The 168,676-nt window shown below is 63.4% G+C and carries 167 protein-coding genes, 2 pseudogenes and 1 riboswitch (1 of these 170 only partly in view); of the genes and pseudogenes, 82 read left to right on the top strand and 87 right to left on the bottom strand.

Translation table 11 applies throughout. The features are described 5' to 3' along the window. From EN861_RS20290 to EN861_RS20350, 13 genes are all read right to left on the bottom strand, one after another. Positions 1-1,774 carry the 5' portion of a sarcosine oxidase subunit alpha gene (locus EN861_RS20290; protein WP_135865228.1) on the bottom strand. The gene continues 1,199 nt to the left of window position 1, outside the view, so only the first 1,774 of its 2,973 coding nucleotides appear in the window; the start codon lies at positions 1,772-1,774; the stop codon falls past the left edge of the window. Between the two features lie 55 nt (positions 1,775-1,829). Beyond that, positions 1,830-2,105, bottom strand: a complete 276-nt coding sequence (locus tag EN861_RS20295; protein ID WP_135865230.1) for a sarcosine oxidase subunit delta — start codon at positions 2,103-2,105, stop codon at positions 1,830-1,832. 14 nt (positions 2,106-2,119) lie between these two features. Beyond that, positions 2,120-3,373, bottom strand: a complete 1,254-nt coding sequence (locus EN861_RS20300) for a sarcosine oxidase subunit beta family protein (protein ID WP_135865232.1) — start codon at positions 3,371-3,373, stop codon at positions 2,120-2,122. A 36-nt stretch (positions 3,374-3,409) separates the two neighbouring features. Beyond that, a complete protein-coding gene (gene glnT / locus EN861_RS20305) occupies positions 3,410-4,717 on the bottom strand; it encodes a type III glutamate--ammonia ligase (protein ID WP_135865235.1) in 1,308 nt (435 codons plus the stop codon). 34 nt (positions 4,718-4,751) lie between these two features. Further along, complete coding sequence (locus EN861_RS20310) at positions 4,752-6,080, bottom strand: FMN-binding glutamate synthase family protein (RefSeq protein ID WP_135865237.1); 1,329 nt, start codon at positions 6,078-6,080, stop codon at positions 4,752-4,754. Between the two features lie 6 nt (positions 6,081-6,086). Beyond that, positions 6,087-6,809, bottom strand: coding sequence for a GXGXG domain-containing protein (locus EN861_RS20315; protein ID WP_127280853.1), 723 nt, complete (start codon positions 6,807-6,809; stop codon positions 6,087-6,089). Between the two features lie 4 nt (positions 6,810-6,813). Beyond that, positions 6,814-7,710, bottom strand: coding sequence for a glutamine amidotransferase family protein (locus EN861_RS20320; protein WP_127280852.1), 897 nt, complete (start codon positions 7,708-7,710; stop codon positions 6,814-6,816). Positions 7,711-7,794: 84 nt separating this feature from the next. Further along, positions 7,795-8,124, bottom strand: coding sequence for a hypothetical protein (locus EN861_RS20325; protein WP_127280851.1), 330 nt, complete (start codon positions 8,122-8,124; stop codon positions 7,795-7,797). Continuing rightward, on the bottom strand, positions 8,121-8,810 hold the full coding sequence (locus tag EN861_RS20330) for a hypothetical protein (protein ID WP_189343696.1): 690 nt from the start codon (positions 8,808-8,810) through the stop codon (positions 8,121-8,123). The genes EN861_RS20325 and EN861_RS20330 overlap by 4 nt, the downstream gene beginning before the upstream one ends. A 45-nt stretch (positions 8,811-8,855) precedes the next feature. Next, the gene (locus EN861_RS20335; protein WP_127280936.1) at positions 8,856-10,262 is read right to left on the bottom strand and encodes an APC family permease; all 1,407 of its coding nucleotides are present in this window, start codon (positions 10,260-10,262) and stop codon (positions 8,856-8,858) included. 14 nt (positions 10,263-10,276) lie between these two features. Beyond that, positions 10,277-10,438 carry a hypothetical protein gene (locus EN861_RS20340; RefSeq protein WP_127280937.1) on the bottom strand — a complete coding sequence of 54 codons (162 nt, stop codon included), beginning with the start codon at positions 10,436-10,438 and terminating at the stop codon, positions 10,277-10,279. A gap of 32 nt (positions 10,439-10,470) precedes the next feature. Next, positions 10,471-10,848: a hypothetical protein gene (locus EN861_RS20345; protein WP_127280938.1), complete on the bottom strand. Its 378-nt coding sequence runs from the start codon at positions 10,846-10,848 to the stop codon at positions 10,471-10,473. 11 nt (positions 10,849-10,859) lie between these two features. Beyond that, entirely contained in the window at positions 10,860-11,147 is a 288-nt protein-coding gene (locus EN861_RS20350; protein WP_135865239.1) for a hypothetical protein, read from the bottom strand. 287 nt (positions 11,148-11,434) lie between these two features. On the opposite strand from EN861_RS20350, the gene EN861_RS20355 reads away from it, so the two are divergent. The 4 genes from EN861_RS20355 to EN861_RS20370 all read left to right on the top strand — a co-directional run bounded on the left by EN861_RS20355 (position 11,435) and on the right by EN861_RS20370 (position 15,297). Continuing rightward, positions 11,435-12,568, top strand: coding sequence for an aminomethyltransferase family protein (locus EN861_RS20355; protein ID WP_135865241.1), 1,134 nt, complete (start codon positions 11,435-11,437; stop codon positions 12,566-12,568). Positions 12,569-12,608: 40 nt separating this feature from the next. Beyond that, positions 12,609-13,205, top strand: coding sequence for a dimethylamine monooxygenase subunit DmmA family protein (locus EN861_RS20360; RefSeq protein WP_127280545.1), 597 nt, complete (start codon positions 12,609-12,611; stop codon positions 13,203-13,205). After that, positions 13,202-14,167 carry a PDR/VanB family oxidoreductase gene (locus EN861_RS20365; RefSeq protein WP_127280546.1) on the top strand — a complete coding sequence of 322 codons (966 nt, stop codon included), beginning with the start codon at positions 13,202-13,204 and terminating at the stop codon, positions 14,165-14,167. The genes EN861_RS20360 and EN861_RS20365 overlap by 4 nt, the downstream gene beginning before the upstream one ends. A gap of 89 nt (positions 14,168-14,256) precedes the next feature. Continuing rightward, positions 14,257-15,297 (top strand): DUF3445 domain-containing protein, encoded by a 1,041-nt coding sequence (locus tag EN861_RS20370; protein WP_135865244.1) that lies wholly within the window; start codon positions 14,257-14,259, stop codon positions 15,295-15,297. A 150-nt stretch (positions 15,298-15,447) separates the two neighbouring features. On the opposite strand, the gene EN861_RS20375 is transcribed toward EN861_RS20370, so the two are convergent. Further along, positions 15,448-16,161, bottom strand: coding sequence for an XRE family transcriptional regulator (locus EN861_RS20375; RefSeq protein WP_127278422.1), 714 nt, complete (start codon positions 16,159-16,161; stop codon positions 15,448-15,450). Between the two features lie 261 nt (positions 16,162-16,422). Here EN861_RS20375 and EN861_RS20380 point away from each other — a divergent pair, with 261 nt between their 5' ends. Next, entirely contained in the window at positions 16,423-17,781 is a 1,359-nt protein-coding gene (locus tag EN861_RS20380; RefSeq protein WP_127278421.1) for an NAD(P)/FAD-dependent oxidoreductase, read from the top strand. 24 nt (positions 17,782-17,805) lie between these two features. Here the strand turns inward: EN861_RS20380 and EN861_RS20385 are convergent, their stop codons facing one another. The 8 genes from EN861_RS20385 to EN861_RS20420 all read right to left on the bottom strand — a co-directional run bounded on the left by EN861_RS20385 (position 17,806) and on the right by EN861_RS20420 (position 26,983). Beyond that, the gene (locus tag EN861_RS20385) at positions 17,806-18,183 is read right to left on the bottom strand and encodes a GFA family protein (protein ID WP_127278420.1); all 378 of its coding nucleotides are present in this window, start codon (positions 18,181-18,183) and stop codon (positions 17,806-17,808) included. A gap of 38 nt (positions 18,184-18,221) precedes the next feature. After that, positions 18,222-20,204, bottom strand: a complete 1,983-nt coding sequence (locus tag EN861_RS20390; RefSeq protein WP_127278419.1) for an ABC transporter permease subunit — start codon at positions 20,202-20,204, stop codon at positions 18,222-18,224. Further along, positions 20,201-21,274: a glycine betaine/L-proline ABC transporter ATP-binding protein gene (locus EN861_RS20395; protein WP_127278418.1), complete on the bottom strand. Its 1,074-nt coding sequence runs from the start codon at positions 21,272-21,274 to the stop codon at positions 20,201-20,203. The genes EN861_RS20390 and EN861_RS20395 overlap by 4 nt, the downstream gene beginning before the upstream one ends. A gap of 76 nt (positions 21,275-21,350) precedes the next feature. Next, positions 21,351-22,325, bottom strand: coding sequence for an ABC transporter substrate-binding protein (locus tag EN861_RS20400; RefSeq protein ID WP_127278417.1), 975 nt, complete (start codon positions 22,323-22,325; stop codon positions 21,351-21,353). Positions 22,326-22,748: 423 nt separating this feature from the next. After that, positions 22,749-23,513: an SDR family oxidoreductase gene (locus tag EN861_RS20405; protein ID WP_127278416.1), complete on the bottom strand. Its 765-nt coding sequence runs from the start codon at positions 23,511-23,513 to the stop codon at positions 22,749-22,751. Between the two features lie 57 nt (positions 23,514-23,570). After that, the gene (locus EN861_RS20410; protein ID WP_127278415.1) at positions 23,571-24,152 is read right to left on the bottom strand and encodes a hypothetical protein; all 582 of its coding nucleotides are present in this window, start codon (positions 24,150-24,152) and stop codon (positions 23,571-23,573) included. Positions 24,153-24,252: 100 nt separating this feature from the next. Further along, positions 24,253-25,050 (bottom strand): DUF427 domain-containing protein, encoded by a 798-nt coding sequence (locus EN861_RS20415; RefSeq protein WP_245464367.1) that lies wholly within the window; start codon positions 25,048-25,050, stop codon positions 24,253-24,255. A gap of 277 nt (positions 25,051-25,327) precedes the next feature. Then, positions 25,328-26,983, bottom strand: coding sequence for an ABC transporter substrate-binding protein (locus tag EN861_RS20420; protein ID WP_135865246.1), 1,656 nt, complete (start codon positions 26,981-26,983; stop codon positions 25,328-25,330). Between the two features lie 116 nt (positions 26,984-27,099). Between EN861_RS20420 and EN861_RS20425 the strand changes: the two genes are divergently transcribed. Continuing rightward, positions 27,100-28,002, top strand: a complete 903-nt coding sequence (locus tag EN861_RS20425; RefSeq protein ID WP_135865248.1) for a LysR family transcriptional regulator — start codon at positions 27,100-27,102, stop codon at positions 28,000-28,002. 32 nt (positions 28,003-28,034) lie between these two features. Here the strand turns inward: EN861_RS20425 and EN861_RS20430 are convergent, their stop codons facing one another. The 8 genes from EN861_RS20430 to EN861_RS20465 all read right to left on the bottom strand — a co-directional run bounded on the left by EN861_RS20430 (position 28,035) and on the right by EN861_RS20465 (position 37,797). Continuing rightward, positions 28,035-30,077 carry an ABC transporter ATP-binding protein gene (locus EN861_RS20430; RefSeq protein WP_135865250.1) on the bottom strand — a complete coding sequence of 681 codons (2,043 nt, stop codon included), beginning with the start codon at positions 30,075-30,077 and terminating at the stop codon, positions 28,035-28,037. Then, complete coding sequence (locus tag EN861_RS20435) at positions 30,070-30,942, bottom strand: ABC transporter permease (RefSeq protein ID WP_127279103.1); 873 nt, start codon at positions 30,940-30,942, stop codon at positions 30,070-30,072. Before EN861_RS20435 ends, EN861_RS20430 begins: the two co-directional genes overlap by 8 nt. Further along, positions 30,939-31,892 (bottom strand): ABC transporter permease, encoded by a 954-nt coding sequence (locus EN861_RS20440; RefSeq protein ID WP_127279106.1) that lies wholly within the window; start codon positions 31,890-31,892, stop codon positions 30,939-30,941. The genes EN861_RS20435 and EN861_RS20440 overlap by 4 nt, the downstream gene beginning before the upstream one ends. Positions 31,893-31,962: 70 nt before the next feature. Next, positions 31,963-33,627: an ABC transporter substrate-binding protein gene (locus EN861_RS20445; RefSeq protein WP_127873048.1), complete on the bottom strand. Its 1,665-nt coding sequence runs from the start codon at positions 33,625-33,627 to the stop codon at positions 31,963-31,965. A gap of 255 nt (positions 33,628-33,882) precedes the next feature. Further along, positions 33,883-35,067 (bottom strand): mandelate racemase/muconate lactonizing enzyme family protein, encoded by a 1,185-nt coding sequence (locus EN861_RS20450; protein WP_127873049.1) that lies wholly within the window; start codon positions 35,065-35,067, stop codon positions 33,883-33,885. Further along, positions 35,064-36,170, bottom strand: a complete 1,107-nt coding sequence (locus tag EN861_RS20455) for a mandelate racemase/muconate lactonizing enzyme family protein (protein ID WP_127873050.1) — start codon at positions 36,168-36,170, stop codon at positions 35,064-35,066. The genes EN861_RS20450 and EN861_RS20455 overlap by 4 nt, the downstream gene beginning before the upstream one ends. Before the next feature lie 33 nt (positions 36,171-36,203). Next, positions 36,204-36,896 (bottom strand): GntR family transcriptional regulator, encoded by a 693-nt coding sequence (locus tag EN861_RS20460; RefSeq protein WP_127873051.1) that lies wholly within the window; start codon positions 36,894-36,896, stop codon positions 36,204-36,206. 112 nt (positions 36,897-37,008) lie between these two features. Further along, positions 37,009-37,797: a 2OG-Fe(II) oxygenase gene (locus tag EN861_RS20465; RefSeq protein ID WP_127873052.1), complete on the bottom strand. Its 789-nt coding sequence runs from the start codon at positions 37,795-37,797 to the stop codon at positions 37,009-37,011. A gap of 114 nt (positions 37,798-37,911) precedes the next feature. Here EN861_RS20465 and EN861_RS20470 point away from each other — a divergent pair, with 114 nt between their 5' ends. Beyond that, positions 37,912-38,820, top strand: coding sequence for a LysR substrate-binding domain-containing protein (locus EN861_RS20470; protein ID WP_127873053.1), 909 nt, complete (start codon positions 37,912-37,914; stop codon positions 38,818-38,820). A 44-nt stretch (positions 38,821-38,864) separates the two neighbouring features. Here EN861_RS20470 and EN861_RS20475 read toward each other — a convergent pair whose 3' ends face one another. Both EN861_RS20475 and EN861_RS20480 read right to left on the bottom strand, forming a co-directional pair. Continuing rightward, entirely contained in the window at positions 38,865-40,016 is a 1,152-nt protein-coding gene (locus EN861_RS20475; RefSeq protein ID WP_127279204.1) for an efflux RND transporter periplasmic adaptor subunit, read from the bottom strand. Between the two features lie 15 nt (positions 40,017-40,031). Beyond that, positions 40,032-43,208: a multidrug efflux RND transporter permease subunit gene (locus EN861_RS20480; protein ID WP_135865418.1), complete on the bottom strand. Its 3,177-nt coding sequence runs from the start codon at positions 43,206-43,208 to the stop codon at positions 40,032-40,034. Positions 43,209-43,699: 491 nt separating this feature from the next. Here EN861_RS20480 and EN861_RS20490 point away from each other — a divergent pair, with 491 nt between their 5' ends. After that, complete coding sequence (locus EN861_RS20490) at positions 43,700-44,290, top strand: TetR/AcrR family transcriptional regulator (RefSeq protein WP_127278974.1); 591 nt, start codon at positions 43,700-43,702, stop codon at positions 44,288-44,290. Positions 44,291-44,592: 302 nt separating this feature from the next. Here EN861_RS20490 and EN861_RS20495 read toward each other — a convergent pair whose 3' ends face one another. From EN861_RS20495 to EN861_RS20515, 5 genes are all read right to left on the bottom strand, one after another. Then, positions 44,593-45,615, bottom strand: a complete 1,023-nt coding sequence (locus EN861_RS20495) for a LacI family DNA-binding transcriptional regulator (RefSeq protein WP_127278975.1) — start codon at positions 45,613-45,615, stop codon at positions 44,593-44,595. A gap of 27 nt (positions 45,616-45,642) precedes the next feature. Next, entirely contained in the window at positions 45,643-46,434 is a 792-nt protein-coding gene (locus tag EN861_RS20500; protein WP_127278976.1) for an ATP-binding cassette domain-containing protein, read from the bottom strand. Positions 46,435-46,437: 3 nt separating this feature from the next. Further along, positions 46,438-47,424: an ABC transporter permease gene (locus EN861_RS20505; RefSeq protein WP_127278977.1), complete on the bottom strand. Its 987-nt coding sequence runs from the start codon at positions 47,422-47,424 to the stop codon at positions 46,438-46,440. A gap of 116 nt (positions 47,425-47,540) precedes the next feature. Then, positions 47,541-48,476 (bottom strand): substrate-binding domain-containing protein, encoded by a 936-nt coding sequence (locus EN861_RS20510; protein WP_127278978.1) that lies wholly within the window; start codon positions 48,474-48,476, stop codon positions 47,541-47,543. Positions 48,477-48,769: 293 nt separating this feature from the next. After that, positions 48,770-49,927, bottom strand: coding sequence for a fumarylacetoacetate hydrolase family protein (locus tag EN861_RS20515; RefSeq protein ID WP_135865253.1), 1,158 nt, complete (start codon positions 49,925-49,927; stop codon positions 48,770-48,772). Between the two features lie 295 nt (positions 49,928-50,222). On the opposite strand from EN861_RS20515, the gene EN861_RS20520 reads away from it, so the two are divergent. The 5 genes from EN861_RS20520 to EN861_RS20540 all read left to right on the top strand — a co-directional run bounded on the left by EN861_RS20520 (position 50,223) and on the right by EN861_RS20540 (position 54,885). Continuing rightward, positions 50,223-51,107, top strand: a complete 885-nt coding sequence (locus EN861_RS20520) for an ABC transporter permease (RefSeq protein WP_127873059.1) — start codon at positions 50,223-50,225, stop codon at positions 51,105-51,107. Then, positions 51,104-51,925, top strand: a complete 822-nt coding sequence (locus EN861_RS20525) for an ABC transporter permease (RefSeq protein WP_189343683.1) — start codon at positions 51,104-51,106, stop codon at positions 51,923-51,925. The genes EN861_RS20520 and EN861_RS20525 overlap by 4 nt, the downstream gene beginning before the upstream one ends. Before the next feature lie 28 nt (positions 51,926-51,953). After that, entirely contained in the window at positions 51,954-53,024 is a 1,071-nt protein-coding gene (locus EN861_RS20530; RefSeq protein WP_135865258.1) for an ABC transporter substrate-binding protein, read from the top strand. A gap of 177 nt (positions 53,025-53,201) precedes the next feature. Then, complete coding sequence (locus EN861_RS20535; protein WP_127278569.1) at positions 53,202-53,810, top strand: cupin domain-containing protein; 609 nt, start codon at positions 53,202-53,204, stop codon at positions 53,808-53,810. Continuing rightward, the gene (locus tag EN861_RS20540; RefSeq protein WP_135865260.1) at positions 53,800-54,885 is read left to right on the top strand and encodes an ABC transporter ATP-binding protein; all 1,086 of its coding nucleotides are present in this window, start codon (positions 53,800-53,802) and stop codon (positions 54,883-54,885) included. The genes EN861_RS20535 and EN861_RS20540 overlap by 11 nt, the downstream gene beginning before the upstream one ends. Before the next feature lie 165 nt (positions 54,886-55,050). On the opposite strand, the gene EN861_RS36655 is transcribed toward EN861_RS20540, so the two are convergent. Both EN861_RS36655 and EN861_RS20550 read right to left on the bottom strand, forming a co-directional pair. Next, complete coding sequence (locus EN861_RS36655) at positions 55,051-55,182, bottom strand: hypothetical protein (RefSeq protein ID WP_272483024.1); 132 nt, start codon at positions 55,180-55,182, stop codon at positions 55,051-55,053. Positions 55,183-55,344: 162 nt separating this feature from the next. Next, positions 55,345-56,049, bottom strand: a complete 705-nt coding sequence (locus EN861_RS20550; protein ID WP_135865420.1) for an SOS response-associated peptidase — start codon at positions 56,047-56,049, stop codon at positions 55,345-55,347. Between the two features lie 186 nt (positions 56,050-56,235). Here EN861_RS20550 and EN861_RS20555 point away from each other — a divergent pair, with 186 nt between their 5' ends. Then, positions 56,236-56,589: a SnoaL-like domain-containing protein gene (locus EN861_RS20555; protein WP_127873064.1), complete on the top strand. Its 354-nt coding sequence runs from the start codon at positions 56,236-56,238 to the stop codon at positions 56,587-56,589. 99 nt (positions 56,590-56,688) lie between these two features. Here EN861_RS20555 and EN861_RS20560 read toward each other — a convergent pair whose 3' ends face one another. Both EN861_RS20560 and EN861_RS20565 read right to left on the bottom strand, forming a co-directional pair. Beyond that, the gene (locus EN861_RS20560; RefSeq protein WP_135865262.1) at positions 56,689-57,168 is read right to left on the bottom strand and encodes an SRPBCC family protein; all 480 of its coding nucleotides are present in this window, start codon (positions 57,166-57,168) and stop codon (positions 56,689-56,691) included. Beyond that, entirely contained in the window at positions 57,165-57,521 is a 357-nt protein-coding gene (locus EN861_RS20565; RefSeq protein WP_135865264.1) for a metalloregulator ArsR/SmtB family transcription factor, read from the bottom strand. Before EN861_RS20565 ends, EN861_RS20560 begins: the two co-directional genes overlap by 4 nt. 151 nt (positions 57,522-57,672) lie before the next feature. Here EN861_RS20565 and EN861_RS20570 point away from each other — a divergent pair, with 151 nt between their 5' ends. Beyond that, entirely contained in the window at positions 57,673-58,020 is a 348-nt protein-coding gene (locus EN861_RS20570; RefSeq protein WP_127873067.1) for an ArsC family reductase, read from the top strand. Positions 58,021-58,188: 168 nt separating this feature from the next. Here EN861_RS20570 and EN861_RS20575 read toward each other — a convergent pair whose 3' ends face one another. From EN861_RS20575 to EN861_RS20585, 3 genes are read right to left on the bottom strand one after another with little or no spacing between them, the layout of a single operon-like run. Beyond that, the gene (locus EN861_RS20575; protein WP_135865266.1) at positions 58,189-58,551 is read right to left on the bottom strand and encodes a DUF488 domain-containing protein; all 363 of its coding nucleotides are present in this window, start codon (positions 58,549-58,551) and stop codon (positions 58,189-58,191) included. A gap of 14 nt (positions 58,552-58,565) precedes the next feature. Then, complete coding sequence (locus EN861_RS20580) at positions 58,566-59,831, bottom strand: aminopeptidase (RefSeq protein ID WP_127873069.1); 1,266 nt, start codon at positions 59,829-59,831, stop codon at positions 58,566-58,568. A gap of 23 nt (positions 59,832-59,854) precedes the next feature. Continuing rightward, positions 59,855-60,820 carry a LysR substrate-binding domain-containing protein gene (locus tag EN861_RS20585; RefSeq protein WP_127873070.1) on the bottom strand — a complete coding sequence of 322 codons (966 nt, stop codon included), beginning with the start codon at positions 60,818-60,820 and terminating at the stop codon, positions 59,855-59,857. Between the two features lie 94 nt (positions 60,821-60,914). Between EN861_RS20585 and EN861_RS20590 the strand changes: the two genes are divergently transcribed. The 3 genes from EN861_RS20590 to sbmA all read left to right on the top strand — a co-directional run bounded on the left by EN861_RS20590 (position 60,915) and on the right by sbmA (position 63,745). Continuing rightward, the gene (locus EN861_RS20590; RefSeq protein ID WP_127873071.1) at positions 60,915-61,139 is read left to right on the top strand and encodes a hypothetical protein; all 225 of its coding nucleotides are present in this window, start codon (positions 60,915-60,917) and stop codon (positions 61,137-61,139) included. Between the two features lie 71 nt (positions 61,140-61,210). Beyond that, entirely contained in the window at positions 61,211-62,371 is a 1,161-nt protein-coding gene (locus tag EN861_RS20595; RefSeq protein ID WP_135865268.1) for a YbfB/YjiJ family MFS transporter, read from the top strand. A 114-nt stretch (positions 62,372-62,485) separates the two neighbouring features. Beyond that, positions 62,486-63,745, top strand: coding sequence for a peptide antibiotic transporter SbmA (sbmA, locus tag EN861_RS20600; protein ID WP_135865271.1), 1,260 nt, complete (start codon positions 62,486-62,488; stop codon positions 63,743-63,745). Between the two features lie 34 nt (positions 63,746-63,779). Here the strand turns inward: sbmA and EN861_RS20605 are convergent, their stop codons facing one another. Continuing rightward, a complete protein-coding gene (locus tag EN861_RS20605; RefSeq protein ID WP_135865422.1) occupies positions 63,780-64,784 on the bottom strand; it encodes a polysaccharide deacetylase in 1,005 nt (334 codons plus the stop codon). Positions 64,785-65,001: 217 nt separating this feature from the next. On the opposite strand from EN861_RS20605, the gene EN861_RS20610 reads away from it, so the two are divergent. Next, positions 65,002-65,667: a tetratricopeptide repeat protein gene (locus EN861_RS20610; RefSeq protein WP_127281117.1), complete on the top strand. Its 666-nt coding sequence runs from the start codon at positions 65,002-65,004 to the stop codon at positions 65,665-65,667. Beyond that, positions 65,664-67,097 carry a ribosome biogenesis GTPase Der gene (gene der, locus EN861_RS20615; protein WP_135865273.1) on the top strand — a complete coding sequence of 478 codons (1,434 nt, stop codon included), beginning with the start codon at positions 65,664-65,666 and terminating at the stop codon, positions 67,095-67,097. The genes EN861_RS20610 and der overlap by 4 nt, the downstream gene beginning before the upstream one ends. Positions 67,098-67,116: 19 nt before the next feature. On the opposite strand, the gene EN861_RS20620 is transcribed toward der, so the two are convergent. Continuing rightward, a complete protein-coding gene (locus EN861_RS20620; protein WP_135865275.1) occupies positions 67,117-68,034 on the bottom strand; it encodes a LysR substrate-binding domain-containing protein in 918 nt (305 codons plus the stop codon). A gap of 119 nt (positions 68,035-68,153) precedes the next feature. Here EN861_RS20620 and EN861_RS20625 point away from each other — a divergent pair, with 119 nt between their 5' ends. The 7 genes from EN861_RS20625 to EN861_RS20655 all read left to right on the top strand — a co-directional run bounded on the left by EN861_RS20625 (position 68,154) and on the right by EN861_RS20655 (position 73,747). After that, positions 68,154-69,443, top strand: a complete 1,290-nt coding sequence (locus EN861_RS20625; protein ID WP_135865276.1) for an MFS transporter — start codon at positions 68,154-68,156, stop codon at positions 69,441-69,443. A 145-nt stretch (positions 69,444-69,588) separates the two neighbouring features. Next, a complete protein-coding gene (locus tag EN861_RS20630; RefSeq protein WP_135865279.1) occupies positions 69,589-70,773 on the top strand; it encodes a cell wall hydrolase in 1,185 nt (394 codons plus the stop codon). Positions 70,774-71,030: 257 nt separating this feature from the next. After that, the gene (locus EN861_RS20635) at positions 71,031-71,432 is read left to right on the top strand and encodes an AtpZ/AtpI family protein (protein WP_127281075.1); all 402 of its coding nucleotides are present in this window, start codon (positions 71,031-71,033) and stop codon (positions 71,430-71,432) included. Between the two features lie 84 nt (positions 71,433-71,516). Then, on the top strand, positions 71,517-72,275 hold the full coding sequence (locus EN861_RS20640; RefSeq protein WP_027142301.1) for a F0F1 ATP synthase subunit A: 759 nt from the start codon (positions 71,517-71,519) through the stop codon (positions 72,273-72,275). Positions 72,276-72,358: 83 nt separating this feature from the next. Next, on the top strand, positions 72,359-72,583 hold the full coding sequence (locus EN861_RS20645) for a F0F1 ATP synthase subunit C (RefSeq protein ID WP_013896722.1): 225 nt from the start codon (positions 72,359-72,361) through the stop codon (positions 72,581-72,583). Positions 72,584-72,645: 62 nt separating this feature from the next. Beyond that, the gene (locus EN861_RS20650; RefSeq protein WP_127280807.1) at positions 72,646-73,245 is read left to right on the top strand and encodes a F0F1 ATP synthase subunit B; all 600 of its coding nucleotides are present in this window, start codon (positions 72,646-72,648) and stop codon (positions 73,243-73,245) included. Positions 73,246-73,255: 10 nt separating this feature from the next. Next, positions 73,256-73,747: a F0F1 ATP synthase subunit B gene (locus EN861_RS20655; RefSeq protein ID WP_127280808.1), complete on the top strand. Its 492-nt coding sequence runs from the start codon at positions 73,256-73,258 to the stop codon at positions 73,745-73,747. A 284-nt stretch (positions 73,748-74,031) separates the two neighbouring features. On the opposite strand, the gene EN861_RS20660 is transcribed toward EN861_RS20655, so the two are convergent. Next, positions 74,032-74,727 (bottom strand): ribonuclease HII, encoded by a 696-nt coding sequence (locus tag EN861_RS20660; protein WP_127280809.1) that lies wholly within the window; start codon positions 74,725-74,727, stop codon positions 74,032-74,034. 153 nt (positions 74,728-74,880) lie between these two features. Next, complete coding sequence (locus EN861_RS20665; protein ID WP_023771004.1) at positions 74,881-76,035, bottom strand: PA0069 family radical SAM protein; 1,155 nt, start codon at positions 76,033-76,035, stop codon at positions 74,881-74,883. 151 nt (positions 76,036-76,186) lie between these two features. Between EN861_RS20665 and EN861_RS20670 the strand changes: the two genes are divergently transcribed. Both EN861_RS20670 and EN861_RS20675 read left to right on the top strand, forming a co-directional pair. Then, positions 76,187-76,699 (top strand): glycosyltransferase, encoded by a 513-nt coding sequence (locus EN861_RS20670; protein ID WP_127873156.1) that lies wholly within the window; start codon positions 76,187-76,189, stop codon positions 76,697-76,699. A 149-nt stretch (positions 76,700-76,848) separates the two neighbouring features. Then, positions 76,849-77,823 (top strand): hypothetical protein, encoded by a 975-nt coding sequence (locus EN861_RS20675; protein WP_135865281.1) that lies wholly within the window; start codon positions 76,849-76,851, stop codon positions 77,821-77,823. A 7-nt stretch (positions 77,824-77,830) separates the two neighbouring features. Here EN861_RS20675 and EN861_RS20680 read toward each other — a convergent pair whose 3' ends face one another. The 7 genes from EN861_RS20680 to EN861_RS20710 all read right to left on the bottom strand — a co-directional run bounded on the left by EN861_RS20680 (position 77,831) and on the right by EN861_RS20710 (position 82,115). Continuing rightward, positions 77,831-78,271: a hypothetical protein gene (locus EN861_RS20680; RefSeq protein ID WP_127277524.1), complete on the bottom strand. Its 441-nt coding sequence runs from the start codon at positions 78,269-78,271 to the stop codon at positions 77,831-77,833. 138 nt (positions 78,272-78,409) lie between these two features. Next, entirely contained in the window at positions 78,410-78,964 is a 555-nt protein-coding gene (gene moaB / locus EN861_RS20685) for a molybdenum cofactor biosynthesis protein B (protein WP_135865283.1), read from the bottom strand. Between the two features lies 1 nt (position 78,965). Further along, a complete protein-coding gene (locus EN861_RS20690; protein WP_135865285.1) occupies positions 78,966-79,853 on the bottom strand; it encodes a 4-(cytidine 5'-diphospho)-2-C-methyl-D-erythritol kinase in 888 nt (295 codons plus the stop codon). 26 nt (positions 79,854-79,879) lie between these two features. Then, positions 79,880-80,065 (bottom strand): hypothetical protein, encoded by a 186-nt coding sequence (locus EN861_RS20695; RefSeq protein ID WP_127277518.1) that lies wholly within the window; start codon positions 80,063-80,065, stop codon positions 79,880-79,882. An 83-nt stretch (positions 80,066-80,148) separates the two neighbouring features. Further along, positions 80,149-81,012 (bottom strand): S49 family peptidase, encoded by an 864-nt coding sequence (locus tag EN861_RS20700; protein WP_127277532.1) that lies wholly within the window; start codon positions 81,010-81,012, stop codon positions 80,149-80,151. Between the two features lie 78 nt (positions 81,013-81,090). Beyond that, positions 81,091-81,891, bottom strand: a complete 801-nt coding sequence (locus EN861_RS20705; RefSeq protein WP_135865288.1) for a methyltransferase — start codon at positions 81,889-81,891, stop codon at positions 81,091-81,093. Further along, entirely contained in the window at positions 81,891-82,115 is a 225-nt protein-coding gene (locus EN861_RS20710; protein WP_091576439.1) for a DUF2007 domain-containing protein, read from the bottom strand. Before EN861_RS20710 ends, EN861_RS20705 begins: the two co-directional genes overlap by 1 nt. Positions 82,116-82,304: 189 nt before the next feature. Between EN861_RS20710 and EN861_RS20715 the strand changes: the two genes are divergently transcribed. From EN861_RS20715 to EN861_RS20735, 5 genes are all read left to right on the top strand, one after another. Continuing rightward, positions 82,305-83,321, top strand: a complete 1,017-nt coding sequence (locus EN861_RS20715; protein ID WP_127277514.1) for a polyprenyl synthetase family protein — start codon at positions 82,305-82,307, stop codon at positions 83,319-83,321. Between the two features lie 108 nt (positions 83,322-83,429). Continuing rightward, positions 83,430-84,098, top strand: coding sequence for a GntR family transcriptional regulator (locus tag EN861_RS20720; RefSeq protein ID WP_127277512.1), 669 nt, complete (start codon positions 83,430-83,432; stop codon positions 84,096-84,098). A 106-nt stretch (positions 84,099-84,204) separates the two neighbouring features. Then, on the top strand, positions 84,205-84,798 hold the full coding sequence (locus tag EN861_RS20725) for a biotin transporter BioY (protein ID WP_127277510.1): 594 nt from the start codon (positions 84,205-84,207) through the stop codon (positions 84,796-84,798). Then, entirely contained in the window at positions 84,795-85,244 is a 450-nt protein-coding gene (locus tag EN861_RS20730; protein WP_127873084.1) for a DUF1284 domain-containing protein, read from the top strand. The genes EN861_RS20725 and EN861_RS20730 overlap by 4 nt, the downstream gene beginning before the upstream one ends. Before the next feature lie 143 nt (positions 85,245-85,387). Next, a complete protein-coding gene (locus EN861_RS20735) occupies positions 85,388-87,163 on the top strand; it encodes a tetratricopeptide repeat protein (protein ID WP_127873085.1) in 1,776 nt (591 codons plus the stop codon). A gap of 101 nt (positions 87,164-87,264) precedes the next feature. Here the strand turns inward: EN861_RS20735 and EN861_RS20740 are convergent, their stop codons facing one another. Beyond that, positions 87,265-87,726, bottom strand: a complete 462-nt coding sequence (locus EN861_RS20740) for a GNAT family N-acetyltransferase (protein ID WP_127873086.1) — start codon at positions 87,724-87,726, stop codon at positions 87,265-87,267. Positions 87,727-87,929: 203 nt separating this feature from the next. Between EN861_RS20740 and EN861_RS20745 the strand changes: the two genes are divergently transcribed. The 4 genes from EN861_RS20745 (at position 87,930) to EN861_RS20760 (ending at position 92,034) form a co-directional block, all read left to right on the top strand. After that, positions 87,930-88,877 carry a glycine--tRNA ligase subunit alpha gene (locus EN861_RS20745; protein ID WP_127873087.1) on the top strand — a complete coding sequence of 316 codons (948 nt, stop codon included), beginning with the start codon at positions 87,930-87,932 and terminating at the stop codon, positions 88,875-88,877. A 13-nt stretch (positions 88,878-88,890) separates the two neighbouring features. Continuing rightward, on the top strand, positions 88,891-89,034 hold the full coding sequence (locus tag EN861_RS35870; RefSeq protein WP_210235190.1) for a hypothetical protein: 144 nt from the start codon (positions 88,891-88,893) through the stop codon (positions 89,032-89,034). A 216-nt stretch (positions 89,035-89,250) separates the two neighbouring features. Next, positions 89,251-91,629: a glycine--tRNA ligase subunit beta gene (gene glyS / locus EN861_RS20755; protein WP_135865290.1), complete on the top strand. Its 2,379-nt coding sequence runs from the start codon at positions 89,251-89,253 to the stop codon at positions 91,627-91,629. 126 nt (positions 91,630-91,755) lie between these two features. Further along, on the top strand, positions 91,756-92,034 hold the full coding sequence (locus EN861_RS20760; protein WP_135865292.1) for an ATPase: 279 nt from the start codon (positions 91,756-91,758) through the stop codon (positions 92,032-92,034). A gap of 105 nt (positions 92,035-92,139) precedes the next feature. Here EN861_RS20760 and EN861_RS20765 read toward each other — a convergent pair whose 3' ends face one another. Together EN861_RS20765 and EN861_RS20770 are read right to left on the bottom strand one after the other, a co-directional pair. Further along, positions 92,140-92,526, bottom strand: a complete 387-nt coding sequence (locus EN861_RS20765; RefSeq protein ID WP_135865294.1) for a hypothetical protein — start codon at positions 92,524-92,526, stop codon at positions 92,140-92,142. Positions 92,527-92,698: 172 nt separating this feature from the next. Beyond that, positions 92,699-93,163, bottom strand: coding sequence for a hypothetical protein (locus EN861_RS20770; protein ID WP_135865296.1), 465 nt, complete (start codon positions 93,161-93,163; stop codon positions 92,699-92,701). A 160-nt stretch (positions 93,164-93,323) separates the two neighbouring features. On the opposite strand from EN861_RS20770, the gene EN861_RS20775 reads away from it, so the two are divergent. From EN861_RS20775 to EN861_RS20785, 3 genes are all read left to right on the top strand, one after another. Continuing rightward, on the top strand, positions 93,324-94,298 hold the full coding sequence (locus tag EN861_RS20775; RefSeq protein ID WP_189343698.1) for an L-threonylcarbamoyladenylate synthase: 975 nt from the start codon (positions 93,324-93,326) through the stop codon (positions 94,296-94,298). Between the two features lie 9 nt (positions 94,299-94,307). Further along, positions 94,308-95,738 carry an FAD-binding oxidoreductase gene (locus EN861_RS20780; protein ID WP_135865301.1) on the top strand — a complete coding sequence of 477 codons (1,431 nt, stop codon included), beginning with the start codon at positions 94,308-94,310 and terminating at the stop codon, positions 95,736-95,738. Between the two features lie 190 nt (positions 95,739-95,928). Further along, on the top strand, positions 95,929-96,495 hold the full coding sequence (locus EN861_RS20785) for a DUF6101 family protein (RefSeq protein WP_127278163.1): 567 nt from the start codon (positions 95,929-95,931) through the stop codon (positions 96,493-96,495). 213 nt (positions 96,496-96,708) lie between these two features. Here EN861_RS20785 and ubiA read toward each other — a convergent pair whose 3' ends face one another. Further along, on the bottom strand, positions 96,709-97,692 hold the full coding sequence (ubiA, locus tag EN861_RS20790) for a 4-hydroxybenzoate octaprenyltransferase (protein ID WP_189343699.1): 984 nt from the start codon (positions 97,690-97,692) through the stop codon (positions 96,709-96,711). A 68-nt stretch (positions 97,693-97,760) separates the two neighbouring features. Further along, positions 97,761-98,672: a LysR family transcriptional regulator gene (locus tag EN861_RS20795; protein ID WP_127278162.1), complete on the bottom strand. Its 912-nt coding sequence runs from the start codon at positions 98,670-98,672 to the stop codon at positions 97,761-97,763. A gap of 90 nt (positions 98,673-98,762) precedes the next feature. On the opposite strand from EN861_RS20795, the gene EN861_RS20800 reads away from it, so the two are divergent. Further along, complete coding sequence (locus EN861_RS20800; protein WP_127278157.1) at positions 98,763-99,584, top strand: phytanoyl-CoA dioxygenase family protein; 822 nt, start codon at positions 98,763-98,765, stop codon at positions 99,582-99,584. Positions 99,585-99,748: 164 nt separating this feature from the next. Then, positions 99,749-101,026, top strand: a complete 1,278-nt coding sequence (purD, locus tag EN861_RS20805; protein ID WP_135865305.1) for a phosphoribosylamine--glycine ligase — start codon at positions 99,749-99,751, stop codon at positions 101,024-101,026. 22 nt (positions 101,027-101,048) lie between these two features. On the opposite strand, the gene EN861_RS20810 is transcribed toward purD, so the two are convergent. Both EN861_RS20810 and EN861_RS20815 read right to left on the bottom strand, forming a co-directional pair. Next, positions 101,049-102,158: a glycoside hydrolase family 25 protein gene (locus EN861_RS20810; protein WP_135865426.1), complete on the bottom strand. Its 1,110-nt coding sequence runs from the start codon at positions 102,156-102,158 to the stop codon at positions 101,049-101,051. Positions 102,159-102,333: 175 nt separating this feature from the next. After that, complete coding sequence (locus tag EN861_RS20815) at positions 102,334-102,570, bottom strand: hypothetical protein (RefSeq protein WP_135865428.1); 237 nt, start codon at positions 102,568-102,570, stop codon at positions 102,334-102,336. 208 nt (positions 102,571-102,778) lie between these two features. Between EN861_RS20815 and EN861_RS20820 the strand changes: the two genes are divergently transcribed. Beyond that, positions 102,779-104,548 carry an acyl-CoA dehydrogenase gene (locus EN861_RS20820; protein WP_135865307.1) on the top strand — a complete coding sequence of 590 codons (1,770 nt, stop codon included), beginning with the start codon at positions 102,779-102,781 and terminating at the stop codon, positions 104,546-104,548. Positions 104,549-104,568: 20 nt separating this feature from the next. Beyond that, the gene (locus EN861_RS20825; RefSeq protein WP_135865309.1) at positions 104,569-105,321 is read left to right on the top strand and encodes a crotonase/enoyl-CoA hydratase family protein; all 753 of its coding nucleotides are present in this window, start codon (positions 104,569-104,571) and stop codon (positions 105,319-105,321) included. Positions 105,322-105,332: 11 nt separating this feature from the next. On the opposite strand, the gene pdxH is transcribed toward EN861_RS20825, so the two are convergent. After that, complete coding sequence (pdxH, locus tag EN861_RS20830) at positions 105,333-105,950, bottom strand: pyridoxamine 5'-phosphate oxidase (RefSeq protein ID WP_127280934.1); 618 nt, start codon at positions 105,948-105,950, stop codon at positions 105,333-105,335. 40 nt (positions 105,951-105,990) lie between these two features. On the opposite strand from pdxH, the gene EN861_RS20835 reads away from it, so the two are divergent. From EN861_RS20835 to EN861_RS20850, 4 genes are all read left to right on the top strand, one after another. Then, positions 105,991-106,452 (top strand): RT0821/Lpp0805 family surface protein, encoded by a 462-nt coding sequence (locus tag EN861_RS20835; protein ID WP_127280935.1) that lies wholly within the window; start codon positions 105,991-105,993, stop codon positions 106,450-106,452. 100 nt (positions 106,453-106,552) lie between these two features. After that, positions 106,553-107,485 (top strand): J domain-containing protein, encoded by a 933-nt coding sequence (locus tag EN861_RS20840; RefSeq protein WP_135865311.1) that lies wholly within the window; start codon positions 106,553-106,555, stop codon positions 107,483-107,485. Between the two features lie 104 nt (positions 107,486-107,589). Beyond that, complete coding sequence (gene fabI / locus EN861_RS20845) at positions 107,590-108,408, top strand: enoyl-ACP reductase FabI (protein ID WP_015318818.1); 819 nt, start codon at positions 107,590-107,592, stop codon at positions 108,406-108,408. A gap of 52 nt (positions 108,409-108,460) precedes the next feature. After that, positions 108,461-109,048 carry a histidine phosphatase family protein gene (locus EN861_RS20850; protein WP_127279984.1) on the top strand — a complete coding sequence of 196 codons (588 nt, stop codon included), beginning with the start codon at positions 108,461-108,463 and terminating at the stop codon, positions 109,046-109,048. 108 nt (positions 109,049-109,156) lie between these two features. Here the strand turns inward: EN861_RS20850 and EN861_RS20855 are convergent, their stop codons facing one another. After that, positions 109,157-109,420, bottom strand: a complete 264-nt coding sequence (locus EN861_RS20855; RefSeq protein ID WP_127279983.1) for a DUF1344 domain-containing protein — start codon at positions 109,418-109,420, stop codon at positions 109,157-109,159. Positions 109,421-109,605: 185 nt separating this feature from the next. Here EN861_RS20855 and aroC point away from each other — a divergent pair, with 185 nt between their 5' ends. Continuing rightward, positions 109,606-110,721, top strand: a complete 1,116-nt coding sequence (aroC, locus tag EN861_RS20860) for a chorismate synthase (RefSeq protein ID WP_127279982.1) — start codon at positions 109,606-109,608, stop codon at positions 110,719-110,721. Positions 110,722-110,804: 83 nt separating this feature from the next. Beyond that, positions 110,805-111,905, top strand: coding sequence for a 3,4-dihydroxy-2-butanone-4-phosphate synthase (ribB, locus tag EN861_RS20865; protein ID WP_127279981.1), 1,101 nt, complete (start codon positions 110,805-110,807; stop codon positions 111,903-111,905). Positions 111,906-111,924: 19 nt separating this feature from the next. Here ribB and EN861_RS20870 read toward each other — a convergent pair whose 3' ends face one another. Continuing rightward, the gene (locus EN861_RS20870; RefSeq protein WP_135865313.1) at positions 111,925-113,145 is read right to left on the bottom strand and encodes an MFS transporter; all 1,221 of its coding nucleotides are present in this window, start codon (positions 113,143-113,145) and stop codon (positions 111,925-111,927) included. Positions 113,146-113,264: 119 nt separating this feature from the next. On the opposite strand from EN861_RS20870, the gene EN861_RS20875 reads away from it, so the two are divergent. Both EN861_RS20875 and EN861_RS20880 read left to right on the top strand, forming a co-directional pair. Then, entirely contained in the window at positions 113,265-113,873 is a 609-nt protein-coding gene (locus EN861_RS20875) for a TetR/AcrR family transcriptional regulator (protein ID WP_135865315.1), read from the top strand. Between the two features lie 87 nt (positions 113,874-113,960). Next, entirely contained in the window at positions 113,961-114,944 is a 984-nt protein-coding gene (locus EN861_RS20880) for a hypothetical protein (protein ID WP_245464519.1), read from the top strand. A 167-nt stretch (positions 114,945-115,111) separates the two neighbouring features. On the opposite strand, the pseudogene bluB reads toward EN861_RS20880, so the two are convergent. After that, positions 115,112-115,690, bottom strand: a pseudogene (gene bluB, locus EN861_RS36340) (5,6-dimethylbenzimidazole synthase); the annotation flags it as partial. Between the two features lie 99 nt (positions 115,691-115,789). After that, positions 115,790-115,972, bottom strand: a riboswitch (cobalamin riboswitch). Positions 115,973-116,150: 178 nt separating this feature from the next. Between bluB and EN861_RS20890 the strand changes: the two are divergent. The 6 genes from EN861_RS20890 (at position 116,151) to EN861_RS20915 (ending at position 121,102) form a co-directional block, all read left to right on the top strand. Continuing rightward, entirely contained in the window at positions 116,151-117,077 is a 927-nt protein-coding gene (locus EN861_RS20890; RefSeq protein ID WP_135865318.1) for a histone deacetylase family protein, read from the top strand. 3 nt (positions 117,078-117,080) lie between these two features. Continuing rightward, positions 117,081-117,332 (top strand): exodeoxyribonuclease VII small subunit, encoded by a 252-nt coding sequence (locus tag EN861_RS20895; RefSeq protein WP_127280686.1) that lies wholly within the window; start codon positions 117,081-117,083, stop codon positions 117,330-117,332. A 90-nt stretch (positions 117,333-117,422) separates the two neighbouring features. Next, the gene (locus tag EN861_RS20900) at positions 117,423-117,689 is read left to right on the top strand and encodes a DUF2277 domain-containing protein (protein ID WP_027035955.1); all 267 of its coding nucleotides are present in this window, start codon (positions 117,423-117,425) and stop codon (positions 117,687-117,689) included. Between the two features lie 40 nt (positions 117,690-117,729). After that, complete coding sequence (locus tag EN861_RS20905; protein ID WP_135865319.1) at positions 117,730-118,650, top strand: pirin family protein; 921 nt, start codon at positions 117,730-117,732, stop codon at positions 118,648-118,650. 72 nt (positions 118,651-118,722) lie between these two features. Then, entirely contained in the window at positions 118,723-120,660 is a 1,938-nt protein-coding gene (gene dxs / locus EN861_RS20910; RefSeq protein ID WP_189343684.1) for a 1-deoxy-D-xylulose-5-phosphate synthase, read from the top strand. 148 nt (positions 120,661-120,808) lie between these two features. Beyond that, the gene (locus EN861_RS20915) at positions 120,809-121,102 is read left to right on the top strand and encodes a hypothetical protein (RefSeq protein ID WP_135865324.1); all 294 of its coding nucleotides are present in this window, start codon (positions 120,809-120,811) and stop codon (positions 121,100-121,102) included. On the opposite strand, the gene EN861_RS20920 is transcribed toward EN861_RS20915, so the two are convergent. Continuing rightward, positions 121,099-121,500, bottom strand: a complete 402-nt coding sequence (locus tag EN861_RS20920; RefSeq protein WP_135865326.1) for a GFA family protein — start codon at positions 121,498-121,500, stop codon at positions 121,099-121,101. The genes EN861_RS20915 and EN861_RS20920 overlap by 4 nt on opposite strands. A gap of 173 nt (positions 121,501-121,673) precedes the next feature. Between EN861_RS20920 and EN861_RS20925 the strand changes: the two genes are divergently transcribed. The 3 genes from EN861_RS20925 to EN861_RS20935 all read left to right on the top strand — a co-directional run bounded on the left by EN861_RS20925 (position 121,674) and on the right by EN861_RS20935 (position 126,305). After that, on the top strand, positions 121,674-122,438 hold the full coding sequence (locus tag EN861_RS20925) for a TlyA family RNA methyltransferase (RefSeq protein ID WP_127873114.1): 765 nt from the start codon (positions 121,674-121,676) through the stop codon (positions 122,436-122,438). After that, entirely contained in the window at positions 122,435-123,670 is a 1,236-nt protein-coding gene (locus EN861_RS20930) for a class I SAM-dependent RNA methyltransferase (RefSeq protein ID WP_135865328.1), read from the top strand. The genes EN861_RS20925 and EN861_RS20930 overlap by 4 nt, the downstream gene beginning before the upstream one ends. Before the next feature lie 157 nt (positions 123,671-123,827). Next, positions 123,828-126,305: a caspase domain-containing protein gene (locus EN861_RS20935; protein ID WP_135865330.1), complete on the top strand. Its 2,478-nt coding sequence runs from the start codon at positions 123,828-123,830 to the stop codon at positions 126,303-126,305. 142 nt (positions 126,306-126,447) lie between these two features. On the opposite strand, the gene EN861_RS20940 is transcribed toward EN861_RS20935, so the two are convergent. The 3 genes from EN861_RS20940 to EN861_RS20950 form a co-directional block, all read right to left on the bottom strand. Beyond that, complete coding sequence (locus EN861_RS20940; protein WP_189343685.1) at positions 126,448-127,089, bottom strand: transglutaminase-like cysteine peptidase; 642 nt, start codon at positions 127,087-127,089, stop codon at positions 126,448-126,450. A gap of 397 nt (positions 127,090-127,486) precedes the next feature. After that, positions 127,487-128,899, bottom strand: a complete 1,413-nt coding sequence (gene tldD, locus EN861_RS20945; protein WP_135865332.1) for a metalloprotease TldD — start codon at positions 128,897-128,899, stop codon at positions 127,487-127,489. A 172-nt stretch (positions 128,900-129,071) separates the two neighbouring features. Further along, complete coding sequence (locus EN861_RS20950) at positions 129,072-129,632, bottom strand: invasion associated locus B family protein (RefSeq protein WP_127281239.1); 561 nt, start codon at positions 129,630-129,632, stop codon at positions 129,072-129,074. A 259-nt stretch (positions 129,633-129,891) separates the two neighbouring features. Between EN861_RS20950 and coxB the strand changes: the two genes are divergently transcribed. The 13 genes and pseudogenes from coxB to EN861_RS21010 all read left to right on the top strand — a co-directional run bounded on the left by coxB (position 129,892) and on the right by EN861_RS21010 (position 139,903). Then, entirely contained in the window at positions 129,892-130,905 is a 1,014-nt protein-coding gene (coxB, locus tag EN861_RS20955) for a cytochrome c oxidase subunit II (protein ID WP_189343686.1), read from the top strand. Between the two features lie 38 nt (positions 130,906-130,943). Next, positions 130,944-132,596, top strand: a complete 1,653-nt coding sequence (gene ctaD, locus EN861_RS20960) for a cytochrome c oxidase subunit I (RefSeq protein ID WP_127279327.1) — start codon at positions 130,944-130,946, stop codon at positions 132,594-132,596. 75 nt (positions 132,597-132,671) lie between these two features. After that, positions 132,672-133,616: a heme o synthase gene (locus EN861_RS20965; protein ID WP_135865336.1), complete on the top strand. Its 945-nt coding sequence runs from the start codon at positions 132,672-132,674 to the stop codon at positions 133,614-133,616. Then, the gene (locus EN861_RS20970; RefSeq protein WP_189343687.1) at positions 133,613-133,780 is read left to right on the top strand and encodes a hypothetical protein; all 168 of its coding nucleotides are present in this window, start codon (positions 133,613-133,615) and stop codon (positions 133,778-133,780) included. The genes EN861_RS20965 and EN861_RS20970 overlap by 4 nt, the downstream gene beginning before the upstream one ends. After that, positions 133,780-134,412 carry a cytochrome c oxidase assembly protein gene (locus EN861_RS20975; protein WP_135865338.1) on the top strand — a complete coding sequence of 211 codons (633 nt, stop codon included), beginning with the start codon at positions 133,780-133,782 and terminating at the stop codon, positions 134,410-134,412. The genes EN861_RS20970 and EN861_RS20975 overlap by 1 nt, the downstream gene beginning before the upstream one ends. A 1-nt stretch (position 134,413) precedes the next feature. Continuing rightward, the gene (locus EN861_RS20980) at positions 134,414-135,295 is read left to right on the top strand and encodes a cytochrome c oxidase subunit 3 (RefSeq protein ID WP_127279330.1); all 882 of its coding nucleotides are present in this window, start codon (positions 134,414-134,416) and stop codon (positions 135,293-135,295) included. Positions 135,296-135,375: 80 nt separating this feature from the next. Then, positions 135,376-135,498, top strand: a pseudogene (locus EN861_RS36845) (L,D-transpeptidase family protein); the annotation flags it as partial. A gap of 18 nt (positions 135,499-135,516) precedes the next feature. Then, positions 135,517-135,903 (top strand): DUF983 domain-containing protein, encoded by a 387-nt coding sequence (locus EN861_RS20985; RefSeq protein WP_027142361.1) that lies wholly within the window; start codon positions 135,517-135,519, stop codon positions 135,901-135,903. After that, positions 135,900-136,655 (top strand): SURF1 family protein, encoded by a 756-nt coding sequence (locus EN861_RS20990; RefSeq protein ID WP_167531498.1) that lies wholly within the window; start codon positions 135,900-135,902, stop codon positions 136,653-136,655. The genes EN861_RS20985 and EN861_RS20990 overlap by 4 nt, the downstream gene beginning before the upstream one ends. Before the next feature lie 88 nt (positions 136,656-136,743). Next, entirely contained in the window at positions 136,744-137,754 is a 1,011-nt protein-coding gene (gene ispH, locus EN861_RS20995; RefSeq protein WP_135865340.1) for a 4-hydroxy-3-methylbut-2-enyl diphosphate reductase, read from the top strand. 6 nt (positions 137,755-137,760) lie between these two features. Continuing rightward, entirely contained in the window at positions 137,761-138,738 is a 978-nt protein-coding gene (locus EN861_RS21000; RefSeq protein WP_127280539.1) for a homoserine kinase, read from the top strand. Further along, on the top strand, positions 138,735-139,268 hold the full coding sequence (rnhA, locus tag EN861_RS21005) for a ribonuclease HI (RefSeq protein ID WP_127873121.1): 534 nt from the start codon (positions 138,735-138,737) through the stop codon (positions 139,266-139,268). The genes EN861_RS21000 and rnhA overlap by 4 nt, the downstream gene beginning before the upstream one ends. 41 nt (positions 139,269-139,309) lie before the next feature. Next, positions 139,310-139,903 (top strand): histidine phosphatase family protein, encoded by a 594-nt coding sequence (locus tag EN861_RS21010; protein ID WP_127280541.1) that lies wholly within the window; start codon positions 139,310-139,312, stop codon positions 139,901-139,903. On the opposite strand, the gene EN861_RS21015 is transcribed toward EN861_RS21010, so the two are convergent. The 3 genes from EN861_RS21015 to EN861_RS21025 all read right to left on the bottom strand — a co-directional run bounded on the left by EN861_RS21015 (position 139,900) and on the right by EN861_RS21025 (position 141,846). Beyond that, a complete protein-coding gene (locus EN861_RS21015; RefSeq protein ID WP_135865342.1) occupies positions 139,900-140,376 on the bottom strand; it encodes a DUF2938 domain-containing protein in 477 nt (158 codons plus the stop codon). The genes EN861_RS21010 and EN861_RS21015 overlap by 4 nt on opposite strands. 96 nt (positions 140,377-140,472) lie before the next feature. Further along, on the bottom strand, positions 140,473-140,955 hold the full coding sequence (locus EN861_RS21020) for a peroxiredoxin (RefSeq protein ID WP_127280543.1): 483 nt from the start codon (positions 140,953-140,955) through the stop codon (positions 140,473-140,475). An 84-nt stretch (positions 140,956-141,039) separates the two neighbouring features. Beyond that, on the bottom strand, positions 141,040-141,846 hold the full coding sequence (locus EN861_RS21025) for a protein-disulfide reductase DsbD domain-containing protein (RefSeq protein WP_135865344.1): 807 nt from the start codon (positions 141,844-141,846) through the stop codon (positions 141,040-141,042). A gap of 172 nt (positions 141,847-142,018) precedes the next feature. On the opposite strand from EN861_RS21025, the gene EN861_RS21030 reads away from it, so the two are divergent. Continuing rightward, positions 142,019-142,627, top strand: a complete 609-nt coding sequence (locus EN861_RS21030) for a YqgE/AlgH family protein (RefSeq protein WP_127281136.1) — start codon at positions 142,019-142,021, stop codon at positions 142,625-142,627. 25 nt (positions 142,628-142,652) lie between these two features. On the opposite strand, the gene EN861_RS21035 is transcribed toward EN861_RS21030, so the two are convergent. Genes EN861_RS21035 through thrC form a run of 4 tightly spaced genes read right to left on the bottom strand, consistent with a single transcriptional unit; the run spans position 142,653 to position 148,858 of the window. Then, complete coding sequence (locus tag EN861_RS21035) at positions 142,653-145,541, bottom strand: EAL domain-containing protein (RefSeq protein WP_127873126.1); 2,889 nt, start codon at positions 145,539-145,541, stop codon at positions 142,653-142,655. Positions 145,542-145,544: 3 nt separating this feature from the next. Beyond that, complete coding sequence (locus tag EN861_RS21040) at positions 145,545-146,141, bottom strand: GNAT family protein (protein WP_127278135.1); 597 nt, start codon at positions 146,139-146,141, stop codon at positions 145,545-145,547. Positions 146,142-146,153: 12 nt separating this feature from the next. Beyond that, positions 146,154-147,446, bottom strand: a complete 1,293-nt coding sequence (locus EN861_RS21045; protein WP_127278136.1) for a pitrilysin family protein — start codon at positions 147,444-147,446, stop codon at positions 146,154-146,156. 14 nt (positions 147,447-147,460) lie between these two features. Next, on the bottom strand, positions 147,461-148,858 hold the full coding sequence (thrC, locus tag EN861_RS21050) for a threonine synthase (RefSeq protein ID WP_135865355.1): 1,398 nt from the start codon (positions 148,856-148,858) through the stop codon (positions 147,461-147,463). A gap of 129 nt (positions 148,859-148,987) precedes the next feature. On the opposite strand from thrC, the gene EN861_RS21055 reads away from it, so the two are divergent. After that, positions 148,988-149,713, top strand: a complete 726-nt coding sequence (locus tag EN861_RS21055) for a hypothetical protein (protein ID WP_127278138.1) — start codon at positions 148,988-148,990, stop codon at positions 149,711-149,713. Between the two features lie 42 nt (positions 149,714-149,755). On the opposite strand, the gene EN861_RS21060 is transcribed toward EN861_RS21055, so the two are convergent. Next, positions 149,756-150,445, bottom strand: coding sequence for an HAD family hydrolase (locus EN861_RS21060; protein WP_127278139.1), 690 nt, complete (start codon positions 150,443-150,445; stop codon positions 149,756-149,758). A gap of 178 nt (positions 150,446-150,623) precedes the next feature. On the opposite strand from EN861_RS21060, the gene EN861_RS21065 reads away from it, so the two are divergent. Then, a complete protein-coding gene (locus EN861_RS21065) occupies positions 150,624-151,757 on the top strand; it encodes a site-specific DNA-methyltransferase (RefSeq protein ID WP_127278140.1) in 1,134 nt (377 codons plus the stop codon). Between the two features lie 57 nt (positions 151,758-151,814). Here the strand turns inward: EN861_RS21065 and EN861_RS21070 are convergent, their stop codons facing one another. Both EN861_RS21070 and mutY read right to left on the bottom strand, forming a co-directional pair. Continuing rightward, a complete protein-coding gene (locus EN861_RS21070) occupies positions 151,815-152,426 on the bottom strand; it encodes an HAD family phosphatase (protein WP_135865357.1) in 612 nt (203 codons plus the stop codon). Continuing rightward, positions 152,419-153,558: an A/G-specific adenine glycosylase gene (gene mutY, locus EN861_RS21075; protein WP_135865359.1), complete on the bottom strand. Its 1,140-nt coding sequence runs from the start codon at positions 153,556-153,558 to the stop codon at positions 152,419-152,421. The genes EN861_RS21070 and mutY overlap by 8 nt, the downstream gene beginning before the upstream one ends. A 53-nt stretch (positions 153,559-153,611) precedes the next feature. Here mutY and EN861_RS21080 point away from each other — a divergent pair, with 53 nt between their 5' ends. The 3 genes from EN861_RS21080 (at position 153,612) to smc (ending at position 158,602) form a co-directional block, all read left to right on the top strand. Continuing rightward, positions 153,612-154,112, top strand: coding sequence for a DUF721 domain-containing protein (locus EN861_RS21080; RefSeq protein ID WP_127278143.1), 501 nt, complete (start codon positions 153,612-153,614; stop codon positions 154,110-154,112). Positions 154,113-154,276: 164 nt separating this feature from the next. After that, positions 154,277-155,020 (top strand): DsbA family protein, encoded by a 744-nt coding sequence (locus EN861_RS21085; protein WP_127278144.1) that lies wholly within the window; start codon positions 154,277-154,279, stop codon positions 155,018-155,020. Between the two features lie 123 nt (positions 155,021-155,143). Beyond that, a complete protein-coding gene (smc, locus tag EN861_RS21090) occupies positions 155,144-158,602 on the top strand; it encodes a chromosome segregation protein SMC (protein WP_135865361.1) in 3,459 nt (1,152 codons plus the stop codon). Positions 158,603-159,055: 453 nt separating this feature from the next. On the opposite strand, the gene EN861_RS21095 is transcribed toward smc, so the two are convergent. Continuing rightward, positions 159,056-160,693 (bottom strand): ABC transporter substrate-binding protein, encoded by a 1,638-nt coding sequence (locus EN861_RS21095; RefSeq protein ID WP_127279605.1) that lies wholly within the window; start codon positions 160,691-160,693, stop codon positions 159,056-159,058. A 125-nt stretch (positions 160,694-160,818) separates the two neighbouring features. On the opposite strand from EN861_RS21095, the gene EN861_RS21100 reads away from it, so the two are divergent. Then, complete coding sequence (locus EN861_RS21100) at positions 160,819-161,718, top strand: LysR family transcriptional regulator (protein WP_127279606.1); 900 nt, start codon at positions 160,819-160,821, stop codon at positions 161,716-161,718. Between the two features lie 89 nt (positions 161,719-161,807). Here the strand turns inward: EN861_RS21100 and EN861_RS21105 are convergent, their stop codons facing one another. The 6 genes from EN861_RS21105 to EN861_RS35510 form a co-directional block, all read right to left on the bottom strand. Then, positions 161,808-162,680, bottom strand: coding sequence for a phytanoyl-CoA dioxygenase family protein (locus EN861_RS21105; protein WP_189343688.1), 873 nt, complete (start codon positions 162,678-162,680; stop codon positions 161,808-161,810). 134 nt (positions 162,681-162,814) lie between these two features. After that, complete coding sequence (locus EN861_RS21110) at positions 162,815-163,570, bottom strand: GGDEF domain-containing protein (protein ID WP_127279607.1); 756 nt, start codon at positions 163,568-163,570, stop codon at positions 162,815-162,817. A 145-nt stretch (positions 163,571-163,715) separates the two neighbouring features. Beyond that, a complete protein-coding gene (locus EN861_RS21115) occupies positions 163,716-164,375 on the bottom strand; it encodes a thermonuclease family protein (protein WP_245512077.1) in 660 nt (219 codons plus the stop codon). 49 nt (positions 164,376-164,424) lie between these two features. Further along, the gene (locus tag EN861_RS21120; protein ID WP_127279954.1) at positions 164,425-165,624 is read right to left on the bottom strand and encodes a penicillin-binding protein activator; all 1,200 of its coding nucleotides are present in this window, start codon (positions 165,622-165,624) and stop codon (positions 164,425-164,427) included. 29 nt (positions 165,625-165,653) lie between these two features. Then, positions 165,654-166,022 carry a hypothetical protein gene (locus tag EN861_RS21125; protein WP_127279953.1) on the bottom strand — a complete coding sequence of 123 codons (369 nt, stop codon included), beginning with the start codon at positions 166,020-166,022 and terminating at the stop codon, positions 165,654-165,656. Positions 166,023-166,094: 72 nt separating this feature from the next. Then, positions 166,095-168,676: type I secretion C-terminal target domain-containing protein (locus EN861_RS35510; protein ID WP_189343689.1), on the bottom strand; the 2,582-nt coding region annotated here is incomplete at its 5' end.

The raw sequence follows: 168,676 nt of genomic DNA on the forward strand, positions 1-168,676 counted from the left end.
CGCGGTGATGGCCGGCGAAGGCGCCGATGGCCACCGGCACGTAAGGCGGCCGGTAGATCGTGGTGCCCGTCTCGGGAATGGATTTGCCCGTGACCGCCGCCATGATGGCGAGGCCGGCGACATTCGAGGTCTTGCCCTGGTCGGTCGCCATGCCAAGCGTGGTGTAGCGCTTCAGGTGCTCGACCGATTCAAAACCCTCACGCTGCGCCAACTCGATGTCGGATGCGGTGACGTCATGCTGCTGGTCGACGAAGGCTTTGCCTTTGCCTGCGACATGCCACAGCGGCGTCAGCGAAAAGGCCTCGTCATCGGCCACCGGCGTGGAGCCTGACCCATTGCCATGTCCGGCATCGCGTGCCGCCGTCACGCCCGCCGCAAAACCTTCGCGCAGGCAGGCGCCAAGTCCGAAGGCACCGTTTGCGGCACCCGCTGCGACCATGCCGGGCGGTGCGCCGTCAGGCACGAAGGCGGCGATGTCGTCGCGCCATTTCGGCCGGCCGCGATGGTAGGAGGTGAGCCCAACGGTCGGGTTCCAGCCACCGGACACGGCAAGCCCGTCGGCTTCCACTTCGGCGCGCGCGCCGCCGGTGAGCGAGACCGAAATCTTGCGCACGCCATTCTTGCCGCCATCGATGCCGCTGACGGAGCCATGCAGAACGGGAAAGCCGCCCTTGCTTGCAAGCGAGCGATGCGCCGGCGAAATCTCCGCGCGCGCGTCGATCACGGCCGCCACTTGCAAGCCGGCACCGAGTGCGGTCTCCACCGTGCGCCAGCCATCCTCGTTGTTGGTGAACAGCGCCATGCGCTTGGCCGGGGCCGCCGCGTAACGTGCGATATAGCTGCGCATGGCGGACGCCATCATCACGCCTGGCGCGTCGTTGCCGGCAAAGACGATCGGCCGTTCGAGCGCGCCTGCGGCGACGACGCAGCGCTTGGCCACGATCCGCCACAGACGCTGCCGCACCTGATGCTCGGGCGGCGAGGGCACGTGGTCGTTGACGCGCTCGATCGCGCCATAGGTGCCGCCGTCATAGACGCCGAACAGCGTCGTGCGCGTCATTATGCGCACGTCAGGCAGAGATCCAAGTTCAGCCAGCGTCCGTGAAAGCCATTCGGCCGCCGGCATGCCGTCGATCGTGCCGCCATCGGCAATCAGGCGGCCGCCGGGGGTAAAATCCTCCTCGCACAGGATGACGCGCGCACCCGTGCGGCCTGCGGCCAATGCGGCCGCGAGGCCGGTCGGGCCCGAGCCGGCGATCAGCACATCGTAATGCGCCCACGCCTTGTCGTAGTAGTCCGGATCGGCGATGCCCGCCGCGCGGCCAAGGCCGGCAGCGCGTCGGATCGCCGGCTCGTAGATCGCTTCCCAGAACTTCGCGGGCCACATGAAGGTCTTGTAGTAGAAGCCGGCGACGAAGATCGGCGCGAACAACTGGTTGACCGACATGACGTCGAAATTGAGCGACGGCCAGCGGTTTTGGCTGGCGGCCTCAAGACCTTCATAGAGTTCGGCCGTCGTCGCCTTGGTGTTCGGCTCGCGCCGCGCGCCGCTGCGCAGTTCGATCAACGCGTTGGGCTCTTCCGACCCCGCCGTCAGGATGCCGCGCGGGCGGTGATACTTGAACGAGCGGCCGACCAGCTTGACGCCGTTGGCAACCAGTGCCGAGGCAAGCGTGTCGCCTTTGAAACCGGAGTAGCTCTTGCCGTCGAAGCGAAAGTTCAGCGGCGCCGAGCGGTCGATCAGGCCGCCGGAAGAGAGGCGATGAGAGGTCATGGTGTCCGGCCTCTCATTTCATGGCGAAGGGCGGCGCCGACGTTAGCAAAATTGCTCATTTCGCCACCTGCCTCGCGCCAGCGCCGGCAGCAGCCTCTACCCCGGAAATCTCGTGCGTCAGCGTGTTGCGGGTGACCTTCAGCCAGGCCCGGCAGCCGCCGCCGTGATACCAGTTCTCGTCCATCACGCCAGCGATATTGTCGCGCAGATAGACATAGTCATAGACGGCGTCCTCGCCGGCGTCGGCCGCCGGCCGCACCGGCTTGGCGTCGCCGAGATAAGTGAATTCGCCGAGTTCGCGTTCGCCGCAGAAGGGACAGATAATGCGCATGGTTCCAGCCGCCTTCAGTGCAGGTTCGGTTGGGCGCCTTGGCCCTTTTCGTCGATCACCGCACCGGTCCGGAACCGGTCGAGGCGGAAGCGCGCGGCCTCCTTGTGCGATTCATCGCGCGCGATCAGATGGGCGAAGACAAGGCCCGAGCCGGGTGTCGCCTTGAAGCCACCATAGCACCAGCCGGCATTGAGATAGAGCCCATCGACCGGTGTCTTGTCGATGATCGGCGAGCCGTCCATCGACATGTCCATGATGCCGCCCCACTGGCGCAACAGCCGCACGCGTCCGATCATCGGGATGATCGCCATGCCGCCCTCGCAGACATCCTCCATCACAGGCAGATTGCCGCGCTGGGCGTAGGAATTGTAGCCGTCGATGTCGCCGCCGAAGACGAGGCCGCCCTTGTCGGACTGGCTGACATAGAAATGTCCGGCGCCAAACGTCATGACGCCGGGGATGAGCGGCTTGATCGCCTCGGAGACGAAGGCCTGCAGCACATGGCTTTCGATAGGCAGGCGCAGGCCCGCCATATCAGCGACGCGCGAGGAAGAGCCGGCAACCGCCATGCCGACCTTGCCGGCGCCGATCCTGCCGCGCGAGGTCTCGACGCCGGTCACCTTGCCGTTCGCGTCCCTGACAAAGCCGGTGACTTCGCAATTCTGGATGATGTCGACGCCAAGTTCACTGGCAGCGTGGGCGTAGCCCCAGGCCACCGCATCGTGGCGCGCCGTGCCGCCGCGCCGTTGCAGCAGCCCGCCTTGCACCGGGAAGCGCGCATGGTCGAAATTCAGGAACGGCAGCATCTTCTTCAGCGCCGGCTGGTCGAGCAGTTCGGCATCGATGCCGTTGATGCGCATGGTGTTGCCGCGCCGCGCATAGGCATCGCGCTGCGCGTCGGAATGATAGAGGTTGAGAACGCCGCGCTGGCTGACCATGGCGTTGTAGTTGAGGTCCTGCTCCATCCGCTCCCACAGCTTCATCGACAATTCGTAGAAGCCGGTGTTGCCGGGCAGGCCGTAATTGGAGCGGATGATGGTCGTGTTGCGGCCGGCATTGCCGGAGCCGATCCAGCCCTTTTCCAGCACCGCGACATTCTTCATGCCGAACTCGCTGGCCAGGAACCAGGCGGTGGCGAGCCCATGGCCGCCGCCGCCGATGATCACCACGTCGTAGCGGTCCTTCGGCGCAGCGTCGCGCCAGGTGCGTTGCCAGTTTTTGTGGCCGGAAAGAGCGGCGCGCGCGAGCGAGAAGATCGAGTATTTCATCAGTTCATTCCGAGGTCGCTCGCACCGCCAGGACGATCAAATGTCCAGCGTGTGGTCGCGCTCCCATTGCGTGAAGTGCGAAGCATAGGAATTCCATTCCTGGTGCTTCAGCTTTAGATATGCCGACGAGAATTCCTCACCCAGCGCCCCCTTGAGCGATTTGTCCTTGTCGAACTCGCGCAAGGCGTCGAGCAGGTTGAGCGGCAGTTTCGGCGCGCCCTTCACCGTGTGGCCGTGCTGGTACATGTCGATGTCGTAGCGCTTGCCCGGATCGGCCTTCGAACGGATGCCGTCGAGGCCGGCGGCGATGATCACCGCCTGCAGGAGATAGGGGTTGGCCGCGCCATCCGGCAGGCGCAATTCGAAACGTCCAGGGCCGGGCACGCGCACCATGTGGGTGCGGTTGTTGCCGGTCCAGGTCACCGTGTTCGGCGCCCAGGTCGCACCCGAAATGGTGCGCGGCGCGTTGATGCGCTTATAGGAATTGACCGTCGGGTTGGTGATCGCGGCGAGTGCGGAGGCGTGCTTCATGATGCCGCCGAGGAAGTTCTTGCCCTTGGCCGACAGGCCAAGCTCCATTGAATTGTCGGCGAAGACATTGGTCTTGCCTGATTTGTCCCAGACCGAGATATGGGCGTGGCAGCCATTGCCGGTCAGACCCTGGAAGGGCTTGGGCATGAAGGTGGCGCGCAGGCCATGCTTTTCCGCGATCGACTTGACCATGAACTTGAAGAAGGAATGCTTGTCGGCGGTCGGCAGCGCGTCGTCGAAAGCCCAGTTCATCTCGAACTGGCCGTTGGCGTCCTCGTGGTCGTTCTGGTAGGCGCCCCAGCCGAGCGCCAGCATGTGGTCGCAGATCTCGGCGATGACATCGTAACGGCGCATGATGGCTTGCTGGTCGTAGCAAGGCTTCGATGCCGTGTCGTATTCGTCGGAGATCGCCTTGCCGTCCGGCGAGATCAGGAAGAACTCGGCTTCGACGCCGGTCTTGACATGCATGCCGTCGGCGGCAGCCTCGGCGATCAGCCGCTTCAGCGTGTTGCGTGGCGCCTGGTCGACCTCCTTGTCGTCCATGATGCAGTTGGCCGCGACCCAGGCGACTTCCGGTTTCCACGGCAATTGGATGACCGAGTCCGGATCCGGCACCGCCAGCATGTCGGGATGCGCCGGCGTCAGATCGAGCCAGGTGGCGAACCCGGCAAAGCCGGCACCATCCTTCTGCATATCGGCGATCGCCTGCGCCGGCACCAGCTTGGCACGCTGGCCACTGAACAGGTCAGTGTAGGAAATCATGAAATATTTGACGCCGTTCTTTTTGGCGAAAGCGGCGAGATCGTTCCCCATTATAGTTCCTCGCTTATGGTATTTCGGGTGTGTGTTAGAAGCCGTTCTTCCCCGGTATCCAGTTGGTGCCGGCCAGCGGCACGCCGGCCATGGCGGCTGCCTCGATCGTCAATGCGACGAGGTCCTCGGGTTCGAGATTGTGCAGGCTGTTCTTGCCGCAGGCGCGGGCGATGGTCTGCGCCTCCAGCGTCATCACCTTGAGATAGTTCGCCAACCGGCGGCCGGCGGCCACGGGGTCGACACGCTTCATCAGTTCCGGGTCCTGCGTGGTGATGCCGGCAGGGTCCTTGCCCTCATGCCAGTCGTCATAGGCGCCTGACGTGGTGCCGAGTTCGTTATACTCCGCCTCCCAGCGGGGATCATTGTCGCCGAGCGCGACGAGCGCTGCGGTGCCGATCGACACCGCGTCGACGCCAAGCGCCATCGCCTTGGCGACATCGGCGCCGTTGCGGATGCCGCCGGAGACGATCAGCTGCACCTTGCGGTGCATGCCGAGATCCTGCAGTGCCTGCACCGCCGGCCGGATACAGGCGAGCGTCGGCTGGCCGACATTTTCGATGAAGACTTCCTGCGTCGCCGCCGTGCCGCCCTGCATGCCGTCGACGACGACGACGTCGGCGCCGGCCTTCACCGCAAGCGCTGTGTCGTAGTAGGGGCGGGCGCCGCCGACCTTGACGTAGATCGGCTTCTCCCAGTCGGTGATTTCGCGCAGCTCGAGGATCTTGATTTCGAGATCGTCGGGACCGGTCCAGTCGGGATGGCGCGAGGCGGAGCGCTGGTCGATGCCCTTGGGCAGCGTGCGCATCTCGGCGACGCGGTCGGAAATCTTCTGGCCAAGCAGCATGCCGCCGCCGCCTGGTTTGGCGCCCTGGCCGACGACCACCTCGATCGCGTCGGCGCGGCGCAGGTCGCGCAGGTTCATGCCGTAGCGCGACGGCAGGTACTGATAGACGAGCTGCTTGGAATGGCCGCGCTCTTCCTCGGTCATGCCGCCATCGCCGGTCGTGGTCGAGGTGCCGGACAGCGTCGCGCCGCGCCCGAGCGCTTCCTTCGCCGGGCCGGACAGCGAGCCGAAGCTCATGCCGGCGATGGTGATCGGAATTTTCAGTTCGATCGGCTTCTTCGCATGCCGCGACCCCAGCACCACGGATGTGTCGCAACGCTCGCGATAGCCTTCCAGCGGATAGCGCGAGATCGAGGCGCCGAGGAACAGGAGGTCATCAAAATGCGGCAGCTTGCGCTTGGCGCCGGCACCTCTGATATCGTAGATGCCGGTCGCCGCGGCGCGGCGGATTTCGGAAAGCGTGTAGTCGTCGAAGGTCGCGGATTTGCGCGGTGTCGTCGGCGGGTTGCGGTACGTCATCTTGCCTCAATACGCGTCGGCGTTGTCGATATTGAAATTGTAGAGCGTGCGCGCCGAACCGTAGCGCTTGAACTCCGACGGTTTGACGCCGGTCACGCCGGCGCGGTCGAGCAGACCCTGCAGCAGGTCCAGATGTTCGGGCCGCATCTCCTTGGCGATGCAGTCGGCGCCCAGACTATCGACCTTGCCGCGCACGAAAAGCCGTGCCTCGTAGATGGAATCGCCCAGCGCATCACCGGCATCGCCCAAAACCACGAGATTGCCGGACTGCGCCATGAAGGCCGACATGTGGCCGATATTGCCGTGCACGACGATGTCGATGCCCTTCATCGAGATGCCGCAGCGCGAGGAGGCATTGCCTTCGATGACCAGCAGCCCGCCCTTGCCGGTGGCGCCGGCATACTGGCTGGCGTCGCCTTTCACCGTTATCGAGCCCGCCATCATGTTCTCGCCGACGCCGGGGCCCGCAGAGCCGTGCACGGTGATGGCGCTGCCCGAATTCATGCCGCCGCAATAATAGCCGACGCTGCCGCGCACATCGATACTGACGGGCTGGTCGACACCGACGGCGACCGAGTGGTTGCCTTTCGGGTTGAGCACTTCCCATGCCGTCTCATTCGAGCCGGCGGTCAGGTTATGGAGTGCCTGGTTGAGTTCGCGCAACGACTGGACGTCGAGGTCGAAGACGCGCGCATGGCTTTCGCGCGTTGCCTTGGAGGTTGCCGGCATGAACTCAATGCTCCCAGAAATAAACGGTTGCGGGCTCCGGTTCCCAGACCCTCGCATTGTCGATGCCGGGCAGTTTGGTCAACGCGCGATATTCCGAGCCGAAGGCGACATATTGGTCGGTCTCGGCCATCACGGCGGGCTTGCAGGCGATCGGATCGCGCACCACGCCAAAACCATTCTTGGTGCCGACGACGAAGGTGAAGAAGCCGTCGAGGTCGGAGAGCGTGCCTTCCAGCGCTTCGCCGAGGTTCTTGCCATGCGCCATTTGCGAGGAAAGGTAGGCGGCCGCCACCTCGGTATCGTTCTCGGTCTCGAATTTCATGCCTTCGCGGACCAGCTCGCGACGGACATTGTTGTGGTTGGACAGCGACCCATTGTGCACCAGGCACTGGTCGGCGCCGGTCGAGAAGGGGTGCGCGCCCATCGTCGTCACCGCCGATTCCGTCGCCATGCGGGTGTGGCCGATGCCATGCGTGCCGGTCATCTTGCGGACATCGAAGCGATCGACGACGGCTTCCGGCAGGCCGACTTCCTTGTAGATTTCAACCGCTTCGCCGGCGCCCATGATGCGGACATCGGGCCTGAGCAACTGGAGGGCTTCACGCGCCGCGTCGACCTTGTCGGGCGTGGTCCTGACCACCGCATGTGTCGATTTCACCGCAATGCTCACCGGCGCTCCAAGAGCCTTGGCGAGTTCGGCGTCCAGCCCGCGGAAATCGCGGTCAGGCTTCGGCGATTGGATGGTGATCTTGGCCTCGTTGCCCGATGTCGCGCCATAGATGGCGATGCCGGCGCTGTCGGGGCCGCGATCGCTGAGCGATACCAGCATCTCCGACAGCATCGCGCCGAGCTTCGGCTCCAGCGCCTTGTCCTTCAGGAAAAGTCCAACGATTCCGCACATGTCAGCCTCCCGACGTTTGTGACTAGAGATGATGTACCGAATGAAATCCTTGAATTCAATGGGATGAAAAAAATTTTCCTCTGGTTACGTATGCGGCTCAATGCCACTCTGCGTAACATCGCCCTCGCGCCGGGCATTATGAGCCCATTTGGCGGCGCGGATACGGGCGATCTTATAGGCGTCGAGGATCGACAGCGCATAGATCAGGAAGCCGCCGGCGTGACGGCCGACGAAGTTGGCATCCGGCGGCGAAATCTTGGCGGTCACCCAGGCCAGGATGACCATGAAGAAAAGGAACTGCAGTCCGCGCACCGGTACGCCAAGAATGACATGCCCGCTTGCCGGCAGCACGATTGCGGCGCCCAGGACGAGATAAGGGCTCACTGGCGCCGGCGAAGTGTTTGAAGTGCTCATGCGGCCTGCCGTTCGCTTCGGTTGATGGCGTCGCGCAGCTTCGAGAGAGATACGAGCAGCCGTTCGATCAGCGTCGCATCGATACGCGTGTCACCGAACGCGGCCTGCCGGAAGACCCCGTAGCGTGCCCGCTCGGCCTCGGCCAGCAGCCACACGATGCGCACTCCGTTTGGCGTGATCAGCAGCTCCTTGGCGCGGCCATCCGCAAAGGGTTCGAGATGACTGGCGATGATGCCTTGCGGGAAACGCGTGCCTCTGCGGTCCGTCCGCAGCACCGCTTCGGCTGGAAATCCCGGAGCTTTCGGCAGCGTATGGTCCAGATGGTCGAAATTGGAGAATGTCGTCGGCGAGCCCGGCCGCATCATCATGTCGAAAACGGCTGGCACCGCGACCTTTTCGGTAATGGACACCGACAGCCAGCGCGCGGGGAGCTTTCGTGTCGCCAGCGTATCGACGATGGTGCGCAACTGGACATGTTGGCCGTTCCACGATCCTTCCCAGGTCAAAACACCTGCCGTGCCCTCCGAGACATTGGCAGCGTCCGCGACGATGGTGCGAATGCTGGCCTCGTCGGCGGCGAGCGCGGCCGAGGCCCTGTCGCGGCTGCGGCGTGCCAGCCACGCAAAGTGAAGGACGAGAGCCAGGACAATTGCCCCGGCAAGCAGTGCTGATGTCACCTCGGACATTTTATCGTGCAAGGCCCATCCAGGTCCTGGACGGGCCTACTCCTATCAATAGCCCTGCGGTTTCGGCCACGGCATGGTGAACTGGTCGCCACGCCGCACGAATTTGTAGCGGTAGAAGTGGAACCACAGCGAAATCAGGAAATAGAAGGCGACCATGGCGATCAACTGCGAGCCGAAGCCGAGGAAGATGGCGAAGAAGGTCACCACGCACAGGCAGAACAGCACGATTGCCGGCAGCGGATGGAAGGGGTGCGTGTAGCCGCGGCGGATCGACCCCAGCGGCCACTTCTTGCGGAACATCATGATGTTGATGCTCATGAAAGTGTACTGCAGGACCCCCGACAGGATCGAGAAGGTGATCGCCTGGTTGAGATCGGCGATGAAGGCGAAGGCCAGCGCGATCGGCAGCAGGAACAGGATCGAGCGGTAGGGCGTGCGGTATTTCGGATGCACCGCCGAGAACCAGCTCGGCAGATAGCGGTCGCGGCCGAGCGAGAACCAGGCGCGCGCCGCGTCGTTGATGCAGCCGTTTGCCGAGGCAAGCGCGGCGAGCAGCGTTGCTATGAACAGAAGGTTCTCGAGCAGCGGGCTTCCGGTCAGCTTGCCGGCATCCCACAGCGGATAATAGGTGATGCCGAGATATTCCCAGGGCATCAGCGAGGCGCAGACATACCAGGTCATGGCGGCGGCGATCAGTAGCGTGATCATGCCGGCCATCGTGCCGTAGGGCAGCGAGCGTGCGGGCGAGCGCACTTCTTCGGCCGCCTGCGTTGTGCCTTCGATGCCGAGATAATACCAGATGCCGAACTGGAAGGCGGCAATGACGCCGATCCAGCCATAGGGCAGCGCGTTTCCTGGAGTGACCAGTTCGTTGAGCTTCAGCACCGCGCCTTGCGTCCACGGGCTGACCGAGAAGAACAGGACGACGATCGAGACATAGGCGATTGCCGTGATGACGAAATTGACGTTGAGCGTCATCAACACGCCGCGATAGTTGAGCCAGGCCAGCACCACGATGGTGGCGGCGATGAAGGAATTGTGGGTTAGCCCTTCGACTCCGGCCTTGGCGACGATCGTATCGCCGAGCAGGATGGCGTCGGATACTTCCAGCATCGTGTAGGCAAAGACCAGGAACAGCGCGACGTTGAACGCCATCAGCGGGCCCACGATGTGCTTGGCCTGCGCATACTGCCCGCCGGCGGCGGCGACAGTCGACGTCACCTCGGAATCGATCATGGCCACCGAGGTGTAGAGCAGTCCGACGACCCAGCACACGATCAGGGCCGCCAGCGCGCCGCCCTTGTCGGCCGAGAAATTCCAGCCGGTGAACTCGCCGACCAGAACGATGCCGACACCGAGCGCCCAGACATGGGCCGGGCCGAGCACCCGAAGCAGCGATACCCGGTCGCCGTGAATTGTGGTGGTGATGTTGTTTTCAAGCGCGACCGTCATCGATCAATCCCCACTCAGATCCGGTGTTTTTCGGAAGCGGCTTCAAGCTCGCCTTCACGCGACGAGGTCAGAACGTCCTCGGAGTAGTTTGTATCGATCTTGAACCAGTCGTAGAGCATCCACAGCGCGAGCACGATCGAGATGCCCCAGCATGCGTAAGAGAGTGCCACCCACATGATCGTGTCCCCAAATTCTTCGTCGCCAAACTCTATTTGTCGTCGAACTTCTCGTTGATGACATCGCGATATTCGCGGTCGGATGCCCGGAACAGGAACACGAAATAACCGATCAGGACGGCCGCCATGATGATCAATGTCGGCCAGTCGATGATGTAGTGGAACCGGTTCTGGATGATGTCGTGCGCGGTCTCCGGCGTATAGCCGAGCTTTTCCCAGATCGAGGCCATGGTCGGATTCTGCCCGAGCGCTTCCCAGGTCTTGGCATCGAGTGCATCGATGGATTTTGCGGCCCCGGCAAGACCAAGCTTCAGCGGTAGCCACAGTGCCACGAAGATGGCGACCACGACAACGGCGATGTCGAAGACTTGCCCGGCCTTGCTCTGCTCCGGCGGCGTGTAGCGGGACATTGTTTCTCCCCTCAGGACTTGCGGTTGCGGGACGCGTCGGCGTTCTTGATGTCGAGCCCGTAGATGAACTCCTTGTCTTCCTTGTAGTGTTTGACCATCGCCAGGATGGCCGCCGTGTTGAAGATGAGCACCGCGGCGGCGGCCAGGGCTACGACGGCCTTGATGCCGCCCTGGGGAATGTGTGGCCAAGTCATGAGGAGGACGAAGAGGATCGTCGCCCACAGGCAGACGATCAGAAGCGCGGATCCGCGCAAATCGGAGCGGTACAGCGCTTCGATGCGCTGCTGCAGGTCTGACATCGGTTTTCCCCTTCTTTGCCGACGCCCGGTTCCGAATCCACCGCCCGCCGCCCTCTTTCAAGAGAGTGAAATTTTTTTCATAAGTTCCGCTCGAATCCCCGACTTGTCAAGACGAATTTACGTAGAGTTAACCGCTCGCTTCGAGTGAACAATTTTGCCTGACAATGAAATTATTTGCTTCAAGGGGATTGCAGGCTTCCCGCGTTTGCGGTCAATATTCCATCCAAAGCTCCGGCCTCGGGCAAAGGAGCAGGGAACAGCATGATTTTCGAACGGAGGACGAGCGGATGACGGCATCCTGGAGATTTTCAACCCTGGCGGATCGCCATCGCGCTCTGGGGTCGAAGCTCGAAGACTGGAGCGGAATGGGCACCGCCTGGACCTATGACAAGGATGCCGATGAGGAATATGTCGCCATCCGCACCAAGGCCGGACTTATGGATGTTTCCGGCCTGAAGAAGGTTCACATCACAGGGCCGCACGCCTCGCACCTGATCGACCTCGCCACCACGCGCGACGTGGAGAAAATCTATCCCGGCAAGTCGGCTTACGCCTGCATGCTGAACGAAGCGGGAAAATTCACCGACGATTGTATCCTCTACCGTACCGGACCGAATTCCTGGATGGTGGTGCACGGCTCGGGCACCGGCCATGAGGAATTGCAGCGAGCGGCCATGGGCCGCGACGTGTCGCTGCGCTTTGACGACAATCTGCACGATCTGTCGCTGCAGGGGCCGACGGCGGTCGACTATCTGGCCAAGCACGTGCCGAGCATTCGCGACCTCAACTACTTCCATCACATGCAGACGCAGCTCTTCGGCTTCCCCGTCATGATCTCGCGCACCGGCTATACCGGCGAGCGCGGCTACGAAATCTTCTGCCGTGGCCAGGATGCCGGCACGATCTGGGACAGAATCCTCGAAGAGGGCAAGGGGGCCGGCATCATTCCATGCCGCTTCACCACGCTCGACATGCTGCGCGTCGAGAGCTACCTGCTGTTCTACCCCTACGACAATTCGCAGAAATACCCGTTCGACAATGAAGGCCCCGGCGACACGCTGTGGGAACTCGGCCTCGACTTCACCGTCAGCCCCGGCAAGACCGGTTTTCGCGGTGCCGAGGAGCACTATCGCCTGAAAGGCAAGGAGCGCTTCAAGATCTACGGCGTCCTGCTCGACGGCAAGGAGCCAGCCGATGAAGGCGCGCCGGTCTATCGCGACGGTAAAAAGGTCGGCGTGGTGACCTGCGCCATGTATTCGCCGCTGGTCAAGAAATCGATGGGCATCGCCCGGCTCGACGTCGACTGCGCGGTCAAGGACACCAAGCTCGAAATCCGCAACGAGAGCGGATCGATCAAGGCGACGGCGCAGCCCTTGCCGTTCGACGATCCCAAGAAGACCAAGCGCACGGCGAAAGGCTGAGGCATAATCGACAGCGAGGGTTTCGAGGCACAAAGACAGAATGGCAGCCAAGACCATCATCAGCCGGCCCATTTACGGGACCCTGTCTCCGCAGGCGGGCAAGCATCATCTTTTCGTGGCGGATGCCGAAGGCGCGCTCGCGATAAAAGACATGGCCGCCAGGGCTCCGGCCGGATTCTTCGACGGAGCCGAAATCGTCTTCATTGCCGGTCCCGACGGCAAATACGTTGCCGCTCTCGAAGCCTTGGAGCCGGCGCAGCTGCACATCGCGCCGTCCTTCGCCAGCCTGCTGCCGCGTCTGAAGCAGACCTTGACCAACGCGCATATGGGTCTGCGCCTCTATCTCGCCGGCACCGAAGGGCTGATCGGCCAGGCCATGCAGGTGGCGCTCGAAGCCGGCATCGACCACACCTCCATGCAGACCGAGCATCGCGGCTCGCTGGCGCGGCGCATGCAGTGCGTGCACTGCAAGGGCATTACCGAAAACGTGACGACGCAGCCGGCGACCTGCTCGCATTGCGGCCTGCTGCTTTTGGTGCGCGATCACTATTCCCGGCGCCTTGCCGCGTTCCAGGGCGTCTGCATCAATGCCGAAGACCGCAGTGAAATTCCTCCGATGGAGGAGATCTTCCGATGAGCACCGGCACCACCAAGCTCGATGTCGTGGTCAGCGACGTTGTCCCGGTCAATGACCTGGTTACCCGCTTCCATTTCCGCCGCCGTGACGGCGAGTTGCTGCCGACCTTTTCAGGCGGCGCCCATGTCGTGGTCGAGATGCGCGATGGTGAGCGCACCAGGCTCAATCCCTATTCGCTGATGGGCTCGCCGCTCGACACGCGCGAGTATACGATTTCGGTGCGCCGCGACGATGTCGGGCGCGGCGGCTCGCTGTTCATGCACCGGTCTGTCAAGCCGGGCCTGGAGATGGTGATCAGCTATCCGGTCAACTTGTTCTCGCTCGATCTCAGGGCGAAAAAACACCTGATGCTGGCGGGCGGCATCGGCATCACGCCCTTCATGGCGCAGACCGCGCAACTGGCTGGCGAAGGCGGCAATTTCGAACTGCATTACACCTGCCGCACCGCCTCGCTTGGTACCTATGCCGACCTGCTCCGGGAACGCTACGGCCGTCGGGTCCGGCTCTACCACGATGACCTTGAGGAGCGTATCGATCTCGACCGGCTGTTGTCCTCGCAACCGCTCGGCACGCATCTCTATGTCTGTGGCCCTGCCGGCATGATCAACTGGGTGCGCGACCGCGCCGCCGCGCTCGGCTGGCCGCAGGAGACCGTGCACTACGAGCATTTCGCGGCGCCCCAGCCCGGCCTGCCATTCGACGTGAGGCTCGCTGTCAGCGGCAAGACCATCCGCGTCGGCTCACAGCAGAGCCTGCTCGAAGCCATCGAGGCGGCCGGCGTCGATCCACCCTATCTCTGCCGTGGCGGCGTCTGCGGCCAATGCGAGACCAACGTCATCTCGTGCGACGGCAAGTTCATCCACAACGACCATTGGCTGAGCGAGGAAGAGCACCGTTCCGGCAGGAAGATCATGCCGTGCGTGTCGCGCTTCGAAGGCAGGTCGCTGGTGCTGGAACGGTAGAGCATTTTGCAGCCAAGTGGATACTTGGCGTCGCAGAAATGCGGCTAAAACAAAGAGATAGAGCGGGCATCCCGCTCTAGGAGGAATTGATGGGCATCACCTTTCGCAAGGAAACGTTCCGCGACGACTTCACCTTCAGGAACAGCCCTGAGCACATCAGGCGGTTTCCGTTCCCGTTCCACGAAGACAGCTACATGTATGCCGTCAATATCGAGCCGCATGTCGTCGGCCCGAAGGGCTCGGTGCTGGAGAACCTGATCGACGTCGACGAACACTATGTCGCCGAGATGCAGGACCGCGCTTTGGTGCTGGCAGAGGATCCGCTGCGCTGCCAGTCGCTGCCGCACATGACGCTCGCCGGCTGGGATCTGCTGGAACTTTTGATGGAGCAGCAGGCGCTGGGTTACCCCGAGCATTTCACGCTGAAGCGCGACGGCGATCGCTGGCGCTGGATCAACCGGCCGCTCGGCATCGATGACACCTTCACCTTCGGCGACACCTCGACTTTGCCTTACGGGCCGATGGAATACATCACCCGCCAGAGCCAGGGCGATTTCTGCATCCTCGACCAGCGGGACGGCAATCTGTGGATGGATGCCGGCATGGTCACCACCCAGGCCGACTGGTCGCTCGATTTCGATATCGGCATGAATTTCTTCGAGTGGCACGCGCCGGTGCCGCTGGCGCATGAGAAGGGGATTTTCGTCAGGGCGCTAAAATTCCTCACCAATATCCAGCAGGGCAAGCCGGCCAGGCGCCTGAACTGGACGATGACCATCAATCCGCGCCTCGATACCAGCCCCGAAAACTACCACAAATGGGGCCCGGACCGGGCAACGGTGACGCCCGAGAACGTCGGCGACAAGGTGCACCTGCGGGTCGAGTTGCAGAGCTTCTGGCGGCTGCCGCGCTCCAACGGCATCGTCTTCCCGATCCGCTGCTACCTGATCAAGATGGACGAACTGGTGACGCAGCCGAAATGGGCGCGGCGCCTGCATCGCGTCATACGCGACCTGCCGGAGGAACTCGCCACCTACAAGGGCTTGACGCGCTATCGTTCGACGCTGGTCGAGTGGCTGTCGAAGCTGGATGATGGGAGCGCGACATCACAGGGGTTTGGGCCGGATTGACCTCCAAAGACTTGGGTTCCTCGCCCCCGCCAGAGGCGGGGAAGAGGTGTCCGCGAAGCGGACGGAGAGGGGCCTTCGTAGGGCGCTCCCCTCTCCGTCTCGGCTTCGCCGAGCCACCTCTCCCCACTACAGGGGCGAGGAACCAAGTGCCTAACCCGCGCTATTCTGCGGATAGCAGATAATCGAAAGGTACCGCATCGGCAGCCGCGTGAGCTCTTCCGGCCCGTGCGGCGCGTCGGCGTCGAAGAACAGGCTGTCGCCGGGCTTCATCGGATAGAGGTTGCTGCCATGCCGGTAAACGACCTCGCCCTCGAGCATGTAGAGGAACTCCATGCCCTCGTGCTGGAAGGTCGGGAACACGTCGGAATCCTCGGTCAGCGTGATCAGATAGGGTTCGACCACGACACCGCTGGTGTTGGAACCGATATGGCCGAGCAGATTGTACTGGTGGCCGGCGCGCGTGCCGCGGCGTTCGACGTCAAGGCCTTGGCCGGCCTTGACGAAGACAGCGCTGCGTTCTTCCTCGAAACGGCGGAAGAAGGCGGTGACGGGAACGCCGAGCGCCCGCGACAGCGCCTGCAGCGTGGTCAGCGATGGTGAGGTGATGCCGTTCTCGATCTTGGACAGCATGCCCAGCGAAATGTCGGTGGCGACGGCGAGATCGGCGACGGTGATGCCGAGCTTCTTGCGGAAGGCCCGCACCTCGCGGCCAATCGCCACCTCGAGCACTTTTTCGCGGGTATCGCGGATGGCGTGCGGGTTCTGCGTCAGCGGCGCCCGGATGGTCTTGCCGTCCGCCGAGACCTTTGGCTGCGGCTTTGGTTTGGCGCCGGCAAGCCCGGCCTTGGTACTGTCTTTCGCCATGTCGCCCCCCGGACTTCGCGGATTTATTTCACTCTAGGTGAACATGTCAGGTGGCGATACAACAGCGCAACCGCAACGGCAAGCCGTCTTGTGGCGCATGCGCCGGTCCTTTGAGTGCGGCCGTGGCCGGTTATTCGCCAGGAATCGATTGTGCGCAAATGCCGTTTCCGCAGATCGCTGTTGACAGCACGGAAGGGCCAATTACTGTCCTGTCAGTGAAATTTGTTTCGCTGGGGAAATCAAAAAAGAGGAGGCCCTGGAATGAAAACTCGTGTTGCCGTCATTGGAGCCGGGCCGTCCGGTCTGGCTCAGCTCAGGGCCTTCAAGTCGGCTGCCGACAAGGGCGCCGAGATTCCCGAGATCGTCTGCTTCGAAAAGCAGTCCGACTGGGGCGGCCTGTGGAACTACACCTGGCGCACCGGGCTCGACGAACATGGCGATCCCGTGCACGGCTCGATGTACCGCTACCTCTGGTCGAACGGGCCGAAGGAATGCCTGGAATTCGCCGACTACACGTTCGAGGAGCATTTCGGCCGGCCGATCGGCTCCTACCCGCCACGCGCCGTGCTGTGGGACTACATCAAGGGCCGCGTCGAGAAGTCGGGCCTGCGCAAATGGGTGCGCTTCAACAGCCCGGTGCGCATGGTCACTTTCTCGGACGAGACCAAGAAATTCACTGTCACCGCGCATGACCGGACCAACGACGTGACGTACTCCGAAGAGTTCGACAATGTCGTTGTTGCCTCCGGGCACTTCTCCGTGCCCAACGTGCCTTATTTCGAGGGCTTCTCGACCTTCAACGGCCGCATCCTGCACAGCCATGATTTCCGCGACGCGATGGAGTTCAAGGGCAAGGATATCCTGATCATCGGCCGCTCCTATTCGGCCGAGGACATCGGTTCGCAATGCTACAAATACGGCGCCAAATCGATCACCTCCAGCTATCGCTCCAAGCCGATGGGTTTCAAATGGCCGGAGAATTGGAAAGAGGTGCCGCTGCTGCAGAAGGTCGTCGGCAAGACGGCGCATTTCAAGGACGGCACGACCAAGGATGTCGATGCCATCATCCTGTGCACCGGCTATCTCCATTCCTTCCCCTTCCTGACCGATGACCTCAAGCTCAAGACAGCCAATCGCATGTGGCCGCTCGACCTCTACGAGGGCGTGGTCTGGGAGAAGAACCCGAAGCTGTCCTATATCGGCATGCAGGACCAGTTCTACACCTTCAACATGTTCGACGCGCAGGCCTGGTTCGCCCGCGACGTCATCATGGGCCGCATCAAGCTGCCCTCGGCCGAGGCGATGGCGGCGCATGGCGCCAAATGGCGCGCCCGCGAGGAGACGCTTGAGGACGCCGAGCAGATGATCTGGTTCCAGGGCGACTACACCAAGGAATTGATGGACCAGACCGACTATCCCGGCTTCGACGTCGAGGCGGTCAACCAGACCTTCATGGAATGGGAGCATCACAAGGCGGATGACATCATGGGCTTCCGCGATCATTCCTATCGCTCGCTGATGACCGGCACCATGGCGCCGCTGCACCATACGCCGTGGCTGCAGGCGCTGGACGATTCGATGGAGAGCTATCTCGAGGTGAAAGGCGTCGCGGCCGAGTAGTGGCCCAGGAGGCGGGCTTTGGCGTCAGTCTGGCACCACGACCCAGCCGTGGCGGCGCTTGTCGTAGACTGACTTTGTCGGCGCCGGGAAGGACGGATCGGCGAAACAGCCGACGGCCACGGCGACCGCCTCCGGTTTTCGTGACGGATACCAGAACACGGTCGACCCGCACGCTCCGCAGAAATGGAAGCTGATCGGGAAGCCGCTGTCGGAATCGCGTTGGAATGTCTTCGATAGGCCCCGGATATTGGTCGCGGCGGCGTCGAAGAAGGCCGCGATGCCAAACGGACTGCCGGTCCGCCGCTGACAGTCGAGGCAATGGCAAAGCGACACCATGGTCGGCTCTTGCGGGCAATGTATCTGCAATTGTCCGCAGGTGCAGCTGGCTACCCTGCTGGTCATTCTCTTCTCTCCTTTTTGGTGGTATCGGCGGTTGAGTTTTACCCCAGTCTCGCCCGTGCCTTCGCCGTCCACGCATTGAACAGCCTGTCGGCGACGATGCCGATGAAGGCGATGGCGAGGCCGGCGACAATGCCGCGGCCGGAATCGGCCTTCGACAGCGCGATGAACACTTCCTGGCCGAGGTCGCGGGTGCCGACCATGGCGCAGATGATGATCATCGCCAGCGCCATCAGGATCGTCTGGTTGACGCCGAGCATGATTTCGGGAAGCGCCAGCGGCAATTGCACACGGAAAAAAGTCTGGCGCGGCGTGCAGCCGGAAACCTTCGCCGCCTCGATCAGTGCCGGCGGCACCTGCCTGATGCCATGATTGGTGTAGCGGATCGCCGGCACCACGGCGAAGGCTATCGTTGCGATCATTGCGGTGACATCGCCGACACGAAACAGCATCACCACCGGAATGATGAAGCAGAACGACGGCAACACCTGCAGCGTGTCGATGACGGGCGTGACGATCTTTTCGAAGCGGTCGCTTCGCGCCGCCGCAAGCCCGATCGGAATGCCGATCAGGCAGGCTATGAAGGCCGAGATGCCGCAGAGATAGACCGTCGCCATGGTCTTTTCCCAAAGGCCTGTGATGGCGCAGAAGGCGGTGAGTGCCGCGACAAGTGCGGCCAGCCGCAAGCCCGAGAGCTGGTAGCCGGCAAGGCCGAGCAGGAACACCGCGCCCAGCCACGGAAATCCTTCGCAGAAGGCGCGCACCGGATTGAGCACGTTGAGGATAAGCGCCACCCGAAACGCTTCGATGATGTCGAAGAAGTTGATCGTCACCCAGTTCACCGCCGCTTTCCACAATGGCGCGGTGGTGAAGGTGATCGCCTTCGGCACGGCCGCGAAAGCCGGCACGAACAGGCCGAGCAGCGTGGTGACGGCAAGAATCGCAATGGCCAGCGTCAGATTGGGGTAGCGCCGCCAGAAACGCGGGCTGGCGGACGACCGGTGGACATTGCCTGTTGCCTGTTTGTGGGCGATGGCCTGGCTCAGCCGGTCGAGCGCGATGGCGAGCGCGACGATGGCCAGCCCGGCTTCCATCGCCTCGCCGACCTTCAGCGCGCGCAGGGCGAGCAGCACGTCGTAGCCGAGCCCGCCGGCGCCGATCATCGAGGCGATGATCACCATATTCAGCGCCAGCATGATCACCTGGTTGACGCCGACCATCAGCGTCGGCCGTGCCGAGGGCAACAGCACCCGCCACAATTTCTGCCGCGCGGTGCAGCCGGCCATGTCGCTGAACTCGCCGATCTCCAAGGGCACCCGCGTGAGGCCGAGCATGGTTGCCCGCACCATCGGCGGCGTGGCGAAGATGGCGGTGGCGATCATCGCCGAGACCGGGCTGTTGCCGAACAGGAGCAGCATCGGGATCAGGTAGGCAAAGGTCGGGATCGTCTGCATGAGGTCGAGGGCAGGGGAGACGATGAGCCTCTCCGCCCACGGCTTGCGCCACGCCCAGATGCCGGCGAATAGCCCGGTGAGAATGCAGAACGGCACCGCGATCGAGATCAGCGCCAGGGTCAGCATGGCGCTGGTCCACTGGCCGAACAGCGCGATGTAGAGGAAACAGCCGCCAACCAGCATGCCAAGTTTTCTGCCGCCGGCTGCATATCCTGCAATGAAGGCGGTCGCACAGACGCCAACCCAGGACAAACGCGGCAGCACGAAAGCGTCCGCGCCGTGACCGATCTTGAAATTCTTGGCCAAGAGGTTGAGCGCGAAGTCGAGCGGCACGCCGAGCATCGCGGTGACCGAGCGGGTCAGCCAGGACAGGTTCGACTTGATCCAGCCCATCAGCGCGCTGACCCAGTCGGCGACGGGCACGACGGCGCTCGCCGGATAGTCGACAGCCCAAGGGACGACGTCCTGCAGCAGGAACACCACCAGCACGGCGGCAAGCGCCAGCACCCAGATCACCAGCCACCGTTGAATCGGCGGCCTTGCCTGGCTGCTGCTTGCCGTTACAGTCATGCGCCGGCTCGCTCGATGCCGGCCAGAAGATCGATCACCGCTTGCGGCGTCACCTCGCCGATCGGCTTGCCGGTGCCGTTGACCACGGCGAACGGTTTACCGGCGGCAACGATGCTGGCCGAGAAGCTGGCGATCTTGGCCTCCGGCGCCACCGTGCCGCCATGTTCGGCGCCATCGCAAGGGCGCATCAGGCTGCGTGCCGAAATCACCTTGGCGCGGTCGACGTCACGGGTGAACTCGGCGACGTAGTCGGTCGCCGGATTGACCACCAGTTGCTCCGGCGTGCCGATCTGGATGACTTCGCCGTCCTTCATGATGGCGATGCGGTCGGCCAGCCTTATCGCCTCGTCGAAATCATGGGTGATGAAGACGATGGTCTTGTGCAGCATGGTCTGCAGCCGCATCAGCTCATCCTGCATCTCGCGGCGGATCAATGGATCGAGCGCCGAGAACGGCTCGTCGAGAAACCAGATTTCCGGCTTGGTGGCGAGACTGCGGGCGATGCCGACGCGCTGCTGCTGGCCGCCGGAAAGCTCGCGCGGATAGAAATGCTCGCGCCCGCGCAGGCCGACGAGTTCGATGACTTCCCGGGCGCGAGCCTCGCGTGTCGAACGATCCTGTCCCTGGATGCTGAGCGGGAAGGCGATGTTGTCGAGCACGTTCAGATGCGGCAGCAGCGCAAAATTCTGGAATACCATGCCCATGCGGTGGCGCCTGAGTTCGATCAGCGCGGCATCGGAAATCTCGAGCAGGTCCTTGCCTTCGAATTCGACCTTGCCATGTGTCGGTTCGACCAGCCGCGACATGCAGCGCACCAGCGTCGACTTGCCAGACCCTGACAGGCCCATGATGATGAAGATCTCGCCCTGTCGGATTTCGAGATCGACGGCGCGCACCGCGCCGACCAGCCCCGCTCCGGCTATGTCGGCTGCGCTGGCCTTGCCGTCGCGCTCGCGGATGAAATTGGCGGCGTTCGTCCCAAACAGTTTCCAGACATTGCGGCAGGCAAGTTTTATCGGCCGGGGATCTTTCCCCGTCGCGTTCGATGCCTGTTCAATAGCTTTCGTCATTCAGTCGTCCTTCTGGAACACCAGGAATTGAGACCCGGCTGGTACCAGCCGGGTCTCCCTTTTCCAGTCGGAGCGATCACTGCGCCCAGGCTTTCCAGTCGGCTTCGTGGGCGGCGATCCAGGCAGCGGCGACATCCTCCGGCGTCTTGCCGTCGAGATCGATCTCGCCGCTCATCTTGTTCAACTCGTCGGTGTCGATCGTGTAGGCTTTGGCCACCTTGTAGGCGACCGGCCATTTGTCCTTCATGCCGTTCCAGGAATATTTCCAGATCTCGCCATGCGGCTTGCCGCAGTCGTATTTGGCGTCCGGGTTCACGCCCCATTTCGGGTCGTTGTAGCACTCGGGTGTGTATTCGGGGAATTGCACCCATTCGCCCTTGTATTTTGCAGGCGCCCAATGCGGTGAGTAGATCCACAGCATGATCGGCGCCTTGCGCTGATAGGCGGAATCGAGTTCGGCGAACATCGCCGCATCGGTGCCGGCATGGATGACGGTGAAGGGCAGTTTCAGCGCCGCGACACGTTCGTCGTCAAAACCTTCCCAGGTCACCGGGCCACCGAGATAGCGCCCTTTCGGTGCCGTCTCGGCGGTCGAGAACGATGCCGCGCAGGTGGCGTCGAGCAGCGCGTGCCAGTCCGGCAAGGTCGGGCACTTTTCCTTCATGTATTCAGGAAACCACCACTCTTCCTTGGCTTTCGGGCCGAGCTTGCCGAGCCGTTCGGTCTGGCCAGTGGCGTCGGAGGCCTTCATGGCCTCGCCGGCGGTGGTGTCCCAGAACTCCAGGCCGACATCGATGTCGCCATTGGTGAGGCCGGTGGTCAGGCTGGAGAGATAGTCGGCGGTCGGATATTCGACGGTATAGCCGAGCTTTTCCAGGATGCCGCCGAGGATCTTGGCGTTGAGGTTGACGCTGGTCCAGTCGAACAAGGCAATCTTGATCGGGTCGTTGGACTCCGGTGCCGCTGCCTGCGCTGTCGGCGTCATGACACTTGCCGCGGCAAGTGCAAAAGCTCCCATTGAGAATTTCGAAATCACACTGCGAACTGGCATTGCTTGGTTCTCCTTCAAGCTGTGACGTTTATTGGTCGTTCCCTTCTTGCGTCTTTTCTTGATTGTGTTGGAAAGGCTGGCTGTTGCGCAAGGCTGTTGTCGCCAGCGGCGCAAGGCCGGCGCGGCGATGCTCGATTTCGATGATGACGGATGCTGCCGGGGCGGCCCAGTCTCATGGCCGATCGATCGCCGCGATAGCAATCCGCGGATCACTTGCCAGTCCTGCGGCGCTCTGCAAGGTGCGAGCCATCAAGGTCATGATCTCGGCTGTTGGCCGGCAAGCCCCGTCTCGCCAGCGCGTTTCATAGGATGAAATTATATATACCAACGTTCATGCCGCGCAACGACTAACGCTACGTTCGCGGCGTATTTCAGGCTGCAGGCCAAGTCGGCCGACGCCGACGGACAGGGCTCGCATGCCTGTTACCAGCAGACGTAGCCGCCGTCGACGATCAGGTCGAGGCCGGTGACGAAGCTCGACGCCCGGCTGGCCAGGAACACTGTCGGCCCGACCATTTCCTCGGGCGCCGCCATTCGTCCCATCGGCGTGTCGCGTTTGAAGATCTTGACCTCTTCCGCAACCTCCGGCCGCTTGTTCATCGGCGTCAGCGTGTAGCCCGGGCTGACGACGTTGACGCGCAGCCCGCGATCGGCCCACTCCATGGCCAGGCTCTTCGACATATGGATGACGGCGGCCTTCGAGGAATTGTAGTGCGCCTGCGTCAGCCCGCGATTGACGATGGTGCCCGACATCGAGGCGATGTTGATGATCGAGCCCTTGCCGCGCGCCAGCATCTTGCGCGCTTCGGCCTGGCAGGACAGGAACACGCCGGCGACATTGACTTCGTGCACCCTCCGCCATTTGTCCAGCGACAGCGCCTCGGCTGGTTCCGAGCCGGCAATGCCGGCATTGTTGACGGCGACCGTCAACGCACCGAGTTCGGCTTCGATGCGATCGATGGCCGTGGCGAGGTCACCCTCCGACGTCACCGTGCCGGCCAGCACCAGCGCCTTGCGCCCGAGTGCCGTGATCCGGTGGGCGGTTTCGTCCAGCCCGCCCTTCGACGTATGGCCGAAACAGGCGACATCGGCGCCTGCTTCGGCCAGCCCGATCGCGATTGCCTGGCCGATGCCGCTGCCGGCACCGGTGACCAGTGCGACGTCACCATTCAGTTTGAAAAGATCCATTGCTAGCCCTCCCTGTGCGGTGAGGGTATTCGCTATGCCGTCTCTCGATCAACCTCTTCAGAAATCACAGGCCCTCGGGCGCATTTCAGAGGACCAGTCCTTCAGCGGTACCGGTTTGAACTTGCCCTTGATGGGTTTGCCCGCCTCCAAATCCTTGGAGACGGTACCCTTGCCGGTGAGATAGTTGATGTCGCATTCGCCAAGCGTCGTCTCGACGCCGCTCGACGTCTGCTGGTTCCAGTCCCAATTGCGGCTATAGCCGCCGACCAGGAACTTGCCCTGGCGATGCACGATCGTCAGCGTCTCTTCCGTCGATTTGCTGGCGCCGCAGCCGAAGCAGGACGTAACCGACAGCGATCCCTTGTCCTTGCTTTCGAGATCGATGACCCGGTCTTCCGTCAGCCCTTTCCTGACGAAATCCGCTTGGCGTGAGGGACCGGGCTTTTCCGAGTCCAGATAGATGTAGAGATCGGCGGGGCCGCCGGCCTCTTGCTGGACGACCGCCCGGTCGCTCTTGCCGTCCCGATCGATGTCGAGCTTCAACTCGAAGGCGGGAGCGTTCTTGGCAAGCACCGGCATCGGCGTCGCCGCCAGGGCGACAAGCCAGGGCCAAATCGCATGATGGAGTGCTTTCCTCATAAGCAGGTGTCCGCCGCGGCACAAAAATAGCACCGCTGCCGACGGACGCAAATGCGAAACGCAAGGCTGAACCAGGTCCTGACCAGTCGAGCGTGAAGGCTCAGAAATATCCGTCGGACGCGGCCGTGGCCTCCTTAGGGATTTCGACGCCGTCGACCAGGATCTTGTCGACCAGTTCGTGGTGGAAACAGACCAGTCCCTTGATGCGTTCTGCTTCATGCACCGGCTCTGGATAGTACCAGACCAGGTTCTCGTGGCGCTTCTTGGCTGTCGTCACGTGATAGTAGTTGGAGATGCCCTTGTAGGGGCAGCGTGAGATGTAGCGGCTGGGCGCAAACATATCGAGCCGTGTGTCCGATATGGGCAGATAATGGCGCACTGGATGCCCGGTCTCGAACAGGAACACGCCGCGCCGTGAATCTGCGACCTGCTCGCCATCGAGGATAACCTGTACGCGCCGCGAGGAGGGCAGGCAGTCGACGCGGCGGAACGGATCGCGGGCATGGACGAAGATCTCCTCGTCCTCCTCGAACCAGTGGCCCATCTTGCTCCACACGAACGACATGTAGCCTGAGATCGGCGGGCAACCCTTGACGGGATCGAGATAGCGCCATGCGCCATCCTCGACCAGGGTGATGCCTGTATTGAGCGAGTAGTGCGTGGCGACGCCCTTGTATGGGTCTTCCGTCGTCGTCTTCGAGGGCAGCAGGAATTCCTCGCGCACGTCCTCGATCGGAAAATAGTAGACCGGCAGATGGTCGGATTCGTACAGAACCAGTGCCCTGGTGGTGTCGGCAACGGTCATCGAACCGACCTGGACCCGCAGCCGCTTCAGCGAGGGCATGGTGAAGGCGACATAGCCGGGCTCGAAATCGTACTGCACGATAGTGTCGAGCACGGGGAAATGCGGTCCGCGACCGCGCAGATGAGGCTTGCGAATGGTAGTCTCCCGTTTCTTGTCTGTCGTGGCCGGACGAGGGCGCATGGCTAGGGCGATATGAGGCCGAGCCGATGGCCGGCGAGGGCTTCCGGGCGGCGGGCGTTGCCGGTGTCGAACCGCTGGAACGATGGCCCCCCATCGTTTGTCGCGGCCCTGTTGCCGGACAGCCTCGCCGCCCGAAACACGGAGCGGTCCAATCTGGCTTCTGCCTGTTCGAGCATGATCTCGGCAGCCTCTACCCCAGCGACACACGATCGAGCAGCAGCCCGGCGGCGATCGGCGGCAGGCCGCTGACATTCTTGCGCACCGGCACCAGAAGGTCGGGGAAGTAGCTGAAGATCACAGGCGTCTCGTCGAGCAGCAGTTTCTGGATGTCGGATGCCGCCGCGCGCTGCGCGCCGATGTCCAGCGCCTTGAGATAGCTGGCGACCATGCCGTCATAGGCAGGGCTCTTGAAATGCGCGGCGTTCCACGGGCCGTCGCCGACCAGGGGGCTCTTCAAAAAGACATTCGGCACGCTGCGGTGAGCGTAGTCGGTGATGCCGAGCGGGCTGTCCAGCCAGTCCGACTGGCCAAACACCGCCTTGCCGTAATATTTGTCCTGATCCTCGATGTTGAGCGAAATGCGGGCGCCGATCTCCTTGGCGAAATTCTGGAACAGTTGCGCATAGCCCGGAATGTCGGAATAGCGCAGCGTCGTCAGCGTGATGTCGAAGCCGCTGGCGAGGCCCGCCGCATCCATGAGTTGCTTGGCCTTGGCGATATCCTGGGTGCGCTGCGCCACCGACTTGTCGGTGGCGGGGAAGGCCGGCGCGAACGGGCTGTCATTGCCGGTGGCCGCCATGCCGCGGCACAAGCCGTCGACCAGCTTGGACCGATCGATGCTGAGCGCAAGCGCCTGGCGCACGCGCTTGTCGGTGAAAGGCGCCATGTCGCAGCGCATGTGAAGCTGGCGGTGCGCCGTCGAGGCGACGCGCAGCACCGTGATGTCGGGGCTGTTCAGCACCACCTGGCTGACGTCGAGCGGAACCGCGTCGAGAATGTCGACCTCGCCGGCCTGCAGCGCCAGGATGCGCGGTTGCACATCACCGTAGAACTTGAATTCGAGACGGTCGGGCAGCGCTTTTTCGCCCCAATAGTCGGGGTTGCGGACGAAGGTCGCACCGACCTTGGGCGTGTAGGTCTCCATCCGGAACGGCCCGGTGCCCTCGAAGGTCTTTTCGTAGTCGCCCTTGTAGCTCGCCGGCAGGATGACGGCGTTGTAATTGTCGATCGACACCGAGTAGGGAAAACTGCCGTTCGGCGCGTCGAGATGGAAGGCGACGGTGTGGTCGTCAACCTTCTGGGTTCCGCCTTTCGACAGCAGGCCCTTGAACACCGACAGCGCGTTGGAGGCGCCATTGGGATCGGCCAGCCGATCGAACGTCGCGACAACGTCCTCGGCCTTGAAGTCCTCGCCATTGTGGAATTTCACGCCCTTGCGCAGCTTGAAGGTCCACACGCTGCCGTCTTCGTTGGGCGACCAGCTTTCCGCCAGAACCGGTTTCAGGGTCAGGTCCGGCTGGGTGATGCAGAGGAATTCGGCGGTCTGGAAAACCAGCTGGTAGCTGCCGCTGTCATAGAAGGTGACGGGGTCGATGGCGCCGCCCGGCGTCGCCACGCCGGCGCGCACCGTGCCGCCCGGCTTCCCCTCGGCGAGGGCCTTTTGCGTCCCGAAACCCGCCGCTCCCAAAATGCCACCAAGCAATGGCAGCGACAGGCCAAGCACGCTGCCATGGCGCAGGAAATCACGCCGGTCGACCCTGCCGGCCAGCAATTCGTCGACAGCGGAATTTTCGATTGCGGTCAGGTTTTTGCGGGCGGCGTCAATCGTCATGAAATGCCTTGGCATGGCTGCATTCCTCGCTTGCCCTTGGGAGATCGGCCATTTAGGGCATTGTTGACCGCGACCGGAAAGCGATATTTTTTGATAGGGTCCATCGAAATTTTCGATGGAGGAGTGATGGCATGGATACCGAAAACCTGCGCAGCTTCCTCGAAGTCGCCGAACATGGCAGCTTCACTGTCGCCGCCAACCGGCTCAATCTCGCGCAATCCACCGTCAGTGCGCGGATAAGGGGGCTTGAGGAGCAGTTGGGGCGCCGGCTCTTTGTCCGTGACCGCGACGGCGTCACGTTGACGCCAGCCGGCCGGCAGTTCCTGCCGCATGCCTCCTCCATCACTCGCACCTGGGAGCAATCCAGGCAGGATATCGCCGTTCCCGATGGCTACGAGACGCTGTTGCGCTTCACCGCGCCAGCCTATCTGTGGGAGCGCATCACCTCGCCATGGGTCGAGTGGATGCGCACCAGAAGGCCGAACGTGGCGCTACGGCTGGAAGGAAGCTTTCCCGACCAGGCAATCGACCAGTTGGCCGAAGGCTTGCTCGACATCTGCATCCTCTATCTGCCGCGCCCACATCCCGGCATCGTCTACGAGACGCTCGCCGTCGACCAGGTGGTGCTCGTCCAGCATGCCGCCCAGACGCAGCTGTGGACCGAAAACTACATACTGATGGACTGGGGGCTCGAATTCCGCATCGAGCATGACCGGGCATTCGCCGGCATGGTCAAACCGGCTATCTCGGCGGGGCTGGTCTTCATCGGGCTCCAGCATGTCCTGTCGCAGCACGCCGCCGCCTATCTGCCGCTCAGCGCCGTCAGCGGGCATATCGAGCGCGGCGAAATGCGACGCATCGACAACACGCCGGTATTTCAACGGCCGATCTATCTCGCCTATCCCAGCAATCCCGCCTCGTCCGACACGCTCGACGTCGCGTTGACCGGGCTGCGCACGCTGGCCAGGGATTGGACCGAAGGTCAGGGGTTTTCGGAAGGCGACCGTTCCCTGGGCATCGCCAGCCAGGTGTAACCGGCCAGGCAAATGCCCCATGCGATGTCTCGCTATGCCGGTTCGGCCACCGCTGTCTTTTGCAGCCGCGCCAGTTCCGCGTAGGGAATATGGCAGCGGATCGAGTGTCCCGGCTGCGCCTCGGCCAATGGCGGCTCCTGCTGTTCGCAGATGGACCCGATCTTGCGTGGACAGCGCGTGTGGAAGACGCAGCCCGAGGGCGGGTTGGTGGCGCTGGGGATTTCGCCGTCGAGCCGAATGCGCGCCGTCTCGGTCTGGTCGAGCTTGGGCACCGCCGAGAGCAGCGCCTCGGTATAGGGATGATGCGGCCCGGAGAAAACGTCCTCCAATGGCCCGAGCTCCATGATGCGGCCGAGATAGAGCACGGCGATCTTGTCGGAGAGGTACCGCACCACGCCGAGGTCGTGCGAGATGAAGATGTAGCTGACGTCTTCCTTCGACTGCAGGTCGGCAAGCAGATTGAGGATCGCCGCCTGGACGGAGACATCGAGTGCCGAGGTCGGCTCGTCGCAGACCACGATACGCGGATCGCCGGCGAAGGCGCGCGCAATGGCGACGCGCTGCTTCAGCCCGCCCGAGAGCTGGCGCGGTTTGACAGCCAGATGCCGGTCGGTCAGGCGTACCGAGCGGACGAGATCGTTGAGGCGCGCCTCGAGGGCGGCACCCCTGAGCCCCGCCAGCCGCTTAAGCGCCCGGCCAATGAGATGGCGGATTGAATGCGAACGGTTGAGCGCCGAATCCGGGTTCTGGAAGACGATCTGCATCGCCTTGACCTGGTCGTCGTCGCGGTTCTCCAGCTTCGGCGCCAGCGCCTTGCCCTCGAGCTCGATGGTGCCGCCGGCATCGGGCGGCACGAGCCCGAGCAGCAGCCTGGCGAAGGTGGTCTTGCCCGAGCCGGATTCGCCGACCAGGCCGAGCGTCTCGCCGGGCCTGAGATCGAGCGACACGTCCTTGACCGCGCGCAGCGGATAGCCATGGCTGGCATAGGTCTTGTTCAGCCCCGCCACACGCAGCACCGGCGCGCTCGCGGGCTTCGGTGCCGGCGCCACGTCGGCGGGCGTGGCGCGCGGCAGCGATTGCGCCTTGTCGTGATGGAAGCAGCGCGACAGCCGGGTTCCGCGCTCGTCGCTCAGCTCATAGAGCGGCGGCAGTTCGGTGCGGCAGCGGTCGTCGGCGAGCGCGCAGCGGTCGGCGAAGGCGCAACCCTTGATGACGGCGCCGATGCCAGGCAGGAAACCCGGAATGGTGTCGAGCCGGCCCTGGTCCTTGCGCTGGCCGCCGCGCGGCAGGCAGCGCAGCAGCGCGACAGTGTAAGGATGGCGCGGATCGTTGAAGACGACCTCCGTTGGTCCTTCCTCGACCAGCATGCCGGCATAGAGCACGCCGACCCGGTCGCACATGTTGGAGACGACGGCGAGGTTGTGGCTGATAAACAGGATCGAGGCTGAGAGTTCCCGCCTGAGCTGCGCGATGAGGTCGAGCACCTCGGCCTCGACTGTGGCATCCAGCCCAGTCGTCGGCTCGTCGAGGATCAGCATCGAGGGGTCGTTGGCCAGCGCCATGGCGATCGCCACGCGCTGCTGCATGCCACCCGACAGCTGGTGCGGATAGCGCTGCATGACGCTTGGCGGATCGGAGATGCGCACCCGGTTCAGCATGGCGATGGCGCGATCGGTGGCCGCCTGGCCGGTTATGCCGCCAAGCTCGAAAATCTCGGTCAGTTGCCGGCCGATGCGGATCGACGGGTTCAGCGCCTTGCCCGGATCCTGATAGACCATGGAGACGCTTTCGGCCCGTGCGCGCCGCAGTGCCTCGGCGTCGAGCTTCATGACATCCTGGCCGTCGAGCGAGATGGCGCCGCCCGATATCGAGCCGTTGCGCGGGAGGTAGCGCACCACGGTGAGCGCCACCGTCGACTTGCCGCAGCCGGATTCTCCGACCAGCCCGTAGGCCTCGCCCTGGCCGATGGTGAGGCTGAGATTGCGCAGCACCGCGCGATTGCGGCCGGCGACCCGGTAGGCAACCGACAGGTCTCTGAGTTCGAGCGCGTTTTTTGCCACGGCGGGTTCAGTCATTGAAGGCCCCATGCACACCGTCGGCGGCCAGGTTGACGCCGATCACCAGCGAGGCGATGGCCAGCGCGTCGAACAGCACCGTCCACCAGAAGCCGCCGCCGATCATGCCGTAATTGCTGGAGATCGAGAGGCCCCAGTCGGGTGACGGCGGCTGGATGCCAAAGCCCATGAAGGAGAGCGTGGCGACGGCGAAGATGGCATAGCCCAGTCGCACGGTGGTCTCGACCAGGATCGGCGGGATGACGTTGGGCAGGATCTCGACGAACATCGTATGCAGCGCGCTCTCATGCCTGAGCTGTGCGGCCGCGACATAGTCGAGTTCACGCTCGGCCAGCACCGCCGAGCGCACGGTGCGCGCGATGATCGGCGCGAAGCTCAGGCCGATGACGATGATGACGGTGGTCTTGGAGGTGCCGAGCGCGACGATGGCGAGCAGTGCCACGATCACCACGGGGATCGCCATGAAGGCTTCCAGGATGCGGCTGACGACATCGTCGACGATGCCTCGGAAATAACCGGTGAGCAGGCCGAGCGCGGTGCCCGCGACCGTCGCCAGCAAGGTCGCCAGCGGCGCGACGGTGAGGATATCGCGCGAGCCGACGATGACGCGCGAGAACACATCGCGGCCGATCTGGTCGGTGCCGAACCAGTGCTCACGCGAGGGCGGCGCCAGCGCGTTGATGATATCGTCGGCGAGCGGATCGTAGGGCGCGAAGCGTTCGCCAAACAGTGCGCAGGCAACCCAGAACAGCACGATGGCGAGACCGACAAGGAAGGTTCGCGATCGCAGCAGGGAGAAAAAGACTTCGGCCAGCGGGCCGCGCTTGCGCGTGTCGTCCTGTGAGGTGGTCTGGACGGCGCTCATTGGTCTGACCCCAGGCGGATGCGCGGATTGAGCACGGAATAGAGGAAGTCGGCGGCCAGGGTCGCCACGGCATAGACGATGCCGATGGTGAGGATGCCGGATTCCAGCATCGGAAAATCCTTGCCGCGCGCCGCGGTGAAGATCAGCGAGCCGATGCCCTGGTAGCGGAACAGCGTCTCGATCACCACCAGCCCGCCGATGAGGTAGCCGGTCTGGGTGGCGATGACGGTGATGGTCGGCAACAGCGCATTGCGCAGCACATGGCGCCAGATCACCGTGCGCCAGGGCAGGCCCTTCAGCACGGCGGTCCGCGTATAGTCGGAATCGAGCGCCTCGATCATGCCCGAACGCGCCATGCGCGCGATATAGCCGAACAGCACCAGGAACAGCGGCAGCGATGGCAGGATCAGGTAATAGAGCTGGGTGAAGAAGCCGGCATTCCTGGGCCAAGCGGCCGAGATCGGCAGCCAGCGCAGCCATACGCCGAAGATCAGGATCAGGATGATGCCGGTGACGAACTCGGGCAGCACCGTCACCGACAGGCCGCCGAGGCTGATGATGCGGTCGAGCGGACGGTTGAGGTTGAGCGCCGCAATGACGCCGCCCAGAATGCCGATCGGCACCACCAGCACGAAGGCGACGGCCGCCAGCTTCATCGAATTGCCGAGCGCATCGATGACGAACGGCGCCACAGGCGAGCGGAAGATGTAGGAGGTGCCCATGTCGCCCTGGACGAAGTTGGAGATCCAGCTCCAGTACTGGACAAGCAGCGGGCGATCGACGCCGAGTGTGTGATTGAGCGCGTCCACCGCGCGCTGGTCGGCGAACGGGCCGAGGATCGCGCGCCCGACATTGCCTGGCAGAACCTGGCCGCCCAGGAACACCATGATGCTGAGCAGGAACAGCGTGATCAGCGACAGGGACACACGCCGCGCAAAGAAGGAGAGAATGGCTAAGACTCCTTGCAAAGCCAGCTCCCCGGAGGAGCTGGCTATTAGAGGACTGGCTTTCCCTTTTCGCTTACGCCTTCGACGCCTTATCGAGGAACAGCTGCGACATTGCTGTCGGCTGCACGCCGGCCACGCCCTTCGCCGTTGCCGTCAGGTAGTCGTAGAAATAGCCGAAGATGACCGGGGTTTCCTCGAGCAGAAGCTTCTGGATCTTGCCGGCGTCGGCCTTCTGGGCTTCGAGATCGAGTGCCGCGATATAGCTGGTCGCCAGCGCGTCGTAGTCCTTGTTCTTGAAGTGCGCTGCATTCCAGGTGCCGTCGCTCTTCAAGGGAGCGGCAAGATAGACATTCGGCACGCCGCGATGGCCATAGTCGGTGATGCCCATCACCGAATCCAGCCAGTTCGATTTGCCGAACACCGCGTCGCCGTAATAGGCCCCCTGGTCGAGGATGTTGAGTTCGAGCTCGATGCCGATCTCCTTGACCCAGTTCTGGATGAGCTGGGCGTATTCGGGGATTTCGAGGTAGCGCTCGGTGGTCAGCGTGACTTTGAAGCCCTTGCCGGCACCGGCTGCTTCCATGAGCTGCTTGGCCTGCGCGATGTCCTGCTTGCGCTGCGGTATGCTCGTATCGGTCGAGGGGTAGACCGCGGCGAACGGGCTGTCGTTGCCGGCCACGGCACGCCCCTTCATCAGGCCTGCGACCAATTTGTCGCGATCCATGCTGAGCGCGATGGCGCGGCGCACGCGTGCGTCCTTCAGCGGGCCGTCGTCGCAACGCAGATGCAGCTGCTGATGCGCTGAAGACTTCAGGCTGATGATGTCGACGCTTGGATCACTGAGCAGGGCCACGCCGGCCAGCACCGGCATCTGGTTGATGATGTCGACCTGCCCGCCCTGCAGCGCCAGGATCATCGGCTGTACATCGGTGAAGAAGGTGAATTCGGTGCGTTCCGGCAGCGCCTTCTCGCCCCAATAGTCCTCGTTGCGGACGAAGGAGGCGCCGACCTTCGGCGTGTATTTCTCGATCTTGAACGGCCCGGTGCCGTCGAAGCTCTTTTCGTAGTCGCCCTTGTAGCTCGCCGGGACGATGACGGCGTTGTAATTGTCCGACGACAGCATGTAGGGAAAGTTGCCGTTCGGCGCGTCTAGGTGGAATTCCACCGTGTAGTCGTCGACCTTCTTGCTGGCGCCCTTCGACAGGATGCCGGTGAACACCGACAGCGCGTTGGACGAGTTTGCCGGATCGGCGAGGCGGTCGATGCTCGCCACCACGTCCTCCGCCTTCATCTCGCCGCCGCTGTGGAACTTCACGCCCTTGCGCAGTTTGAAGGTCCACACCGAGCCGTTGTCGTTCGGCTTCCAGCTTTCGGCCAGTGCCGGCTTGAGCACGAGGTCGGGGCCGTCGACGCAGAGGAATTCGGCTACCTGCTGCATGACCAGGAGGCCGCCGGCGTCGGCAATGGTGACCGGATCGATGGCGGCTGCCGGCACGCTGCTGGCGACACGGATGGTGGCGCCGGGTGCGCCCTGGGCGCGGGCCAGCGACGGCATGCCGCCAAAGCCGGCGGCCGTGGTGATGCCTCCAAGCAGCGGCAGCGACAGGCCGAGCAGGCTGCCATGGCGGATGAAGTCGCGGCGGCTGACACGGCCATCGACGAGCCCGTCGATCAAGTGATTTTCGAGCGGCGAGCGATTACGCCGGATCAGGTCGAGAATGCGGTAGTTCTTGATCATGGGTTTAACCCTTTCCCCTGTTTCTTATGGTTGATGAATGTGTTTTCAGTTGACGAAAGTCCGTGGAGTTCTCCTGTCCCGGCCATCAACGATGTCAGTCGACCGGGACTGTAGCATGCGGTTTTTCTGGGTCCATCCGATCCTTCCGGCGTGCGGCTCAGATTTTCTTGAGGCAATGCTTCCATCCGTCCGGTCCTGCCGTCGCCATCGGCGCGCGGCGGACTCTTATTCCGTCTCCTTTCCCGTCTCGTACTCCTAGTTCAGCGGCAAACGGCGATATGTCCCGGGCTTGGCCGGGTCGTGATATTTGTTGCACGGGCCGTTCTCGGCGAAGTCGCGATGGCAGGCCGCGAGATTTTTCCGCGACAATGTGACACCGAGACCCGGGCCTTCCGGGACACGCACCGTATTGTTCTCGGGCGAAAACGGCCCTTGCTCGGTGATGTCAATCGGTTGCATGCGAAACAGCGACTGGTTCGGCTCCCGGATCCAGCCGAGCGCCGCGCACAGGTGCAGGTAGGCCGCGCTGCCGATGCCGCTGTCGCCGCTGTAGCACCAGAAATCGATGCCCGCGTGCTCGCAGGCACCGACGAACCGCAGCATCCGGCCGATGCCGCCATGCGCCGTCGGGTTGCCGACGAAAGCATCCGGCACCTTGAGGTCCATGGCGCGCGCAATGTCGATATTGTGGGTCGAGAACGGGATCGAACAATGGCGGCGAAGCTCGCGCATCTCCTCGATCGTCGCCACCGGATCCTCCCAGTTGCGCACGCCGAGATCTTCCAGCGGCCGCGCCAGCCGCCGGGCGGTGGCCAGCGAATAAGCCTGGTTGGAATCGATGCGGATCATCGCATCGTCGCCGAGCTTCTTGCGGATCAGCTCGACCATTCTCAGCGAGACTTTCGGGTCGTCGGTCGAGAACTTGCCTTCGAAGAACGTCGTTCCATGCGTCTCGTGCAGTTCGACGCAATAGTCGGCGACGGCTTCCGGGGTCGTCTCGCCCTTTACACCAGCCCCATTGCCGCGCAGCGAGAAGTAGTCGGTGAACGGGATGTCCTTGCGCACGGCGCCGCCAAGCAATTGGTAGAGCGGCTGGTTCCATGCCTTGCCGCGTAAGTCCCAAAGCGCCAACTCGATGGCGCCGAAGGCCATGATGCGGGCGCGGTCGTTGATCGACTGCACGCCGGTCCAGAAGGGCAGGCTGACATGCTCGGCGCCGGCGATGTCGAAGGCGTCGCGGCCGACCAGCCGTTGGGCGAGACCATCGTTGATGATGGCGGCCGCCGCCGGCGTCGGCGCTTCGCCCAGCCCGACAAGGCCGTCCTCGGTCTCGACTTCGACGATGGTCGGCGAAAAACCGTCGAGTTCGCCGAACACCCAGGCATAGGGCGCTTCGAGGCGAAGATTGATCGGCGTCGCCTTGATGCTGCGGATCTTCACCGGCCGACCTCGAAGAACGGCTTGCCGAGCAGGTCGGGAACGACGTCGATGCCGAGGCCCGGCCCGTCGGGAATGCCCATGCGGCTGCCGGTGACCGGCGGCGCGTTCGACGCGGTGCGCACCGTCACCCATTCATGGAAGGCGATCGCATGCAGCCGCCGCTCCTCCGGCGTCGACAGCGACAGATGCGCCATGGCGGATGTGTCGACCTCGGCGCCGCCGGTGTCCTCGACCGTGATCATGAAGCCGAGATCGACGGCGACGTCACGGATCAGCCGGGTCTTGGTGACGCCGCCGAGCCGCGAAATCTTCAGCGTCAGGCCGTCGGCCGCGCCGAGGCGATGGATTTCCAGCATCGCCTCGAGCGAGGTGACGGATTCGTCGAGCACCATCGGCTTGTCGAGCATGCGGCGCACCGACATGTTCTCGTCGATCGTCGTGCACGGCTGCTCGAACGTGTAGTCGATCGCCCGCGTGGCATCGGCGAACTGCCGCGCCTGGTAGGGTGTCCAGCCGGCATTGGCGTCGCAGAAGATGACCGTGCCTTTCGGTACCGAGGCGGCGACCGCCGTGACGCGCTCGATGTCGTCATGGACATTGCCGCCGACCTTGACCTGCAGCCGGTGGAAACCGTCCTTGACGATGCGCCTGGCAAGTGCGGCCATTTGATCGACCGTGCCATGGGTGACGACCTTGTAGAGTTCCGCCGTGTCGCTTTCCTTGCCGCCGAGCAGCGTCACCAGCGGCACGCCGGCCGCGCGCGCCGCCAGATCCCAGCAGGCCATGTCGAACGCCGATTTGATGTAGGGATGGCCCTTGAACACGGTGTCCATCAGCCGGCCGATGCTGGCCAGCCCGCACGGGTCCTGGCCGATGAGGTGCGGTGCGATCTCCGGCACGCCGGCTCTCGTGCCGGCCGGGAAGGCGGCCGAGTAGAAATTGCCGAGCGGCGCCATCTCGCCCCAGCCGGTCAACCCGCTGTCGGAGGTGATGGACACGATCACGGCGTCGAAGCAGTCGGCCACGCGCCCCTTGGACATGCGGTAGGGGCCGTCCACGAAGGGCTGCACGACGTGATAGGCTTTGATGGTTTCGATCTGCACGTGGGTATCCATTGTCCGCGATGATGGGAGGGATCAGGCGCCTTTCGACGGGCGCCGTTCAAGGCCGCGCGCATAGGCAAGAAGCTCTTCGAAATCGAGGTCGATATGCTCGCGGGCATGGCGCTGGGCGGCACGCATGTCGTCGCCCTTGAGCAGCGCCACATAGGTCTCATGGACATTTTCGGCCGGCACGGCTTCCTTGCGCGCCTGCTGGTGCAGGGCGAAGTACATCTGCAAACGGCTGGTCAGCCTTTGCCAGGTTTCCAGGAGCACCGAATTGTCGGCCCATTCATGGATCAGGCCATGCAATTGCAGGGCGGTTTCGATCTGCCTTGTGGTGTCGCGGTCGCGCGTCGCCTGTTTCACCGCCTCGTGGCGCCGGTCAAGCTCGTCCAGGAAACGCTGGTCGCGCTGCTTCCACATCCGCTCGATGGCGAACTCGTCCAGCACCTTGTTGAGTGAATAGGCATCGTCGATGTCCTTGGCGGTGACATTGATGACGAAGGTGCCGGCATAGGGGATGCTGGTCAGGATGCCTTCCTGCACCAGCTCGCGCATCGCCTCGCGCAGCGGCGCGCGGCTGACCCGCATCTGTTCGGAAATCCGGAGCTCGTTGAGCTTCTGGCCGGGTTCGAGCTGACCGGTCAGGATCGCGCGCCGCAGCAGTGCCACGATTTCGGCACGGCGCGTCGTGTCGGCAATCGGGCTGAACTCCGTCTTCACCATCCGGCCACTCCAGCGAGAACAGAAGGCAAGACAATCAGATTGTCGACAATCTAACAAGAGGCCATGCTCGAATTTCTGAGCTTTGCTTGGCAGCCCGGCCGGCTGGGCTGAATCAAGCCGCGCGGCCATAAAAACCGACACGCTCCTCATCGCTGAACATCACGCCCGGCTTCTCATAGTAGGAGAACACCGCGATCATCCGTTCGCGGTCGCCTTCGACCGTGGTGACGCGATGCGCGGTGTTCTTGCCGCGAAACACGTTCAGCGTACCGGGCTTCATGCGCAGGACCCTGGCTTCGGGATCGCGCCCTTCGAGCAGTCTGGCAACGCCGTCATAGTTTGGATCCTCATCCGATCTGAGATCGGTGCGATACTCCAGGTCGCCGCCGTGCTCCGCCTGTTGCAGGAGCAGCGTGGTGGTGAATTCCGAACGGTCGAAGTGCCAGTTCAGCGCTTCGCCGGCGCGATAGGCCATCACATTCGTGCGTGCCAGCGGATCCTGCATGACATGCAGCCTGGCCTTGCCCATCGTCGCGGCGAGGAAACGCACCAGCGGTTCGTATTCGTAGATCGCCATCACCGTGCTGCCGGGAATCTGGTCGGCGCAGACGGTGTGGCTGATGGTTTCCACCTTGCGCAGCGCCGGGTGGTCGGGTGCCAATTCCGGAATGCTGGGCTTGAAGTAGATGTTGTGCAAACGCTTGTGGACATGGGACCGCGCGTCCATGACCGGCTTGATTTCCCGCACCGCTTGTTCGGCGATACCGGGCCGCAGAAAGCCCTCGAGATTGAACATGCCGTCGGCTGCGAGCGCGGCGAGCGACTGCTCGACGAGGCGATCCCATTCGGGGCTGCCTTCGCGATCGAGCGGATAGCGGTCGAGGTCGAGAATGTCTTCCATGTCGTATGCTCCAATCGGGAAGCTCCAAGGTTGGGCACAGAAGACGGCAAAAAATTCTTTCTCTCAACGTGGAAAATTATTAGGATTGGCCAAGAAAAACTTCTGGAGGCTGATGTGGACCGGCTGCCGCCGTTGAATGCGATCAAGGCCTTCGAGGTCGCCGCCCGCGCCGGCAGCTTCACACTGGCCGCGAGCGAGCTTGGCGTCTCCTCGGCGGCGGTCAGCCAGCAGATCCGCAATCTCGAAACCTGGTTCGGCAAGCAACTGTTCGTGCGCACCGGCAATCGCATCGCGCTGACCGACGCCGGCCACGCCATCTATCCGCAGACGGCGCGTGCGCTCGGTGACATTGCCGCCATCGGCCAGCGCATGCTCGAAGGCGGCCTGAGGACACGGCTTGTCGTCAGCGTGCCATTCTCGCTGGCCGAACTGTGGCTGGCGCCGAGGCTGGCCGTGCTCCTCGAGGCCTTCCCGCACATGGCGATCGACGTGCGTGCCGAGGATGATCCGATCGATCTGATGCGCCAGAACGTCGACCTGCGCATCAGCTATGGCGACTATCACTATCCCGGCCTGCGGATGGTCCGCCTGGTCCATGACGATGTGCTGCCGGTCTGCGCGCCGGACTTCTGGCAGCGGCACGGCAATGGCGATACGGGCCTCACCGATCTGCATGAGAGCCTGTTCATCCACACCAATTGGGGGCCGAACTATGCCTCGCACCCGAGCTGGGCCGATTGGTTCGCGGCATGCGGCGGCAACCGGTCGCCCGACCCGTCGCAGGGGCGCCGCGTCGGCCTCTCAAGCCTGGCGATAGCCTCGGCTCGGTTGGGCCTCGGCATTGCCCTTGGACAGCGGGTGATGGCCCAGGCCGATCTGGATGCGGGCCGGCTGATTGCGCTTTCTTCCGTCTCGGTGCGCCTGGGGCACCCCTATTGCGCCTTCATGCCGCCGGCAAAGGCCGATCGCGCCGACGTCGCCGCTCTGGTCGGTCTGCTCGTGAAAACGGCGCCCGCGACCTGAGAAAGGGTCGAGGGCGCCGCGCGGAAACCGGGCCTGCGGGGGAGTCAGGTAGCCGGTTTCTGTGGGAGGGGCGAAATCGGCATTCCGGGGCCGATCTTCTGCAGATTGCCTGTGATCACCTGGTCGCCTTCGGCGACGCCGCTGAGGATGGCGACCATGTCGCCGCTGGTCGGCCCAAGCGAAACCAGCCGCTGGTCGACCGTATTGCCCTTGCCGACGACGTAGAGATATTTGCCGAGCTGGCTTGATCCCAGCGCGACCTGCGGCACCATCAGCGCGTCGGGCTGTTGTTTGACGTGCAGCCGCACGCGAACATACTGGCCTGGCAAGAGCGTGAACTTGGCGTTGCCGATGGTGGCGCGTGTGGTGATCGTGCCGGTCGAGTGATCGATCGTATTGTCGATGAAGGTGAGCTCGCCCTTCTGGTGGGCTTCGGTCTCACCCGGAAGCAGGACCTCGACCTCGATTGGGCCGGCAGCACGCGCTTCCTCGATCTGCGCCAGATCCGTCTCGCTTGGATTGAAGGTGACGTAGATCGGATCAAGCTGCACCAGCGTGTTGAGCACGGTGCCGGCAACGCTGACCAGCGTTCCCACGGAGGCCTGGTTGCGGCCCAGGCGTCCGGGGAATGGCGCATGGATTTCAGCGTAGCTCAAATTGAGCTCGGCCGTGCGCACGGCGGCCTGGTTGAGCGCCAGCGACGCCTGCGCCTCGCGCAAGGTGCTGGTGCGCTGGTCGAAGCTGTCCTTGTCCAGGTAACCGCTCTTGGCAAGCTCGGTACCGCGGCCGAGATTGGAACGCGCATAGTCGAGCGTCGCCGTATCGCGCTGCACCTGGGCCTTCGCCTGATCGAGCGCGGCCTGGAAGTCGTCGGGCGAGATCTTGTAGAGCGTGTCGCCCTGCCGCACATCGGCGCCGTCTTGCGCCGTCTGTTCCTGCAGGTAGCCAGGGACGCGCGCCTGCAGCGTGATGCTGCGGATCGGCTCGGTCCGCGCGGCATAGTCGAGGTAGATCGGGATCGTCTTCTTGACGACGCTCGCCACCGGCACCGGCATGACGAACGCGGCTGGAGCGGGCGCGGCCCCGGCCGTGCCGGCATTCAGGCTGAGATTGCCCATGTCCAGCAGGTGGACGCTGGCCACCGAGATCGCACCCAGCGCGACAGCCGTTCCCAACGCGATTTTCCATTTACGCATGATGATTCTCCAATCTTATTCGGCCGCTTCCGCCAGGGGAGGGAAGGCGGGTTTGGCCGTTGGTTCAGTGTGTTGAGAGGCGGGCTCGTCGCCGCCGCGCCGTTCGCGCAGCTGTTCGATGACCGCGTAGAAGACAGGCACGAACACCAGCGACAGGATGGTCGCCGCGACCATGCCGCCAAACACGGTGGTGCCGATCGACTGACGGCTTGCGGCACCCGCGCCGGTGGCGATCATCAGCGGCACCACGCCGAGGATGAAGGCAAACGCGGTCATCAGGATCGGCCGCAGTCTCAGCCGGGCGGCCTCCATCGATGCCTCGACGATGGTGAGGCCTTCCTCGCGCCGCCGTCTTGCGAACTCGACGATCAGAATGGCGTTCTTGGCCGCCAGGCCGATCAGCATGACGAAGCCGATCTGCGAATAGACGTCGATCTGCATGCCACGCACCCAAAGTGCGGCGAACGCGCCGAACAGGGCGAGAGGCACGGCCAGCAGCACCATGAACGGCATCGCCCAGCTCTCGTACTGCGCCGCCAGGATCAGGAAGACGAAGACGATGGCGAGGGCAAACACAACCGACGCGATCGATCCAGCCTTGAGTTCCTGGAAGGTGATGCCGGTCCATTCGAAACCGAAATCCCTGGGCAGCGCGGTCGCCGCTGCCCGCTCCATGGCGGCGACCGCCTGGCCCGACGAATAACCGGGCGCGGCGCCGCCATTGATGGTGGCCGAGGCGTTGTTGTTGTAGTGCGGCACGGTTTCCGGGCCGACGAACGGCACGAGCTTGCCCAGCGTGCTGAGCGGCACCATGCCGCCGGAGGCATTGCGCACATAGAGCCGTGAAATATCGGCGGCACCCGCACGAGAATCCTTGTCGGCCTGGATGGTCACCCGGAAGGTGCGGCCGAACAGGTTGAAGTCGTTCACGTAGAGCGAGCCGAGATAGATCTGCAGCGTGTTGAAGACGTCGGGCAGGTTGAGGCCGAGCAGTTTCGCCTTGGCGCGGTCGAGATTGTAGTTGAACTGCGGCGTCGAGGTCGAGAACGGCGAGAACAGCTGCTGCGGATTGATTTCCGGTTGCTTGCGCGCCTCGGCGATCACCGCTTGCGTGGCGTCGTTGAGGGCCGTGCTGCCGCGGCCGGTGAGATCCTCGACGACGAATTCGAAGCCGCCTGTCGTACCGATGCCGGGGATGGACGGCGGATCGAAGGAGAGCGCGAAGGCCTCCGGGATCTGCAGCAGCTTCATGCGCACGTCGGCGACCAACTTGGAGGCGCTCTGGTCGGGACCACGCTGTTCCCACGGCTTGAGGATGGCGAACTCGACGGCCGAATTCGACTGCGCCGCGCTGGTCAGGAAGTTCAGGCCGCTGATCGAGCCGACGATGTCGACGCCGGGAGTCGCCTGCAGGATGTCGCGCGCCTTCTGTGCCACCGCATCGGTGCGCTCCAGCGAAGCGCCGTCGGGCAGCTGGATGACGACGAAGAAATAGCCCTGGTCCTCGACCGGAAGGAAGGTCGAGGGCAGCTTCTGCCAGACGAAATAGGTGGCGACCAGGCCGGCCGCGAACAGGCCAAGCATGATCCAGCGCAGCCGGATAAGGATGCGCACGCCATGGGCATAGGCATGCGACAGCCTGTCGAAGCCTGTGTTGAACCAGCGGAACAGGAAGAATTGCGTCTCCCCGCGATGGCGCAGGAAGGCAGCGCTGAGCGCGGGACTGAGCGTCAGCGAGTTGAATGCGGAGATACCGACGGAGATCGCCACCGTCAGCGCGAACTGGTTGTAGAGCTTTCCGGAGACACCGGGAATGAAGGCGACCGGCACGAACACGGCCATGAGCACGGCGGTGGTCGCAATGATCGGACCTGTCACCTCGGCCATGGCGGCTTTTGTCGCCGCCAGTGGTTTCAGCCCGGCTTCCAACTGTCGCTCCACATTCTCGACCACTACGATGGCGTCGTCGACGACCAGACCGATCGCCAGCACCATGCCGAGCAGCGAGAGCATGTTGAGCGAGAAACCCATCATCTCCATGATGACGAGCGTCGCCACCAGCGACACTGGAATGGCGATGGTCGGAATGATGGTCGTGCGCCAGCTCTGCAGGAAGATGAACACCACCGCCACGACGAGCACCAGGGCTTCGCCGAGCGTGATCAGCACGTCATGCATCGAGGCCGAGACGAAGCGCGTCGTGTCGTAATGCATCGCATAGTCGACGCCCTTGGGAAAACGGGCCGACAGTTCCTGCATCTTGTCCTTGACGCGCTGCTGCAGATCGAGCGCGTTGGAGCCGGGCATCTGATAGACGGCGAGCACCACTGTCGGGTCCTTGCCGAAGAAGGCAGAGGACGAATATTGCAGGGCGCCAAGCTCGATACGGGCGACGTCGCGCAGCCGCACCAGCGAACCCGTATCCGTGTTGGCACGCACGACGATGTCGCCGAATTCCTTCGGATCGCTCAACCGGCCGACGGCGTTGACCTGCATCTCGAAGGCAGTGCCGGCGGGCGCCGGCGATTGGCCGATCTTGCCGGCCGCCACCTGCACGTTTTGTTCGGCGATGGCGTTCTGGACGTCGACCGCGGTGATGCCGAGATTGGCGAGCTTGTCCGGGTCGAGCCAGACGCGCATCGAATAGCGCCGTTCGCCGAAGATCTGCACGTCGCCGACGCCAGGCAGCCGCTTCAGCGGATCCACCACCTGCAGATAGGCCAGGTTGGAGAGCGCCACCGGGTCGACGGAATGGTCGGGCGAGGTCAGGTTGACGATCAGCACGAAGTTCGGGTTCTGCTTCTTGATCGTCACGCCGCCCTGGTTGACGATCGCCGGCAGCGAGGATGCCGCCTGCGAGACGCGGTTCTGGACGTCGACAGCGGCAGTGCTCAAGGAATAGCCGACATCGAAGGTGATGGTGATGGTCGACGAGCCGTCATTGGAACTCGTCGACGACATGTAGGTCATGCCTTGCACGCCGTTGATCTGCTGCTCCAGCGGCGTCGTCACGGTGTCTGCCACCACTTGCGCGCTGGCGCCCGGATAGTGGGCACTGACCACGACCTGCGGCGGCGTGATGTCGGGAAACTGCGAGACGGGCAGCAGGAAATAACAAATCGTCCCGGCGAGCACCATGATGATGGCGATCGCAGAGGCGAAGATCGGACGATGGATGAAGAAGTTTACCACGACACGCACGCCTCTCCAGCCGCTCTTACCCGCCCGAAGGCGTTGGCGACCCTGGACAACTGGCCATGCCCGTCACGGGACATTTCCCGTGAACGCAGCAACGGCACCCCCCGACGCTGCCCATCGGCAAGCGAGCGCAACATGTTCTCGAAGGCGCGGGGGTCGACCCCATCTGCTTTCATGACCAGCCGGATCATCGGATCCCGGACGGCCTCATCTATGGTAAGATCGCGGCGCTGTGGCATTGGCCGGCTCCTTGTCTGTCGATTCGCAGCCCATGCTCACGAACCGTTTTTCATCTCTTCACCGGCCGAAGCCGCATGATTGGCAATCTTTTCGTCCATCTCGATCTGGTAGGACCAGTTCACGACCTTGTTATTGACGACGGACGCTATAGGTGTTACCAGTAAGTAACATGCTGGAAGTTACAGACCGGTAACACCCTAGTCAAGAGGTGGCCGAGGGTTTTTTGGAAACGAAAGGAGATCATGATGACAGACGGCGTCGTGGAGCGCTCTCGTCCCCGGGATCGGATTCTGGAGACGGCGCGTGACATGTTCCATAAGCACGGCATCAAGGGCGTCGGCGTCGACGCCATCACCGAGGCTGCCGGCACGAACAAGATGACGCTCTATCGTCACTTCGAGTCCAAGGACGAACTGATCGTCGAATGCCTGCGCGCCAACGCCTTGAAAGCCGGCGCGATGTGGGAAACGTTCGAGGCCGAGCATCCGGGCGACAAACTCGCCCAGCTTCATGCCTGGGTTCGCAAGGCCGCCGCCATGCTCAACACCGATGGCCGCGGCTGCGACATGGCCAATGCCGCCGCCGAACTGACCGAACCTGATCATCCGGCAAGGCGCGTGATCAAGGAGCTCAAGGAAGCCCAGCGCGAACGCCTGGTCGGGCTCTGCCGGGATGCCGGTATCGGCCAGGCCGAACTTCTCGCCGATACGCTGTCGCTGCTGTTTGAAGGCGCGCGTGTCAGCGTGCAGACCGTCGGCGCCGAAGGCCCCAGCACGCAGTTCGTGCGTATGGCGGAAGGGCTGATCGTTTCCTTCAGGGGAACTGCAGCAAACTGACACCTGCCGGACTGCCAACGATCCATGCGATTCCGTGACCGGGAAGGAGGTGGCGTGGCGGCGTCGCGATTGCTGCCGATCGGAACGAAAAAAGCCCGCTGCCGGGAGGAGGTGGCAGCGGGCTCGATTTCGAATGTGGCGCGGGAGGAGGTGCGCCCCATTCAGCGTCGGCATCGCATCTGGGAGGAGTAGATGGCCGACAACCAGAAACTACGAATTGCCCAATGATTCGGCAACAATGAATTGTGCATAGCTGCTGTGCAGATTCGCCGTGGCGCCGCGCGAATTCGGGAAAGTGGGCCTCACTGCACCGGCACGTTTTCCCGGAAAATCAGTCGCGGCTCGATGAATTTGCGTGTGAGATAGGGCGCCGATGAGGCGATCGAGCCGAGCAGTTGGATGACCGACTGCTCCGCGATCAACCTGGCGTTCTGGTCGATGACGACGTCGGTGAGGTCGTCGACGAGATAGCCGCGCGTCTCCCTCGTCAGGTCGTGGCAGATGAACACCGGCTTGCGGTTGGGCCTGGCTTCCCGGATCGCCTTGGCAATGCCGGAGCGCCCGGCGCCGACGCAATAGATGCCGAGCAGTTCCGGTTCGTTGCGCAACGCCTTCATGGTTTCCGCATAGCTGGCATCGGGTTCGTCATTGATCTCGACGGCGCTGCTGACGGTGAGATTGGGAAATTCCTCGCCGAGCACCGAGCGGAATCCCATCTCGCGCTCTTCATGGCCGCGATAGGAGCGCGAGCCGACGACCATCGCCAGCCGCCCCTCGCGTCCGCCGAGGAAGCGTCCCATCAAAAGGGCCGCCGTCCGTCCCGCCATGCGGTTGTCGATGCCGACATAAGCCGAGCGCGGTGCGGCCGGAATATCGGATACCAGCGTCACCAGGCGGATGCCGGCCTCGACGATGTCGCGCAGGATGTTGCGTGTCCTGGGATGATCGACCGCGATGACACCGACGCCATTGGCCCGCAGCGACAATTTTTCGACCGCTGTCTGCAGGGCATTGGGCGAGATGCCGGCGAGATTGTGGATCCGGCAGGATGCCACCAGCGGCAGGCGTGAGGCATAGTCCTCGATATGCTTTGCCAGATCCTGCATGAAGGCGTTGCTGCCGATCGGCAGGAAGAATTCGAGGTTTGCGGGCTTCGAGGGAAGCGTCACCTGGTCGGCGATAGGCAGATAGCCGAGCTGCTTGGCGGCCTCCATGACGCGTTGCCGGTTGGCGGCACTCGCTCCGGGCCGATTGTTGAGCACCCTGTCGACCGTGGCGGTCGACAGCCCGCAGGTCCTGGCGATGTCGGAGACGGTGGCCTTCATGCCGCGACCCTATATGCCGATGCTCCCTCAGTGCCCCGGCTTGCCATCGGCGAGGGCGTCGCGGATGTCCTTTTCCGACATGCCGGTGATGATGCGCTCGACTTCCGTCACGGTCGTCGTCTTCGGATCGATGTCGTCGGCGACCACCTTGCCCCTGCGCATGACGACGATGCGGTCGACCACCTGGAAGACATGGTGGATGTTGTGCGCGATGAAGATGCAGGAGTGGCCAGAATCACGCGCGTTGCGCACGAAGCTCAGCACGCCTTGTGTTTCGGCGACGCCGAGATTGTTGGTCGGCTCGTCGAGGATGATCAGGTCGCTGTCGAAATGCATGGCGCGCGCGATCGCGACCGCCTGGCGCTCGCCGCCGGAGAGCGAGCCGATCGGCGTCGTCGGCGGGATGTTCTTGGAGATGCCGACCTGTTTGAGCAGATCGCGGGCGACCGTGTTCATCGCCTCCTGGTCCATGCGGTTGAGGAAGCGCGGCGGCTTGATCGGCTCACGTCCCAGGAACAGGTTGCGCGCGATCGACAGTTGCGTGACCAGGGCGGAGTCCTGATAAATGGTCTCGATGCCGTGGGCGATGGCATCGCTGGTGCTGCGCAAGGTGACCTTCTTGCCGCGGATGAAGATGTCGCCGCTGGTCAGCGGCACCGCGCCGGAGAGAACCTTGATCAGCGTCGATTTGCCGGCGCCATTGTCGCCCAGCAGGCCGACGATCTCACGCTCGTTGACATGGAAATTGGCGTCCACCAGCGCCTGCACGCGGCCATAGGACTTGCGGATGTTCTGCATGCGGATCAATGGCTCGGCCATGGTTCAAGTCCCCGCCTGGTGCCGGCGTTCCAGCCACGAATGCAACGCCATCATGCCAAGGATGATCGCGCCGATGAAGATGTTGTAGGCAAGCCCGGGCACGCCGATCAGCACGATGCCGTTGCGCATGACGCGCAGGATCAGGATGCCGAGCACGGTGCCGATGATGGTGCCGCGCCCGCCGGTCAGCGCCGTGCCGCCGATCACCACCATGGCGATCACCTCCAGTTCGTAGCCGCTGCCGCTGTTGGGGTTGGCGGCGGATGTGCGCAGTGAGGAAATGACGCCGGCAAGCGACGCCATCAGCGAAGACAGCACGAACAGGCCGACCTTGACGCGGTTGACATTGACGCCACGGGCGCGCGCCGCGTTGGGATTGCCGCCGGCCGCCTGGATCCAGTTGCCGGTCCGGCTTTGCGTCAGGACATAGCCGAGGGCGATCGCGGCGGCGATGAACCAGAACAGCGACATGTAGATGCGGAACGGGCCGATGAAGAAATCGCCGACCAGCGCCTCCGCCAGCCAGCTGCCCTCGGCGCTCCAGGTGCGCTGCGGAAACCCGTCGGTGATGAAAAGCGCGCTGCCGCGCACCACCAGCAGCATGCCGAGCGTCACCAGGAAGGACGGGATCTTGAGCCGCGTGACGAACCAGCCATTGACCAGGCCGATCAAAGCGGCAACCACCAGCGCGACGACGAAGCCCATCTCCAGCGAGGTGACGCCGGCATTGAACAGCGTCCACATCAGCACCGGCGAGAAACCGAACAGGGACCCGACGGAAAGGTCGAATTCGCCCGACGTCATCAACAGCGTCATCGCCAGCGCGATCAGGCCGAGCTCGACGGTGAAGGCCAGCGTGTTGGAGATGTTCTGCGGCGACAGGAAGTCGTGGTTGAAACCCCAGAAAACGGCGATCTCGGCGATGAGCAGAACGAAGGGTCCGAATTCCGGCCGCGCGATCAGGCGTTGGATGAGCGAATGATTTTCCACTGGGAACCCGCGACATGGTTGGAACGGGCCGCGACCTCCACCGCATCGGGTGGACATGCCGCGGCGCAGGAAGATAGCTGGCGCCGCGCGAGATGCGCGGCGCCAGGGATCGCGGATTATTTGCCGGACAGGATCTTGTCGTAGACCGCCGCGGTGTCCTTCTCGTAGAGCGCGCCGGTGATGACGTTGAAGCCCGGGGGAATGCCGCTGGCCGCCATGTTGGCGAGCGACAGCGCGACGTAGCTGGTCGCCTGCGGGTCCTGCCACTGGCCGGCATTGACGTAGCCGTTCAGCACTTCCTGGGTGGTGTCGAGCGAGTTGCCCCAGCCGACGACCGGGATTTCGCCCGGCTTGACGCCGACCTGGTCGAACACGCGCTTGATCGAGCCGGTGACGAGGTCGCCCAGGCCGATGATGGCGTTGACCTTGCCCTTGTGGGCGGTGAGGTAGTCGACCATGCGGTTGATCACCTCGGCCTGGTCAAGCGTCGCTTCGGTCACCTCATAGGTGATGCCGAGCGGGCCGAAGACGCTCTTGATGCCTTCCTCTTCCTGCACGCCATAGGTGGCGCCGGGGATCTCGACCGGCATCCAGACGAAGTCGCCCTTCTTCACAAGACCCTTGTCGACCAGATATTGGGCCCAATGCTTGCCGAAGGTGACGTTGTCGCCGCCGACATAGGCGTTGAAATTGGCCTTGGGATCGGGCGTGTTGAAGTTGATGATCGGGACGTTGGCCGCGCGCGCTTCCTTGACGATCTCGACAAGGCTGCCCGGATCGGGGCTGGTGGTGACGATGCCGTCGGCCTTGGCGGAGAGGGCGGCGCGGACCGCTTCCTGCTGCGAGGCGACGTCGCCATTGTGGAAAGAGGTGTTGACGGTGTTGCCGGTGTCCTTGGCCCATTGCTTGGCGCCGGCGAGGAAGTAGGTCCAGACCGGGTCGGCCGGCCCGCCATGTGAGATCCAGTAGAACGTCTTGGCCTGCGCGGCTGCCGGAATGACCGTCAGCGCGACCAGCAGGCCGTAGAGCACAAGTCTTAGTCTCGTCAGCATGTGATTTCCTCCCGGTTGAAGATGATCCGTCCCTTGTTCCGGCTTCGGCCGGATTGCGTCTTTTGCCAGCGCCGCTCGGATGCCTAAGAGCATTCCCTTTTTCGGCGGATGGCAAGCCTCCATCTGCAGATGTAGTTGGCGCCTGACACGGCGCCATCAACGACCCCATCAGATCGCATCAGTTGGGATGATTTTTTCCAGGCAGTCGGATGATTGTCGCCGAGGCGCAGCCCGGCGGACTGTCCCGATCATGTTTGGGCGGTCACTTGGGGCGAAAGCCCCTGAAGAACCACTTAGAGCAGGCCGGCTTTGGCGAGGTCGCGCATCAAATGGCTGGCGCCGTAGGTCCAGTGCGGGCAATCAGGCGACAGCCGCACGCGGTTGACCAGCGCGCCGAATTTTTCCGACGAGATGGTGACGATGTCGCCGACCTTGTGCGTGAACCCCTTGCCCTTTTCGCCGCGATCCTTCGATGGCACGAACATCGTGCCGAGATACAGCGCCAGCCCGTCCGGATACTGGTGGTGCGGCCCCATGGCCGCGGCAACCAGTTCCTCCGGCGAGCGGCTGATCTCGGCCATCGAACTCGCCCCCTCCAGCGAAAATCCGTCCTCGCCCTCGACCTTCAGGCGCACGACGGCCTGCTTCACCTCGGCGATGGAGAACGTGTCGTCGAACAGCCGGATGAAGGGGCCAAGCGAAGCCGAGGCGTTGTTGTCCTTGGCCTTGCCGAGCAGCAGCGCCGAGCGCCCTTCGACGTCGCGCAGATTGACGTCGTTGCCGATGGTGGCGCCGACGATCCTGCTGCTCGAGGCGGCGATCATGGCGATCTCCGGCTCCGGATTGTTCCAGGTCGACACCGGGTGGAGGCCGACATCGGCGCCGAAGCCGACCGAGGCCATGGGCTGGCACTTGGTGAAGATCTCGGCATCCGGGCCGATGCCCACTTCCAGATATTGCGACCACGCGCCGCGCGAAATCAGCTTGGCTTTGATCTCCATCGCCTCGGGCGAACCGGGCTTGAGCTTGGAAAGGTCGTGGCCGATCAGGCCGGCAATGTCGGCGCGTATGGCGTCGGCCTTTTCCGCCGAGCCGCGGGCCTGTTCCTCGATCACCCGTTCGAGCAGGCTGACTACGAAAGTGACGCCGGATGCCTTGATCGCCTGCAGGTCGACCGGGGATAGCAGAAAGGGTTTTGCCGGATCGCGCGTGGCTTCGAAACTGTTGGCCGCGATGTCGCTGACAGAACCGATGGGAGTGCCCTTGGCCGAGCCCACATGGCCGGCCGGATCCGCCAACTCGCAGACGTCACGGACGGTAGGCGCCGCGCTCGAGGTGATGTCGAAGACGGTGCCGTCACGCACGGTGACCACCATGGGATGGGAGACATCGCCGCTCCTGGCGCGCCCGACAAACAGGCCTTCGGAGGGCAGATGTGTCGGATTGGTCATGAGTTGGGTTCCTCGAATGGATCGAAAATTCTGGCCGGATCGGCGCGGCACTTTCACCGGATTCCACTCAAAGGTCTATCCCGTCCGGGGGCAAATTCGAGCTGCCATAACCGGTTCTTCATTGAAGCCGTTCCTTCAGAAATGTGAAATCCGCGTCGGGTTTTATTGCCGACGGCAACTGTACCTCAAATGCGAGATCGCCGTTCACAGCAGCGCAGTACTCTGAATCCGCTTGACAGTTTCACAAATATGAAAAATCCTTAGTCAATTTCAAAAGCCTGGGACGGGCAGGTCGATGTCGACCCTAGTTGCAGCACATGTGCCAGAGACCCGGGCTTCATCGGGCTTCCGGTTCGCCATGTTGCTGCCCGGCGCGCTGGTCACCTTCCTGCTGATCCTGTTTGCGCTTGGCCTGGTGCTTTTCCTCGCCTTCCGCGGCAATGACGGGTCGCTGCTTGGCGCCGGCTTCAGCCTGGCCAACTTCATCACCGTGGTTTCCGATCCGCTGTACTGGACGGTCACGCTGCGCTCGCTGATCATCGCCGCGCTGGTCACGCTGGCCACGGTCGTAACTGCTTACCCCGTCGCCTACTATCTTGCCTTTCACGCCGGCCGGCGACGCGGTCTGCTGCTGTTCCTGGTCACGCTGCCGTTCTGGACCAGCTATCTCCTGCGTGTCTTCGCCTGGAAGATCGTGCTGGCCTACAATGGGGTGTTGAATTCGGCGCTGATCGAAAGTGGCATCTGGTCCGAGCCGACACTGGCCTTCCTCAACACGCCGGCCGCTGTCGTCGTCACGCTCGCGCACGCCTATGCGCCGTTCGCCATCCTGCCGATCTATGTGGCGCTGGACACGATCCCGAAATCGTTGATCGAGGCCGCTTCCGATCTGGGCGCGAGGCCGTTCACTTCCTTCCGTCGGGTCGTGTTGCCCAATTCGATGCCGGGCGTGCTGGCCGCCGCGCTTGTCGTCTTCGTGCCGACGGTCGGCGACTATGTCACGCCGGCCATGGTGGGCGGTCCGGCCAGCACCATGATCGGCTCGCTGATCCAGTCGCAGTTTGGCAAGGCCAATGACTGGCCGTTCGGCGCAGCCCTTTCGGTCTGCGTCATGCTGGTCATCCTGCTCGTGGTACTGGTCGCGCGCGGCGCGGACCGCCGGTTTGGCAGCCGCACATGAAAACAGGGCGCGCCAGCATGAAACGGGATGGCCGCTGGCTCGGCCTCTATGTGCTTGCCTATCTGATCTTCCTTTATCTGCCGGTCCTGCTGATCCCGCTGTTTTCCTTCAACGATTCCATCCAGGCCGCGTTTCCGCTGCAGGGCTTCACGCTGCAATGGTATGCCACGCTCTACGGCAATCCGGCACTGTCGGGTGCGCTCGTCAACAGTCTCGTCATCGGCGCCATCGCGGCCTCGGGCGCCACGCTGTGCGGCATCACCGTGTCCTATATGGATCTCTATGGCCGCTCGCCGCTGGCCGCCACCATCAGCGCCATCGCGCGGCTGCCGATCCTCATTCCTGGCGTCATTGTCGGCATATCGCTGCTGATCCTGGTCAACCTCGTCGGCCTCGGACCGTCGCGTGTCGCCATCGTGCTCGGCCATATCCTGGTCGCGTTGCCGACCACCGTGGTCGTCATGCGCAGCCGTTTCGCCGCCATCCCCAGGACGGTTCGCGAGGCGGCGCTCGACCTCGGCGCCTCGGACTGGATGACCTTCCGGCGCGTCATGCTGCCGCTCAGCCTGCCGGCCGTGCTGTCGGCCTTCATGCTCGCCTTCCTGATCTCCTTCGACGAGTTCATCGTCGTCTTCTTCCTGGCCGGCACCGAGCCGACACTGCCGCTCTACATCTGGAGCCAACTGCGCTTTCCCCGCTCGCTGCCGACCGTCATGGCGCTCGGGACGGTGATCCTGGCCGTGTCCTTCATCATCGCTGGCACCGCCGAAATCCTGCGCCATCGCGGGCTTGGCGCCGTACGCCGCAATCCAGCCTGAAGCACAACAACGAGAGAGGAGAACGAAAATGACATTCCACCTGAAATCGGTGTCGGGACACAAGGTCCGCGCCGGCCTCGCGGCATTGGCGCTCGCACTGTCGTCGACCGTGGCGCTCGCCGCCGAGAAGCTGCAATACTTCACCTGGTCGGGCTATGAGTTGCCCGATTTCAACAAGAGCTTCCTTGCAGCGCACCCCGATGGCGTCGAGGCCTCGATCTTCGGCGACGACGATGATGCCTTCACCAAGGTCAAGGCCGGCTTCCGGCCCGACATCGCGCACCCCTGCTATGACAAGGTGGCGCGCTGGAACAAGGAAGGCCTGCTGCAGCCGATCGACACCAAGCGCATCAAGAACTGGGATTCGATCTTCCCGGTGTTCAAGAACCTGCCCGACCTGCAGGCCGGCGACGGCAAGGTCTGGATGGTGCCATGGGACTGGGGTAACACCTCGATCCTCTACCGCACCGATCTGGTGAAGAACCCCGAGGAGAGCTGGAACCTTCTGTGGGACAAGCAATATGCCGGCCGTATGGCGACCATCGACGCCGTGCATGACACCCCGATTGTCGCGGCTCTTCTGGCAGGCGTGAACCCCTTCGACATGACACCGGAGCAGATGGACAAGGTCGCGGCAAAGCTGCGCGAACAGCGCCCGCTGCTGTCGAGCTACACCACCGACATGACCTCGGTCGAGCAGGCCCTGGCCAGTGGCCAGTTGGTCGCCGCCATGACCTGGAATGCATCGGCCACGTCGCTCAAGAAGCAAGGCGTGCCGGTCGAGTTCATGAAGCCGAAGGAGGGTATGCTGACCTGGGCCTGCGGCTTCGTCATGCTGAAGGACGCCAAGAACGTCGATCTCGCCTATGACTTCATCAACAGCCGGCTCGACGCTGACTCCGGCAAATTCCTGATCCAGTCCTACGGCTATGGCAGCTCGCTCGGCACCGCTTTCGCCGGCGTGCCGAAGGACGAATTGGAGAAGCTGCAACTGCCGTCCGACCCCGAGGTGATGCTGAAGAGCACGATCTTCACCGGGCCGATGAAACAGAACGACGATATGGCGAAGATGTTCGAGAAGGTGAAGGCTGGCGGGTAAGCTACGGCCTTCCCTTCTCCCCTTGTGGGAGAAGGTGTCGCCGAAGGCGACGGATGAGGGGTGCTCCAGCTTGGCGCCGGCGGCGATCTGTCACTCACCCCTCAACCGTCTCGGCGCTACGCGCCGATCCACCTTCTCCCACAAGGGGAGAAGGAAGAAGCAAACGAGGACTTGCACATGGACATGCTTGACGAGGCCGCCGAAAAACCGAAGGACGATGCCGACGTTCGCGTCGGCCGGCGCGTGCGGGCGCTCAGGCTCGAGCGCCGCCTGTCATTGGCCGATCTCTCGGCAAAAGCCGGCATGTCGATCGGCGCGCTGAGCCAGATCGAGCGCGGCATGTCCTCGCTGCGCGTCAAGGTGATCTGGCCGCTCGCCGCCGCGCTCGACATCGAGCCGTCAGCGCTGATCGCCGACGGCAACGATGCGGTCAATGATCTCTATTGCGTGCGCGCCGACAAAAGGCGGCAGATCCCGGTGAAATCCGAAGGCATCGCCAAGGCGCTGCTGTCGCCGCCCGGCGCGACGCTGACCGGCATGCTGGTGACGGTGGAAGCCGGTGGCGGCACGGCGGAAGCCTACGCCCATGCCGGCCATGAATTCGGCTTCGTGCTTTCGGGCGAGGTCGAACTGGTGGTGGATTCGACAAAATACGGGCTGAAGACCGGCGACAGTTTTGCCTTCAAGAGTACGCTTTTGCACGCCTTCCGCAATCCCGGCGCGGAGCAGTGCCAGATCCTCTGGGTCAACACCACGAAGCCGTCCGAGGTTCGCGATGGCGCCTGATCCACTCGTCCGGCTGCAGGCGGTTTCCAAGGTTTTTCCAGGTGGCATCGTCGGACTCGATACCGTCGATCTCGACATTGTCAGCGGCGAATTCATCACGCTCCTCGGGCCGTCCGGCTGTGGCAAGACCACCAGCCTGCGTGTGATTGCCGGCTTCGAAAGCCCGTCGAGCGGCGAGGTCTTGCTCGACGGCCATGACATCACGGCCCTTCGGCCCTTCGAGCGGCCGGTCAACACGGTGTTCCAGGACTACGCGCTGTTTCCGCACATGAACGTCGCCGAAAATGTCGGCTTCGGCTTGTCCCTGCGAAAACTCACCAGTGCCGAGCAGGCAAAGCGCGTCGGCGAAGCCCTGGAGATGGTCGGTCTCGCCGACAAGCTTCGCGCTCGCGTCCTGGAACTGTCGGGCGGCCAGCGCCAGCGTGTCGCGCTTGCCCGCGCCATTGTCTGCGAGCCGCGCGTGCTCTTGCTCGACGAGCCGCTGTCGGCGCTCGACGCGCATCTGCGCGAACAGATGCAAGTCGAGTTGAAGCGGCTGCAATCGCGGCTTGGCACCACCTTCGTGATGGTCACTCACGACCAGACCGAGGCGCTGTCGATCTCCGATCGTATCGTCGTCATGAACAAAGGCCGCATCGAGCAGATCGCGCCGCCGGCGACCCTCTATGACCGGCCGGCCACGAAGTTCGTGGCGAGCTTCATCGGCACCATGAATCTCCTGCAATCACGTTTTGTCGGCCGGGATGGCCACCGCCTGCGTTTCACCGCCGGCACCTTGCCGCTGGAGGCCATGTCCGAAACCGGCCAGTCGCCCGGCGAAGGCGAGGTCCGCACCATAGGCGTGCGCCCGGAGGATTTGCTGGCGGCCGCCGAGGCTGCGCCCGGCACGGCGCCGGCGCGGGTCAACAGCATCGTCTTCCATGGCCGCACGTTGCGCCTGCATGCCGAACTGGGGCAAGGCATGCCCGTTGTCATCGACGCGCCCCGCCAGGCCGAGGGGTTTCAATTCAGCGCCGGCGACGTGGCGCACGTCAGCTTGCGCCGTGGCGCCAACTGCCCCATGCTGCCCAGCTAGCCTCATTCAACTGCGCAAGGTCGCCCGCACGGCCGTGGGGTTGGCCTGATCGATATGTGGACGAACGACCAAGGAAACTAAGTAGGAATTGACTAATGTAGGAAGACATTCCTAAATTAGTTGATGCCGGAATTGAGCACCCGACCGCGCCGAAATGTGCAAACCCTATGCCTCGCGCACGAAGTCGGGCAACTCATTCGTGTCCGATGCCGGCACTGCAACATCACCCGGCATTATCTGCCTGGCGATCTCGCGAAGCTTGTCGGTGACATTCCCTTTTGGGATGTCGAACGGCATATGCGGTGCGAGCGCTGCAAGCTTCGCGAACTTGATGCCGACATAATTTTGCCGAGTGCTGCGGAGCGCTTGAAAATTCGTGTGAGACGCCTTGTCGAAATCCGCATGGTTCGCCGTGTGATATGGCGAGACGAGGAATGAGGAACGCGGCTATCCCTTAGCCTAGAACAGAGATCCTTGCGCCGGTGCCTGCTGCGGAAACTTGATTTGTGTGGCTGGCTTCTCAACGATCACCAACGCGTTGTCTGGTGCTGTTCGCTGCAAATGCCGTGCTTCTGCCCAAGGTGCTGTAAGCCAGGCCTCGGTCTCCTCCGACGTGGTCAGGATTACGGGCATAGCCTTCTCATGGATCGGCGCGATCAGGGCGTTTGGCTTGGTTGTCATGAAGGCGAATAACTCGAAGTCGCCGGGTCCGTCCTTGACCTTTCGAATACCCTGCCAACGGGTCCAGAATCCGGCGAAGAAGAACAGCGGTCGGCTATCGTCACGGGCAAACCAGTAGTTGCGTTGGATGCCGGTTTCTGGGTCCTTGTCACTCGGTGTCGGGCTGGGTTCGGCAAAACTGGTGACCGGCACGACGCATCTATGCTCGACCCCGACAAACTGTTGCCAGTGCGAATATTGTGGATTGCGAACGTTGGTCGTGCCGTAGTCGGCCTTTCCCTTCATGCGCTCAGGTGGCGTTGGCAACCCCCAAAGCAGTCTGGCCAGCTCACGCTTCCCGTCTGCCGTGTTGCGGACGACGGGGCCGGGCTGATTGGGATAGATGTCGACGGATGGTTCAAGGTTGCCGCTGATATCGCGCAGTGCGCGCGTCCATTGGCGGACCGCCTCTTGTGTCGTGGTGATGTTGTAGAGGTTACACATGCACCCAGCATCGCGGAATTGGCGTGCCTCTGCAACCAAGGCTGCTGTCCGCGCTCCTGCAATCGCCGTCACACCACCGCGCTATATCGATCGTCCTGACACAGCTTGTCAGCTGTCATGCGGGCAAAGGTGGCGGGCCGGCGATCACCCCCCTACTTCGAGTGCGTCTGAACAGGAGGAACCCACATGACCATCGCGGAAATTGCCAAGGATTTCACCGAACTGCTCAAGCAGGGTAACAACCAAGGTGCCGCCGAAAAGTACAATGCCGATGACATCGCCAGCTACGAGGCCATGGAGGGACCGATGGCGGTCAGCCATGGCAAGGAGGCCCTCAGGCAGAAGAGCCAATGGTGGCAAGAGAACCACGAAGTCCATGGCGGCTCCGTCGAGGGGCCTTATGTCAACGGCGACCAGTTCGCGTTGCGCTTCACGTTCGACATAACGCCGAAGGCCACCGGCCAGCGCGTCACCATGGATGAGGTTGGCCTGTACACGGTCAAGAACGGCAAGATCGCCGAAGAGCGTTTTTACTACTGAGGTCGGAAACACAGCTGGCTTTCCGGAGTCCGCGCTCTTCGCCGCGAAGGCGGAGATCAACATGGCGGCCAGCGATGCCCTGGCCGCCACCCAGGAAGCTCAAATCGTCTTCACATATTGCGCAAGCTGATCGGCTACCGTGCCCCAGCCGTCGAAGAAACCCATCTCTTCATGGTTGTCGCGGGTCGCCTCGTCGCGGTGGATGGCGGTGGCGGTGTAGCGCGTGCCCCGGCCATCCGGGTGAAGAGAGATGACGGCGGTGATGAAGGGCTCGCCTGACGGCCGGTAACCCGGCAGCAGCGCATCCGTCCACACCAGCCGCTCGTTCGGCACGATCTCCAGATAGCAGCAATGGCGGTCGCTGACCTCCTTGCCGTCGCGCGACTGCATGCGTGTCCGGAACAACCCGCCTGGCCTGAGGTCGATCTCGCAGTCGGTGATCACCCATGGTTTTGGTGTGAACCATTGCCTGACATGCTCCGGCGTCGTCATGGCGCGCCACAACAGTTGGTGCGGCGCGTCGAGCACGCGCTCCAGCACGAGGTCCAGCCTGGGATCCGGCTTGAAGGGATAGCTCATGTTTCCTGCTCCTTGAGTGTCATCACATAGGCGTCGAACTGGTCGAGGCGGCGCTCCCAGAGCGTGCGCTGCTCAGCCAGCCAGCTTTCGGCGAGCTTCAATGGCTCGGGCGCAAGCTCGTAAGTCCTGACCCGGCCGGTCTTCTGCGACCGAACCAGCCCGCAGCCTTCGAGAATCTTGAGATGGTCGATGAAGGAAGGCAGGGCCATCTCGAAAGGCTGTGCCAGTTCGCTGACCGAAGCGGGGCTCCTGTTGAGTCGCTCGACCACGAGCCGCCGTGTCGGGTCGGCAAGCGCGCGGAAGATGCTGTCGATCGGCGGGGGGATCGGATTTGCGCTCTGGAGGCTGGTCATCGATGGTCCTGGGTCGTCAAAAGTGGTCATTAATACTTAGGTAAATTCCTTAGTGTTTGCAAGCGGCAAATTTCACGAGCTTCTGGCAAAGCGGGAAGGGCGGTTCTAGGTTGCGAAACGGATTCGACGGTCAGCCCAAAGGAAGCACGTCTTGACGATCACCATGTACGGCATCACCAATTGCGACACGATCAAGAAGGCGCGCGTCTGGCTGGAGAGCCATGACGTTCCCTATCGCTTCCACGATTACCGGGCCGAAGGCATCGAGGCTGACAGACTGAATGGCTGGGTTGGCAAGGTCGGTTGGGAAAAGCTGCTCAACAAGGGCAGCACGACCTTCCGCGAACTGCCGGACAAGGACAAGGAAGGGCTGGATGAGAAGAAGGCGAAGAAGCTGATGTTGGCCAAGCCGACCATGATCAAGCGGCCGGTACTTGAAGTGGGGGATCGGGTGCTGGTTGGGTTCAAGGCGGATGTTTATGAGGAGGCTGTAAAGTAAAGTTCGTTAAGCGCGGCACCCTATGCCGTCGTCATCCTAGGGCGGAGCAAGGAGCGAAGCGACGCGGCGCAGACCCTAGGATCCATGCCGTGACGCTAACGTGCTGCAGCGGTTGAGAATTCTGCCCCGTCGCGTCCTTCGATGAAAGTCACGGCATGGATCCTCGGGTCAAGCCCGAGGATGACGAAGCAGGTATTTCGCCAGCGCCACCGCGTTGTTGTGCGCCTCGTCATGGGCGCCGTAGAGAAGCGTTACCTTGCCGTCGCGGAGCAGGGCGCGCAAACTCGCCAACGCCTCTTCATTCCGATCCAGTTCGAGAAAATACCGCTTCTGAAATTCCGCCCAGCGCTCCGGCTCATGCCCGAACCATTTGCGCAGTTCGTCGCTCGGCGCGATCTCCTTCAGCCACAGCGTCAACGCGGCATCCTTCTTGGCGACGCCGCGCGGCCATATCCGATCCACCAGCACCCGCTGGCCATCGGCCTTCCCGGGTGCTTCGTAGACGCGCTTGACCGCGATATCGAAGGCCATCACACCTCCGCCGGCTAGAGCCCCTGGGCCCACTCACCCTTGCGCATCACCGGCACGCGGCTGCCATCCTTGGCGACGCCGTCGATGTCGATCTTGTCCGAGCCGATCATCCAGTCGATGTGGATGAAGCTCTTGTTGCCGCCGCGCGCCGCGATTTCGTCCTGGCTGAGCGAGGCGCCGTCGACGAAGCACTTCGAATAGCATTGGCCGAGCGCGATATGGCAGGCGGCGTTCTCGTCGAACAGCGTGTTGAAGAACAACAGGCCGCTGGCCGAGATCGGCGAGGAATGCGGCACCAGCGCCACTTCGCCGAGGCGGCGCGCGCCTTCGTCGGTGTCGAGCACTTTCTTCAGCACGTCCTCGCCCTTCGAGGCCTTGGCCTCGACGATCCGCCCGCCCTCGAAGCGCACCGAGATGTCGTCGATCAGCGTGCCCTGGTAGGACAACGGCTTGGTCGAGGAAACATGGCCCTCGACCCGCCTCGCATGCGGCGTGGTGAAGACTTCCTCGGTCGGGATGTTGGGATTGCAGGTGACGCCGTTCTTGGCGGTCGAGGCGCCGCCCATCCACTCATGGCCGTCCGCCAGCCCGACAGTCAGGTCGGTGCCGGGTCCAGTGAAATGCAGCGCATGGAAATCGTGGCCGTTCAGCCATTCAGTGCGGCCGCGCAAGGCCGCATTGTGCGCCTTCCAGTTGGCGATCGGGTCCTCGACATCCACACGCGAGGCGGCGAAGATGGCGTCGGCGAGTTTCGCCACCGCCACGTCGTCGGCGTCGCCGGGGAAAACCTGCCTGGCCCAGGCCAGATCCGGATAGGCGACGATGTTCCAGTTGATGTCGAAGCCGGTGATCTTCTCCAGCGCCGGCTGGTAGGCCATCGAATTGGCCTTGTTGGCGCGCGCCACCTTCGCCGGATCCTGCGCCGACAGCAGCGACGGATCCTCGCCGCGTACGGCGAGCCGGGCGGCATTGTTGGAAAAGGCCTTCGCCATGCCTTCATAGAGCCAGCCGGCGGCGCGATCGAAGCCGGCATCGGCGCCGAAGCGGTAGCGCGCCAGCGTCATCTCGTCATCGTTGAAGATCGGCGTCACCAGCCCGGCGCCGGCCTTGTAGGCGTGCTCGACGATGCGCCTGGTCAGCGGCAGCGCCGCGATCGACGATGTCAGTACCAGGTCCTGTCCGGGCTGCAATTGCAGCCCGACCTTGATGGCGACTTCCGCCAGCCTGTCGAGCTTCACCGGGTCGATCGTTGCGGAAACGCCGCGCGAATGTGTGGTCATGATCCTGCCTGTCGTCGTGGGATTTATGATTGAACATAGACCGGTACCGCGGCGCTTTCCACCGCGATCGCGCCACTGGGCCCCGCGACCGACGATCCGAACTGCGCCATGGTCGCCGCGATCTCTTCCTTGATCCAGATTTTGAAGTCCCGGACCTTGCGGCTTTCAGGCTTGGTGGCGGAGGTCACCAGCCAGTAGCCGAGGCCGCTCTGGGCGCGGATTCCGAACGGCGCCACCAGCCGCCCATCGGCCAGCGCATCGGCCGTCAGCAATTGCCAGCCCAGCATCACGCCATGGCCGGCGATCGCCGATTCCAGGCACAGCATCGGGTCGGTGAAGCGCGCGCCTTTCTGGAAGTTGACGGGTGGAACGCCGGCAGCGGCGAACCAGCTTTCCCAGTTGATCATCGCCCGCTCGTCGGTGATGGCGCAGGTCCGCGCAAGGTCGCCGATCGACTTCAGTTTTCTTGCAATGCCCGGTGCGCAGACCGGGAAGACTTCCTGCGCCAAAATGAGCTCCGCCTTCCCGCCCGGCCATTTGCCGTCGCCAAGCCGGATGGCAATGTCGATGTCGGAATGATCGAGATTGGCCAGCCGCACCGAGGCGTCGATGCGCAACAGCACGTTGGGATGCCGGTCGAAGTGCCGCGACAGCCGTGGCAGCAGCCATTTGGAGGCAAACGCAGGTGCCGCCGAAACAACCAATGTGCATTGGGTTGCCTCGTCCGCCAGTGCCACGGCCTGCGCAAGCTCGCGAAATCCGGCGCCAAGGCGGGCCGCGAAGACGGCGCCGAATTCGGTCAGGACGAGACCGCTGGTCGTGCGCTCGAACAGGGCCTGGCCGAGCTGCTTTTCGGTGCGGCTGATCTGCTGGCTGACGGCGCTGACGGAAACGTTGAGTTCGCTGGCGGCGGTCGCGAGCGAGCCGAGACGGGCGACGGTTTCCACGGCGCGAAGGCCGTTGAGATGAACGCGGTTGAGCATGGCCATTTGAGATTTTCTAAACCGATCCGGCCGAAATCTCAATTGAAAGAGTTACCGAAACGGCTGACTTATGGACGGAGACAGGCCCATGGAGCCGGAAATGCTGAGGATGTTGTCGTCGCTGAAGGTCCTGTTCGCCGCCGCTTCGTCGGATGACACGCGCTGCGACGTCGACACGCTGAGCTGGCTGACCGATCCGCTTGCGCATCCCGCGCTTGACGCGATGTCGGAGCGCGAACTCGGCGATGTGCCGTTCCGCTTGACGGCGCGCCGGACCGTGCATGAGACCGTTTCGCTGAACGCCGGTTTCGGCGGGCGCTGCTGAGCGCGCGGTCCGGCACTGGCCCAACACAAGGCGGATTGTTTCACCCGTGCGCAGATTTATTGTGCACTGCAATGACATCGGCCCCATCGACAGCGCTTCGCTACGCCTTCGCCGGCATGATCGCCATGGCCGTCGCCATGGGCATCGGCCGCTTCGTCTACACGCCGATCCTGCCCGGCATGATGGAGGAACTGCATCTGTCGCCGGCCGATGCCGGCTGGATCGCCTCGGCCAACTATCTCGGATACCTCGTCGGCGCGTTGGTGGCGGCGGGCAACTGGGCGCACGGACGCGAGCGTTCGCTGATGCTGGCAGCCCTCGGTGCCAGCGCCGTGCTGGCCGCCCTGATGGGGCTGACCGATGCCATGGCCGCCTTTCTCGCCATCCGTTTTCTGGCCGGTCTGGCCAGCGCCTTCGTCATGGTGTTCATGGCCAGCATCGTTTTCAGCCATATCGCGGAGGCCGGGCGGGGCGACCTGCAGGCATGGCATTTCGGCGGCGTTGGCCTCGGCATCGCGATGTCGGCGGCGATGATGGCCGTGCTGGTCACAGAACATGCCGGCTGGGCGCAGGGCTGGCTGTGGTCGGGCGCGATTTCGGCTTGCGGCTTCGTCGCCGTGGCGCTGCTGGCGAACCAGGGTCCGCTCACCAATGGCGAAGCCGTCCACGAGCCGGCGCTGCCGAAAGACCTGTCGCTGATGAAGGCGATCGTCGCCTATGGCCTGTTCGGTTTCGGCTATGTGGTGACGGCGACCTTCCTCGTCGCCATCGTCCGCCAGGGTGGCGGCAGCCGCGTCTTCGAGGCGGTGGTGTGGATGGTTGCCGGCCTTGCCGGTTTCCCTTCGGTCTGGCTGTGGCAGAAGATATCGGCGCGGATCGGGCTCTATGCCGCCTATGCGTTGGGGTGCTTCGTCGAAGTTGTCGGCGTTACCGCGAGCGTCGCCGTCGGCGGGCGCACGGGGCCGCTGCTTGGCGGCGTGCTGCTCGGCGGCACCTTCATTGCCATCACGGCGCTTGGCCTGCAGGCCGCACGGCAGCAGGCGCCGAAGTCACCCCGGCGCATCTTTGCCTTGATGACCGCTTCCTTCGGTCTTGGCCAGATCATCGGCCCGATCGCGGCCGGGTTTCTGGCCCAGGCGTCGGGCGATTTCTTCCTCGCCTCCATCGTCGCCGCGGCCGTCCTGGTCGTCTCCGGCGCCGTCACATGGTCGGCCGCGCCAAAATCGCCATGATTTGTGGTCTTGCTCTGCGCCTGAACTCGGGCAGGCATTTTCTTTCCCCCTAATGTGTGACCTTATGCCCGCCGAACCCACCTGATTTGCGCATAGATCGAGGAATTCGCCACAGTGTTCGTATCCTTCTTCCCGCAGCCGAAGCTTTTCTTCTCTTCGGCCGCCATCTGGAGCCTTGCGGCAATCCTGTTCTGGTTTTTCGGCGGGGAGCAATTGGGGGGCCTTGTGGGCCTTCCGCCGGCAGCCGCCGATGCGGCGCCCATCATCGGCATCGCTGTGCTGGTGTCGAAACCGTTCCTCTGGTTTTACATCTATTTCGCGCTTTGCGTGGCCATCTTCTACGCATTCTGGAGCTGGTATTCGCCGCATCCTTGGCAGCGCTGGTCGATCTTGATGACGGCGGTCATCCTATTTTTCATCTATTTCAACGTGCAGGTCAGCGTCGCCGTCAACGCCTGGTACGGCCCCTTCTTCGACTATGTGCAAGGGTTGATGTCGGGGACCGGAAAATCGACCAACGGCGAATTCTACACCGGGCTGGCCGACTTTTCGTGGCTCGCGCTGGTCGGCATGAACGTGCAGGTGGTCAATGCCTTCATCGTCAGCCACTGGATCTTCCGCTGGCGGACGGCGATGAACAACTACTTTATCGAGAACTGGAGCAGGCTGCGCCATATCGAGGGCGCCTCGCAGCGTATCCAGGAGGATACGATGCGGTTCTCGCAGATCATGGAGGATCTCGGTTCCAGTTTCGTCCAGTCGATCATGACCTTGATCGCCTTCCTGCCGGTGATGATCCAGTTGCAGGCCCATATCAGCGAACTGCCGATCATCGGCGCGATCCCGCAGCCATTGGTGGTCGCGGCACTTGCCTGGTGTCTGTTCGGCACGATCTCGGTGATGATTGCCGGCATGAAGCTTCCGGGGCTGCAGTTCCGTAACCAGCGCGTCGAAGCCGCCTACCGCAAGGAACTCGTCTATGGCGAGGATCATGCGGACAGGGCGCAACCCGCCACCACCGCCGAGCTGTTTGCCAATGTCCGGCACAACTATTTCCGGCTCTATTTCCACTACATCTATTTCAATGTCGTCCGGTACACTTACCTGCAGGCCGACAACATTTTCTCGCTGTTGATCCTGGGTCCGTCGCTGGTCGCGCACAAGATAACGTTCGGTGCGCTGAACCAGATCTCCAACGCCTTCGGCAAGGTGACGGGTTCGCTGCAATTCCTGCTTACCTCCTGGTCGACCATCGTCGAACTGCAGTCGGTCCATAAACGCTTGCGCGCCTTCGAGGCGACGCTGCTGGGTGAGCCGTTGCCGGACATCGATCAGCGCTATCTGGCAAGGCAGGGTGCAGAAGACCCGGCTTAGGAAGTCTGGGATTTATGCGAAACGGGTTGGCAGCTCAGCCGCCAACCGTCGCCTGCTTCTGGCTGCCGTCCCGCCGCGAAACATAATCGCGAAAACTGATGCACTCGACATCTGATTTGACGCAGACCTCGCCGGCAAAGCGTTCCAGTGCGTTCCAGTAGGCGCCGTCATTCATCAGTGTGAAGTGGAAGCCGAGTTCCAGCGGAATGCGCTTGCCCTGATATTGCGTGTTGAAGGCGGCGCGAAACGCCTGGTAGGTGCGGTCGGCGAATTCGCCGGCCTTGCTTGGCCGCTCGAAGCCGCCGGAATGCCGGACATAGAGATTGTAATCCATGGCGATCACCGGCCGTGATTTCGGCCCTTCCGGAATCAGCGGCAGGGAAAAGCGGGTGATGCCGCCGATGGTCGGCGGCAGGGCAGGGCCCTTTGAAACGCCGCTGGCGTCGAACTGATAGCCGGCTGCCGGCAGCGCCTCGTAAAGCGCCTTGCTTGCCGACAGGTAGGGCGCCCGGAAACCCGCCACCGCATGCGCGAAATCGCGCCAGCCCTCGGGTTCGGGCGCAATGCCGTTGATGGCATAGGCGTTTTCTAGAATGTGCTCGAACGAAGCGAATTCCGTCAGCCAGTCGGCCTTGCTCCAGTCCTTGCCGTCGAAATGGCCGCAGGCGTGGCTGGCGATGTCGTGGCCCTCATGGGCGGCGAGACCGATCTGTTCCAGCCGCTCGGCCACGTCCTGCCTGGAGGCGGCAAAGCCGATGTTGGACTTGCCCGCGGTCTTGCCAGGTGCCGTGTATTGGCCGCGTGTCTCGGGCGACAGCAGGAAGACACAGGACAGAAAATAGGTGAAATGCGCCCCGGTGCGCTGGGCCAGCGCCCTGCTGCGCTTCCACTGCGAGATGTCGCGGGCGCTGTCGAACGAGATGATGACGACCTGCTTCGGCCTTGCTGGTTCTGGTGGCGCGGGCGGGTCGGCCAGGGCCGCGCCGGCGGTGGCTAGCGAGGCAAGTGAAAATGCGACAACGCTGGACAGACTGGGCATCGGCAATTTTACAGGCTCCGGGTGGTCAGCAAGCCGGCTATCCCCGAAATGTGGCGCCGGTGCGATTGGGTTTCGTGGGTTTGCCCCGGGGGGCAAACATCCGTTTGCCCCCGGGAATAGCCGATTTTCCGGTCGAACCCCTTCCATGCCGACAAAATTTCGCTAAAACGCGGGCTCACGAACGGCCCCGACCCGGGGCCAAGAATGGTTTTGATCGATGTCCGACGACAGTTTTATCCGTGAAGTCAATGACGAGATGCGCCGCGAGCAGGCGCAGAAGCTGTGGGACCGTTTCGGCCCGGCCTTGCTTGTGATTGCCATCCTGGTGGTGCTCGGTACCGCAGCCTTCGTCGGCTATCGCTATTGGGACGAGACGCGCGCCAACCGCTCCGGCGATGCTTTCTCGCAGGCGTTGAAGCTTGCCAATGACGGCAAGAACGACGACGCGCTGGCCGCGCTCGATCAGCTGGAGAAGGATGGCTACGGCGCCTATCCGCTGCTCGCCCGCATGCGCGCAGCGACCGTCAAGGCCAACAAGGGCGACGTCGACGCAGCCGTCAAGGATTTCGACGACGTCGCCGCCGACACCGCCATTCCCCAGGGCCTGCGCGACATGGCGCGGCTGAGGGCAGCACTCCTGCTCGTCGACCATGGCTCCTTCGCCGACGTGTCCAGCCGTGTCGAGGCGCTGACCTCGGACACCAACACGCTGCGCCACAGCGCGCGCGAGGCGCTCGGGCTTGCGGCCTGGAAGGAAGGCAAGACGCAGGACGCGCTGAAACTGTTCGACCAGATCGCCTCCGATGACGGCGCCCCGCGCAACACGCGCGAGCGGGCGACCTTGATGTCCGAACTGATCCGCGGGTCGGGCAGTGCATCGTGACCTTCAAAGTCGCCATCATAGGCAGACCTAACGTCGGCAAATCGACTCTTTTCAATCGGCTGGTGGGAAGGAAGCTGGCGCTTGTCGACGACACGCCGGGCGTCACCCGTGACCGCCGTGTCCATGCCGCCAAGCTTTACGATCTGCATTTCGACGTCATCGACACAGCGGGCTTCGAGGATGCCGGCGCCTCGACCTTGCCGGGCCGCATGCGCGCGCAGACCGAAATCGCCATCCGCGAGGCGGATCTGATCTTCTTCACCATCGACGCCAAGTCCGGCCTGCTGCCCGATGACAGGACCTTTGCCGAGATCGTGCGCAAATCCGGCAAACCGGTCGTCCTCGTTGCCAACAAGGCCGAGGCGAAGGGCGCGCAAGGCGGCATGCTGGAGGCCTGGGAACTCGGGCTTGGCGAGCCGATCCCGGTTTCGGCCGAGCACGGCCAGGGCATGCCCGACCTGCGCGACGCCGTGATCGAAGCGCTTGGAGAGGCGCGCGCCTTCGGTGAAGACGAGGACAGCGAAGACGAAGAAGCCGCCATCAACGAAGTGCTGATCGGCGAGGACATCGCCGATCCGGATGCCGAGCCGGCCTATGACGATACCAAGCCGATGCGCATCGCCGTCGTCGGCCGTCCTAACGCCGGCAAGTCGACGCTGATCAATGCGCTTATCGGCGAGGAACGGCTGCTGACCGGACCGGAGGCGGGCATCACCCGCGATTCCATCTCCGTCGACTGGGACTGGCGCGGCCGCCGCATTAAGCTGTTCGACACGGCCGGCATGCGCCGCAAGGCCAGGATCCACGAAAAGCTGGAAGTGATGTCGGTGCAGGATGGCTTGCGCGCCATCCGTTTCGCCGAGATCGTCATCATCGTGCTCGACGCCACCATTCCCTTCGAGAAGCAGGATCTGCAGATCGCCGACCTGATCATCCGCGAGGGCAGGGCACCGGTGATCGCCTTCAACAAATGGGACCTGATCGATAACCCGCAGGAGCTGTTGGCCGAACTGCGCGAGAAGACCGAGCGGCTGCTGCCGCAGGCGCGGGGCATCCAGGCCGTGCCGGTCTCGGCCGAGACCGGACGCGGCCTCGACAAGCTGATGGATGCGGTGCTGAGGACGCACAAGGTCTGGAACAGCCGTGTTTCCACCGGCAAGCTCAACCGCTGGCTCGAGGCCATACTGGCGCATCACCCGCCGCCCGCCGTTGCCGGGCGCCGGCTGAAGGTCAAATATGTCACCCAGGCCAAGACGCGGCCGCCGGGTTTCGTGGTCCAGTGTTCGCGGCCGGACGCGATGCCGCAGAGCTATGTCCGATATCTCTCCAACAGCCTTCGCGAGGCCTTCGACATGCCGGGCGTGCCGATCCGCATCGCACTGCGCACCTCGGACAATCCGTTTGCCGGCCGGGCCAAGAAGCGCGGCTGAGCCTCGGCGCTCGTGCCGATCAGGCCACGGCACGCAAGCCGGCGGTCCGCGCATTTTCCGGCAGGGCTTGCCGCGCCGCCTCCAGCAATATGTCGGCAAGGCGGGCCGCCACGGGCTCGGCTTCAGCATCCCGGCGATGCAGGAACAGCGCCATCTTGGGCAGCGCCGGCAGGCCGGCGATCTCGGGCGTCATCGCACTGACGCTGGCCGGCAAGCCGATGTCGGTGCGGATCGTCAGCCCCAGTCCGGCGGCTACAGCCGCCCAGATGCCACCCAGACTGGGGCTCGAGAAGGCCATGCGCCAGGGCAGCCCGGCGCGGTCGAGCGTTTCAGTCGCGACCGTGCGCAGCAGACATGGCGCTTCGAGCGCCACCAGCGGCAGTGGCTCGCCGTCGCGCAGGCTGGTCTCGATGCGCTTGGCCGGACCGATCCAGCGCATCGGAACATCGGCGACATGCTCGCTATAGGGCAACGTCTGGCCACAGTGCCAGGCAAGCGCGATGTCGAGGCTGCCTGACATCACCCTTTCGGCGAGGTCGTGGCTGCGCGCGATCCTGGCCTCGATCTTGACCTTGGGATGGGCTCGGGCAAATCGGCCCAGAACGTCCGGCAGCACGGCCTCGCCGAAATCCTCCTGCAGACCGAGCCGCACCCAGCCTTCCAGTTCGACGTCATGGATGGCCGCCGCCGCTTCATCGTTCAAATCGAGCAGCCGGCGCGCATAGCCGAGCATGGTCTCGCCGGCCTCGGTCAGCGCCAGGCCGCGCCCCACTTTGCGGAAGATCGGCGTCGCTGCCTGTTCTTCCAGTTTCTTCAATTGCGCGCTGACCGCCGAGGTCGACCGGCCAAGCCGGTCGGCGGCCTTGGCGAAGCTGCCCAGCTCCATGCCGGTGACGAAACTTCTGAGGACGTCGAGGTCGAATGTCACCCGCTGCATCGTAATGTCCTGTTTTTCAGGATTGATCGTCAAAAACTTCCTTATTTTAAGGACGGATTTATGGCGATAGAGAGATGCCGTCAAGGCCTGAGACACCGGCCCGCAACGGGAATGAAATCATGTCCGCCATCGACTGTGCAGATCAACAGCCACCACAAATCCTGCAAGGCAGCGCTGCCAGCCCTGCCGGCAGAGTGTTCGGCCCCAACCACCGCTGGAAGGTCCTGGGCATCGGGGTTGCCGCGAATGCCGGTTTTTCGGCCACTTTCTCGGGCATACCCGCAACGGCGGTGGTGCTTCGCCAGAGCTATCACCTGGGCAATGCCGAACTCGGCCTGGCACTCGGCCTGCTTGGGCTGGGGGTTGCGCTCAGCGAATTGCCATGGGGTCTGCTCACCGATCGCTGGGGAGATCGCCGCGTGCTTCTGATCGGGCTTGGCGCGACGGCGGCCTGGCTCCTGGCCATGGCGATGCTGGTCGTGCCCACAATGTCAGGCATTCCCGATGTCATGCTGCTGGCGGCAAGCCTGCTCGTCACGGGACTGCTCGGCGGCAGTGTCAATGGCTCTAGCGGCCGCGCCATCATGGCCTGGTTCCGCGAGAATGAGCGCGGTTTCGCCATGAGCATCAGGCAGACGGCGGTGCCGCTCGGCGGCGGCCTCGGCGCGCTCGTCCTGCCTTCGCTTGCCCTGGCTTTCGGTTTTGCCGCGGTATTCGGGCTTCTGGCGGCAGTATCCGCGCTCTCCGCCTTGTTTGCCTGGCGTTGGCTGCACGAACCGCCGCCGGCGGGTGAAGCCCACGCCGTCTTATCGGATGGACCGGCTCCGTTGCGCAACATCGAGGTCTGGCGCATCTCGACCGCGATCGGCTTGCTCTGCTTTCCGCAAGTGGCGGTCCTCACTTTCGCGTCGGTGTTCCTGCACGACTTCGCCGGGCTTGGCACGACGGCGATCAGCGCGAGCCTCACCGCTGTACAGGTCGGCGCGATGGTCATGCGCGTCTGGAGCGGCCGCTTTACCGACCGCCACGGCAACCGCCGTCAGTTTCTTCGCTTGTGCAGTGCGCTCAGCGCGCTGGCCTTCGTCGTGCTCTGGGTGCTGGTTCTGGCCGTTCCCGCTATGCCTGCCAGCCAATCCTTCCTGCTCGCCGTCCTGCCCTTGGTGCTTGTTGTTGCCGGCATCTCGGTCTCCGCCTGGCACGGCGTTGCCTATACCGAACTTGCCACGCTGGCCGGTGCCGGCCATGTCGGAACGGCACTCAGCCTTGCCAACAGCTTTGTCTTCGTCGGCTTCTTCCTCGTCCCGGTGGCCATTCCAGGGCTGCTGCACCTCTGGTCATGGCCCGGCGTCTGGCTGTCGGCCGCCGCCTGCGCCCTGGTTGCCTGGCCGGTCTTCCTGAAGCGGGCCTGAGCGCTCCCGCCGCAAAACCGCCGGACTTCGAAGCCACGACCTCCAGCCGGCTGAGAAAACCCGACCGATCCCGTTAACGTCCCATCAAGGTTAATGCATCATTTTGCTCTCCAGTGGGGTCAGTAGCGTTCCTGGAGAGAGTTCCGTGCATCGACGTGTCTTGACGCGGCTGGCCGCCGCCGCCGGTGAGAAGAAACGCGGCCTTGTGTCTCCGTTCATCATCGGCCTCGGCATCTGGATCGGCTTTCCGACCGTCGCCGCCTACCAGGACATGACAAGCCTTGTATCCGGCCTCGAAGCGCCGACCGCCCGCTGGAACTCCTATGTCGAGAAATCCGTCGCCGGCTCGGTCCACGCCGCCGAGATGCCGTTCGTCGATTCCGACGTCACCGGCTCGATCTCGGGTTCCGGCGTTCGCCTTCCCGGTATCGGCTCCGTCTCGTTCCGCGGCAAGGGCGGCAAGGTCAGCGGGTCGCCCGACGAGGATCGTGTCGTGCGCGCCGACAAGAAGGGCCGCATCATCCAGGTCTCTCCGGTAGCGCCGCCGAAGAACTTCAATGCAGGCTCGATCTTCCAGCGGACCTCTTCGCTGATGCGGCCGAGCATGGACAGCGACCTGAAAATGGCCTTCGCCAAGCCTCAGATCAAAGGCAAGGAAATCCTGATCGCCGCCGCATTCCACGCGCGTGAAGACAAGAAGCCGGATCCCGGCGTGCCGGCCATGCTCGCCGCCCTCGTCAACAACGACCACCCCGATGTGCTGGCGACCGCCTACGCACAATCCGAGCCGGACTACGCCAAGGCTTCACCCTTTGAAGCCCTGCTTCAGGACGAGCAGCCCAACAGCGGCCGCTTCATTCCGCCGATGGCCAAGGGCGACCACGCCTGGATCCAGAATCCGCTTCCGGCCAGCGTCTTCTCCAAGCCGGAGCAGAAATGCCTGGCCAACGGCATCTATTTCGAGGCACGCGGCGAAACCGTGCGCGGTCAGGCCGCTGTCGCCCAGGTTATCCTCAACCGGGTCCGCAATCCCGCCTATCCCAATTCGATCTGCGGCGTCGTCTACCAGAACGACAGCTGGTTCAACCGCTGTCAGTTTTCATTCGCTTGCGACGGCAGAAAGAAGCGCATCGACAACCCTGTCGCCTACAAGACCGCGCAAGACATCGGCATGGCCGTCACCGCTGGCAAGATCTTCATTCCGGAGGTGGGATCGTCAACACATTACTACGCCAACTATGTCCATCCCGGCTGGGCGCGCACAATGCAGAAGATGACCAAGATCGGCCTGCATATCTTCTACCGGACCTATGGTGGCGGCTGGAGCTGAGCCGGTCGCCGGGCGCCGCTCTTTTCGCGCGGCCGCACGGTCGATCGGAGAGCCATTGCCTGGGGGATTCGCGCAACGCATCCCCCCGATAGCCGCGGGCACGATGTCGCACCTTTCTAATCCTTTGATTTTGCTATTTAAAATACACAGCACGGAACTTCCCTCCGTGGCTTGACGGGCGCAAACCCTCTAACTATGTTGCCGGCGACTTTAGAAGCGGACGGACGGTGACGGTCTGCCCGGGCAGGGGGGTTGCGATGGCCGAGAAAAAAGGGCCAGACGGAACCGGAGAAACCGGCCGCGGCAAAGAGCATGACGCCGAAATCCGCGACGACGATCTTGAGCGACGTCGGCGTGAACTTGGAGCATCGCTTGCGACAAGGCTGCCGAACCGGCTCGAGGGGAAAGACGACGCGAAACCAGTGACCGGATACGGTCAGGCGATCAAACTATCCAGCGAGTTTATCGCCGGGGTGGTCGTGGGCGCCGGCATCGGCTGGATCATCGACCGTATGGCGGGGACATCGCCGTGGGGTCTGATCGTTTTCCTGCTGCTTGGTTTTGGCGCCGGCGTGCTCAATGTCATGCGTTCGGCTGGCGTTGTGGCGGAATTCGGACAAGGCGCGAAGCCGCGCCGTGACCGGGACGACGGCAAATGACCGCCCTTCAGGCGGCATTTGGAAATAGCCGCTTCCATGCGGCAAGGTAATTTTGGCCGTACGCGGCATTGACGGGGTTTGAACGTGGCAGCTGACAAGGTCGATCCGATCCACCAGTTCCATATCAACAAGCTGATACCGATCGAGATCGGCGGCTATGACCTGTCTTTCACCAATTCCGCCCTGTTCATGGTCGCCACCGTGGTTGTCGCCGCGGCGTTCCTGTTCCTGACGACGTCGAGCCGCAGCCTGGTTCCAGGCCGGCTGCAGTCGGTCTCCGAAATGGCTTATGAATTCGTCGGCAACATGCTGCGTGACGCCGCCGGCACGCAGGGCATGAAGTTCTTCCCCTTCGTGTTCTCGCTGTTCATGTTCGTGCTGGTCGCCAATCTGCTCGGCCTGTTTCCCTATTTCTTCACGGTCACCAGCCACATCATCGTCACCTTCGGCCTCGCGGCCCTGGTGATTGGAACCGTGGTGGTCTACGGCTTCATGAAGCATGGTCTTGGTTTCCTCAAGCTGTTCGTGCCGCATGGCGTGCCGGTGTTCCTGCTGCCGCTGGTGGTGCTGATCGAGGTCATTTCCTTCGTGTCGCGCCCGGTCAGCCTCTCGGTTCGTCTGTTCGCCAACATGCTTGCCGGCCACATCACGCTCAAGGTTTTCTCCGGGTTCGTCGTCAGCCTCTCCGCGCTGGGCGCGGTCGGCGTGGCGGGTTCGATCCTGCCGTTGGCTATGGCGGTGGCGCTGACGGCGCTTGAACTGCTGGTCGCCTTCCTGCAGGCCTACGTCTTTGCCGTATTGACCTGCATGTATCTCAACGACGCCCTGCATCCCGGGCACTGAGGCAAGAGTTCCGGCCAAGAGTTTTCAACATTGGTGCCGGATGAAATCGCAACGGAATTTTCAGATCCAAAGGAGTTGAACAAATGGACGCAGAAGCAGCAAAGTACATCGGCGCCGGCATCGCTTGCCTGGGCATGGGTGGCGCGGGCATTGGCCTGGGTAACATCTTCGGCAGCTACCTCTCGGGCGCGCTGCGCAACCCTTCGGCTGCCGACGGCCAGTTCGGCCGCCTGATTTTCGGCTTCGCCGTGACCGAAGCTCTGGGCATCTTCTCGCTTCTCATCGCGCTGCTGGCCCTGTTCGGCTGAGTACTGAGAAGATTGGACAGGCCGGCCGCGCAAGCGGCGGGCCTGATATCTGGGGATAGTCCATGTTCGTGACATCTGCCTTCGCGCAAGAGTCCGCGCCATCAGCCGACACCAGCCACGCTGCGACCGGAGGCGACACGCATTCCGGCACCAGCGTGCCTGCCGAAGCGCACGGCACGTTTCCGCCATTCAATCCGGAGACGTTTCCGTCGCAGCTTCTGTGGCTGGCGATCACGTTCGGGCTGTTCTACCTCTTCCTGAAGCGGGTCGTGATGCCGCGCGTCGGGGGCATCATCGATGTCCGCAACGACCGCATCAGCCAGGATCTCGACCAGGCTGCCAAGTTGAAGGGCGAGGCAGACGCCGCCGTTGCCGCTTACGAGCAGGAACTGGCGGAAGCCAAGAAGAACGCGAACTCGATCGGCCAGCAAGCCAACGATGCGGCCAAGGCGGAAGCCGATACCGCGCGCAAGAAGATCGAGGCTGCGCTCGACGGGAAGCTTGGCGAGGCCGAGGCACGCATTGCTTCCATCAAGGCCAATGCCATGAAGGAAGTCGGCAGCATTGCCGAGGATACCGCTTCGGCGATCGTCGAGGCACTCGTTGGCGGCAAGGCCAGCAAGGCCGAGATCGCGGCCGCGGTCAAATCCGTGGCCCGGTGAGGAGCGCATCATGGACGCTACATCTCTCGCAACGCTCTGGGCCACGATTGCCCTGATCATCTTCCTGGCCATCGCCGTCTACATCAAGGTGCCCGGCATGATCGCCAAGGCGCTCGACGCCCGCGCCGCCAGGATCAGCAGTGAGCTCGACGAGGCCCGCAAGCTGCGCGACGAAGCCCAGCAATTGCTTGGCCAGTACAAGAAGAAGCGCAAGGAAGCCGAGCAGGAGGCTGCCGACATTGTCGCGGCCGCCAAGCGCGAGGCCGAACTGCTGGCCGCCGAGGCCCACAAGAAGACCGAGGACTATGTCGCCCGGCGCACCGCGCTTGCCGAACAGAAGATCGGCCAGGCCGAGCGCGAAGCGATCGGCGAAGTGCGCGCCAGCGCCGTCGACATCGCTGTCGAGGCGGCACGTGCATTGCTCGCCGCCAAGGTTGACGCCAAGGCAGGAGCCGATCTGTTCAAGTCCGCGCTGCAGGATGTGAAGGCCAAGCTGAACTGAGCTGACAACATCAAGCAAATCAAAGCCGTCCGGGAAACTTGGCGGCTTTTTTTGTACGGTGCGTTGACGCCACCAATCTCCCCTCATGGGGAGATGCCCGGCAGGGCAGAGGGGGGCGCGAAGGATCGCCGGCGTTCGATTCTTTATCCGTCGCACCGGCTGAGAAGTATCCGGCGAATCTGATCGCAATGAACTGACAGGTCGGCGGGACAGCGCCCCCTCTGTCCTGCCGGACATTTCCCCCACGAGGGGGAGATCGGCTGTAGTTCGGCGCCGCTTTCGCCTCACTCCAGCCCGGCCAAGCTCTCTTCCTCAACCACCTCGACACCCCCAAGCCTGAACGGCGCAAACGAGGTGCGGTGCAGCCGCGCCACCGGCCCGTGCGCCTCGATCGCCGTGCGATGCCGGGCCGTGGCGTAACCCATATGGACTTCGAAGCCGTAACGATCGTGATGATTGCCGCAGCCACACATCATGCGGTCGCGCATGACCTTGGCGACGATCGAGGCGGCGGCGATCGATTGCGAGCGCTGGTCGCCCTTGATCAGCGCGCGCCCTTCGCAGGGCAGTCCCGGGGGCACGTCGCGCCCGTCGGCGAGCGCGAGTTTTGCCTGAACCGGCAGCCCGACCAGCGCGCGGCGCATCGCTTCGAGGCTCGCCTTGAGGATGTTGCTGCCATCGATACCCTCCGCGCTGATCGACGCCATCGAGACGCCGAGCGCGGAACCGAGGATGCGCAGGAACAGCGCTTCGCGCTGCAAGTGGCTAAGCCGCTTTGAATCGTCGAGTCCTTCGGGAATGTTGGCGGGGTCGAGCACCACTGCTGCCGCGACGACCGGACCCGCCAGCGGGCCACGGCCGGCTTCGTCCATCCCCGCGACCGGCCACAAACCATCGGCCATCGCCTTCGTCTCGAAGGAGAAATCGGGTTTCTCGACGATCTCGAAGAGAAGCGGAGAATCAGAACGCGCACGAGCCATGTTGCGGCGAGGTTCGCATCGGCTCCGATTCTCCGCAAGTCCCTCCGGGTCGGGTGGGGCGCCGGACCGGGAGGGCACCGTCTGCAGGCCGGGGCAGGCCGGACGGGATTATTGGCCGCAGCGGTCATGAACAGCCGCGGCGATTTTCAATTTTCAGAGCAGCATCAACTGCTCCTGGTCCTTGCCGGCGGCCACGAACTGGTCAGTCCGCAACGTGCGTCGCTCCGCATTGAGGCCGAGCCGCTTGGCGGTGATTTCGAAGCGCCGGCCGATCTGCCAGGCATAGGGGCCGGCGCCCTTCATGCGCTTGCCCCATTCCGAATCGTAGTCCTTGCCGTCGCGCATCGAACGGATCAGCGACATGACGTGGCGATAGCGGTCGGGATAGTGGCGCAGCAGCCAGTCCTTGAAGATCGGGCTGACCTCCAGCGGCAGGCGCAGCACCACATAGCCAGCTTCACGCGCTCCGGCATGGTGTGCCGAGTCGAGGATGCGTTCCATCTCCTGGTCGGTCAGGCCCGGAATGATCGGCGCCACCATCACCGAAGCCGGAATGCCGGCATCCGAAAGCTGCCTGATCGCTTCCAGCCGCTTGGTCGGCGTCGAGGCGCGGGGTTCCATCGTCCTGGCCAGCATGCGGTCGAGCGTCGTCACCGACAGCGCCACCTTGGCGAGCCCGCGCTCGGCCATGCGCGACAGAATGTCGATGTCGCGCACCACCAGGGCCGATTTGGTGACGATGCCGACCGGATGACCGCGTGCCTCCAGCACTTCGAGGATCTCGCGCATGATCCGGTACTGCTTCTCGATCGGCTGGTAGGGATCGGTGTTGGTGCCGATGGCGATGGTGCGCGGCTGGTAGCCGTCCTTCGACAACTCCTTGTCGAGCAGGCGTGCCGCGTCCGGCTTGGCGAACAGCTTGGATTCGAAATCCAGGCCCGGCGACAGGCCCATGAACGAGTGTGTCGGCCGCGCGAAGCAATAGACGCAGCCGTGCTCGCAACCGCGATAGGGATTGATCGACCGGTCGAAGGAGATGTCCGGCGATTCGTTGCGGGTGATGATGGTGCGCGGCTTCTCCACCTGCACCTCGGTCTTGAACGGGGGCAGTTCCTCCAGCGAACTCCAGCCGTCGTCGAAGACATGTCGGCTCACGGGTTCGAACCGGCCGGACGGATTGATGCCTGCCGACCGGCCACGGTTGCGGTCCGGACGGACCCGCATGCCGCTCTGCTCGATCATCGCGTTGGCCATTTCGGCTCGTCCTGCTCCGAAGGCTGCAATGTCGGCGCGCATGATCGGTTCCATCTTCGCCCGCTCCCAGGGACTGTCCATGTTCTGTCGAATCGCTCTGCTCATGGAAATTATTCCTATTTTGTTGATGAGAACAAAGCAAGAACTTTTTATGGTGCGGCGCAAAAACTGGCGTCGGTCGGCGCTTTCCGCTATTCGGCTCATGATGCTCAGTGTTCTCATCGAAACGCATAATGACGAGGAGGGTCTCGCCCGCACGCTGGCGACGCTGATCGGCGGCGCGGTCGAGGGCGTGGTGCGCGATGTCGTCGTCTGCGACACCGGCTCCACCGACCACACGCATCGCGTGGCCGAGCATGCCGGCTGCCACTATGTGGGGAGCGGCGGCATCGCCGCCGGCATTCGCCAGGCCAAGGGTGACTGGCTGCTGTTTCTCGAACCGGGTGCGAGGCTGGTGGAGGGTTGGATCGACGCGGTTGTCGCCCATACCGCCAGGCAGACAATGGCCGCCCGGTTCTCGCGGGCGCGGGGCAGCCGTCCGCCGTTCCTGGCCCGGGTCTTTTCGGCAAACCGTGCGCTCGCCGACGGCCTGGTGATCAGCAAGCGGCAGGCGGCATCTCTGTCCAAGAATGCCGGCAGCGCCGAGGCGTTGGCGCGCGGTCTGGCGACAAAGAAGCTCGACGCCGAGATCTGGGCGGCGCCGCCGAGGCAGAGGTGATTTTTTGCGGCTGCTCTGTCCATTGTGCGTTGCACAAAAACTGACGCGCGGGTAACTTTCCGACAAGACGGGTGAATTGGGTTTGGGTCATGCCGGAACGGCAGGCTCCGACATTGCGTCGGCGCTGCATCATACCCTTGAGGATCCCCATGAACCTTTCGACCACTGACAAGTCCGGCACTGCCAGTCTCGAGGCCATTGCACGCAATGGCAGCCTGCTGCGCCGCATCGCCGTGCGCATCCCGACCTATCTGAAGGACCTGCGCGAAAACCCTGCCTGGCTGCCGATGTTCGTTCTGGCGCGTACCATGCCCGGGCGCCGGATGCATTGGCTGGGCGCGAAGCGCGCTCGTCCGGCCGACAATGCCGGGGACACGATGTTCAGGGGCGTTCAGCGCGAGGCCGTCGTCGGCGCGTTGCGGTCGGACGGGCTGTTCTCGGGGCTGATCCTGCCGCCTGATATCCACGAGGAGATTGCCAGCTTCGCCCGGCGCACGCCCTGCTACGGCAATTTCGACCGCCGGCTCGAATTCGTGCCCGGCGAACATGCCGAAGCCGAAAAGCGCCTTGGCCGCTCATTGCTGAGCGGCCATTATTTCGAACGCATCCTCGACTGCCCGGCGGCACTCGCCATACAGCGCGACCCGCTGCTGCTCGACATCGCCGCGCACTATCTCGGCGCTCAGGCGAAACTCATCACGACACGCGTCTGGTGGAGTTTTCCTACCGGCGAGGCGTCCGACGCCGACAAGAACCTTGCCTCGCTCGGCAAGTATCATTTCGATCTCGATGACTGGCGGATGTTGAAATTCTTTTTCTACCTCAAGCCCGTCGACGCCGAGACCGGTCCGCATGTCTATGTCAGGGGAAGCCACAGGCGCCGCGCCATAAGGCATCAGCTCACCCTTCTCGTCGGCCATCCCGCCAAGGATGTGCTGGACGTGTATGGCGAGCAGAGCCCGGTGACCCTGACCGGAGAGGCTGGCCTCGGCTTCGTCGAAGACCCCTTCGGTTTCCACATGGGCACGGTGCCGGCACGCACGCCACGGCTGATGATGGAAGTTGGCTTCGGCGTCTCCAAGCCGTCGCGCCGTCGTTTCCATGGCGAGCCGGTCATCCGCTGAAGGCAGGTCAGGCGAAGCTCATCTCGACCGGCATCCAGCGAAGGCGACGCCTGGCTTGCCGCTCAGCTCTGTTTTCCCAGTCGAAGTCGACCAGGACCGATTCTCCGGTGAACGCCCTGTGATCGTCCAGGGCGTTGACGATCAGGATGGCCCTGGCCTCGTCATTTTCCCCGGCGATCGCGGCGGCATAGACGCCGCATTCTCGGCAAATCAGATAGTCGGCGGTCTCCAGTCCGAACCGGTATTTGCGCAATCGCCTTGCGTCCTTGACCGAGATGATCAGCCTGCCGTCAGGATCGGCGACGGCGCGCGCGCCATGCTTTGTGCAGAACGAGCATTGGCAGGCGCGGACTTCGATTTGCGATGGATCCAGCTCGGTCGAAAATCGCAGGCGTATATTGCCGCAATGGCACCCACCAGTGTGCATGGTTCCAGTTTGCACGGCCATATCTGCCTTCTCGTGAACGGTAGGGATCGCCCACGAAGATACTGTCTCCGGCATCCGGTTTGGAATGGCCGTTCGAAGGCGCCCGGCGCTGTTCTGCCTGGCGAACACGGCGTGAAGTCGGCACTTTGCCTAGGCTTTTTAAGGGGCTGATTTGCCGCGCCGCAGATGTTCGTCCAGGCGCGGCATGATCTCGACGAAGTTGCAAGGCATGTGCCGGTAGTCGAGCTGTGCCTCGATGATGCCGTCCCAGGCGTCCTTGCAGGCACCGGGCGAGCCCGGCAGCACGAAGACGAAGGTGGCGTTGACGACGCCGCCGGTCGCCCGGCTCTGGATGGTCGAGGTGCCGATCTTGTCGTAGGAGATGCGGTGGAACACTTCCGAAAAGCCGTCCATGCGCTTTTCGAAAATCGGCTCCAGTGCCTCGGGCGTCACATCGCGGCCGGTGAAGCCGGTTCCGCCGGTGGTGATCACGACGTCGATGGCCTTGTCCCGCGACCACGCCAGGACGGTGTCGCGGATCTTTTCGCGGTCGTCGGTGACGATGTCGCGGCCGGCCAGGATGTGGCCGGCCGCGGTGATGCGATCGGCCAGCGTCTGGCCGGACTTGTCCTCGGCGAGGCTGCGTGTGTCGGAAACCGTCAGCACCGCGATGCGCACCGGAATGAAGGCACGGCTCTCGTCAGTCCTGGCCATCTCACTCAGCCTCCGATGCCATGCTGCGCGTTGCCGCGACGAACCAGTCGGGCTGGCGGCCGCGGATCTCGGCCGCCGCGCGCTTGGCGACATTGCCGGTCTCGAACAGGCCGAAGCACGTCGCGCCCGATCCGGACATTCGTGAAAAACCCGATCCAGCCTTATCAAGCCATGAAAGCGCCCTGCCTATGGCGGGCTGCATCGCAAGGGCTGGCTGCTCGAGATCGTTGCGGGTCACCTCCAGCCAGTTGCGCAGGCTGTGAAACTCGATGCTGCGCGGCAGCGGCGGCAGTGGCTCATTGTCGCGACGGGACAGTGAAGCGAAGATTTCCGCTGTCGAGACGGGCGTTCCCGGATTGACCAGCACCAGACCCAGCGCCGAAAAATCCGGCACCATCGACAGCTCCTCACCGATGCCGCGCGCCACCAGCGGCTTTGCCGCCAGGCACATCGGCACGTCGGCGCCTAGCGAAAGACCGATCCGCGCCAGCTCGGTGCTGTCGATGTCCAGGCCCCAGCTCTCCGCCAGCCCGCGCAGCACGGCCGCCGCGTCGCTCGACCCTCCGCCCACGCCGGACGCGACCGGAAGGTTCTTTTCGAGCCTGATGGTCACGGGCGGCGTGCTCCGAATGCCGGCGGCCTGCCGCAACGCATCGCGTGCCTTCAGCACCAGATTGCCGCCATCGAGCGGGACGTCCGCCGCATAGCGGCCGGACACGCTGAAATCGTCGGCTTCAGCCGGCGCGATCTCGATCCTGTCGCCAAAGCGCGTGAACACAGCCAGGCTTTCGATGAGATGGTAACCGTCGGGGCGCCTGCCGGTGACGTGCAAAGCAAGATTTATCTTGGCGGGTGCCGCCCAGGTCCGGACACGCGGACCGGATTCCACAGTCTCTATTGCGAGTGAAATGAGGGTCAGTCCTTGGCCAGCCGGTATTCGCCGGTCTTCGGATCCTTGACCAGCGTTCCCATCGCGCCGTTGGCCGCCTGTTTTTCGGTCCGCCGCACCTTGGCCGTCACGCGCTCGGCCTCGCGCAGGAAGGTGCGGTAGCCGAAATAGGCGGCGACGCCGACGACGGCGAAGAAAATGAGCTGCGGCATGTCAAAACTCCTACCACGCTGGGCCGGTAAGGGCGGCCGGTCGGGTCTTTCGGGCAACCATGCTAGACGCTTTCATGGCTTTTTCAAAGCCCGAAGCGCGCCCACAATGCGCGCTCTTCCGCCGCATCGATGACGCCGCTGGCGGCAGCCGCGGCGATATCGGGCGCTGAAAAGCCCTTGTTCGAGCCGAACAGGCCGAAGCGGCCGAGGAAACCGCGCGGCGCCGAGACCAGCCTGAGCTGGGTCTTCGGCCCGAAGCGGGTCTTCAGCACCGTGCGCATGTCGCCGAGTGCATCCACGAGGCCGAGTTCCAGGCCTCGCTTGCCGGTCCAGAACAGCCCGGTGAACAGATCCGGATCGTCCTTGAGCTTCGTGCCGCGCCGCTCCTTGACCAGATCGATGAAAGTCTCGTGCACTTCGAGCTGCAGCGCTTTCAGCCGCTCGACGTCTTCCTTCTTCTCCGGCTTGAACGGGTCGAGCACCGCCTTGTTCTGGCCGGCGGTGTGGACGCGCCGCTCGATGCCGATCTTCTTCATCAGCTCCGGAAAACCGAACGAGGCCGACACCACGCCGATCGAGCCTACGATGGACGATGGGTCGGCGAAGATCTCGTCGCCGGCGACAGCGATCATGTAGCCGCCGGAGGCCGCGACATCCTCGACGAAGACCAGCACTTTTTTATTCTTCTCGACCGCAAGGTCATGAATGCGCTTGAAGATCAACCGCGACTGCACCGGCGAGCCGCCGGGGGAGTTGATCGAGATCGCGACCGCCGGCGCGTCGAAGGAAAACGCTTTTTCGATCAGTCCGGCGGTGGAAGCAAGCGACAGGCTCGGCCGGAACTGGCCGCCGCCGGCCATGATGGTGCCGTGCAGCCGGATGACCGGAACGGTGACGACGGTGGAGCGCCAGGACTTCGGCAGCAGACGGTTGAAAAGACGTTTCACGATGACGTGGTCTCCGGCGGTGGTTGCAGGCATGTAGGGATTTCCCGGCCAACGGCAATGTGCAGGGCCGCGAACAGCTCAATCTCCGAACAGCGAGGCGAGCCCGTTGGTGATCATTTCGCTGCGCTCGTCGGGGCCGTTGCCCGATCGCGCGTGAAGCATCAGGGGCGGACGGATGGCGAGCTTTCCCCGTGCCCCAAGTGCTGCCCGCACGACAATGCGGATTGCCGCTGCGTCCGGGCGAGGGTGCACGGCGAGCATCTCGGCTTCGCCGAAGCGGCCTGAAATCGCGTCGAGAATGGAGCCGAGCTGTTCGGGCCGGGCGATGACGGCAAGTCCGCCGCGCGACCTGACAACCGCCGCCGCGCTGCGGATCCAGTTTTCGAACAGCCCGTCCTCCATGACATGGGCTTCCTTTCTTAGCTGCTCGGGAGTGGCGCGGTCCCGTGCGGCGTTGAAAGGCGGGTTCATGATGACGAAGTCGAAATCATTGTCGGCAAGGCCGGCGGCGGCCCGGGCCCGACCCGACACGGTGACATCGGCCACAAGCACGGCCGCGCGATCGCTGAGATGTGCATTGCCGGGATGGGCAAGCGTGGCCGCCGCGAAGGCCGCCATCTCGGGCGCGCGTTCGACCAGCACAGCCTGGGCGCCCGGACAGCGCGACAGCACCGCCAGACCGGCAGCACCGGCGCCGGCTCCGAAATCGGCGAGCCGTCCGCCAAAGGAGGATGGCACGGACGCGGCCAGCATCATCGCATCCATCCCGGCGCGATGGCCGCCATGCTTGGGCTGCACGAGCCAGAACCGGCCGCGGTGGAAGGCATCGACCGTATGGGCCGGCGCATCCGTGGCAAGGGCGGCTGGCGCGGCCGACATTATTTCCCCCGGATCTCGTTTGCGATGCCGGCATCGGTCAGGATGCGGCGCGCGGCGTCGGCCTGGTCGGCATCGACCATGATGCGCCGCGGCAGGATACCGAGCGAGCCGTCGAGCACGCTCATGTTCTGGTCGGCGACGAAGCAGCCGATGCCGGCATCGCGCATCAGCGATTCGACAAAGGAGATGATGACGGCGTCGTTGGTGCGGATGAGTTCTATCATCGCAAGAAACTCGCAGGTTGCAGCGTGCATGTAAACGTGCGGCCGCATTCCCGCATTTCCCGGCGTTGACACGCTGTCGCCGCCGCCGCGCCAATTCGCCACTTGCCGTGCCCGTGTCCGCCGCCCTAGAGTCCATGCCGGGACTAAGGGTGCCGTCGCACGCGTTATACCAAGACGGGAGTGATTGTCGTGGGTGTCGTTCTCAACATTGAAAACGGGAAGCGGGAGCCCGCCTCCATCAAGGATCTGATCGATCTGACGGCGACCGATATGGGGCGCGTCAACGAGCTGATCCTGTCCAAGGCCGGCTCCGACGTCGAGATGATTCCCGAGGTTGCCAACCACCTGATCTCGTCCGGCGGCAAGCGGCTGAGACCAATGCTGACGCTGGCCGCGGCGCAGATGTTCGGCTATGCCGGCGAGGGCCATGTCAAGCTCGCCACTTCGGTCGAGTTCATGCACACGGCCACGCTCCTGCACGACGACGTCGTCGATGAAAGCGGCATGCGGCGCGGCAAGAAGACCGCCCGCATGATCTGGGGCAACCAGGCCAGCGTGCTGGTCGGCGATTTCCTGCTCGGCCAGGCCTTCCGCATGATGGTCGATGTCGGCTCGCTCGAAGCGCTCGACATCCTGTCGAGCGCCGCTTCGATCATCGCCGAGGGCGAGGTGATGCAGCTTGCCGCCGCCAAGAACCTCGAAACCACGGAGGACGAGCACTTCGCCGTCATCAAGGCCAAGACCGCCGCGCTGTTTTCGGCCGCCGCCGAGGTTGGCCCGGTCATCGCCCAGGCGACCCGCAACGATCGCGCGGCGCTGCGCTCCTACGGCATGAATCTCGGTCTTGCCTTCCAGCTCATCGACGACGCGCTGGACTATGGCGGCACCAGCAAGGATCTCGGCAAGAATGTCGGCGACGATTTCCGCGAGGGCAAGGTCACCTTGCCGGTCATCCTCGCCTACCGGCGCGGCAGCAAGGCCGAACGCACCTTCTGGAAGCGCGCCATCGAGGACAATGTCACCGATGACGCCGGACTGGAAAAGGCGATCGGCCTGATGACCCGCCACGGCGCCATTGCCGACACCATCGGGCGCGCCCGCCATTTCGGCGAGATCGCCCGCGACGCGCTGGCGCCGCTGGAAGAGACGCCGCAGAAATCGGCGCTGGTCGACGTCATCGACTTCTGCATCAGCCGGGTGAACTGAGAAGACCGGCTTTCACGGGGCACCTGCCGGCTGCGCTAGAGGAAAGACGCCTGTGAATTCGCCCCCGCCGTCTCGACAAGCGGCCTTGCCGCAAATTATCTATAAATCATGGCAAAGGGCACGGACGACACCATAGCGGTGCGCATCAGCAAGGTACTGGCGGACCGCATCATCTCCGGCGCGATCGAGCCGGGGGCGAGGCTGCGGCAGGATCATGTCGCCGAGGAATTCAACACCAGCCATGTCCCCGTGCGCGAGGCGTTCCGCCGCCTCGAGGCGCAGGGCCTGGCCGTCAGTGAGCCGCGCCGTGGCGTGCGCGTCGCTGCCTTCGATCTGGGCGAGGTCAAGGAAGTCGCCGAAATGCGGGCCGCACTCGAAGTGCTGGCACTGCGCCACGCCGCGCCGCACCTGACTTCGGCCATTCTCGACCAGGCCGAGGAGGCGACCAAGGCCGGCGACAAATCCCGCGACGTCAGGTCGTGGGAGGAGGCCAATCGTGCCTTTCACCGGCTGATCCTCGCACCATGCGGCATGCCGCGCCTGCTTGCCACCATCGACGACCTCCACGCGGCAAGCGCCCGCTTCCTGTTCGCGGCATGGCGCTCGGAATGGGAGACGCGCACCGATCAGGACCACCGGGCGATCCTCGCCGCCTTGCGGCAGGGCAACGCCGAATCGGCCGCGGCAACACTGGGACGGCATGTCCAATGGATTGGTCGCAAGCCGATCAGGACAGCGTCCGGCGCCACGCGCGAAGCTTTCGCGATCGTGGGTTAAGCGACCTTTTCCGAGCTCAGGCTTGCTAAAGATCCAAAAATGTGGATTCGATAATAGATCGAATGCAGAAATTATCTATAATTTTGGATCGATTGAAGGGAAGCCTATGACCAACCTCGCATTCTCGTCCGCAAGACCGTCCTTCAGCCCGCTGCGCCTCCAGCAGCGATCGGTCGGCTGGCAGGCCGGCGCCGTCGTGCTTGGCACGCTCTTCCTGGCGCTATCCTCCTACATCGAGGTGCCGATGGTGCCGGTTCCGGTGACCATGCAGACCTTCGCCGTGACGTTGATCGGCGCACTCTATGGCTGGCGGCTTGGCGCGGTGACGATCGCCGCTTGGTTGGTCGAAGGCGCTGTCGGCTTTCCTGTCCTGGCCGGGGGAGCTGCCGGCATGCAGCACTTCGTCGGCCCTACGGGCGGCTATCTCTTTGCCTTCCCGGTTGTCGGCGCACTTGTCGGCTGGCTGGCCGAACGCGGCTGGAACGGTAACAGGGTGGTGCTCGCCTTTATTGCCATGCTGCTCGGCAACCTTGCCTGCCTGGTGCTCGGAACGGCCTGGCTTGCCGTCATGATCGGCGCCGAGAAGGCCATCACCCTCGGCTTCGTGCCGTTCATCGTCGGCGGATTGCTGAAGTCGGCGCTTGGCGCCGCGACGCTGATGGCGCTTCCGCGCGGCAAGATGAACCTGCCGACGCCGTGACGATCAGGCTTCGCGCCCATCATCTCCTTTGCCTGCTCACCTATGTGGGCAAGGGATACAGTCCCGCTTTCACCGCCAATTATGACGGGATCGCGGAGCGCCTGAGCCGGGGCGAGGACATCCTCCTCGTTTCCGGACCGGACGACATCTGCGCCCCGTTGCTTGGCGAGCCGGATCCGCACTGCTTGCGCGACAGCGCGGCCGGGCGAGACCGGCAGGCAAGGGATGACGTGGAAGCGCTGCTGGCTCGGCCGATCCGTGACGGCGTCCGCCTCGATCTCGATGCCACGATCCTGATGCGGCTACGGCAGGCGTTTTCGGCCGGCCACGTGCGCAAGGCTTGCGTGGGCTGCGAATGGAACGGGCTGTGCGGCGCGGTGGCAAGCGGTGGTTATCGCGATACGCGGCTGCAACGGCCTGTTGACGCGCAAAACTGTCCCATTTAGCCATGGTTTGTTAATCGGGTGACCCGATTGTGAATTTCGGGTAGATTGAAGCGCGACCCCAAAAAGGCCATGCTTTGCCCGGAAAGATCGAGTCTGGGTCGATCCCGCTGATGCGGAGATGGCGCCTGGCTGAAAGGGATATGATGCAGCAAGGACGTGCGCGCTGGCTGACAAGGCTGGCAATTGTGACGGGCATGGCGATCTCGGCTTTGCCGGCCTATGCCAAGCAATCAACCGAACCGGTCAAGATCTCGTCGTTCTCGGGCGCCTACCTGGCTGCCCGGATCGCGGAAGGCGACAACGACCTCGACAGCGCCATCGCGTACTACAAGCAGGCCTTGGCTTTCAATCCGAGCGACACCGCGCTGCAGCAGAGCCTGATGCTGTCGCTGATCGCGCAAGGCCGCTTCGACGAGTCGCTGGTCTATGCCGACAAGCTCAAGGAAGTGCCCGATGTCGAGCGCTTCTCGCGCCTGGCGCTGGCGGTCGATTCCTTCCACAAGAAGGATTTCACCAAGGCGCAGTACTGGCTCAAGCTGTCGCTGGAATCCGATCTTGACCGGCTGATCTCCGGCGTCATGTCCGGCTGGGCCGAACAAGGTGCCGGCCAGGCCAGCGAAGCGATGGCTTCGATCGACAAGCTGCAGGGGCCGGACTGGTTCGGCCTGTTCAAATCCTTCCACCGCGCCCTGGTCGCCGATGCCGCCAACATGCCTGAAAAGGCGGAGGCGATCTACGCCGCGACGATGCAGGATACCGCCGCCGGCGGTGCGGCGCCTGAAACCTGGATGCGCAACGCGCAGGCCTATGCCTCATTCCTGGCCCGCAAGGGCGACAAGGCCAAGGCGATCTCGGTGCTCGACCAGGCCGAGGCGTTTTCGCCGGGCAAGCTGGAAATCGTCGCCTTGCGCGCCAGGATAAGCAAGGGCGACAAGATCGCGCCCTTCGTGTCCGGTCCGTCCGACGGTGCTTCCGAAATCCTGCTCGATCTTGCCACCGCGCTCAACCGTGGCGGCGGCGAGCCATTCGTGCGCCTCTATTTGCAATATGCCTTGGCCCTGAAGCCGGACAGCGACGCGGCCCTCGTGCAGCTCGCCGCCGTCGCCGAACAGTTGAAGGACGGCGAAGGCGCCATCGCGCTCTATCGGCGTATCCCCGACTCTTCGCCGCTGAAGGAGATTTCGGACCTGCAGCTTGGCCTCAACCTTGCCGATCTCGACCGCCATGACGAGGCGATCACGCATCTCAAGGCCTTCGTCGAAGCCCATCCCGACGACATGCGTGCCTATCTGGCGCTCGGCGGTGTCTACTCCTCGAAGGATGATTTCCGTTCCGCCGCCAATCTCTACGACAAGGCCGTCGAGGTGCTGAAGACGCCGACCGCTGCCAACTGGAACATCTTCTACCAGCGCGGCATCGCCTATGAGCGGCTGAAGGAATGGCCGAAAGCCGAGCCGAATTTCCGCAAGGCGCTGGAGTTGCAGCCAGACCAGCCGCAGGTGCTGAACTATCTCGGCTATTCCTGGGTCGACATGAACACCAACCTGAAGGAAGGCCTGGAGATGATCCAGAAAGCCGTCGATCTCAGGCCGAGCGACGGCTACATCGTCGATTCCCTGGGTTGGGCCTATTTCCGCCTCGGCCGCTTCGATGACGCGGTGCGCGAGATGGAACGCGCGGTCTCGCTGAAGCCGGAAGATCCGGTTCTGAACGACCATCTGGGCGACGCCTATTGGCGCGTCGGCCGCAAGCTGGAAGCGACTTTCCAGTGGAACCAGGCCCGCGACCTGAAGCCCGATCCCGATGTGCTGGCCACCTTGCAGCAGAAGCTGATGAAGGGCCTGCCGCCGATCGAGTCCAACACGGCGCAGGAAACCCCGAAGGTCAAGCCAGAGCCGGTTCCCGCCCCGAAGGGGTGAAAATCGCCTTTTTGAAATGCGAACGGGGCTCTTCGGAGCCCCGTTTTCGTTGGAAAGGCGCATGGCGTTCCCAGTAGACGCGGCGACGCGCTGGAGCGTCCTCAGAACATCTTTCGATAGACGACGAAGCCCGAGCGTTCGCCGACCTTGTCATAGAGCTTCATCGCCGTGTGATTGGTTTCATGCGTCAGCCAGTACACTCGGCCGGAACCGGCCGCCCGGGCGCGCTCATAGACGCCTTCGATCAGCGCCCGGCCGATGCCTTTGCCGCGCGAGGCCTCGTTGGTGAAAAGGTCCTGCAGATAGCAGTTCGGTGCGATCGCCGTCGTGCTGCGGTGGAACAGGTAGTGGACGAGGCCAAGCAACTGGCTCCCGCTTTCGGCGACCAGCGCATGGACCGGCTCGTAGGCGTCGAAGAAGCGCGACCACGTCATTGCGGTGATGTCGCTCGCCAGCGCCATCTCGCCCGAACGGCCATAGAACGCGTTGTAGCCGTCCCACAGCGGCAGCCACTGCTCGAAATCGTGGCGCGTGACGGGGCGGATGATGATCGGGTTGGACATGGCTCGACCTGCTGTGCTTGACGCGGATGCTTTGTCGAATTGGATCGCGGACCGTGGCGGCGGGCAATGGGCCAGTCGCTGGGCAACGTTTCAACATAGTCCGGCATGCTCACCGCGGCTCGCATCGGACGCGCCTTGCTTGACGCTTCGCCGCCGTGTCTCTAGGACGTGGCCGCAAGCTAGCCTGTGTCGCCGAGGCCATCGTGACGATTGAAATCCCAGCCCATATGCACCCCAGCCGCTCGTTCCAGGGGCTGATCCTGACCTTGCACAATTATTGGGCCGCCTATGGCTGCGTCATCCTGCAGCCCTATGACATGGAGGTTGGCGCCGGCACGTTTCATCCGGCAACGACGCTGCGCGCACTCGGGCCAAAGCGCTGGAACGCGGCCTACGTCCAGCCTTCGCGCCGTCCCAAGGACGGCCGCTATGGCGAGAACCCCAACCGGCTGCAGCATTACTATCAGTACCAGGTGATCCTGAAGCCCAATCCGCCAAACCTGCAGGAGCTCTATCTCGGCTCGCTGGCGGCGATCGGCGTCGACCCTCTGCTGCACGACATACGCTTCGTCGAGGACGACTGGGAAAGCCCGACGCTGGGCGCCTGGGGCCTTGGCTGGGAATGCTGGTGCGACGGCATGGAAGTGTCGCAGTTCACCTATTTCCAGCAGGTCTGCGGCATCGAATGCGCGCCGGTGGCGGGCGAACTCACTTACGGCCTGGAGCGCCTGGCCATGTATGTGCAGGGCGTCGACAATGTCTACGACCTCAACTTCAACGGCCGCGAAGGCGCCGACAAGGTCACCTATGGCGACGTGTTCCTGCAGGCCGAGCAGGAATATTCGCGCCACAATTTCGAATACGCCAACACGGCGATGCTGCTGCGGCACTTCGAGGACGCCGAAGCCGAGTGCAAGGCGTTGCTCGAGGCCGGCGCGCCGGCATCGAACGACAATCTGCCGATGCACAAAATGGTCTTTCCAGCCTACGACCAGTGCATCAAGGCGAGCCACGTCTTCAACCTGCTCGATGCGCGTGGCGTGATCTCGGTCACCGAGCGGCAGAGTTATATCCTGCGGGTGCGTAATCTGGCGAAAGCCTGCGGCGAGGCGTTCCTGAAAACGCAGGCCGGTGGATTGGCGGCGGCCTGAGTCTCAAGCGCCGTTGATCATTTCGAGGGAAGCGCTGATCGGCGGCAGGATCTGGCCGCTCGGACCAGACATCGTCCGCAGCGCCTGCCGCACGCCCGGCATGGAGAAGGCGCCGTGGGCCTGCGCGGTGAAGCAGGCGCTGAGCGCGAGGATTTGAAGAAGTCTGGATGCCGTTTCATCGTCGTTCAGCCAATAGTTCTCTGCCTGAGCGTGGGTCGCTTCAGCGCTGCGTTAGGTTCATGGAAATCTTTGATCCAAGGACGGGCCGGATCGCCTCATCCCGACAGGAGGGTCAAAATTTCTGGAAAGGGTGACAGCGGCCAGCCGAGTTGCTATGCCCCGCGCGGACCACTCTCCCGCATGAGCTGACCCTATGCCTGACCTGCTTCTAGAACTTCGCTCCGAGGAAATCCCCGCTCGCATGCAACGCAAGGCGGCGGGCGATCTGAGAAAGATGCTGACCGACGGTCTGGTCGAGGCGGGACTGACCTATGAGGCGGCGCGTGAGTATTGGACGCCGCGGCGCCTTACCCTCGATATCCGTGGCCTCAACGCTCGCTCGAAGGACATTCACGAGGACATCAAGGGGCCGTCGACATCAGCGCCTGAACAGGCCGTCCAGGGCTTCCTGCGCAAGGCCGGGCTGTCATCGATCGCCGAAGCGCATGTCCATTCCGACCCGAAGAAGGGCGACTTCTACGTCGCCCATATTTCGAAGCCGGGCAGGGCGGCCGAAGAGATCATCGCCGGACTGGTGCCTGATATCATCCGCAATTTCCCCTGGCCGAAGTCGATGCGCTGGGGACCGGCCTCGGCCAAGCCGGGATCGCTGCGCTGGGTGCGGCCGCTGCAATCGATCCTGTGCACCTTCGGCCCCGAGACCGAGGAGCCGGTCGTGGTCGATTTCGAGATCGACGGCATCCGTTCCGGCAACATCACCTACGGCCACCGTTTCCTTGCACCAGGCGAAATCACGGTGCGCCGCTTCGACGATTACGTGAGCAAGCTGGAAGCGGGCAAGGTCGTGCTCGATGCCGACCGGCGCAAGGAGATCATCCTTGCCGATGCCCGCAACCTCGCCTTCGCCAACGGGCTCGACCTGGTCGAGGACGAGGGCTTGCTCGAAGAAGTGTCCGGGCTGGTCGAGTGGCCTGTCGTGTTGATGGGCGAGTTCGAAGAGGCTTTCCTGGCCATTCCGGCCGAGGTGATCCGGCTGACCATCCGCGCCAACCAGAAGTGCTTTGTCACGCGGCCGCAGGGTGAAAGCGAGGCGCTCTCCAACCGCTTTATCCTCACCGCCAACATCGAGGCGAAGGACGGCGGCAAGGAGATCGCCCACGGCAACGGCAAGGTGGTGCGCGCCCGCCTGTCCGACGCGCTCTATTTCTGGACGACCGACCAGGGCGATCTGCCCGATCTCGTCGAACTGGAAGCATCGGCGAAAAAATTTGGGCTCGATCTGAAGAAGCCGCTCGACCAGCGCATGGCCCGGCTCGACCATCTCAATGTCACGTTCCATGCCAAGCTCGGCACGCAGGGCGAGCGGGTGGAGCGGATTGCCCGGCTGGCGGAAGAACTGGCGCCGATCGTCGGTGCGGATCCAGTGCTGGCGTGCCGTGCCGCTGTCCTGGCCAAGGCCGATCTCACCACTGAAGTGGTCGGCGAGTTTCCCGAATTGCAAGGCGCCATGGGTCGCAAATACGCGCTGCTGCAAGGCGATCATTCTTCTGTCGCGGCGGCGGCGGAAGAGCACTACAAGCCGCAGGGCCCGTCCGATTATGTGCCGAGCGATCCGGTGTCGGTCGCCGTGGCGCTCGCGGACAAGCTGGATACGCTGGTCGGGTTCTGGGCCATCGACGAAAAGCCGACTGGATCGAAGGATCCCTACGCGCTGCGTCGCGCTGCGCTCGGCGTCGTGAGGGTCATACTGGAAAACAAGCTCAAGCTTTCGCTGGGCATCGCCATCGCGACCGCGGTCTCCTCGGCACTCGCCGCGTACGAACAAAAAGGCGAAGGCGCCGAGAGCAGTGGCGTCGTTGCGATGCTCGACTTGCGCATTCGCGACTACAAGGGTGCAAGCCGATTGTTGTCGGAAGCAGGCGTGATTTCCAACTTGTTGAAAGGCGGGCTGGCCAAGGCGAACTCAGAAACCTTTGGCTCCGCCGATCAGGAGCGAGAGTTCTTTGACGGTCAGCGTCTGATGGAGCTTGAGGCATCGCTGTCGCCATTGATCGCTGACCTCTTGTCGTTCTTCCACGACCGCCTCAAAGTCTATCTCCGCGACCAGGGCGCACGGCATGATCTGATCGACGCCGTCATCACGCCGCAGTCCGACGACTTGCTTCAGATCGTTCGGCGCGTCGAAGCGCTCGGCTCCTTCCTCGACACCGAGGACGGCAGGAATTTGCTCGCCGGCACCAAGCGTGCGGCGAACATCCTGGCCGCCGAGGAGAAGAAGAAAACGCTGGTCGCCGAAACCGTTGAGCCGGCGTTGTTCCGGCAGGGTGCGGAGAAGTCGCTGTTTGCGGCGGTGAATCAGGCCGAGAAGCAAGCCGGCGAAGCGATTCAAAACCAAGACTTTTCCGCTGCCATGCTGGCGCTTAGCGTGTTGCGTGAACCCGTTGATTCATTCTTTGAGCATGTTCTCGTGAATGATGAGGACCTGTCCGTGCGCGCCAACCGCCTTGCGCTGCTCACGCGCATTCGCACGGCTACCGGGCAGGTCGCGGATTTCTCGAAAATCGCTGGTTGAGAGGCGAGGAAAAAATGCACCAGCCGGCCTTCGAGCCGGCTTACAGTCATATGACGATGATCTCTCCGTGGCAGATGATCTCTCCGTGGCAAAAGGGACATGTTCCCCAACCCCACGGAGGCTTCCATGAATTCCGATCACGAAATCGAAATGACAGAAGAAACCTCGGCCGCCGCCGAAGCGATTGAATCCGCTTCCGAAACCGTTCTCGATCATGCCGCTACCGCAGTCGAAGCCGCCGATCTGTCTGACGAAGACGAAGAAGGCGACGACGAAGACGGCGAAGAGTCCGACGAAGACGACGCCGATGACGCCGTGAAAGCCGAAGGCGACGACGCCGAGGGCGAGGAAGAATCCGAAGACGGCGAGGCCGAAGAAGACGACGACAAGGAAGAAGCGGCCTGATTTTTCAGGCGGATTTTCTCGAAGAAAGGGCGGCGCTTTCGCGTCGCCCTTTTTCGTCGGTCTTTCCAAATACTGACTTGATTAGTTTTCCCGAACGCCGACTTTTCAGTTCTCCAGAATGCTGACGCGCACGCTGTTCTCGTAGACGTCGACCTGGATCAGCGGTTCGCCATTGACGATGGCGCGCTTGGTTGAGGAACTCATAGCGCCGGGGCGCTCCAGCATGCGCTGCAGGTCGGCCCGCTGGTCATTGGTCCTGAACCAGGCGTCGCCCTCGTCGTCGCTGTCGCGGCGATGGAATTTGTGCCAGTTGGCGCGGTCCTGCCGCACCATCTGCGCCGCGCCGTCCAGCGCATAGCCGTCGCTCGCCTGGTGATCGCGATCCGAAATGCGCGCGACATAGGATCCCAGCATGTCGTCCGCATGGGCCACGCCGCCAAGCAATGACGCCAGCAAAAGCCCAGCCACTGTAACGGTCTTCGATTTTTTCATGAGCAACCCCTTGCCTTGAACGATGCAATCCCATCTGCCGGAGCCGCTTGGCGAAAGGCCGGCCGCAGGGCCGCCAGCGAGATACGTCTGGATGAAATTCGCCTGACAATGGTGCGCAGGCGTCAGACTGCCGTCAAGCCGTTGAGCATGCTGATCGGTGAGTGGCAGGTCGCTATTTGACCTTGCCGGCTCCTGAAGCAGGCTGTTGGGCTGCCGGCGGTGGCGCGGCTGTCGCCGGTGCCGTTTTTCCGTGCGCCGGCGCGGGGGCTGCCGAGGCGGTCGCCGTGGCGGGGGCGGTTGCCGCAGCCGGCGCGGTTGCCGCGACCGGCGCCTTGGCTTGCACGGGTGTCGAGAAGGCGCCGCCGACGACGCCGCCACGAATGATCATCGGGCTGTGCGGGAAGGCATGCCTCGCCTCGGCCTTGTCCGGGATTGCCGCCACCTTTTCATAGGTGACGTCGGGCTCGCCGAGCGCAACGACGGACACCACGTCGCTCGCCTTGTCGTCGGTTGGCTTCAGCACAACGACGGAGGGCGTCGAGGCCGGCGCGCCGGGAAAGACCAGCGACGAGGCCTGAGCCTCGCCAACCATGGCAGCCAGAGTGATGACAAGCGTTCCCCAGATACGCACAGACACTGACATAGCTCCCCATTGCCCAGAAGCGGCACGATAGTGCTCGGCGATTGATGCCGGCTTTCATGGAAAGATAGCATTTTAGGAATTGATGAATTGCCTATGCCCGCTTGCCCCGGCGGCGCTGTCGTACTACGCAGCCGGCATCCGCGAGGTGACGAGAGTGGCTGAAATACTTGCCGTCGGCGAAGCGATGGAACCGGCGTTGGCGCTGCTTGAGGGCGGCGACGTCGTCGCCATTCCGACCGAGACCGTCTATGGACTGGCCGGCGACGCCACCAACGGCATCGGCGTGGCGCGCATTTTCGAAGCCAAGGGTCGGCCGCGTTTCAATCCGCTGATCGCCCATGTCGCCGACATGCCGATGGCCGAGCGCATCGCGCTGTTCGATCCGCTGTCGAAGAAACTCGCGCTTGCCTTCTGGCCGGGTCCGCTGACGCTGGTGTTGCCGCAGCGCCCCGGCAACGGCATTCATCCGCTGGTCACTGCCGGGCTCGACACGATCGCCTTGCGCATGCCGAGGGGGTTTGGCGGCGACCTGATCGCCAGGCTTGGCCGACCGCTTGCCGCGCCCAGCGCCAATTCATCCGGCAGGATCAGCGCCACCACTGCGCAGGCCGTTGCGGTGGACCTCGGCGCCCGCATCAAGCTCGTGGTTGATGGCGGCGCCACACCGGTCGGGCTGGAATCGACCATCGTCAAGGCCGAAGGCGAAAGATTGCGCCTGCTTCGGCCCGGCGGCATCGCCGCCGCGGACATCGAGGCGGCCATCGGCATGGAGTTGCTGCGCGGCGGCGCTGCCGGGGTCGAGGCGCCGGGCATGCTTGCCTCGCACTACGCGCCGGGCGCGGCGGTGCGGCTCAATGCCGGCACGGTTGGCGAAGACGAAGCGTTGCTTGCCTTCGGCGACCAGCGCGCGGAAGGCTGGCATCATGCGGCCGCATTCTTGAACCTGTCCGAAACAGGTGACCTGCGTGAGGCGGCAAGCAATCTCTTCGCCTACATGCAGGATCTCGACCGTAGCGGCGCGCGCACCATCGCGGTTGAGAAGATTCCCTTTGACGGGCTCGGCGAGGCGATCAACGACCGGCTCTCCCGTGCCGCCGCTCCTCGTGACAACGCACAGCCCACAACGTAGTTTTCCCGGATGACCGAAACCGCCAAGACACTCGATCCCGCTCTCATCGATCGTTTCGTGGCCATCGTCGGCGACAAATACGCGCTGCGCGACCGGCAGGACATCGCGCCTTATCTCATTGAGCGACGCGGCCTCTGGCATGGCGCGACGTCCCTGGTCCTGCGGCCGGGCAGCGTCGACGAGGTCAGCCGGATCGTGCGGCTGGCGACAGAGACCGGAACGCCAATCGTGCCGCAAAGCGGCAACACCGGGCTGGTCGGTGCGCAGGTGCCTGACAAATCCGGCCATGAGATCGTCCTGTCGCTGTCGCGGCTGAACCGCATCCGCGAGATCGATGTCCTGTCCAACACGGTCACGGTCGAGGCCGGCGTCATCCTGCAGACCTTGCAGGAAGCGGCCGACGCCGCCGACCGGCTGTTCCCGCTGTCGCTCGCCGCGCAAGGCTCCTGCCAGATCGGCGGCAATCTTTCGTCCAATGCCGGCGGCACCGGCGTGCTTGCCTATGGCAATGCGCGCGAGCTCTGCCTCGGCGTCGAGGTGGTGCTGCCGACCGGCGAGGTCTTCGACGATTTGCGCAAGCTGAAGAAGGACAACACCGGCTACGACCTGAAGAACCTGTTCGTCGGCGCCGAAGGCACGCTAGGCGTGATCACCGCCGCCGTGCTCAAACTGTTTCCGAAGCCCAAGGGAAGGGACGTCGCCTTCGTCGGCCTGTCGTCGCCCGAGGCCGCCCTTTCCCTGTTCAGCCTGGCCATGGACCGCGCCGGGGCCGCGCTCACCGCGTTCGAACTGATCGGCAAGCGGCCATACGATTTCACGCTGGCGCATGCCCCGGGCGTGACACGGCCGCTGATGGCGGATTGGCCCTGGTATGTGCTGATGCAGATTTCATCCGGCCGTTCGTCGGAGGATTCGCGGGCGCTGATCGAGGACGTGCTTTCGGCGGGTCTCGAGCAGGAATTCGTCGGCGATGCCGTCATCGCCGCCAGCCTCGGGCAGGGCGATGCCTTCTGGAACTTCCGCGAGCTGTTGCCCGAGGCACAGAAGCCGGAAGGCGCTTCGATCAAGCACGACATATCGGTGCCGATCGCATCGATACCGCGTTTCATCGCGGAGGCCGCCGGCGCGGTGGCCTCGGTCAGTGCCGGCGCCCGGGTGGTCTGCTTCGGCCATATGGGCGACGGCAATCTTCATTATAACATTTCACGGCCCGTCGACGGCGACGACGAGGCGTTTCTGGCGCTCTACCATGCCATGAACAAGGCCGTGCATGACGTGGTGCGCAGCCTGCACGGTTCGATCTCGGCGGAGCACGGCATCGGCCAGTTGAAGCGCGACGAACTGATCGCCACCGCGCCGCCGATGGCCATCGATCTGATGCGCAGGGTGAAGACCGCCTTCGACCCGGCCGGCATCATGAATCCCGGTAAGGTTATCTGATCCTTTCAACATCTTGTGGCTGGTGGCATTCCGATAACCATCCCTGAGATCAGCAAAATTTAACCGACTTTCTTAAGCGCGGCGGTAAGGAGCCGGCGCTACTGTTTCCCCATAACGAGGCCGGGAAAACTGGCCCGGAGAGAACCGGACACCGGCTCTCAGGAGACAGACAGGAAGGCGCTCTATGAACGTGAACACCGGACTTAAGCCAGTCTGGGCGGGACGCAACATGCGTCTCGACCCATTCCGCCTGCCGCAGGTGGTGAGCTACGCGACGCGCGACGATTATGGCGACGTAACCTTCACCATCGACCAGCGCGGCGCCGTGATCCGCCGCCTGCTCGAGATGAGCGGCCTGCCGGCGATCATCGTACTGCCCGCCAATGCATTTCGCGGTGTCGCCGCCCGTGCGATGGAGGATCCGGAGGGCAATGTCACTGTGACCCTGGAACTCCTGCACAACGATCCGATGCTGTCGGTGCCGCTGCTGGTGGCGGACGATCTCGAAGACGTCGCCGCCGACTGGCGCGCCTGGGCCGATGCCTACCGTCTGCCGATGCTGCTGATCGAATCGGACGGCGTCGCCCGTACCCTGGAAGAATCGCTCGGCGCCGCCATCAAGACACTGCCGCCGCAGGACCGTCGCAAGGGCCGCGTTTCCAACACGCGCCGCCCGCGCTTCCTTGCCCGTCGCAGAACCGGGGACCTCGGCCTCAGGCTGGTCATCGACGGCCAGGAAATCATTTCCCGCGATTAGCTTTCTTCTCCCCGTCTCTATACGGGGAGAAGTGCCCGGCAGGGCGATGAGGGGCAGCGCCGACCTCCGCTGATTTGGCCATTTCAAACTTTGGTAGAATGCAAGCGGCCTGTCGCCGCCGTGCATTTCGCCTCGCCTTCAAGGTCGGCGCTGCCCCTCATCCGGCTGCCGCCACCTTCTCCCCGTATAGTGACGGGGAGAAGGAAAAAGCCGCTACACCAGCGGCTTCAGCGCCACCCACAGCGCGCCACCGATCAGGCCGAGGAAGATCAGCCAGCCGACCTGGTTGTTCGACCGGAACAGCCGCAGGCACTGGTCCGGATCGTCGATATGCAGCACCGCGATCTGCCGGGCAAGATGCGCACCGGCGGCGATCAGTCCCGCCAGCGCCACCACCGGGGCCTGCGCCGAGGCGAAGGCGACGGCGAAGCAGATCAGCATGCCGCCATAAAGCCCCGCGAGCCACGCCTTGGTGTTGTCGCCGAACAGCCGTGCCGTCGAACGCACGCCGACAATGGCGTCGTCTTCCTTGTCCTGGTGCGCGTAGATCGTGTCGTAGCCGATCACCCACAGGATCGAACCGATATACAGCATGATGGCGGGGCCATCGAGATCACCGAACTCGACCGCCCATCCCATCAGCGCGCCCCAGGAAAAGGCAAAGCCGAGAAACAGTTGCGGCCAGTTGGTTATCCGCTTCATGAATGGATAGACGGCGACGATCACCAGCGAGCAGACGCCGAGCAGGACGGCAAAGCTGTTGAACTGCAGGAGAACCGCCAGGCCAACCAGGGCCTGCAGCACAAGAAACAGCCAGGCTCGCCGGCGCGTGGTCTGGCCGGACGGCAGCGGGCGCGAGCGTGTGCGTTCGACCTGGTTGTCGATGTCCTCGTCGACAATGTCGTTATAGGTGCAGCCGGCGCCACGCATGGCGATGGCGCCAATCAGGAACAGTACGAGATACAAGGGCGCCGGCAGCAGCGAAAGCAGCGGGTCGCCAGGCCGGGGATAGGCGCTCGCCGCCAGCGCGGCCGACCACCAGCATGGCCACAACAGCAACTGCCAGCCGATCGGCCTGTCCCATCGCGCAAGCTGGGCATAGGGCCAGATCGCGCGCGGCAGCACGCGGTAGACCCAATGGCCGTTCGGCGCATCGGCGACGCGGCCCTGGGACGCTTTCGACTGGACAGGTTCCATTGGCATGGAGTGGCAGCAGCGGCGGAACCCGTCAAGCGGCAAGCAGGCAGGGAGCGCCCAACCATCCGTCAGGAGGTGAAGATATCGCGTGTGGAAAACCAGACTTTCGCCACCTCGATGAAAGCCAGCGCCGCGTTCGACACGCGCTGCTGCGTATCGTGGGTGAGAATGATGCGCTGCATGGGCAGCGGATCCGACAGCGGTTTGCACACCAGACGCAAGCCGTCATAGCTGTGGTCGCCATGCGGGCGGGTATAGCTGACCGCGACGCCGAAGCCGTTGGCCACCATGCTGCGCTGGAGTTCGAACGAGCTTGTGCGCATGTCGGCGACGGGCGACAGGCCACGGCCGCGGAACAGGTCGAGCATATGCTGCCAGCTATGTGGCTGGTCGGTTGTGATCAGCGGGTAGGCGGCCAGATCCGCAAGGCTGACCTCGGAACGCTCGGCCAGCGCATGGCCCGCCGGCAACAGCGCATGCGGCCGCAGCTCGTGCATCAGGATGCGGGCGAAATGCGACGGCAGGCCGAGATCATAGCTGAGGCCGAGATCGACGGCCGCGTCCGCCAGGCGCCGCCCGAGCGTCTCGAACGTCTCGTCGCGGACGATGACGGTGACCGCTGGATGGCGTTCGGAGAAGGCGCGGATGAGGCCCGGCGCGAAAAAGGGCGCCAGATCCTCGAAGCAGCCGAGCACCAGTTCGCCGCCGACCGCCGAGTTGGCCTTCCCCAGGCCCAGGAGTTCGTCTGTCTCGGCAAGAACCTGCCTGGCCTTCGCCACCACGACACGGCCGAAGGAGGTCAGCGAAACACCGCTTCCCCGCTGGCGCACGAACAGTTTCTGGCCGAAATCCTTTTCGATGGCGTCGATGGCCACCGAAATAGACGGCTGCGAAACGTTGAGCGCCCGGGCAGCGCCGGTGACACTGCCATGGCGGGCGACGGCGATGAGATAGCGGAGTTGGGTGAGGGTGAGACTAATAGTCAAAACCTATGTGTCAGATGAGAAGTTATTATTTTACTGAATGAGCGGCCATTGCGATAGTCGCCTCCATCCTGAAAGGAGGACATTATGGCTTCCCAAACCGCTACACGGGCAACGGACACCGAAATCATCGATGCCCGGACAATCGCCGACTACCAGCGTGACGGCGCGGTCTGCATCCGCGGCGCCTTCAAGGGCTGGGTCGACACGATCGCCGCCGGCATCGAGCGCAACATGCAGAACCGCAGCGCCACCGCGTCCGACATCGCCAATGGCCGCGGCAGTTTCTTCGACGATTACTGCAACTGGGAACGCATCCCCGAATTCGTCAAGGTGGTGCGCGAATCGCCGGCGGCGCGACTAGCAGCCGCGGTGATGCAGTCGCGTACGGCGCAGTTCTTCCACGACCATGTCCTGGTCAAGGAACCCGGTACGCAGAAACCGACGCCGTGGCACCAGGACATTCCTTATTATTTTGTCGATGGCCAGCAGACCGTGAGCTTCTGGATCCCCATCGATCCGGTGAAGGAGGCGACGCTGCGCCTGATCGCCGGCTCGCACAAATGGGACAAGATGATCCTGCCGGTACGTTGGTTGGACGACGGCAATTTCTATGCCGCCGAGGGCGATTATCGTCCGGTGCCGGATCCCGACCAGGATCCATCGATGAAAGTTATCGAATGGGAGATGGAGCCCGGCGACGCCATCCTGTTCGACTTCAGGACGGCGCACGGCGCGCGCGGCAATATGACAGCGGCACGGCGCCGGGCGCTGTCGCTGCGCTGGGTCGGCGACGATGCCCATTATGTCGAGCGGCCCGGCCGCACCTCGCCACCCTATCATGGCCATGGCATGCAGCCGGGGCAGAAGCTGCGCGAGGACTGGTTCCCGGTGGTCCACCAGGGCTGAGCGAGTGCCGGAATAGAGGCGCCGGTGGCGGGCGCCCCTATTGCGCAGGGGGATAACGTTCCCGTGCGCAATTCCGATCAATCCACCCTGATGCCTTGACCCGTCGTCCAGAGAGCAATAGCGGGTTGTTCTCTCTATGGGATAGTTGGCATCAAGAGGTGGCCATGAACGTTCTTCTTCTCGGCTCCGGCGGCCGCGAACATGCACTGGCCTGGAAGATCGCCGCCTCGCCGCTGCTGACCAAGCTCTATGCCGCTCCAGGCAATCCGGGCATCGGCGCAGAGGCCGAGCTGGTGAAGTTGGATATTGCCGACCACGCCGCCGTCGCCGCCTTCTGCCGGGAGAAAAAAATCGACCTCGTCGTGGTTGGCCCGGAAGGGCCGCTCGTCGCCGGCATCGCCGATGATCTGCGCGCCGAAAACATCCGCGTCTTCGGGCCTTCGAAGGCCGCCGCGCGGTTGGAAGGCTCGAAGGGCTTCACCAAGGATCTCTGCGCCCGGTACAACATCCCGACCGCCGCCTATGGCCGTTTCGGCGATCTGGCCTCCGCCAAGGCCTACGTCGAAAAGACAGGCGCGCCGATCGTCATCAAGGCCGATGGGCTCGCCGCCGGCAAAGGCGTCACCGTCGCCATGACAATGGATGAGGCGCAGGCGGCACTCGCTTCCTGCTTCGACGGCTCCTTCGGCGCCGCCGGCGCGGAGGTGGTGATCGAGGAATTCATGACCGGCGAGGAGGCGAGTTTCTTCTGCCTCTGCGACGGCACCACGGCACTTCCTTTCGGCACGGCCCAGGACCACAAGCGCGTCGGTGATGGCGATGTCGGGCCCAACACCGGCGGCATGGGCGCCTATTCGCCGGCCCCTGTAATGACGCCTGACATGATCGAGCGCACCATGCGCGAAATCATCGAGCCGACCATGCGCGGCATGGCCGAGCTTGGCGCGCCTTTCGCCGGCATTCTGTTCGCCGGGCTGATGATCACGCAAAACGGGCCGAAGCTGATCGAATACAACACCCGCTTCGGCGATCCGGAATGCCAGGTGCTGATGATGCGGCTCAGGGACGACCTGCTGGTCCTGCTCAATGCCGCCGTCGACGGCCAGCTCGCGCATACCTCGGTGCGTTGGCGCGACGAGGCGGCGCTGACCGTGGTGATGGCGGCGAGGGGTTATCCCGGCACGCCGGAAAAAGGCTCCGTCATTCGCGGCGTCGAGGACGCCGCGGGCGAAGGCGTTCAGGTTTTCCATGCCGGCACCGCCATCAATGGCGGTGCGCTGGTCGCCAATGGCGGCCGCGTGCTCAACGTCACGGCGACCGGAGCCACGGTTGGCGAGGCGCAGGCGCGAGCCTATGCCGCGCTCGACCGCATCGATTGGCCGGACGGATTCTGTCGCCGCGACATCGGCTGGCAGGCCGTGGCGCGCGAGAAGGCGGGCTGAAGCTCCGACCGGTGGGCGACGGCTACCGCTGGCTGCGATCGAGTTCGGTCGAAGCGGTGCTGAGCGGATCGGCCGCAGCGAAGGCGGCGTCGAGTTGTGCGGGCGAGCGCTGCCCGGCCCGCTTCCAGGCGACATACTGGACGATGCCGAAGCCCGGCCGTGGCGGCACCGTCTTCACGACAGGCATGCGAAACCCGTCGCGGAATTTCGACCAGCGCGAACCGAGCACCGCGACTATTTCCTCGACGGTCGGCGGCGTCGCCACATCGGCGTAGATGATAGTGGCCTTGCCGGTCAGGGCGGCTTCCCGCGAGAGTGGCACCGGCACGCTGGCAAGATAATCGGAAGGCACGTCGAGCAGTCCGCCGAATGGCCATTGCTGGCGCAGCGCGGCGGCATTCGTCGGCACCACGTTGACGTCGATATCGTTCGGCGTGCCGGCGACCCGATAAGGGCAGCGGAAGCGGCCGCAATTGGCCTGCGCCGAGAACTGCCAGAGCGCATAGCCCTGCCAGTTGCCCATCGGAAAATGCACTTCGATGTCAGGTTTGTAGCGCGCGTACCAAAGCGGCAGCCGCGACAAGAGCCGGTATTTGTAGCGGTTGTCGGCGATGTACTGGGCGGTCTTGCCGTTGGTGTAGAGCACTGGGAAGCGGCCGATGCGCCGGTGCACCTGGCGCACGAACTCCTCGGCGTCGTCGAGCGACATCCATTGCGTGGGATCGATGCCCTCGATGTCGAGGGCCATGAGATCATCCGGCGCGGGGTCGGCGAAATCGAGGAAATTGTTGGCCTGCTCGACTGGATTGCCGGGGCGGGCGAGGTGATAGGCGCCCCACTTCATGCCGAGCGCCTTGGCCACGACCCTGCGTGTCTGGAACAGCTCGCGCGTCACCGCGTGGCGCTTCCATAGCGTCTTGCAGAGCTTCACCTCAGTGTCGCCGCCGGAACAGAAATAGGGTGGCGGCATGCCGTCGGACGCCTTGTTGATGAAGGCGACGATGCGCTTGTCGGTGGCAAGCTGGGCCCAGTCGATGGAATTGTATTCGTAGGCGTCGATGACCAGGGCGCGGTCGGCGTTCTTCCACGGCTCGGAGAAATCCGAAGCCTTTGCCGCGGGCGACAGCGCCATTGCTGCCGCGAAAGCGAGAAGCGCCGTGCGGCGAAGGAAGCGCGCCGTCCTTTTCAAAACAGGGAATCCCCGTTGATTAAGGGCGAATGCTGAACCGCTATGGTTAAGGAATACTTTTCGAGCCGATGCGGTGCGTCAGGCGAACAGCTTCAACGCCGTCGCTACCAAGCTGTGGTCACCGTCGGATAAGGGGCTGAAATTCAAACGGGTCGGGCGCGGGCTCTTGTCGCAATGTGCCTTCCGCGACGCGCTTGCCGTGGTGGGCAAGCGAGCATCGCGGCGAGCACAATATGCCGCGATCCGACCAGTAGGCGGCGCCGTTTGCCAGCTCGCCGTGATAGTAGGAAAACCCGGCTGCCCGGTAGGGCAAGCCGCATTCGATACAGCGATAGGCGTCAGGTCTGGCAAGCATGGAATGTTCCGGTCGGCTGGTTTTTTCGCCGGTCGATTTGATCCGGCATCGGTCGAATTTAGTACAGGCCGGCCCGATTGCAAAATCCGCGTGACAAAATTTGACGTTTACGTAAAAAGAAGATGGGAGACCGCCCAAATGCGGATGGTTTTGCTGCGGCACTGGCTCTAGGGTCGGCGAGGCCGATGCATCAGGAGGATCGAGCGGCATGTATCGGGCACCGGTCGAGGATATCGCGTTCACCGTGAAGCATGTGGCCGGCATGAAATCGGCCATCGATGCCGGAGCGTTCGGCGATCTCGGCGAGGATCTGGTCGATGCCGTCCTTGGCGAGGCCGGCCGTTTCGCCACCGAGGAGGTGGCCCCGCTTTACAAGATCGGCGACGAACAAGGTGCCGTGCTGAAGGATGCGGTCGTCACCACCCCGACGGGCTGGAAAGAACTCTATCGCCGCTGGATCGACGGCGGCTGGAACGCGCTCTCCGGGCCGGAAGAGTATGGCGGGCAGGCGCTGCCGACGATGCTCGGCGTCGCCGCGCTCGAAATGTGGAATTCGGCCGCCATGGCGTTCGGCATCGGCCCGACGCTGACCATGGGCGCGGTCGAAGCGCTGGACAAGCACGCTTCCGAGGAGCTCAAGGCGAAATACCTCGCAAAGCTCGTCTCCGGCGAGTGGATGGGCACGATGAACCTGACCGAGCCGCAGGCGGGCTCCGACCTCGCCGCGCTACGCGCCCGCGCCGAGCCGGCCGGCGACGGCACCTACCGCATCTTCGGCCAGAAGATTTTCATCACCTATGGCGAGCACGATTTCACCGACAACATCGTCCATCTGGTGCTGGCGCGGCTGCCCGATGCGCCCGCCGGAACACGCGGCATCTCGCTGTTCCTGGTGCCGAAATTCCTGGTCGGCGACGATGGGTCGATCGGAGCGCGCAACGACGTCTTCTGTTCCGGCCTCGAGCACAAGCTCGGCATCCACGCCTCGCCGACCTGCACCATGATCTATGGCGACGGCTTTCAAGGCGCCAAGCCAGGCGCCATCGGCTGGCTGATCGGCGAGGAGAACAAGGGCCTCGCCTGCATGTTCACCATGATGAACAATGCCCGTCTGGCCGTCGGCATGCAGGGTGTCGCGGTCGCGGAAGCCGCGACCCAGAAAGCGATCGCCTACGCCAATGAACGGCGTCAGGGTAAGGCGGCGGATTACGCTGGTGCCGGCATGGCGCCGATCGTTCACCACCCGGACGTGCAACGCAATCTCCTGACGATGAAGGCGCTGACGCAGATCGCCCGCGCCATCAGCTACAGTTGCGCCCACGCCATCGATCTCGCGCGCGTATCGTCGGGTGACGAGGCGGGGCATTGGCGCGACCGCGCCAATCTCTTGACGCCGCTGGCCAAGGCTTTTTCCACCGATATCGGCGTCGAGGTTGCCTCGCTCGGCGTCCAGGTGCATGGCGGCATGGGCTTCATCGAGGAAACGGGTGCGGCGGCTCTCTACCGCGACGCCCGCATCGCGCCGATCTATGAGGGCACCAACGGCATCCAGGCGATCGATCTGGTGATGCGCAAGCTGCCGCTCGGCGGCGGCGAGCACGTGCATCGCTTTATCGACGAACTGGCTGGTATCGCCAATGCAGTGCGCACCTCCAACCTGCAAGGCTTCGGCCGAACCGCCGATCTTCTGGGTGCGGCCCTTGGCGATCTGACGCAAGCGACCCGCTTCCTGCAAAAACTGGCGGCCGATGGTCAGACGGACAAGGCGCTGGCTGGCGCCACGCCGTATCTGCGGCTGATCTCGCTCGCCGCCGGCGGCGCCTATCTGGCGCGCGGCGCTCTTGCCGATCAGGGCCGCATCGCGCTGTGCCGCTTCTTCGCCGAGAATCTTATCGGCGAGGCCGGCGCGTTGAAAGACCGCGTCATCGACGGCGGCGACAGCCTTGCCGCTGCCGGCAAGGCGCTGATTTCCGCCTGACATTCACTGAGGATACAATCGTGACAGACCACATTCTCGTCGAGCGCCAGGGCGCGATCCAGATCATCCGCATGAACCGCCCCGACAAGAAGAACGCGCTGACGCGCGCCATGTATGCGGCGATGTCGGCGGCCCTTGCCGAAGGCGACGCCGATCCGGCGATCCGCGTCCATGTCTTTCTCGGCGTGCCCGGCGCCTTCTCCTCCGGCAACGACCTCGGCGACTTCATGGTGGTGGCCACTGGCGGCGATGGTGGCACGGAGGTCTGGGATTTCCTGATGGCGCTGGCGCGGGTCGAGAAACCGATGGTCTCGGGCGTCGACGGCATCGCGGTCGGCATCGGCACCACGATCAACCTGCATTGCGACCTGACCTTCGCCACGCCACGCACCGTGTTCCGCACGCCCTTCGTCGATCTCGGCCTCGTGCCCGAGGCCGGATCGAGCCTTTTGGCGCCGCGCATCCTCGGCCAGCAAGCTGCGTTTGCGCTGCTCGGCCTCGGCGAGGGCTTTTCGGCCGAGCGGGCGAAGGCCGTCGGGCTGATCTACGAGGTGGTCGAGGAAGGCGCGCTGGAGGCTTCGGTGCTGGCGGCGGCTGGCCAGATCGCGGCCAAGCCGCCGCAGGCACTGAGGATCGCGCGCGACCTGATGCGTGGCTCACGCGACGACCTCGTCGCCCGCATCGGGGTAGAGAGCGAGCATTTCCGCGAGCGGCTGAAATCCGACGAGGCGCGCGCCGCCCTCACGGCATTCATGACCAGGAAAAAGGGCTGAACCTTACCCTTTCAGGGATACAGCCTCGTCTTGCTCCAGCCACCATCGGCGTCGCGCGAGAAGACCACTCGGTCATGCAGCCGGAACGGCCTGTCGTGCCAGAATTCGATGGTCTTCGGTACGATGCGGAAGCCCGACCAATGTTTCGGTCGCGGGATATCGCCGATGGCATAACGCGCCGTGTATTCGGCGACCGCCTTTTCCAGCGCGAAGCGGCTTTCCAGCGGTCGCGATTGCTTCGAGGCCCAGGCGCCGATGCGGCTGCCGCGCGGGCGCGTCGCATAATAGGCGTCGGCCTCGGCATTGTTGACGATCTCGACCGGACCGCGCACGCGCACTTGCCGGCGCAGCGATTTCCAATGGAAACACATCGCCGCCTTCATACTGCCTAGAATCTCCTGGCCCTTGGCACTCTCGAAATTCGTGTAGAACACAAAGCCGCTTTCATCGAACCCCTTGAGCAGCACCATCCGTACGTCCGGCATGCCCTCGGCATCGACGGTCGCCAGCGCCACGCCGTTGGCGTCGTTGATTTCGCTCTTGGTGGCGTCGTCCAGCCATGCGGCAAAAAGGCGAAACGGCTCGGCGGCCTCGGTAAAGTCACCGCTTGTTAACTCTGCATCACTCATAGTTTTTCTCAAATTGTCACGAAATCAGGGAGGTTGCCGATTGTCGCGTATCGCGCAAGCTTTTGACAGCAGGCAATGGGGCGTTATCGCTTCTGCCAGCGCGAAAGTTGCGATCGTGTCAATCGTCCTGCCGCTTGCTGGCTGCGGCGCGGGAGGCTTCAGCCTTGAGAAAGCCGAAGTCGACCGCTCGATCCTGACCTCAAGCACATCGGCTTCGGCCAAGCCCGCTGATACGGATCGCGACTCCGACCAGACGACGATCGGCAATGCGGTATCGTCCGCCGACATCGAGCAACTCGGTGGCCAGGCAGTGCCCTGGGCGAATGCCGGCACCGGCTCGCGCGGCTCCATCACGGAGCTGGCGGAATTGAAGGACAGCGGCCAGACGTGCCGCCGCTTCAAGGCTTCTCGCGAGAGCTTTGACGGCGTTGCCATGTTCGAGGGTGAACTCTGTCTCGCCAGTGCCGGCGGCTGGCGCATGCAGGGCTTCAAGGCGCTCTGATTTTCCACCTTTGATATGACGCACCGCTACTGGAATTTCTTCCTATGCGAGCGCATATAGGGGGCAAGTATGGACTCACTCCTTTTCCAGGGCAGGAAGCATGCGCGACCCCTATGAGGTCCTGGGCGTTGCAAAGAACGCATCGGCCAAGGACATAAAATCGGCGTACCGGAAACTCGCCAAGAAGCATCATCCGGACCAGAATCCGAATGATCCCAAGGCGAAGGACCGTTTTGCCGCGGCCAATCAGGCCTATGAGGTCATCGGCGACGAGAAAAGCCGTGCCGCTTTCGATCGTGGCGAGATCGACGCCGATGGCAAGCCGCGTTTCCAGGGTTTTGAAGGCGCGGCTGGTGGCGGCGACCCCTTTGCCGGGTTTCGCCGCCAGCAACAGGGCGCTGGCGGCTCGCGATTCGAGTTCCGCTCGGGCCGTCCAGGTGGCGATCCGTTCGACGGCAACAGCGACATCTTCAGCCAGATTTTCGGCGATGCCTTTTCAGGCGCGCGCGGGTCAGCCGCAGGCGACCGCCGCCAGCCGGCGACATCGGCCGATTTGAACGTCACGCTCGACATTACCATCGAGGAAGCCGCGAACGCCGAAAAGGTGACGGCGATGTTCCCGGACGGCCGCAAGGTGGCGGTCAAGCTGCCGGCCTATGTCGAGGATGGCCAAACCATCCGTTTGAAAGGCCAGGGTGAGCAGGGGCCGGGCCAGCCCGGCGACGCACTGGTCAAGATTCACATCCGTCGCCATCCGCGCTACCGCATCGAGGGCCGCGACCTGCACGCCGATCTGCCGGTGACGCTGGCGGATGCGGTGCTGGGCGCCAAGGTGCCGGTCGAGACGCCGACCGGCAGACTCGCGGTCAATGTTCCCGCCTGGTCGAGCTCGGACAAGGTCCTGCGGCTCAAGGGCAGGGGCTTGCCCGAGAAAGCCGGCGGCCATGGCGATCTCTACGCGCATGTGCGCATCATGCTGCCGGAAGGCGGCGACAGCGCGCTCGAATCGCTGTTGCGTGGCCAAAAAGGCTGATCGAGAGCTTTGTCCCCCGAACTGTCCGGTTTGAACGCTTGAAGGGGCTGTGTGCCTGTGCGATAGGCACTCCACAAAGCAGAAACCTTGCGGAGAGCGCTGACATGGCGGGTGGACAGGGCCTAATGGCCGGCAAGCGCGGCCTTATTCTTGGCGTCGCCAACAACAGGTCGATCGCCTATGGCATTGCCAAGGCCTGCGTCGATCACGGCGCAGAGATCGCACTGACCTATCAGGGCGAAGCCTTCAAGAAACGAGTCGAACCGCTGGCGGCGGAGCTGGGCGCCTTTGTCGCCGGCCATTGCGACGTCACCGATCCCGCGAGTCTGGACGAGGTTTTCGCCAACGTCGCCAAGCATTGGGGCAAGCTCGATTTCCTCGTCCACGCCATCGCTTTTTCCGACAAGGACGAGCTGACCGGCCGCTATGTCGAGACGACGCGGGACAATTTCCTGCGCACCATGGACATTTCGGTCTATTCCTTCACCACCATCGCCAAGCGAGCCGAAGCGCTGATGACCGAGGGCGGTTCGCTGCTGACGCTGACCTATTACGGCGCCGAGAAGGTGATGCCGCACTATAACGTCATGGGCGTCGCCAAGGCGGCACTCGAGGCCAGCGTGCGTTACCTCGCGGTTGATCTTGGCGCCAAGAAGATCCGCGTCAACGCGATTTCCGCCGGCCCGATCAAGACGCTTGCCGCCTCCGGCATCGGCGATTTCCGCTACATCCTGAAGTGGAACGAATACAATTCGCCGCTGAAACAGACGGTCACGCAGGAAGAAGTCGGCGATTCCGGGGTCTATTTCCTGTCCGACCTGTCGCGTGGCGTCACCGGCGAGGTGCACCATGTCGATTCCGGCTATCACGTCGTCGGCATGAAGGCGGTCGACGCGCCGGATATTTCGACGGTCAAGGATTAGTTCTCTCCGCCTGTCCTGCGTCCAGGCCCTGGCCCGATCTCCGGAAGAGCTGATGTATCCGCTGGTTTATATCGTGCGCCACGGCCAGACCGCGTGGAACGCCGAGTTCCGGCTTCAGGGCCAGGCCGACACCGATCTCAATGCTCTCGGCCGCGAGCAGGCGACCGGAAACGGGCATCGGCTGGCCGAACTCGTCGGCGTTCCCCAGGAATTCGACTTCGTCGCCAGTCCGATGAGACGCACGCGCGAAACGATGGAACGCATCCGCGCCGCCATGAAACTCGATCCGCTCGCCTACCGAACCGATATCAGGCTCATTGAAGTCAATTTCGGCGATTGGCAGAGTTTTACCTTTGCCGAGCTCGAGACGCGGTCTCCCGGGGCAAGCAGGACGCGTGCTCGCGACAAATGGAATTTTCAGCCGCCGGGCGAAGGCGCCGAGAGCTACCAGATGCTGCTCGAGCGGGTGAAGCCATGGTTCGACGAGATCGACCGCGAGACGATTTGTGTCACGCATGGCGGCGTCATGCGCACCCTGTTTCGCTTCGTGCTTGATATGCCCGAGGACGAAGCGGCGAACCTGGAGATACCGCAGGATCGCGTGCTCAAACTTGAAGGCCGGAGCCTGGAATGGCTTTAGGGCGCCTGATGACGACCTATTGCTAATGCATGTCGCCCAAAAGTGACCTCGGTTTTGGGGAAGACGACATGCATAAAAACAAAGAACTAAAGCGCGTCGCGACGCGCTTTAGTTCGTGTCGCCGTCTCCCGGCAACTGCATGTCGGTGACGACGTTTTCGCCATCGGTAACATCGTAAGCGATGACGATGTCCATGCCCGGCTTCAGCGCGTCGAGATCGGTTTCGGCGTTCAGCTTGTAGGATTTGCCGTCGTCCAGCGTCAGGGTCAGCGCATCCTTGTCGACCTTCTTGATCAGGCCTTCGGTCTGGCCGGCAAAGGCGGCGGTGGAAAGCAACAGCGTGGCGGCAACAGCGCCAATCAGGGTACGCATTATCGTCCTCTTTGGTCATTGCGCCGGCCTGGGTGGCGGCGGGTCCTCAACGGCGAATGGAAGAAAGCAGAAACCAGCCGAATGTGTCAAAACTTAAACGGCGGGGATGACAGTTTGACCACTGTGGAAAACGCCAATAGAAGGCAGGCTTCAGCCGGTTTTGATGCCGGGCAGGGCGCTTTTCCATGTCTCACAACACGTTTGGCCATCTTTTCCGCGTCACCACCTGGGGCGAAAGCCATGGCCCGGCGCTCGGCTGCGTGGTTGACGGCTGTCCGCCGGGCATCCGTTTCACGCGCGATGAAATCCAGGCCGAGCTCGACAAGCGCCGCCCGGGCCAGTCGCGCTTCGTCACCCAGCGCCGCGAACCGGACGAGGTGAAGATCCTCTCGGGCTTCGTCATCGACGAGGACGGCGCGACGATGATCACCACCGGCACGCCGGTGTCGATGCTGATCGAGAATGTCGACCAGCGCTCGAAGGACTATGGCGAGATCGCCCGCCAGTTCCGGCCGGGCCATGCCGACTACACCTACGACGTCAAATACGGCATACGCGACTATCGCGGCGGCGGCCGCTCCTCGGCGCGCGAGACGGCGGCCAGGGTCGCCGCCGGCGCGCTCGCCCGCAAGGTGGTGCCGGGCATGGTGGTGCGCGGCGCGTTGGTGTCGATGGGCGAAAAGGCGATCGATCGCGGCAACTGGAACTGGAATTTCATCGGCGATGCCGAGAACCCGTTCTTCACCCCGGATCCGGCTTCCGTGCCTGTCTTCACGCAGTATCTCGACGGCATCCGCAAGGCCGGCTCCTCGGTCGGCGCGGTGATCGAGATCGTCGCTGACGGTGTGCCTCCCGGCCTCGGCGCGCCGATCTACGCCAAGCTCGACCAGGATATCGCCTCCGGCCTGATGTCGATCAACGCCGTCAAGGGCGTCGAGATCGGCAATGGTTTCGAGGCCTCGCGTATCACTGGGGAACAGAATGCGGACGAGATGCGCATGGGCAATGACGGCAAGCCGGTCTTCCTCTCCAACAATGCCGGCGGCATCCTCGGCGGCATCTCCACCGGGCAGGCGATCGTCGCGCGCTTTGCCGTCAAGCCGACCTCGTCGATCCTGACGCCGCGCAAATCCATCGACAAGGACGGCAACGACGTGGAGGTGATGACCAAGGGTCGCCACGACCCCTGCGTCGGCATCCGAGCCGTGCCGATCGGCGAGGCCATGGTTGCCTGCGCCATCGCCGACCACTATCTGCGGCACCGAGGACAGACAGGAAAGGGAATAGGCAGTAGGGATTAGGCATTAGGCCAGTCTGCCCGCCCGAAAGAGCCAAAGTTTCCTTTCCCTACTGCCTATTTCCTCCGAGCGAAGCGAGCATTTCCATGCCTTACGACCAGAAGAAGATCGTCGAAGCCATCCGGGCTTTCGAACGCGGCGAGATCGTCGTCGTCATGGACGATGATGGGCGTGAGAACGAGGGCGACCTGATCGTCGCCGCCGTCCACTGCACGCCGGAGAAGATGGCCTTCATCGTGCGCAACACGTCGGGCATCGTCTGCACGCCGATGCCGCGCGAAGAAGCCAAGCGGCTGAACCTCGCGCCGATGGTCGCCGACAATGATTCGGCCCACACCACCGCCTTCACCGTCAGCGTCGACTTCAAGCACGGCACGACGACAGGCATTTCAGCCGACGACCGCACGCTGACCGTGCGCAATCTTGCCAACGGCAATGTCGGCGCTTCGGATTTCGTCCGCCCCGGCCACATCTTCCCGCTCATCGCGCGTGAAGGCGGCGTCTTGATGCGCTCGGGCCATACCGAGGCGGCCGTGGATCTGTGCAAGCTCGCTGGCCTGCCGCCAATCGGCGTCATCTCGGAACTGGTCAACGACGATGGCACCGTCAAGCGCGGCCCGCAGGTACAGGCTTTCGCGGAGGAACACGGCCTGAAGCAGGTTTCGGTCGCCGATCTGATCGCTTACCGGCAACGCAAGGAAACGCTGGTCGAGCGCGTCGCCTGCTCCGACATCGAAACGCTGGGCGGCAAGGCGCAGGTCTTCACCTACACGCTGCCCTGGGACACGATGCATCACGTCGCCATCGTCTTCGGCGACATCCGCGACGGCGAGGACGTCCCGGTGCGGCTGCATTCGGAGGATGTGGTGACCGATGTGTTCGGCACCAGCCACCGGCTGGACGCCATCATGAAGGCGATGGGCGAGCGCAAGCGCGGCGTCATCGTCTATCTCAGAGAGGGCTCGGTCGGCGTCGCCCACCAGGAGCGCAATCGGCCGGTGTCGGGCGACCGCGAGGACCATGAAGAGGCGCGCCGGCGCGAGAGCGAATGGCGCGAGATCGGGCTTGGCGCCCAGATCCTGAAGGATCTCGGCATTTCCTCGATCAACCTGATCGCCTCACGCGAGCGCCACTATGTCGGCCTCGAAGGCTTTGGCATTCATATCGCCAAAACCGAGATTATCTGAGCTCAACAAACCCTGGCGGTCATTCGGCAGGGATTGCCGCCTCGCATCCTTCCAACTCGCATTCGTGGGTGGCAAGGCTGCGCTGGCCGAGCAGCACCGTAACCAATGCGATAACGCCTGATGCAACCGACACCCAGAACCCGTTCTGGGCGCCGAACGCATCCACCACCGCGCCGGCGGCGAAGGAGCCCAGCGCCATGCCGATACCGATCCCGGTCATCACCCAGGTGATGCCTTCGGTCAGCATCGCTTCCGGCACATGCCGTTCGATCAGGCCGAAGGCGGTGATGAAGGTCGGCGAGATCGCCACGCCGCTGATGAACACGGTCAGCGCCAGCAGCGGCACCGTACCGGCGGTGAGCGGCAAAAGCGTGCCAAGCGCGACCAGGGCGACCGCGATTGCCAACTGGCGTTGCAGCGGTGTTTGCAGGTTGAGGGCGCCGACGATGATGCCGAGCACGAACGATCCCAGCGCATAGACGCCGATGACAAGGCTGGCGGCGCCCGGCTGGCCGAATTCCCCAGTGATGGCCACCGTGCTCACTTCCGTCGTCGCGAAGGTCGCGCCGATGAAAATCAAGGCAAGGGTGATGATCTGCACCGGCCGCAGCCTTATTGCCGAGCCGCTCGTGGCACGGTCCACCGGCCGCACCTGCGGTTCGGTCGAGCGCTGCAGGATGAAAGCCGTTGAACCGATGGCCAGCAGCACGGTGCTGACCAGGACGCCGGCTTCAGGAAAGAGGCCCGCACTGAGTCCCACCGACAACGACGCGCCGGCGATATAGACCAGCTCGTCCGCCGCCGATTCGAAGGCGAAAGCGGTGTTCATCTGCGGCCGTCCTCTAAAAATCTCGGTCCAGCGGGCACGCACCATTGCCGGCATGCTGGGCATGGCCGCGGCCGCCAGTGCCGAGACGAACAGCGTCCAGACCGGCCAATCCTGATTGGCTGCCGCGATGAGAACCGCGAAGGCGATCACGGCGATGATGGTGGTGGGGACCACGATGCGTGTCTGGCCCAGACGGTCCACCAGCCTTGATATTTGCGGCGCCACGAAAGCGTTGCCCAGCGCGAAAGTCGCCGAGACCGCGCCGGCCAGCCAGTATTCGCCACGCGTCTGAGACAGCATCGCGACGATGCCGATCGGTGCCATGGCGATCGGCAGGCGCGCCAGGAAGCCGGCGGCCGCAAAGCCTTTGGCTCCGGGGGCTCGAAAGATTTCCGAATAGGGGTTTTGCATGGCGGGTTCCTCGACAAAGGATGATGCGACAATTACATACGATGCGTATGAATGTCAGATAGTTCATACGTTGCGTATGTCAATTGGCATACGAGACGTATGTGAATAGGTCCAGAACCATGCACAGACCCCGCAAGGAGATGATTGCCGAGACGCGAGCCAAGCTGATCACGGCGGCCCGCCAGGCTTTCGGCACCATTGGCTACGCCGAAGCGTCGATGGACGATTTCACCGCGTCGGCCGGGCTGACACGCGGTGCCCTCTATCATCACTTCGGCGACAAGAAGGGACTGCTGCAGGCGGTTATCGCCGAGATCGACGCGGAAATGGCCGCCCGGGTGAATGAGGTCGCGGCGAGGGCGCCGACCCGCTGGCAGCATTTCGTCGACGAATGCACGACCTATATCGAAATGGCGCTGGAGCCGGAAATCCAGCGCATCATGTTCCGGGATGGCCCGGCCGTGCTGGGCGATCCGGCGCAATGGTCGAATGCCAATGCCTGCGTCGGTTCAATGACCGATCATCTGACGGCGCTGCAACAGGAGGGGATGGTGGTGCCGGGCGTCGATCCCGAAACGGCGGCGCGGTTGATCAACGGTGCGAGCAGTCAGGCCGCACAGCGGATCGCCAACTCGAACGATCCCGAAGCGACGTCGAGGAAGGTGGTGGCCGCGTTCAAGCAATTGCTCGAAGGCCTGCTCGACAAACCGGAAGCACGGCCAAACTGAGCCGCCGTGGCGCTTCCGCCACCGCCTCCAATTGACAATAGCTGGTTTGGGCGCATCCTCCACAGCCACCTCTGGGGGATTCGGGGCATGTGGGATTTCGATATCGGCAGGTCGGTATCCATCATGATGCGGACCTGGCCTTTCATTGTCTTTCGCATGATCGTCTATTTCGGCATCACTCTGGCCTACATCATGGCCACCGGTACCGGTGCCTCGGTCGGCTATGGCGTCGGCCATATCTCCACCGATCCCGACGGACCGTTGTCCTTTGCCCTTTGGGGCGGCGTGGTCGGATTCGGCGTCGTCTCGATCGCCGTCTACTGGCTGCGCGAATACATCCTCTACGTCGTCAAGGCAGGCCATATCGCCGTCATGGTGCATCTGATCGACGGACATGACGTTCCCGACGGCCAGAACCAGATCGCCTACGCGAAAGAGGTTGTGACCGAGCGCTTTGCCGAGGCGAACATCCTTTTCGTCGTCGACCAGTTGGTCAAGGGCGCCATCCGCGCCATCACCGGCCTGCTGGGCGGCATCGCGGCCTTCCTGCCCATTCCGGGCCTGAGCGGCCTGGTCTCGTTCCTCAACACGGTGATCCGCCTGTCGCTGACCTATGTCGACGAGATCATTCTCGGTTACAATATCCGCATCAATTCGTCCTCGCCCTTCGAGACGGCGCGGCAAGGCGTGGTGCTCTACGCCCAGAACGGCAAGACCATGGTCAAGAACGCCGTCTGGCTGGCGGTCATCATGTGGGGCGTGTCTTTCGTGATTTTCCTGCTGATGCTGGCTCCGGCAGCCGCCATTCTTTATGTCATGCCCGGGCAACTCGCCGGCTGGGCTTTCGTGCTCGCCATCGTCTTTGCCTGGGCTTTCAAGGCGGCCTTCATCGAGCCATTCGCCATTGCCTGCCTGATGCAGGTCTATTTCAAGACCATCGAGGGCCAGGTGCCTGATCCGGCCTGGGACGCCAGGCTGGCCGAAGCCTCGTCGAAGTTTCGGGAACTCAAGGACAAGGCGCTCTCGACCTTCGGCGGCTCGCGCTGGGGCACGGCCGGCGCGACGCATTGATCGGCGGGGCTGGTGGGCGCACCTGTGACGGTGTCGAGGCGGGCCACCGCCGATTTGAGCGGTGCCTCACCCTGGCCGCAAAACGTCTCGCTCATGATCAGGTCGGGCAGCGGCAGGCGTCGGCCCCAGCCATGCGTTTCGAGGTCTGGTTTCGGCGCGAACTCCGAGACACGGCCGACGCAGAGATAGGCGACCGGCGTCACGTGGTCGGGGATGGACAGCAGGCTTTTCAGCGCTTGCGCCTCGATGATGCTGACCCAGCCGACGCCAACGCCTTCGGCGCGCGCGGCCAACCAGAAATTCTGCACCGCGCAGACCGTGCTGTAGAGGTCCATTTCCGGGTTGTGCCAGCGCCCCAGCGGCGAGCCTTTCGAGCGCTCGCGGTCGCAGGTGATACAAATGTTGAATGCACTTTCGCAAATGCCTTCGAGCTTGAGCTTGCGGTAAATCGCCTGCCGGTCTGCCTCGATTGCCGGCAGTTCCTGTTCACGCGCGGCAAGGAACAGGTCGCGCACCTCCGCCCGTCGCTTGGCATCGCGAATGACGATGAAATTCCAGGGCTGCATGAAGCCGACCGATGGCGCGTGGTGGGCGGCAAGCAGCAGCCGCGCCAGCACTGCATCGTCGATCGCCTCCGATGTAAAATGGCTGCGGACATCGCGCCGCGTGAACATGGCGCGATAAACCGCGTCACGCGCTATCTGATCAAATCCATCGCCCATTGGAGCGGTCATGGCTTCCGGCATCGCTTGTCCCCTTGCGATTGCAGCAGTTCAAATTCTCAGAGCGAACTTTGCGCGTCCAAGAGGACCCACATCGCTCTAATGTCATCCGCCTGACCATGCGGATGACGATGCCTGCCAGGCCGGTCTTCTGGCTCGGGATCAACCCGCGTCCGGTGCCTTCCCGTCATCGACAGTGGCATTTACCGGCGCGGTCCCCCTTACAGCGTTGGGCACGCCACGGAATTCAACCGTGTTCCCGATTCTCCCGCCGGAGCATTTGCAGCCAAGTGAAATCATTTGGCGTCGCAGAATGCGGCTAAAACAAACAGACCGGCAGGCACCAGGCAGTGGCGGCAACCTTACGCCGAAGCCCCGGCGGCGCCAATCCCCGCAGCGACGCCAATGGACGCAGGCGTGATTTTCCCCAGCGATCAAGCCGCCACGCATGGCCATTACGGCGTCGGGGCACTAGATAGGGGAGATGGCTACCCGTCTCTACACGCACCCCATCTTTCTCGAACACGTCACCCCGCCGGGTCACCCCGAGCGGCCCGACCGCCTGCGCGCCATCGAGCGCGTGCTCGACGACGAAGCTTTTGCCGCGCTCGACCGCGTCGAGGCACCGCAAGGCGACGAGGCGACGATCCTCTATGCGCATCCCGCCGATTTCGTCGCGCGTGTCCGCGCCGCCATCCCCCACGAAGGCATTGCCCACATCGACGCCGACACCACCGCCAGCCCGAAGAGCTGGCAGGCCGCGATCACGGCGATCGGCGCCGCCAACGCCGCCGTCGACGACGTCTTTGCGGGCCGCGCCGACAATGTCTTCGTCGCCGCCCGTCCGCCCGGCCACCATGCCGAAAAGACCACCGCAATGGGCTTCTGCTTCTTCAACACGGCGGCGATCGCTGCCCGCTACGCGCAGAAGAGGCACGGCGCCGAGCGTGTCGCCGTCGTCGACTGGGACGTGCATCACGGCAACGGCACGCAGGATATTTTCTGGGACGATCCGTCGGTGCTCTATTGCTCGACGCACCAGATGCCGTTGTACCCAGGCACCGGGGCGAAGAACGAGACCGGTGCCGGCAACATCGTCAACGCGCCGCTGGCGCCACAGACCGGCAGCGAGGTGTTTCGCGATGCCTTCCTGTCGCGCGTGCTGCCGTCGCTCGACAATTTTGCCCCCGACCTGATCATCATTTCGGCCGGCTTCGACGCGCACCACCGCGACCCGCTGGCCGAGATCAATCTGACCGAGGACGATTTCGACTGGGCGACCGGCCAGTTGATGCAGCGCGCCGCACGCCACGGCGGCAACCGGCTCGTCAGCCTACTCGAGGGTGGCTACGATCTGCAGGGATTGGCATTTTCGGTCGCCGCCCATGTCGGGCGACTGATGAAAGGATGAATGATGAGCGGTGAGATCAATGAAGACGTCAAGGCGATGAGCTTCGAACAGGCACTCGACGCGCTGGAGAAGATCGTCGATGATCTCGAGCGTGGCGACGTGCCGCTCGACCAGTCGATCCGGATCTACGAGCGTGGCGAGGCGCTGAAGGCGCATTGCGACCGGTTGCTGAAGGCAGCCGAAGACAAGGTCGAGAAGATCAGGCTGTCGCGCGATGGCAAGCCGGTTGGAACCGAGCCGCTCGACGCGGACTAAGGCCCCGAGCAGCCTTACCGATTTTTGGACACGATCATGATTGAGGATACAGTTCGTCCCGATTGACGGACCAGAGGAGGTTTGGAAACGATGTGCAGAAACATCAAGACCCTGTTCAATTTTGATCCGCCGGCAACCAATGACGAAGTCCGCGACGCGGCACTCCAGTTTGTCCGCAAGCTGAGCGGAACGACGCGGCCGTCGAAACAGAACCAGCATGCGTTCGATCATGCGGTCGAAGCCATCGCGGCATCCGCACGCGAATTGCTTGATTCCCTCGAAACCCACCAGCATCCGCGCAATCGCGAAGAGGTGGCGGCCAAACTAAGAGCAAAGGCCGCGATCCGCTTTGCCTGATGCGGCCGAGGCAGCCACCGAGCGCTGACCAGGAGAGTTCATGAGCTTCTTCCCGGGGAAAGACCCTGAGGCCGGCGATGCCTTCGCCAGCGACCAGATCGAGCTGATGGTCATCCCGAACGCCAAGGATATTGGCGGCTTCGAAGTGCGCCGCGCCTTGCCGACCGCCAAGCGGCGCCTGGTCGGGCCGTTCATCTTTTTCGACCGCATGGGTCCCGCGATCCTGCGCGCCGGCCAGGCGCTCGATGTCCGTCCGCATCCGCATATCGGCCTGTCGACCGTGACCTATCTGTTCGACGGCAAGATCAGGCACCGCGATTCGCTCGGCACCGAAATGGTGATCGAGCCCGGCGACGTGAACCTGATGACCGCGGGCCGCGGCATCGTCCATTCCGAGCGCACGCCGCAGGAATTGCGCGGCGCGCCGATGTCCATCTCCGGCCTGCAGACTTGGCTGGCATTGCCCGACGGCAAGGAAGAGGTTGCGCCGGTGTTCGAGAACACAGCGGCGCTTCGGCTTCCCGAAATCGATGCCGAAGGCGTCAGCGGGCGCGTCGTCATCGGTGATTTCCAGGGATTGCGGTCTCCGGTGCGGGCGGACTCCGAAACGCTCTACGCTGATTTGCGGCTGGCGCCCGGCGCCAGTGTCAAAATCCCGGCCGATGCGGAAGAGCGCGCCATCTATACGCTGGAAGGCGAGGTCTCGATTTCGGGCGACGTCTTTCCGGCGGAACGGCTGCTGGTGTTCCGCCCCGGCGACGAGATCGTCATATCATCGCTGACCGGGGCGCATTTCATGCTGTTCGGCGGCGCCTCGCTCGGTTCGAAGCGCTACATCTGGTGGAATTTCGTCTCCTCGTCCAAGGAGCGCATCGAGCAGGCCAAGCAGGAATGGAAGACCGGCCGCTTCGATATCGTTCCTGGCGATGAGAAGGAATTCATTCCGCTGCCGGAAGGCTGAGCGGATCGAGAGGCTGGCCGTCCGCGTCACCGACACGCATTTACTTTCGCCGGCCGGCGGCCTATCCCGCCGATGAACAGAAAGTCTGGGCCCAACGTGAACGCAACGCCGCATACGCCGCTTCTCGACAGGATTCGCATCCCGGCCGACCTGCGCACGCTGGCCGAGAGCGAATTGCCGCAATTGGCATCCGAGCTGCGCGCCGAACTGGTCGATGCCGTGTCCCGCACCGGCGGCCATCTTGGCGCCGGCCTGGGCGTGGTCGAACTGACAGTGGCGCTGCACTATGTTTTCAACACACCCGATGACCGGCTGATCTGGGATGTCGGCCACCAGGCCTATCCGCACAAGATCCTGACCGGACGCCGGGACCGTATCCGCACCTTGCGCCAGGAAGGCGGCTTGTCGGGCTTCACCCGCCGGGCCGAGAGCGAATACGACCCGTTCGGCGCCGCCCATTCCTCGACGTCGATATCGGCCGGCTTGGGCATGGCGGCCGCCCGCGACCTCTCAGGCGGCCGCAACAATGTCATTTCCGTCATCGGCGACGGTGCCATGTCGGCTGGCATGGCTTATGAGGCGATGAACAATGCCGGCGCGCTCGATGCCCGGCTGATCGTCATCCTCAACGACAACGACATGTCGATCGCGCCGCCGACCGGCGCCATGAGCGCCTATCTGGCCCGCCTGGCTTCCGGCAAGACCTATGTCGGCCTGCGCGACTTCGGCAAGAAGCTGACCTCCTATCTCGGCAAGCGGGCCGATCGCGCCATCACGCGGGCGGTCGAGCATGCGCGCGGCTACGTCACCGGCGGCACTTTGTTCGAGGAACTCGGCTTCTATCACATCGGCCCTATCGACGGTCACAATCTGGAACATCTGATTCCGGTCCTGAAAAATGTCCGCGACAACGGCAAGGGCCCGGTGCTGATCCATGTCGTCACCCAGAAGGGCAAGGGCTATGCGCCGGCGGAAGCCGCCGCGGACAAGTATCACGGCGTCAACAAATTCGACGTCATCACCGGCGCGCAGGCCAAGGCGCCGGCCAATGCGCCGGCCTACACCAAGGTGTTCGCCGAAAGCCTGATCCAGGAGGGCCGCGAGGACGACCGCATCGTCGCCGTCACTGCCGCCATGCCGAGCGGCACCGGCCTTGACCTGTTCGGCGAGGTGTTCCCGTCAAGAACCTTCGATGTCGGCATCGCCGAGCAGCATGCGGTGACTTTCGCCGCCGGCCTGGCAACGGAGGGCTACAAGCCGTTCGCGGCGATCTATTCGACTTTCCTGCAGCGCGCCTACGATCAGGTCGTCCATGACGTCGCGATCCAGAAACTGCCCGTGCGTTTCCCCATCGATCGCGCCGGCTTCGTCGGCGCCGACGGCGCCACCCATTGCGGCGCGTTCGACACCACCTTCCTGGCAAGCCTGCCGGGCTTTGTGGTGATGGCAGCGGCCGACGAGGCGGAACTGCGCCACATGGTGCGCACCGCCGCCAGCTATGACGACGGGCCGATCGCCTTCCGCTATCCGCGCGGCAACGGCGTCGGCGTCGACATGCCGGAGCGCGGCTCGGTTCTCGACATCGGCAAAGGCCGCATCGTCCGGGAAGGCAGCAAGGTTGCCCTGCTGTCCTTCGGCACAAGGCTGCAGGATTGCCTTGCCGCGGCCGAGGAACTCGGCGCGGCCGGGCTTTCCACTACGGTTGCCGATGCCCGCTTCGCCAAGCCGCTTGACCGGGATCTGATCCGGAGGCTGGCTCGCTCGCACGAGGTTCTGGTCACCGTGGAGGAGGGCGCCATCGGCGGCTTCGCCAGCCACGTGCTGCAGTTCCTTGCCCAAGAAGGATTGCTGGAGAGCGGCCTGAAGGTACGCCCGCTGGTTCTGCCCGACGTGTTCGCCGACCATGCCAAGCCGGAAAAGATGTATGCCGACGCCGGTCTCGACGCCGCCGGGATCGTGCGCACCGTTTTCACCGCCCTCGGCCACACGGTCCGCGCCCAGCGCGCCTGAATCAAAATCTGAACAGCCTGACTCAGTTTGCCGGCTTGATTTCGTAACGCATTGTTAACGCTGCCGTTTGGCGTTTCGCTTACCGTGTCCCTTGGCCGTTTTTCAACGGCGCCCTGCTAGACAGCAGCCAGGCAGGGAGACAACGAGAATGAAGACGCTTCTGCGCGGCGCGGCCCTCTTGGCCGTGATGGTGGTACCGGCTGCCGCCGAAACGCCCTACGACCGCAACCTTGAAAAGGCGGCGGTAGGGATTGTCGCCGGCAAGATGGGCGGTATCCGCGGCGGCTTTTCCTACAAGCAGATGCCGCAGCTTGTGGTCGTGCCTGACGCCGCACCTCAGCCCGCTGTTACGACCGAGCATCCGCGTGAACAGGCGTCGGGCAACCGGAACGATGGTCTGTCTCCGGCTATCGAGCGCCTGGTTCCGCGAACCATCTTCTAAAACCACATATCGCGCACGCAGCGACCATCGCGTGGCAAATCTTCGAAAGAGTCGAGGCCATCGAAATGTTCGATCGGCAAGTAGGCAACGGCTTCGGGTGGCGCCAGCCGCACATTGACGGCGATTCGCATTCGGCCTGAATCGCTGGCGCGCAAGCCGCGCCAGGCCAGCACACAGGCGCAGGTCGGGCAGAACAGGACTTCGAGGGACGGCGTGTCCTTTCCAGCGCGCGTATAGCTGGCCGTCGGCCCCGAAACGCGAATGCGCTCGTCGACATAATCATAGGCCCAGAGCGCGCCATAGCGGCGGCAAAGCGTGCAGTTGCAGGCCGTCACCGGGCCGGGATCGCCCTCCAGGGTCCAGTGAGCCGCGCCGCAGTGGCAGGTTCCCGTCAGCATTCGTTCTCCCCGGCTTCCGACGATGGAGGCTCTCCTCGACGGCCATTTTGCCGGAGCCGACGCGACGCGCGCAAGCCGCGGCTTGGCTCGCTGCTCCAGCCGTTCACGCACGACGTCACCCTGTTCCGTGTAATGTCCTTGCCTTCACCGCGGGCTTTCGCCAGAGAAGGCCGATGAATTCGCCTCTGCCAGCCAGCACACGCCAGCGGCTCGACGACCTGCTCGTCCAGCGTGGGCTGTTTGCCAGCCGTTCGCGCGCCCGCGACGCGGTCGAGCGCGGCACGGTGACGGTTGACGGCGCTATTGCCCGCAAGCCCGGCCAGAACGTTTCGCCGCAATGCCTCGTTGTCATCGACGATCCGGCGCAAGGCTATGTTTCACGCGCGGCGCTCAAACTGATCGGCGGACTGGACCATTTCGGCCTCGACCCCGCCGGCCGCGAGGCCCTCGACATCGGCGCCTCGACAGGCGGGTTCACCCAGGTGTTGCTCGAACGCGGCGCGTCCCATGTCACGGCCATCGATGTCGGCCACGGCCAGATGCATCCTGATGTCGGCGGTGATCCGCGCGTAACCGTGATCGAAGGCCTGAACGCACGCGATCTCACCGCCGCCGATCTTGCCGGCCATAGTCCGGATTTCATCGTTTCCGACGTCAGTTTCATCTCGCTGAAACTTGCGCTGCCGCCGGCGCTTGCTCTTGCGAGGCCCGGCGCCGGCGCGGTCTTTCTGGTCAAACCGCAATTCGAGGCGGGTCGCGAGGCGATCGGCAAGGGCGGTCTGTTGAAGGACCCCTTCGATGCCGCGCGTGTCGCGGGCCTGCTGCAGGATTGGCTGGATGCCGTTCCCGGCTGGCGCTCGCTCGGCCTGCATCTGTCGCCGATCGAAGGTGGCGACGGCAATCGCGAATTCCTGCTCGGTGGGATCAAGGACCGATGAGCGCACGCTTCACAATACGAAAGCTCGGATCGCAGGGCGACGGCATCGCCGAAACCGAAAGCGGCGATCTGTTCATTCCCTTCACGCTGCCGGGCGAGACCGTCACCGCCGCGCGCGAAAGGGATCGCGCCACGCTGATGGCGGTGCTGGAGGCCTCGCCGCTGCGCGTCGACCCCGCCTGCCGCCATTTCACCGAATGCGGCGGTTGTGCCCTCCAGCATTTCGAGACCGAGGCCTATCGCGGGTGGAAACGCGAAAAGGTGGTGCACGCATTGAAGGGCATCGATTGCGAGATTGGCGAACTGGTCGCCTGCGCGCCGCGATCGCGCCGCCGTGTCGTGCTTGCCGCCCGGCGCACTGAAACAGGCATGTTGCTCGGCTTCAATCGCCATCTGTCGCCGGAAATCATCTCGATATCCGAATGTCCGATCTCGCTGCCGGAGATCGTCGCAGCGCTCGGCCCGTTGAAGGCGCTGGCCGGATTGATATGTGCCACCACCAAATCATTCCGGATGGCGGTCACCGTGACGGCTTCGGGCCTCGACGTCGCGGCGCACGACCCCGGCAAGCTCGGCGAACACCAGCGCCGTATCGCTTCCAATTTTGTCATTGCGCAGGGCTTTGCCAGATTGTCCATCGACGACGAGATCGTCATCGAGCCGAGGAAGCCTGTCGTCATGTTCGGCAGCGTCGCGGTCGCCGTGCCGCCGGGCGCCTTCCTGCAGGCGACCGAGGCAGCCGAACAGACCATGGCCGAGATCGTCGGCGGACATCTGAAGCGTGCGAAAAAGGTCGCCGACCTTTTTGCCGGTTGCGGCAGCTTCGCCTTGCGGTTGGCCGCGAAGTCGGAGGTGCACGCGGTCGAAGGCGATGCGGCCGCACTCTCGGCGCTCGACCGGGGTTCCCGCTTCGCGACCGGCATCAAGCGGGTGACGGGCGAACGCCGCGACCTGTTTCGCCGGCCACTGACGTTCAAGGAGTTGAACGCCTTCGACGGCCTTGTCTTCGATCCGCCGCGCGCCGGCGCCGAGGATCAGTCGAAGCAGATCGCCCGCTCGGATGTCCCTTTCGTTGCCGCGGTGTCCTGCAATCCGGTGACGCTGGCTCGCGACCTGCGCATCCTCATCGATGGCGGCTACAGCTTGAAAAGCGTGACGCCGATCGACCAGTTCCTGTGGTCATCCCATGTCGAAGCGGTCGCCTTGCTGGAAAGGCCGAAGAGGCGGCGGTAGTTCACGACCGCCGGTTCGCAGGAAATTTCTGAAGCCTCTGTTCTTTCGACCAAATTGTGCCCTAAAGCCGCCTTTGTGCGGGTTCCTAATTTCGCATCTTTGGGAAACATTTCGGCCCATTCGCCGTTACTAATATGAACCGATGGCGATAACGGACATGCAGACCCTTCAGAAATTCACCGGCCTCATCATCGTTCTTATCTTTTTCGCGGTCAGCTCCTCGACCGGAGCCCTCGCGCAAGGTGAAAAGCGCTTGGCGTTCGTCATCGGCAATGGCGCGTATCAGGCCGGCGAGCTCGCGACCGCCGCCAATGATGCGGGCCTGATCGCGCAGACCTTGCAGGCGGCCGGGTTCGATGTGGTCGGGGCGCGCGATGTCGATCAGGAATCGCTGCGCGGCGCATTGCGCGATTTCCTCGGCAAGGTCTCCGCCGCCGGTCCCGACGCGATTGTCTTCGTCTATCTCGCCGGCCACGGCGTGCAGTTCGAAGGCGAGAATTACTACTTGCCGATCGATGCCCAGATTGCCAGTCCAGCCGACGTGCCGCTTCAGGCGATGCGGCTCTCCGATGTCACCAAATCGCTGGCCGGATTGCCGACGAAGGTCAACATCGTCGTGCTTGACGCGGCGCGGCCAAATCCCTTCCCGAAGTGGAAAGAGCCGCTGGCCGGCGGCCTTGCGTTGGTCGATCCCGACCCGAACATGCTGATTGCCTTCAACGCCGCTCCCGGAACGGTCGCGCCCGAAGGCAAAGGCCCCTACGGTGCCTATGCCCAGGCGCTGGCCGAGATGATACGCCAAGGCGGATTGTCGCTTGACGACGTGTTCGACCGCACACGATTGCGTGTCAACGAGGTGACGCAAGGTGCGGAAGTGCCGTGGAACGCCTCGAAAATCGTCACGCCTTTCGTCTTCTTCGACCGCGCTGCGGACGCGCCCGCGCCCAAGGTCTCGGAGGCCGACTCCCGGTCCAATCGAACCAGGGCGATCCGCGATTTCAATGCTCATGACGCCTATGTCGCGGCTCTCGATCGCGACACGATGCGCGGCTACGATGATTTCCTCGTCACTTATCCACACGATCCGATGGCCAAGCGCGTGCGCGCCATCATCGCCGCGCGGCGCGAGGCGATCACGTGGCGTGAGACCTGGCTGCAGGACACCCCGGAAGCCTATTGGTCTTATCTGCGACGCTATCGGCATGGTCCGCATGCCTGGGACGCGCGCTGGCGGCTCGAGCATTTCGACGCTGCGCTGGAACCGCCGGAGGAATTCACCGTCTATGACTATGATTTGCCGCCGCCGCCGGAGGAGGAAATCGTCTACGTCGACAGGCCGGTGCTCTATTTCGACGATCCCGATTTCGACTTCGAGCCGCCACCGCCGATCGCGGTGATCTTCCTGCCGCCGCCGCCGCCGGAATTCGTCGTGTTGGAAGCGCCTCCGCCGCCGGTTGACGTCTTCGTCCTGCCGACACCGGTATTCGTGCCGATACCTGTGTTTATCAATCCGCCGCGTCACATCGTGCCGCCGCCGAACGACATCATCTTCAACAACATCCACAACACGACCGTCATCAACAACATCAACACGACGATCAAAAACGAGACCATCAATCACAATGCTCAGGGTGGCCTCACGACAGGCCAGAAGACGGCCGGAGGCACGGTTGGGGCCGGCCCGGCTGCACTGGCGGCCAGGGTCGCGCTGCCGCCGCTGCTGAAAAAGAGAGTGGCCATGTCCGGTCAGGCCCCGTCCGGTCAGCAACAGGGCGGCTTGCCGCCGAAGCCTGGCCAACGTGTGATACAGGGCCAGCAACCTGATGCCGCGACTCCGCTGTCGAAGACCTTGTCGACCGGTAAGCTTGAAACCGATCACGCCTTGCCAGGAGCCAACGGTAGAAAGCTGCCGCTCATCAACGGTAGGCCGGCGCTGAACGACGAGAATTTGCCCAGCAACAAGTCCAGGAAGCAGCTTGGCAAGCAAGGCATCGTAGGCCGCAACCAAGAGGCGACTGGAAATGCCGGTGCAGCTGTTACCGGAGAGCAGGGCACAGCTCGGCAGAACGGCAAGAAGTTCCGCAAGCTGCCGACCGTCAACGGTGCTCCGGCCGAAAATCGGCCTGGCGTGCAGGAGCGGCTCAGGAAGAACAATCCGGAGGTGTTCTCCAACCAAGGTCAAGGCCCGGCCAGCGGAAACGACAAGAGCAGGAAGCTCCGCAGACTGCCGACCGTCAACGGTGAGCCAACCGACAACGGACCGGGCGTGCAGAAACGGTTCAGCAGGAACAATCCGGCGGTGTTCTCCGACGAGAATCAGGGCTCCGCCAGCAGGAACGACAGGGGCAGGACGTTGCGCCGGCTGCAGAACAGCGAACAGGGGGCCGCCGGCCCGGAGGTTAACGTCCAGCGCAACCTCAAGATCAGGCCGAACGAGAATGCGCAGCGTCAGTTGAGACAGGAAAGGCCTAACGAGCAGGTGCTCCGGCCGCAGAGATCGGAGCCGAAGCCGGAATTCCGGGCGCAGCCGAGACAGCAGATGCAAGAGCGGCGTCTCCCGCAGGAGCAGCCGCCACAGCAGCTCAAGAAAAAGCCGTCTTGCGGAAAGCAGGGCGAACCGGCCTGCAACCAGTAGGCTGCCGCGGCCGGGAGTCGCCCTTTCCGTTCGCGGGGCGAACATCCTTGCTCGTTGCCAGACAGGGGGCCTCTGGTGTGGCGCATCAGCCCGTCAAAGGCGATCGCTCCGGCCGCTCAGATTACGCGCTTGGCGGCATCCGTCAGGTTTTCGGCGTGCCGCCTCGCTGGTTGACCGACTGCCAGACATTCGGATTCTGCTGCGACTGACGTTTCAGAAAGTAGTAGCCGGTCGCGTTCCAGGGCCTGATTTCGTCGACCATATTGTCGAGGACGAGATCGCCTTTGTCGGTTTTCACCGTCAGGATGGTGTGGCCCTCATTGTTGAGGTCGCGCACGACCGTCATCAGCAGCGCCTGTCTGGGAAATCCAGCCTCCTGAAGGAGCTTGCGTTTGTAGAGTGCGTAGATCTTGCAATCGCCCTTGCCGTCAACCGGGTAATCCCAATGGTCCGCCATTGTGCCCCAGTGATCGAAATTGCTGACGGGTTCGATGGCGCTGTTCGCCTTCTGATTTATCCGCTTGAGGATGCGGAGGTTCCGTGCTGTCAGCTTGACATTCGCGGCCGGCAGAGCGGGCACCTTGCACTCTTTTGGCCGGCGATGACAGAAGTCGATCCAACCGTAGGGGACGCTGGTGCTTCCACCCACGGCGGCGGCAGAAGATTGCGTCGATCGCGCCTTGAACCACGTCGACTGTGCTGCCGCCGGACTGGCTTGCAGCGCTGTCGCGCCAATCAACGAAACGAAGCCAAGCAGGAAAGACGAAGTCAGGACGGGCCGCATTGCCAAAACCACCACCGCAACGAGGAACTGGTGCTGCGTTCGTGCGCAAAAGGCAGCCCAAGCAGTCAAAGACCTAATAATGTCTTAATGTGGATTGTGTTCGCTTCAAGGTCGCGGCCGGGATTCAGGTTGGGAACGCCGGCAATAGCCTGTCGCTGAGAGAATACGCTCGACGAAGGCAGGCACCATCCGTGTCGCCGGCCGCTCGATCTGTTCGTCGAAACGGGAGGCCCAGCCGGCGCATTTCAGGTTGAGTTCGATCGTCAAGGCGTCGGCAGCGCGCCTCCTCGACCAACCCCGCCGCCGGCTAGACGCTGCCGCTCGTTTCTATCGCCACGAACAGGTCGAAATGCGTCACCGCTTCGCCGATTTCTTCCACGCCGAACGGCGCCGAGCCTCAAACCCGGGTGCCACCGACCGTCATCTGGTTCATCCTCAGATGCGGCTGGCCGACGCCGACCGGCACGCCCTGGCCGGCCTTGCCGCACATGCCGATGCCATTGTCGAGCTTCATGTCGTTGCCGACCATCGAGACGCGGTGCATGGCGTCAGGTCCGTTGCCGATCAGCATGGCACCCTTGATCGGCTGCGTCACCTTGCCGTTCTCGATCATGTAAGCCTCGGTGCAGCCGAACACGAATTTGCCCGACGTGATGTCGACCTGGCCGCCGCCGAAGGAGACGGCATAGATGCCGTTCTTGACCGAGGCGATGATCTCGTCCGGCTCCATGTCGCCCGAGGTCATGTAGGTGTTGGTCATGCGCGGCATCGGCTGGTGCGCATAGCCTTCGCGCCGGCCATTGCCGGTGGCTTTCATGCCCAACAGACGCGCGTTCTGCCGGTCCTGCATGTAGCCGACCAGCTTGCCGTCCTCGATCAAAACGTTGCGGGCCGAAGGCGTGCCTTCATCGTCGACGGTGAGCGACCCGCGCCGCTCGGCGATGGTGCCGTCGTCGACGACGGTGACGCCCTTGGCGGCCACCTGCTGCCCCATCAGGCCGGCGAAGGCCGAGGTCTTCTTGCGATTGAAATCGCCTTCCAGCCCGTGCCCAACGGCTTCGTGCAGCATCACGCCCGGCCAGCCGCTGGACAGCACGATGTCGAAAGTGCCCGCCGGGGCCGGGATCGCCTCGAGGTTGACCAGCGCCTGCCTGAGCGCCTCCCTGGCGGCGTGCTTCCAGCTGTCCTCGACCAGGAAGTCGCCGAACGCCTTTCGCCCGCCCATGCCATAGGAGCCGCTCTCCTGGCGGTCGCCATCGCCGACGACGACCGAGACGTTGACGCGGACCAGCGGCCTGATATCGCGCACCACCTGGCCGTCGGCGCGCACGATCTCGATATGCTGCCAGGATGCGGCGATCGAGGCCGTTACCTGGCGCACGCGTGGATCCTCGGCGCGCAGCCAGGCGTCGATTTCCTGCAGCAGCTTCCCCTTGGCCTCGAAGGAAGGCGAGGGGATCGGGTTCTCGTCGCCGTAGAGATGGCGGTTGGTGCGGGCGGGGGCCGCGGCAAGCGTGCCGGAATACCCACCCTTGACGGTCGACACGGCATTGGCCGCGCGCAGCAGCGACGCCTCGGACAGGTCGCTGGAATGAGCGTAGCCGCTGGCTTCGCCGGCGACCGCACGCAGGCCAAAGCCCTGGTCGGTGTTGAAATTGGCGGTCTTTAGCCGGCCGTTGTCGAACATCAGCGCCTCGCTCTCGCTGTATTCGAGGAAAAGCTCGCCGTCGTCGGCGCCCTTGATGGTGTCGGCGACGATCTGCTTGATGCGGTCGTCTGAAATGTCGAATTGGCCGATCAGGCTGTTCATGGCGCGTCCGTCCGTGGGATGATTGCTTTCCCCCGATGTAGGCGTGAAGCCGCGCCCGCACAATCGGCAATGAAGATCAGCGCCGACGAATGACATCGTCCGCTCGATGGCAAGGCATGCATCCGGGGTCGGCAAAAGCCGCGTCCAGGTCTGGTTCAGCGCGAGGCCGCGATCAGGGCAGGGCGGCGAAACCCTCGGCGAAACCCTTGAGGTCGACCGGGATGCCGATGCCTTCCTCAGGCGTCTGGAAGACGATGAACGTTGCCGACGTGCCGGTCTTCAGCGTGTCGAGCAGGGGCTTTTCGAGAATGACCTCGGCATAACACCCGTCCTGGAAGCAGCGCACGAAATAGGCGCGGCCGATGTCCTTGCCGTCGACGTTGAGACCGAGGCCGTTCGGCAACAGCACGCCGAGCGGCGCCAGCACGCGCAGGATCTCGGCCTTGTTGTCGGCGGTGCGCAGCACGACGACCGAAAGCCCCATCTCCGGACGGTCCTCGGCGACGACGTTCTGCATCATCACGCATTGTTCCGAGGTCGCGCCGGCCGGCGTGTCGCAGATGATCGACCATGCGCCATGCGTCGACTTGACCGTGCCGCTCGGCTGGGCCGCATTGGCCTGCCCGGCGACGAACAGACCGGCCGCCGACAGGACGGCGAGAAACATGGCGTTTGCCAGGGTTCTCGAAAGTCTCAGTCGCGTATGCCTCAGTCTCGAAAGCCAAGAGTTCATGACGGCTCCATTGCGAATCACGGCACTTTAAGCTGCGCCAATGCCAAGTAAAGGACGAGACCGCGGCCGGACTGTCCCGAAACAGGCAATACAGCGCTTTTCCCTGTCAAATTCGCCTGAATTACGACGCTCTGCGGGCTCCGCCAGCGTAGGGCGGACAGCCCGCCGAACATACGCGATTCGCCACCATCGCCATTGCCTTCGAAGAGCCATGTCAGCTTGCGCGCAAAAATGCCGCACGGTTTCGACCGCTCCTTTCTTGCGGAGGGAAAAAGAGTATGGTTTGAACCACCTTGAGACTGTCGGGATTCCCGTCCCGGCATTGTTCGTTATTCTCGTTGGCGCAGCCGCGAGGAACTGGGAGACGAAGAGGGCGATGAGAAATTTCCTAGCTGGCGCCAGGTTTCTAGCAAGTGCCAAGTTTCTGAGTGCTTGCGCCGCCACGATTTTTGCCGGCACATCCGCCCAAGCCGACCAGCCCGTGGAGTGGGAGACCACCTTCCAGGCGCCGGCGACCGACATGATGCGGCAGATCGAGTGGTTCGGAAACTACACGATGTGGTTCATCGTTCCGATCACCATCCTGGTGCTCCTTCTCCTCGCCTACTGCATCGTGAGGTTTCGCGCGAGCGCCAACCCGGTTCCCTCCAAGACCAGCCACAACACGCTGATCGAGGTGATCTGGACCGTCGGCCCGGTCGTGGTCCTGCTTTGCCTGGCCATTCCCTCGTTCCAGCTCTTGACCGCGCAGTACACGCCGCCGGAAGAGGCCAAGCTCACCGTCAAGGCGACCGGCAACCAGTGGAACTGGGACTACGAATACCAGACCGACAACACGCTCGCCTTCAACTCCGCGATCCTCCAGGACGGCGACCGCGCCAAGGCCGGCAAGGAAGACCGCAAGGTCTATCCGCGCCTGCTCGCCGTCGACAATGAACTGGTGGTGCCGGTCAACACCATGACCCGCGTGCTCGTCACCGCGACCGACGTGATCCACTCCTTCGCCATGCCGTCCTTCGGCATCAAGATCGACGCCATTCCAGGCCGTACCAACGAGACCTGGTTCAAGGCGGAGAAGGAAGGCTTGTATTATGGCCAGTGCTCGCAGCTCTGCGGCAAGGACCATGCCTTCATGCCGATCGCCATCCGTGTCGTCTCGGATGCGCAGTTCAAGACTTGGCTGGCGGCAGCCAAGACCGATCTGCCGGGCGCCAACAAGACGCTCATGGCCGAGGTCGATGGCCAGAACAAAGTAGCGGCCGCCGGCAATTGATGCCGCGGTTTAGCAAGATTTAGGGAACGGAGCGGAACATGGCAGACGCTGCAGCTCACGACGGGCACGACCACAAGCCGTATCATGGCTGGGTGCGGTGGGTTTATTCGACCAACCACAAGGACATCGGTACGCTCTACCTGATCTTCGCGATCATGGCCGGTATCATCGGCGGCGCGCTGTCGGTCGCCATCCGCATGGAGCTGCAGGAGCCTGGCATCCAGATCTTCAGCGGCCTGGCGCAGATGGTCTACGGCATGAACGGTGACGCCGCGGTCGACGGCGGCAAAAGCATGTACAATGCCTTCGCCACCGCGCACGCCCTGATCATGATCTTCTTCATGGTCATGCCGGCGCTGATCGGCGGTTTTGCCAACTGGATGGTGCCGATCATGATCGGTGCGCCGGACATGGCGTTCCCGCGCATGAACAACATTTCGTTCTGGCTGCTGCCGCCGGCCTTCATCCTGCTGCTCACCTCGATGTTCGTGCCGAGTGCGCCGGGCGCCTACGGCGTTGGTGGCGGCTGGACGCTCTACCCACCCCTCTCGACCTCGGGTCAGCCCGGTCCGGCCATGGATCTGGCGATCCTGTCGATCCACATCGCCGGCGCCTCCTCGATCCTCGGCGCCATCAATTTCATCACCACGATCTTCAACATGCGCGCCCCTGGCATGACGCTGCACAAGATGCCGCTGTTTGCCTGGTCGGTGCTGGTCACTGCGTTCCTGTTGTTGCTGTCCCTGCCGGTTCTGGCCGGCGGCATCACCATGCTGCTCACCGACCGCAATTTTGGCACCACCTTCTTCGCTCCCGATGGCGGCGGTGATCCGCTGCTGTTCCAGCACCTGTTCTGGTTCTTCGGCCATCCGGAAGTCTACATCCTGATCCTGCCGGGCTTCGGCATCATCAGCCATATCGTCTCGACCTTCTCGAGGAAGCCGGTGTTCGGTTATCTCGGGATGGCTTACGCCATGGTCGCGATCGGCGCCGTCGGCTTCATCGTCTGGGCGCACCACATGTACACGACCGGCCTGTCGCTCGACACGCAGCGTTATTTCGTCTTCGCCACCATGGTCATCGCGGTGCCGACGGGCGTGAAGATCTTCTCCTGGATCGCAACGATGTGGGGCGGGTCGATCTCGTTCAAGACGCCGATGCTGTGGGCGCTGGGCTTCATCTTCCTGTTCACCATCGGCGGCGTCACCGGCGTCCAGCTGGCCAATGCCGGCCTCGACCGGTCGCTGCATGACACCTATTTCGTCATTGCCCACTTCCACTACGTGCTGTCGCTGGGCGCGGTGTTCGCCATCTTCGCCGGCTGGTACTACTGGTTCCCGAAGATGACCGGCTACATGTACTCGCCCGTCATCGCCAACACCCACTTCTGGGTCACCTTCGTCGGCGTCAACCTGATCTTCTTCCCGCAGCATTTCCTCGGCCTCGCCGGCATGCCGCGCCGCACCATCGACTATCCCGATGCGTTTGCGGGCTGGAACTATGTGTCGTCCATCGGTTCTTATATCTCGGCCGTCGGCGTCCTGATCTTCCTCTACTGCGTGTTCGAAGCCTTCCAGAAGAAGCGGGTGGCCGGCGCCAATCCGTGGGGCGAGGGTGCAACGACGCTTGAATGGCAGCTGCCTTCGCCGCCGCCCTTCCACCAGTGGGAGCAGTTGCCGAAGATCAAGTAAGGCGGCTTCCCCTCGAATGCGAAACCGCCGGTCCGCCGGCGGTTTTGGCCAACGGAATAATGGACTTCAGTACGCATGGCCCTAGTCGACGAAACCAGCATTGACGAAGCGGGCTTCCGCATGTCGGAAGCGACGGCGGGCGATTTCTTCGCCCTCCTGAAGCCGCGCGTCATGTCGCTGGTGGTGTTCACCGCCTTTGTCGGGCTGGTCGCCGCACCGGTGACCATCAATCCGCTGCTGGCGGTGATAGCCATCCTGGCCATTGCGATTGGGGCTGGCGCCTCCGGTGCCCTCAACATGTGGTACGACGCCGACATCGACGCGGTAATGACCAGGACCGCCAGCCGCCCGGTCCCGTCGGGCCGTATCCAGCCGCACGAGGCGCTCAGCTTCGGCCTGGTGCTTTCGGTCCTGTCGGTGATGACGCTCGGCGTGCTGGTCAACTGGCTGGCCGCCACGCTGCTGGCCTTCACCATCTTCTTCTATGCCGTCGTGTACACGATGTGGCTGAAACGCTCGACGCCGCAGAACATCGTCATCGGCGGTGCCGCGGGCGCCATTCCTCCGGTGATCGGCTGGGCTGCGGTGACCGGGTCGGTCAGTTTCGAAAGCATCATCCTGTTCCTGATCATTTTCCTTTGGACGCCGCCGCATTTCTGGGCGCTTGCGCTGTTCAAGTCCGAGGACTATGGCCGCGCCGGCATCCCGATGATGCCGAACGTCGCTGGTCATGCATCGACCCGTCGTCAGATTTTCGCCTATGCATTGGTGCTGGCCCCGGTTGGCGTGGTGCCCTGGCTGCTCGGCTACACGACGCCATTCTATGGCATGGCCGCTCTGCTGCTGGGCGCTGGTTTCGTCTGGTATGCCTGGAAAGTGCTTGGCATGGTCGACGATGACCGCGCCATGAAGCCGGCCAAGGCCCTGTTCGCCTATTCGCTGCTCTATCTCTTCGCCATCTTCGCCGCCTATCTGGCCGACAGTGTCGTCGAACGCGCGCTTGCCATGGGTGGGGCATGACCATGGTCGAGAAAGAACTCGAGACGGTCACGTTGACCGAGCGCCAGAAGAAGGCCCAGCGCAGCCGTTCCGTCGCGATTGGCGTGGCGCTGGCTCTGCTGGTCGTGATTTTCTACATCGCGACGATCGTGAAGTTCGGCCACAATTTGTCGGGCAAGATGTGATGAGCGCCGAGACGCCCAGAAAGACGGCGGGCAAGACCAGCAACCGCGTCGTCGCGGCTGTCTGCCTCGCCTTCTTCACCGGCATGATCGGCATGGCCTATGCAGCCGTGCCGCTGTACAAGATGTTCTGCCAGGCGACCGGTTATGGCGGCACGACGCAGCGTGTCGAGAAGCAGTATGCCGGCCGCGTGCTTGACCGCGAGATCACCGTCCGCTTCGATGCCAACATTGCCGGCGTGCCGTGGGAGTTCCAGCCGGTCCAGCGCTCGATGACCATGAAGATCGGCGAGACCGTGCAGGCACATTATCAGGCCACCAACAAGTTCGATCGCCTAGTCACCGGCCGCGCCACGTTCAACGTGCAGCCGGAACTGGCGGGCCCTTACTTCAACAAGGTCGAATGCTTCTGCTTCACCGATACGACGCTGAAGCCCGGCGAGACGCTGGACATGCCGGTCCTGTTCTATGTGGATCCCGACATCGTGAACGTGCCGGAACTGAAGGACATCAAGACGATCACGCTGTCCTATACGATGTTCCCGGTCGAGAAGAACAAGCCGGTCGCCTCCTCGGAGCCGGCCAAGGGCAATAGCAAGACAGTTTCAGATACCGAAGGAAATCTCGGGGGTTGATATGGCAGACGCGCACGCAAAACCACACCATGACTACCATCTCGTCGACCCGAGCCCGTGGCCTTTCCTGGGATCGGTCGGGGCGCTTGTCACCGCTTTTGGCGGTGTCTGCCTCATGGAATACCTGAAGGGCGGTTCCTTCCCGATCTTCGGCTTCAACATTGCCAATCCTTGGCTGTTCTTCATCGGCATCGTGATCGTGCTGTACACCATGTTCGCCTGGTGGTCGGACACGATCAAGGAAGCGCATGAGGGCCACCACACGCGCGTCGTGTCGCTGCACCTGCGCTACGGCATGATCATGTTCATCGCCTCGGAGGTGATGTTTTTCGTCGCCTGGTTCTGGGCCTATTTCGATGCCAGTCTTTTTGCCGGTGAGGTGCAGAACTACGCGCGCCACACGTTTACCGGTGGTGTCTGGCCGCCGAAGGGCATGGAGGTTCTCGATCCCTTCCACCTGCCGCTTTACAACACCGTCATCCTGCTGCTGTCGGGCACCACGGTCACCTGGGCGCATCACTCGCTCATCCATGGCGACCGTAAGGGGCTGGTCAACGGCCTCGTGCTGACCGTCGGCCTCGGCATGCTGTTCACCATGGTGCAGGCCTACGAGTACATGCACGCGCCGTTCGGCTTCAAGGATTCCATCTACGGCGCCACCTTCTTCATGGCGACCGGCTTCCATGGCTTCCATGTCATCATTGGCACCATCTTCCTGCTGGTCTGCCTGATCCGCGCGATGAAGGGCGACTTCACCCCCAAGCAGCATTTCGGCTTCGAGGCGGCCGCCTGGTACTGGCACTTCGTCGACGTGGTCTGGCTGTTCCTGTTCGCCTCGATCTACGTCTGGGGATCGGTCGGCGCGGTGATCGAGGGCCACTGATCCAGCCTTTGGGATTTCGATTTGGGGAAGGCGGTCGCGGCAACGTGGCCGCCTTCTTCTTTTCGGCGCTATGATTGTCGTGGTGGGGCTGGCTGCTTCAATTGGTCGACTGGACCGACGGCTGCATTGCGGTTACGGACTCCGACATGGACGAAATCTGGGCAATGGTGGCCGATGGGACGCCGATCGATGTCGAGCAATGACCATGAATGAAGACAACCATGAGTGAAGATAGGGCGATCTGGCCTCCGATCGATCCGATTTCGGCCGGCCTGCACGGCCGTTGCCCGCGCTGCGGCGAGGGGCGGCTGTTTTCCGGCTTCCTCACCGTCGGCAAGCGCTGCGTCAATTGCGGCCTCGACTATTCCTACGCCGATGCCGGCGACGGGCCGGCGGTGTTCGTCATCCTGATCATCGGCTTCATCATCGTCGGGCTGGCGCTCTGGGTTGAAGTGACGCTGAGCCCGCCGCTCTGGCTGCATCTGCTGATATGGATCCCGCTCGCCCTGGTGCTGTGCCTGACGGCGCTTCGCTTGATCAAGGGCGTGCTGCTCACCCTGCAATACCGCAACAAAGCGGCCGAGGGTCGGCTGGATCGCGGCGAATGAGCGAAGCTTCCGCCAAGGCCGGCGGCCGTTCGCGGCCGAGATCGGCGCTGTTGATCGCCCTTGGCCTTGTGCTGTTCTTCATCCTGCTGGCGCTCGGCACCTGGCAGGTCCAGCGCCTGCACTGGAAGGAAGGCCTGCTGCAGACCATCGACCAGCGCACCCATTCGGCGCCGTTGCCGCTGGCAGAGGTCGAGAAGGAATTCGCCTCGACCGGCGACGTCGACTACACGCCGGTCACGGTCACCGGCACTTTCCTGCATCCCGGCGAACGGCACTTCTACGCGACCTGGGAAGGGGATGCCGGCTTCAACGTCTACACGCCGCTGGCCCTCGACGATGGCCGTTTCGTTCTGATCAACCGTGGCTTTGTGCCCTACGACCTCAAGGATGCCGCCAAGCGTGCCAAGGGACAGCCAACGGGCAAGGTCACGGTCACCGGGCTTGCTCGCAACCCGCTGTCGGCAAAGCCCTCGATGATGCTTCCCGACAATGACGTGGCCAAGAACATCTTCTACTGGAAGGACCGCGACGTCATGGCCGCGAGCGCCGGCCTGCCGGCTGGGTTCAAGCTGGTGCCGATCTTCATCGATGCCGACAAGACGCCTAACCCCGGCGGTCTGCCGGTCGGAGGCGTCACCATCATCGACCTGCCGAACAGCCATCTGCAATATGCTGTCACCTGGTACGGGCTCGCCGCCGCGCTTGCCGCCATACTCGTCCTGCGGCTTCGCCGGCCCGCGAAAGAGGACTGAGCGCGAGCGACGCCCCCCTTTCTACACAGACCCTTGACAGGGCGGGGGTGGGCACCTCATTTCGGCGCTGACGAACCGGCAGGATTTAATGCTTCACACAACCGCCAAGCCTCCTCTGACGATCCGGCTCTGCCAGCCGCGCGGTTTTTGCGCGGGCGTCGACCGTGCCATCCAGATTGTCGTGCTGGCACTGAAGAAATATGGCGCGCCGGTCTATGTCCGCCACGAGATCGTGCACAACCGCTACGTCGTCGAGGGGTTGCAAAGCCTTGGCGCCGTGTTCATCGAGGAACTTTCCGAAATCCCGGCCGAACATCGGCAGTCGCCCGTCGTCTTTTCGGCGCACGGCGTGCCCAAGTCGGTGCCGGCGGACGCGCAGGCGCGCAACCTGTTCTATCTCGATGCAACCTGTCCGCTGGTCTCCAAGGTCCACAAACAGGCGATGCGGCATCAGCGGCTTGGCCGCCACGTTCTGCTGATCGGCCATGCCGGGCACCCCGAGGTGATCGGCACCATGGGACAGTTGCCGGAAGGCGCGGTAACGCTGATCGAGACCGAGGCCGATGCCGCCCGGCTTGTGCCGGCCGATCCCGAGGCACTCGGTTTCGTCACCCAGACAACGCTCTCGGTCGAGGATACTGCCGGTATCATCCGCGCGCTGCAGGAACGCTTTCCGGACCTGCAGGCGCCGGCGGCGGAATCGATCTGCTATGCCACCACCAACCGCCAGGAAGCGGTAAAGGACACGGCCCCCGGTGCTGACCTCTATCTGATCGTCGGCGCTCCCAATTCCTCGAATTCGCGCCGCCTCGTCGAAGTTGCCGAACGCGCCGGCGCCGCCATGTCGCTTCTCGTGCAGCGCGCCGCCGAAATTCCGTGGAATGACATCGGCAGCATTTCGACGCTCGGCCTGTCGGCGGGAGCATCGGCGCCGGAGATCATCGTCGACGAGATCATCGACGCGTTCCGTCAGCGTTTCGATGTGACCATCGACCTGGCCATCACGGCCACCGAAACAGAGGATTTTCCGGTCATGCGGGTATTGCGCGATGTCGAACTGACGACGGCCGACATGGCCTTCGTCAACGGGGCCGCGTGAACGGCCATGGCGGTGTACACCGACGTTGCGGAGGGCGAACTCGGCGCTTTCCTGAAGCACTATCCGGTCGGCGACCTCCTGTCCTATAAGGGCATCGCCGAAGGTACCGAGAATTCGAACTTCCTGCTGCACACCTCCAGCGGTTCCTACATCCTGACGCTCTATGAAAAGCGGGTCGAGAAGGCGGATCTGCCGTTTTTCCTTGGGTTGATGGGCCACCTCGCCAACAAGGGGGTGTCCTGCCCGTTGCCGGTGACCGCGCATGACGGCAGCGTCATCGGCACGCTGGCCGGCCGGCCGGCGGTCATCATCACCTTCCTCGAAGGGCTTTCGCTGCGGCGACCGGCCGCGACCCATTGCGCCGAGGTTGGCAAGGCGCTGGCCGCGCTGCATCTGGCCGGCGCCGATTTCTCTATGACCCGCCCCAACGCGCTCGCCATCGACGGCTGGCGCAAGCTTTGGGACGCGGCCCGCGCCCGCGCCGACGAAGTCGAGCCGGGACTGGCGGCCGAGGTCGATGCCGACTTCGCCGATTTCGAACAGAACTGGCCCAAGGGCCTCCCCAAGGGCATAATCCACGCCGATCTTTTCCCGGACAATGTCTTTTTCCTGGGCGAAAAGCTTTCGGGTCTGATCGATTTCTATTTCGCTTGTGACGATCTCTACGCCTACGATGTCGCCACCTGCCTCAACGCCTGGTGCTTCGAGAAGGATTTTTCCTTCAACCTTACCAAGGGCAAGGCACTGCTTGCCGGTTATCAGAGCGTGCGCCCGCTGAGCGCGGAGGAGAAGGCGGCGCTACCGATGCTGGCGCGCGGCTCGGCGCTGCGCTTCATGCTGACCCGGCTTTACGACTGGCTGACCGTCCCCGATGGCGGGCTCGTCATGAAACGCGACCCGACCGAATACATCAGAAGGATGCGGTTCCATCGGGCGATCAGATCTCCTTCGGAATATGGATTGGCCGAATATGGGGCATCATGAGCAAGCAGGTTGAAATCTTTACCGATGGCGCCTGTTCCGGCAATCCCGGCCCCGGCGGCTGGGGCGCCATCCTGCGCTTCAACGGCGCCACCAAGGAACTCTCCGGCGGCGAGGCCGAGACGACCAACAACCGCATGGAATTGTTGGCGGCCATTTCGGCGCTGAACGCGTTGAAGGAGCCTTGCACGGTCGAGCTTCATACCGACAGCAAATACGTCATGGACGGCATTTCCAAATGGATCCATGGCTGGAAGAAGAACGGCTGGAAGACCGCCGACAAGAAGCCGGTCAAGAACGGCGAGTTGTGGCAGGCGCTGGACGAGGCCAACCGACGCCACAAGGTCACCTGGAACTGGGTGAAGGGCCATGCCGGCCACACCGAGAACGAGCGTGCCGACGAACTGGCACGGGAAGGCATGGCGCCGTTCAAGAAGGGGCCTTTCAGGCCGGCAGTGCTGGCGCCAAAGCCTGATGGCCCGGCAGAGCAGCCGCTGGCTTCGAAGCCGCGTCGTTCTACGCAGAGCTATTGAGCTTCTGTTCGAGGGGGCTGACCGGCCGGAGAGTTTCTGTCATGTCGATCGCCTACTACATCACCCATCCTCAGGTTCAGATCGACGCCACCATTCCGGTGCCGGATTGGGGTCTGTCCGACATCGGCCGCGCCAGGGCGCATGCAATGCTGGACCAGCCGTGGATCGCATCGATCGCGCGTGTGGTGTCATCGGGCGAACGCAAGGCCGTTGAAACCGCCGAGGTGCTCGGGCGGCACCTCGACCTTGCGGTGCAGGTGAGGGAGCGGATGCATGAGAACGACCGGTCGGCGACGGGTTTCCTGCCGCCTCCTGAGTTCGAGGCGGTCGCCGACCGTTTCTTCGCCAATCCGCACGAAAGCATTCGTGGCTGGGAGCGAGCCATCGACGCGCAGCAGCGCATTGTGAGCGAGGTCGAGGCCGTGCTTGATGCCGGCGGCGCCGGAGATATCGCCTTTGTCGGACATGGCGGTGTCGGCACGCTCCTGCTGGTGTCGCTGAGCGACAGCCGGATCAGCCGCGACGCGGATCAGCCGGCGGGCGGCGGCAACTATTTCGCCTACGATATCGGCGCCCGCCGCCTCATCCATGGATGGCGGCCGATCGACAGGGTAGAACAGCCCCTGAATCCTTAGCGGATCAGCAGCGCCGTGCCCCAAAGCCCAAGAGCGAACACCGTGTGCGAGACCAGGTTGAGGGCGCGGATCAGCATCGGATTAGGCCGCTTTGACGCCGCCCAGCCGGCGCCCATGCCTGGCGCCAGCAGGAACCAGCCGGCGCCGATGGTGACGATGCCGAGGATGAAGGCCGGCAGGAAGGTCGGGGCCGCCAACCAGCCCGCGCCCGCCAGCACCACCAGGATGATGCCGTAGACAATGCCGACGAAGTAATGGAAAGCCCAGCCCAGCGCCTTCTCATGGGCGTAGGGCGTGGCATCGCCAATATCGTCGTGAAACACCTTGTGACGCAGATGCCAGACCCAGCGCCCGACCGGCCCCCAGTTCGGCCGTGGTTGGCCGAACGCGTTGTGCAGGAAGAAGGCCCAGATATCCATCAGGACAGTGGCGCCGACGCCGATCGCGATAGCGCGCCAGATGATGTCAAACATCGTTGGAATTCCCCCCGAAAGCCGGCAGTTCTGGAGCGCAGCCGCTTGTTAGGCGAGGCCAGCCGTTGCGACCCCCGCCGGACAGGTCGTCGAAATTCAGAGCTGGCCGAGAATATGAGCCGCGCCGGACTCGTCGACGCCGGGTTTGGTCTCGACATTGAGCGCGGTGACCTTGCCGTCGTCGATAATCATCGAAAACCGCTTCGAGCGCAGGCCCATGCCGCCACCGGAGTAGTCCGCGTCAAGACCGACCGCCTTGGCGAAATCGCCATTGCCGTCGGCGAGGAACAGGATCTTGCCTTCGCCGCCGGTGAAGCGCGCCCAGGCGCCCATGACGTGGACGTCGTTGACTGAAACGACTGCGATGGTGTCGACGCCGCGCGCCAGGATCGCGTCATGGTTCTCGAGATAGCCGGGCAGATGGTTGTTGCTGCAGGTCGGCGTGAAGGCGCCGGGAACGCCGAACAGAACCACTTTCTTGCCCGGGAAAATCTCGGCCGACGTGATCGCCTTGGCGCCGTCGGCGGTCATGGTCTTGAAGGTCGCCTCGGGCAGCTTGTCGCCAACGGAAAGGGTCATGAGTTCCTCGCTTGGGGATTTGGGGAAGGACGGTGCTTGCGTAGCGAACTAGGGGGCTCCCTGCAACTGTTCGGGCAAGCTGGATCAAGGGAAAGGCAGCAGCCCTTCGACCGCGCCCGCCGAACTCGTCAGCGTGTAATGAAGCCCGCCGTCCGTCGGCGTCGTCGAGGGGCGATCGAGGATCGGCACGGTGAAGATCAACTTGCCGTCCTTTTCCGCACGGGAAGGGGTGCCGAACATATAGTCGCGCTCGCCGGCGACGAAGAAATCCGCCGCCTGCGGATCGCCAGGAAAACTCGCCTCGACAACCAGCGTCTCGTGATTGCCCGGCAGCACCTTGATGCCAAAGTCGGGTTTTGCAGCCGCCGGCAATGCCGTGAAACTCGCCTTTACCAATGCCGTGTCGTCGGCATTGTCGGGATCGGCAGCGGGGTCGACGCTCAGCCGTGTCTGTACGGGGATGCAGATGGTTTCACAAATGCCGAGAAAGACGTCGGCATCGATGACGGCTGGCTGGTTCGGCGTCGACAGCGTGAACGTCACCGGCAGCGAAACCGGATAGTTGTAGCCGGCCCATTTGCCATAGCCATCGTCGTGGCGCTGCGGCGCGGGAAACGACAGTGTCGCATCGGCGATATTGGTGCTGGCCGAAATGTCGAGCTGCGGCGGCACGCCGGCGTCACCCGGGTCGCGCCAATAGGTCTTCCAGCCGGGTTTGAGGGCTATGTCGAGGACACCCCGGATGCGGCCGGCGTCGTCCGGCTTGCCTGATGTCACCAGCCGCACCTTGCCGCCTTCGCTGTTGTACCAGGCGGATGAGGAGGCGGTGGCGGGAAGGGCGGTTGCCAATCCGATGGCGGCGCCGAGCAACAGGATTTTCAAGCTTTGCATGGCGGTGATTTGATCGTCCGTTCGTGGCCGCGCAATGATTTCATGGCCGTGCTGATATCATATTTGCGTGACCTTTGTGGGCAAGCCAAGACCGGCCCCGCAATATGGGCTTTGGTCGAATCCGGTACGGCGCATCTTTTCGGCGCCCGGGAAACGCGTTACCCTCCCTGGAATGGATTTGTTGCGCCACAAGAAGACAGCCGCCCGCCGTGGCTTTCTCGACGATCAGTTCCTGATTGCCATGCCTGGCATGAAGGACGACCGTTTCACGCGCTCGGTCATCTACATCTGCGCGCACAGCGATGAAGGCGCGATGGGCCTGATCATCAATCAGACGCAGCAGATGCTGTTTCCGGACCTTCTGGTGCAGCTCGGCATCATGAACGAGCAGGAGGCGATCCGCCTGCCGGCGCAGGCGCGCGATTTCGTCGTGCGCAATGGCGGGCCTGTCGACCGCAGCCGGGGCTTCGTCCTGCATTCGGGTGACTACCGCGTGGAATCCTCGCTCACCGTTTCCGACGACATCTGCCTGACCGCGACGGTTGACATATTGCGGGCGATATCGTCGGGGCGCGGGCCGCGTCGTGCGCTGATGGCGCTGGGCTATTCCGGCTGGGGCGCCGGCCAACTGGAGACCGAGATCGCCGAGAATGGCTGGCTGACCTGCCCGGCAACACCGGAATTGCTGTTCGACGCCGATATCGAGCGTAAATACGACCGGATCCTTGCCTCGATCGGCATCGATCTCGCGCATCTCAGCCTCGCCGCCGGCCACGCGTAACATATCGGGCCGACGCCCAAGGCTTCTAGGCCTGCGTCAGCGGATACTGCTCCTTCAGCGTCTTCAGCACCTGGTCGCCCGGCATCGGCGCGCCGAACATGAAGCTCTGCACATATTCGCAGCCCATCTGGCGCAGCTCGAGCGCATCGCGCTCGTCGGAGATGCCCTCGGCGACGACAGACAGGCCGAGCTCATGCGCCATGTTGACCATGGATTTGAGCAGCACGGCACGCTTGGGCGTGCTGTCGTCGACGAAGCTCTTGTCGATCTTGATGGTGTCGAAGGGGAACCGCGTCAGATAGGCGAGCGATGAATAGCCGGTGCCGAAATCGTCCAGCGACAGGCCAATGCCGAGCTGTTTCAGCTTGGTCAGCACATGGGCCGTCTGTTCGGGATTGTCCATGACCAGGGACTCGGTGAGTTCGAGCCGGAAGCAGCGCGGCTTCAAATTGGCGCGTGCGATCACGGAACGCACATCGCTGACCAGGTCGCGGCGGATGAGCTGGCGGCTGGACAGGTTGACCGAGACCGACAGCGGTGCGTCGCCGATCTGCTTTTGCCATCCCGCGAGATCCTCGGCCGCCTGCTGCATGGCGAACAGGCCAAGCTGCACGATCAGCCCACAGCTTTCGGCGACCGGGATGAAATCGGCCGGCGGGATCATGCCGCGGCGTGGATGGTCCCAGCGCAGCAACGCTTCGAAGCCGGCAACGCTGCCGTCCTCGAGCCGCACGATCGGCTGGTAGGCAAGCGTGAATTCGCGCCGCTCAATGGCGCGCCGCAGGTCGGATTCGAATTGCAGCCGATCTGTGCCGACGGTGCGGAAAGCCGGGCGGAACGGCTCGATCCTGTCGCCGCCAAAACGCTTGGCCTGATGCATGGCGAGCTCGGCGTCCTTGACCATGTCCTCCGCCGAGGTCTGCGCCGAGGTCCAGGTGATCAGCCCGATCGAGGCGGTCAGCACGATCTCGCGCTTGGCAAAGGTGATGGGGTTGTTGATCGCATGCTTGATGGCATCGGCCACGCCGGCGATGCGGGCGGGATCCTGCTCCGACAGCAGCATCAGGGCGAACTGGTCGCCGGCGAAGCGCGACAGCGAATCCTTCGGCTTCAACAGCCGGTGCAGGCGGCGCGCGATGGTGAGCAGGATGGTGTCGCCGGCCGAGATGCCGAGCCCGTCATTGACCTGCTTGAAGCGGTCGATGTCGATGACGAAGACGGTCGGACGCACCTTCTCCTCGGTGCGGGCGATCGAGATGATCGCCTCCAGCCGGTTCATGAACAATTCGCGGTTCGGCAGGCCGGTCAGGTTGTCATGCACGGCGTCGTGCAGCAGCCTTTCCTCGGATTTCTTCTGTTCGGTGACGTCGACCATGGTGCCGACGCAGCGGATCACCTCGCCGTCCGACCCGATGACCGGGCGCGCGCGCAGGGCAAACCAGTGATAGTGCCCGTCGGCGCCGCGCAGGCGGAAATTCTGCGCCACCTTGCCGCGGCGATGTTCCAGAACGACGTCGAGCGTCGTGCGGAACGTGTCGCGGTCATCGGCGTGCAGCACCGGCAGCCAGTTGCGCGCGGCACCGCCCAGGCTGTTGGGAGCAAGGCCGAGCTGGATGCTGACATCGGGCTTGGTCACCACGCGGTCGCGCAGCACGTCCCAATCCCACACCGTATCGCCCGACCCCGCGACGGCCAGCGCCTGTCGCTCGAGATCGGAGAACAGCCCCTGATGCAGCGCACCGCCTGCAAAGGCGTGCTGCATGACGGTGAAGCCGATCAAGAGGATGATCAGGATCAGCCCGCCGCCAAGTGCTGGCTGGGCGATGTCGTTGTCGAGCATGCCGGTGATCGCCATCCACGACCCGCATAGCCATAACAGCACCATGACCCAACTGGGCACCAGCATGATGGCGCGGTCATAACCACGAATGCCGAGGAAGATGATCAGGCCGAGCCCGGTCAGCGCCGTGGCGGCAAACGAGATGCGGGCGATGCCGGCGGCGACCGCCGGATCGACGATGGCGACGCCGGCGATCAGCAGCAGGCCGAGGATCCAGACCAGGGCGCCATAGCTGAAATGGCCGTGCCACCGATTGAGGTTGAGATAGGCGAACAGGAACACCACGAAGGTCGCCGCCAGCGCCACCTCCGTTCCGGCTCGCCACATCTGCTCGTTGCCGGGCGAAATCTCGATGACCTTGTTGAGGAAGCCGAAATCGACGCAGATATAGGCAAGAACCGCCCAGGCGAGGGCTGCCGTCGCCGGGAACATCGACGTTCCCTTGACGACGAACAGGATGGTCAGGAACAGCGCCAGAAGGCCGGCAATGCCGATGACGATGCCGCGAAACAGCGTGTAGGAATTGACCGAGTCCTTGTAGGATTCCGGATCCCAGAGGTAGACTTGCGGCAGCTTCGGCGAGGCAAGCTCGGCGATGAAGGTGATCACCGTGCCGGGGTTCAGCGTCACCCGGAACACGTCGGCATCGGGGCTGGTCTGGCGGTCGAGCGCGAAGCCTTCGCTGGGCGTGATGGCGGCGATGCGCGTCGAGCCGAGATCCGGCCAGAAGATGCCGGAATTGACCAGCCGGAAATGCGGCGCGACGATCAGCCTGTCGAGCTGCTGGTCGGTGGTGTTGGCGAGCGCGAACACCGCCCAGTCGCCGGTCGAGCGGGCGTCGTTGGCTTCGACCTCGATGCGCCGCACGATGCCGTCCGGCCCGGGCGCGGTCGACACCTGGAAGTTCTCACCCTGATTGCGGTAGATCTCGACGGCGCGCGAAAGGTCGAGCGCGACATCGTCGCGGGCAATCTTGATGGGTTCTACGGCAAAGGCCGACGAAGCCGCGCACAGCGTCAGCATCGTCGCCAGCAGAAAGGCGAACAGCGGTCCGTTTCGCAGGAAATTCGTCAAAAATCAGTCCTTCGTTCCAGCGCCCGGCGGATCGTCGGCGATCCGGGCGTAGAGGTAATGGTCCTGCCAGATGCCGTTGATCCTGAGATAGGATCGCAGAAGTCCTTCGCGCCGGAATCCGGCTTTTTCAAGCACGCGGATCGACCTGATATTGTCGGGAATACAGGCGGCTTCGATCCGGTGCAACCTCAGCGTATCGAAGGCGAAGCGGGCCACCACCTTGACCGCGTCGGTCATCAGGCCACGGCCGCCGAAGCGTTCGCCGATCCAGTAGCCGACATGGCCGCTTTGCGAGACGCCGTGACGTATGTTGCCGAGCGTGATGCCGCCCGCGAGCTTGCCGCTCGACTTCTCGAAGATGAAGAAGGCGATCGCCGTTCCCTGTGCATAGTCCTCGCGATAGCGGCTGATGCGCAGGCGCCATGCCGTGCGGTCGAGTTCGTCGGGGGTCCAGCGCGGCTCCCACGGCTCCAGGAACGTCCGGCTTTCGCCGCGCACCGCCGACCACTCGCGATAATCGCTGGTGAACGGCACGCGCAGCGTGACGAGGTTGCCCTTCAGTGCCGGCAGGTCACGGCGAAAGAAAGGGAGCGCGAACACGGCGCTTGGGACTTAGACGGCGAGCCTGCGGGCCGTGGCCTGCGTACCCGGAAGCGAATCGAGGATCGCCTCGTATGGTGCCAGCGTACCCACGGGCCCGACAGCGGTAAGCGTCGGCTTGGTCGAGAACATCCGCGACGACAGGTCGGTCAGGCGCTCGATCGTCAGCGCCGCCAGCCGCTCCATCAACTCTTCCTTTGCGATCGGACGGCCGAAAAGCAGCAGTTGGCGCGCGATCTGCGAGGCACGGCTGGCCGGACTTTCGGCGGACATGATCAGCCCGGCGCGATACTGGGCGCGCGCACGGTCGAGTTCTTCTTGAAGGATGCTCTCGCCGGCCTTCTGCAACTCGTCAATGATGACAGGCACCAGCTTGGCGATGTCGCTTTGCCCCGTGGCGGCATGGACGCCGAATATGCCCGTATCGGAAAAACCCCAGTGGAAGGCATAGACCGAATAGCACAGGCCGCGTTTCTCGCGGACTTCCTGGAACAGACGCGACGACATGCCGCCGCCCAGAATCATCGACAGCACCTGCGAGGCGTAGAAATCGCGCACATGATAGGCGCGGCCCTCGAAGCCCAGCACGATCTGCGCGTCCATCAGGTCGCGGTCCTCACGGAAATCGCCGCCGACATATTGCGCGTATTGCGGAATGGTGCTGTCGGCCTTGCTGCGGAAGCCGCCGAGCCGGTTTTCGACCTCGCGCACGAACTTGTCGTGCTTGATGTCGCCGGCCGCCACGATCACCATCCGCTCGGCGCCATACTGGCGTTCGATGAAATCGTGCAACTGCTTGGAGGTGAAGGATTTTACCGTTTCGGGCGTGCCCAGGATCGAGCGGCCGATGGTCTGGTGGCGGAAGGCCGTCTCGGTGAAACGGTCGAAAACGATGTCGTCGGGCGTGTCGTGCGCGGCGCCGATCTCCTGCAGGATGACGTGCTGCTCGCGCTCGAGTTCCTGCGGGTCGAATTCGGACTCCTGCAGGATGTCGGACAGGATGTCGACGGCCAGCGGCACGTCGTCGGAGAGCACCCTGGCGTAGTAGGAGGTGGTCTCGACGCTGGTGGCGGCATTGATCTCGCCGCCGACGTCCTCGATTTCCGAGGCGATCTCGAAGGCGCTTCGCCGCTTCGTCCCCTTGAACGCCATGTGTTCGAGCAGATGGGCCATGCCATGCTCTTCTTCGCGTTCATTGCGGGCACCCGACTTGACCCAGGCACCCAAGGCAACCGATTCGATACTTGGAAGGGTTTCGGTGGCGACTGTCAGGCCGTTCGACAGACGGCTTACCTCAACACCCATATGGCTCGTACTCCCTAACGCGCCGCCCGCGCACGGCGGCTGACGTAATCTTCCACCATTTTCAGGTCGGATGGAAGTACCGTGTATTTTTCCTCAAATGTCATCAATCCCCCTAGCCATGCGGGCAGGGCGGGCGAGACACCGCTGGCGGCCTCGACGGCGGCCGGGAATTTCGCCGGATGTGCAGTGCCCAGCACCACCATCGGCACGGCGCCCGATGCTTTGCCGGCCGCGACATACATGGCCGCGGCGGTGTGCGGATCTAGAAGATAATTGCTGCCCGCGAGCGTCGAGCGGATGGTGGCGGCGACCTCGTCCATATCGGCGCGGCCGGCATCGAATTCGGACCGCATCCCGGCAATTTCCCGGGCTTCGATGGTGAAAGCGCCCGATTGCTTCAGGCCGGCCATGTAGCGCCGCACCGTCGCCGCATCGCGGTTTGATGCCTCGAAAAGCAGGCGTTCGAAGTTCGAGGAAACCTGGATGTCCATCGACGGCGAGGTGGTCGCAAAGACGCCCTTGGTGCGGTATTCGCCGGTCGCGAAGGTGCGAGCCAATATGTCGTTGTCGTTGGTGGCGATGACCAGCCGGTCGATCGGCAGGCCCATCTTCTTGGCGGCGTAGCCGGCGAAGATATCGCCGAAATTGCCGGTCGGCACGGTAAAGGAGACCGGCCTGTCCGGTGCGCCGAGCGACAATGCCGAGGAGAAATAATAGACGATCTGGGCCATGATGCGCGCCCAGTTGATCGAATTGACCCCCGACAGCGACACCCGGTCGCGAAAGCCGTGATCGTTGAACATATCCTTCAGCAGGCCCTGACAGTCGTCGAAATTGCCTTCGATCGCCAGTGCATGGACATTTTCAGCCTTCGACGTGGTCATCTGCCGCTGCTGCACCGGCGAGACGCGGCCATGCGGGAACAGGATGAAGATGTCGGTGCGGCTGCGCCCGGCAAAGGCGTCTATGGCCGCGCCGCCGGTATCGCCCGACGTGGCGCCGACGATGGTGGCATGCTGGCCGCGTTCGGCAAGCACATGGTCCATCAGCCGGGCAAGCAATTGCATCGCCACGTCCTTGAACGCCAGCGTCGGCCCATGGAAGAGTTCGAGGACAAAAGTGTTGGCGCCGGTCTGGACCAGCGGGCAGACAGCCTCATGGCGGAAGGTGGCATAGGCTTCGCGGACCAGGCGCTCGAAGACCGGTGCGGCGATCTCGCCGCCGAGGAACGGCGTCAGCAGGCGGATTGCAAGGTCAGGATAGGCAAGGCCACGCATGGCGCGGATCTCGGATGACGAGAAGTGTGGCCATTCGCGCGGCACATAAAGCCCGCCATCGCGCGCCAGGCCGGCCAGGACGGCGTCGGAAAATCCAAGCGAGGGCGCTTCCCCGCGGGTACTCACATAGTGCATGTCACAGATCCGTTTGCCGCCTGTTTTTCCGTTCACCACAAGGTGGTTAATTTCTGCACCGGCTGTAGTCGCATTTTTGCCGCGCGGTTGATATACGTCACCAGCTTTGCGAGAGGGAAGTGCAGTTTCATGGCGTTTCGTATATCAAGTGGTCGCTTTTTGGCGGGTCTCGCGCTCACGGGCTTTATGCTTGCCGCCGCCGGCTGCCAATCCGGCGACAATGGCATCTTGAACCTCGGTTTCGGCAAGAAGGACCCGACGGCGCCACCGCCGCCGCAGGACCCCAAGGTGCTGGCCAGCCAGCTGAACGCCTACTGCCCAAGGGTGACGGTGCGCGATGGCACGGCGTTCTTCAACACCTATGTCAACGAGGCCCGGAAGCCCAAGCCGAAGCTCAAGAAGACCGGCGACGCCGCTGCGGATGCAGCGGCCCAGGCAGCGGCTGACGCCGCCGCCGCTACTCCGCCCGACGATTCGGCGAGGATCATTTATCAGGCATCGATCAGCGACGTGACCCGCGATTGCAGCCGTGCCGACGGACAACTGACGATGACGATCGCGGTTGCCGGCAAGATCGTACCAGGGCCGAAATTCACTCCGGGCACCATCACCATGCCGATCCGTACCGCGGTGATGCACGGCACCGACGTGCTTTATTCGCAAATCCACCAGTATCAGGTCCAGGTCACCGATCCCTCGGTCGCGACCCAGTTCGTCTTCACCGATTCCAATATCGTCGTACCGGCGCCGACGGCTGCGGACTATCAGGCCTATGCCGGTTATGATGAAACCGCGCCCAAGGCTACAACCGACAAGTCGAAGCGCAAGAAGAAGAAAGCCGCGGCAACGAACTGAGCGGCCCTCAGCGTGGCGTGCGTCCGGTCGGGCGCACGCAGCTCAAGCATTCGCAGACCACTCCGACAGCGCCGCGATAACGCTTTTCAACTCCGCCCACCGCCGGATCACCGTTTCGGCGCCGGCCTCCGTCAGGGCATCGGCGTGGCCGGGATAGCTGTGGCTCGCGCCCGTAAAACCGATCACGCGCATACCGGCGGCCGTGGCGCCGGTGACGCCGTGCACGGAATCCTCGATGACGAAGGTGTTCGCCGGGTTGGCGCCGAGCTTTTCGGCGGCATGCAGGAACACGTCCGGGGCCGGTTTGGTCTTTCCGGTGGGCGTCTCCAGCGCCGAGAAGATGCGTCCGGCGAAGAATGGCAGCAGATGCACCTTCTCCAGCATGAACTCGATCCGCTCCGAACGTGAATTGGAGCAGATGCAGCGTTGCGTCGTGACCGAGGCGACCGCTTCCCGCACGCCTTCGATGGCACGAACGTCGCTGCGCAGTTTGCGGTCGACCAGTTCCTCGGCGCGATCGATCAACGAGACCTGGAACGGGATCTTGGACTTCTCCTCGATCCGCATCAGTATGTCCTTGAAGGTCAGGCCCGCATAGGTCTCGGCAATCTCCTCCGCCGAGACTTCATATCCGGCCAGGGTGATCAATTCGGCCTCGACCCGTGCGGCGATGATTTCGGAATCGACGAGCACGCCGTCGCAATCGAAGATGACAAGGTCTGGCTGGGGCATGATGATCCGGACGATGGAGGATGGAGAAATGGCCGCTCAGGGCTCAAGCGGCGCGGCATACACCAATGGGCACGCCTTCGCAAACTCCTGCACCGGATCGATAAAGCTTCACCGAATATTTACGCTGATCGGTAACCATAACGGGGAGTAAACAGTAACGCGTGCCTTGGGTGTAAAAATGTCAGCCGTGCGTCTTCTCGACGAGCTCTCCCATGCTCCCCAGCAATCCGAATGGCTGGACACGATCCTGAAAGGCGACTGTGTCGCGGCGCTCGACCGCCTGCCGGAAAAGTCGATCGACGTCATCTTTGCCGATCCCCCCTACAATCTGCAGCTCGACGGCGATCTGCATCGTCCCGACCAGTCCAAGGTCGATGCGGTCGACGACGACTGGGACCAGTTCGAGAGCTTCGAAGCCTATGACGCCTTCACCCGCGCCTGGCTGCTGGCGGCGCGCCGCGTGCTGAAGCCCAACGGCACGATCTGGGTCATCGGCTCCTACCACAACATCTTCCGGGTCGGCGCCAAGATGCAGGATCTCGGCTTCTGGATCCTCAACGACGTGGTCTGGCGCAAGACCAATCCGATGCCGAATTTCCGCGGCCGCCGCTTCCAGAACGCGCATGAGACGATGATCTGGGCCTCGCGCGATCAGAAGGGCAAGGGCTATACCTTCAACTACGAAGCGCTGAAGGCGTCGAACGACGATATCCAGATGCGCTCCGACTGGCTGTTCCCGATCTGCACCGGCGGCGAGCGCTTGAAGAACGACAATGGCGACAAGCTGCATCCGACACAGAAGCCCGAGGCGCTGCTTGCCCGTATCATGATGGCCTCGACCAAGCCGGGGGACGTCGTGCTCGACCCGTTCTTCGGCTCCGGCACGACGGGTGCCGTGGCCAAGCGCCTCGGCCGCCACTTCGTCGGCATCGAGCGCGAGCAGGCCTATATCGACGCCGCCAATGAGCGCATCGATGCCGTGCGGCCACTCGACGAAGCGGATCTCACCGTGCTTACCGGCAAGCGCGCCGAGCCGCGCGTCGCCTTCGTCAGCCTGATCGACACCGGTCTGGTGACGCCCGGTGCCACGCTCTATGACGCCAAGAAGCGCTGGGCCGCCAAGGTTCGCGCCGACGGCACCGTGGCGATCGGCGACAGCGCCGGCTCGATCCACAAGATCGGCGCCGAGGTGCAGGGGCTGGACGCCTGCAATGGCTGGACCTTCTGGCATTATGAGCGCAGCGGCGGACTTACCCCCATTGACGAACTGCGCCGCATCGCCCGCCTCGGCATGGAGCGGGCAGGGGGCTGACTCCTGCCGCTTATTCGTTGATTCAAAGTCTCAACGGATCGCCGCAAGCGATAGAGATCACGCCTTTATTCCGAACCGTTCAAGATCCGCTTGAAGCGTCCTGGCATCGGTGAACAGCACCGCTTTCCAGCCGGCCGCCTTGGCGCCGTCGACATTCTTCTGGCTGTCGTCGATGAACAGCGTCGCGGACGGTTCGAGGCCGAACGCCGCCACGTGATGGTCGTAGATGTCGCGGTCGGGCTTGATCTTGCCGATATCGCCCGACACTGTCACGCCGCGCGGACGGTTGAGAAAATCGAAGCGCTGCCGGGCTTCGGCCAGCGTGTCGGAGGCGAAGTTGGTCAGCATGGTGACATCATGGCCGCTTTCGATTAGGCCGAGCATGATGGCGACGCTGTCGTCATAGGCATGCGGCACCATGTCGTTCCAGTAGCGGCGGAAGTTACGGATGTTTTCCGCGTGCCCGGGATGGTCAGCAATCAGCAGCGCCTCGGCCTCTTGCCAGGTCCGGCCGCGATCCTGCTCGAGGTTCCAGTCATGCGTGCAGACATTGTCGAAGAACCACTTTCTCTCGTCACCATCGGGAATGAGGCGGCTGAACGGAATGTTTGGATCGTAGTGGATCAGCACCTTGCCGATGTCGAAAACGATGTGGCGGATTTCAGTCATGGAGCCTCTTTGTACCTGATGGCGACGGTTTTTTCGTCGCGCCGGGAATCGCAGCCTCGATTGCCTTTTTCATGACAGTCGGCAGCGCCTCGCCGGAAATCTCACTGGCAGGCGACCAGAAGTGCCCGGCCACCGCACCACCTTTGATGTGGGCGTGAAAGACTTCGAGTGCGAGCGCGAAATGGGTGAAGACATGCGTGATTGACCCAGCGTGCCGCCAGGCGCCGGGAAAGGGCGCCGCCGCTTGCGTGGTGGCTCCGTCCACCCGCGCGGTCCAGGCTGTGGTCGGCACTTCCGTCATGCCGCCGAGCAGCCCCTTTTCCGGGCGCTTCCGCAAAAGAATGGCGCCGTCCTCACGCGTGGCCACGAAAGCCGCGCCGCGCCGCAGCGGTTTGTTGGCCTTTGGCAGCCGCACCGGGAAATTCTCGGGGTCGCCTGCAATGACGGCGCTGCAGTCCTCGCGCAGCGGGCACAGCATGCAGCGCGGCCGGCGTGGCATGCAGATCGTGGCGCCGAGATCCATCATCGCCTGGGCGAAGTCTCCCGGTCGCGTCGCCGGCACCATGCGCTCGACCTGGGCCCGTATCTCGGCCTTGGCTTCGCTGAGCGGCGTCGTGATCGAAAACAGCCTTGAGATGACGCGTTCGACATTGCCGTCGACAACGGCCGCCGGGCGGTCGAAGGCAATCGCCGTTATTGCCGCCGACGTATAGGCGCCGATGCCGGGCAATTCTCGAAGTCCGGTCTCGGTGTCGGGAAACCGGCCGCCGCGTGCCGCCACCAGATCGGCACAGGCCTTGAGGTTGCGGGCGCGGGAATAGTAGCCGAGCCCGGCCCAGGCTTTCATCACATCCTCGGTCGGCGCCGCGGCCAAGGCTTCGACATCGGGCCATTTCTCGACAAAGGCGCGGAAATAGGATTTCACCGCTTCGACGGTGGTCTGCTGCAGCATCACCTCGGACAGCCAGATACGGTAGGGGTCGGGCCGCACGCCGCGTGCATGCTCGCGCGGCGTCACGCGCCACGGCAGTTCGCGATGATGCGCGTCGTACCAGGCGACCAGCCGTGACGCCGTATCGTCGGCCTTGGCTCTGCTGGTCTGGGCCTTGCGGGTCTGGTCTGCTGGTGCCATTGATCTTGCGTAGGCTTGGCCGGTGTCTGCTGGGTCGTGGCTGGAGAACGCACATGGCAGGGAAAAGGCCCTTCGGCAATCCCGTTCCGGTGAGCGACCTCGCCACCGAGATCCTCGACCCGGTGCTGCGCAAGCGGGCAGGCATCTCGATCGGTCTCGTCCAGTCCTGGGAAGAGATTGCTGGCCCGCGCCTGGCCATTCACTCGCGGCCCGAAAAGATCCAGTGGCCGCGCCGCCTGCACGAGGACGATCCATTCGAGCCGGCCGTGCTGGTCATCGCCTGCGAAGGCATGGCCGCGCTTCACCTGCAGCACGAGACCGGCGAGATCATCAACCGGGTCAACGCCTTCCTGGGCTTTATCGCGATAGGCCGCATCAGGATCGTGCAGAAGCCGGTGACTTCTGGAAAGGCCCGGCCCAAACCTGCTCTCAGGCCACTGAGCGCGGCGGAAAAGGCGAAATTGGCCGATACAGTCGGATTGATCGAGGATGACGGACTGCGCGCCTCACTGGAAAGGCTGGGTGCGACCATTTTGGGCACAAGGAAAGCCTAGTTCTGACTGGAAACAGTCATAGGTTTGTCGTTAATCTCGCGCATTCGTGATCACCCTTGTCAGGTTTCGCGATTGGATTGGGGACAGGGATGCCTTAATTCGCGCCAACTCTCGCTTTTTCGTGTCTTTGCATTGCAAAATTCAACCCTTATCAGGTGATTCGTATGAGCCGCACCCCGTTTGGCCAAAGCTTCTCTCGCAGAAACGTCCTGACTTCGCTGGCCGCCATTCCGGCGGTGGCCCTGCTCGCGGCCTGCAGTGATTCCGGCGAACAGGCCAAGGCGGCGGATGTCAAGCCCGCGGACCCGGCAACGCCCGCGAAGCCGGCCACGCCCGCAGCGGTCCAGGTGCCGGAGGCGCAAGGCACGGTGGATATGGCCGAATTGTTGAAGCCGGGTGCGCTGCCCGACAAGCAGCTCGGCAAGGACGACGCCAAGGTCACCATCGTCGAATACGCTTCGATGACCTGCCCGCACTGTGCGCATTTCGCCGAGACCACCTTCCCGGATTTGAAAACCAAGTACATCGATACCGGCAAGGCCCGCTACATCCTGCGCGAATTCCCGTTCGATCCGAGCGCCGAGGCGGGTTTCATGTTGGCACGCTGCGCCAAGGATAACTATTTCCCGATGGTCGATGTCCTGTTCCGGCAGCAGGCGAACTGGGTCGGCGTGTCCAACACCAAGGATGCGCTGCTGCAAATCTCCAAGCTTGCCGGTTTTACACAGGAGTCCTTCGAGGCCTGCTTGACGGACCAGAAACTTCTGGACGATGTGAGATCGGTCCAGAAGCGTGGCGCCAATGAATTCAAGGTCGACTCGACGCCGACCTTCTTCATCAACGGTAAGACCTACAAAGGGGCGATGTCGATTGAGGAAATGTCGGCCATCATCGACCCTCTGCTCTGACATCGGCTCAGCGCTGAAGCGGCAGCGCTCCGGCGCTGCTTGCCTTTCTATCTGTTCGCGCGCCATGCGCCCTATCGCAAAACTTCGGTACACTTTTGCGGAACCGGTGTATGAGGCGCGTGAATGAAGTTTTCGCGCCTCCGCCTTCTTGGTTTCAAGTCCTTCGTGGAACCCGGCGAGTTCGTCATCGAACGCGGCCTGACCGGCATTGTCGGGCCGAACGGGTGCGGCAAGTCGAACCTCGTCGAGGCGCTGCGCTGGGTGATGGGCGAAAGCTCCTACAAGAACATGCGCGCGTCCGGCATGGACGACGTGATCTTTTCCGGCTCGGGCACGCGTCCCGCCCGAAACACCGCCGAAGTCACGCTTTTCCTCGACAACAGCGACCGCTCGGCGCCATCCGCCTTCAATGATGCCGACGAGCTGCAGGTGTCGCGCCGCATCGAGCGCGAGGCGGGCTCCCTCTACCGCATCAACGGCAAGGAAGCACGCGCCAAGGACGTGCAGCTTCTGTTCGCCGATCAGTCGACCGGTGCACGCTCGCCTTCGATGGTCGGGCAAGGCCGTATCGGCGAACTGATCCAGGCCAAGCCGCAGGCCCGTCGCGCCCTGCTCGAAGAGGCGGCCGGCATTTCCGGCTTGCACACCCGCCGCCACGAGGCGGAACTGAGGCTGAAGGCCGCCGAACAGAATCTCGAACGCCTGGACGACGTCGTCGGCGAACTGGAAAGCCAGATCGAAAGCCTGAAGCGCCAGGCGCGCCAGGCTTCGCGCTTCAAGAACCTGTCCGCCGACATCCGCAAGGCCGAAGCAACGCTCTTGCACCTGCGCTGGACGCTGGCCAAGACGCAGGAAGGCGAGGCGCGTTCGGCGCTGGCTACGGCCACGGCGCTCGTTGGCGACCGCGCCGCCACGCAGATGAACGCGGCCAAGGAGCAGGGCATCTCCGCCCATCGCTTGCCTGACCTGCGCGACGCGGAAGCCGCGGCTGCAGCCGCCTTCCAGCGGCTGTCGATCGCCAGGTCGCAGATCGAGGAGGAAGCCGGCCGCATCCGCACCCGTCAGGCCGAACTCGAGCGCCGGTTGCAGCAGCTCGACGGCGACATCGCCCGCGAAGAGCGGATGGTGCGCGACAACGCCGACGTTCTCGAGCGCCTGCGCGCGGAAGAGGCCGCGCTGAACTCCGAAAACGCTGGTGCCGCGGAGCGCGAGGCCACCACCCGCGCGGCATTCGAACAGGCCGCCTCGACGCTTGCGCAAAGCGAAGCCAAGCTCGCCGCGCTGACCGCCGAGCGCGCGGAGGCTGCCGCCTCGCGCCATCAGATCGAACGCACTTTGCGCGAAACCGCCGAGCGGCGCGATCGCTTCGCCCGCCAACTCGCCGATGTCGACCGCGAATTGTCGGACATCCTCGCCAAGGTGGCCGGCCTGCCGGACCCGGCCGAGAAACAGATCCTGGTCGAACAGGCGCTGGCGTTGCTGGAAGAGTCGGAGGCCGCGGCGGAGCAGGCCGAGCAGTCGGTCATCGACGCTCGTGGTGCCGAAAGTGCCGCGCGTCCGCCGCTCCAGGACGCCAGGGCGGAACTGGCGCGGATCGAGACCGAAGCGCGTACGCTGGCCAAGATCCTGAACGCGGCCAGCGGCGATCTCTTCCCTTCCGTGCTGGAGCAGATCAGCGTCGAGCGCGGCTTCGAGACGGCTCTTGGGGCGGCCCTGGGCGAAGATCTCGACGTGCCGCTCGACCGCAACGCGCCGGCGCATTGGGGCGAAAGCGAAATCCAGCCCGGCGACGCCGCGCTTCCGGAAGGGATCAGGAGCCTTGCCAGCATGGTTCGCGCGCCGGCACAGCTTGCCCGCCGGCTGGCGCAGATCGGCATCGTCGAGGCCGCTGACGGCCGCCGGTTGCAGGGGCTTCTGGCTCCCGGCCAGCGCCTGGTCAGTCGTGAGGGCGCGCTGTGGCGCTGGGACGGCCTGACCGCCAGCGCCGATGCACCGACCGCCGCGGCACAAAGGCTGGCGCAGAAGAACCGGCTTGCCGAACTCGATGCCGAAGCGGTGCAGGCGACGCTCGTCCTGCGCCAGGCCGAGGAGGCGCTGGCACAGGCCGAGCAGGCCCTCCGCCAGGCAAGCGAAGCGGAGCGGACCACGCGCCAGGCCGGACGCGAGGCCCAGCATCGGCTGGATGCCGCCCGCAATGCGCTGGCCGAGGCCGAAAAGGCCGGCGGTGAACTGTCGAGCCGCCGTGCCGCGCTGGACGAGGCGCGTGCCCGCATAGTCGACAGCCACGAGGAGACGTCGGCGGCTTTCGTCGAGGCCGAGATGTTGTTGCAGGACGCGCCGGATCTCGGCGACCTGCAATTGCTGCTCGAACAATCATCGGCCAATGTCTCTCGCGACCGCGCCGCACTGGCCGACGCGCGCGCCGTCCATGAAGGCTTGCGGCGCGAAGCCGAGGCACGCACTCGGCGTCTGGATGCCATCGGCGCCGAGCGCGGCAACTGGCTGGCGCGTGCTGAAAACGCCTCGACCCAGATCGCCTCGCTCGGCGAACGCAAGGCGGAGGCCGAGGCCGAGCGCGAACGGCTGGCCGATGCGCCCGACGAGATCGACGCCAAGCGCCGTGCATTGCTGTCGCAACTCACCGAGGCCGAGACTTTGCGCAAGGCGGCCGCCGACCGTCTGCAGGAGGCGGAGAACCGGCAGGCCGAACTGGACAAGGCCGCCACATCAGCCATCCAGTCGCTGGCCGAAGCGCGCGAAACCCGCGCCCGTGCCGAGGAACGGCTGACGGCGGCGGACGAGCGCCGGCTGGAAGTCGAGGCGCGTATCCAGGAAACGCTGAACACGCCGCCGCATCTGGTCATCCGCCACACCGGCCTGGAAGCCGACGATCCGATGCCCGAGATGCCCGAGATCGAACGCCAGTTGGATCGGCTGAAAATCGAGCGCGAACGGCTCGGCGCCGTCAATTTGCGCGCCGAGGAAGAGCAGAAGGAGCTTTCCGAGCGCCTGGAGACCATCGTGTCGGAGCGCGAGGACATCATCGAAGCGATCCGCAAGCTCAGGCAAGCAATCCAGAGCCTCAACCGTGAAGGCCGCGAGCGGCTGCTGGCCGCCTTCGATGTGGTCAACAGCCATTTCCAGCGGTTGTTCTCGCACCTGTTCGGTGGCGGCACGGCCGAATTGCAACTGATCGAATCCGAGGATCCGCTGGAGGCGGGACTGGAGATTCTTGCCCGCCCGCCCGGCAAGAAGCCGCAGACCATGACGCTGCTGTCGGGCGGCGAGCAGGCGCTGACGGCGATGTCGCTGATCTTTGCGGTGTTCCTGACCAATCCGGCGCCGATCTGCGTGCTCGACGAAGTCGACGCGCCGCTCGACGATCACAATGTCGAGCGCTTCTGCAATCTCATGGACGAGATGGCCAAGACCACCGAGACACGGTTCGTCATCATCACCCACAATCCCATCACCATGGCGCGCATGGACCGGCTGTTTGGCGTGACCATGGCCGAGCAGGGCGTCAGCCAGTTGGTCTCCGTCGACTTGCAGGCCGCGGAGGCGATGCGCGAAGCAAGCTGACGCTGACAGCGCCGCGGCCCGTAGGAACTCTATTCAGCCGTCATCCGGACCTCCTTTGTCGCGACGCCCCGTTGCGCCGAGCCCTCGCGCTGCTGCCGCTGGTGCGCGAGGCGAATTTTCCCGTTTTTAGGGAAGGTTGTTGTCCGTCAAAGCCGGTTTCGCTTCATTTCGGCAAGGATAAGCTCTCGCCATCAATTGGAGCGGCTTGACGATGACAGACCCAGACACCGGGATTCTTCGTATGCCTGACGATCCGGCGGACCTGGCGACGCGGCCACGGATACGCGCGGACATGCCGGGGCAAGGCACGTGGGGGCGCATCTGTGCGACGTGTCCGAAGCGAAACCTGAACTGCGCCTCGTCGGTCCTCGACAGTGTCGCCACGAGGCGAAGCACGCAGTGAAAAAACGGCAGGGCGGCACCGTGGAATGCACCGCCCCGTCGGATGAGCAATCAGGCGGCGAGCCAGGCCTTGGTGAAATCCTGCTCGTAGGCCTGATGCATCTGATAGCCCATCAAGGCGGGTTTCATATGGCAGAACAGCTTTCGCCAGTAAGGCTGAACGATGATGCCGGACTCCTGCAACATCACCTGCAATTCCTTCATCACCGCCCGACGCTGGTCCGGATCGGCGATGGCGTTGGCCTTGTGAACCTTGGCATCGAACGCGGCATCGGCGAAGCCCGTCTCGTTCCATGCCGAGCCGCTCTGATAGGCGAGAGCATAGGTCTGGATGCCGAGCGGGCGGGCATTCCAGTTGGTCGTGGCGAAAGGATATTTCGTCCAGTCGTTCCAGAACGCCGATTCCGGGATGACGGTACGCTTCACCTTGAAGCCGGCGTCGCGCATCTGCTGGGCAACCACGTCGGAACTTTCCTTGCGGTAGTCGGCTTCGACCGAGATCAGGTCGAACTCGAAATCGAGCTGGCCGGCTTCCGCGAGCAATGCTTTCGCCCGGGCCGGATCCCGCTTGATCGGCGGCAGTTCGGCATGTTCGGGATGCATCGGGCCGACGTGATCGTTCTGCGCCACGATGCCCATGCCGTTGGCGCCCAGTTGCAGCACCGCCTCGTTGTCGACCGCAAGCTGGATGGCATTGCGCACGCGCTTGTCGTCATAAGGCTTGGCGTTGACGTTGCAGCGCGAGACGATCGTGGCGGCGGTGACGATCTCGCTCTTCTTCAGGCCCAGCCCGTCGAGCATGACGACGTCATAGGATTGAGTCTGGCCGTTCAGATCGATCTCGCCGGATTCGAAGGCGGAGACGGTGGCGGCCGAGTCGGTGCCGTAGTCGATCCAGTCGATACCATCCAGGAACACCTCGCCGCCCCACCAGGAGCCGTCAGGCCGCCTGCGCACGGAGGCCGCGACACCGACATTGAGCTTCTTGAGTTCAAAGGGGCCCGTGGAGATCGGGTTGGCGGACAGGGCTGCTTGTTTCGGATTGAACGTGCGATGCACGATCAGCGCCGGGTAGTCAGTCAGCGCCGGAATTATGGTGATGTCGGGTTGCGACAGTTTCAGCACCACGGTGTGGTCGTCACGAACCGTGATGGCGCCGGCGCGCGCGGCCTTGGTTTCGGGATCGATAAGCGACGTCATGCGGCCGGCCATCGAATTGCCGGCGGCCCCCTTCTCGCACCAGCGCGTGACGTTGAAGGCAACGTCCTCGGCGGTGAAATCGTCGCCATTCGACCATTTCACGCCAGGGCGTACCTTGAGCACATATTCCGTGGCATCCGTATTGATTTCCCAGCCCTGCAGCAGCACCGCCTCGAAGGTGAAATCCGGCTTCCAGCGCACCAGCGGCTCGAGAAACTGCATGGCGATGTTGCCCATCTGCGAAACCTTGAAACTGCGCGGATCCTCCATCTCCATCACCTGCATGGCGACGCGGACGATTCCGCCCTTTCTGGGTTGGGCCGCGTCGTCGGCCAGGGCCGGAACCGGCTGGCCGATGAGCCCGTAGGCGACCGCCGTGCTGGCGCCGAAGGCGCTGGCCAGCGCCAGGAATTCGCGGCGGCTGAGCGCGCCGTTTTTGGCACCCCGCGCAAAGGCGTCGATCGCGGGATGAAGAGGCTTGGATGTCATATCGTTTCTCCCATTGTTGATTTTACGTCCAAATCGGGTGGAATGCCCTTGCCGCAACAGCGCTGGGCACGGTCTTTTGTTGGAAACCGCGAGCGGCCGAGCCGATGCGGCGAGGGGGAAACAGGATGAATCTTCTGACGGCCATGCGGGTCTTCGACCGGGTCTGCCTGCTGGGCAGCCTCTCGGCGGCGGCGCGCGATCTCAACATGTCGACGACGGCGGTCAGCCGGACGATCAAGGAGCTGGAAGAGGATCTTGGCGTGCGTCTCATCAACCGCACGACCCGGCGCCTCAGCGTCACCGAAGCCGGGCGCGACTATGCACCGCGGGCCCGCAGCCTGCTGGACGAGATTTCGGAACTGCAGGATTCGACGCGCGGCCTGCACAAGGAGACGCGCGGCCTGATCCGGGTTTCCTGCTCCAATGTCCTTGGCCACACGCGCATCACCAAGCTGGTGCCGAAATTCCTCGAGGAGAACCCGCTGACTACCATCGAATTCGATCTGACAGCGCGCTACGTCGTCGGCATCGTCGAGGAGGGTTATGATGTTGCCATCCGTTTCGGCGGCCAGGCCGATTCCGCTCTGATTGCGCGGCGCCTGGGCGAAGTCCGCAACTATGTCTGCGCCACGCCGGATTATTGGGACAGAAACGGCCGACCGACCCATCCGGACCAACTGGCAAGCCATTCCTGCGTCTTGAGCAATTTCGCCAAGCGGCTCGGCACGTGGCCCTTCATAGGGCCTGACGGGCCGTTTGACGCACCGATCGGCGGGCGCATCTCGACCAACAGCGTCGAGGCCGCCTATCAGATGACGATCGCCGGCTTCGGCATCGGCAACCTGCCGAGCCTCCTGGTCGATGCGGCAATCCGCGATGGACGGCTGGAGGTACGGCTCGACGAGTTTCGCCCGGATTCCAGCCCAATCTATGCCCTCTACCCACACCGGACCTATATCGCCGCCAAGGTCCGCGCCTTCGTCGATTTCCTGATCCGTGAGCTGTCGGCGGATTTTACCGCCTGAGGCGCGGCAGGGGCATCGCCAGTCGGCGCCAGCAAAGGCCCGGCGCGAACGCCAGGCCACCCTTGCCCCCAACGGCAAACTCGGCGGTGTCATTTCCACCAGGCGGTGGTGTCGTACATCGGTCCCGGCTCCTCGAAGAGCTTCTCGTATTTGCAGAGCGCCGGCGTCTTGCCGAGCGCCACCGAGGCACCATCCTTGAACGCCCACTCGCCGCGTTGGGTCGAGTCGGCCCGCACATAGCTGGACAGGGCAAAGGCCCGGTCGTGCTGCGACAGGTTGGGCGAGGAGCCATGCACGGTAAGCAGCCCCCACATGGCGAGGTCGCCAGGCTCCAGGACCAATGGAACGATCGTCGCCGGGTCGATGCCGACCTTGCGCAATTCTTCCTCGGCGGTCAGCCCCTTCATCAACTCGCCCTTGCCTTCGTCGGACAGGCCGAGATAGCCGAGCTTGTGACTGCCAGGCACGACCTGAAGGCAGCCATTGTCGAGCGTCGCTCGGTCGACGGCGAGGCCCGTCGTCACTGTCGCATCGGCGACATTGTCGAAGGCGGCCTGGTTGCGGAATCGCAGATCCTGATGGAAGCGATAACCAGTGACATTGGCCCCGGGTGGCTTCCAATGCAGCTGCTGGGCGATTTGCTTGATGTCACGCCCGATCAAGCCTTCGAGCAGTTTCAGGTAATTGGGATTGCGCCGGAATTGCTCGAAATAGGAATTGATCCAGGAAAACCAGTAGGCCTGCAGCACGTAGCGTTGGCCGAAATCCGACTCGGGCAGGATCTGGAAGTTGAGATTGCCGTCCCGGAAAGTAGCGTGATGCTTGAGCCCTTCGGCGTAGACGGCATCCGTTTCCTTCTTCAGCCGGACCATCTCGTCGCCGTCGACGAATTGTCGAACGACCGCGTATCCCTCCTCGCGGTACTGCTCCACCGCCTCGCGTGCCTGCTTGTCCGTCAGCATGTCCTTGGCTATCCCTGTCTGATGATCTCCAAGGATCGTAGCGAAGGGATCGCGGGCGATAAGCCACGGATTTTGGCATCGACTTTCCCGATAATCGCAAAAGTCGCGGCAAACTGAACCGGTCTTGGAGGACGTCAGGCTGAAGCGCGTTGAATACGCGACAACTCAAAACCGCCTTTGCCCGACAAGCTCTGTTCCGCCGGCCGGAACATATCCTCGAAGTCGAGGTCCTCCTCGAAAACCACGCCTCCGACGGTCACGGCCAGGATCTCCACGGCGCCCTGAGGGGAAAAATAGACCCGCGAGACACTGGCGCGGATACGCTCGCCAACCATCCTGGCTTCGGCCTCGCTCGTTCCGGGAAGGAACACGCCGAACATCGACGCGCCTATGCGGCCGATGACGTCTTGCGAGCGCACGCAAGACCGGATGGTTGAGGCTATGAGACGCAAGGCTTCGTCGCCCCAGCTCAGGCCGAAGCGCAAGTTGATGGCGTTCAGATGCTCAGGATGAATGACCAGGAAGGCGCCCGATCGCTCGCCTGGAACGGACGGCCTGATTGCCCGTCTCTCGATCAGCGACGTGAAGACCCTGCCGTTCAGGCAACCGGTCAGCGTATCGAAGGTAGCGGCTTTGTTGAGTTCCCGCCGGTAGCGACGGATCTCTGCCAGGTTCCGGCCTATGAACACAAAAAGCGGCAGGCAGATCACCAAAGGCAAAAGCGTTGCGGTGATCATGCCGCGCCCGAAAGGCGTCAGCGTCTCGCTGAACAACAGCAGATAGTTCAGGCTCAGGGAGACGCAAAGGCTGCCGATGGTTCCAAGGAAAGCCAACCAGCCGACGCTCCTCCATTCGTGATGGGCCGGGACATCAGCTGCTGCGTTGGACATGATCGATCTCCGTTGGATCGCCAAGCATAAGACCGGCAAGTTAGGATTTCGGTTTCAAAGAACAATACAATTTGAGGCGTCGGGATAGATCGCTCAGCTTTCTGGAGGCGATGCCGGCCTTTGCGGCGACTCCGGTTGCTGCCGCCTATGGGGAGCCGAAGATTCCCATCTCCGCCGTCCTGGCTGTTGCTTCGGCCTTGCCATAGATACCGCCCGGCAAGGCCAACGCCCAGCCATTCGACACGAGCCAGGCTCCGACATCCTGTTTGCCCAGCCTGCATGTCGCCGCGACAGGGAAGCGGTCGACCGACGGAGGCACGAAACAATTCAGCGCCCGCCCGCGCATCCAGTTGTTGAAAGCCGCACGCGCCCGCTGTCCACAAGGCCAGGCACTCTCGTGAAACAGGCAGATCCTGTCGGCTTCGACGCTCTGGGTTCCGCTGATGAACAGTTTCCGCCCCATGGAGTCGAAACCAGCCGAGGACGTGGCCACCGGATGATACAGCGGTGTTTCCCGCCAATCCCTGGGCATCGATGGCTTGGGTTGTGACGCGAGGCCGAGGTCGCCAAGGGGCAAGCGAGGTTCCACCCGCTCCACTTCTGACCCCACGACCTGCGGCGGTGCGATGAGATCTTCGGCAATCTTGCGGGCTGAATTGACGATCGATCGAACCGGGTGCTGCGCGACGTCGTCGCTGACGTCCGGGGCCGGGTCGGTGACGGTCCGCTCGACAGGGAACAGGGTCGCTGCCTTGACCAGCAGCAGGATGCCGACGAGAAGCTCGAGGCTTGCGACCGCGATCATCACGCGAAGGCGCCCCGCTTGTCCCGCCGGACCGCCCGCGCCCAATTCGCTAGAAGCTGGACGTCGATTTGGCAACCAGTTTGAGCGCACCTTTTTCAATCCGGTAAAACGGCATCGAGCGTTCGCTGGATCCATCCGCGCGGAACCTGAACAAGCCGGTCGATCCGCGAAATCCGTTCGGGTTCTCGAAAACCTGCCTGTTGAAGCCGGTCGGTCCGGCAGCGCTCGCGATGCCCGCGGTCAGGGCGACCATGTCATAGGCATAGGCGACATTGACGTCGGCCTGGTAGTTGAAGGTTGTCTTGAAACGATCCGAAATGGGGCCTGTTTCGTGTTGGTCGAGGGTCGCGATATAGGCACCTTCGAATAGTGGACTGGCCGGGTACTCCAGCCAGCGGTTCGTGCCAACCACCGAGGTCGATTTTCCGGGAATGCCTTTTGCCTTCAGGGCGATCAGGATTGGCGACGGATTGCTGTCGCCGCTGGCGACGACCACGGCATCGGGGGCGTCCACCAGCGAGCCCATGTCCGTCACCGCCTTTGTCGCGCTGTCGGCGCTCGTATAGGGTATGGTGATCGCAAGTGCGGCTCCGTACACGCTGAGGCTGTTGGCAACCCGCTTTTCGACGATATCGGCACTCGCGCCCGCCGGCACCAGCAGGACGAACTTCTTGCCGCCCTTGGCCGCAATCGCGCCGGCGCCTGCAGCGGCGCTGTCTGCCTCGCTGAGACATACCGCATAGACGCCCGGGCCACCGGCAAAATTGTCCGCAAGAGCCAGAACCACCGGCCGGTTTGCGCCCGACAGTTTCGCGACATGCTGGGCCGCCGGCAGTTCGGTCGGACCGATGACCACTTTCGCTCCCGAAGTTATGGCCTTTACCGCCAGTTGCTGCGAGTAGGTCGCGTCTCCCTTCGTGTCCTCGACGGTAAGCGTCAGCAGCGGGTTGCCGAGATCCGTCATCGCGAGCTTGGCGGCGTCGAGCATCTTTCTGCCGTTTTCGCCTGCGGATCCGGAGGCGGAGAGGGGCAGCAGCATGGCGACTTTTGTGGGGCCGGTGCCGAGAGACTGCGTTGCCATGCTTGCGTTGGCGACAGCAACAGCAGCCGGCTGATTGGGGGCCTGGATGGCAGCGGGGTCGAGCGCGTCTGACACCGCGCCTTTCGATTGGCAGCCGAGCAACGACATTGCCAGCGCGCAAGCGACCACGCACGTTCGCAAGCTGTGGACCTGCCGGTCAGATACCATTTTCTGCCGGCGCGCTCTCGCTGTTGCGGTCAGTTCATGTACTCGACCATACGGTCGTGAAAACACTCGCACTTGTTGAGCGTGTCTTCGTCCTTGTAGTTCGTCTTCAGGTAGCCGTAAGCCATGCCGCAGGCGACCTTGGCTTCCGATGCCCAGACGAAGACCGGCCGCGACGAGTTGATCCATTCCGGGCTCTTGGCGACGGCGATCGACTCATCCATCAGCTTCACGACCTGTTTCGTGAGGTCGACCGTGTTTTCGGTCAGCACGAGATTGGAGGTTCCAACGGTGCGGCAATAGTCGGCCGTCGGACCTTCGATGATGTCGGCGGCAAAGCCGGTGGATCCAGCCAAGAGCAGCGCCGCGGCCGTGCCCAGCGATCTTGAACGAATTTTCATGTAAGCCCCTCTCCAAATTGCCATTTCATGTTCCGCTAATGCATAGCATGGGAGCACAAGCGCGCAGAAGTGTTAAATCGTGACATGCTGCTGCGTATGTGTTGCGTCGTCATAGAGGATGTTGATCGTACCGGCTGCGGGTGCGTTCTGCAGTACGGCCACATCCACGAAGTTTGCCGCGTTGCCCGAGCCGCTGGTATCGACGCTTACTGTGCTGGTCGCGCTGTTGTAATGCACATAGTCGGCGATGTTGCCAGCCGGCGCCTTGTCGAAAAGCGCCGTTAGGTCGATCTTATCCCCTTCGTCGCCATGGTAGTCGACGATCAGATCCTTGATGTTGAGATTGTCGATCTTGAACGTGTCGGCTCCCGAAGTGCCGTCCATGGCCACCGACGGCTGCGTCGAGGCAACCAGCGATGTATCGAGTTCCACCTCGACATAGTTGCCGCTCGTGCCGTCGGCCATCTGGAAAGTGCCGTTGCCGGTCACGGTCTGCCCGTCGATTTCGCCGACAGCCGCGTTCGCTGCCGTGCTGATGGAGACGATACCGTTGTCGGCGAGGTGCGACAATTCCCCGGTGTCGCTGATGCCGTTGGCATTGGCGTCCTGCCAGATCACCAGGCTGCTGAACGCCGCGTCGTTGTGGTCGATGACGCCGTCATGGTTGCTGTCGAGCGAAGCCAGCGCTGCCGCGCCGCTGTCGAAATGGCCGCCGTTGAAGTTCGGCGTGAACAGCTCCGTGCCATCGTCGATCTTGCCGTCATGGTTGAGGTCGACCGCCAGCATGCCGTCATGGGATGTGTTCCAGGCGAGCTGTTCCTTGGTGCCATCGCCGTTCATGTCGAACTGGACACCGTGGCTGACGTCGGAGAAGGCGAACCCATTGTGGTTCAGGTCGAGAATGATGGGGTCGACCGAGCCTCCGATGAGGTTGTTCAGGTTCGATATGGTGACGCCCTGGAGATCGACCAGTGCTCCCACGCCGGCATTCGTGGTTGTCTGGGTATAGACGTAGGTGTGGTTTACCCCTGAGATCGTTGCCGTGAAGGCGAGCGTCGCCCCGGCGTCGCCGATGTCTGTGGCGTTAAGATACTGGACAACCGCCGCCAGGCTTGCGGCGGACGTGACCGCCAATGGCGCGGTAAAGGTGTCGGTTCCAAAGAAACTGGCGATGCCGTTCGTGACCGAATGGGACTGAACCGTGTCACCGCCGATCGTCAACGTGGAGTCCCCGCCATTGACGTTGCCCGCGGTGGCGGCCACCAGACTGCCGGGCAGTGTCAACTTGTCGGTGCCGGCGACGAAGTCGGTGATGATGTCATATCCGGTGATCGTGCCTGCATTGCCTGATCCGCCGATGACGGGTGTCGATTCACCCGACCCGATCACGAACGTGTCGGCGCCGGCTCCTCCTGTCATTGTGTCGGTATGCGTGCTTGCGGCGATCACATCGTTGCCGGCCGTACCGGTAAGCGTGAAATTGCCGCCAGTCCCAGCTGTTTCAACGTTGATGCTGAGGGTGGAGCTTGACGAGAGGTCGCCGTCACCATCACGGGCGACGATGTGGAAATCTAGACTTTGATCGGGAGGCAGAATGGTATGCGAAACGCTGACATCCGTCCCGATACGCAAACTTCCTGTTCCTACAGTGTCTATATTTTCGATCTTGAGGACGCTGAATTGAATCGTCGGATCGATGGTTAGAGGACCTGTTGAGGATACAGTGATGTCGTGGGTTTCTGTATCCCCGTTTACTGGATTTGTTGCGGTCCATCGTATTGTTACAGGGCCCTGCTGAATCTGCTGGATGTTTATGGTAACGGATTCAAGAAGGTCTGGATTGGAGCTCGCGGCATCGTTGCCAGCGACTCCGGGCTTGTGGAACTCCATCTCGAACCATTCGCCGTAGTCGGTCCATTGATTGCTGACGCCGAAACCCTGGTTGCTGGCGTTGACTCCGTTGCCGTTGCTTTGAAATTCGACCCGACCCAATTCATTGACCGGAGTATTTGGATCATCGGCCAGTTCGCGGAAACCGGGGCCTCCAGCACCAAGTTGAGCGAACGAAATCTGTTCTGTGGTCGCCGCGCCGGGTGTGATCAGCTCAAAGGTATAGGTCGCATCGGCCTTGACGGTCAGCGCGAAGATATCCGTGCCGTTTGAGTCCTCGGCGAGAAGCCGTGTCGTTCCATTACCAAGATCGGTTTCGGTGTAATGGATTCCATCGATGACCGGCCCGGTGATGTCGAACGCATTGTTAGTGGAGTGGCCATCGGCCCCGAAGCTGACGTTGAACGTACCATTTACGGTGCCGATTTCGTTGGGGATCGTGGCGGAAGTGAAGGAGCCTAGCGTCGGCACGTCGTCAGTAACATTGACCTGAACCGTCGCGCTCGCCTGGTCTCCGTCCGAATCGGTAGCGACCACATTGATGCCGGTCAGGTTGATGACATTCTCTCCACCCGCGTCGGGATGCGGGAAATTGTCGAGCAGCGTCACATTGACTGTCGCCGAGCCGTTGGTGCCAGCCAGGATTGGCAGCGACGATGCGACCAGGTCGATATGGATGGCGTCGATGCCGTTGATCGAGCCGGTGATCTGGGTCGGCCCGGCCAGCGTCCAGACGATGTCGGCGCCGGCAACTCCGTTGACGT

The organism is Mesorhizobium sp. M8A.F.Ca.ET.218.01.1.1 (assembly GCF_004791165.1).
GTDB lineage: Bacteria > Pseudomonadota > Alphaproteobacteria > Rhizobiales > Rhizobiaceae > Mesorhizobium.

Bases quoted from the DNA above. Each gene is read 5' to 3' on its own strand.
- EN861_RS20295 (WP_135865230.1), bottom strand. From the start codon at position 2,105: ATGCGCATTATCTGTCCCTTCTGCGGCGAACGCGAACTCGGCGAATTC.
- EN861_RS20300 (WP_135865232.1), bottom strand. From the start codon at position 3,373: ATGAAATACTCGATCTTCTCGCTCGCGCGCGCCGCTCTTTCCGGCCAC.
- glnT (WP_135865235.1), bottom strand. From the start codon at position 4,717: ATGGGGAACGATCTCGCCGCTTTCGCCAAAAAGAACGGCGTCAAATAT.
- EN861_RS20310 (WP_135865237.1), bottom strand. From the start codon at position 6,080: ATGACGTACCGCAACCCGCCGACGACACCGCGCAAATCCGCGACCTTC.
- EN861_RS20315 (WP_127280853.1), bottom strand. From the start codon at position 6,809: ATGCCGGCAACCTCCAAGGCAACGCGCGAAAGCCATGCGCGCGTCTTC.
- EN861_RS20320 (WP_127280852.1), bottom strand. From the start codon at position 7,710: ATGTGCGGAATCGTTGGACTTTTCCTGAAGGACAAGGCGCTGGAGCCG.
- EN861_RS20325 (WP_127280851.1), bottom strand. From the start codon at position 8,124: ATGAGCACTTCAAACACTTCGCCGGCGCCAGTGAGCCCTTATCTCGTC.
- EN861_RS20330 (WP_189343696.1), bottom strand. From the start codon at position 8,810: ATGTCCGAGGTGACATCAGCACTGCTTGCCGGGGCAATTGTCCTGGCT.
- EN861_RS20335 (WP_127280936.1), bottom strand. From the start codon at position 10,262: ATGACGGTCGCGCTTGAAAACAACATCACCACCACAATTCACGGCGAC.
- EN861_RS20340 (WP_127280937.1), bottom strand. From the start codon at position 10,438: ATGTGGGTGGCACTCTCTTACGCATGCTGGGGCATCTCGATCGTGCTC.
- EN861_RS20345 (WP_127280938.1), bottom strand. From the start codon at position 10,848: ATGTCCCGCTACACGCCGCCGGAGCAGAGCAAGGCCGGGCAAGTCTTC.
- EN861_RS20350 (WP_135865239.1), bottom strand. From the start codon at position 11,147: ATGTCAGACCTGCAGCAGCGCATCGAAGCGCTGTACCGCTCCGATTTG.
- EN861_RS20355 (WP_135865241.1), top strand. From the start codon at position 11,435: ATGACGGCATCCTGGAGATTTTCAACCCTGGCGGATCGCCATCGCGCT.
- EN861_RS20360 (WP_127280545.1), top strand. From the start codon at position 12,609: ATGGCAGCCAAGACCATCATCAGCCGGCCCATTTACGGGACCCTGTCT.
- EN861_RS20365 (WP_127280546.1), top strand. From the start codon at position 13,202: ATGAGCACCGGCACCACCAAGCTCGATGTCGTGGTCAGCGACGTTGTC.
- EN861_RS20370 (WP_135865244.1), top strand. From the start codon at position 14,257: ATGGGCATCACCTTTCGCAAGGAAACGTTCCGCGACGACTTCACCTTC.
- EN861_RS20375 (WP_127278422.1), bottom strand. From the start codon at position 16,161: ATGGCGAAAGACAGTACCAAGGCCGGGCTTGCCGGCGCCAAACCAAAG.
- EN861_RS20380 (WP_127278421.1), top strand. From the start codon at position 16,423: ATGAAAACTCGTGTTGCCGTCATTGGAGCCGGGCCGTCCGGTCTGGCT.
- EN861_RS20385 (WP_127278420.1), bottom strand. From the start codon at position 18,183: ATGACCAGCAGGGTAGCCAGCTGCACCTGCGGACAATTGCAGATACAT.
- EN861_RS20390 (WP_127278419.1), bottom strand. From the start codon at position 20,204: ATGACTGTAACGGCAAGCAGCAGCCAGGCAAGGCCGCCGATTCAACGG.
- EN861_RS20395 (WP_127278418.1), bottom strand. From the start codon at position 21,274: ATGACGAAAGCTATTGAACAGGCATCGAACGCGACGGGGAAAGATCCC.
- EN861_RS20400 (WP_127278417.1), bottom strand. From the start codon at position 22,325: ATGCCAGTTCGCAGTGTGATTTCGAAATTCTCAATGGGAGCTTTTGCA.
- EN861_RS20405 (WP_127278416.1), bottom strand. From the start codon at position 23,513: ATGGATCTTTTCAAACTGAATGGTGACGTCGCACTGGTCACCGGTGCC.
- EN861_RS20410 (WP_127278415.1), bottom strand. From the start codon at position 24,152: ATGAGGAAAGCACTCCATCATGCGATTTGGCCCTGGCTTGTCGCCCTG.
- EN861_RS20420 (WP_135865246.1), bottom strand. From the start codon at position 26,983: ATGCCAAGGCATTTCATGACGATTGACGCCGCCCGCAAAAACCTGACC.
- EN861_RS20425 (WP_135865248.1), top strand. From the start codon at position 27,100: ATGGATACCGAAAACCTGCGCAGCTTCCTCGAAGTCGCCGAACATGGC.
- EN861_RS20430 (WP_135865250.1), bottom strand. From the start codon at position 30,077: ATGACTGAACCCGCCGTGGCAAAAAACGCGCTCGAACTCAGAGACCTG.
- EN861_RS20435 (WP_127279103.1), bottom strand. From the start codon at position 30,942: ATGAGCGCCGTCCAGACCACCTCACAGGACGACACGCGCAAGCGCGGC.
- EN861_RS20445 (WP_127873048.1), bottom strand. From the start codon at position 33,627: ATGATCAAGAACTACCGCATTCTCGACCTGATCCGGCGTAATCGCTCG.
- EN861_RS20460 (WP_127873051.1), bottom strand. From the start codon at position 36,896: ATGGTGAAGACGGAGTTCAGCCCGATTGCCGACACGACGCGCCGTGCC.
- EN861_RS20465 (WP_127873052.1), bottom strand. From the start codon at position 37,797: ATGGAAGACATTCTCGACCTCGACCGCTATCCGCTCGATCGCGAAGGC.
- EN861_RS20475 (WP_127279204.1), bottom strand. From the start codon at position 40,016: ATGCGTAAATGGAAAATCGCGTTGGGAACGGCTGTCGCGCTGGGTGCG.
- EN861_RS20490 (WP_127278974.1), top strand. From the start codon at position 43,700: ATGACAGACGGCGTCGTGGAGCGCTCTCGTCCCCGGGATCGGATTCTG.
- EN861_RS20495 (WP_127278975.1), bottom strand. From the start codon at position 45,615: ATGAAGGCCACCGTCTCCGACATCGCCAGGACCTGCGGGCTGTCGACC.
- EN861_RS20500 (WP_127278976.1), bottom strand. From the start codon at position 46,434: ATGGCCGAGCCATTGATCCGCATGCAGAACATCCGCAAGTCCTATGGC.
- EN861_RS20510 (WP_127278978.1), bottom strand. From the start codon at position 48,476: ATGCTGACGAGACTAAGACTTGTGCTCTACGGCCTGCTGGTCGCGCTG.
- EN861_RS20515 (WP_135865253.1), bottom strand. From the start codon at position 49,927: ATGACCAATCCGACACATCTGCCCTCCGAAGGCCTGTTTGTCGGGCGC.
- EN861_RS20520 (WP_127873059.1), top strand. From the start codon at position 50,223: ATGTCGACCCTAGTTGCAGCACATGTGCCAGAGACCCGGGCTTCATCG.
- EN861_RS20525 (WP_189343683.1), top strand. From the start codon at position 51,104: ATGAAAACAGGGCGCGCCAGCATGAAACGGGATGGCCGCTGGCTCGGC.
- EN861_RS20530 (WP_135865258.1), top strand. From the start codon at position 51,954: ATGACATTCCACCTGAAATCGGTGTCGGGACACAAGGTCCGCGCCGGC.
- EN861_RS20535 (WP_127278569.1), top strand. From the start codon at position 53,202: ATGGACATGCTTGACGAGGCCGCCGAAAAACCGAAGGACGATGCCGAC.
- EN861_RS20540 (WP_135865260.1), top strand. From the start codon at position 53,800: ATGGCGCCTGATCCACTCGTCCGGCTGCAGGCGGTTTCCAAGGTTTTT.
- EN861_RS36655 (WP_272483024.1), bottom strand. From the start codon at position 55,182: ATGCCGTTCGACATCCCAAAAGGGAATGTCACCGACAAGCTTCGCGAG.
- EN861_RS20550 (WP_135865420.1), bottom strand. From the start codon at position 56,049: ATGTGTAACCTCTACAACATCACCACGACACAAGAGGCGGTCCGCCAA.
- EN861_RS20555 (WP_127873064.1), top strand. From the start codon at position 56,236: ATGACCATCGCGGAAATTGCCAAGGATTTCACCGAACTGCTCAAGCAG.
- EN861_RS20560 (WP_135865262.1), bottom strand. From the start codon at position 57,168: ATGAGCTATCCCTTCAAGCCGGATCCCAGGCTGGACCTCGTGCTGGAG.
- EN861_RS20565 (WP_135865264.1), bottom strand. From the start codon at position 57,521: ATGACCAGCCTCCAGAGCGCAAATCCGATCCCCCCGCCGATCGACAGC.
- EN861_RS20575 (WP_135865266.1), bottom strand. From the start codon at position 58,551: ATGGCCTTCGATATCGCGGTCAAGCGCGTCTACGAAGCACCCGGGAAG.
- EN861_RS20580 (WP_127873069.1), bottom strand. From the start codon at position 59,831: ATGACCACACATTCGCGCGGCGTTTCCGCAACGATCGACCCGGTGAAG.
- EN861_RS20585 (WP_127873070.1), bottom strand. From the start codon at position 60,820: ATGGCCATGCTCAACCGCGTTCATCTCAACGGCCTTCGCGCCGTGGAA.
- EN861_RS20590 (WP_127873071.1), top strand. From the start codon at position 60,915: ATGCTGAGGATGTTGTCGTCGCTGAAGGTCCTGTTCGCCGCCGCTTCG.
- EN861_RS20595 (WP_135865268.1), top strand. From the start codon at position 61,211: ATGACATCGGCCCCATCGACAGCGCTTCGCTACGCCTTCGCCGGCATG.
- EN861_RS20605 (WP_135865422.1), bottom strand. From the start codon at position 64,784: ATGCCCAGTCTGTCCAGCGTTGTCGCATTTTCACTTGCCTCGCTAGCC.
- EN861_RS20610 (WP_127281117.1), top strand. From the start codon at position 65,002: ATGTCCGACGACAGTTTTATCCGTGAAGTCAATGACGAGATGCGCCGC.
- EN861_RS20620 (WP_135865275.1), bottom strand. From the start codon at position 68,034: ATGCAGCGGGTGACATTCGACCTCGACGTCCTCAGAAGTTTCGTCACC.
- EN861_RS20625 (WP_135865276.1), top strand. From the start codon at position 68,154: ATGTCCGCCATCGACTGTGCAGATCAACAGCCACCACAAATCCTGCAA.
- EN861_RS20635 (WP_127281075.1), top strand. From the start codon at position 71,031: ATGGCCGAGAAAAAAGGGCCAGACGGAACCGGAGAAACCGGCCGCGGC.
- EN861_RS20645 (WP_013896722.1), top strand. From the start codon at position 72,359: ATGGACGCAGAAGCAGCAAAGTACATCGGCGCCGGCATCGCTTGCCTG.
- EN861_RS20650 (WP_127280807.1), top strand. From the start codon at position 72,646: ATGTTCGTGACATCTGCCTTCGCGCAAGAGTCCGCGCCATCAGCCGAC.
- EN861_RS20655 (WP_127280808.1), top strand. From the start codon at position 73,256: ATGGACGCTACATCTCTCGCAACGCTCTGGGCCACGATTGCCCTGATC.
- EN861_RS20660 (WP_127280809.1), bottom strand. From the start codon at position 74,727: ATGGCTCGTGCGCGTTCTGATTCTCCGCTTCTCTTCGAGATCGTCGAG.
- EN861_RS20665 (WP_023771004.1), bottom strand. From the start codon at position 76,035: ATGGAACCGATCATGCGCGCCGACATTGCAGCCTTCGGAGCAGGACGA.
- EN861_RS20670 (WP_127873156.1), top strand. From the start codon at position 76,187: ATGCTCAGTGTTCTCATCGAAACGCATAATGACGAGGAGGGTCTCGCC.
- EN861_RS20675 (WP_135865281.1), top strand. From the start codon at position 76,849: ATGAACCTTTCGACCACTGACAAGTCCGGCACTGCCAGTCTCGAGGCC.
- EN861_RS20680 (WP_127277524.1), bottom strand. From the start codon at position 78,271: ATGGCCGTGCAAACTGGAACCATGCACACTGGTGGGTGCCATTGCGGC.
- moaB (WP_135865283.1), bottom strand. From the start codon at position 78,964: ATGGCCAGGACTGACGAGAGCCGTGCCTTCATTCCGGTGCGCATCGCG.
- EN861_RS20695 (WP_127277518.1), bottom strand. From the start codon at position 80,065: ATGCCGCAGCTCATTTTCTTCGCCGTCGTCGGCGTCGCCGCCTATTTC.
- EN861_RS20705 (WP_135865288.1), bottom strand. From the start codon at position 81,891: ATGTCGGCCGCGCCAGCCGCCCTTGCCACGGATGCGCCGGCCCATACG.
- EN861_RS20710 (WP_091576439.1), bottom strand. From the start codon at position 82,115: ATGATAGAACTCATCCGCACCAACGACGCCGTCATCATCTCCTTTGTC.
- EN861_RS20720 (WP_127277512.1), top strand. From the start codon at position 83,430: ATGGCAAAGGGCACGGACGACACCATAGCGGTGCGCATCAGCAAGGTA.
- EN861_RS20725 (WP_127277510.1), top strand. From the start codon at position 84,205: ATGACCAACCTCGCATTCTCGTCCGCAAGACCGTCCTTCAGCCCGCTG.
- EN861_RS20735 (WP_127873085.1), top strand. From the start codon at position 85,388: ATGCAGCAAGGACGTGCGCGCTGGCTGACAAGGCTGGCAATTGTGACG.
- EN861_RS20740 (WP_127873086.1), bottom strand. From the start codon at position 87,726: ATGTCCAACCCGATCATCATCCGCCCCGTCACGCGCCACGATTTCGAG.
- glyS (WP_135865290.1), top strand. From the start codon at position 89,251: ATGCCTGACCTGCTTCTAGAACTTCGCTCCGAGGAAATCCCCGCTCGC.
- EN861_RS20760 (WP_135865292.1), top strand. From the start codon at position 91,756: ATGAATTCCGATCACGAAATCGAAATGACAGAAGAAACCTCGGCCGCC.
- EN861_RS20765 (WP_135865294.1), bottom strand. From the start codon at position 92,526: ATGAAAAAATCGAAGACCGTTACAGTGGCTGGGCTTTTGCTGGCGTCA.
- EN861_RS20780 (WP_135865301.1), top strand. From the start codon at position 94,308: ATGACCGAAACCGCCAAGACACTCGATCCCGCTCTCATCGATCGTTTC.
- ubiA (WP_189343699.1), bottom strand. From the start codon at position 97,692: ATGGAACCTGTCCAGTCGAAAGCGTCCCAGGGCCGCGTCGCCGATGCG.
- EN861_RS20800 (WP_127278157.1), top strand. From the start codon at position 98,763: ATGGCTTCCCAAACCGCTACACGGGCAACGGACACCGAAATCATCGAT.
- purD (WP_135865305.1), top strand. From the start codon at position 99,749: ATGAACGTTCTTCTTCTCGGCTCCGGCGGCCGCGAACATGCACTGGCC.
- EN861_RS20810 (WP_135865426.1), bottom strand. From the start codon at position 102,158: ATGGCGCTGTCGCCCGCGGCAAAGGCTTCGGATTTCTCCGAGCCGTGG.
- EN861_RS20815 (WP_135865428.1), bottom strand. From the start codon at position 102,570: ATGCTTGCCAGACCTGACGCCTATCGCTGTATCGAATGCGGCTTGCCC.
- EN861_RS20820 (WP_135865307.1), top strand. From the start codon at position 102,779: ATGTATCGGGCACCGGTCGAGGATATCGCGTTCACCGTGAAGCATGTG.
- pdxH (WP_127280934.1), bottom strand. From the start codon at position 105,950: ATGAGTGATGCAGAGTTAACAAGCGGTGACTTTACCGAGGCCGCCGAG.
- EN861_RS20840 (WP_135865311.1), top strand. From the start codon at position 106,553: ATGCGCGACCCCTATGAGGTCCTGGGCGTTGCAAAGAACGCATCGGCC.
- fabI (WP_015318818.1), top strand. From the start codon at position 107,590: ATGGCGGGTGGACAGGGCCTAATGGCCGGCAAGCGCGGCCTTATTCTT.
- EN861_RS20850 (WP_127279984.1), top strand. From the start codon at position 108,461: ATGTATCCGCTGGTTTATATCGTGCGCCACGGCCAGACCGCGTGGAAC.
- EN861_RS20855 (WP_127279983.1), bottom strand. From the start codon at position 109,420: ATGCGTACCCTGATTGGCGCTGTTGCCGCCACGCTGTTGCTTTCCACC.
- aroC (WP_127279982.1), top strand. From the start codon at position 109,606: ATGTCTCACAACACGTTTGGCCATCTTTTCCGCGTCACCACCTGGGGC.
- ribB (WP_127279981.1), top strand. From the start codon at position 110,805: ATGCCTTACGACCAGAAGAAGATCGTCGAAGCCATCCGGGCTTTCGAA.
- EN861_RS20870 (WP_135865313.1), bottom strand. From the start codon at position 113,145: ATGCAAAACCCCTATTCGGAAATCTTTCGAGCCCCCGGAGCCAAAGGC.
- EN861_RS20875 (WP_135865315.1), top strand. From the start codon at position 113,265: ATGCACAGACCCCGCAAGGAGATGATTGCCGAGACGCGAGCCAAGCTG.
- EN861_RS20880 (WP_245464519.1), top strand. From the start codon at position 113,961: ATGTGGGATTTCGATATCGGCAGGTCGGTATCCATCATGATGCGGACC.
- EN861_RS20890 (WP_135865318.1), top strand. From the start codon at position 116,151: ATGGCTACCCGTCTCTACACGCACCCCATCTTTCTCGAACACGTCACC.
- EN861_RS20895 (WP_127280686.1), top strand. From the start codon at position 117,081: ATGAGCGGTGAGATCAATGAAGACGTCAAGGCGATGAGCTTCGAACAG.
- EN861_RS20900 (WP_027035955.1), top strand. From the start codon at position 117,423: ATGTGCAGAAACATCAAGACCCTGTTCAATTTTGATCCGCCGGCAACC.
- EN861_RS20905 (WP_135865319.1), top strand. From the start codon at position 117,730: ATGAGCTTCTTCCCGGGGAAAGACCCTGAGGCCGGCGATGCCTTCGCC.
- dxs (WP_189343684.1), top strand. From the start codon at position 118,723: ATGAACAGAAAGTCTGGGCCCAACGTGAACGCAACGCCGCATACGCCG.
- EN861_RS20915 (WP_135865324.1), top strand. From the start codon at position 120,809: ATGAAGACGCTTCTGCGCGGCGCGGCCCTCTTGGCCGTGATGGTGGTA.
- EN861_RS20920 (WP_135865326.1), bottom strand. From the start codon at position 121,500: ATGCTGACGGGAACCTGCCACTGCGGCGCGGCTCACTGGACCCTGGAG.
- EN861_RS20925 (WP_127873114.1), top strand. From the start codon at position 121,674: ATGAATTCGCCTCTGCCAGCCAGCACACGCCAGCGGCTCGACGACCTG.
- EN861_RS20930 (WP_135865328.1), top strand. From the start codon at position 122,435: ATGAGCGCACGCTTCACAATACGAAAGCTCGGATCGCAGGGCGACGGC.
- EN861_RS20935 (WP_135865330.1), top strand. From the start codon at position 123,828: ATGCAGACCCTTCAGAAATTCACCGGCCTCATCATCGTTCTTATCTTT.
- EN861_RS20940 (WP_189343685.1), bottom strand. From the start codon at position 127,089: ATGCGGCCCGTCCTGACTTCGTCTTTCCTGCTTGGCTTCGTTTCGTTG.
- tldD (WP_135865332.1), bottom strand. From the start codon at position 128,899: ATGAACAGCCTGATCGGCCAATTCGACATTTCAGACGACCGCATCAAG.
- EN861_RS20950 (WP_127281239.1), bottom strand. From the start codon at position 129,632: ATGAACTCTTGGCTTTCGAGACTGAGGCATACGCGACTGAGACTTTCG.
- ctaD (WP_127279327.1), top strand. From the start codon at position 130,944: ATGGCAGACGCTGCAGCTCACGACGGGCACGACCACAAGCCGTATCAT.
- EN861_RS20965 (WP_135865336.1), top strand. From the start codon at position 132,672: ATGGCCCTAGTCGACGAAACCAGCATTGACGAAGCGGGCTTCCGCATG.
- EN861_RS20970 (WP_189343687.1), top strand. From the start codon at position 133,613: ATGACCATGGTCGAGAAAGAACTCGAGACGGTCACGTTGACCGAGCGC.
- EN861_RS20975 (WP_135865338.1), top strand. From the start codon at position 133,780: ATGAGCGCCGAGACGCCCAGAAAGACGGCGGGCAAGACCAGCAACCGC.
- EN861_RS20980 (WP_127279330.1), top strand. From the start codon at position 134,414: ATGGCAGACGCGCACGCAAAACCACACCATGACTACCATCTCGTCGAC.
- EN861_RS20985 (WP_027142361.1), top strand. From the start codon at position 135,517: ATGAGTGAAGATAGGGCGATCTGGCCTCCGATCGATCCGATTTCGGCC.
- EN861_RS20990 (WP_167531498.1), top strand. From the start codon at position 135,900: ATGAGCGAAGCTTCCGCCAAGGCCGGCGGCCGTTCGCGGCCGAGATCG.
- ispH (WP_135865340.1), top strand. From the start codon at position 136,744: ATGCTTCACACAACCGCCAAGCCTCCTCTGACGATCCGGCTCTGCCAG.
- EN861_RS21000 (WP_127280539.1), top strand. From the start codon at position 137,761: ATGGCGGTGTACACCGACGTTGCGGAGGGCGAACTCGGCGCTTTCCTG.
- rnhA (WP_127873121.1), top strand. From the start codon at position 138,735: ATGAGCAAGCAGGTTGAAATCTTTACCGATGGCGCCTGTTCCGGCAAT.
- EN861_RS21010 (WP_127280541.1), top strand. From the start codon at position 139,310: ATGTCGATCGCCTACTACATCACCCATCCTCAGGTTCAGATCGACGCC.
- EN861_RS21015 (WP_135865342.1), bottom strand. From the start codon at position 140,376: ATGTTTGACATCATCTGGCGCGCTATCGCGATCGGCGTCGGCGCCACT.
- EN861_RS21020 (WP_127280543.1), bottom strand. From the start codon at position 140,955: ATGACCCTTTCCGTTGGCGACAAGCTGCCCGAGGCGACCTTCAAGACC.
- EN861_RS21025 (WP_135865344.1), bottom strand. From the start codon at position 141,846: ATGCAAAGCTTGAAAATCCTGTTGCTCGGCGCCGCCATCGGATTGGCA.
- EN861_RS21030 (WP_127281136.1), top strand. From the start codon at position 142,019: ATGGATTTGTTGCGCCACAAGAAGACAGCCGCCCGCCGTGGCTTTCTC.
- EN861_RS21045 (WP_127278136.1), bottom strand. From the start codon at position 147,446: ATGGGTGTTGAGGTAAGCCGTCTGTCGAACGGCCTGACAGTCGCCACC.
- thrC (WP_135865355.1), bottom strand. From the start codon at position 148,858: ATGCACTATGTGAGTACCCGCGGGGAAGCGCCCTCGCTTGGATTTTCC.
- EN861_RS21055 (WP_127278138.1), top strand. From the start codon at position 148,988: ATGGCGTTTCGTATATCAAGTGGTCGCTTTTTGGCGGGTCTCGCGCTC.
- EN861_RS21060 (WP_127278139.1), bottom strand. From the start codon at position 150,445: ATGCCCCAGCCAGACCTTGTCATCTTCGATTGCGACGGCGTGCTCGTC.
- EN861_RS21065 (WP_127278140.1), top strand. From the start codon at position 150,624: ATGTCAGCCGTGCGTCTTCTCGACGAGCTCTCCCATGCTCCCCAGCAA.
- EN861_RS21070 (WP_135865357.1), bottom strand. From the start codon at position 152,426: ATGACTGAAATCCGCCACATCGTTTTCGACATCGGCAAGGTGCTGATC.
- mutY (WP_135865359.1), bottom strand. From the start codon at position 153,558: ATGGCACCAGCAGACCAGACCCGCAAGGCCCAGACCAGCAGAGCCAAG.
- EN861_RS21080 (WP_127278143.1), top strand. From the start codon at position 153,612: ATGGCAGGGAAAAGGCCCTTCGGCAATCCCGTTCCGGTGAGCGACCTC.
- EN861_RS21085 (WP_127278144.1), top strand. From the start codon at position 154,277: ATGAGCCGCACCCCGTTTGGCCAAAGCTTCTCTCGCAGAAACGTCCTG.
- smc (WP_135865361.1), top strand. From the start codon at position 155,144: ATGAAGTTTTCGCGCCTCCGCCTTCTTGGTTTCAAGTCCTTCGTGGAA.
- EN861_RS21095 (WP_127279605.1), bottom strand. From the start codon at position 160,693: ATGACATCCAAGCCTCTTCATCCCGCGATCGACGCCTTTGCGCGGGGT.
- EN861_RS21100 (WP_127279606.1), top strand. From the start codon at position 160,819: ATGAATCTTCTGACGGCCATGCGGGTCTTCGACCGGGTCTGCCTGCTG.
- EN861_RS21105 (WP_189343688.1), bottom strand. From the start codon at position 162,680: ATGCTGACGGACAAGCAGGCACGCGAGGCGGTGGAGCAGTACCGCGAG.
- EN861_RS21110 (WP_127279607.1), bottom strand. From the start codon at position 163,570: ATGTCCAACGCAGCAGCTGATGTCCCGGCCCATCACGAATGGAGGAGC.
- EN861_RS21115 (WP_245512077.1), bottom strand. From the start codon at position 164,375: ATGATCGCGGTCGCAAGCCTCGAGCTTCTCGTCGGCATCCTGCTGCTG.
- EN861_RS21120 (WP_127279954.1), bottom strand. From the start codon at position 165,624: ATGGTATCTGACCGGCAGGTCCACAGCTTGCGAACGTGCGTGGTCGCT.
- EN861_RS21125 (WP_127279953.1), bottom strand. From the start codon at position 166,022: ATGAAAATTCGTTCAAGATCGCTGGGCACGGCCGCGGCGCTGCTCTTG.